Source organism: Arhodomonas sp. SL1 (assembly GCF_052060015.1).
Lineage (GTDB): Bacteria > Pseudomonadota > Gammaproteobacteria > Nitrococcales > Nitrococcaceae > Arhodomonas.
On the sequence record NZ_JBPODZ010000006.1, the window covers coordinates 1 to 221,729 of the forward strand.

Annotated in this window: 215 protein-coding genes, 2 tRNA genes, 2 rRNA genes and 1 other RNA gene; 144 read left to right on the plus strand and 76 right to left on the minus strand. The window is 68.7% G+C overall.

The genetic code is table 11. The annotated features are described in order from the left end of the window. From ACQ754_RS09815 to ligA, 6 genes are all read left to right on the plus strand, one after another. A 23S ribosomal RNA gene (locus ACQ754_RS09815) occupies positions 1-208 on the plus strand; the annotation flags it as partial. A 113-nt stretch (positions 209-321) separates the two neighbouring features. Beyond that, positions 322-438, plus strand: a 5S ribosomal RNA gene (gene rrf / locus ACQ754_RS09820). Between the two features lie 179 nt (positions 439-617). Continuing rightward, positions 618-1,076: a single-stranded DNA-binding protein gene (gene ssb / locus ACQ754_RS09825; RefSeq protein WP_440996849.1), complete on the plus strand. Its 459-nt coding sequence runs from the start codon at positions 618-620 to the stop codon at positions 1,074-1,076. Between the two features lie 24 nt (positions 1,077-1,100). Further along, the gene (gene smc / locus ACQ754_RS09830) at positions 1,101-4,601 is read left to right on the plus strand and encodes a chromosome segregation protein SMC (protein WP_440996850.1); all 3,501 of its coding nucleotides are present in this window, start codon (positions 1,101-1,103) and stop codon (positions 4,599-4,601) included. A gap of 94 nt (positions 4,602-4,695) precedes the next feature. Then, positions 4,696-5,793 carry a cell division protein ZipA gene (gene zipA / locus ACQ754_RS09835; RefSeq protein WP_440996851.1) on the plus strand — a complete coding sequence of 366 codons (1,098 nt, stop codon included), beginning with the start codon at positions 4,696-4,698 and terminating at the stop codon, positions 5,791-5,793. A 12-nt stretch (positions 5,794-5,805) separates the two neighbouring features. Next, positions 5,806-7,824, plus strand: a complete 2,019-nt coding sequence (gene ligA, locus ACQ754_RS09840; protein ID WP_440996852.1) for an NAD-dependent DNA ligase LigA — start codon at positions 5,806-5,808, stop codon at positions 7,822-7,824. A gap of 1 nt (position 7,825) precedes the next feature. On the opposite strand, the gene ACQ754_RS09845 is transcribed toward ligA, so the two are convergent. The 13 genes from ACQ754_RS09845 to ACQ754_RS09905 all read right to left on the minus strand — a co-directional run bounded on the left by ACQ754_RS09845 (position 7,826) and on the right by ACQ754_RS09905 (position 16,971). Then, positions 7,826-8,116: an HPr family phosphocarrier protein gene (locus ACQ754_RS09845; protein ID WP_440996853.1), complete on the minus strand. Its 291-nt coding sequence runs from the start codon at positions 8,114-8,116 to the stop codon at positions 7,826-7,828. Beyond that, on the minus strand, positions 8,103-8,528 hold the full coding sequence (locus tag ACQ754_RS09850; RefSeq protein WP_440996854.1) for a PTS sugar transporter subunit IIA: 426 nt from the start codon (positions 8,526-8,528) through the stop codon (positions 8,103-8,105). The genes ACQ754_RS09845 and ACQ754_RS09850 overlap by 14 nt, the downstream gene beginning before the upstream one ends. Continuing rightward, positions 8,525-9,385, minus strand: a complete 861-nt coding sequence (gene rapZ / locus ACQ754_RS09855; RefSeq protein ID WP_440996855.1) for an RNase adapter RapZ — start codon at positions 9,383-9,385, stop codon at positions 8,525-8,527. Before rapZ ends, ACQ754_RS09850 begins: the two co-directional genes overlap by 4 nt. After that, the gene (locus tag ACQ754_RS09860) at positions 9,385-10,134 is read right to left on the minus strand and encodes an HPr kinase/phosphorylase (protein ID WP_440996856.1); all 750 of its coding nucleotides are present in this window, start codon (positions 10,132-10,134) and stop codon (positions 9,385-9,387) included. The genes rapZ and ACQ754_RS09860 overlap by 1 nt, the downstream gene beginning before the upstream one ends. Further along, the gene (ptsN, locus tag ACQ754_RS09865) at positions 10,131-10,601 is read right to left on the minus strand and encodes a PTS IIA-like nitrogen regulatory protein PtsN (RefSeq protein ID WP_440996857.1); all 471 of its coding nucleotides are present in this window, start codon (positions 10,599-10,601) and stop codon (positions 10,131-10,133) included. Before ptsN ends, ACQ754_RS09860 begins: the two co-directional genes overlap by 4 nt. A 112-nt stretch (positions 10,602-10,713) precedes the next feature. Continuing rightward, a complete protein-coding gene (gene hpf / locus ACQ754_RS09870; protein WP_440996858.1) occupies positions 10,714-11,043 on the minus strand; it encodes a ribosome hibernation-promoting factor, HPF/YfiA family in 330 nt (109 codons plus the stop codon). Positions 11,044-11,059: 16 nt separating this feature from the next. After that, positions 11,060-12,562 (minus strand): RNA polymerase factor sigma-54, encoded by a 1,503-nt coding sequence (locus ACQ754_RS09875; RefSeq protein ID WP_440996859.1) that lies wholly within the window; start codon positions 12,560-12,562, stop codon positions 11,060-11,062. A 56-nt stretch (positions 12,563-12,618) separates the two neighbouring features. Beyond that, on the minus strand, positions 12,619-13,356 hold the full coding sequence (lptB, locus tag ACQ754_RS09880) for an LPS export ABC transporter ATP-binding protein (protein WP_440996860.1): 738 nt from the start codon (positions 13,354-13,356) through the stop codon (positions 12,619-12,621). Next, positions 13,353-13,898 (minus strand): lipopolysaccharide transport periplasmic protein LptA, encoded by a 546-nt coding sequence (gene lptA, locus ACQ754_RS09885; RefSeq protein WP_440996861.1) that lies wholly within the window; start codon positions 13,896-13,898, stop codon positions 13,353-13,355. Before lptA ends, lptB begins: the two co-directional genes overlap by 4 nt. Further along, on the minus strand, positions 13,876-14,460 hold the full coding sequence (gene lptC / locus ACQ754_RS09890; protein ID WP_440996862.1) for an LPS export ABC transporter periplasmic protein LptC: 585 nt from the start codon (positions 14,458-14,460) through the stop codon (positions 13,876-13,878). The genes lptA and lptC overlap by 23 nt, the downstream gene beginning before the upstream one ends. Beyond that, positions 14,453-15,010 carry a KdsC family phosphatase gene (locus ACQ754_RS09895; RefSeq protein ID WP_440996863.1) on the minus strand — a complete coding sequence of 186 codons (558 nt, stop codon included), beginning with the start codon at positions 15,008-15,010 and terminating at the stop codon, positions 14,453-14,455. The genes lptC and ACQ754_RS09895 overlap by 8 nt, the downstream gene beginning before the upstream one ends. Then, complete coding sequence (locus tag ACQ754_RS09900) at positions 15,010-16,005, minus strand: KpsF/GutQ family sugar-phosphate isomerase (RefSeq protein ID WP_440996864.1); 996 nt, start codon at positions 16,003-16,005, stop codon at positions 15,010-15,012. The genes ACQ754_RS09895 and ACQ754_RS09900 overlap by 1 nt, the downstream gene beginning before the upstream one ends. 3 nt (positions 16,006-16,008) lie before the next feature. Further along, complete coding sequence (locus tag ACQ754_RS09905) at positions 16,009-16,971, minus strand: calcium/sodium antiporter (protein WP_440996865.1); 963 nt, start codon at positions 16,969-16,971, stop codon at positions 16,009-16,011. Positions 16,972-17,117: 146 nt separating this feature from the next. Here ACQ754_RS09905 and ACQ754_RS09910 point away from each other — a divergent pair, with 146 nt between their 5' ends. From ACQ754_RS09910 to hisD, 9 genes are read left to right on the plus strand one after another with little or no spacing between them, the layout of a single operon-like run. Then, positions 17,118-17,933, plus strand: coding sequence for an ABC transporter ATP-binding protein (locus tag ACQ754_RS09910; RefSeq protein ID WP_440996866.1), 816 nt, complete (start codon positions 17,118-17,120; stop codon positions 17,931-17,933). Further along, entirely contained in the window at positions 17,930-18,706 is a 777-nt protein-coding gene (mlaE, locus tag ACQ754_RS09915) for a lipid asymmetry maintenance ABC transporter permease subunit MlaE (protein ID WP_440996867.1), read from the plus strand. Before ACQ754_RS09910 ends, mlaE begins: the two co-directional genes overlap by 4 nt. Positions 18,707-18,730: 24 nt before the next feature. Next, the gene (mlaD, locus tag ACQ754_RS09920) at positions 18,731-19,195 is read left to right on the plus strand and encodes an outer membrane lipid asymmetry maintenance protein MlaD (RefSeq protein ID WP_440996868.1); all 465 of its coding nucleotides are present in this window, start codon (positions 18,731-18,733) and stop codon (positions 19,193-19,195) included. 23 nt (positions 19,196-19,218) lie between these two features. After that, positions 19,219-19,836 carry an MlaC/ttg2D family ABC transporter substrate-binding protein gene (locus ACQ754_RS09925; RefSeq protein WP_440996869.1) on the plus strand — a complete coding sequence of 206 codons (618 nt, stop codon included), beginning with the start codon at positions 19,219-19,221 and terminating at the stop codon, positions 19,834-19,836. Next, the gene (locus tag ACQ754_RS09930) at positions 19,833-20,141 is read left to right on the plus strand and encodes an STAS domain-containing protein (RefSeq protein ID WP_440996870.1); all 309 of its coding nucleotides are present in this window, start codon (positions 19,833-19,835) and stop codon (positions 20,139-20,141) included. The genes ACQ754_RS09925 and ACQ754_RS09930 overlap by 4 nt, the downstream gene beginning before the upstream one ends. 36 nt (positions 20,142-20,177) lie before the next feature. Continuing rightward, entirely contained in the window at positions 20,178-20,423 is a 246-nt protein-coding gene (locus ACQ754_RS09935) for a BolA family protein (RefSeq protein ID WP_440996871.1), read from the plus strand. Between the two features lie 31 nt (positions 20,424-20,454). Beyond that, complete coding sequence (murA, locus tag ACQ754_RS09940) at positions 20,455-21,717, plus strand: UDP-N-acetylglucosamine 1-carboxyvinyltransferase (RefSeq protein WP_440996872.1); 1,263 nt, start codon at positions 20,455-20,457, stop codon at positions 21,715-21,717. Positions 21,718-21,725: 8 nt separating this feature from the next. Continuing rightward, positions 21,726-22,361 carry an ATP phosphoribosyltransferase gene (gene hisG, locus ACQ754_RS09945; RefSeq protein ID WP_440996873.1) on the plus strand — a complete coding sequence of 212 codons (636 nt, stop codon included), beginning with the start codon at positions 21,726-21,728 and terminating at the stop codon, positions 22,359-22,361. 23 nt (positions 22,362-22,384) lie between these two features. Next, complete coding sequence (hisD, locus tag ACQ754_RS09950; RefSeq protein ID WP_440996874.1) at positions 22,385-23,704, plus strand: histidinol dehydrogenase; 1,320 nt, start codon at positions 22,385-22,387, stop codon at positions 23,702-23,704. Here hisD and ACQ754_RS09955 read toward each other — a convergent pair. Continuing rightward, entirely contained in the window at positions 23,701-24,855 is a 1,155-nt protein-coding gene (locus ACQ754_RS09955; RefSeq protein WP_440996875.1) for a trypsin-like peptidase domain-containing protein, read from the minus strand. The two genes, hisD and ACQ754_RS09955, sit on opposite strands and share 4 nt — an antisense overlap. 66 nt (positions 24,856-24,921) lie before the next feature. Here ACQ754_RS09955 and ACQ754_RS09960 point away from each other — a divergent pair, with 66 nt between their 5' ends. From ACQ754_RS09960 to ACQ754_RS09985, 6 genes are all read left to right on the plus strand, one after another. Then, positions 24,922-25,680 carry a Nif3-like dinuclear metal center hexameric protein gene (locus ACQ754_RS09960; RefSeq protein WP_440996876.1) on the plus strand — a complete coding sequence of 253 codons (759 nt, stop codon included), beginning with the start codon at positions 24,922-24,924 and terminating at the stop codon, positions 25,678-25,680. A 218-nt stretch (positions 25,681-25,898) separates the two neighbouring features. Continuing rightward, positions 25,899-26,495: a ubiquinol-cytochrome c reductase iron-sulfur subunit gene (gene petA, locus ACQ754_RS09965; protein WP_440996877.1), complete on the plus strand. Its 597-nt coding sequence runs from the start codon at positions 25,899-25,901 to the stop codon at positions 26,493-26,495. Next, the gene (locus ACQ754_RS09970) at positions 26,495-27,745 is read left to right on the plus strand and encodes a cytochrome b (RefSeq protein ID WP_440996878.1); all 1,251 of its coding nucleotides are present in this window, start codon (positions 26,495-26,497) and stop codon (positions 27,743-27,745) included. The genes petA and ACQ754_RS09970 overlap by 1 nt, the downstream gene beginning before the upstream one ends. Beyond that, positions 27,745-28,476 (plus strand): cytochrome c1, encoded by a 732-nt coding sequence (locus ACQ754_RS09975; protein ID WP_440996879.1) that lies wholly within the window; start codon positions 27,745-27,747, stop codon positions 28,474-28,476. Before ACQ754_RS09970 ends, ACQ754_RS09975 begins: the two co-directional genes overlap by 1 nt. A gap of 15 nt (positions 28,477-28,491) precedes the next feature. Continuing rightward, on the plus strand, positions 28,492-29,121 hold the full coding sequence (locus tag ACQ754_RS09980; protein ID WP_440996880.1) for a glutathione S-transferase N-terminal domain-containing protein: 630 nt from the start codon (positions 28,492-28,494) through the stop codon (positions 29,119-29,121). Between the two features lie 45 nt (positions 29,122-29,166). Next, a complete protein-coding gene (locus ACQ754_RS09985; protein WP_440996881.1) occupies positions 29,167-29,577 on the plus strand; it encodes a ClpXP protease specificity-enhancing factor in 411 nt (136 codons plus the stop codon). Here the strand turns inward: ACQ754_RS09985 and ACQ754_RS09990 are convergent. From ACQ754_RS09990 to ACQ754_RS10000, 3 genes are read right to left on the minus strand one after another with little or no spacing between them, the layout of a single operon-like run. Next, on the minus strand, positions 29,570-30,160 hold the full coding sequence (locus tag ACQ754_RS09990) for a phosphoheptose isomerase (protein ID WP_440996882.1): 591 nt from the start codon (positions 30,158-30,160) through the stop codon (positions 29,570-29,572). The genes ACQ754_RS09985 and ACQ754_RS09990 overlap by 8 nt on opposite strands. Before the next feature lie 20 nt (positions 30,161-30,180). After that, positions 30,181-30,549, minus strand: coding sequence for a YraN family protein (locus tag ACQ754_RS09995; RefSeq protein WP_440996883.1), 369 nt, complete (start codon positions 30,547-30,549; stop codon positions 30,181-30,183). Further along, positions 30,546-32,552 (minus strand): penicillin-binding protein activator, encoded by a 2,007-nt coding sequence (locus ACQ754_RS10000; protein ID WP_440996884.1) that lies wholly within the window; start codon positions 32,550-32,552, stop codon positions 30,546-30,548. The genes ACQ754_RS09995 and ACQ754_RS10000 overlap by 4 nt, the downstream gene beginning before the upstream one ends. A 117-nt stretch (positions 32,553-32,669) precedes the next feature. Between ACQ754_RS10000 and rsmI the strand changes: the two genes are divergently transcribed. From rsmI to pdxH, 21 genes are all read left to right on the plus strand, one after another. Further along, a complete protein-coding gene (gene rsmI, locus ACQ754_RS10005) occupies positions 32,670-33,512 on the plus strand; it encodes a 16S rRNA (cytidine(1402)-2'-O)-methyltransferase (RefSeq protein WP_440996885.1) in 843 nt (280 codons plus the stop codon). Positions 33,513-33,532: 20 nt separating this feature from the next. After that, positions 33,533-33,992: RNase P RNA component class A (gene rnpB, locus ACQ754_RS10010), an RNA gene on the plus strand. Between the two features lie 281 nt (positions 33,993-34,273). After that, on the plus strand, positions 34,274-34,726 hold the full coding sequence (gene mraZ, locus ACQ754_RS10015; protein ID WP_440996886.1) for a division/cell wall cluster transcriptional repressor MraZ: 453 nt from the start codon (positions 34,274-34,276) through the stop codon (positions 34,724-34,726). Further along, the gene (gene rsmH / locus ACQ754_RS10020) at positions 34,726-35,676 is read left to right on the plus strand and encodes a 16S rRNA (cytosine(1402)-N(4))-methyltransferase RsmH (RefSeq protein ID WP_440996887.1); all 951 of its coding nucleotides are present in this window, start codon (positions 34,726-34,728) and stop codon (positions 35,674-35,676) included. The genes mraZ and rsmH overlap by 1 nt, the downstream gene beginning before the upstream one ends. Beyond that, positions 35,673-35,966, plus strand: a complete 294-nt coding sequence (gene ftsL, locus ACQ754_RS10025; RefSeq protein ID WP_440996888.1) for a cell division protein FtsL — start codon at positions 35,673-35,675, stop codon at positions 35,964-35,966. The genes rsmH and ftsL overlap by 4 nt, the downstream gene beginning before the upstream one ends. Then, a complete protein-coding gene (locus ACQ754_RS10030) occupies positions 35,963-37,681 on the plus strand; it encodes a peptidoglycan D,D-transpeptidase FtsI family protein (RefSeq protein ID WP_440996889.1) in 1,719 nt (572 codons plus the stop codon). The genes ftsL and ACQ754_RS10030 overlap by 4 nt, the downstream gene beginning before the upstream one ends. Continuing rightward, entirely contained in the window at positions 37,678-39,180 is a 1,503-nt protein-coding gene (locus ACQ754_RS10035; protein ID WP_440996890.1) for a UDP-N-acetylmuramoyl-L-alanyl-D-glutamate--2,6-diaminopimelate ligase, read from the plus strand. Before ACQ754_RS10030 ends, ACQ754_RS10035 begins: the two co-directional genes overlap by 4 nt. After that, positions 39,168-40,523 carry a UDP-N-acetylmuramoyl-tripeptide--D-alanyl-D-alanine ligase gene (locus tag ACQ754_RS10040; RefSeq protein WP_440996891.1) on the plus strand — a complete coding sequence of 452 codons (1,356 nt, stop codon included), beginning with the start codon at positions 39,168-39,170 and terminating at the stop codon, positions 40,521-40,523. The genes ACQ754_RS10035 and ACQ754_RS10040 overlap by 13 nt, the downstream gene beginning before the upstream one ends. A 2-nt stretch (positions 40,524-40,525) precedes the next feature. After that, positions 40,526-41,608 carry a phospho-N-acetylmuramoyl-pentapeptide-transferase gene (gene mraY, locus ACQ754_RS10045; RefSeq protein WP_440996892.1) on the plus strand — a complete coding sequence of 361 codons (1,083 nt, stop codon included), beginning with the start codon at positions 40,526-40,528 and terminating at the stop codon, positions 41,606-41,608. Continuing rightward, a complete protein-coding gene (murD, locus tag ACQ754_RS10050) occupies positions 41,608-42,957 on the plus strand; it encodes a UDP-N-acetylmuramoyl-L-alanine--D-glutamate ligase (protein WP_440996893.1) in 1,350 nt (449 codons plus the stop codon). Before mraY ends, murD begins: the two co-directional genes overlap by 1 nt. Next, the gene (gene ftsW / locus ACQ754_RS10055) at positions 42,950-44,122 is read left to right on the plus strand and encodes a putative lipid II flippase FtsW (RefSeq protein WP_440996894.1); all 1,173 of its coding nucleotides are present in this window, start codon (positions 42,950-42,952) and stop codon (positions 44,120-44,122) included. Before murD ends, ftsW begins: the two co-directional genes overlap by 8 nt. After that, positions 44,119-45,198 carry an undecaprenyldiphospho-muramoylpentapeptide beta-N-acetylglucosaminyltransferase gene (gene murG / locus ACQ754_RS10060; RefSeq protein ID WP_440996895.1) on the plus strand — a complete coding sequence of 360 codons (1,080 nt, stop codon included), beginning with the start codon at positions 44,119-44,121 and terminating at the stop codon, positions 45,196-45,198. Before ftsW ends, murG begins: the two co-directional genes overlap by 4 nt. Then, the gene (gene murC / locus ACQ754_RS10065) at positions 45,195-46,640 is read left to right on the plus strand and encodes a UDP-N-acetylmuramate--L-alanine ligase (protein WP_440996896.1); all 1,446 of its coding nucleotides are present in this window, start codon (positions 45,195-45,197) and stop codon (positions 46,638-46,640) included. The genes murG and murC overlap by 4 nt, the downstream gene beginning before the upstream one ends. Next, the gene (murB, locus tag ACQ754_RS10070) at positions 46,637-47,530 is read left to right on the plus strand and encodes a UDP-N-acetylmuramate dehydrogenase (protein ID WP_440996897.1); all 894 of its coding nucleotides are present in this window, start codon (positions 46,637-46,639) and stop codon (positions 47,528-47,530) included. Before murC ends, murB begins: the two co-directional genes overlap by 4 nt. Then, complete coding sequence (locus ACQ754_RS10075; RefSeq protein WP_440996898.1) at positions 47,523-48,473, plus strand: D-alanine--D-alanine ligase; 951 nt, start codon at positions 47,523-47,525, stop codon at positions 48,471-48,473. The genes murB and ACQ754_RS10075 overlap by 8 nt, the downstream gene beginning before the upstream one ends. Continuing rightward, complete coding sequence (locus ACQ754_RS10080; protein ID WP_440996899.1) at positions 48,473-49,228, plus strand: cell division protein FtsQ/DivIB; 756 nt, start codon at positions 48,473-48,475, stop codon at positions 49,226-49,228. The genes ACQ754_RS10075 and ACQ754_RS10080 overlap by 1 nt, the downstream gene beginning before the upstream one ends. Next, on the plus strand, positions 49,225-50,472 hold the full coding sequence (ftsA, locus tag ACQ754_RS10085; RefSeq protein ID WP_440996900.1) for a cell division protein FtsA: 1,248 nt from the start codon (positions 49,225-49,227) through the stop codon (positions 50,470-50,472). Before ACQ754_RS10080 ends, ftsA begins: the two co-directional genes overlap by 4 nt. 56 nt (positions 50,473-50,528) lie before the next feature. Then, entirely contained in the window at positions 50,529-51,686 is a 1,158-nt protein-coding gene (ftsZ, locus tag ACQ754_RS10090; RefSeq protein ID WP_440996901.1) for a cell division protein FtsZ, read from the plus strand. A 237-nt stretch (positions 51,687-51,923) separates the two neighbouring features. After that, positions 51,924-52,835 (plus strand): UDP-3-O-acyl-N-acetylglucosamine deacetylase, encoded by a 912-nt coding sequence (gene lpxC / locus ACQ754_RS10095; RefSeq protein ID WP_440996902.1) that lies wholly within the window; start codon positions 51,924-51,926, stop codon positions 52,833-52,835. Between the two features lie 87 nt (positions 52,836-52,922). Next, on the plus strand, positions 52,923-54,299 hold the full coding sequence (locus tag ACQ754_RS10100) for an NfeD family protein (RefSeq protein WP_440996903.1): 1,377 nt from the start codon (positions 52,923-52,925) through the stop codon (positions 54,297-54,299). Positions 54,300-54,308: 9 nt separating this feature from the next. Next, positions 54,309-54,905 (plus strand): pyridoxamine 5'-phosphate oxidase, encoded by a 597-nt coding sequence (gene pdxH / locus ACQ754_RS10105; protein WP_440996904.1) that lies wholly within the window; start codon positions 54,309-54,311, stop codon positions 54,903-54,905. 9 nt (positions 54,906-54,914) lie between these two features. On the opposite strand, the gene ACQ754_RS10110 is transcribed toward pdxH, so the two are convergent. Continuing rightward, entirely contained in the window at positions 54,915-56,141 is a 1,227-nt protein-coding gene (locus tag ACQ754_RS10110; protein ID WP_440996905.1) for a hypothetical protein, read from the minus strand. A 235-nt stretch (positions 56,142-56,376) separates the two neighbouring features. Between ACQ754_RS10110 and ACQ754_RS10115 the strand changes: the two genes are divergently transcribed. Further along, on the plus strand, positions 56,377-56,703 hold the full coding sequence (locus tag ACQ754_RS10115; RefSeq protein ID WP_440996906.1) for an H-NS histone family protein: 327 nt from the start codon (positions 56,377-56,379) through the stop codon (positions 56,701-56,703). 24 nt (positions 56,704-56,727) lie between these two features. On the opposite strand, the gene ACQ754_RS10120 is transcribed toward ACQ754_RS10115, so the two are convergent. The 3 genes from ACQ754_RS10120 to ACQ754_RS10130 are packed head-to-tail and all read right to left on the minus strand — an operon-like array spanning position 56,728 to position 59,849. Then, on the minus strand, positions 56,728-58,053 hold the full coding sequence (locus ACQ754_RS10120) for a nicotinate phosphoribosyltransferase (RefSeq protein ID WP_440996907.1): 1,326 nt from the start codon (positions 58,051-58,053) through the stop codon (positions 56,728-56,730). A 34-nt stretch (positions 58,054-58,087) separates the two neighbouring features. Further along, a complete protein-coding gene (locus ACQ754_RS10125) occupies positions 58,088-58,870 on the minus strand; it encodes an ABC transporter permease (protein ID WP_440996908.1) in 783 nt (260 codons plus the stop codon). A gap of 10 nt (positions 58,871-58,880) precedes the next feature. Beyond that, positions 58,881-59,849, minus strand: coding sequence for an ABC transporter ATP-binding protein (locus tag ACQ754_RS10130; protein ID WP_440996909.1), 969 nt, complete (start codon positions 59,847-59,849; stop codon positions 58,881-58,883). Between the two features lie 194 nt (positions 59,850-60,043). Here ACQ754_RS10130 and carA point away from each other — a divergent pair, with 194 nt between their 5' ends. The 3 genes from carA to greA are packed head-to-tail and all read left to right on the plus strand — an operon-like array spanning position 60,044 to position 64,961. Beyond that, on the plus strand, positions 60,044-61,234 hold the full coding sequence (gene carA / locus ACQ754_RS10135) for a glutamine-hydrolyzing carbamoyl-phosphate synthase small subunit (protein WP_440996910.1): 1,191 nt from the start codon (positions 60,044-60,046) through the stop codon (positions 61,232-61,234). 29 nt (positions 61,235-61,263) lie between these two features. Continuing rightward, positions 61,264-64,488, plus strand: a complete 3,225-nt coding sequence (gene carB / locus ACQ754_RS10140) for a carbamoyl-phosphate synthase large subunit (protein WP_440996911.1) — start codon at positions 61,264-61,266, stop codon at positions 64,486-64,488. Continuing rightward, a complete protein-coding gene (greA, locus tag ACQ754_RS10145; protein ID WP_440996912.1) occupies positions 64,485-64,961 on the plus strand; it encodes a transcription elongation factor GreA in 477 nt (158 codons plus the stop codon). Before carB ends, greA begins: the two co-directional genes overlap by 4 nt. Before the next feature lie 8 nt (positions 64,962-64,969). Here greA and yhbY read toward each other — a convergent pair whose 3' ends face one another. After that, on the minus strand, positions 64,970-65,269 hold the full coding sequence (gene yhbY, locus ACQ754_RS10150; protein WP_440996913.1) for a ribosome assembly RNA-binding protein YhbY: 300 nt from the start codon (positions 65,267-65,269) through the stop codon (positions 64,970-64,972). 13 nt (positions 65,270-65,282) lie between these two features. On the opposite strand from yhbY, the gene ACQ754_RS10155 reads away from it, so the two are divergent. The 34 genes from ACQ754_RS10155 (at position 65,283) to ACQ754_RS10320 (ending at position 100,137) form a co-directional block, all read left to right on the plus strand. Continuing rightward, a complete protein-coding gene (locus ACQ754_RS10155) occupies positions 65,283-65,567 on the plus strand; it encodes a hypothetical protein (protein ID WP_440996914.1) in 285 nt (94 codons plus the stop codon). Then, the gene (gene rlmE / locus ACQ754_RS10160; protein WP_440996915.1) at positions 65,548-66,168 is read left to right on the plus strand and encodes a 23S rRNA (uridine(2552)-2'-O)-methyltransferase RlmE; all 621 of its coding nucleotides are present in this window, start codon (positions 65,548-65,550) and stop codon (positions 66,166-66,168) included. The genes ACQ754_RS10155 and rlmE overlap by 20 nt, the downstream gene beginning before the upstream one ends. Before the next feature lie 77 nt (positions 66,169-66,245). After that, a complete protein-coding gene (gene ftsH, locus ACQ754_RS10165; RefSeq protein ID WP_440996916.1) occupies positions 66,246-68,150 on the plus strand; it encodes an ATP-dependent zinc metalloprotease FtsH in 1,905 nt (634 codons plus the stop codon). Between the two features lie 47 nt (positions 68,151-68,197). Then, complete coding sequence (gene folP / locus ACQ754_RS10170; protein WP_440996917.1) at positions 68,198-69,064, plus strand: dihydropteroate synthase; 867 nt, start codon at positions 68,198-68,200, stop codon at positions 69,062-69,064. Beyond that, entirely contained in the window at positions 69,057-70,418 is a 1,362-nt protein-coding gene (glmM, locus tag ACQ754_RS10175; RefSeq protein WP_440996918.1) for a phosphoglucosamine mutase, read from the plus strand. Before folP ends, glmM begins: the two co-directional genes overlap by 8 nt. A gap of 56 nt (positions 70,419-70,474) precedes the next feature. After that, a complete protein-coding gene (tpiA, locus tag ACQ754_RS10180; protein ID WP_440996919.1) occupies positions 70,475-71,224 on the plus strand; it encodes a triose-phosphate isomerase in 750 nt (249 codons plus the stop codon). Positions 71,225-71,240: 16 nt separating this feature from the next. Beyond that, positions 71,241-71,603: a preprotein translocase subunit SecG gene (gene secG / locus ACQ754_RS10185; RefSeq protein WP_440996920.1), complete on the plus strand. Its 363-nt coding sequence runs from the start codon at positions 71,241-71,243 to the stop codon at positions 71,601-71,603. A 74-nt stretch (positions 71,604-71,677) separates the two neighbouring features. Next, a tRNA-Leu gene (locus ACQ754_RS10190) sits at positions 71,678-71,762 on the plus strand. 161 nt (positions 71,763-71,923) lie between these two features. Continuing rightward, positions 71,924-72,280, plus strand: coding sequence for an NADH-quinone oxidoreductase subunit A (locus tag ACQ754_RS10195; RefSeq protein ID WP_440996921.1), 357 nt, complete (start codon positions 71,924-71,926; stop codon positions 72,278-72,280). Continuing rightward, positions 72,271-72,747, plus strand: a complete 477-nt coding sequence (locus ACQ754_RS10200; RefSeq protein WP_440996922.1) for a NuoB/complex I 20 kDa subunit family protein — start codon at positions 72,271-72,273, stop codon at positions 72,745-72,747. Before ACQ754_RS10195 ends, ACQ754_RS10200 begins: the two co-directional genes overlap by 10 nt. Before the next feature lie 15 nt (positions 72,748-72,762). Further along, positions 72,763-73,500: an NADH-quinone oxidoreductase subunit C gene (locus tag ACQ754_RS10205; RefSeq protein WP_440996923.1), complete on the plus strand. Its 738-nt coding sequence runs from the start codon at positions 72,763-72,765 to the stop codon at positions 73,498-73,500. After that, the gene (locus ACQ754_RS10210) at positions 73,493-74,746 is read left to right on the plus strand and encodes an NADH-quinone oxidoreductase subunit D (RefSeq protein WP_440996924.1); all 1,254 of its coding nucleotides are present in this window, start codon (positions 73,493-73,495) and stop codon (positions 74,744-74,746) included. The genes ACQ754_RS10205 and ACQ754_RS10210 overlap by 8 nt, the downstream gene beginning before the upstream one ends. After that, positions 74,743-75,252 carry an NADH-quinone oxidoreductase subunit NuoE gene (gene nuoE / locus ACQ754_RS10215; RefSeq protein ID WP_440996925.1) on the plus strand — a complete coding sequence of 170 codons (510 nt, stop codon included), beginning with the start codon at positions 74,743-74,745 and terminating at the stop codon, positions 75,250-75,252. The genes ACQ754_RS10210 and nuoE overlap by 4 nt, the downstream gene beginning before the upstream one ends. A 2-nt stretch (positions 75,253-75,254) precedes the next feature. Beyond that, on the plus strand, positions 75,255-76,535 hold the full coding sequence (gene nuoF, locus ACQ754_RS10220; protein ID WP_440996926.1) for an NADH-quinone oxidoreductase subunit NuoF: 1,281 nt from the start codon (positions 75,255-75,257) through the stop codon (positions 76,533-76,535). Then, the gene (gene nuoG / locus ACQ754_RS10225; protein WP_440996927.1) at positions 76,532-78,916 is read left to right on the plus strand and encodes an NADH-quinone oxidoreductase subunit NuoG; all 2,385 of its coding nucleotides are present in this window, start codon (positions 76,532-76,534) and stop codon (positions 78,914-78,916) included. The genes nuoF and nuoG overlap by 4 nt, the downstream gene beginning before the upstream one ends. 37 nt (positions 78,917-78,953) lie before the next feature. After that, positions 78,954-79,973, plus strand: coding sequence for an NADH-quinone oxidoreductase subunit NuoH (nuoH, locus tag ACQ754_RS10230; protein WP_440996928.1), 1,020 nt, complete (start codon positions 78,954-78,956; stop codon positions 79,971-79,973). Positions 79,974-79,995: 22 nt separating this feature from the next. Then, on the plus strand, positions 79,996-80,484 hold the full coding sequence (nuoI, locus tag ACQ754_RS10235; protein ID WP_440996929.1) for an NADH-quinone oxidoreductase subunit NuoI: 489 nt from the start codon (positions 79,996-79,998) through the stop codon (positions 80,482-80,484). 41 nt (positions 80,485-80,525) lie between these two features. Then, positions 80,526-81,140: an NADH-quinone oxidoreductase subunit J gene (locus ACQ754_RS10240; protein ID WP_440997069.1), complete on the plus strand. Its 615-nt coding sequence runs from the start codon at positions 80,526-80,528 to the stop codon at positions 81,138-81,140. A 43-nt stretch (positions 81,141-81,183) separates the two neighbouring features. Then, on the plus strand, positions 81,184-81,489 hold the full coding sequence (gene nuoK / locus ACQ754_RS10245; RefSeq protein ID WP_440996930.1) for an NADH-quinone oxidoreductase subunit NuoK: 306 nt from the start codon (positions 81,184-81,186) through the stop codon (positions 81,487-81,489). A 4-nt stretch (positions 81,490-81,493) separates the two neighbouring features. Continuing rightward, positions 81,494-83,509, plus strand: coding sequence for an NADH-quinone oxidoreductase subunit L (nuoL, locus tag ACQ754_RS10250; RefSeq protein ID WP_440996931.1), 2,016 nt, complete (start codon positions 81,494-81,496; stop codon positions 83,507-83,509). 63 nt (positions 83,510-83,572) lie between these two features. Continuing rightward, positions 83,573-85,087, plus strand: a complete 1,515-nt coding sequence (locus tag ACQ754_RS10255; protein WP_440996932.1) for an NADH-quinone oxidoreductase subunit M — start codon at positions 83,573-83,575, stop codon at positions 85,085-85,087. A 52-nt stretch (positions 85,088-85,139) separates the two neighbouring features. After that, positions 85,140-86,582: an NADH-quinone oxidoreductase subunit NuoN gene (gene nuoN / locus ACQ754_RS10260; RefSeq protein WP_440996933.1), complete on the plus strand. Its 1,443-nt coding sequence runs from the start codon at positions 85,140-85,142 to the stop codon at positions 86,580-86,582. Between the two features lie 127 nt (positions 86,583-86,709). Next, positions 86,710-86,786, plus strand: a tRNA-Met gene (locus tag ACQ754_RS10265). Between the two features lie 131 nt (positions 86,787-86,917). Further along, positions 86,918-87,379, plus strand: a complete 462-nt coding sequence (gene rimP, locus ACQ754_RS10270) for a ribosome maturation factor RimP (protein WP_440996934.1) — start codon at positions 86,918-86,920, stop codon at positions 87,377-87,379. Between the two features lie 13 nt (positions 87,380-87,392). Next, the gene (nusA, locus tag ACQ754_RS10275) at positions 87,393-88,895 is read left to right on the plus strand and encodes a transcription termination factor NusA (protein ID WP_440996935.1); all 1,503 of its coding nucleotides are present in this window, start codon (positions 87,393-87,395) and stop codon (positions 88,893-88,895) included. A gap of 83 nt (positions 88,896-88,978) precedes the next feature. Further along, positions 88,979-91,660, plus strand: a complete 2,682-nt coding sequence (infB, locus tag ACQ754_RS10280) for a translation initiation factor IF-2 (RefSeq protein WP_440996936.1) — start codon at positions 88,979-88,981, stop codon at positions 91,658-91,660. Between the two features lie 23 nt (positions 91,661-91,683). Continuing rightward, a complete protein-coding gene (rbfA, locus tag ACQ754_RS10285; protein ID WP_440996937.1) occupies positions 91,684-92,067 on the plus strand; it encodes a 30S ribosome-binding factor RbfA in 384 nt (127 codons plus the stop codon). Between the two features lie 4 nt (positions 92,068-92,071). Then, a complete protein-coding gene (truB, locus tag ACQ754_RS10290; protein ID WP_440996938.1) occupies positions 92,072-92,995 on the plus strand; it encodes a tRNA pseudouridine(55) synthase TruB in 924 nt (307 codons plus the stop codon). 87 nt (positions 92,996-93,082) lie between these two features. Next, positions 93,083-93,352, plus strand: a complete 270-nt coding sequence (gene rpsO, locus ACQ754_RS10295; protein WP_440996939.1) for a 30S ribosomal protein S15 — start codon at positions 93,083-93,085, stop codon at positions 93,350-93,352. Positions 93,353-93,386: 34 nt separating this feature from the next. After that, on the plus strand, positions 93,387-95,498 hold the full coding sequence (pnp, locus tag ACQ754_RS10300; protein WP_440996940.1) for a polyribonucleotide nucleotidyltransferase: 2,112 nt from the start codon (positions 93,387-93,389) through the stop codon (positions 95,496-95,498). A 205-nt stretch (positions 95,499-95,703) separates the two neighbouring features. Further along, on the plus strand, positions 95,704-97,137 hold the full coding sequence (locus ACQ754_RS10305) for an ABC transporter substrate-binding protein (RefSeq protein ID WP_440996941.1): 1,434 nt from the start codon (positions 95,704-95,706) through the stop codon (positions 97,135-97,137). Positions 97,138-97,266: 129 nt separating this feature from the next. Then, on the plus strand, positions 97,267-98,322 hold the full coding sequence (locus ACQ754_RS10310; protein ID WP_440996942.1) for an ABC transporter ATP-binding protein: 1,056 nt from the start codon (positions 97,267-97,269) through the stop codon (positions 98,320-98,322). Then, a complete protein-coding gene (locus ACQ754_RS10315) occupies positions 98,319-99,293 on the plus strand; it encodes a carbohydrate ABC transporter permease (protein WP_440996943.1) in 975 nt (324 codons plus the stop codon). The genes ACQ754_RS10310 and ACQ754_RS10315 overlap by 4 nt, the downstream gene beginning before the upstream one ends. Before the next feature lie 7 nt (positions 99,294-99,300). Then, entirely contained in the window at positions 99,301-100,137 is an 837-nt protein-coding gene (locus ACQ754_RS10320) for a carbohydrate ABC transporter permease (protein ID WP_440996944.1), read from the plus strand. A 139-nt stretch (positions 100,138-100,276) separates the two neighbouring features. On the opposite strand, the gene ACQ754_RS10325 is transcribed toward ACQ754_RS10320, so the two are convergent. The 3 genes from ACQ754_RS10325 to lexA are packed head-to-tail and all read right to left on the minus strand — an operon-like array spanning position 100,277 to position 103,124. Beyond that, positions 100,277-101,713: a Y-family DNA polymerase gene (locus ACQ754_RS10325; RefSeq protein WP_440996945.1), complete on the minus strand. Its 1,437-nt coding sequence runs from the start codon at positions 101,711-101,713 to the stop codon at positions 100,277-100,279. A 17-nt stretch (positions 101,714-101,730) separates the two neighbouring features. After that, positions 101,731-102,507 (minus strand): translesion DNA synthesis-associated protein ImuA, encoded by a 777-nt coding sequence (imuA, locus tag ACQ754_RS10330; RefSeq protein WP_440996946.1) that lies wholly within the window; start codon positions 102,505-102,507, stop codon positions 101,731-101,733. Between the two features lie 11 nt (positions 102,508-102,518). Then, positions 102,519-103,124: a transcriptional repressor LexA gene (lexA, locus tag ACQ754_RS10335; protein ID WP_440996947.1), complete on the minus strand. Its 606-nt coding sequence runs from the start codon at positions 103,122-103,124 to the stop codon at positions 102,519-102,521. 35 nt (positions 103,125-103,159) lie between these two features. On the opposite strand from lexA, the gene ACQ754_RS10340 reads away from it, so the two are divergent. Beyond that, entirely contained in the window at positions 103,160-106,282 is a 3,123-nt protein-coding gene (locus ACQ754_RS10340; RefSeq protein WP_440996948.1) for an error-prone DNA polymerase, read from the plus strand. 82 nt (positions 106,283-106,364) lie between these two features. On the opposite strand, the gene ACQ754_RS10345 is transcribed toward ACQ754_RS10340, so the two are convergent. Next, positions 106,365-107,534, minus strand: coding sequence for an NnrS family protein (locus ACQ754_RS10345; protein ID WP_440996949.1), 1,170 nt, complete (start codon positions 107,532-107,534; stop codon positions 106,365-106,367). A 155-nt stretch (positions 107,535-107,689) separates the two neighbouring features. Here ACQ754_RS10345 and ACQ754_RS10350 point away from each other — a divergent pair, with 155 nt between their 5' ends. The 5 genes from ACQ754_RS10350 to ACQ754_RS10370 all read left to right on the plus strand — a co-directional run bounded on the left by ACQ754_RS10350 (position 107,690) and on the right by ACQ754_RS10370 (position 111,871). Then, entirely contained in the window at positions 107,690-108,361 is a 672-nt protein-coding gene (locus tag ACQ754_RS10350; protein ID WP_440996950.1) for an NUDIX hydrolase, read from the plus strand. 34 nt (positions 108,362-108,395) lie between these two features. Beyond that, positions 108,396-109,466, plus strand: coding sequence for a quinolinate synthase NadA (gene nadA / locus ACQ754_RS10355; RefSeq protein WP_440996951.1), 1,071 nt, complete (start codon positions 108,396-108,398; stop codon positions 109,464-109,466). Positions 109,467-109,543: 77 nt separating this feature from the next. After that, positions 109,544-110,263 carry an SDR family NAD(P)-dependent oxidoreductase gene (locus tag ACQ754_RS10360; protein WP_440996952.1) on the plus strand — a complete coding sequence of 240 codons (720 nt, stop codon included), beginning with the start codon at positions 109,544-109,546 and terminating at the stop codon, positions 110,261-110,263. Positions 110,264-110,303: 40 nt separating this feature from the next. Beyond that, positions 110,304-111,203: a PhzF family phenazine biosynthesis protein gene (locus ACQ754_RS10365; RefSeq protein WP_440996953.1), complete on the plus strand. Its 900-nt coding sequence runs from the start codon at positions 110,304-110,306 to the stop codon at positions 111,201-111,203. Then, complete coding sequence (locus tag ACQ754_RS10370) at positions 111,200-111,871, plus strand: alpha/beta family hydrolase (protein WP_440996954.1); 672 nt, start codon at positions 111,200-111,202, stop codon at positions 111,869-111,871. Before ACQ754_RS10365 ends, ACQ754_RS10370 begins: the two co-directional genes overlap by 4 nt. Here the strand turns inward: ACQ754_RS10370 and gpt are convergent. Next, the gene (gpt, locus tag ACQ754_RS10375; protein WP_440996955.1) at positions 111,868-112,368 is read right to left on the minus strand and encodes a xanthine phosphoribosyltransferase; all 501 of its coding nucleotides are present in this window, start codon (positions 112,366-112,368) and stop codon (positions 111,868-111,870) included. The genes ACQ754_RS10370 and gpt overlap by 4 nt on opposite strands. Positions 112,369-112,382: 14 nt before the next feature. After that, positions 112,383-113,582, minus strand: coding sequence for an ABC transporter substrate-binding protein (locus ACQ754_RS10380; protein WP_440996956.1), 1,200 nt, complete (start codon positions 113,580-113,582; stop codon positions 112,383-112,385). A gap of 158 nt (positions 113,583-113,740) precedes the next feature. Between ACQ754_RS10380 and ACQ754_RS10385 the strand changes: the two genes are divergently transcribed. Continuing rightward, entirely contained in the window at positions 113,741-114,361 is a 621-nt protein-coding gene (locus tag ACQ754_RS10385; RefSeq protein ID WP_440996957.1) for an IMPACT family protein, read from the plus strand. Here ACQ754_RS10385 and msrA read toward each other — a convergent pair. From msrA to ACQ754_RS10415, 6 genes are all read right to left on the minus strand, one after another. Next, positions 114,351-114,986: a peptide-methionine (S)-S-oxide reductase MsrA gene (gene msrA, locus ACQ754_RS10390; RefSeq protein WP_440996958.1), complete on the minus strand. Its 636-nt coding sequence runs from the start codon at positions 114,984-114,986 to the stop codon at positions 114,351-114,353. The genes ACQ754_RS10385 and msrA overlap by 11 nt on opposite strands. Continuing rightward, complete coding sequence (msrB, locus tag ACQ754_RS10395; RefSeq protein WP_440996959.1) at positions 114,983-115,483, minus strand: peptide-methionine (R)-S-oxide reductase MsrB; 501 nt, start codon at positions 115,481-115,483, stop codon at positions 114,983-114,985. Before msrB (ACQ754_RS10395) ends, msrA begins: the two co-directional genes overlap by 4 nt. Positions 115,484-115,563: 80 nt before the next feature. Continuing rightward, a complete protein-coding gene (locus ACQ754_RS10400) occupies positions 115,564-116,358 on the minus strand; it encodes an ABC transporter ATP-binding protein (RefSeq protein ID WP_440996960.1) in 795 nt (264 codons plus the stop codon). Beyond that, positions 116,355-117,281 carry an ABC transporter permease gene (locus ACQ754_RS10405; RefSeq protein ID WP_440996961.1) on the minus strand — a complete coding sequence of 309 codons (927 nt, stop codon included), beginning with the start codon at positions 117,279-117,281 and terminating at the stop codon, positions 116,355-116,357. Before ACQ754_RS10405 ends, ACQ754_RS10400 begins: the two co-directional genes overlap by 4 nt. A 15-nt stretch (positions 117,282-117,296) precedes the next feature. Beyond that, the gene (locus tag ACQ754_RS10410; protein ID WP_440996962.1) at positions 117,297-118,274 is read right to left on the minus strand and encodes an ABC transporter substrate-binding protein; all 978 of its coding nucleotides are present in this window, start codon (positions 118,272-118,274) and stop codon (positions 117,297-117,299) included. A 164-nt stretch (positions 118,275-118,438) separates the two neighbouring features. Then, a complete protein-coding gene (locus ACQ754_RS10415) occupies positions 118,439-119,449 on the minus strand; it encodes a TRAP transporter substrate-binding protein (protein ID WP_440996963.1) in 1,011 nt (336 codons plus the stop codon). A 162-nt stretch (positions 119,450-119,611) separates the two neighbouring features. Here ACQ754_RS10415 and ACQ754_RS10420 point away from each other — a divergent pair, with 162 nt between their 5' ends. After that, positions 119,612-120,241 carry a TRAP transporter small permease gene (locus ACQ754_RS10420; protein WP_440996964.1) on the plus strand — a complete coding sequence of 210 codons (630 nt, stop codon included), beginning with the start codon at positions 119,612-119,614 and terminating at the stop codon, positions 120,239-120,241. A gap of 39 nt (positions 120,242-120,280) precedes the next feature. Continuing rightward, entirely contained in the window at positions 120,281-121,567 is a 1,287-nt protein-coding gene (locus ACQ754_RS10425) for a TRAP transporter large permease (RefSeq protein WP_440996965.1), read from the plus strand. Between the two features lie 135 nt (positions 121,568-121,702). Here the strand turns inward: ACQ754_RS10425 and ACQ754_RS10430 are convergent, their stop codons facing one another. From ACQ754_RS10430 to ACQ754_RS10445, 4 genes are all read right to left on the minus strand, one after another. Continuing rightward, positions 121,703-122,164, minus strand: coding sequence for a cupin domain-containing protein (locus tag ACQ754_RS10430; protein ID WP_440996966.1), 462 nt, complete (start codon positions 122,162-122,164; stop codon positions 121,703-121,705). Next, positions 122,154-123,266, minus strand: a complete 1,113-nt coding sequence (locus ACQ754_RS10435) for a RuBisCO large subunit C-terminal-like domain-containing protein (protein WP_440996967.1) — start codon at positions 123,264-123,266, stop codon at positions 122,154-122,156. Before ACQ754_RS10435 ends, ACQ754_RS10430 begins: the two co-directional genes overlap by 11 nt. A 70-nt stretch (positions 123,267-123,336) precedes the next feature. Then, positions 123,337-124,434, minus strand: a complete 1,098-nt coding sequence (locus ACQ754_RS10440; protein WP_440996968.1) for a GGDEF domain-containing protein — start codon at positions 124,432-124,434, stop codon at positions 123,337-123,339. 24 nt (positions 124,435-124,458) lie between these two features. Continuing rightward, positions 124,459-125,517, minus strand: coding sequence for a phosphoribulokinase (locus ACQ754_RS10445; RefSeq protein ID WP_440996969.1), 1,059 nt, complete (start codon positions 125,515-125,517; stop codon positions 124,459-124,461). 128 nt (positions 125,518-125,645) lie between these two features. Here ACQ754_RS10445 and gltX point away from each other — a divergent pair, with 128 nt between their 5' ends. Both gltX and cysS read left to right on the plus strand, forming a co-directional pair. Continuing rightward, positions 125,646-127,061, plus strand: a complete 1,416-nt coding sequence (gene gltX, locus ACQ754_RS10450; protein ID WP_440997070.1) for a glutamate--tRNA ligase — start codon at positions 125,646-125,648, stop codon at positions 127,059-127,061. Between the two features lie 19 nt (positions 127,062-127,080). Further along, on the plus strand, positions 127,081-128,463 hold the full coding sequence (gene cysS / locus ACQ754_RS10455) for a cysteine--tRNA ligase (protein WP_440996970.1): 1,383 nt from the start codon (positions 127,081-127,083) through the stop codon (positions 128,461-128,463). Between the two features lie 9 nt (positions 128,464-128,472). Here cysS and ACQ754_RS10460 read toward each other — a convergent pair whose 3' ends face one another. Both ACQ754_RS10460 and ACQ754_RS10465 read right to left on the minus strand, forming a co-directional pair. Next, on the minus strand, positions 128,473-129,741 hold the full coding sequence (locus tag ACQ754_RS10460) for an HlyC/CorC family transporter (protein ID WP_440996971.1): 1,269 nt from the start codon (positions 129,739-129,741) through the stop codon (positions 128,473-128,475). A 27-nt stretch (positions 129,742-129,768) separates the two neighbouring features. Continuing rightward, the gene (locus ACQ754_RS10465) at positions 129,769-130,614 is read right to left on the minus strand and encodes a cytochrome C assembly family protein (protein ID WP_440996972.1); all 846 of its coding nucleotides are present in this window, start codon (positions 130,612-130,614) and stop codon (positions 129,769-129,771) included. Positions 130,615-130,703: 89 nt separating this feature from the next. Here ACQ754_RS10465 and ffh point away from each other — a divergent pair, with 89 nt between their 5' ends. The 6 genes from ffh to ACQ754_RS10495 all read left to right on the plus strand — a co-directional run bounded on the left by ffh (position 130,704) and on the right by ACQ754_RS10495 (position 135,328). Then, a complete protein-coding gene (gene ffh, locus ACQ754_RS10470) occupies positions 130,704-132,104 on the plus strand; it encodes a signal recognition particle protein (RefSeq protein WP_440996973.1) in 1,401 nt (466 codons plus the stop codon). A 110-nt stretch (positions 132,105-132,214) separates the two neighbouring features. After that, a complete protein-coding gene (gene rpsP / locus ACQ754_RS10475) occupies positions 132,215-132,478 on the plus strand; it encodes a 30S ribosomal protein S16 (protein WP_440996974.1) in 264 nt (87 codons plus the stop codon). Between the two features lie 21 nt (positions 132,479-132,499). Further along, positions 132,500-133,015 carry a ribosome maturation factor RimM gene (rimM, locus tag ACQ754_RS10480; RefSeq protein WP_440996975.1) on the plus strand — a complete coding sequence of 172 codons (516 nt, stop codon included), beginning with the start codon at positions 132,500-132,502 and terminating at the stop codon, positions 133,013-133,015. Positions 133,016-133,018: 3 nt separating this feature from the next. After that, the gene (trmD, locus tag ACQ754_RS10485; RefSeq protein WP_440996976.1) at positions 133,019-133,771 is read left to right on the plus strand and encodes a tRNA (guanosine(37)-N1)-methyltransferase TrmD; all 753 of its coding nucleotides are present in this window, start codon (positions 133,019-133,021) and stop codon (positions 133,769-133,771) included. Between the two features lie 11 nt (positions 133,772-133,782). Then, the gene (gene rplS, locus ACQ754_RS10490) at positions 133,783-134,154 is read left to right on the plus strand and encodes a 50S ribosomal protein L19 (protein WP_440996977.1); all 372 of its coding nucleotides are present in this window, start codon (positions 133,783-133,785) and stop codon (positions 134,152-134,154) included. Between the two features lie 142 nt (positions 134,155-134,296). Next, on the plus strand, positions 134,297-135,328 hold the full coding sequence (locus ACQ754_RS10495) for a proline racemase family protein (protein WP_440996978.1): 1,032 nt from the start codon (positions 134,297-134,299) through the stop codon (positions 135,326-135,328). Here the strand turns inward: ACQ754_RS10495 and ald are convergent. Next, positions 135,318-136,436 carry an alanine dehydrogenase gene (gene ald, locus ACQ754_RS10500; protein ID WP_440996979.1) on the minus strand — a complete coding sequence of 373 codons (1,119 nt, stop codon included), beginning with the start codon at positions 136,434-136,436 and terminating at the stop codon, positions 135,318-135,320. The genes ACQ754_RS10495 and ald overlap by 11 nt on opposite strands. Before the next feature lie 39 nt (positions 136,437-136,475). Beyond that, entirely contained in the window at positions 136,476-137,693 is a 1,218-nt protein-coding gene (gene serB / locus ACQ754_RS10505) for a phosphoserine phosphatase SerB (protein ID WP_440996980.1), read from the minus strand. An 88-nt stretch (positions 137,694-137,781) separates the two neighbouring features. Between serB and ACQ754_RS10510 the strand changes: the two genes are divergently transcribed. The 5 genes from ACQ754_RS10510 (at position 137,782) to ACQ754_RS10530 (ending at position 143,532) form a co-directional block, all read left to right on the plus strand. Beyond that, positions 137,782-138,522 carry an SIR2 family NAD-dependent protein deacylase gene (locus tag ACQ754_RS10510; protein WP_440996981.1) on the plus strand — a complete coding sequence of 247 codons (741 nt, stop codon included), beginning with the start codon at positions 137,782-137,784 and terminating at the stop codon, positions 138,520-138,522. After that, positions 138,512-138,898 (plus strand): peptide-methionine (R)-S-oxide reductase MsrB, encoded by a 387-nt coding sequence (msrB, locus tag ACQ754_RS10515; RefSeq protein ID WP_440996982.1) that lies wholly within the window; start codon positions 138,512-138,514, stop codon positions 138,896-138,898. Before ACQ754_RS10510 ends, msrB (ACQ754_RS10515) begins: the two co-directional genes overlap by 11 nt. 229 nt (positions 138,899-139,127) lie before the next feature. Further along, a complete protein-coding gene (ilvB, locus tag ACQ754_RS10520; RefSeq protein ID WP_440996983.1) occupies positions 139,128-140,990 on the plus strand; it encodes a biosynthetic-type acetolactate synthase large subunit in 1,863 nt (620 codons plus the stop codon). 128 nt (positions 140,991-141,118) lie between these two features. Beyond that, positions 141,119-142,993 carry a molecular chaperone HtpG gene (gene htpG, locus ACQ754_RS10525; RefSeq protein ID WP_440996984.1) on the plus strand — a complete coding sequence of 625 codons (1,875 nt, stop codon included), beginning with the start codon at positions 141,119-141,121 and terminating at the stop codon, positions 142,991-142,993. After that, entirely contained in the window at positions 142,990-143,532 is a 543-nt protein-coding gene (locus tag ACQ754_RS10530; RefSeq protein ID WP_440996985.1) for an elongation factor P hydroxylase, read from the plus strand. Before htpG ends, ACQ754_RS10530 begins: the two co-directional genes overlap by 4 nt. Here the strand turns inward: ACQ754_RS10530 and ACQ754_RS10535 are convergent. The 4 genes from ACQ754_RS10535 to ACQ754_RS10550 all read right to left on the minus strand — a co-directional run bounded on the left by ACQ754_RS10535 (position 143,529) and on the right by ACQ754_RS10550 (position 147,542). Beyond that, entirely contained in the window at positions 143,529-145,886 is a 2,358-nt protein-coding gene (locus ACQ754_RS10535) for a putative bifunctional diguanylate cyclase/phosphodiesterase (protein WP_440996986.1), read from the minus strand. The genes ACQ754_RS10530 and ACQ754_RS10535 overlap by 4 nt on opposite strands. Before the next feature lie 52 nt (positions 145,887-145,938). Then, on the minus strand, positions 145,939-146,328 hold the full coding sequence (gene queF, locus ACQ754_RS10540; RefSeq protein WP_440996987.1) for a preQ(1) synthase: 390 nt from the start codon (positions 146,326-146,328) through the stop codon (positions 145,939-145,941). Positions 146,329-146,550: 222 nt separating this feature from the next. Then, the gene (locus tag ACQ754_RS10545) at positions 146,551-147,213 is read right to left on the minus strand and encodes an OmpA family protein (protein ID WP_440996988.1); all 663 of its coding nucleotides are present in this window, start codon (positions 147,211-147,213) and stop codon (positions 146,551-146,553) included. After that, on the minus strand, positions 147,210-147,542 hold the full coding sequence (locus tag ACQ754_RS10550; protein WP_440996989.1) for a hypothetical protein: 333 nt from the start codon (positions 147,540-147,542) through the stop codon (positions 147,210-147,212). Before ACQ754_RS10550 ends, ACQ754_RS10545 begins: the two co-directional genes overlap by 4 nt. Between ACQ754_RS10550 and def the strand changes: the two genes are divergently transcribed. After that, entirely contained in the window at positions 147,529-148,041 is a 513-nt protein-coding gene (gene def, locus ACQ754_RS10555) for a peptide deformylase (protein WP_440996990.1), read from the plus strand. The two genes, ACQ754_RS10550 and def, sit on opposite strands and share 14 nt — an antisense overlap. Positions 148,042-148,043: 2 nt before the next feature. Here def and ACQ754_RS10560 read toward each other — a convergent pair whose 3' ends face one another. Then, entirely contained in the window at positions 148,044-148,226 is a 183-nt protein-coding gene (locus ACQ754_RS10560) for an RSP_7527 family protein (RefSeq protein ID WP_440996991.1), read from the minus strand. 216 nt (positions 148,227-148,442) lie between these two features. Between ACQ754_RS10560 and ACQ754_RS10565 the strand changes: the two genes are divergently transcribed. After that, a complete protein-coding gene (locus ACQ754_RS10565; protein ID WP_440996992.1) occupies positions 148,443-149,159 on the plus strand; it encodes a hypothetical protein in 717 nt (238 codons plus the stop codon). 21 nt (positions 149,160-149,180) lie between these two features. On the opposite strand, the gene ACQ754_RS10570 is transcribed toward ACQ754_RS10565, so the two are convergent. Next, on the minus strand, positions 149,181-150,029 hold the full coding sequence (locus ACQ754_RS10570) for a sterol desaturase family protein (RefSeq protein WP_440996993.1): 849 nt from the start codon (positions 150,027-150,029) through the stop codon (positions 149,181-149,183). Between the two features lie 40 nt (positions 150,030-150,069). Then, on the minus strand, positions 150,070-151,323 hold the full coding sequence (locus ACQ754_RS10575) for a uracil-xanthine permease family protein (protein ID WP_440996994.1): 1,254 nt from the start codon (positions 151,321-151,323) through the stop codon (positions 150,070-150,072). 179 nt (positions 151,324-151,502) lie between these two features. Between ACQ754_RS10575 and ACQ754_RS10580 the strand changes: the two genes are divergently transcribed. The 5 genes from ACQ754_RS10580 (at position 151,503) to ACQ754_RS10600 (ending at position 162,261) form a co-directional block, all read left to right on the plus strand. Next, positions 151,503-152,252: a hypothetical protein gene (locus ACQ754_RS10580; RefSeq protein WP_440996995.1), complete on the plus strand. Its 750-nt coding sequence runs from the start codon at positions 151,503-151,505 to the stop codon at positions 152,250-152,252. A 214-nt stretch (positions 152,253-152,466) separates the two neighbouring features. Further along, positions 152,467-153,861, plus strand: a complete 1,395-nt coding sequence (locus ACQ754_RS10585) for an efflux transporter outer membrane subunit (RefSeq protein ID WP_440996996.1) — start codon at positions 152,467-152,469, stop codon at positions 153,859-153,861. Beyond that, positions 153,851-155,074, plus strand: a complete 1,224-nt coding sequence (locus ACQ754_RS10590; protein ID WP_440996997.1) for an efflux RND transporter periplasmic adaptor subunit — start codon at positions 153,851-153,853, stop codon at positions 155,072-155,074. The genes ACQ754_RS10585 and ACQ754_RS10590 overlap by 11 nt, the downstream gene beginning before the upstream one ends. Then, a complete protein-coding gene (locus ACQ754_RS10595) occupies positions 155,064-158,198 on the plus strand; it encodes an efflux RND transporter permease subunit (protein ID WP_440996998.1) in 3,135 nt (1,044 codons plus the stop codon). Before ACQ754_RS10590 ends, ACQ754_RS10595 begins: the two co-directional genes overlap by 11 nt. Positions 158,199-158,367: 169 nt before the next feature. Next, positions 158,368-162,261, plus strand: coding sequence for a DUF3683 domain-containing protein (locus ACQ754_RS10600; protein WP_440996999.1), 3,894 nt, complete (start codon positions 158,368-158,370; stop codon positions 162,259-162,261). A 20-nt stretch (positions 162,262-162,281) separates the two neighbouring features. Here ACQ754_RS10600 and ACQ754_RS10605 read toward each other — a convergent pair whose 3' ends face one another. Next, complete coding sequence (locus ACQ754_RS10605; protein WP_440997000.1) at positions 162,282-163,040, minus strand: DUF1499 domain-containing protein; 759 nt, start codon at positions 163,038-163,040, stop codon at positions 162,282-162,284. Between the two features lie 142 nt (positions 163,041-163,182). Here ACQ754_RS10605 and ACQ754_RS10610 point away from each other — a divergent pair, with 142 nt between their 5' ends. Beyond that, positions 163,183-163,782 (plus strand): 2-hydroxychromene-2-carboxylate isomerase, encoded by a 600-nt coding sequence (locus tag ACQ754_RS10610; RefSeq protein WP_440997001.1) that lies wholly within the window; start codon positions 163,183-163,185, stop codon positions 163,780-163,782. 329 nt (positions 163,783-164,111) lie between these two features. Here ACQ754_RS10610 and ACQ754_RS10615 read toward each other — a convergent pair whose 3' ends face one another. After that, positions 164,112-164,714, minus strand: a complete 603-nt coding sequence (locus ACQ754_RS10615) for a histidine phosphatase family protein (protein ID WP_440997002.1) — start codon at positions 164,712-164,714, stop codon at positions 164,112-164,114. A 452-nt stretch (positions 164,715-165,166) separates the two neighbouring features. Between ACQ754_RS10615 and ACQ754_RS10620 the strand changes: the two genes are divergently transcribed. The 3 genes from ACQ754_RS10620 to ACQ754_RS10630 all read left to right on the plus strand — a co-directional run bounded on the left by ACQ754_RS10620 (position 165,167) and on the right by ACQ754_RS10630 (position 168,242). Then, on the plus strand, positions 165,167-166,510 hold the full coding sequence (locus tag ACQ754_RS10620; protein ID WP_440997003.1) for a hypothetical protein: 1,344 nt from the start codon (positions 165,167-165,169) through the stop codon (positions 166,508-166,510). A 101-nt stretch (positions 166,511-166,611) separates the two neighbouring features. After that, positions 166,612-167,532 (plus strand): patatin-like phospholipase family protein, encoded by a 921-nt coding sequence (locus ACQ754_RS10625; protein WP_440997004.1) that lies wholly within the window; start codon positions 166,612-166,614, stop codon positions 167,530-167,532. A gap of 74 nt (positions 167,533-167,606) precedes the next feature. Further along, on the plus strand, positions 167,607-168,242 hold the full coding sequence (locus ACQ754_RS10630; RefSeq protein WP_440997005.1) for a class I SAM-dependent methyltransferase: 636 nt from the start codon (positions 167,607-167,609) through the stop codon (positions 168,240-168,242). Between the two features lie 6 nt (positions 168,243-168,248). Here ACQ754_RS10630 and ACQ754_RS10635 read toward each other — a convergent pair whose 3' ends face one another. Next, entirely contained in the window at positions 168,249-168,710 is a 462-nt protein-coding gene (locus ACQ754_RS10635) for an RT0821/Lpp0805 family surface protein (protein ID WP_440997006.1), read from the minus strand. A gap of 149 nt (positions 168,711-168,859) precedes the next feature. On the opposite strand from ACQ754_RS10635, the gene ftsH (ACQ754_RS10640) reads away from it, so the two are divergent. The 4 genes from ftsH (ACQ754_RS10640) (at position 168,860) to ACQ754_RS10655 (ending at position 173,759) form a co-directional block, all read left to right on the plus strand. Next, positions 168,860-170,770 carry an ATP-dependent zinc metalloprotease FtsH gene (ftsH, locus tag ACQ754_RS10640; RefSeq protein ID WP_440997007.1) on the plus strand — a complete coding sequence of 637 codons (1,911 nt, stop codon included), beginning with the start codon at positions 168,860-168,862 and terminating at the stop codon, positions 170,768-170,770. A 94-nt stretch (positions 170,771-170,864) separates the two neighbouring features. Beyond that, complete coding sequence (locus ACQ754_RS10645; protein ID WP_440997008.1) at positions 170,865-172,979, plus strand: 3-hydroxybutyrate oligomer hydrolase family protein; 2,115 nt, start codon at positions 170,865-170,867, stop codon at positions 172,977-172,979. Positions 172,980-173,014: 35 nt separating this feature from the next. After that, on the plus strand, positions 173,015-173,302 hold the full coding sequence (locus ACQ754_RS10650; protein ID WP_440997009.1) for a SelT/SelW/SelH family protein: 288 nt from the start codon (positions 173,015-173,017) through the stop codon (positions 173,300-173,302). A gap of 82 nt (positions 173,303-173,384) precedes the next feature. Further along, positions 173,385-173,759, plus strand: coding sequence for a hypothetical protein (locus ACQ754_RS10655; protein WP_440997010.1), 375 nt, complete (start codon positions 173,385-173,387; stop codon positions 173,757-173,759). 67 nt (positions 173,760-173,826) lie between these two features. Here the strand turns inward: ACQ754_RS10655 and ACQ754_RS10660 are convergent, their stop codons facing one another. Continuing rightward, positions 173,827-174,396, minus strand: a complete 570-nt coding sequence (locus ACQ754_RS10660; RefSeq protein ID WP_440997011.1) for an NAD/FAD-utilizing enzyme — start codon at positions 174,394-174,396, stop codon at positions 173,827-173,829. A 162-nt stretch (positions 174,397-174,558) separates the two neighbouring features. Between ACQ754_RS10660 and ACQ754_RS10665 the strand changes: the two genes are divergently transcribed. The 7 genes from ACQ754_RS10665 to ACQ754_RS10695 all read left to right on the plus strand — a co-directional run bounded on the left by ACQ754_RS10665 (position 174,559) and on the right by ACQ754_RS10695 (position 180,203). After that, entirely contained in the window at positions 174,559-175,686 is a 1,128-nt protein-coding gene (locus ACQ754_RS10665; protein ID WP_440997012.1) for a diguanylate cyclase, read from the plus strand. Positions 175,687-175,726: 40 nt separating this feature from the next. Then, entirely contained in the window at positions 175,727-176,386 is a 660-nt protein-coding gene (trhA, locus tag ACQ754_RS10670) for a PAQR family membrane homeostasis protein TrhA (protein ID WP_440997013.1), read from the plus strand. Positions 176,387-176,549: 163 nt separating this feature from the next. After that, a complete protein-coding gene (locus ACQ754_RS10675) occupies positions 176,550-176,900 on the plus strand; it encodes a hypothetical protein (protein WP_440997014.1) in 351 nt (116 codons plus the stop codon). 137 nt (positions 176,901-177,037) lie between these two features. Beyond that, the gene (locus ACQ754_RS10680; protein ID WP_440997015.1) at positions 177,038-177,580 is read left to right on the plus strand and encodes a hypothetical protein; all 543 of its coding nucleotides are present in this window, start codon (positions 177,038-177,040) and stop codon (positions 177,578-177,580) included. Further along, positions 177,577-178,239 (plus strand): dienelactone hydrolase family protein, encoded by a 663-nt coding sequence (locus tag ACQ754_RS10685; protein ID WP_440997071.1) that lies wholly within the window; start codon positions 177,577-177,579, stop codon positions 178,237-178,239. The genes ACQ754_RS10680 and ACQ754_RS10685 overlap by 4 nt, the downstream gene beginning before the upstream one ends. A gap of 81 nt (positions 178,240-178,320) precedes the next feature. Next, positions 178,321-178,764, plus strand: a complete 444-nt coding sequence (locus ACQ754_RS10690; RefSeq protein WP_440997016.1) for a YaiI/YqxD family protein — start codon at positions 178,321-178,323, stop codon at positions 178,762-178,764. A 182-nt stretch (positions 178,765-178,946) separates the two neighbouring features. Then, complete coding sequence (locus ACQ754_RS10695) at positions 178,947-180,203, plus strand: DEAD/DEAH box helicase (RefSeq protein ID WP_440997017.1); 1,257 nt, start codon at positions 178,947-178,949, stop codon at positions 180,201-180,203. Positions 180,204-180,218: 15 nt separating this feature from the next. Here the strand turns inward: ACQ754_RS10695 and ACQ754_RS10700 are convergent, their stop codons facing one another. From ACQ754_RS10700 to ACQ754_RS10740, 9 genes are all read right to left on the minus strand, one after another. Beyond that, positions 180,219-183,389 (minus strand): sensor domain-containing protein, encoded by a 3,171-nt coding sequence (locus tag ACQ754_RS10700; protein WP_440997072.1) that lies wholly within the window; start codon positions 183,387-183,389, stop codon positions 180,219-180,221. A gap of 152 nt (positions 183,390-183,541) precedes the next feature. Beyond that, positions 183,542-185,173: a complex I subunit 5 family protein gene (locus ACQ754_RS10705; RefSeq protein ID WP_440997018.1), complete on the minus strand. Its 1,632-nt coding sequence runs from the start codon at positions 185,171-185,173 to the stop codon at positions 183,542-183,544. After that, positions 185,170-186,612 carry a complex I subunit 5 family protein gene (locus ACQ754_RS10710; RefSeq protein ID WP_440997073.1) on the minus strand — a complete coding sequence of 481 codons (1,443 nt, stop codon included), beginning with the start codon at positions 186,610-186,612 and terminating at the stop codon, positions 185,170-185,172. Before ACQ754_RS10710 ends, ACQ754_RS10705 begins: the two co-directional genes overlap by 4 nt. A gap of 44 nt (positions 186,613-186,656) precedes the next feature. Continuing rightward, the gene (locus ACQ754_RS10715) at positions 186,657-188,069 is read right to left on the minus strand and encodes a complex I subunit 5 family protein (RefSeq protein ID WP_440997019.1); all 1,413 of its coding nucleotides are present in this window, start codon (positions 188,067-188,069) and stop codon (positions 186,657-186,659) included. Beyond that, positions 188,066-188,344 carry an NADH-quinone oxidoreductase subunit K gene (locus ACQ754_RS10720; RefSeq protein ID WP_440997020.1) on the minus strand — a complete coding sequence of 93 codons (279 nt, stop codon included), beginning with the start codon at positions 188,342-188,344 and terminating at the stop codon, positions 188,066-188,068. The genes ACQ754_RS10715 and ACQ754_RS10720 overlap by 4 nt, the downstream gene beginning before the upstream one ends. Continuing rightward, on the minus strand, positions 188,341-189,249 hold the full coding sequence (locus tag ACQ754_RS10725) for a hydrogenase subunit MbhD domain-containing protein (protein ID WP_440997021.1): 909 nt from the start codon (positions 189,247-189,249) through the stop codon (positions 188,341-188,343). The genes ACQ754_RS10720 and ACQ754_RS10725 overlap by 4 nt, the downstream gene beginning before the upstream one ends. Next, the gene (mnhG, locus tag ACQ754_RS10730) at positions 189,237-189,530 is read right to left on the minus strand and encodes a monovalent cation/H(+) antiporter subunit G (protein ID WP_440997022.1); all 294 of its coding nucleotides are present in this window, start codon (positions 189,528-189,530) and stop codon (positions 189,237-189,239) included. The genes ACQ754_RS10725 and mnhG overlap by 13 nt, the downstream gene beginning before the upstream one ends. Next, a complete protein-coding gene (locus tag ACQ754_RS10735) occupies positions 189,523-189,795 on the minus strand; it encodes a monovalent cation/H+ antiporter complex subunit F (protein WP_440997023.1) in 273 nt (90 codons plus the stop codon). Before ACQ754_RS10735 ends, mnhG begins: the two co-directional genes overlap by 8 nt. Continuing rightward, positions 189,792-190,298 (minus strand): Na+/H+ antiporter subunit E, encoded by a 507-nt coding sequence (locus tag ACQ754_RS10740; protein ID WP_440997024.1) that lies wholly within the window; start codon positions 190,296-190,298, stop codon positions 189,792-189,794. The genes ACQ754_RS10735 and ACQ754_RS10740 overlap by 4 nt, the downstream gene beginning before the upstream one ends. A 96-nt stretch (positions 190,299-190,394) precedes the next feature. Here ACQ754_RS10740 and ACQ754_RS10745 point away from each other — a divergent pair, with 96 nt between their 5' ends. Beyond that, entirely contained in the window at positions 190,395-190,733 is a 339-nt protein-coding gene (locus ACQ754_RS10745) for a tRNA-binding protein (protein ID WP_440997025.1), read from the plus strand. Positions 190,734-190,920: 187 nt separating this feature from the next. Here ACQ754_RS10745 and ACQ754_RS10750 read toward each other — a convergent pair whose 3' ends face one another. Next, a complete protein-coding gene (locus ACQ754_RS10750) occupies positions 190,921-192,276 on the minus strand; it encodes an alanine/glycine:cation symporter family protein (RefSeq protein ID WP_440997026.1) in 1,356 nt (451 codons plus the stop codon). A 92-nt stretch (positions 192,277-192,368) separates the two neighbouring features. Between ACQ754_RS10750 and ACQ754_RS10755 the strand changes: the two genes are divergently transcribed. The 4 genes from ACQ754_RS10755 (at position 192,369) to ACQ754_RS10770 (ending at position 195,493) form a co-directional block, all read left to right on the plus strand. Next, positions 192,369-193,571: an MFS transporter gene (locus tag ACQ754_RS10755; RefSeq protein WP_440997027.1), complete on the plus strand. Its 1,203-nt coding sequence runs from the start codon at positions 192,369-192,371 to the stop codon at positions 193,569-193,571. A 22-nt stretch (positions 193,572-193,593) separates the two neighbouring features. Further along, on the plus strand, positions 193,594-194,166 hold the full coding sequence (locus tag ACQ754_RS10760; RefSeq protein WP_440997028.1) for a DUF2452 domain-containing protein: 573 nt from the start codon (positions 193,594-193,596) through the stop codon (positions 194,164-194,166). Positions 194,167-194,173: 7 nt separating this feature from the next. After that, positions 194,174-194,566 (plus strand): NfeD family protein, encoded by a 393-nt coding sequence (locus ACQ754_RS10765; RefSeq protein WP_440997029.1) that lies wholly within the window; start codon positions 194,174-194,176, stop codon positions 194,564-194,566. A gap of 84 nt (positions 194,567-194,650) precedes the next feature. Then, complete coding sequence (locus tag ACQ754_RS10770; RefSeq protein ID WP_440997030.1) at positions 194,651-195,493, plus strand: ion transporter; 843 nt, start codon at positions 194,651-194,653, stop codon at positions 195,491-195,493. Here the strand turns inward: ACQ754_RS10770 and ACQ754_RS10775 are convergent. After that, on the minus strand, positions 195,484-195,900 hold the full coding sequence (locus tag ACQ754_RS10775) for a gamma-glutamylcyclotransferase family protein (protein ID WP_440997031.1): 417 nt from the start codon (positions 195,898-195,900) through the stop codon (positions 195,484-195,486). The two genes, ACQ754_RS10770 and ACQ754_RS10775, sit on opposite strands and share 10 nt — an antisense overlap. Positions 195,901-196,008: 108 nt before the next feature. Here ACQ754_RS10775 and mltF point away from each other — a divergent pair, with 108 nt between their 5' ends. Next, on the plus strand, positions 196,009-197,391 hold the full coding sequence (mltF, locus tag ACQ754_RS10780) for a membrane-bound lytic murein transglycosylase MltF (protein ID WP_440997032.1): 1,383 nt from the start codon (positions 196,009-196,011) through the stop codon (positions 197,389-197,391). 37 nt (positions 197,392-197,428) lie between these two features. Here the strand turns inward: mltF and ACQ754_RS10785 are convergent, their stop codons facing one another. The 6 genes from ACQ754_RS10785 to ACQ754_RS10810 form a co-directional block, all read right to left on the minus strand. Next, positions 197,429-197,908 (minus strand): peroxiredoxin, encoded by a 480-nt coding sequence (locus ACQ754_RS10785; protein ID WP_440997033.1) that lies wholly within the window; start codon positions 197,906-197,908, stop codon positions 197,429-197,431. A gap of 77 nt (positions 197,909-197,985) precedes the next feature. Beyond that, complete coding sequence (locus ACQ754_RS10790; RefSeq protein ID WP_440997034.1) at positions 197,986-198,492, minus strand: ferritin-like domain-containing protein; 507 nt, start codon at positions 198,490-198,492, stop codon at positions 197,986-197,988. A 2-nt stretch (positions 198,493-198,494) separates the two neighbouring features. Beyond that, on the minus strand, positions 198,495-199,334 hold the full coding sequence (locus ACQ754_RS10795; protein ID WP_440997035.1) for a 2-oxoacid:ferredoxin oxidoreductase subunit beta: 840 nt from the start codon (positions 199,332-199,334) through the stop codon (positions 198,495-198,497). Continuing rightward, positions 199,334-201,064, minus strand: a complete 1,731-nt coding sequence (locus ACQ754_RS10800; RefSeq protein ID WP_440997036.1) for a 2-oxoacid:acceptor oxidoreductase subunit alpha — start codon at positions 201,062-201,064, stop codon at positions 199,334-199,336. The genes ACQ754_RS10795 and ACQ754_RS10800 overlap by 1 nt, the downstream gene beginning before the upstream one ends. A 90-nt stretch (positions 201,065-201,154) precedes the next feature. Continuing rightward, positions 201,155-202,435, minus strand: coding sequence for an MFS transporter (locus ACQ754_RS10805; RefSeq protein WP_440997037.1), 1,281 nt, complete (start codon positions 202,433-202,435; stop codon positions 201,155-201,157). Between the two features lie 140 nt (positions 202,436-202,575). Continuing rightward, positions 202,576-202,968: a phasin family protein gene (locus ACQ754_RS10810; protein ID WP_440997038.1), complete on the minus strand. Its 393-nt coding sequence runs from the start codon at positions 202,966-202,968 to the stop codon at positions 202,576-202,578. A gap of 282 nt (positions 202,969-203,250) precedes the next feature. Between ACQ754_RS10810 and ACQ754_RS10815 the strand changes: the two genes are divergently transcribed. After that, positions 203,251-203,703, plus strand: a complete 453-nt coding sequence (locus ACQ754_RS10815; protein ID WP_440997039.1) for a GlcG/HbpS family heme-binding protein — start codon at positions 203,251-203,253, stop codon at positions 203,701-203,703. Between the two features lie 21 nt (positions 203,704-203,724). Here ACQ754_RS10815 and ACQ754_RS10820 read toward each other — a convergent pair whose 3' ends face one another. Together ACQ754_RS10820 and ACQ754_RS10825 are read right to left on the minus strand one after the other, a co-directional pair. Then, entirely contained in the window at positions 203,725-204,723 is a 999-nt protein-coding gene (locus ACQ754_RS10820; RefSeq protein WP_440997040.1) for a zinc-dependent alcohol dehydrogenase family protein, read from the minus strand. Next, positions 204,723-205,865, minus strand: coding sequence for an NnrS family protein (locus ACQ754_RS10825; RefSeq protein WP_440997041.1), 1,143 nt, complete (start codon positions 205,863-205,865; stop codon positions 204,723-204,725). The genes ACQ754_RS10820 and ACQ754_RS10825 overlap by 1 nt, the downstream gene beginning before the upstream one ends. Before the next feature lie 113 nt (positions 205,866-205,978). Between ACQ754_RS10825 and ACQ754_RS10830 the strand changes: the two genes are divergently transcribed. After that, positions 205,979-208,204 carry a bifunctional diguanylate cyclase/phosphodiesterase gene (locus ACQ754_RS10830; protein WP_440997042.1) on the plus strand — a complete coding sequence of 742 codons (2,226 nt, stop codon included), beginning with the start codon at positions 205,979-205,981 and terminating at the stop codon, positions 208,202-208,204. Between the two features lie 51 nt (positions 208,205-208,255). On the opposite strand, the gene ACQ754_RS10835 is transcribed toward ACQ754_RS10830, so the two are convergent. Further along, positions 208,256-208,621, minus strand: coding sequence for a phasin family protein (locus ACQ754_RS10835; RefSeq protein WP_440997043.1), 366 nt, complete (start codon positions 208,619-208,621; stop codon positions 208,256-208,258). Positions 208,622-208,817: 196 nt separating this feature from the next. On the opposite strand from ACQ754_RS10835, the gene ACQ754_RS10840 reads away from it, so the two are divergent. The 4 genes from ACQ754_RS10840 (at position 208,818) to ACQ754_RS10855 (ending at position 213,548) form a co-directional block, all read left to right on the plus strand. After that, positions 208,818-209,375: a gluconate 2-dehydrogenase subunit 3 family protein gene (locus ACQ754_RS10840; protein ID WP_440997044.1), complete on the plus strand. Its 558-nt coding sequence runs from the start codon at positions 208,818-208,820 to the stop codon at positions 209,373-209,375. After that, positions 209,372-210,940 (plus strand): FAD-dependent oxidoreductase, encoded by a 1,569-nt coding sequence (locus tag ACQ754_RS10845; protein ID WP_440997045.1) that lies wholly within the window; start codon positions 209,372-209,374, stop codon positions 210,938-210,940. The genes ACQ754_RS10840 and ACQ754_RS10845 overlap by 4 nt, the downstream gene beginning before the upstream one ends. Before the next feature lie 93 nt (positions 210,941-211,033). After that, positions 211,034-211,432 carry a hypothetical protein gene (locus tag ACQ754_RS10850; protein ID WP_440997046.1) on the plus strand — a complete coding sequence of 133 codons (399 nt, stop codon included), beginning with the start codon at positions 211,034-211,036 and terminating at the stop codon, positions 211,430-211,432. Between the two features lie 121 nt (positions 211,433-211,553). Further along, the gene (locus ACQ754_RS10855; RefSeq protein ID WP_440997047.1) at positions 211,554-213,548 is read left to right on the plus strand and encodes a TonB-dependent copper receptor; all 1,995 of its coding nucleotides are present in this window, start codon (positions 211,554-211,556) and stop codon (positions 213,546-213,548) included. Between the two features lie 28 nt (positions 213,549-213,576). Here ACQ754_RS10855 and ACQ754_RS10860 read toward each other — a convergent pair whose 3' ends face one another. Continuing rightward, the gene (locus ACQ754_RS10860) at positions 213,577-213,906 is read right to left on the minus strand and encodes a TraR/DksA family transcriptional regulator (protein ID WP_440997048.1); all 330 of its coding nucleotides are present in this window, start codon (positions 213,904-213,906) and stop codon (positions 213,577-213,579) included. Positions 213,907-214,018: 112 nt separating this feature from the next. On the opposite strand from ACQ754_RS10860, the gene ACQ754_RS10865 reads away from it, so the two are divergent. The 3 genes from ACQ754_RS10865 to ACQ754_RS10875 are packed head-to-tail and all read left to right on the plus strand — an operon-like array spanning position 214,019 to position 214,925. Continuing rightward, positions 214,019-214,258: a YdcH family protein gene (locus tag ACQ754_RS10865; RefSeq protein WP_440997049.1), complete on the plus strand. Its 240-nt coding sequence runs from the start codon at positions 214,019-214,021 to the stop codon at positions 214,256-214,258. 2 nt (positions 214,259-214,260) lie between these two features. Further along, on the plus strand, positions 214,261-214,704 hold the full coding sequence (gene trxC / locus ACQ754_RS10870) for a thioredoxin TrxC (protein WP_440997050.1): 444 nt from the start codon (positions 214,261-214,263) through the stop codon (positions 214,702-214,704). Beyond that, positions 214,701-214,925, plus strand: coding sequence for a SlyX family protein (locus tag ACQ754_RS10875; RefSeq protein WP_440997051.1), 225 nt, complete (start codon positions 214,701-214,703; stop codon positions 214,923-214,925). Before trxC ends, ACQ754_RS10875 begins: the two co-directional genes overlap by 4 nt. A gap of 2 nt (positions 214,926-214,927) precedes the next feature. On the opposite strand, the gene ACQ754_RS10880 is transcribed toward ACQ754_RS10875, so the two are convergent. After that, positions 214,928-216,043, minus strand: a complete 1,116-nt coding sequence (locus ACQ754_RS10880; protein ID WP_440997052.1) for an alkene reductase — start codon at positions 216,041-216,043, stop codon at positions 214,928-214,930. Between the two features lie 49 nt (positions 216,044-216,092). Then, on the minus strand, positions 216,093-216,752 hold the full coding sequence (locus tag ACQ754_RS10885) for an AbiTii domain-containing protein (RefSeq protein ID WP_440997053.1): 660 nt from the start codon (positions 216,750-216,752) through the stop codon (positions 216,093-216,095). 150 nt (positions 216,753-216,902) lie between these two features. On the opposite strand from ACQ754_RS10885, the gene ACQ754_RS10890 reads away from it, so the two are divergent. The 5 genes from ACQ754_RS10890 to ACQ754_RS10910 are packed head-to-tail and all read left to right on the plus strand — an operon-like array spanning position 216,903 to position 221,683. Next, a complete protein-coding gene (locus ACQ754_RS10890; protein WP_440997074.1) occupies positions 216,903-217,814 on the plus strand; it encodes an AEC family transporter in 912 nt (303 codons plus the stop codon). Continuing rightward, a complete protein-coding gene (locus tag ACQ754_RS10895; RefSeq protein WP_440997054.1) occupies positions 217,802-218,149 on the plus strand; it encodes a DUF3301 domain-containing protein in 348 nt (115 codons plus the stop codon). The genes ACQ754_RS10890 and ACQ754_RS10895 overlap by 13 nt, the downstream gene beginning before the upstream one ends. A gap of 6 nt (positions 218,150-218,155) precedes the next feature. Then, the gene (locus ACQ754_RS10900) at positions 218,156-220,516 is read left to right on the plus strand and encodes a helicase-related protein (RefSeq protein ID WP_440997055.1); all 2,361 of its coding nucleotides are present in this window, start codon (positions 218,156-218,158) and stop codon (positions 220,514-220,516) included. A 31-nt stretch (positions 220,517-220,547) separates the two neighbouring features. Beyond that, entirely contained in the window at positions 220,548-220,997 is a 450-nt protein-coding gene (locus ACQ754_RS10905; protein ID WP_440997056.1) for an FxsA family protein, read from the plus strand. Continuing rightward, positions 220,994-221,683, plus strand: a complete 690-nt coding sequence (locus ACQ754_RS10910; protein ID WP_440997057.1) for a CPBP family intramembrane glutamic endopeptidase — start codon at positions 220,994-220,996, stop codon at positions 221,681-221,683. Before ACQ754_RS10905 ends, ACQ754_RS10910 begins: the two co-directional genes overlap by 4 nt. The last annotated feature ends 46 nt before the right edge of the window (positions 221,684-221,729 follow it).

The window sequence follows — 221,729 nt, forward strand, 5'->3', positions numbered from 1 at the left end:
GTCACGCCAGTGGCATTGCCGGGTAGCTACGTACGGACGGGATAACCGCTGAAAGCATCTAAGCGGGAAGCCCCCCTCTAGATGAGATCTCCCCGGGGACGCGATCCCCCTGAAGGGCCGTGGAAGACCACCACGTTGATAGGCCGGGTGTGGAAGTGCAGCAATGCATGAAGCTAACCGGTACTAATGGCCCGTGCGGCTTGGCCATATAACACCCAAGCACTCCAAGACAACGCGCATGCCCAATCGATGCGGCAACCCCGACTTCCCGAACCAAAGCGGCGCCGGCGCGCGAGCGCGCGACGACGCCACACCGGCTCGCCTGGCGAGCATAGCGCGTGGGAACCACCCGATCCCTTTCCGAACTCGGAAGTGAAACCACGCCGCGCCGATGATAGTGCCGCCTCGCTGTGGTGCGAAAGTAGGTCATCGCCAGGCCCTTATCCCCAAAACCCCCGCCCCGGAAAACACCGGGACGGGGGTTTTCTCGTTGGGGGGTGCGAAATCGCGACGGCCACGGCTGCCGTGCGCCGGTAAGTTCAGGTACAGTGAGGCCCTTCGGGCGGCCCAGGGATGGGGCGCGAATTTGGGCCATAGGGCATCGCGGAGAGGGGCTAATGGCAAGCGGCTCAGTGAACAAGGTGATCCTCATCGGCAATCTCGGCGCCGATCCGGAGGTGCGGTATGCGCCGTCGGGCAATGCGGTGACCAACATCCGCGTTGCGACCACCGAGCAGTGGCGCGACCGCAACAGTGGGGAGCGCCAGGAGCGCACCGACTGGCACCGGGTGGTGTTCTTCAACCGCCTCGCCGAGATCGCCGGCGAGTACCTGCGCAAGGGCTCCAAGGTGTATATCGAGGGCCAGCTGCAGACGCGCAAGTGGCAGGGCCAGGACGGGCAGGACCGCTACACCACGGAGGTGGTGGCCCGGGAGATGCAGATGCTCGATTCCCGCGGCGGTGGCGGCGGTGCGCCGCGCAGCGAGAGCCGCGGGGCGCCGGCGGATGGCGAGGGTGTCGCCGAGCGCGCCCCGGAGCCGCCCCAGGACGATTTCGACGACGACATCCCCTTCTAACGGAGGCGGTGCGGTCCGACACACATGCGGCTTGCCAGGATCAAGCTCTCCGGCTTTAAGTCGTTCGTTGACCCCACCACGGTAACCCTCCCCGGGGATCTGGTGGCCATCGTCGGGCCCAACGGCTGCGGCAAGTCGAACATCATCGACGCCGTGCGCTGGGTGATGGGCGAGAGCTCGGCGAAACACCTGCGCGGCGAGTCCATGGCCGACGTCATCTTCGACGGCTCGAGCCAGCGCAAACCGGTCGGCCATGCCTCCATCGAGCTCATCTTCGACAACAGCGACGGTACCGTCACCGGGCAGTACGCGGGCTACAACGAGATCTCGGTGCGCCGCCAGGTCAACCGGGACGGCCAGTCCGCCTATTACCTCAACGGCACTCGCTGCCGGCGGCGCGACATCACCGACCTCTTCCTCGGTACCGGCCTCGGGCCGCGCAGCTACTCCATCATCGAGCAGGGGATGATCTCCCGGGTCATTGAGGCCCGGCCCGAGGAGCTGCGCCGCTATCTCGAGGAGGCCGCCGGGATCAGCCTGTACAAGGAGCGCCGGCGCGAGACCGAGCGCCGGATCCGCGACACCCTGGAGAACCTCGAGCGCCTGGAGGACGTCCGCGACGAGGTGGCCCGGCAACTGGAGAAGCTCGGGCGCCAGGCCGAGACCGCGGAACGCTACAAGGCGCTGCGCGAGGAGAGCCGGCAGCGCGAGGCGGAGCTTTTAGTGCTGCGACTGCAGGGGCTCGAGGCCGAACGCGAGCAGTTGGAGGCGGAGCTCCGTGACCGCGACCGCGCCATCGAGGCGGCGCTGGCCCGGCAGCGGGGTCTGGAGCGGGAGGCCGAGTCGTTGCGCGCGCGCCACGCCGAGGACGGTGACCGTTTCAACGAGATCCAGGCCCGTTACTATGGGATCGGCTCCGAGATCACGCGTATCGATCAGCGGATCAAGCACGAGCGCGAGCGCCGTGAGGCGAATCAGGCCGAGCAGTCGCGGATCCGCGAGGCGCTGGCCGAGCTGGAGGCCACCCTGGAGGGCGACCGCGAGAAGCTCGAGGCCGCCGATGCCCGTGTCGCCGAGCTGGAACCGGTGCGCGAGGCCCTGGACGAGGAGGAGGCCACCGCCATGGAGGCGGTGGAGCGGGCGAGCGCCGCCCTGGAGGATTGGCGAGGTCGCTGGGAGGACTTCAACGCCCGGGCGCGGGAGCCGGCGCAGGTCGCCGAGGTGGAGCGTGCCCGCATCGAGCAGCTGGAGGAGCAGGGCGAGGAGCGTCAGCGCCGCCGTGAACGCCTGCTCCTGGAGTTGGAGACCATCGACGAGGCGCTTCGGGAGGGTGAGGACGAGACGCTTGCGGAGCGTCTGGCCGCCCTGGAGGAGAAGATCGCCCGTTTCCGCGACGCCGTTGCCGAGCAGTACGGGCTACTGGCCGACGCCAAGGCCGAGCGGGACCGGCTGCTGGAGTCCCTGGAGACGAACCGGGGGGAGGCCACCGAGTGCCGTGCCCGTCTGACCTCGCTGGAGACCCTCCAGGAATCCGCCCTCGGCGAGGACGAGGCGGTGGCGGGCTGGCTGACGAAGCAGGGCCTGGCGGAATGCCCGCGTCTCGGGCGCCGGATCGAGGTGGAGCCCGGCTGGGAACGCGCCGTGGAGGCGGTGCTCGGTGGCCACCTGCAGGCGCTGCTCACTGATGAGCCGGAATCCCATCTGGATGCCCTGCCGATGGCGCCGGTGGAGGGGATTACCCTGCAGGGGCCCGTTGCCGCTCCGGCGAAGGCGCCGGCGCCGAACTGCCTCGCCGCCCGGGTGCGCGGCCCGCTTCCCGTCGACGACCTGCTCGCCGGTGTCTACGCGGCACCGGATCTGCAAGCGGCCCGTGAGTGGGCGCAAAACCTGGCGGACGGGGAACGCGTGGTCACCCCGGAAGGGATAATCCTCGGGGCCTCGTGGGCGCGGGGCAGGGGCAGCGGTGACGCGGAACAGGGCGTAATCGCCCGACAGCGTGAAATCGAGACGTTGCAGGAAAGGCTGGCGGCCCTCGAGGCGCGGATTGCCGCGACGGAGGGCGAGCACGAGGCGGTCGCCGAGCGGATCGACGAGCTCCGCGAGCGCCGCGATGACCAGAGCGAGCGCCTCGCCGAGGGCGAACACGAGCGGGCGCGCCTGCAGGCGGAGGTGGACGGGGCCCGGCACCGGCGCAACGAGCGCGAGGAGCGCCGCGAGGCACTGCGCTCGGAGCTCGAGGAGCTGGCCGGGGCGATGGAGGAGATCAACAGCGCGGTCCGTGCCGCGCGGGAGCGCCAGGACGAGGCCCTGGAGCGCAGCGAGGCCATGGACGAGGAGCGCGAGGCGCTCGAGGAGGAACGGCAGCGGTTGCAGGAGCGCCTGGATGCCGCCCGGGAGTCCGTGAATGCCGTGCGCGGGCGCCGCCACGATGTCGCCCTGCGCCTCGAGAGCGCCGGCACCGCCCGCAGCGGGCTGCGCGAGGCCATCGAGCGCGTCCGCCGTCAGCACGAGCGTCAGGGCGAACGCCTCCGGGAGCTGGAAGCCGAGCTGCCCGGTGACGAGGCGCCGGAGCAGGGGCTGGAGGACGAGCGTCAGCGCCTGCTGGAGAGCCGCCAAGGCGTGGAGCAGGAGCTCGGGGAGGCACGGGAGCGCCTGAGTGAGGCGGAGGAGCGCCTGCGCGCCCTGGAGGGCGAACGCAGCGAGGCGGAGCGCGAGGTCGCCGAGCTGCGCGAGCGCACCGAGTCGGCACGGTACCGCAGCTACGAGCTCAAGATCCGTATCCAGACCCAGGCCGAGCAGCTCCGGGATCTAGGCCGGAGCCGGGAGGAGCTGGCCGCGGCGTTGCCCGAGGACGCCGACGAGCCCGCGTGGGTGGCCGAGATCGAGCGCCTGGAGCAGCGCATCCAGCGCCTCGGCCCCATCAACCTCGCCGCCATCGACGAGTACCGGGAGCTCGAGGAGCGCAAGGGGTATCTCGATAGCCAGTACACGGACCTCAACGAGGCCCTGGAGACGTTGCAGTCGGCGATACGGCGCATCGACCGGGAGACTCGACAGCGTTTCCGCGAGACCTTCGACCAGGTCAATGCGGGGCTGCAGCGCCTGTTTCCGCGACTGTTCGGCGGTGGCAGCGGCTATCTGGAGCTCACCGACGACGACCTGCTGGAGACCGGGGTCGCCATCATGGCGCAACCGCCGGGGAAGAAGGTGAGCAATATCCACCTGCTCTCCGGCGGCGAGAAGGCGCTCACCGCCGTGGCCCTGGTGTTCGCCATCTTCGAGCTCAATCCGGCGCCGTTCTGCATGCTCGACGAGGTGGACGCGCCGCTGGACGACGCCAACGTGGGGCGGTTCTGCGAGATGCTCAGCGAGCTGGCGGAGCGGGTGCAGTTCATTGTGATCACCCACAACAAGGTGACCATGGCGGCGGCCAGTCACCTCACCGGCGTGACCATGAACGAGCCCGGTGTCTCCCGTCTGGTGGCGGTGGACGTGGCCGCCGCCGCGGAGCTCGCCGAGGGGTAGGGCCCGGGACTTGAGCTTGTTCCCCACGCCATGCAGTCTGTTCGCATCGGCGGCCCGGCCGGGCACGGCTGCAACCAAGTAATCGGATGGGAGAATGGACGAACTGCGCTGGTTACTGATCGTCATCGGTGCCCTGGTGATCCTGGGCATCTACCTGCATGGCACCATCCGGAACTGGCGCCATGACGGGCTGCCGTGGTCGAAGCGGCGACGCGACCAGCGCGAGCCGTTCGCCGGTGACGAGCTCCACGAGCCGCACCTCGATGACGAGCTGCCGGAGATCGACGATCCGCTGCGGCGGGACGGCGACCCCGGAGCCGACGCTGATTACCGCGAGGAGCCGCGGGCGGTGTCGTCGACCCGCGACGCCCCGGAGGGGGTATCCCCGGATCCCGGGGAAATGGCCACCGAGGACGAGGAGGACGACTCCCCCTATCCCGCCTGGGCCCGTTCCCGGGTGGAGGGCGTGCGCTCCCGCGCCGAGGACTGGCCCGTGCCGGAACGCGATCCCGCCCCGAGTGAGGAGCAGCCGCCGGCCGGGGGGCAACCCGATCACGGGTCCCAGGGCCCCGTCGCCGGCGATGAGCCGGTGACGGCTGGAGAAGACGAAAGCGTCTCCCGCTGGCCGCGTCCGCGGCTGGCCGAGCGTTTCCGTCGCGTGCTCTCCCGGGAGGAGGGCAAGGGGACGGAAGCCTCCGATGGCCCCTCCCAGGAGGGCCAGGGGGCGCCGGTCGATGTACCGGAGGGGCTGGAGGAGAAGATCGTCGTCATCAATGTGATGGCCGCCGCGGATACCCGCTTCGAGGGCACGGAGCTGCTGGAGGCGCTGGAGGCGCAGGGGTTGCGTTTCGGCGATCACGGCATCTTCCACCGCTATGTGGAGGGGCCGCGGGGCAAGGTCCCGGAGTTCAGCGTCGCCAACATCCTCAAGCCGGGCTGGTTTGACATCGATCGCATGGAGGGTTTCGAGACCCCCGGCGTGGCGATGTTCATGCGCCTCCCCGGTCCCTTTGACGCCGTCGACGCCTACGAGGAGATGCTCGCCGCCGCGCGGGGCCTATCGGAGCGCCTCGGTGGCCACCTCCTCGACGGACGCCGCTGCGATCTCACCCACCAGAGCATCGAGCACCTGCGCGAGGAAATGATCGAGTACCGCCGGCGGGCCCAGCTCGCCGCCCGCCAGCGCCAGTAACGGGCAGCCTTGATGAGCGAGACCCCCGATAATGGCGAGGCGGCCCGCCGCGCCGCCGAGCTCCGCGAGACCATCGCCTATCACAACCACCGCTATTACGTGCTCGACGCCCCGGAGATCTCCGATGCCGAGTACGACGCGCTGCTGCGCGAGCTCCAGGCGCTGGAGCACGCCCACCCGGACCTCGTTACCCCGGACTCCCCCACCCAGCGGGTGGGCGCGCCGCCACTGGAGGCCTTTGAGGAGGCCCGCCACGAGCTGCCCATGCTCTCGCTGGGCAACGTCTTCAGCGAGGCCGAGCTGCTGGAGTTCGACCGCCGCGTGCGCGAGCGCGCCGGTGCCGCGGTGGCCTATGTCTGCGAGCCCAAGCTCGATGGGCTCTCGGTGAACCTGCGCTACGAGGACGGCGTGCTGGTGGGGGCCGCCACCCGTGGCGACGGGCGCGTCGGCGAGGACATCACCGTCAACGTCCGCACCATCCGCTCGGTGCCGCTGCGGCTGGATAGCGAAGAAGCACCGTCGCTGGTGGAAGTCCGCGGCGAGGTGGTGATCCGCAAGTCGGACTTCGAGCGGCTCAATGCCCGCCGGGAGCGCGAGGGCGAGCGCCCCTTCGCCAACCCGCGCAATGCCGCCGCCGGTAGCCTACGCCAGCTCGACTCGAGGATCACCGCCCGGCGGCCACTGACCTTCTTCACCTTCGGTGTCGGGGCCTGCACGGCCACTTTGGCGGAGACCCACAGCGGCGTGCTCGAGCGCCTCGGAGACTGGGGGTTCCGGGTCAATGAGCATGTCCAGCGGGTGGAGGATATCGACGGTTGCCTGGCCTACTACCGTTGGTTGCTCGAGCGCCGCGACGAGCTGGACTACGAGATCGACGGCGTGGTCTATAAGGTGGACGACCTCGCTGTGCGCGAGCGCCTCGGGTTCACCGCGCGGGCCCCACGCTGGGCGGCCGCCCACAAGCTCCCGGCGCGGGAGGCCACGACGGTAGTGGAGGACATCCTCCCCTCGGTGGGGCGCACCGGGGTGATCACACCGGTGGCGGACCTGGAGCCGGTGGAGGTGGGCGGGGTGACCGTCAGCCGTGCCACGCTGCATAACCTCGACGAGGTCCGGCGCAAGGACGTCCGCATCGGCGACACCGTGATGGTGCGCCGCGCCGGCGATGTCATCCCGGAGATCACTGCCGTGGTTACCGAGCGCCGGCCCGAGGGGGCCGAGCCCTGGGAGATGCCGGGGCAGTGTCCGGTCTGCGGCTCGGAGGTGATCCGCCTGGACGACGAGGCGGCCCACCGCTGCGTCGGCGGGCTATACTGCCCGGCCCAGCGCATGGGGGCGCTGCTGCACTTCGTCTCCCGCCGCGCCATGGACATCGACGGCCTCGGCGAGAAACTCGTCACCCAGCTGGTGGAGCGGGAGATGGTCCGAACCGCCGCCGATCTCTACCACCTGGATGCACGGCGGCTCTCGGGGCTGGAGCGGATGGGGGAGAAATCCGCCGCCAACCTCATCGCCGCCATCGATGCCTCTCGCGAAACCACCCTGGCCCGGTTCCTCTATGCGCTCGGCATCAGTCATGTGGGCGAGGTCACCGCGCAGACGCTTGCCGAGCATTTCGGCAGCCTGGAGGCGATCATGGCCGCAGACCAGGAGGCCCTGGAGGCGGTACCCGACGTCGGGCCGGTGGTCGCCCAGAGCGTCGCCCATTTCTTCGCGCAGCCCCACAACCGGGAGGTCATCGAGGCCCTGCGGGAGGCAGGGGTGCACTGGCCCGAGCCGAAGACCGCGCCGGCCGACGAGGCGCCGCTGGCGGGAAAGACCTTCGTGCTCACCGGGACGCTGGAGGGCTATACTCGCGACGAGGCCCGGGCCCGGGTCGAGGCCCTCGGCGGCAAGGTCACCGGCAGCGTGTCCGGGAAGACCGACTACGTGGTCGCCGGCGCTGACCCCGGCTCCAAGCGCGACAAGGCCGAGGCGCTCGGCGTTACCGTCCTCGACGAGGCCGCCTTCCGTAACCTAATCGGGGAATAGCTCAGGAGTCTTCGCCGAAGCGCTCGGCGATGAGGCGCTCCAGGGCGTCCACCGCCTCGGCGGCGTCCTCCCCCTCGGCCTCGATGGTGATCCGGCTGCCGCAGCTCGCGGCGAGCATCATCACGCCCATGATGCTCTTTCCGTTGACGGTGCGGTTGCCGCGGCTGACCTGGATATCGCAGTCGAACTGGCCCGCCGTGGCCACGAAGCGGGCCGCCGCCCGGGCATGGAGTCCCAGGCGGTTGATGATCTCGACCTCGCGGATGACGTGTCGTGGCTCAGTGTCGCTCATCGTCTCCCGTCCGGTCCTTGGGGGTGGGTTCGACCAGAAGCACCCCGTCGCGTCCGCCGGTGTAGGCCTTGTCGCGCAGCGCCGTCAGGGACAGCTCCGGATAGTTGAGCACCCGCAGCAGCATCGGCAGGTTGACCCCGGAGACCACCGCCGTGCCGACCCGGTCACCGAGCTGCACCGCCACGTTGCTCGGCGTGGCGCCGAAGGCGTCGGTGAGGATCAGCACCCCGTCACCCGCATCCAGCTCCCGTACCATGCGCATGCCGCGGCGCACCATCGCCTCGAGGCTGCTGTCCTGGGGCACGTCCAGGTGCCGGGTGTACAGGGGGCAGGTGCCGAGGATGGTGTTGGCGGTGTGCAGCAGCTCCTGGCCGATGCGATTGTGGGTGACGATGAGCAGGCCAACGCTCATGGCAGCTCCCGATGGCGCAGGCTCACGTGCTCACGCTCGGCGCTGAAGCGCGCGTACAGCCGCTCCGCGAGGTAGACCGAGCGATGTTGCCCGCCGGTGCAGCCCACCGTCACCGTGAGATAGCTTCGGTTCTCCTGCTGGAAGCGCGGGATCCAGGCGCTGAGAAAGGCCTCCAGCTGCTCGTAGTACTCGCGGACCTGCGTCTGGGCCTCGAGGTAGTCGCGCACCGCCGGGTCCCGGCCGGTGTAGGCACGCAGCTCAGGGTGCCAGTGGGGGTTGGGCAGGCAGCGGGCATCGAAGACGAAGTCCGCATCCGGCGGCAGCCCGTGCTTGTAGCCGAAGGACTCGAACATCAGCGACAGGGCGAAGGGCTCGCGCACCACCCGCTCGCGTACCAGGTCCCGGAGCTGGTGGACGGTGGTGCGGGTGGTGTCGATGGTCAGGTCCGCGCGCTCGAGGATGGGTTCCAGGAGCTCGCGTTCCCGTCGGATCGCCTCCTCCAGGGAGGCCTCCAGGTGGCTTAGCGGGTGGCGGCGGCGGGTCTCGCTGAAGCGCTTGAGCAGGGTCTCCGGCTCGGCGTCGAGGAACAGGATCTCGCAGTGGATGCCTGAGCGGCGCAGGGCCTCGAGGATGGCGGGAAAACGCGCCAGATCGACGGGACGGTTGCGCGCGTCCACGCCAACGGCATAGCGCTCCTCGGCGCGATTGCCGCCCGCGATGGCGGTGATGTGGCGGCCGAAGGCCTCGAGCAGGTCCACCGGCAGGTTGTCGATACAGTAGAAGCCGGTGTCCTCCAGGGTGCTCAGCGCCACACTCTTGCCCGAGCCGGACAGGCCGCTGATGATGACCAGGCGCATCAGCCGGGCTCCCGGCCGGTGGACAGGCGGGTCTCGCGCAGGCCGGCCTCGATTAGGGTGGCGATCAGCGGCCCGGGGCGCAGGGCGAGCCGCGGTAGCGGGCGGCCCAGTAGACCGGTCCCTTGCCAGCCGCTGTGGCGCTCGTCGGTGCCCGCTTGCGGATCCAGGGTGACCACCAGCGCGATGGGGCTCGCCGTCGCCACCGCGTCCCGGCCGAAGTGCCGATCGACCCGCAGGGGGCCGAGGCCCCGGGGCAGGAGTGTGCCGCCGGCGCGCGGATCGGACGGACGGCCCACCACGGCGCCGCTGCCGCCCTCCAGGGTGACCAGATCGTCGGCGATAAGGGTATGGCCCCGTTCCAGCAGGGCGAGGGCGGTGTGGCTCTTCCCCGCCCCGCTGTCGCCGGCGAGCAGCACGCCTGAACCATCCACCCGCACCAGGGTGCCGGGGATGCCGGTACCGGCGGTGAGCCGTTCCAATGCCCGCTCCAGGCGCCAGGCGACGGTCTCGTCGTCACCGTCGATGCGCAGCCAGGGGGTCGCCGGGTCCGCCGGCGCCGTGGCCGTCGACCCCACCACCCATGCGCTCACGTCGCAGGCGTCGCTGGCGGGGTAGCGGCGCAGCGGGGCGCGCTCGCCGAACCAGCGCTCGGTGGGCACCGGCAGCACGATGGCCTCGTCGCCGCCGTGGGCCTGCGCCGACACGGCCGCGGCGAGGGCGGTGCGCGATACCCGGACCCGTGGCGTCATGCAGGCGCGCCGTCCAGGAGTCGCTGGTTGATCCGCTCGTAGAGGGCCTCGTCCGAACCGCTCGCGCGCAGCTGCTCGCAGAAGGCGCTGTCGCTGAACATCTCCGCGAGGGTGGCGAGGATCCGGAGGTGCTCGTCGGTGGAGTGCTCCGGGACCAGCAGGGCGAACAGCAGATCCACCGGCTGACGGTCGATGGCGTCGAAGTCCACGCCGCTATCCAGGTTGAGCACGGCGGCCACCGGGGCCTCGAGGCCGGCGATCCTTGCATGGGGCAGGGCCACGCCCCGCCCGAGGCCGGTGCTTCCCAGGCGTTCCCGGCCGATCAGGCTCTCGAAGATGCTGCGGCTACCCGGTTTCTCCGGGTCCTGGTCGAGCAGCTCGGCGAGCAGCTCGAGGCTGCGCTTCTTGCTGGTGGCATGCGCCCCGAAGCGTACCCGTTCGGGGGAGAGCAGTGCGGCAATGTTCATGGTGCCCCGACCTGAACTGGCAGTGTCCGAGATCCCGTGTGCGGTACCGCAGGCCGGGGGCCTGGATTCCGCACACGGGCGTTCGACGGGGCCGGCTATGCGCCGGCGCCGTTCATTCCTCTTCCAGCGCCTGACTCACCGGCCCGTCGGTGCGGTGATGGTCGGCGCGTTTCTCTTTGTGTTTGACCACCTGGCGATCGAGTTTATCCGTGAGCGCATCGATCGCCGCGTACATGTCCTCATGGACGGCCTCGGCGAAGATCCGCGCCCCGCTCAGCACCAGCGTGGCCTCCGCCTTGTGGGTGAGCTTCTCCACGGTGAGTATCACGTGCACATCGACCACATTGTCGAAGTGGCGCTCGAGCTTGTCGAACTTGCCCTTTACATAGTCCCGCAGCGAGTCGGTCACTTCGATATGGTGCCCGGTGATGTCGATCTGCATAGTGCCTCCTTGGGTCTCAGGCAAGGCGCTTTCGCTCCGTGGACGAAGCGATGGACATGGCCTCGCGGTATTTCGCCACCGTGCGGCGGGCGACATTGATGCCCTCATCCTGCAGGATGCTGGCGATACGGCTGTCACTGAGCGGACGCCGGGCGTCCTCCCCGGCGATCAGCCGGCGTATGCGGGCGCGGATGGCGGTGGCTGAGCACTCGCCCCCGTCGTTGGTCTGCACGTGGGAGGAGAAGAAGTACTTGAACTCGAAGGTGCCGCGGGGGGTGTGCATGTACTTCTGGTTGGTGATCCGGGAGATGGTGGACTCGTGCATCTCCACCGCCTCGGCCACTTCCCGTAGCACCAGCGGCTGCATGTGCTCCTCACCGTGCTCGAGGAAGTCGTGCTGGTGGTCGACGATGAAGCGCGCCACCCGCACCAGGGTATCGTTGCGCGAGCGCAGGCTCTTGACCAGCCACCGCGCCTCCTGGAGATGCTCGCGCATCAGGCGGTTGTCCGGGCTGCGATCGGCACGCCGCACCAGGGACGCGTACTCGGCGTTGATGCGTACCCGGGGAAGGGCATCGGGGTTGATCTCCACCTGCCAGCGGCCATCCTCCGCGCGAACGAAGACGTCCGGAATGACATAATCGACCTGCTGGCTACCGTAGCGCAGCCCCGGGTGCGGGTCGAGCCCTTGGATGAGCCCTAGCACCGCGGCCAGCGCCTCGTCGCCGAGGCCGGTACGCCGCTTCAGCCGCGCCGTCTGCCGGCTCGCCAGCAGCTCCAGATGCTCGCCCACGACGGCCATGGCCTCGTCCCGCCAAGGGGTCTCGGCCGGCATCTGCTCGAGCTGCAGGAGCAGGCACTCGGCGGGATCCCGGGCCGCGACGCCGGCGGGGTCGAAGCGCTGGACCAGGAGGAGCACGGCCTCGATCTCGCCGCTGGTCACCTGCCAGTCGGCGGGCAGGGCAGTCACCAGCTCGGCGGGGTCGGCGGCGAGGTAACCGTCCTCGCGGATCGCGTCGATGATGGCCTCGGCGATGGCGAGCTCCCGTGGGGGCAGGTCGCTCATGCGGGCCTGCCAGAGCAGGTGATCGCGCAGGCTCTCGGTGCCAGGGGCCGGGCCCGCGGCCTCGCGTTCGTCCTGCTCGGGGTCCCCCCGGCTCCACACGGTGGCACCGTCGTAGATGTCGTCCCAGGCGCTGTCCACCGGCAGATCCTCGCCGAGGCTCCGCGCGTCGGGCTCGTCGTCGGCCCGCGTCTGTCCGGCCTCGTTGGGCTCCGCTGCCTGCGCCTCGTTGTCCCCCTCGCTGTCGTCACGCTCGCCGTACGGGTCATGGAGGGCCTCCTCGGTGGCGGCCTCCTCGCCGTCCTCGGCGGCCTCGAGCATGAGGTTGGATTCCAGCGCCTGCTGGATCTCCGCGCGCAGCTCCAGCGTCGGCAGCTGCAGCAGCCGGATGGCCTGCTGTAGCTGCGGCGTCATGGTCAGTTGCTGGCCGAGACGGAGCTGGAGCGATTGTTTCATTGCCGCGTGTAGTACCCCCCGTTACCCGTCATCATAGTGCAATGCAATACCAGCGGTCACAGGCGGAAATCGGTGCCGAGATAGACCCGCTGTACCTGCTCGTCGGCGAGCACCGACTCCGCCTCGCCCTCGGCGATGACCGCCCCCGCGTTCAGGATATAGGCCCGGTGGACGATGCCCAGCGTTTCGCGGACGTTGTGATCGGTGATCAGTACCCCGATGCCCCGCCCGGCCAGGTGACGGATGATCTCGCGGATGTCGTGCACCGAGATGGGGTCGACGCCGGCGAAGGGCTCGTCGAGCAGCATCACCCGGGGCCGGGCGGCCAGGGCGCGGGCGATTTCCACGCGCCGGCGCTCGCCGCCGGAGAGACTGATCCCGCTCTGCTCGCGGAGGTGTCCGATGCTGAGCTCCTCGAGCAGGGCCTCCAGCTCCGCCGTCCGCCCTTGCCGGTCCAGGTCCCGCCGGAGCTCCAGCACGCCGAGGATGTTATCGGCGACGCTGAGCTTGCGGAACACGGAGGCCTCCTGGGGCAGGTAGCCGAGCCCCAGGCGCGCGCGCCGGTGCATGGGCAGCGCGCCGATCTCGCGGCCATCGAGGAGGATGCGACCCGCATCGGCCCGGATCAGCCCCACGATCATGTAGAAGCAGGTGGTCTTGCCGGCGCCGTTCGGGCCGAGCAGGCCGACGATCTCCCCGGGCCCCACCGACAGAGCGGCGTCGGAGACCACCTGCCGGCCGCGATAGCGCTTGCTCAGGGCGCTGGCCTGGAGCTGACCGGCGGCGTCGCTCATTGGCCCTCGTCTTGCCCTTCGCCGTCGGGGTGCAGGGTGACCTCCACCCGGCGCTCGCTGCTGCTGTCGGCCTCCACACGGTCCGCGGCGATGTCGTAGCGCACGGTCTCGCCCCGGAACTCATCGCGACCGCGTTGCAGGTAGGCGCCGCCGGAGAGGTTGATGCGTTCCGGTGGGCCGGCGTGGTAGATCATCTCCGGTGCCTCGGCGTGGACGGGATCGCCGCCGTCACCGCGCTGGTCGCGGAAGGTGGCCGGGGTGCCCTCCACCTCGATCCGTCCCACGCCGCCGCCGTCGGCGCGGTAGACGCGGAGCTCGTCGCCGGTGATCCGCATCGCCCCCCGGGTGACCTCCACGTTGCCGCGGTAGGTGCTGACGCCGGCCGCGTTGTCCAGCTCACCCTGGTCGGCGCTCAGGTGCAGGGCACCGGCGCTGTCCTGCTCGGCCGCGGTGGCGGAGCCGCTGGCGAGGCCGAGGCCCGCCAGCAGGGCGAGGATCGCCAGCGTGCCACCGAGCGCCTCAGTTCGTCCCGTTCGTGTCATGGTGTCCCCTCACATTCGCCAGCAGTTCGACCCGTTGCTCGTCCAGCCAGGCCCGTGCCCCCCGGCCCTCGAGCCGGCTGTCCGGTGACTCCAGCGTGACCGGCCGCTCCGTCTCTGCATAGTCCCGGGCGGGCTCGAGCCGCAGCACCTCGGTGGACAGGCGCAACGGCCGCGGCGGATCCCGGTGCAGTACCACCGAGCCGGTGAGCTCCAGCAGCCGGGTGCCATCGGGTAGCGGCGTCAGTTCGGCCTGTTCGGCGCGCCCCTGCCAGGCGTGTGCGTCGCCGTCCGCTTCCCGCCGCCAGCGTGGCGACTGCATCTGCCAGCGGTCATCCGCGGGGAAGTAGGCCCCTCGGTCCGCCTCGAGCCGGAATTCCGGCCGCCCCGCGGTGTCGGTGCTGCGGATCTCTACCGCCGTGGCGTAGTAGCGGGCCTGCGGCTCGCGCACTGGCGGTGCCGCGCCCGGCGGCCCCGTCTCCACCCCGCCGAAGGACAACCATACCAGCAGCGCCATGAGCCCGGCCGCCACCAGCGGGAAGGCGATCCGATTGCGCTCAATCATGGCCGTCCATCAGCCCCTGCAGCAGCCCGCCGGCGGCGAGCACCAGCTCGCAGACCTCCCGGACCGCGCCGTTTCCGCCCCTGCGGGCGGTGACCCAGTGGGCCCGGCGCCGTACCCGCGGGTGGGCGTCCGCCACCGCCACCGCCAGGCCACAGCGTGCCATGGCCGCCAGGTCTACCAGGTCGTCACCGACGAAGGCGCAGGCCGCCGGCGGGAGCTCGAGCTCGGTCGCCAGCGCGGTGATCTCCGCGCCCTTGTCGCGTACGCCCTGGCGGAGCTGGCTGATCCCGAGCTCCCGGGCCCGCTCCGCTACGGCCGTGGAGCGTCGGGCGGTCACGATGGCGGTGGCGATGCCCGCCTCGTGTAACAGGGCGAGACCCTTGCCGTCGTGGATATGGAAGCGCTTGAAGGCCTCGCCGTCGCCGGCCATGTAGACGGCGCCGTCGGTGAGCACACCATCCACGTCCAGGGCGAGCAGCCGGATACCGGCGGCCCGCTCGACCACACCGGCCTCCGGGGCGGCGCAGTAGGCGTCGCGGAAGGCGTCCATCAGACCACGCCCGCGCGCAGCAGGTCGTGCATGTTCAGTGCGCCCACCAGCCGCAGCTCCTCGTCGACGACCGGAAGCGCCGAGATCCCGTGGGATTCCATCAGCGCCAGCGCCTCCGCAGCGAGGCGCTCGCGGGTGATGGTGTGGCCCCCGGGGGTCATCACCTCGCGGATGGGGGTGCGGTGGACGTCGACCTCCCGATCCAGGGCGCGGCGCAGGTCGCCGTCGGTGAACACGCCGATGAGCCGTTCGCCGTCATCGACCACGGCGGTCATCCCCAGGCCCTGGTTGGTCATCTCCACCAGCGCGTCCGCCAGCGGGGTCTGCGCCTGCACCCTCGGGGTGCGGGTGCCGGTATGCATGATGTCCTCGATGCGCAGCAGCAGCCGCCGGCCCAGGCGCCCGCCCGGGTGCGAACGGGCGAAGTCCTCCCGGGTGAAGCCGCGGGCGTCCAGCAGCGCCACCGCCAGGGCGTCGCCCATCACCAGGGTGGCGGTGGTGCTCGCCGTGGGCGCGAGGCCCAGCGGGCAGGCCTCCTCGGCGACGCTGACGTCGATGTGGACATCGGCGGTGCGCGCCAGGGTCGATTCCGGCCGCCCGGTGAGCGCGATCAGGGGCACGGACAGGCGCTTGATCAGCGGCAGGATGGTGGTGATCTCGTCGGTCTCCCCCGAGTTGGACAGGGCCAGGACCACATCGCGGGCGGTGATCATGCCCAGGTCGCCGTGGCTCGCCTCACCGGGATGGACGAAGAACGCCGGCGTGCCGGTGCTCGCCAGGGTGGCGGCGATCTTGCCCCCGATGTGGCCCGACTTGCCCATCCCCAGCACCACCACGCGGCCCTCGCAGGCGAGCATGTAGCGGCAGGCGCGGGCGAAGCCGGCGTCCAGCCGGCCGGCCAGGGCCTGTACCGCGGTGGCCTCGACCTCGATGACCGCGAGGCCCAGGCGCCGGAGGTCATCGTCGCGGATTGCGGGGGTGGTGGCTTCATTCATCGCTCATGCCTCACTCATATAGAGTAGCCCCTGAAAGCCCAGGTACGCAGCCAGCAGCAGGGCGCCCTCGAGGCGGTTGATATGGCCGTGGCCGAAACGCGACAGCGCCATGGCGGCGAAAACCACCGTGATCCCCGCCATCACCGGAAAGTCACGGATCAGGGTGAGCCGGTCGATGGCCAGGGGGTTGATGATGCCGGCGAGCCCCATGACCCCGAGCAGGTTGAACATATTGGAGCCGATGACATTGCCGATGGCGATGTCGTACTCCCCCTTGCGCGCGCCCGCGAGGCTCGCCGCGAACTCCGGGAGACTGGTGCCCAGGGCGACGATGGTCAGGCCGATGACCAGGTCGCTGACCCCCATGGCCTCGGCGACGTTCACCGCCGCCCAGACCAGGGCCCGCGAACTGGCGAGTAGCACCACCAGGCCCACCACCAGCCAGAGCAGGCTGCGGCCCAGGGGCAGGTCCGTGGGGATCTCGCTCTCGAACTCCCCCACCAGCACGTCCGCGTCCCCGCCGCGTCCCTGCAGGCCCATCCATATCAGCAGCGCACCCATGCCGGCGACCAGTACGGCGCCCTCCCAGAGGGAGAGCCAGCCGTCGAGGACGAAGACGTAGGCGACCCCCATGATCACCAGCAGCAGCGGGATCTCCCGGCGCAGCAGGCTGGAGCGGACCTGCAGGGGTATCAGCAGCGCGGTGGCGCCGAGGATCAGGCCGATGTTGGTGATGTTGGAGCCGATGGCGTTGCCCACCGCCAGCCCGGGGCTGCCCTCCCAGGCGGCGATGGCGGAGACCAGCATCTCCGGCGCCGAGGTCCCGATCCCCACCACAGTCAGCCCGATGATCAGTGTCGGGATGCCCAGGGCCCGTGCGGTGCCGGAGGCGCCGAGGACGAAGCGGTCGGCGCTCCAGGTCAGGGCGATGAAGCCGACGACGATGGTGGTCAGGTATAGGAGCATCGATGACGTTGCCCGTCCGCACTGAGAGCGCGACATGATACGGAGGGTCCCGCGGCTTCGCCAGGAAACCCGCCGTTGTGGCGGGCGTTTGACTGCCCCCTCGGCGTCGCGGATACTGCGGCGCTTGTCGACCCAGGCAGCGCACCATGACCGAGGACGCCGAGTCCCTGATCGATATCCGGGATCTGCATTTCTTCCGGGGTGATCGACCCATCTTCTCCGGCGTGGACATCCGTGTCCGCCGCGGGGAGGTCACCGCCATCATGGGCCCCAGCGGTACGGGCAAGACCACGCTGCTGCGGCTCATCGGCGGCCAGCTCCGGCCTGACCGCGGGGAGGTGCGAGTGGCCGGGGAGGCGGTGCCGCGACTGTCCCAGCGCCGGCTGTACGCGCTGCGCCGGCGCATGGGCATGCTCTTCCAGGCGGGGGGGCTGTTCACGGACCTCAACTGCTTCGACAACGTGGCCTTCCCGCTGCGCGAGCACACCCGGCTGTCCCGGTCGCTGATCCGGCAGCTGGTGCTGCTGAAGCTGGAGGCGGTGGGTCTGCGCGGCGCGCGGGGGCTCTTCCCCGCCGAGCTCTCCGGCGGCATGGCGCGCCGGGTGGCGCTGGCGCGGGCTATTGCCCTCGACCCGGAGCTGGTGCTCTACGACGAGCCTTTCTCCGGGCAGGATCCCATCTCCATGGGGGTGTTGGTGAAACTGATCCGCGAGCTCAACGACGCCCTGGGGCTGACCAGCGTGGTGGTCTCCCATGACGTCAAGGAGACCGCCGCCATCGCCGACTACATCTACGTGCTCGCCGACGGTGTAGTGGTGGCGGAGGGGACGCCCGAGGCGCTGCGTGCCTCCGATTCCCCCTGGGTGCGCCAGTTCATGGACGCCCGCCCGGACGGGCCGGTGCCGTTTCACTACCCCGGGCCGTCGCTGGCCAGCGATGCCTTCGGCGGGGACCGGTCGTGATCGAGGCCGTCCGCCAGCTCGGCGCCTGGGCACTCGCCCGCCTGGAGCGCTTCGGCCGCGGCAGCCTTTTTATCCTGCGCGTGCTGCTGGGGCTGCCGGCGCTGGTGCCGCGGTTCCGGCTGCTGGTGCATCAGGTCTACTCCGTGGGCGTGCTCTCGCTGGTGATCATCGTGGTCTCGGGCATCTTCGTGGGCATGGTGCTGGCGCTGCAGGGTTACAATACGCTGGTGGATTTCGGCGCCGAGGATTCCCTGGGCACGCTGGTGGCACTCTCCCTGATCCGCGAGTTGGGCCCGGTGGTGACGGCGCTGCTGTTCGCGGGCCGCGCCGGCTCGGCGTTGACCGCCGAGATCGGGCTGATGAAGGCCACCGAGCAGCTCTCCAGCATGGAGATGATGGCCGTGGACCCCCATCGACGGGTGCTGGCGCCGCGCTTCGCCGCGGGGATCATCGCCATGCCGCTGCTCTCGGCGATCTTCACCCTGCTCGGTATCCTGGCCGCCTACGTGGTGGGCACCGAGCTTCTGGGGGTGGATGCCGGTGCCTTCTGGTCGCAGATGCAGGCCAGCGTGTCGCTGAACGAAGACATCGCCAGCGGTGTCATCAAGAGCATCGCCTTCGGGGTGGTGGCCAGCTGGATCGCCGTGTTCGAGGGCTACGATTGTGCGCCCACCTCGGAGGGGGTAAGCCGGGCGACCACCCGGACGGTGGTGAATACCTCCCTGGCGGTGCTCGGTCTCGATTTCATTCTCACCGCCCTCATGTTCGACTAGGGCCGACGGATAAGGTGTTGGGCGATGGATAAAATGCGCACCACAGAGCTCGCCGTGGGGGTGTTCGTGGTGGCGGGGGTCGTGGCGCTGCTGGTGCTGGCGCTGCGGGTGAGCAATATCTCCGCCTTCCAGACCACCGAGGGCTATACCATTGTCGGGTATTTCGAGAACGTCGGCGGATTGCGCGAGCGTGCGCCGGTGCGCATGGGTGGTGTCCCGGTGGGACGGGTCAGCGCCATCACCCTGGATACGGAGACCTTTGAGGCCCGCGTGGAGATGACCATCGGTCACCGCTATGACAACCTGCCCGCGGATACCAGCGCCAGCGTCCTGACCTCGGGCCTGCTCGGCGAGCAGTACATCGGCCTGGAGCCGGGCGGGATGCCGGCCACGCTCCAGGACGGCGACGAGCTGATGCTCACCCAGTCCGCGGTGGTGCTGGAGAAGGTGATCAGCCAGTTCCTGTTCCAGCAGGCCGAGGGCGAATAGCCACGGGTTCGGAGGAAGGCTTCATGTTTGCACGAATCATCACTGCGCTGATGCTGCTGGCCGTGCTCGCTCCGGCGCACGCCGGGGAGCCGCAGTCGCCGGAGGAGCTGGTCCGCGAGACCACGCGGGAGGTCCGCGCTGTCCTCGAGGCCCACCGCGAGGAGATCGCCGACGACCCGAGCCTGGTCTACGAGTACGTCGCCGATCTGGTACTGCCGAAGTTCGACTTTGAGCTGATGAGCCGTTTCGTCCTCGGCCGCCACTGGAAAGACGCCAGCGAGGCGCAGCGCGAGCGCTTCGTGCGCGAGTTCCGCGGCCTGCTGATCCGTACTTATGGCACCTCGCTGTCGGAGTACAGCGGCGAGGAGGTCGACTTCCCGCCGATGAAGTCGGATCCCGAGCGCGGCCGGGTCACGGTGCCCACGGAGGTCATCCAGCCGGACGGCCCGGAGATTCCCGTGAACTACAGCCTCTTCCGCAATGATGCCGGTCAATGGCGGGTGTTCGACGTAACCATCGAGGGGGTCAGCCTGATCCAGAACTACCGCAGTAGCTTCGGTTCGGAGGTGCGCCAGAAGGGCCTGGATGCCCTTATCGAGCGGCTGGCGAAGCGCAACGAGGAACGCGGGGTGCCCCAGTGAGCGCGGCGCTGGATGGCGCCGGCGAGGGGGCGCTCCGGGTCACCGGCGAGTTGGACTTCGACAGTGTCGCGTTGTTGCCGGCGGCGTTGCCGGGCAGCGGCGACGCGGTGGTCGACCTCTCGGCGGTGGAACGCGCGGATAGCGCCGGGCTCGCGTTGCTCCTGGAGTGGGTCCGTGTCGCCCGGGCGGCGGGGCGGCAGGTGCGTTTCCGGGGGATCCCCCGGCAGTTGCTGGCCATAGCCCGGGTCAGCGGGGTGGATGCGATCCTGCCGCTCGAGGACAATGAGCCGATACCGAATCCCTGATCGAGCATCACCGGACAGCGAGGTAACGACCGAGACATGATGGAGCCGCAGCGTATTCGCGAGATCCTGGAGTCGGGCCTGACCGACGCGACGGTGGCGGTGGATGGTGACGGCCGCCACTTCCAGGCGCTTATCGTGAGCCCGGATTTCGAGGGGGTGCCCCTCATTCGGCGCCACCGCATGGTCAACGACCTGCTTCGCGAGCACATCGACAGTGACATGCTCCATGCGATCTCCATGCGCACCCTCACCCCCGGCCAGCACGCCGCGGAAGGGTCCTGACCATGGAGCCGAGGGCGGCAGGCGGGGGCGCATGGAACGGTTACTGATCCGCGGCGGGGTGCCGCTGGACGGCGAGATCCGCATCTCCGGGGCGAAGAACGCGGCGCTGCCCATCCTCGCCGCAACCATCCTCGGGGACGGGCCGACCACGGTCGGCAACATCCCCCATCTCCACGACATCACCACCACCATGGAGTTGCTCGGGCGCATGGGGGTGCGGTTGACCGTCGATGAGCGCATGCGCATCGAGGTGGATCCGCGGGGGGTGACCGATTGCTACGCCCCCTATGAGCTGGTCAAGACCATGCGCGCCTCCATCTTGGTGCTGGGGCCGCTGCTGGCGCGCTTCGGCGAGGCCGATGTCTCGCTGCCGGGCGGCTGCGCCATCGGTTCCCGTCCGGTGAATCTCCACGTCGAGGGGCTGCGCCAGATGGGTGCGGAGATCAGCGTGGAGGGCGGCTACATCCGCGCCCGCTGCCGCCGGCTGCGGGGCGCGCGATTGGTCATGGACCTGGTCACGGTGACAGGTACCGAGAACCTGATGATGGCCGCCACCCTGGCCGAGGGGACGACGGTCATCGAGAATGCGGCCCGCGAGCCGGAGGTGGTGGATCTCGCCAACTGCCTCAACGCCATGGGCGCCGGGGTGGAGGGCGCCGGCTCCGACACCATCACCGTCCACGGGGTCGAGCGTCTCCAGGGGACCCGCTACGACGTGCTGCCGGACCGTATCGAGACCGGCACCTACCTGGTGGCGGCGGCGATGACCGGCGGGCGGGTCCGGCTCAAGGACACCGCCCCGGGGCTGCTTGATGCGGTGATCGCCAAGCTCGGCGAGGCGGGGGCGGAGATCGCCGTGGACGGGCGAACGATCGACCTTGCGATGCCCGGCGGGCGCAGACCCCGGGCGGTGAATGTGCGCACCGCACCCTATCCGGCCTTCCCCACGGACATGCAGGCGCAGTTCTGTGCCCTGAACGCCGTGGCCGAAGGGGTGGGGATGGTCACGGAAACGGTGTTCGAGAACCGCTTCATGCACGTGCTCGAACTCCAGCGCATGGGTGCGGACATGCGCCTGGAGGGCCACACGGCGATCTCCACCGGGGTGCCCCGGCTCACCGGCGCACCGGTGATGGCCACCGACCTGCGGGCCTCCGCAAGCCTGGTCCTCGCCGGTCTGGTGGCCGAGGGCGAGACCTGCGTCGATCGCATCTATCACATCGATCGCGGCTACGAGTGCATCGAGGAGAAGCTGGTGCAGCTCGGCGCCAACATCCGCCGGGTACCGGCCTGAAGGGGATTATGCAAGAGCAACTGACCATCGCGCTGTCCAAGGGGCGCATCCTCGAGGAGACCCTGCCGTTGCTCGCCGCCGCCGGCATCGAGCCGGCGGAGGACCCGGAGGCGAGCCGCCGGCTGGTTATCCCCAGCAACCGCGACGGCGTGCAGTTGGTCATCGTCCGCGCCACCGATGTGCCCACCTACGTGGAGCACGGTGGCGCGGATCTGGGGGTGGCGGGCAAGGACGTCCTCCTCGAATACGGGGGACAGGGTCTGTACGAACCCCTGGACCTGGGTATCGCCCGGTGCCGGCTGATGGTGGCGGGCCGGCCCGGCAGTGAGGTGCTGCGCCGGCCGCGGGTGGCGACCAAGTTCGTGAACATCGCCCGCCGGCACTTCGCCGCCCAAGGGCGGCAGGCGGAGCTGATCAAGCTGTATGGCTCTATGGAGCTGGCGCCGCTGGTGGGTTTGGCGGACCTCATCGTCGACCTGGTGGATACGGGCAATACCCTGCGCGCCAACGGCCTGGAGCCGCTGGAGCCCATCGCCGACATCAGCTCGCGGCTGGTGGTCAACAAGGCGGCGATGAAGATGAAGTACCGACGCATACGCCCGCTGCTCGAGGGGCTGCGCGATGCGGTCGCGGCCGCTGCCTGAGCAACCGCCGGGAGGAATACGTAATGCTGGAGATCACCCGCCTTAGCACCACGCAGCCGGATTTCTGGGACAGCCTACAACAGCTCACCGACTGGGATGACGGCGCCACCAGCCGGGTCGAAGAGGTCGTCGCCGAGATCCTCCAGCGCGTCGCCGCCGAGGGGGATGCGGCGGTGCTCGAGCTCACGGCACGGTTCGACCGCCTCGCCGTCGACACCGCCGCGGAGCTGGAGGTGTCCGTCGATGAGCAGGAGCGGGCCCTGGCCGGGCTGGATGACGAGCAGCGCCGTGCCCTCGAGACCGCCGCCGCACGGATCCGGGACTACCATGCCCGCCAGCTCGGGGAGAGCTGGGAATATGCCGACGAGCACGGCAACCGGCTGGGCCAGCAGGTCACGCCGCTGGCCCGCGTGGGCGTGTACGTGCCCGGCGGCAAGGCCGCCTATCCCTCGTCGGTGCTCATGAACACCCTGCCGGCCAAGGTGGCCGGCGTCGACGAGGTGATCATGGTGGTCCCCGCCCCGGAAGGCGCGGTGAGTCCCCTGGTGTTGGCGGCCGCCCGGGTGGCCGGTGTCGATCGCGTCTTCCGCGTCGGCGGTGCCCAGGCGGTGGCGGCGCTCGCCTGCGGCACGGAGACCATCCCGGCGGTGGACAAGATCGTCGGGCCGGGCAACGCCTTCGTCGCCGAGGCCAAGCGCCGGGTGTTTGGCCGGGTGGGCATCGACATGGTGGCGGGGCCCTCGGAGATCATGGTCATCTGCGACGGCCAGACCGATGCCGAGTGGATCGCCATGGATCTCTTCTCCCAGGCGGAGCACGACGAGGACGCCCGCGCCATCCTGGTCTGCCCGGATCCACTGTTCCTGGATCAGGTCCAGGCGGCGATGGAGCGGCTGCTCCCCGAGATGGAGCGCTCGGAGATCATCCGTACGGCGCTCGGCCGGCGCGGCGCGCTGATCTACGTGCGGGACCTCGCCGAGGCGGCCGAGGTGGCGAACCGTATCGCCCCCGAGCACCTCGAGCTCTCGGTGGTGGAGCCACGCCACATGGCGGCCGGCATCCGTCACGCCGGGGCGATCTTTTTGGGTCGTCACACCCCCGAGGCCATCGGCGATTACTGTGCCGGGCCCAATCACGTGCTGCCCACCTCGCGGACCGCCCGGTTCGCATCGCCGCTGGGGGTCTACGATTTCCAGAAGCGTACCAGCCTGATCGAGTGTTCGCCGGCCGGTGGCGCCGCGCTCGCCGACGTGGCGGCGACGCTGGCCCGCGGCGAGGGGCTCACCGCCCATGCCCGCTCCGCGGAGATGCGTCGGGACGGCGAGGGGGCGGAACCGCGCTAGCCGGTGGGTCGCTCGGCGACGGCGAGGCGACGCTGGAAGACGCCGTCGCGGCCGATGCCCTCGATCTCCACCTCGCTGCCGGGCTCGTGGCGACTGATCCGACGCAACAGCGCGGCGGGTTCGTCCACCGGCTCCCCGTCCACGGCGAGGATGACATCGCCGGGCCGGATGCCGGCGCGGTCCGCCGGGCCGTCGCGCAAGACCCCGCTGATCAACACCCCGCCCGTCTCCGGCAGCGCCAGGCCATCGGCCAGGGGCGCGGTCACCGGCTGGACCTGCACGCCGATCCATCCGCGGATGGCACGGCCGTGCTCGATGAGATCCCGCATCACCCCGCGGGCGAGGCTCACCGGGATGGCGAAACCGATGCCCATGGAGCCGCCGGAGCGGCTGTAGATCGCGGTGTTGATGCCCACCAGCTCGCCGCGGGCGTTCACCAGCGCGCCGCCGGAGTTGCCCGGATTGATGGCGGCGTCCGTTTGTATGAAGTTCTCGAAGGTGGCCAGCCCCAGGTCGTCCCGGCCGGTGGCGCTGACGATGCCCTGGGTGACGGTCTGCCCGACCCCGAAGGGATTGCCCACGGCGAGCACCACGTCGCCCACCCGTAGCGATGCCGCGTCGCCGAAGGTGGCGTGGGGGAGCTCGCCGTCGATGTCGATGCGCAGCACCGCGAGGTCCGTCTCCGTGTCCCGGCCGATGAGCTGTGCCGCGGCACTGCGGCCGTCGTGGAGGAGGACCTCGATGGCCTCGGCATCCTCGACCACGTGGGCGTTGGTGAGGACGTAGCCGTCGGGGCTGACGATCACGCCGGAGCCCAGCGAGCGCTCCGGGCGCTGCTGCCTCGGCGGCGGGGCGCCGAAGAAGCGGCGCAACTCCGGGTTGTCGAAAAAGGGGTGCCGCGGGGTCTCCACGCTTCGGGTGCTGTAGACGTTGACCACCGAGGGCGCGGCCCGGTTGACGGCATCGGCGTAGGAGGCCATTCCCCGGTCGACGGCGCCGCTCTGCGCTGTCGGTGCCGGCGCCTCGGTGACCTGGATCACCGGGGCGGTGGTGTCGCCGAGCCAGGGGGCGAGCCAGAGGGCCGCCGCGGCGGCGAGCGCACCGACGATCACATAACGAAGGACGAAGCGGCCGATGCGGCTGGTTGGCATCGTGTGGATCCTCCCGGCTGGGGCCTTCCCCGCGCTATGATGGCGGCCCGTCTTATGGGAGGCATCATGGTACAGGTTCTCGAACTGGTGCGTTATTGCGACGAGACCCTCTCGAGCGCGGAGTTCAGTGACTACGCCCCCAACGGCCTGCAGGTGGAGGGCACCCGAGAGGTCAGCCGGCTGTGTAGTGCGGTGACCGCCAGCCGCGCGGTGGTGGAGCGTGCCGTGGAGGCCGGGGCGGACGCGCTGCTGGTCCATCACGGTTACTTCTGGAAGGGCGAGCCGGCGCCGCTGGTGGGCATGAAGGGCGAACGGGTGCGGCGGCTCATGGCCGCCGGTGTCTCGCTGCTTGCCTATCACCTGCCGCTCGACGCCCACCCCGAGCTCGGCAATAACGCCTGCCTCGCCGCGCGTCTCGCCCTGCGGGTGGAAGGCATCCACGCCGGCGCGGGCGTGCCGGGCCTGCTTTGGGAGGGGCAACTCGACGAGCCTCAGGCCCCCGAGGCGTTCGCCGCGCATGTCGCGGCCGTCACCGGCCGTGAACCATTGCATGTGGGTAGCGGGCCGGCGCGGATCCGGCGCCTGGCGTGGTGCACCGGCGCCGCCGAAGGGATGCTCGGTGCCGCCGCGGCCTTAGGAGTGGATGCCTTCATCAGCGGCGAGATCTCCGAGCGAACGACCCATGAGGCACGGGAGCTCGGGGTGCACTATTTCGCGGCCGGCCATCACGCCACCGAGCGCTACGGGGTGCAGGCCCTGGCTGATCACCTCGCGGGGGTGTTCGGCCTCGAGCATCTCTACCTCGAGGACGACAATCCGGTATGATACGCACCGGGCCTACCCGAAAGGGGTGCAGGCGGGTTGATCCAACGCACTGAAATAGAAACCGAAATACCGTACTTTCCGGGGTGCTCGCTTGACGCTTCGCGGCCGTTATTGGATCCTAAGGCGCCTTTGATGGGGCGTTTTTGCCCGCGCGGGCCGGGTCGCGGAAGCGCGGCGAGGCGGAATCCCAGCCTTAACCCAATGTCAGGGGGACGTGCATGAATCAGGATGGCACGGACAGGAGCAGGCGCCGCTTCCTCACCGGCGCCGTCACCGTCGTGGGCGGTGCCGGGGTGGTGGCGACCGCCGTTCCGTTTCTGTCCTACTGGCAACCGAGCGCCCGGGCCCAGGCCGCCGGGGCGCCGGTGGAAGTGGATATCAGCAAGCTCGAGCCGGGTCAGCGGATCTCGTTGGAGTGGCGGGGTAAGCCGATCTGGGTGTTCCGGCGCAGCGAGGACATGCTAGCCAAGCTGCCGGAGCTCAACGACCGGCTGCGCGATCCCGAGTCCAGCGTGGAGAGCCAGCAGCCCCCCTACGCCCAGAACGAGACGCGCTCCATCCGCCCGGAGGTCGGAGTGCTCAACCCGATTTGCACCCACCTGGGTTGCATCCCGTTGTACCGGCCGGAGGTGGGCTCGGTGGACGCGGACTGGCCGGGGGGACTGTTCTGTCCCTGCCATGGCTCCAAGTTCGATATGGCGGGCCGCGTCTTCCAGGGGGTGCCGGCGCCGACCAACCTGGAGGTGCCCCCCTACTGGTACCCGGAAGAGAACCGGATCGTGGTCGGTGAGCATCAGGACGGAGGAGCCGCGTAATGAGCGAGGGCACCAAGACCACGGGGCTGCTGGGCTGGATCGATGATCGCTTCCCGCTCACCAAGATGTGGGAGGAGCACCTCTCCCGCTACTACGCCCCCAAGAACTTCAACTTCTGGTACTACTTCGGCTCCATCGCGCTGCTGGTGTTGATCCTGCAGATCCTCACCGGCATCTGGCTGACGATGAACTATAACCCCAGCGCCGAGGGGGCGTTCGACTCGGTGCTCTATATCATGCGCGACGTCAACTGGGGTTGGCTGATGCGCTATATGCACTCGACGGGGGCGTCGGCATTCTTCATCGTCGTCTACCTGCACATGTTCCGCGCGCTGCTGTACGGCTCCTACAAGAAGCCCCGGGAGCTGCTGTGGATCTTCGGCATGCTGATTTACGTGGCCCTGATGGCCGAGGCCTTCATGGGCTACCTGCTGCCCTGGGGTCAGATGTCGTTCTGGGGCGCGCAGGTGATCACCTCGCTGTTCGGCGCCATCCCGGTCGTAGGCGATGAGCTGGTGACCTGGATCCGCGGTGACTACAACATCTCCGGGGTGACGCTGAACCGCTTCTTCGCGCTCCACGTCATCGCCGTGCCGCTGGTGCTGGTGCTGTTGGTGGTCGCCCACATCCTGGCGCTCCACGAGGTGGGCTCCAACAACCCCGACGGTATCGACATCAAGAAGAACAAGGACGCCAACGGTGTGCCCAAGGACGGCATCCCGTTCCATCCCTACTACACGGTCAAGGACCTGTTCGGCTTCGGGGTATTCCTGTTCTTCTTCGCCGCGGTGGTGTTCTTCGCGCCGACCTTCGGCGGATTGTTCCTGGAGGCACCCAACTTCCAGCGTGCCGACCCGCTGGTGACGCCGGAGCACATCGTGCCGGTGTGGTACTTCACGGCCTTCTACTCCATCCTGCGGGCGGTGCCCGATAAGCTCATGGGCGTGATCGCCATGGGCGCGGCGATCGTGGTCCTGTTCGTGCTGCCGTGGCTGGATCGCGGGCCGGTGCGTTCGATCCGCTACCGCGGGCTCGGCTACAAGGTGGCCCTGACGCTGTTCGCCATCGCCTTCGTGTTCCTGACCTATCTGGGCATGCAGGTCCCGTCGGATGAGATCCTGGGGCTGACCGTGACCACTTGGGCACGGATCAACAGCGTCGTGTACTTTGGCTTTTTCGTGTTCCTGTGGGTGTACACGTTCTTTGGCCTGGAAAAGACCAAACCGGTGCCGGCAAGGGTGAAGGACTAATGAGAAAGACCACCGTGGCACTGCTGCTGGCGCTGCTCCCGGGCGTAGTCCTGGGCGCCGGCGGTGGGCAGGATATGATGGATCCGCAGGTGGATGTCACCGATACGCAGTCCCTGCAGCGCGGGGCGAAGCATTTCGCCAATTACTGCATGGGCTGTCATTCCCTGGAGTACCTGCGCTACAACCGGATGGGCGCAGACCTCAACATCCCCGACGACGTGATCGACTCGCAGCTGATCTTCGACGGCAGCCAGGTCCACGCGCCGATGCGCAGCAGCATGGATCCCGCGGACGGAAACGAGTGGTTCGGGGCAGCGCCGCCGGATCTCTCCCTTACCGTGCGCGCCCGTGGGGCGGATTGGGTGTATACCTATCTCAATACCTTCTACCGGGACCCGGATTCGTCCACCGGCGTGAACAACCTGGTGCTGCCGGGCTCGTCCATGCCCCATGTGCTCTGGACGCTGCAGGGCATCCCGGAGCCGGTCTACGGCGAGGGCGCGGACGGCGAGCTCCACGTGGTGGATGTGGACGCACCGGAAGAGGCCGGTATGCTCAGCGAGGAGGAGTTCCACCGCGTCACCCGGGACATCACCAACTTCCTGGCCTACGCCTCGGAGCCCATCAAGGCAGAGCGTCAGCGCGTCGGTATTTGGGTGCTGCTGTTCATCGCGGTCTTCACGGCACTGGCCTACCTGCTCAAACGAGAATACTGGAAGGGCGTCCATTGAGCCGCGGGGTCGTCGATGGCCACCGGTAGCCGGCGCTCGGTGATGACGCTGTTTTCGGGGCCGACCTGTGTGTACAGCCACCGAATCCGGCTGGTGCTTGCGGAGAAGGCAATCTCCGCGGAGATCGTGGACGTGGAGCCGGGTGGGCCGATCCCGGAGGACCTGGCCGATCTCAACCCCTACGGAGAGGCGCCGACGCTGGTTGACCGTGACCTGGTCCTCTACGACAGCCGCGTGATCGCCGAGTACTTGGACGAACGCTTCCCGCATCCGCCGTTGATGCCGGTGGATCCGGTCTCCCGGGCCAAGGCCCGGCTGGTGATCTCGCGGATCGAGCGGGACTGGGTGGCGCCGTTGTACGCCCTTGAGGCGGCCACCGGACGTGACGAGGAACGAAGCCGGAAGGCGCTGGCCGAGAGCTTGGTGGCCAGCGACGAGGTATTCGGCTCCGGCATGCCGTTCTTCTTGAGCGAGGAGCTGTCCATGATGGACTGCGCGCTGGCGCCGCTGTTGTGGCGGCTCCATCATTTCGGCGTGGCGGTGCCGGCAAGCGCCCAGCACATCCATGCCTATGCCCAGCGGCTGTTCGAGCGGGAAGCGTTCCAGAAGAGCCTGAGCAGCGCCGAGCGCGCCATGCGCGCATAGGCGTGGCGGTTTGTAGCGACAGCGACAGTGACAGTGACGAGGGGCATGACACCGAAGCGACCCTATCTCATCCGCGCCTTGTACGAGTGGATCACCGATAACGGCTTCACCCCGTACCTGCTGGTGGACACCTCGGTCACCGGGGTGGAGGCGCCGCTGGAGTACGCCGACAACGGCAAGCTGGTGCTCAACGTGGCGCCGTCCGCGGTCCGGGGCCTGGAGCTCGGCAACGACTGGGTGGGCTTTAATGCCCGCTTCGGGGGTGCGCCCCGGGACGTCTTCCTGCCGGTGGGCGCGGTCGTTGCGATCTATGCCCGGGAGAACGGACAGGGCATGCTCTTCGGCGAGGAGGACGACGGTGGCGGTGACCAGGGCCCGCCCCCCGACGGGCCCGAAGGCGGTGGCGAGGGCGGCAACGGCGGTGCCCGCAAGCCCTCGCTGCGCGTAGTCAAGTAGGTCCGAACAGGCTCCGGTCGATGAGATCGCAGAGGCAATGGATGACCAGGAGGTGTACCTCCTGAATCCTGGCGGTCACCGTTGCCGGTACCCGTATCTCCACATCCCCCGCCTGCATCATTGAACCGATGCGCCCACCATCGCGGCCGGTGAGGGCGATCACCACCACGCCGCGCTCGTGGGCGGCCTCGATGGCGGCCACCACGTTGTCGCTGTTACCACTGGTGGATATCGCCAGCAGGCAGTCGCCGGGCTGGCCGAGGGCCCGTAGCTGGCGCGCGAAGATTTCCCGGTAACTGAAGTCATTGGCCACCGAGGTCAGCGTTGAGCTATCGGTGGTCAGGGCGATGGCCGGCAGGCCCGGCCGATCCATTTCGAAGCGGTTGAGCAGCTCCGAGGAGAAGTGCTGCGAGTCCGCCGCCGAGCCGCCATTGCCGCAGGCGAGGATCTTGTTCTCCGCCTGCAGGGCCCCGGTCATTCGCTCGCCGGCCTCCAGTATGGCCGGGGCGAGTCGGTCCATCGCCATCTGTTTGGTGCGAATGCTCTCGTGGAATTGCTGCGCGATGCGCTCATGTAGGTCCATGCGGTTCGTCGTCCCGGTCTCTAGTCGTCGGCGCGAAAGGCGTCACGGAGCCAGGTGGTCTCGCCGTCGGCATCGACGGTGACCACATCGAAACGGCACGGCCGCTGGTGGGCCCCGTGACGGTGGAGATAGTAGCGGGCCGCTCGCACGACACGGCGGCGTTTGCCGGCAGTGATGCTTTCCGCGGCGGTGCCGTAGTCCTCGCGGCTACGCAGGCGAACCTCGACGAAGACCAGGGTGCCGCCGTCGTCCATCACAAGGTCGAGCTCTCCGCCCCGGCTGCGGAAGTTGCGGGCGAGGCAGGTCAGTCCCCGGTGCTCGAGATGACGGCAGGCGATCGCCTCGCCGCCTGCGCCTCGGGCATGTCGGCTCGGGGTCCGGTCCGTCATTGGCGCGGTGCCGGCGTCGTCCAGGCCGCCGGTTCGGCTTCCTCGCTGTCGCCCCCCGTGGGCATAGCGCCCGGGGCGTCTACCGTCCCGGCACGATCATCCGCGGCATCGTCGCCGTCTCCCGCCGGCATTCCCTCCGCAAGGGTCGGCGCCGCGGCTAGCCCCTCCGCGGTCACCACGGTGGCGGCGGGTGCCCGGTGAATGACCCCATCGGCGGCCACCGTCAACGCCCCGGAGGCACCGGGCAAGGCAGGCTTGCCGGCCCCGGGCTCGCCTCGGCGGAGACGGCCGATGAGCCGGTGGGCGTCGATGCCGAGGGCCACGAGCTCCGGCAGTCCCTCCATGGTCTCCCCCCATTGACGCGTCGCTGTGCTACGCAAGGCCTCCAGCTCGCCGTCCATACCCCCGGGGGCCAGCCAGGGCACGGTGACCAGGCGCAATCCCTCCAGATCCTGGTGGGCCGACGCGTCCGCGGGGCGCGGGTAGGCGTGGGAGGTAGCGTACACCGGGACCTGCAGCCCGTGATGAAAGCGTATCTGCGGCAACAGCAACCGCGCCTGCCGGGGGAAGGCGGCCAGGAATACCGCCTCCATGTCCTGGCGCCGGTAGGGGCTGAACTCCAGTGACCGGCGGAGGTGGTCCCGCAGCGCACGATAGCGGCGCTGGCTGGCGTCGAGGTTGAACAGGGCCTCCAGGGTGTCGCTGTGGTCGTTGGCTTCGGGGTCATAGGTGGCGGATTCGATGATCTCGCCGCCGGCCTCCCGGAAGCCCTCGCGGTAGGCGCCGGCCACTCGTTCGCCCCACTCATTGCGCGGGGTCAGGAGCACGGCCCGCCGTATCCCGGCGGTGCGGGCCGTACGGGCCACCGACCGGGCGTCGTCCTCGGGGGCCAGGCCGAACTGGAAGGTCCGTTCGCCGCCGAGGCCCGGCTCGGTCGTGTTCAGCGCCAGTAGCCGGCCGGGGCCGTCGTGACGCTCCAGTACCGCGCGCACCGCGTCCTTGGTGAGGGGGCCGACGATCAGGTCGGCCTCCTGAGCCTGCTCATAGGCGGACAGGGCACCGGCGACATCACCGCGGGTGTCGTGGATCTCCAGGCGCGCGCGCTCACCCCCGGCCGCATAGTAAGCGGTGAGGAAACCGTCGCGGATGGCCCGTGCAGGCTCCGCCAGGCGACCACTGAGCGGGAGGAGCAGGGCGATGTTCTCCGGTGGCCGGAGCTCGGCGCGCAGGCGCTCGATCAGCTCCGGGGCAAAACCGCCGGCAGGGTGATCGGGAAAGCGTTCCCGCCAAGCGGGGAGCACCGCCTCCAGCGCCGCCTCGTCACCGCGGGCCTCGCGCAGGCGCCGGGCGAGGTCGAACCAACCGGCCGCGGTGGCCTCCTCAGCCTCCTCGGCGGCCCGGGCGAGTGCCCTGGGCTCCATGCCGGCGAGCGCCTCCCAGACGTCTTCCGCCGCCTCCGCGGCGAGCCCGAGATAGCCGTGGCGCCGCATCAACAGCCGAGCGGCCTCCGGATCCCGCCCGCGTTCGCGCTCCGCAGCGGCCAGGGTGTCGAGCCAGACCGCGATCACCGGGTCCGCCAGGTCCCGCGGGATCGGGGTCAGCTCCCGGGCCACGCGCTCCGCCGGCGGTGGGGTATCCGCCAGGAGGATCTCCAAGAGCACGGGCAATCGCTGCGGGCCCTCGCCGGCGATTCCCGCATCACTGTCGCGAACCGACGATAGGGTCTCGGCGGCACGCCGGCGATCCCCCGACTCGCTGTAGAGGACTGCTGCCTGCAGACGCAGCGCGTTGGCCTGGGCGCCCGGTTCCAGCCCCCCGGCGGCCTCGGTCAGTGCCCCGGCGGCCTCACGCCATTGGCCCTGGGCCACCAGCCGCGTCGCCTCCCGTTCGGCGGTGCGCCGCGTCTCGGCGCCGGGCTCCGGCGTCGGCGCAATGGCGCAACTGGCCAGCACGGTGGCCAGCAGGAGCAGGGGCAGGAGCCTCAATGCGGTGGTCCGGGGCATGGATATTCCGGGGTTGTGAACACGGTGGTGCGGCTCGCGGTGACGGCGCCCAGCCGTTAGACTGCGCAGGCGGCGCCGGCCGTGATTGCGATAGAGTATCCGCAGGGTGGAAACAGCGTGTCAAACGTCTCGGGTCGGTTGTATGTGGTCGCCACGCCCATCGGCAATCTGGGCGACATCACCGGCCGTGCGGTCGAGACCCTGGGCGCGGTGGCCCGCATCGCGGCGGAGGATACCCGCCACACCGCCCGCCTGCTCTCCCATCTGGGGATCCGCCGCCCGCTGATCAGCCTGCACGAGCACAACGAGCCCGCCCGTATCGAGCGTATCGCGGCGGCGCTGGCGGCGGGGGAGGATGTGGCGCTGGTCAGCGATGCCGGCACGCCGCTGATCAGCGACCCGGGCTTCCGCCTGGTTCGCACCCTGCGCGAGCGCGGCTATCCGGTGGTCCCCATTCCAGGGCCCTCCAGCATCATCGCTGCCCTTTCGGTGGCCGGACTACCCAGTGACCGTTTTGTCTACGAGGGGTTTCTCCCGGCCAAGGCTACGGCGCGGCGCCGGCGGCTGGAGGCCCTGGCCGCCGAGACCCGGACCCTGGTGCTGCTGGAGGCCGCCCACCGCATCGAGTATGCCCTGGCGGACCTGGCGGCGGTGTTCGGCGCCGAGCGGGAATGCTGCCTTGCCCGCGAGCTGACCAAGCGCTTTGAGACGGTGCGGCTCGGCACCCTGGGCGAGTTGGCGGCATGGGTCGCCGATGACCCGGAGCAGCGCCGTGGCGAGCTGGTGTTGGTGGTCCGTGGCGCGGAGACTGTCATCGCGGAGACCACGGTGTCGACGACCCGATTGCTCGAGGCGCTGGTCGCCGAGATGCCGCCGCGCCGGGCCGCGCGCCTGGTGGCCCGGCTTACCGGGGAGAGCGCCAACCAGTTGTACCGCCGCATTGCCGGCGATGGCGACTGATCTGGTATCCTTGTTGTCGGGAAGTCGGCCGGACGGTCGCTGTCCCGCCACAACGCGTGGGAACCTCTGCGCAGTGTGCTGCACGGGGTGAGCGCGTGTTGGGGCGGGACGGAGGAAAGTCCGGGCTCCACAGGGCAGGGTGCCAGGTAACGCCTGGGCGGCGAGAGCCGACGGAAAGTGCCACAGAAAACACACCGCCGATGATCCCGCCCCTGCCCCCGGTGCGCAGGCATGCCAAGGTGTCGCGATCGCCGGGGGCAGGGGCGGGACGCAGGTAAGGGTGAAAAGGTGCGGTAAGAGCGCACCGCGCGGGTGGTAACACGCCGCGGCACGGTAAACCCCACCCGGAGCAAGACCAAATAGGGGAGCGCTCGCGTGGCCCGCGCGGCTCCCGGGTAGGTCGCTAGAGGTGTCCGGTGACGGGCGCCCCAGAGGAATGACCGTCCTCGACAGAACCCGGCTTACAGGCCGGCTTCCCACCTTCCTTTCCGGTAACGTTTTTCCCGCATTCCCCGCAATTTCCCTGCTGAAGTTAACGCGTGATGGGGCTGTTTTTCATAGCTTCATGTTTCGCAATGAATTTTATCTGTACTCTTTTTGTTTTCCATTGCTGCTTGGAGGACGGTTCGTAAGTTCCTGAGCCGAATGAAAAAAGTACGGCCGACACAGGTTGACGGGGTGCTGGGGGGTACCTATAGTGTGTCGTCAAGTGGGGAAAAGTGGTGGGAAATGGAATTCCCGGGTCGCAAAGGGGTTGCTGAGTGTTTCGCGGTGTCACCCATATCAACCTGGATGCGAAGGGCCGGATCGCCTTTCCAAGCCGCTACCGCGAGCGGTTGCAATCCCTGTGTGAGGGTGAGCTGGTGCTGACGGTGGATCGCGACCACTGTCTGCTGGTGTATCCGCTCCCGGAATGGGAAACCATCGAGCAGAAACTGGTGAACCTGCCCGGGCTCAACCGGACGGCACGGCGACTGCAGCGGCTGCTCATCGGTCACGCCACCGAGTGCCAGCTCGACGGCAACGGCCGCATCCTCGTACCTCCGCCCCTGCGCGAGTTCGCTTCGCTGGATAAACGCACCGTCCTCATCGGCCAGGGCAATAAGTTCGAGCTCTGGGACGAGGCGGAGTGGCTGCGGCGCCGCGCCGAATGGCTGGCGGAGGCGTCGGAGGAAGAGGACCTACCCGCGGAGCTGGAGGCACTGTCACTGTGATGGCCGGCGCGGACGCCAACCAGGGAATGCACCGCCCGGTGCTCGTGGAGGCGGCGGCCGAGGTGTTGTCGCCGCCCACCGACGGCGTCTGCATCGATGCGACCTTCGGGCGGGGCGGCCACGCAGCCCGGCTGCTGGAGCGCCTCGGAGAGGGGGGCGAGCTCTGGCTCATCGATCGGGACCCGGACGCCATCGCTGCTGCCCAGCGGCGTTTCGGTGCCGACCCCCGCTGCCGCATCCGGCGGCAGTCCTTCGCCGAGCTCGGCGCCCTCGCGGAGCGCGAGGGGCTGCGTGGACGGGTGGACGCCTTGCTCCTGGATCTCGGTGTCTCTTCGCCGCAGCTCGACGAGCCCGAGCGGGGATTCAGCTTCCGCCATGACGGGCCGCTGGACATGCGCATGGACCCCGACAGCGGGCCCACCGCTAGGGATTGGCTGGCAGGGGCGGGACCCGGAGAGATCGTGCGGGTGCTGCGTACCTACGGTGAGGAGCGTTACGCCCGACGCGTTGCGAACGCCATCGTCCGTGCCCGCGAGGCCGGGGCGTTGCCGGAGCGCACCACCGGCCTCGCCGAGCTGGTCGCCGCGGCACTCCCGAGGCATGAGCACCACAAGCACCCGGCGACCCGCACCTTCCAGGCCCTGCGCATCGTGGTCAACGGTGAGCTGGAGGCACTGGAGGCGGCCCTGGCGGCGGTACGCTCGCTGCTGGCCCCCGCCGGGCGTCTGGCGGTGATCAGCTTCCATTCCCTGGAGGACCGCATGGTCAAGCGCTTCATCCGCGACGCCAGCCGCGTGGGCGAGCTACCCCCGGGTGTCCCTGAGCCGCCGCCGGAGCGGCGGCCGTGGCTGCGTCCGGTGGGGAGGCCGATACGCGCCGAGGCGGTCGAGACCGAGGGCAACCCCCGGGCGCGGAGCGCGGTAATGCGATGCGCGGAGCGGCTGGCATGAGCTCGGCCTGGGTGATCGCCGGCCTGACGGTCGCGGTGGCGGCCAGCGCGGTGGCTCTGGTCCACACCAAGCACGAGAGCCGCCAGGTGTTCGTCGCCCTGCAAGCCCTCGAGCGCGAACGGGACGCGTTGGATGAGGAGTGGGGGCGGCTGCGCATCGAGCAGGGGACCGTGGCCACCCACGGCCGGGTGGAGCGTCTCGCCCGCGAGCGCTTGGATATGCGGCTTCCGGACAGCGAGGAGATCGTGATCATCAAGGGGTCGGGAACGGCCGGGGGGACGGGGCAGTGAGCAGCACGGGCAAGGCCACCGAAGGGCAAGGGCGCTGGCGCTTCTGCGTCGTCGCCGCCATCCTGGCCCTGCTCGGTTTCGCCCTGGTGGCCCGCGCGGTGGAGATCCAGTTCGTCGAGCGCGACTTCCTCGAGGGGCAGGGGCAGGCACGGCATGTGCGGGTGAACACCATCCCCGCGCACCGTGGCATGATTACCGACCGCTTCGGCGAGCCGCTTGCGATCAGTTCGCCGGTGGATTCGGTCTGGGCGGACCCCGGTCCGCTGCTGGAGGCTAGGGAGCGGATCCCGGGGCTGGCCGAGGCCCTGGGGCTGGATGCAGAGGCCCTTACGCGCAAGCTCGAGCGCCGCCGGGAGCGGGAATTCGTCTACATCCGCCGCCATGTCACCCCCGCGACGGGGCGCCGGATCATGGACCTCCGTATCCCCGGGGTGTCGCTGCAGCGGGAGTACCGCCGGTTCTATCCCACCGGGGAGGTCAGTGGCCACGCCGTGGGCTTCACCAATATCGATGACCGCGGCCAGACGGGCTTGGAGCGCGCCTATGACCGCTGGCTGTCCGGTCGTCCCGGGGCGAAACGGGTGGTGCGCGACCGTATGGGTCGGGTCGTGGAGGACGTGGAGCTGCTCCGAGAGCCGGAGCCGGGGCGGGATCTGACCCTGAGCCTGGACCGGCGCTTGCAATACATCGCCTATCGTTCGCTGAAGTCGGCGGTGCAGCGCCACGACGCCCGTGGTGGGTCGGTGTTGGTGCTGGATGCTCGCAGCGGCGAGGTGCTGGCGATGGCCAACCAGCCAGGCTTCAATCCCAATGACCGCGGCCAGCTCCAGGGCGAGCGCTACCGTAATCGGGCGGTCACCGACGTGATCGAGCCCGGCTCCACCATCAAGCCCTTTGCGGTGGCGGCGGCACTGGAGAGTGGCGACTACCAGCCGACCACGCGGGTGGACGCCGGTCCGGGTTGGATGATGGTGGGCGGGAACACCGTGCAGGACGTACACAACTACGGCGATATCGACGTGGCCACCGTGCTCCAGAAATCGAGCAACGTTGGCATCACGCGCATTGCCCTCTCCCTGGAGCCCGGCGATATCTGGGAGGTGATCGACGCCGCGGGTTTCGGACGCTCCACCGGTAGCGGCTTCCCCGGGGAGGCCGGGGGCTATCTCGACCCCCTGCCACCGGACAGCCGCTTTGAGCGGGCGACGTTGGCCTTCGGCTACGGCCTCTCGGCCACACCCCTGCAGCTCGCCCAGGCCTACGCGGCGCTCGCCAACCGTGGGCGCATGCCGTCGGTGAGCTTCCTGCGTGACGCCGGGGATCAGCCGCCGCGCCGGGTGATTTCCGAGGGTACCGCCGATCAGGTGCTGCAGATGCTCGAGCGGGTGGTGGGCCCGGACGGGACGGCGCAGACGGCGGATATCGGTGGCTATCGGGTCGCCGGTAAGACCGGCACCTCGAAGAAGGCCTCGGCCGGCGGCTACGCCGATGATCGCTACGTGGCCCTGTTCACCGGCGTCGTCCCTGCCAGTGATCCCCGATTCGTGGCGGTGGTGATGGTGGATGAGCCCGGCGGGGACCAATACTACGGCGGCCAGGTGGCCGCCCCGGTGTTCCGCGAGGTCATGTCCCAGGCACTCCGTCTGTATAACGTGCCGCCGGACGCGGGGGATACGCTGGGTGACCTGATGATGGCGGAGGGGCGGCGGCCATGACGGGGCCCTGGGATCTCACCGCGCTGCTGCGGCCCTGGGTCGAGGATGCCCCGGCGGGGGCGATATCGGAGCTGGCCCTGGACAGCCGGGAGGTCCGTCCGGGTGGTGCCTTCCTAGCCGTCCGGGGCAGCCGCTCCCATGGAATACAGCACCTCGAGGACGCCCTGGCGCGGGGCGCCGGCGCCGTGCTCTGGGAGCCCGCCGAAGGGGCGGACGCCGCCGCGGTGGGCGACGCCTGCGCCGCCGCCGGCGTGCCCGTCGTCGCGGTCCCGGGCCTGGCGACGCTGGCCGGACCCATCGCCGCCCGCTTCTTCGGCGAACCCGCGGCGCATCTCCGGCTCGTGGGGGTCACCGGCACCGATGGCAAGACCTCGTGCTCGCATTTCATTGCCCGGGCGCTGGATGGCCGGGATGAGCCCTGGGCGGTCATCGGCACCCTCGGCTGGGGGCAACCGGGCCGGCTCCGGGAGGCCACCCATACCACCCCCGATGCGGTGCAACTGCAGCGCCAGCTGGCGACCCTGGCCGAGGCGGGGGTGCGGGGCGCGGCCATGGAGGTCTCCTCCCACGCCCTGGACCAGCACCGCACCGCCGGGATCACCTTCGCGGTGGCGGTACTGACCAACCTCAGTCGTGATCACCTGGACTATCACGGCAGCGAGGCGGCCTATGCGCGGGCGAAGGCCCGACTGTTCACCGCCCCGCCGCCGAATCACTCGGTGCTCAACCTCGATGATCCTTTTGGTCGGGCGCTTGCCCGCCGATGCGGCGAGGCGGTGATCGGCTACAGCGCAGAGGGCGCCCCGGGTGCCCGTGTCCGCGCCGATGCCGTGCGCCCGCGCCGGGATGGCATGGCGCTGACCCTGCACATCGACGACGCCGCACGGGGGCTGCGCGTCCCGCTCTTCGGCGCCTTCAACGTGGCGAACGTGCTCGCCACCGCCGGGGCCGCCCTGGCCCTGGGCCACGACGTCGACGACCTCGTCACGGCGCTGGGGCGGCTGCGGCCGGTACCCGGTCGGATGGAGGCCCTGGGGGGTGGCGAAGGGCCCACCGTGATCGTCGACTACGCCCATACCCCCGCCGCCCTCGAGGCGGCGCTGGCCGCGACGCGGGCCCATTTCCCGGGACGTCTCACCTGTGTGCTCGGCTGCGGCGGTGATCGCGATCCGGGTAAGCGGCCGCTGATGGCGGGTGCCGCCGAACGCCTCGCTGACGCCGTGGTGCTGACCAGCGACAACCCCCGGGGCGAAGCGCCGGAGCGGATCCTGGCCGACATGCGAGCCGGGCTCGCCGACGCCGGCGCTGCGACGATCCTGGCGGACCGCGGCGAGGCGATCCACGCCGCGGTGACGGCCTCCGGTGCCGGTGATGTGGTGCTGATCGCCGGCAAGGGTCACGAGGCCTGCCAGGTGATCGGCGATCGGGTCCTTCCCTTCAGCGATCGCGACGAGGCGGCCGCCGCACTGGCGAAGCGGGAGGGCGCATGGAGCCGGTGAGGGTCTCTGAGCTCATCGCCGCCCTCGGCGAAGGGCGCCGAATCCACGGCGACGCCATTATCACCGAGGTGTGTATCGACTCCCGCCAGGCCGGGGAGGGCGCGCTGTTCGTGGCCCTGCCCGGTAGTCGCACCGACGGTCATGCCTTCGTGACGGCCGCCCGCGATGCGGGGGCGGCGGCCGCCCTGGTGGCCCGCCCGGTGGAGGATCCGCTACCCCAGTGGCAGGTGGACGACCCCGCGGCGACCCTGGCCCGCCTCGGGGCCTGGGTTCGGGCGCAGGTGGGGGCCACGGTGGTGGCGGTGACCGGCTCCAACGGCAAGACCACGGTCAAGGAGATGATCGCCGCCATACTCCGCCAGGGGGATGAGACCCTTGCCACCGCCGGCAACCTCAATAACGAACTGGGTGTGCCGCTGACGTTGTGCCGTCTCAACGCCGGGCACCGCTATGCCGTCATCGAGATGGGCTGTAATGCGCCCGGGGACATCGCCCGGCTGGCGGCGCTGGCGGCGCCGCACGTGGGCGTGGTGACCAACGCGGGCCCTGCCCATCTGTCGGGGTTGGGCGACATCGCCGGTGTCGCGCGGACAAAGGGTGAACTGTTCGCCGGGCTGCGCCCCGACGGGGTTGCGGTGATCAACGCGGATGACGATTATGCGCCGCTTTGGCAGCAGCTGGCGGGGAGGCGGCGAAAGGTGACGTTCGGGACCACTGACGGCGTGGATGTGCGCGCGGGGGTGAACGCCAGCGGCGATATGCGGTTGCGCCTGCCCGGCGGAGAAGAGCAGACGGTGCGTCTGCGCCATCCCGGCGCCCACAACCGGATCAATGCGGCGGCTGCGGCCGCCGCTTCGCTGGCGGCCGGGGGATCGGCCGCGTGGATACGCCCGGCCCTGGAGCAGCTGGAGGCAATTGGCGGACGCGGCACCGAGCATGGGCTTCGTGGCGGCGTGCGGGTGATCGACGACAGCTACAATGCCAATCCCGCGTCCCTCCGGGCGGCGGTGGACGTATTGGCCGCCGCCCCCGCCGGCTGGGTGGTGCTCGGCGACATGGGCGAGCTCGGTGCGGAGGGTGCTCGGCTGCACCGTGAGGCCGGCGCCTACATGCGCGCTGCGGGCGTGGAGCGCCTGTTCACCCTGGGTCCCCTGGCCGCGGAGGCGGCCCATGGCTTCGGCGAGGGGGCCGCGAGCTTCACCGAGTTGGACGCCCTGGTGGCTGCCCTGGATTCGTCGCTGCGGCCGGGGGTGCGGGTGCTGGTCAAGGGCTCGCGCTCCGCAGCCATGGAGCGGGTGGTGGCCGCCTTGGTCGAGCGTCGCGGCGCGGCGGGGGAGGGCTGATCATGCTGCTCGCCCTGGCAAGCTGGCTGGAGGGGTTCTACAGCGGCTTCAATGTCTTCCAGTACCTCACCTTCCGGGCCATTCTGGGCACCCTGACCGCGCTGGGCATCGCCTTGCTGGTCGGCCCGAGCCTGATCCGCCGGCTCGTGCGCTACCAGATCGGGCAGTACATCCGCGACGAGGGCCCCCAGAGTCATCTGTCCAAGGCCGGCACGCCCACCATGGGCGGTGCCCTGATCCTGGTGGGGATTACCGTAGCGACACTGCTGTGGAGCGACCTCGGCAACCGCTTCGTATGGATGGTGCTGCTGGTGACCCTGGCGTTCGGCCTGATCGGTGGTGTCGATGATTGGTTGAAGCTCACCCGCGGTAACAGCCATGGCCTGTCCGCGCGCACCAAGTACCTGGCCCAGTCGGTGGTCGGGCTGGTGGCGGCGCTGGTGCTGTTCGCCAGCGCCCGCTACCCGGTGGAGACCTCGCTGATCGTGCCGTTCTTCAAGAACGTCATGCTCCCCCTGGGCTGGTTGTTCATCCCGCTGGTGTACTTCGTCATCGTCGGCAGCTCCAACGCGGTGAACCTCACCGACGGCCTGGACGGACTGGCCATCCTGCCCACAGTGCTCGTGGGCGGCGCCCTCGGCGTGTTCGCGTATGCCAGCGGCAATTCGAATTTCGCCGACTACCTGGGTATCCCCTACGTCCACGGTGTCGGCGAGGTGGTGGTGTTCTGCGCCGCCGTCGTCGGCGCGGGGTTGGGGTTTCTCTGGTTCAACACCTATCCCGCCCAGGTGTTCATGGGGGATGTGGGTGCCCTCGCACTGGGCGCCGCGCTGGGGGTGGTCGCCGTGGTGGTACGCCAGGAGCTGGTGCTGTTCATCATGGGCGGGGTGTTCGTGGTGGAGACGGTTTCGGTGATGCTGCAGGTGGCCTCCTACAAGCTCACCGGCCGCCGGATCTTCCGCATGGCGCCGCTGCACCACCACTTCGAGCTCAAGGGCTGGCCGGAGCCCCGGGTGATCGTACGGTTCTGGATCATCACCGTCGTGCTCGTGCTCATCGGGCTGGCGACGCTGAAGTTGCGCTGATGATGATGGCCGTGGAACGCGACAATCCCAGCACAGGCGCCCGGCGGGCGGTGGTGGTCGGCCTCGGCGAGACCGGGCTCGCCTGCGCCCGCCATCTCGCCGCCGCCGGTCATCGGGTGGGGGTCATCGACACCCGGGAGCGCCCGCCCCTGGCCGCCGAGTTGGCGCGGGAGCACCCGGAGATCCCGCGGGCTTGTGGCGCTCTGGACCAGCGGATGCTGTGTGAGGCGGACTTCATCGTGCTGAGCCCGGGGCTGGACCCCCGCGTGCCGGAGATCGCCGCTGCCCGCGAGGCGGGGGTGCCGGTGATCGGCGAGATCGAGCTCTTCGCCCGGGCCGCCAGCGCGCCGGTGATCGCGATCACGGGCTCCAACGGCAAGAGCACGGTGACCACCCTGGTGGCGGCGATGCTGGTCGAGGGCGGTCTGGATGTCGCCGCCGGCGGCAATCTCGGCCCGTCCGCACTCAGCCTGCTGGAGCGGGACACCGAGCCCGATTGCTACGTCCTCGAGCTATCGAGCTTCCAGTTGGAGACGGTGTCCAGCCTCGCGCCCGCGGCCTCGGTGGTGCTGAACATCAGCGCGGATCACCTGGACCGCTACCGGGACCTCGACGATTACGCCGCCACAAAGGCCCGCATCCATGAACGCAGCGCCGCCGTGGTGATCAATCGCGACGACCCGCGGGTGGCGGCCATGGGCCGTCCCGGCGACCGCGGATTCACCCTGGGCGCGCCGGCGGACGGGGACTGGGGCGTCGTCGAGGGGTGGTTCAGCCGCGGCGATGAGCGCTGCTGTCCGCTTGCCTCGTTGGCGCTGCCCGGGCGGCATAACCGCGCCAATGCCCTGGCCGCGTTGGCGCTTGCCGATGCGGTGGGGGTCCCCTGGGAGGCGATGGCGCGGGCGCTGACCGGCTACCGGGGGCTGCCGCACCGGATGGCGCCGGTCGGGCGGTTCCGTGGCCGGGTGTTCTACGACGATTCCAAGGGCACCAATGTCGGTGCCACCGTGGCGGCGGTCTCCGGGGTGGAATCGCCGTTGGTGCTCATTGCTGGCGGCCGCGGCAAGGGCCAGGATTTCCGGCCTCTGGCCGGGGCGTTGCGTGGGCGTGCCCGCGCGGTGGTGGTGCTCGGCGAGGACGCCGCCACCGTGGCCGCGGCAGTGGAGGGGGTTTGCCCGGTGCATCACGCCCGGGATATGGCCGAGGCCGTAGTGCTCGCGGTTACCGCCGCCCAGTCCGGTGACGCGGTGGTGCTGAGCCCCGCCTGCGCGAGCCAGGACATGTATACCGATTATGCCGCCCGTGGCGAGGACTTCCGGCGCCAGGTGGAGGGGCTCGGTGATGACTGATCGTGCCGTCGCCCAACCGCCCCTGCAGCAGACCGCCCCGCTGGCGAGGCTGCTGGACTGGCATTTGATCGTTGCGGTGGCGGTGGTGCTGCTGCTCGGCCTGGTGATGGTGGCGTCGGCGTCGGTGGCCATCGCGGAGCGGGATGCCGGGGCGCCGTTGGTGCTGTTCTACCGCCAGGCGCTCTTCGCCGTTGTGGGCGTGGCCCTCGCCGCCGCGGCGTTCCTATTGGTGGATACCGGCGAGTTGGAGCGCTCCGGGCCGACGCTGCTGGCCGCGGGCCTGTTCCTGCTGGCGATCATCCTGATCCCGGGGATCGGCCGTGAGGTCAATGGCAGCGTGCGCTGGCTGCCGCTGGGGGTGGTCAATCTGCAGGTCTCCGAGGTCGCCAAGCTCTGTGTGTTCATTTACCTGGCCGGTTACGCGGTGCGCCGGCGGGAGGCCATGCGTCGCAGTGCCGGCGGGTTCCTGGTCCCGGTGGCCATACTGGCTCTGGTGGCGGCCCTGTTGCTCGCGGAGCCGGACTTCGGCGCCGCGGCGGTGGTCCTGGCAACGGGGCTGGCGCTGTTGTTCCTGGCCGGGGCCCCGCTGTTGTGGGTTGTCGTCCTGGCCGCGCTCGGGATGGCCTCGGCGGCGGCCCTGGTGGTGGCATCGCCCTATCGCTGGGAACGCCTCACCGCCTTCCTCAATCCCTGGGCCGATCCCTTTGACAGCGGCTTCCAGCTCACCCAGGCCCTCATCGCCGTGGGTCGTGGCGGCTGGTTCGGCGTCGGGCTCGGCAACAGCGTCCAGAAGCTGTTCTATCTGCCGGAGGCGCACACGGACTTCCTGTTCTCGGTGCTCGCGGAAGAACTCGGGGTAATGGGGGTGACCGCCACGGTGGCGCTGTTCGCCTACCTGGTATGGCGGGTGCTGCGCATCGGCAGCGCCGCGATGGCCGCCGGCCGGCCCTTCGGCGCCTATCTCTGCTGGGCGGTGGGCTTCTGGCTGGGCCTGCAGGCCTTCGTGAACATGGGTGTCAACCTGGGTCTGCTGCCCACCAAGGGCCTGACCCTGCCGCTGATGAGCTATGGCGGCAGTAGCCTGGTCATGACCCTGCTGTCGCTGGCCCTGGTGCTGCGGGTGGACTATGAGCGGCGCGCGGCGGTGCGGGAGGTGCAGCCATGAGCGGCGCCGTGCTCATCCTCGCCGGCGGCACCGGTGGTCATGTCTTCCCGGCCCTGGCCGTCGCCGAGGAGCTCCGCCGCCGGGACATCCCCGTGGCCTGGATGGGCACGCGACGGGGGCTGGAGGCCCGGGTGGTGCCGGAGTCCGGCATCCCGTTCCATCCGATCGCGGTGCGTGGCCTGCGCGGCCGGGGGCCGATGGATGCCGTGACCGCGCCGGCGATGCTGCTGCGGGCCCTCGCCCAGGCGATCCGCGTCGTGACCCGGCTGCGGCCCCGCCTGGTGCTGGGGATGGGGGGCTATGTTGCCGGACCCGGGGCACTGGCGGCGTGGCTGTTGCGGCGTCCTCTGGTGATCCATGAACAGAATGCCGTTCCCGGCATGACCAATCGGCGCCTGGCCCGGCTGGCCACGCGCGTGCTCACCGGCTTCGATCGGCCGTTCCCCGGGGCCCCGGCGGCCCGTTTCACCGGCAATCCCGTCCGCGCCGACGTCTGCCGGCTGCCGCCGCCACAGGAGCGCTTCGCCGGGCGCGAGGGGGGGGCGGCGCGGCTGTTGGTCCTCGGCGGGAGCCTGGGCGCGAAGGCGCTCAACGAGGCAGTGCCCGCGGCAGTCACGGCGCTGGCCGCGGGGCGGCGCCCGCTGGTGCGCCACCAGGCGGGGGAGCGCACCCTGGATCTGGCCCGGCAGGCCTATGCCGACGCCGGGATCGATGCGGAGGTGACGCCCTTCATCGAGGACATGGCCGGGGCCTACGGCTGGGCGGACCTGGTGATCTGCCGCGCCGGTGCGCTCACGGTGGCCGAGTTGGCCGCCGCCGGGGTGGGCTCGATCCTCGTCCCCTATCCCCATGCCGTGGACGACCATCAGGCGGCGAATGCCGGCTACCTCACCGAGGCCGGCGCCGCCGAGATGATCCGGCAGCAGGATCTCGCGGTGGATGGGCTCGGCCGACGCTTGGACGCGTTGCTCGGGGATCGCGGCGCGCTCGAGACGATGGCCCGGCGCGCCCGTGAGCGGGGACGCCCGGAGGCGGCGTCGACGGTGGCCTCGGCCTGTCTGGAGGTGGCGCGATGACGGACGGCACGGGCACGGTTATGGATCCAAGCGCCCCGGGGGCCATGGGACGGGTGCGCCGGCTGCACTTTGTGGGCATCGGCGGTGCCGGCATGGGCGGGATCGCGGAGGTGCTGTTCAATCTCGGCTACACGGTCACCGGCTCCGATCTGCGGGAGAATGCGGTGACCCGGCGGCTCGCCGGCCTCGGCGTGCCCGTGGCGATCGGCCATGCCGCGGAGCACGTGCGGGAGGCGGACGCCGTCGTGGTGAGCTCCGCGGTGGGCGAGGACAACCCGGAGGTGCAGGCGGCGCGTTCGGCCCGGCTGCCGGTGGTGCCGCGGGCGGAGATGCTCGCCGAGTTGATGCGCTTCCGCTACGGGGTGGCGGTGGCGGGGACCCATGGCAAGACCACCACCACGAGCCTGGTGGCGAGCCTCCTTGCCGAGGCGGGCCTGGATCCGACCTTCGTCATCGGTGGCCGGCTCAACAGCTCGGCCAGCCATGCCCGCCTCGGCGCCGGTCGTTTCCTGGTCGCCGAGGCGGACGAGAGCGATGCGTCGTTTCTCTACCTCAAGCCCATGATCGCGGTGGTCACCAATATCGATGCCGACCACCTCGGCACCTACGAGGGGGATTTCCAGCGCCTCCGCGGGACCTTCCTGGAGTTCCTGCACCACCTGCCGTTCTATGGGCTGGCGGTATTGTGTATCGACGACCCGGAGGTGGTTGGCCTGTTGGGTGAGATCACCCGGCCGGTGCGTACCTATGGTTTCGCCGAGGGGGCCGACGTTCGCGCCCGCAACGTCCGCCAGAACGGCGCGCAGACCCGTTTCGAGGTGGAGCTGGCCGGTCGGGAACCCTTCGAGGTCACCCTCAACCTGCCGGGTCGGCATAACGTGGAGAACGCCCTGGCGGCCATCGCCATTGCCGCGGAGCTGGAGGTGCCCCGCGAGGCGATCGTGACCGCGCTGGCCGGCTTCGAGGGCATCGGCCGGCGCTTCCAGGTCTACGGCGAGCTCAGCCTGGATGGGCGTCGGGCCCTGCTGGTGGATGATTACGCCCACCATCCCCGGGAGATCGCGGCAGTGATCCGCGCGGTCCGCGAGGGTTGGCCGGCCCGCCGCTTGGTGGTGGCGTTCCAGCCCCACCGTTATAGCCGTACCCAAGAGCTCTTCGACGACTTCGTGCGTGTGCTCTCTGAGGCCGATGTGCTGCTGGTCACCGACGTCTATGGCGCCGGTGAGGCGCCGTTGCCCGGTGCCGATGCCGCTGCGCTGTGCCGGGCCATCCGCGCGCGGGGCCAGGTGAACCCCGTGTACGCGCCGGATCTCGACGAGCTCTGCACCGTGGTCCCCAACGTCCTCGCCGACGGTGACCTGCTGATCACCCTCGGGGCGGGCAGCATCGGCGGCGTCGCATCGCGGCTGATGGCCGACTCCGACGGGGGGGAGGGGTCATGAGGGCGGGCCGCGGCGAGCTCCGGCGTGACGAGCCCATGGCGCGGCATACGTCCTGGCGTGTCGGTGGTCCGGCGGACTGGCTCTACCGGCCCGCCGGCGCGGAGGACCTGGCGGCCTTTCTGGCCGGGCTGGACGAGGGCGTCCCGGTGTACTGGGCGGGTCTCGGCAGCAATCTGCTGGTGCGCGACGGTGGGATCCGCGGGGTCGTGATCCAACCCCAGCGGGGCCTCGGGACGCTCGAGGTCTCGGCGCAGGGCACGGTCACGGCGGGGGCCGGCGTGCCCTGCGCCAAGCTTGCCCGTACCTGCGGCCGCCATGGGCTGGTGGGCGCGGAGTTCTTCGCCGGCATCCCCGGACTGTTCGGTGGCGCCCTCGCCATGAACGCGGGGGCCTGGGGTGGCGAGACTTGGGCCCATGTGCTGGCGGTGGAAACCATCGACCGCCTTGGGCGGCGGCGCTGGCGCCCTCGGGAGGACTACGAGGTCGGTTATCGCAGCGTTACCGGCCCGGACGGGGAATGGTTCATCACCGCGCGGCTCGGCTTCGCCGCCGGCGGCGATCCCGCGGCCCTGGCGGAGCGGGTGCGCGGCCTGCTCGCCGAGCGCGCCGCACGCCAGCCCATGGGGGAGGCGAGCTGCGGCTCGGTGTTCCGCAATCCGACGGGTGATCACGCCGCGCGGCTCATTGAGGCCGCCGGGCTCAAGGGCGAGCGCCTCGGCGGGGCACGGGTCAGCGACAAGCACGCGAACTTTATCATCAACGACGGTGGCGCCACCGCGTCCGACATCGAGGCACTGATCACCCGCGTGATCGAGGTGGTGGCCGAGCGCCACGGGGTGCACCTGGAGCCGGAGGTGCGCATCGTCGGCGAGGAGGCAGGAGATGACTGAGACGCCCTGGGGGGATCCCAGCCAGGCCGGGCGCGTGGCCGTGCTCCTGGGGGGGTGGTCGGCGGAACGCGAGATATCGCTGAAAAGCGGTGCCGCGATGCTGGCCGCACTCCGGGCCCGGGGAGTGGACGCCCACGCCTTCGATCCCCGCGAGGAGCCACTGGATGCCCTGAGCGGCTACGACCGCGCGGTGGTCGCCCTGCACGGTCGCGGCGGCGAGGACGGGGTCATCCAGGGGGCGCTGGAGGCCATGGGCGTGCCCTATACCGGCAGTGGCGTGCTGGGCTCGGCCATCGCCATGGACAAGCTGCGCACCAAGCTGATCTGGCGAGGCCTGGATCTGCCGACCCCGGCGTTCCGACGGCTGGGTGCGGACACCGACTGGGCGGCGGCGGTCGAGGCCCTGGGTCTGCCGTTGATCGTCAAGCCCGCCCACGAGGGTTCCAGCCTGGGCATGAGCCGGGTGGACGACGTCGGGGATCTGGCCACCGCCTGGTCCCGGGCCGCCGACTACGACACCACCGTCTTCGCCGAGCGCTGGATCGAGGGTGAGGAGTACACGGTGACCCTGCTCGAGGGCGAGGCCCTGCCGACGATCCGTATCGAGGCGGGCCGCGGCTTCTACGATTTCGACGCCAAGTACCTGGCCGACGATACCCGCATGCACTGCCCCTGCGGGCTGGCCGAGGCCGACGAGGCCGAGCTCGCGGCCCTGGCGCGGCAGGCGTTCGAGGCCGTTGGCGCCGAGGGTTGGGGCCGGGTGGATGCGATGCGCGACGCGGACGGGAGGTTCTGGCTGCTCGAGGTGAACACCGTGCCCGGGATGACCGACCACTCCCTGGTGCCGGCCGCCGCTCGGGTGGTGGGTCTCGGCATGGAGGAGCTGGTTTGGCGGATCCTGCGGACCAGCGGCGGACGGGATCGGGTGCGATGGGGGCGGTGATGGCGATGGACGCAGGCGGGGGAGCGCGGGACGCGGGCGCCTGGAAGATCGTCCTCGGCGCGGCGGTCGTCATCGCCGTCGCCGCGGCCTTTGCCTTGGATAGGCTGCACGCCCTCGCGCTGTTTCCCGTCCAAGCGGTGCGCTTCGAGGGGGATATCGTTCACGTCTCCGACCAGGCGCTGCGCTCGGCGGTGGCGCCCCACCTGGAGGGGGGGCTGCTGTTCGTGGACCTCGCCGAGATTCGGGGGGCGGTGACGGCGCTGCCCTGGGTGTCCTCGGCCTCGGTATGGCGGGTCTGGCCCGACGGGCTGCGGATCCGCGTCGACGAGCACGAGCCCGTCGCCCGCTGGGGGGAAGGGGCGCTGCTGACCGCTGCCGGCGAGCGGTTCCGCCCGGAACGACGTCCCGCGGGCCTGCCGGCGCTGGCTGGCCCCGATGGCTCGGCGGCGAGGGTGCTCGAGCGTTTCCGGACCCTGGGGCAGCGCCTCGGGGAGATCGACGCCGAGCCGGTGGCGGTGGGGCTCGATGAGCGCCGGGCCCTGCGGGTGACCTTGGAGGACGGGGTGGTGCTGCGTTTCGGCCGGGATCACTTCGATGTCCGGCTGCAGCGGCTGATCGATGCCTGGCCGGCCATCAACCGCTACGCCGGCGAGCGGAGCATCGCGGCGGTGGATACCCGCTACCCCAACGGCCTGGCGGTGCAGTGGGCGCCGCCGGCGGATGAGCAAAACAACGGAGGGGACCCGAACCGATGAATCGCAAGCAGGACAGCGATCTGCTGGTGGGCCTGGACGTGGGCACATCAAAGGTGGTGGCCATCGTCGGCGCCCTCAAGGACAGCGGTGAGCTCGAGATCGTGGGCATCGGCTCCCATCCCTCCCGCGGGCTGAAGAAGGGGGTGGTGGTCAATATCGAGTCCACCGTGCAGTCCATCCAGCGCGCCGTGGAGGAGGCGGAGCTGATGGCCGGCTGCGAGATCGAGTCGGTGTACACCGGCATCGCGGGCAGCCACGTGCGCTCGCTGAACTCCCACGGCATCGTCGCCATCCGCGACCGCGAGGTCTCCTCCGGCGACGTGGAGCGGGTCCTGGACGCCGCCCGGGCGGTGGCCATCCCCGCCGACCAGAAGATCCTCCACCTGCTGCCCCAGGAATACATCATCGACAGCCAGGAGGGCATCCGCGAGCCGGTGGGGATGTCCGGGGTACGCCTGGAGGCCAAGGTGCACATGGTCACCGGCGCGGTGAGCGCGGCGCAGAACATCGTCAAGTGCGTGCGCCGCTGTGGGTTGGAGGTGGACGACGTCATCCTCGAGCAGCTCGCCTCCGCCCAGGCGGTGCTCACCGACGACGAAAAGGAGCTCGGCGTCTGCCTGGTGGACATCGGCGGCGGCACCACCGACATCGCGGTGTTCACCGAGGGGGCCATCCGCCACACGGCGGTCATCCCCATTGCCGGCGACCAGGTGACCAACGACATCGCGGTGGCACTGCGGACGCCCACGCAGCACGCCGAGGAGATCAAGGTCAAATACGCCTGCGCGCTCTCCCAGCTGGCCAGCCCCGACGAGACCATCGAAGTGCCCTCCGTGGGGGATCGGCCGCCGCGGCGGCTGTCCCGCCAGACCCTCGCCGAGGTGGTGGAGCCGCGCTACGAGGAGCTGATGACGCTGGTGCAAAACGAGCTCCGGCGCAGCGGCTTTGAGGATCTCATGGCCGCCGGTGTGGTGCTCACCGGCGGCAGCTCAAAGATGGAGGGGGCCATGGAGCTGGCCGAGGAGGTATTTCACATGCCGGTGCGCCTGGGCATCCCCCAGGGCGTCACCGGCCTCACCGATGTCGTACGCAACCCGGTGCATGCCACGGGCACCGGGCTGCTGCTTTTTGGCAGTCGCAAGCAACACAACGAGGCGAGCCTGGCCGCCGAGGAGGCGGCGGCGGGTCGTGGCTTCGGCGCGTTGTGGAACCGGATGAAGGGATGGTTCCAGGGGAACCTGTGACGGCATGACCCAGTGACAACAAGCCGCTCGAGCGGTGCTCGGAAAGGAGACGCGATATGAAGTTCGAACTCATGGACTCGTTCAGCCAGAACGCAGTGATCAAGGTGATCGGTGTCGGCGGCGGCGGCGGCAACGCCGTCCAGCACATGGTCTCGGCGGACGTGGAGGGCGTGGATTTCATCTGCGCCAACACCGATGCCCAGGCCCTGCGCAACACCTCCTCCAAGACCACCCTGCAGCTAGGGGCCAACATCACCAAGGGCCTCGGTGCGGGTGCCGATCCCAACGTGGGCTATGAGGCCGCCATGGAGGACCGGGACCGCATCGCCGAGGTCCTCGACGGTGCGGACATGGTGTTCATTACCGCCGGCATGGGCGGTGGAACCGGTACCGGCGCGGCCCCCGTGGTCGCCGAGGTGGCCAAGGAGATGAACATCCTCACGGTGGCCGTGGTCACCAAGCCCTTCCCCTTCGAGGGGGGTAAGCGCCTGGGTGTGGCCCAGGAGGGCATCAAGGAGCTCGGCCGGCAGGTGGATTCGCTGATCACTATCCCCAACGAGAAGCTCCTGTCGGTGCTCGGCAAGGAGCTCACCCTGCTCAACGCCTTCAAGTCGGCCAACGACGTGTTGCTCGGTGCGGTCAAGGGGATCGCCGAGCTGATCACCCGTCCCGGGCTGATCAACGTGGACTTCGCCGATGTGCGTACCATCATGTCCGAGATGGGCATGGCGGTGATGGGCTCCGGCTACGCCTCCGGCGAGGGTCGTGCCCGGGAGGCCGCGGAGCGGGCCATCGCCTCGCCGCTGCTCGAGGACACCAACATCTCCGGCGCCCGGGGCATCCTGGTCAACGTCACCGCCGGCATGGATCTCTCCATCGGCGAGTTCGAGGAGGTGGGCAATACCGTCAAGGAGTTCTCCTCCGACGATGCCACCGTGGTGGTGGGCACCGTCATCGATCCGGAGCTGGAGAACGAGCTTCGCGTGACCGTGGTGGCCACCGGGCTCGGCGAGGGCCGGGCAGCCCAGCCCGCCGAGAAGGCGGAGAAGGCTACGGTGACCCGCGCGCGGCAGTCGAGCGAGGTGGATTATCAGCAGCTCGAGCGTCCGGCGGTGATCCGCAAGAAGGCGGCCAACGACCGCCCCGGTGAGCAGCAGGATGGGGACATGGATTACTTGGATATCCCGGCGTTCCTGCGGCGCCAGGCGGACTGAGCTCCGCCCGGCGCCGGCGGCTGGCGCGTCTCCCGTAGCTTGGCCGGGCCGCCGCCCGGCCCCTGCTGGCGGCTGTGCCAAGGCGCGTCGCCTGCGAATGGTACGCATGTGTACAATATGCGACAGTTTCGTTAAACTGCGACGATTCATCGTCCGCCGAAACCGCGGACCGGGATTGGCAAGCGCCGGCGCGGATTAGGAATCCAGGGGCGGCGTCATCGGGGGAAACGTAAGCGAATGATCCGCCAGCGAACGCTTAAGAACAGCATCCGCGCGACCGGCGTTGGGCTGCATACCGGGGAAAAGGTCTATTTGACGCTCCGGCCGGGGGCCCCCGACACCGGCATCGTCTTTCGGCGCGTCGATTTCGCGGAGCCGGTGGAGATCCGGGCGCATCCGGAGAACGTCGGCGACACCCAGCTTTCCACCTGTCTGGTGCAGGACGGCGTGCGTGTTTCCACCGTGGAGCACCTGCTCTCGGCGATGGCGGGGCTCGGCATCGATAATGCGGTCGTGGAGCTGTCGGCGCCGGAAGTGCCCATTATGGACGGCAGCGCCGGTCCCTTCGTCTTTCTCATCCGCTCGGCGGGCGTGCAGGAGCAGAACGCGGCCAAGCGCTTTATCCGCATCAAGCGCTCGGTACGGGTCGAGGAGGACGACAAGTGGGTGGCCTTCGAGCCCTTCGACGGGTTTAAGGTGGGCTTTACGCTGGAGTTCGATCACCCGATCTTCCAGGACGGGCTGCAGCGGGCGGAATTTGACTTCTCCTCCACGTCCTTCGTCAAGGAGGTCAGCCGCGCCCGTACCTTCGGGTTCATGCGCGACATCGAATACCTCCAACAGAACAACCTCGCCCTTGGGGGCAGCCTGGACAATGCCATCGTGGTGGACGATTACCGGGTGCTCAACGAGGACGGGCTGCGCTACGGTGACGAGTTCGTCAAGCACAAGATCCTGGATGCCATCGGTGATCTCTATCTCCTCGGTCATAGCCTGATCGGCTCATTCACCGGCCATAAGTCGGGGCATGCGCTGAACAACCGGCTGCTGCGCCAGCTCCTGCAAGAGCAGGACGCCTGGGAGGCCGTCACCTTCGACGAGATCGAGACCGCGCCCATCACCTTCGACCAGCCCGTGCCGGTGGCCTGACCAAGAGCCCCCAATAGGCGGTCCGCGTACTCGCGCCGGCCCCGCAGGGGCGGGTGTGTCCGGCGCGGATATGTCATTATTGGGCGCATGATCGTCCGTCCGCTGCGCTTTTTGCTGTTCGTTTTCCTGCTGGGCCTCATCACGACCCCGGCCGCCGCCGAGGTCTGGCGTGTCGACATCCGTGGTCCCATCGGTCCGGTGCTCGGCGAGTATGTCGTCGAGGAGATCGATGCCGCCGGCGAGGCGGGTGCCGAGGCGGTGATCCTGCGGATGGACACCCCCGGCGGGCTGGATCAGTCCATGCGCGAGATCATCCGCGCGATCCTCAACGCGCCCACGCCCGTGGTGGCGTGGGTGGCGCCTTCGGGCGCGCGGGCCGCCAGCGCCGGGACCTACATCCTCTACGCGAGCCACGTTGCCGCCATGGCCTCCGCCACCAATCTGGGCGCGGCCACGCCGGTGCGTATCGGCGGTGGCGGGGGGCTGCCCGAAGGGATGGATCCCGGTGGCGAGGGCGACGGGGGGGCCGAGGAGGACGGGGCGCCGGAGGAGGCAGCCGGCGACGCCATGGAGCGCAAGATGGTCAACGACGCCGTGGCCTATATCCGCGGCCTTGCCGAGCTCCGTGGCCGCAACGCCGACTGGGCCGAGGAGGCCGTGCGTCGGGGTGTCAGCCTCGAGGCAGGCGCCGCCCTCGATGAGGGGGTCATCGAGCTGGTAGCCGACGACATGGAGGCCCTCCTGGAGGGTATCCACGGCCGGGAGGTGGAGCTGCCCGCCGGGGCTCGCAGCCTGGATACCGCGGGCGCGGCGGTGGTCGAGCGCGAGCCGGACTGGCGGACCCGTTTGCTCGCGGCGATCACTCATCCCAATGTGGCCTACATCCTGATGCTGGTGGGTATCTACGGGCTGATCTTCGAGCTTGCTAACCCGGGGGCCATCGTCCCGGGGGTCATTGGCGGCATCTCCCTGCTGCTCGCGCTGTACGCGCTCCAGGTGCTGCCGGTGAGTTACGCCGGCCTCGGTCTCATCGTGCTCGGCATCGCCTTGATGTTGGCCGAGGCGTTCGCGCCCTCATTCGGCATCCTGGGGTTGGGTGGCGCGGTGGCATTCATCGCCGGCTCCATCATGCTGTTCGACATGGACGCCCCCGGCTTCGAGCTGTCCATTCTACTCGTGGTGGGGGTGGGGCTCGGCAGCGCGGTACTGCTTTTCGGCGCCGGCAGCATGGCCGCCCGGGCGTTCCGCAGGCCGGTGGTCTCCGGGCAGCAGCAGCTCATCGGCAGCCGTGCCCGTGTCGTTTCCGGTTTTCCCGGAGAGGGTCGGGTGCGGGTGATGGGCGAGCTCTGGCGGGCCCACTGTGACGGCGCCCTGACGCCCGGCGAGGAGGTCGAGGTCGTTGCGGTGCAGGGCCTGCTGCTGGAGGTGACACCGGCCGGCCGTGACGATTCTTCGCAACACTAAAGGGAACCCATGCAGCAAACCCGCTATCCGGAGGAGGCGCTGGCGCGCTTTCACGAGTGGTTCGACCGTGCCCGGGCCCACGAGGCCGTCGGTGAACCCACCGCCATGACCCTGGCCACCGCCGACGCCGAAGGTCGGCCGTCGGCACGGACGGTACTGCTGAAGCAGGCCGATACCGACGGGTTCGTGTTCTACACCAATGGCCTCTCGCGCAAGGGACGGCAGCTTGCCGAGAATCCACGCGCGGCGCTGGTGTTCTTCTGGCAGCCGCTGTACGCCCAGGTGTTGGTGGAGGGTCGGGTGGAGACCCTCGCCGATGCCGAGGCGGATGCCTATTTCGCGTCGCGGCCGCGGCTCAGCCAGATCGGGGCCTGGGCGTCTGAGCAGTCCCGGCCGCTGGCCAGCCGGGCCGAGCTGGAGGCGCGTGTGGCCGAATACGAGGCGCGCTACCCCGACGGCGAGGTGCCGCGCCCGCCGCACTGGGGCGGTTATCGGGTGGTGCCCGAGCGCATCGAATTCTGGTCCGGTCGGGAGGGGCGGTTACACGACCGGGACTGCTACTGGTTGGAGGCGGGGGAGTGGCACCACTCCCTTCTCAATCCATGAGCCCTCGGCTCAGGCGCTGCCCTGGTAGTCGAGCCAGGGCAGCAGCCGCGGTGGCTCGCCGCCGGTGATCGGCCGCTGCGGGCGCTCCAGCTGAAAGCTCGCCCCCAACCGGTGCGCCGTCTGTTGCCAGTGCTCGCGGATCGTGTTGATCGCCTCGGGCGCCAGCGGGTAGTCGTGGCCAAGGTAGGCCAGCCCCCCGTTGTCGCGCTGCGCGAGGATGGTGTAGGCGAAGGGTCCGATACCGGGCAGTCGCTGTTCGGTCAGGGTGATCGCTGCCGCCGCCGGGGTTTCCCGCTCGCCGTCCACGTCCTGGTGCCGGATGCCGGCGTCGGGAAGCGCGGCGGCGCGGGCGACGCTGATGGCGATCTCGGGGTCCGCGGCGTAGACGCCCTCTTGCGGTAGCGTCGCGGTGAACACGAGCCCGTGGGCCCGGAGACCGGCGGTGTACTGGCGAAACCCTTGGATATACTCGCCGTATCCCTCGATATCGCCATCGCCGCGGCCGGCGAGCCACTCGTCCAGGGTCAGGAACGGGCTCCAGACCTCGCCGTGCAGCCCGAGCAATCGTTGTCCCGTCCCGGTCTCCACCACCACCGGCTCATCCGGGCGGTAGAGGGCCGCCTCCAGCAGCTGCCAGAGCGGGGCGAAGCGGGCATGCTCGAGCTGCACCTTGAGCAAGGCGCTGAGGTCGTGAAAGGTCGCGTAGGCCAGATTAACCGGTGCCAGGCCGAATTGCTGGCGTACCACTTGGTCCGTGGCCAGCGAAGCGCTGCCGCGCTCCAGTAGCCGCTCCTCCAGCAGGGCGCGGACGGGGTCGAGCGACGGGCCCGGCGCTACCAGGGCGAAGGGCAGCGCCAGCAGGGGGCCGGCGCCCGGCGCCCGTCGCGGCTCCAGCGCGCCTGCGGGGAAGCGCCCGCGGGCACTGCCGAGGCTCAGGCGTTGGGCAATGAAGGGCCCGCCCCGGAGGCTGCCGCGGTAGATGTCGAGCAATGCCTCGGTCATCGGCAACCCCGGCTGTAGTAATTCGGTGAGATCGTAGAGCGCTGCGCTGACGATCAATCCGGCGTCGGTGACCGCATCCCCGAGGATGCGATGGAGGTCGGCCGCCACCGCCTGGCCCAGTATTTCCGCAGCATCCCGCGACAGCGGCTCGGGCGGCTGCACGCCGTTGGCGACCTCCGTATGCGGGAGCTCGACGGTGAGCACGGCGGGGGTGGCGGATAAGGCGGCCTGCATTGGCGATCTCCGATATTTGCGAGCGATGTCCGAGCCGGGACGGGCAGTATGCCTGTATTGCCCGATGGAATTAAGGCTGGAGCTAGGGAACCCCGGGCCAGTGATGTTTCTGTCGCCTTGTGGAATTGCGGATGAATTGTCAAATTAGCGGGAATGCGATTTAATATGCGCCAACCAAAGGAGTGGGAATGCGCACGGATTCATCCATTACGTTTCAGACCTTGAGGAAACCCCAATGATCGATCTTTCCAAGTACAGTTCCCCGGAGCTGCAGGAGCTGAAAAAAGAAATCGACAAGGCCCTTGAGGCCCGCCGTCGTGAGGACGCGAAAAAGGCTCAGCAGGAGCTCAAGGAGGTCGCCGAGCGTTACGGCTTCAGCCTCAATGAGCTGCTTGCCAAGCAGGGGGCGGCCGCGCCGGCGAAACGGCGCATCAAGACACCGCCACAGTTTCAACATCCCGACGACCCGAAGAAAACTTGGTCGGGGCGTGGTCGCAAGCCGGCTTGGGTCAAGGAATGGGAGGCGGCCGGCCGTTCCCTCGAGGAGCTGCGCATCAACTGAAACTGAACGCGCAGCCCGGGGCCCTCAGGTACGGGCGACCAGGGCCTGGAGCCCGGCACTCAGGGCCACCGGCGCGGGGTGTGCCTCATCGAGGGGGCCGCAGCCCGCGGGCAGCCGGGCCCGCTCCTCGCGGGCCCGGCGCCGGGCGGCCTCCACCCCGGTATGCTCCGGCGCGTCCACGCGCTCGCCGTGCCGCATCACCGTCTCCAGCAGCGCCTCGCCCTCGCAGGCCTCGTCGGCCAGGCCGATCACATCCTCCTGGAAGAAGCCGTCCCCGTCACAACGGCGGTAGACCTGCTTGATCCCGGGCAGGTCGGTCTTGCCCTCCGAGTGCTTGGCCCGCGCCTGCCCGGCGAGATGGTGGAGCTTGTAGGCGGAGTCCAGGAACGGCTCATCCGCGGAGGTGTCCACCTTCGAGCCCACCCCGAACCCGTCCACCGGGGCCCCGGTGGTAACGATCTCGGCGATCCGGCCCTCGTCCAGGCCGCCGCTGACCAGGACCTTGGTCTCGTGGAGGCCGCCGTCGTCGAGGATGCGACGAACCTCCCGGGCGTTGGCGGCCAGGTCGCCGCTGTCGATGCGCACGCCCTGGACCGCGATGCCGGTCTCGCGCAGGCGTTCGGCCAGGGCCACCACCTTGCGGGCGCCCTCCGGGACGTCGAAGGTGTCGATGAGCAGGATCACGTTATCCGGGTGGCTGCGGGCGAAACGCTCGAAGGCCGTGGCCTCGTCGTCATGGGCGAGGATGAAGGAATGGGCCATGGTACCGGTCACGGGGATGCCGTACAGCGGACCCGCCAGGGTGGTGGCGGTGGCGGCGAACCCCGCGATGTAGCAGGCCCGGGCGGCCCACAGGCCCGCCTCGCCGCCGTGGGCACGGCGCAGGCCGAAATCCACCACCATGCGGCCGTCGGCGGCCTCGATGCAGCGGGCGGCCTTGGTGGCGATCAGGGTCTGGAAGTGGACGATGTTCATCAGCCGCGATTCCACCAGCTGCGCCTCCGGGAGGGGGGCGATGACCTGCAGCACCGGCTCCTCCGGGTAGCAGATGCTGCCCTCCGGCATCGCCCGCACCTCACCGGTAAAGCGGAAGCCCGCGAGCCGTTCCACGAAGGCGCGGCTGAACAGTCCGCTATCCTCCAGCCAGGCGAGCTCCTCGTCGGTGAACCGCAGCCCCTCGAGCCACTGCAGTGCCTGATCCAGGCCAGCGGTCACGAAATAGGGCCGATGCTGGGAGCGGCGCAGGAAGAACTCGAATACCGCCTGCTGCTCCATGCCGTGCTCGTAGTAGGTCTGGAGCATGGTCAGCTCGTAGAGATCGGTGAGCAGTGGCGTACGCTCCAGTTCCATTGCTTCCTCCAGAAGGCGAAAAGCGTGATCGCTTTTAGGTGCGCAGGCCGACACCGCGCTCGAGCAGATATAGACTAAACCCGCCGAGCAGCGCGATGAACAGTGCGATGATGGCGTAGGCGATCCCAATCGGGATATCGGAGGTACCGAGGATCCCGTAACGGAACGCGTTGACCATGTACAGGATGGGGTTGATCAGGGAGACCCCTTGCCAGAAATCGGGCAGCAACGAGATAGAGTAGAAGACCCCCCCGAGATAGGTCAGCGGGGTCAGCACGAAGGTGGGGACGATGGAGATATCATCGAACTTTCGGGCAAATACGGCGTTGATGAATCCCCCCAGCGAGAACAACACCGCCGTTAGGAACACCACGGATGCGGTGATCCAGAGATTCTGGATGGAGAGATCGGCGAAACCGGTGGCAATGATGGTGACGATCAGCCCGGTGAGCAGCCCCCGGCCCACACCGCCGGCGACATAGCCGAGCAGGATGGTGTAATTGGGCGTGGGCGATACCAGGATCTCCTCGATGTGTTTCTGGAACTTGGCGCCGAAGAACGAGGAGACCACGTTATTGTACGAGTTCGTGATCACCGCCATCATGATGATCCCCGGGGCGATGAATTCCATGAACGAGTGCCCTTCCATGGGGCCGACCCGGGAGCCGATGAGATTGCCGAAGATCACGAAGTACAGCGACATGGTGATCGCCGGCGGCACCAGCGTCTGCACCCAGATCCGGAGATAGCGGTTGGTCTCCTTGCGGGTGATGGTCGCGAGGGCGATCAGGGTCTGTCGGGGGTAGGCCGGTTGCAAGCGGATCTCCTTAGCGGGCGGCGTGGGGTACGGATTCGCCCGCGGTGGCCCCGCCGGCGGCGGGCTCGTCGCGCTTCTCCAGCATGCGCACGAACAGCTCTTCGAGGCGGTTGGCCTTGTTCTTGAGGCTCACCACGCCGATGCCGGCGGCGTCCAGGGCGCGGAATAGGGCGTTCAGGCCCTGATCACTGTGCACCTCCACCTCCAGGCTGCCGTCGTCGAGTGGCAGCACGTGGTAGTCGGGGATGGACGGCACCGCGCTGATGGGCTGGTCGATGTCGAGGATGTAGCTCTGGGTCGAGAGCGTTCGCAGCAGGGCGCGGACATTGGTGTGCTCGATGATCCGCCCATCATCGATGATGGCGATGTTGCGGCACAGCGACTCCGCCTCTTCGAGGTAGTGGGTGGTGAGCACGATGGTCGTGCCCTCCTCGTTGATCTTGCGCAGGAACTCCCACATCGAGCGGCGCAGCTCGATGTCCACGCCGGCGGTGGGCTCGTCGAGGACCAGCACCCGGGGCTCGTGGATGAGCGCGCGGGCGATCATCAGCCGGCGCTTCATGCCGCCGGAGAGGGTGCGCGAGACGGTGTTGCGCTTGCCCCACAGGCCGAGCTCGCGGAGGTAGCGGCCGGCGCGTTCCCGCGCCACCCGGCGGCTGATCCCGTAATAGCCCGCCTGGTTGAGCACGATCTGGCTCACCGTTTCGAAGTGATTGAAGTTGAACTCCTGCGGTACCAGGCCGATGTTGGTCTTCGCCGCCCAGGGCTCGCGGTCGATGGCGTGGCCGAAGACCTCCACGTCACCGTCGCTCTTGCGCACCAGCGAGCTGATGATGCCGATGATAGTGGACTTGCCGGCGCCATTGGGGCCGAGCAGGCCGAAGAAGTCGCCCTCGGCGACGTCCAGATTGACGTCCCGCAGCGCGACCACGCCGCCGGCGTAGGTCTTGTTGAGATTGCGCAGTGACAGCGCGTTCATGGGGTTCCGATCCGGGATTGCATGCGAGGTGTCCGGCCGCGATACCGACGCGGGATGATACGGCATGGGCCTGTCACAAGGCTACTCGTGACGGCCGTGAGGATGGACACGACAGGGCGCTCGCAGTAGAATTTGCGCCGTTAAACAACGCTTCGGCGATCCGGACGAACGCGCAGCAACGGGAGGCGATCTTGATGGATCCCTCCCGTTTTTGCGAGCAGTGGAGGACTTCCTTGGACACACCCGCCATCCTGGCCCTGGCAGACGGCTCGGTCTTCGAAGGCGAGGCCATCGGCGCCCACGGTGAGACCGTGGGCGAGGTGTGCTTCAACACGGCGATGACCGGTTACCAGGAGATTTGCACGGATCCCTCCTATAGCCGCCAGCTGGTCACCCTCACCTATCCCCACATCGGCAATACGGGGACCACCCCCCTGGACGAGGAGGCGGCCGGTGCCCAGCTCGCCGGGCTGATCATCCGCGACCTGCCCCCCCGGGTAAGCAACTGGCGGGCCCGGGAGACCCTGCCTGAGTACCTCCAGCGCGAGGGTGTGGTGGCCATCGCCGGCATCGATACCCGGCGATTGACCCGCTTGCTGCGTGAGCGGGGGGCGCAGAGTGGATGCATCATGGCGGGGACCGTGGACCGGGAGGCGGCCCTGGCCAGGGCCCGGGGCTTCCCCGGACTGAAAGGGATGGACTTGGCCCAGGCGGTGTCCACCAGGGAGGCCTACCAGTGGCGTCTCGGGAGCTGGTCGTTGGAGGACCAGGAGCAGGAGACGGCGCCCCGGGCGGAGACCGAGCTGCCGTGGCACGTGGTCGCCTATGATTTCGGCATCAAGCGCAACATCCTGCGCCGGCTGGTGGACGCGGCCTGCCGGGTGACCGTGGTCCCGGCGACCACCCCTGCCGACGAGGTCCTGGCCATGGAGCCCGATGGCGTATTCCTGTCCAATGGCCCCGGCGACCCGGAGCCCTGTGACTACGCCATCGCCGCGACCCGGGCGTTGCTCGAGGCGGGGGTGCCGCTGTTCGGGATCTGCCTCGGCCACCAGCTGCTTGGCCTGGCCGTGGGCGCGGCTTCGGTGAAGATGAAGTTCGGTCATCACGGTGCCAACCACCCGGTGGTGGACGTGGGCAACGGTCGGGTGATGATCTCCAGCCAGAACCACGGCTTCGCCATCGACGAGGCGACCCTCCCGGCCAATGCGCAGGTCAGTCACCGCTCGCTGTTCGACCATACCCTGCAGGGGATAGCGCTCACCGACCGGCCGGCGTTCGGCTTTCAGGGCCACCCCGAGGCCAGCCCCGGCCCCCATGACGTGGGTCCCCTGTTCGATCATTTCGTGGACCTCATCCGCGCCCACCGCGGCCCGGCCGCCTGAACGCCACCCAGGCACAACAGAGAGCGACGATGCCCAAGCGCAGCGATCTACACAGCATTCTTATCCTCGGGGCCGGCCCCATCGTCATCGGCCAGGCCTGCGAGTTCGACTACTCTGGCGCCCAGGCCTGCAAGGCCCTGCGCGAGGAGGGCTTCCGGGTCATCCTGGTGAACTCCAACCCGGCGACCATCATGACCGACCCGGAGATGGCCGACCGGGTCTACATCGAGCCGGTGAACTGGCGCACCGTCGAGCGCATCATTGAGCAGGAACGCCCCGACGCCATCCTCCCGACCATGGGCGGTCAGACCGCCCTCAACTGTGCCCTCGACCTGGACCGCCACGGGGTGCTCGCGCGCCACGGCGTGGAGATGATCGGCGCTACCAAGTCCGCCATCGACAAGGCCGAGGACCGGGAGGCCTTCCGTACCGCCATGGCCGCAATCGGCCTGGATACCCCCACTGCCCGCATCGCCCACAGCATGGAGCAGGCACTCGAGGTCCAGGCGGAGATCGGCTTCCCCACGATCATCCGGCCCTCCTTCACGCTGGGCGGCTCCGGCGGTGGCATCGCCTACAACCGCGAGGAGTTCGTCGAGATCTGCGAGCGCGGCCTCGACCTCTCGCCCACCAACGAGCTGCTCATCGAGGAGTCCGTGCTCGGCTGGAAGGAGTTCGAGATGGAGGTGGTCCGCGACAAGGCGGACAACTGCATCATCGTCTGCGCCATCGAGAACGTCGACCCCATGGGCGTGCACACCGGCGACTCCATCACCGTGGCCCCGGCGCAGACGCTCACCGACAAGGAATACCAGATCATGCGCGACGCCTCGCTCGCCGTGCTGCGCGAGATCGGCGTGGAGACCGGGGGCTCGAACGTGCAGTTCGCCATCAACCCGGAGGACGGGCGCATGGTAGTCATCGAGATGAACCCGCGGGTATCGCGGTCCTCGGCGCTGGCCTCCAAGGCTACCGGTTTCCCCATCGCGAAGGTCGCGGCGAAGCTCGCGGTGGGCTACACCCTCGACGAGCTGCGCAATGAGATCACCGGCGGGCGCACGCCGGCTTCCTTCGAACCGAGTATCGACTACGTGGTGACCAAGATCCCTCGGTTCACCTTCGAGAAGTTCATGAAGACCAAGCCGGTGCTCACCACCCAGATGAAGTCGGTGGGCGAGGTGATGGCCATCGGCCGGACCTTCCAGGAGTCGCTGCAGAAGGCGCTCCGAGGCCTGGAGAACGGCCTCGAGGGGCTGGATCCACGGGTCGAGCCCCATCGCGAGGATGTCACCGAGGCGATCGCCCGGGAGCTGCGCCTGCCGGGGCCCGAGCGCCTGCTGTGGGTTGGTGACGCCTTTCGTGCCGGCCTGGACCTGGAGACGGTGTACGGACACACCTGGATCGACCGCTGGTTCCTCGCGCAGATCGCCGAGCTCATGGAGTGGGAGGGCCACATCGCCGAGCAGGGGGCGGGTGCCTTGGACGCGCGCCGGTTGTACGCCCTCAAGCGCCGGGGCTTCTCCGATGCCCGGATCGCCCGGCTGGTGGGCTGGAATGAGCACGAGGTGCGCGCCCATCGCCGCCAGCTCGGTATCCGCCCGGTCTACAAGCGGGTCGACTCCTGCGCCGCGGAGTTTGCCACCGCCACCGCCTATATGTACTCCACCTACGAGGAGGAGGACGAGGCCGAGCCCTCCGGGCGCAGAAAGATCATGGTCCTCGGTGGCGGGCCGAACCGCATCGGCCAGGGCATCGAGTTCGACTACTGCTGCGTCCATGCCGCGCTCGCCATGCGCGAGGACGGCTACGAAACCATCATGGTCAACTGCAATCCAGAAACGGTGTCCACCGACTATGACACCTCGGACCGGCTGTACTTCGAGCCGTTGACCCTGGAGGACGTGCTCGAGATCGTCGAGACCGAGCGCCCGGAGGGCATCATCATCCAGTACGGGGGGCAGACGCCGCTGAAGCTCGCCCGGGACCTCGAGCGCTTTGGTGCGCCCATCATCGGCACCAGCCCGGACTCCATCGACCTCGCCGAGGACCGGGAGCGCTTCCAGGGCATGATCGGCGAGCTGGGGCTGCAGCAACCGCCCAACCGTACCGCGCGCAGTGCCGAGGAGGCGACGCGTCTGGCCGCCGAGATCGGCTACCCGCTGGTGGTCCGGCCCTCCTACGTCCTCGGGGGTCGTGCCATGGAGATCGTCTACGACGAGGCCGAGCTCATGCAGTACATGAATGAGGCGGTGAAGGTCTCCAACGAGTCACCGGTGCTGCTCGATCGCTTCCTCGACGATGCGGTGGAGGTGGACGTGGATGCGGTCAGTGACGGCGAGGAGGTGCTCATCGGCGGCATCATGGAGCACATCGAGCAGGCCGGCGTGCATTCCGGCGACTCCGCCTGCTCGCTGCCGCCCTATACCCTGGCGCCCGAGACCATGGACCGGCTGCGCGAGCAGGTCCGCGCGATGGCCCGCAAGCTCGGCGTCGTGGGGCTGATGAACACGCAGTTCGCCATCAAGGGCCCGGAGGTCTTCATCCTCGAGGTCAACCCGCGCGCCGCGCGTACCGTACCCTTCGTTTCCAAGGCCACCGGTGTGGCGCTGGCGAAGATCGCGGCGCGCTGCATGGCCGGCCAGCGGCTGGCGGAGCAGGGGTATACCCGGGAGGCGGTGCCTGCGTACTATAGTGTCAAGGAATCGGTCTTCCCGTTCATCAAGTTCCCCGGCGTCGATCCCATCCTTGGTCCGGAGATGAAGTCCACCGGCGAGGTGATGGGGGTGGGCCGGGATTTCGGCGAGGCCTATGCCAAGTCGCAGGTGGGCGCCGGCGTCATCCTGCCGCGGGACGGGGGCAAGGCCTTCGTCAGCGTCCGCGACGCGGACAAGGCCGGGGTGGTCGCTGCGGCGCGGGATCTGCGGCGCAAGGGCTTCTCGCTGGTGGCGACGCGGGGTACCGCTGCCACCCTCGAGGCCGCCGGGATCGACTGCGAGGTGATCAACAAGGTCACCGAGGGCAGGCCGCACATCGTCGACGCGATCAAGAACGATGAGATCGCGCTGATCATCAACACCACCGAAGGGCGGCAGGCCATCGCCGACTCGTTCTCCATTCGACGCGAGGCCCTGCACCACAAGGTCTGCTACACGACCACGCTCGCGGGCGCGCGGGCTACCGTGCAGGCGTTGGAGTACCTCGAGCACAGCGATGTGAACGCCCTTCAGGACCTCTACAAGGAGGCGACGGCATGAGCAAGACGCCGCTGACGGTACAGGGCGCCGAGAAGCTCAAGGCGGAGCTCGACCGCCTCAAGCACCAGGACCGGCCACGGGTGATTCAGGCGATCGCCGAGGCCCGGGAGCACGGCGATCTCAAGGAGAACGCGGAGTATCATGCCGCCCGCGAGCAGCAGGGCTTCATCGAGGGGCGGATCGCCGAGATCGAGGGCAAGCTCGCCAATGCCCAGGTCATCGACGTCAAGAGCCTGCCCGCCAACGGCAAGGTGGTCTTCGGGGTGACGGTAGTGCTCGCCGACGAGGACTCCGGCGAGGAGAAGAGCTACCAGATCGTTGGCGAGGACGAGGCCGATATCAAGGAGGGACGGATCTCCATTCAGTCGCCTATCGCCCGTGCCCTTATTGGCAAGGAGGAGGGCGATATCGCCGAGGTACAGGCCCCCGGTGGCACCCGCAGCTACGAGATCGTCGAGGTCCGCTACGAGTGAGTGGCTGGCTAGGGCAGCGCGATGGGCTCGCGCTTGTCCGAATTGCGGCGATAGAGCAGGGCGATGTGGCCGACGCGCTGCACCAGCGTGGCCCCGGTGGCCTTGATGATACGATCGATAAAGGCCTGTCGCTGCGCTCGGTCTTCGGCGACGAGCTTGACCTTGACCAGCTCATGATCACGCAATGCCCGCTCGAGCTCGGCGATCACCGCGTCGGTGAGCCCGGCATTACCGGTGCGCACCAGCGGGTGGAGGTCGTGGCCGAGGCGGCGCAGGTGGCGGCGCTGGGCTTCGGTGAGCGGCTGCATCGGGGAAACCCTCATGTCCTCTAGGCGAAGCGGCGGAATGGTATCACGGGGCGGAGAGCAACGCCCGGAGGCGTTCGTCGGGCTGCGGGCCGAGCTGGCGGTGGTACTGGTGTTCGGTGCCATCGCCGCGCTGCTGATCGTGGGCCTGGACCTGCGGCGCTGGGTGGAGTTGGTCCTGTTGGCGGGCATCGGCTTCGCCGCCGGGGGCTGGATGGCGGTGCGTACCCGCGCCGCGGAGCGGCGGGCGCTGGATGGGCGCGAGTCGCGGGAGGGGGGCGGTGGCCCGGAGCAAGAGTAGCCGGCGCTGGCTGCGCGAGCACTTCGATGACGCCCATGTCCGGCGCGCGCAAAAGGAAGGCTGGCGTTCCCGCGCGGTGTTCAAGCTCGAGGAGATCGACGCCCGCGACCGCCTGCTGCGCCCCGGCCGGGTGGTGGTGGACCTGGGGGCGGCGCCGGGCGGGTGGTCGCAGTACTGCAGCCGGCGGCTCGGCGAGGCGGGCCGCATCGTGGCCTTGGATTGCCTGCCCATGGATCCGCTGCCCGACGTGCGCTTCATCCAGGCGGATTTCACCGAGGACGCCGCCCTGGCCGCCCTGGAAGAGGCCCTCGCCGGCGCGGGCGTGGACCTTGTCCTCTCCGATATGGCCCCCAATATCTCCGGGCAGGCAGCGGTGGACCAGCCACGCGCGATGTATCTCGCCGAGCTGGCCCTCGACTTCGCCGCCGCGCACCTGGAACCCGGGGGCGATCTGCTGGTCAAGACCTTTCAAGGAGAAGGTTTCGACGAGTATCTCCGGAACCTGCGCGGGCAATTCAAACGGGTGGTCTCGCGCAAGCCGGACGCCTCCCGCGGGCGAAGCCGCGAGGTGTATTTGTTGGCGCGGGATTTCCACCCGTAGTACCGTTGAGCCGAGTTCATCCTGCGGGATGCGGCCCTCGAAATGCATTCGGACCGAGGTGAGCAGCCTTGAACGACATGGCCAAGAATCTGATCCTCTGGGTGGTCATCGCCATCGTGCTGATGTCGGTGTTCAGCAACTTCCAGAGCAACAGCGTGACCCCGGGGGAGATCCCGTATTCACAGTTCCTCTCCGAGGTGAAGAACGGGAATATCAGCCAGGTCACCATCAAGGGGCCGGTGATCCGCGGTCAGAAGGACGGTGGCCAGCCGTTCACCACCTATAACCCGGAGACGGACAACAGCCCGCTGGTCGGTACGCTCCTGGATAACGGCGTCACCATCGATGCCGAGCCCGAGGAGGGCCGCAGCATCCTGCTGCAGATCCTGATCTCCTGGTTCCCGTTCCTGCTGCTGATCGGGGTGTGGATCTATTTCATGCGCCAGATGCAGGGTGGTGGCGGCGGCCGTGGGGCCATGTCCTTCGGCAAGAGCCGCGCCCGGATGATGTCCGAGGAGCAGGTCAAGATCACCTTCGCCGACGTCGCCGGCGTGGAGGAGGCCAAGCAGGACGTGGTCGAGCTCGTGGAGTTCCTCCGCGATCCGTCCAAGTTCCAGCGTCTCGGTGGCAAGATCCCCAAGGGCGTGCTCATGGTCGGACCGCCGGGCACGGGCAAGACCCTGCTTGCCAAGGCCATCGCCGGCGAGGCCCGGGTGCCGTTCTTCACCATCTCGGGCTCGGATTTCGTGGAGATGTTCGTCGGCGTAGGTGCCTCCCGGGTGCGTGATATGTTCGCGCAGGCCAAGAAGCACGCGCCGTGCATCATCTTCATCGATGAGCTCGATGCCGTTGGCCGCCAGCGTGGTGCCGGCCTCGGTGGCGGCCATGACGAACGCGAGCAGACGCTGAACCAGATGCTCGTGGAGATGGACGGCTTCGAGGGCAACGAGGGTGTGATCGTCATCGCCGCCACCAACCGCCCGGACGTGCTCGACCCGGCGCTGCTGCGTCCCGGCCGTTTCGACCGTCAGGTGGTGGTGCCGTTGCCGGATGTGCGCGGCCGTGAGCAGATCCTCAAGGTGCACCTGAGCAAGGTCCCGGTGGCCGATGACATCGATGCCCGCGTGATCGCCCGCGGTACACCCGGGTTCTCCGGCGCGGACCTCGCCAACCTGGTCAACGAGGCGTCGCTGTTCGCGGCGCGCCGGAACAAGCGCGTGGTCGACCAGCAGGACTTCGAGGACGCCAAGGACAAGATCATGATGGGCGCCGAGCGCAAGTCCATGGTGATGACCGAGGACGAGAAGCGCCTGACCGCCTACCACGAGTCCGGCCACGCCATCGTGGGACTGCGCTCCCCGGAGCACGACCCGGTGCACAAGGTCACCATCATCCCGCGCGGGCGGGCACTGGGTGTGACCATGTTCCTCCCCGAGGAGGACCGCTACAGTTTCACCAAGCGGCGGCTCAACAGCCAGATCGCGAGCCTGTTCGGCGGGCGGCTCGCCGAGGAGATCATCTTCGGGCCGGACCGGGTCACCACCGGCGCGCAGAACGACATCCAGCGTGCCACCGAGCTCGCCCGCAACATGGTCACCAAGTGGGGGCTGTCCGACCGCATGGGGCCACTGTCCTACGGCGAGGACGAGGGCGAGGTCTTCCTCGGCCACCAGGTGACCCAGCACAAGACGATCTCCGACGAGACGGCCCACGCCATCGACGAGGAGGTGCGCCGAATCATCGAGGAGAACTACCGCTACGCCAAGCAGATCCTCGAGGAGAGCATGGATAAGCTCCACATGATGGCCGAGGCGCTCATGAAGTACGAGACCATCGACCATGAGCAGATCGGGGACATCATGAACGGCCGCCCGCCGCGCCCGCCGGAGGACTCCCAAGGACCGGCCCAGCCGAGCACCGGGGAGGGCGGGGCCGATGAATCCGAGACCGGCAAGGTAGGTGGCCCCGCGAGCGAGCACTGATGCGCCGGCCCCCCCAGCGGGGGCCCGGGGACGCGGATAGGGCCCGTATGACGGATGCGATAATGGACTGCGGCGGGAAACCGCTGGATCTCTCTACGCCTGTGGTGATGGGCGTGCTCAATGTCACCCCCGACTCCTTCTCGGACGGGGGTGATTTCATTGACGCGGATACTGCCCTGGAGCGCGGCCATCGATTGGTGGCCGAGGGGGCCGCGATCGTGGACATCGGGGGGGAGTCCACCCGACCGGGTGCCGAGGGGGTTACCGAGCAAGAGGAGCTCGCACGGGTCCTGCCGGTGCTCGAGGCGCTCGCCGCGGAACTGCCGGTGCCGGTATCGGTGGATACCACCAAGCCCGGGGTGATGCGCGCTGCGGCGCGGGCGGGTGCCGGGATGATCAACGACGTCATGGCGCTTCGCCAACCCGGCGCCCTGGAGGCCGCCGCGGAGACCGGCTTACCGGTCTGTCTGATGCACATGAAGGGCACCCCGCGGAACATGCAGCGCAATCCTCACTATGACGACGTGATCGCGGAGGTGGGCACCTTCCTGGACGAACGGGTGGCCGCCTGTGAGGCGGCGGGCATCCCGCGATCCCGGGTCCTCCTGGATCCGGGGTTCGGCTTCGGTAAGGATATGACCCACAACGCCACGCTGCTGCATCACCTGGACGCGCTGGTCGGCCTCGGCCTGCCGGTGCTCGTGGGGCTGTCGCGTAAGTCCTTTATCGGGCATATCGTGGATCGGCCGCCCAAGGAGCGGGTCAGCGGGAGCCTCGCGGCCCATGTCCTCGCTGTCCGGGCCGGGGCCCGGGTGATCCGCGCCCATGACGTAGCGGCGACCGTGGACGCGCTTCGGGTGGCGGAGTTCGTGATGGGCAACGGGGACATCCCCAGGGAGGGTGGTAATGGCTAGGCGCTATTTCGGCACCGACGGGATCCGCGGGCGGGTGGGTGAGTACCCGATCACAGCGGACTTCATGCTCAAGCTCGGCTGGGCCGCCGGGCGTGTGCTTGCCGGCCGCGGGACCAATAACGTGGTCGTCATCGGCAAGGACACGCGGCTGTCCAACTACATGTTCGAGTCCGCCCTGGAGGCCGGGCTTTCCTCCGCCGGCGTCAACATCCAACTGCTCGGGCCCATGCCTACCCCGGGCATTGCCTACCTCACCCGAACCTTGCAGGCGAATGCCGGCATCGTGATCAGTGCCTCGCACAATCCCCATTACGACAACGGCATCAAGTTCTTCTCCGCCGCCGGGCACAAGCTCGATGACGCCACCGAGACCGCCATCGAGGCCCGGCTGGAGGCACCGCTCGAGACCGTGGCCTCGGAGGGGCTCGGCAAGGCCTACCGGATGGTGGATGCCGCGGGGCGCTACATCGAGTTCTGTAAGCATACCTTGCGGGCCGGCGGTGATCTCTCCGGTCTCCGCCTGGTCGTGGACTGCGCCAATGGCGCCGCCTACCAAGTGGCGCCGGCGGTGTTCCGGGAGCTGGGCGCCGAGGTGCTGGCCATCGGGGCCGAGCCGGATGGGCTCAACATCAATGTCGACTGCGGATCGCTGCACCCTGCGGCGCTGCAGGCGGCGGTGCTGCGAGAGCGGGCGGATGCCGGCATCGCCCTCGACGGCGACGGCGACCGTGTGATCATGGTCGACGAGCACGGGGAGGTGCTCGACGGCGATGACCTGCTCTGGATCATCGCCCGGGAGCGCCACGCCGCGGAAGGCCTGGCCGCTCCGGTGGTGGGCACGTTGATGTCGAATCTCGGGCTGGAGCGCGCCCTGCTCGGGGCGGGTATCGGCTTCGAACGGGTCAAGGTCGGTGACCGCTATGTCCTCGAACGCCTCGTCGAGACCGGGGGGGTCCTCGGCGGCGAGTCCTCCGGCCATATCGTCTGCTTGGATCGCACCAGCACCGGCGATGGCATCGTTTCCGCGCTGCAGGTGCTCGGCTATGCGGTGCAGGCCGGGCGGGGGCTCGCCGAGATACGGCGCGGCATGGAGCGCCTGCCCCAGGAAATGGTCAACGTCCCCGTGGCCGAGCGGCGGGACCCTTGGGAGGTCCCGGCGGTGAACGAGGCAGTGCGCGAGATCGAGGCGGAGCTTGGCGAGGCCGGGCGGGTGCTGCTGCGGCCATCGGGCACCGAGCCCGTGATCCGCGTGATGGTGGAGGCGCGTGACGGGGCCCTGGCGGATCGCGCCGCACGCTGGCTGGCCGAGCGCGTCGGCGCCGCCATGGGCCGAGAGCCCAGTGTCGTGGATTGATTTCCACCGCCCCCGCGGGTACCCTAACGCGCCTTGAGCGGAGACGACGGGGACCCATGCGCCAGCCGCTGGTCATCGGCAACTGGAAGATGAACGGCAGCCTCGCCGAGGCCCGGGCGCTGGCCGTGGCGGTGGCGGACGGCGTCGAAGCCCTTCACGGGGTACGGGTCGGCGTGATGCCACCCATGGTCCACATCCCTGCGGTGGCCGAGGCCCTGGCGGGGACGCAGGTGTCGCTGGGGGCGCAGAACGTCGCGGATGCGGATGCCGGGGCGTATACCGGCGAGGTCAGCGCCGCCATGCTCGCGGAGCTCGGTTGTACGTATGCCCTCGTCGGCCACTCCGAGCGGCGTGGCCACTACAACGAGTCTGACGATCTGGTTGCGGCCCGTTTTGCGGCAGCCGGTGCAGGCGGCGTCACCCCGGTGCTGTGCGTCGGCGAGACCCTGGAGCAGCGGCGGTCCGGGGAAACCGAGGCGGTGATCGCCCGCCAGATCGACGCGGTCGCAGCGCGGCTCGGCGGCGCCGTGATGACGGGCGCAGTGATCGCTTATGAGCCGGTCTGGGCCATCGGCACCGGGGAGTCGGCCGCTCCGGAGCAAATCCGCGCGGTGCATGGTTTCATCCGCCGCCATCTTGGCTCCGCTGCCGCCGCCGTCCTTTACGGCGGGAGCGTCAAGGCCGATAACGCCGCAGCGCTGTTCGCCCTCGAGGAGGTCGACGGCGCGCTAGTGGGGGGCGCATCGTTGCGCCCCGGTGAATTCTTGTCTATATGCCGGGCCGCTGCGGCGTGCCCGGCATCGTGAACTTCGGGGCCAGTTGATGTCCGTTTACAGTATCCTGCTCGCTGTCCATGTCCTTGTCTGCCTGGCGGTGATCGGTGTGGTGCTGCTCCAGCACGGCAAGGGCGCGGACGCCGGCGCGGCGTTCGGCAGTGGTGCTTCGGGGACGGTGTTCGGCTCCCGCGGTGCGGCCTCGTTCCTGAGCAAGGTAACGGCGGTGCTGGCCGCGAGCTTCTTTGGCACCAGCCTGGTGCTGGCGATGATCACCGGCAGCTTCGACGACGTCGGCAGCGTCATGGACGGTGACGGCGGCAGCGTGATCGATGAACGGGTACCGGAGTCCGCCGGTGAGGCCAGCGGCGAGGGCAGCGGGGAGCCGCCGGCCCCGGCACCTTCGGAGTAGGCATTGCCGGTGTGTGGGCGCTTTGCTATAGTGCGCGCTCGCATCGTCAGCGGGATGCACGACAGTCATCGCATGCGGATGTGGTGGAACTGGTAGACACGCTGTCTTGAGGGGGCAGTGGCGAAAGCCGTGCCGGTTCGAGTCCGGCCATCCGCACCATATCCTTTCCGGCGCGGGAACCCCCGCGCTAACTATTTGTTTAATAAAGAAAAATACCGTCCGCGGAAGTTGACACCGGCGTCATCGTTCGCCTAGACTGCCGGCAGTTCATCAGCGCGCCGACCTTCCCTTCGGCGTCCTCCGCAACGGTTGGGCAGTCCATGGTTGAATCGTACCTACCCATCCTGGTGTTTATCTTGATCGCGGTCGGGTTGGGGGTCGCGCTTCCGGCCCTCGGCTTCATCCTCGGTCCCACCCGCCCGGACGACGAGAAGCTCTCCGCCTACGAGTGCGGCTTCGAGGCGTTCGAGGACTCGCGCATGAAGTTCGATGTGCGCTACTACTTGGTCGCCATCCTGTTCATCATCTTCGATTTGGAGATCGCCTTCCTGTTCCCGTGGGCGATCGTTCTCGACAAGGTAGGCCTGTTCGGCTTCGCGGCGATGGCCCTGTTCGTGGGCATCCTGCTGGTCGGTTTCCTCTACGAGTGGAAGAAGGGGGCGCTGGAATGGGAGTAGAAGGCGTTCTCGAGCGGGGGTTCGTCACCACCTCCTCCGACAAGCTCATCAACTGGGCGCGGACCGGCTCGCTGTGGCCCATGACCTTCGGGCTCGCCTGCTGTGCGGTGGAGATGATGCACACCGGTGCGGCGCGCTACGACATGGACCGCTTCGGCGTGATCTTCCGCCCCTCGCCCCGGCAATCGGACGTAATGATCGTCGCCGGCACCCTGGTCAACAAGATGGCGCCGGCGCTGCGCAAGGTCTATGACCAGATGGCCGAGCCGCGCTGGGTCATCTCCATGGGCTCCTGTGCCAACGGTGGCGGTTATTACCACTATTCGTATTCGGTGGTGCGCGGTTGTGACCGCATCGTGCCGGTGGATATCTACGTGCCCGGCTGCCCGCCCACGGCGGAGGCATTGCTCTACGGCATCATCCAGCTACAGAAGAAGATCCACCGCACCAACACCATCGCCCGCTGAGGAGGCTTCCAGTCCATGGCCGTTTACGCGGAAGAGCTAGGCCGGCGCCTGGGGGAGGTGTTCGGCGACCGGGTCGGCAACATCGAGATCGCTCATGGCGAGGTAGACGTCGAGGTGGCCCCCGAGGACTTGTTCGCGGTGATGCGCGAGCTCCGGGACCATGACGGGCTGCGCTTCGAGCAGCTCATCGATATCGCCGGCGTCGACTATGCCGCCTACGGCGAGGACGAGTGGATCACCGAGGAGGCCACCGCGGTGGGCTTCAGCCGCGGCGTCGACGGCTTTACCACCGGCCGGCTCGGGCTCACCGGCATCTATGGCATCCAGGAGATCCGCTCCAACACGGGGCGGCGCTTTGCCGCGGTCTACCAGCTGCTGTCGCTGACCCATAACCATCGGCTGCGGGTGCGCTGTTACGCCGGCGACGACAACTTCCCCGTCCTGGATTCCGTGGTCAGCATCTGGAACGGTGCGGAGTGGTTCGAGCGCGAGGCGTTTGATCTCTACGGCATCGTCTTCGACGGCCACCCGGACCTGCGCCGCATCCTCACGGATTACGGTTTCGTGGGCCATCCCTTCCGCAAGGACTTCCCGCTGATCGGCAATGTGGAGGTGCGCTACGACGAGGAGCGTGGCCGCGTGGTCTACGAGCCGGTCAGCATCGAACCGCGGGTGACGGTGCCGCGGGTGATTCGCGAGGACAACCGCTACACGCGGCCGGCATCCGAGCAGGAGGGTGGCGCCGATGCCTGAGATCAGCAGCTACACCATCAACTTCGGTCCCCAGCACCCGGCCGCCCACGGCGTGCTCCGGTTGGTGCTGGAGCTCGAGGGTGAGACCGTGCGCCGGGCCGATCCCCACGTCGGGCTGCTGCACCGGGCCACCGAGAAGCTAGCCGAGACGAAGCCGTTCAACCACAGCATTGGCTATATGGATCGGCTGGACTACGTGTCCATGATGTGCAATGAGCACGCCTACGTGCTCGCCATCGAGAAGCTCCTCGGCATCGAGCCGCCGATTCGGGCGCAGTACATCCGCACGATGTTCGACGAGATCACCCGCATCCTTAATCACTTGATGTGGATCGGCGCCCATGGCCTGGACGTGGGCGCGATGACCGTCTTCCTCTACGCCTTCCGCGAGCGCGAGGAGCTCATGGACTGCTATGAGGCGGTCAGTGGTGCGCGCATGCACGCGACCTACTATCGTCCCGGAGGGGTCCATCGGGACCTGCCCGGGCAGATGATCCGCTACGAGCCCTCGCCCCACCGCTCCGAGGCGGATCTCAAGCGACTGAACAGTGATCGCCAGGGCTCGATGCTGGACTTCCTGGAGGCCTTCTGCGAGCGCTTCCCGAAGGTGATCGACGAGTTCGAGACCCTGCTTACCGACAACCGCATCTGGAAGCAGCGTCTGGTGGACGTGGCGGTGGTCTCGCCGGAGCGGGCGCTGCAACTCGGCTTCACCGGGCCGATGCTGCGCGGCTCCGGGGTCGAGTGGGATCTCCGCAAGAAGCAGCCCTATGAGGTCTACGACCGGCTGGACTTCGACATCCCCGTGGGGACCAACGGTGACTGCTACGATCGCTACTTGGTGCGCATCGAGGAGATGCGGCAGTCGGTACGTATCATCCAGCAGTGCGCCCAGTGGCTGCAGCGCAATGCCGGTCCCGTGCGCCTGGAGGATCACAAGGTCACTCCGCCCACGCGGGAGCAGATGAAGGACGACATGGAGTCGCTGATCCATCACTTCAAGCTGTTCACCGAGGGCTACAGCGTCCCGGAGGGCGAGGTGTACGCCCCGGTGGAGGCGCCGAAGGGCGAGTTCGGCTGCTATCTGATCTCCGATGGCGCCAACAAGCCCTACCGGGTGAAGCTCCGTGCCCCGGGCTTCCCGCACATGGCCTCCATGGACGAGCTGGCGCGGGGGCACATGATTGCGGACGTGGTCACCATCATGGGGACATTGGATATCGTGTTCGGGGAGATTGACCGGTGAGCGCCGAGCAGTTGGCCGAAAAGCACCTGACCACCCATCAGCGCGAGGAAATCGACCACTGGCTGGGGAAGTTCCCGGACGATGACAAGGGCCGGCGCTCCGCGGTCATTCCGGCATTGCATATCGCCCAGGAGGGCAACGGTGGCTGGCTGTCCCGGGAGCTCATCGACGCGGTGGCCGAGTACCTGGGCCTGCCACCAGTGAAGGTCTATGAGATCGCCACCTTCTATTCGATGTTCGACACCCAGCCGGTGGGCCGGCATAAGGTCAATGTATGCACCAACATCTCGTGCATGCTCTGCGGGGGCGAGGAGATCCTCGCCTATATCGAGGAGAAGCTCGGGATCGGCGTCGGCGAGACCACCAGCGACGGCCGTATCACCCTCAAGCACGAGGATGAATGCCTGGCGGGTTGCACCGGCGCGCCGATGATGCTCGTCGACGAGGCCTATCACACCCACCTGACCCGGGAGAAGGTCGACGAGATCCTGGATAACCTGGAGTAGGTATGGCGAACGAGGTCTGCTACGCAACGCTCCAATTCGACGAGCCGTGGGCCCTGGAGAACTACCGCAGTATCGGTGGCTATCAGGCCCTGGAGCGCGTGCTCGGCGACGGCATGACGCGCGATGAGGTGATCGAGGAGATCAAGAAGTCGTCGCTGCGCGGGCGTGGCGGCGCGGGTTTCCCGGCGGGGATGAAGTGGAGCTTCATGCCCAAGGACGCGCCGGGTCCGAAATACCTGCTCTGTAACTCCGATGAGTCAGAACCGGGCACCAGCAAGGACCGGGACATCCTGCGCTATAACCCCCATGCCCTGATCGAGGGGATGGTGATCGCCGGCTACGCCATGGGCGCCACCCACGGCTATAACTACATGCGCGGCGAATTCATGAAAGAGCCGTTCGAGCGCATGGAGCAGGCCCTGGCGGAGGCCAAGGCGGCGGGCTACGTGGGCGAGGATATCCTGGGCAGCGGCTTCGACTTCCGGCTGGAGAATTATATCGGCGCCGGTGCCTATATCTGCGGCGAGGAATCGGCGTTGATGGAGTCCCTGGAAGGCAAGAAGGGGCAACCGCGCAACAAACCGCCGTTCCCGGCCCAGTTCGGCGTCTACGGCCGACCCACCACCATCAATAACACCGAGACCCTGGCCTCGGTGCCGTCGATCATCCGCAACGGGGCGGACTGGTTCCTGGAGATGGGAATCCCCAACGCCGGGGGCACCAAGATCTTTTCGGTGAGCGGGCACGTGAACCGGCCGGGTAATTTCGAGATCCCGCTGGGCACGCCGTTCAAGGATCTCTTGGAGATGGCCGGCGGCGTGCGGGACGGGCGCGAGCTCAAGGCGGTGATCCCCGGCGGTTCGTCCATGCCCATGCTGCCCGGGGAGATCATGATGGATCTCACCATGGACTATGACGCCATCCAGAAGGCGGGCTCCGGGCTCGGGTCGGGGGCGGTGGTGGTCATGGATGAGACCACGGACATGGTCAAGGCGTTGCTGCGTATCTCCCGGTTTTATTACGCCGAGTCCTGCGGGCAGTGTACCCCGTGCCGGGAGGGTACGGGCTGGATGCACCGCGTGATCAAGCGAATCTACGAGGGCAAGGGGCGCGCCGAGGACCTCGAGATGCTGGAGGCGGCGGCCGGGCAGATCGCCGGGCACACCATCTGCGCCTTCGGTGAGGCGGCGGCCTGGCCAGTGCAGGGGGTGCTCAAGCACTGGCGCCACGAGTTCGAGTACTACATCGAGCACAAGCGCTCCATGGTTGAGGCGGCAGCATGAACGCGAAGGTCGAGCAAGCCAATCCGGACATGGTCACCGTTACCATCGACGGCCGCGAGGTCGAGGCCCCGAAGGGGGCGACGATCATCCAGGTGGCCGACGAGCAGGGCATCGACATCCCGCGTTTCTGCTATCACCGCAAGCTCTCGGCGCCGGCGAACTGCCGGATGTGCCTGGTGGACGTGGAGATGAACGGACGCCCGGCACCGAAGCCGCTGCCCGCCTGCGCCACGGCGGTGGGGGACGGCATGAACGTCTCCACCCAGTCGGAACGCGCGCTCAAGGCCCAGAAGGGGGTGATGGAGTTCCTGCTCATCAACCACCCCCTGGACTGCCCCATCTGCGATCAGGGCGGCGAATGCGAGCTCCAGGACATCTCCATGGGTTACGGCCGCAGCGTCTCGCGCTTTGTGGAGCGCAAGCGCGTGGTCAAGGACGAGGACCTCGGGCCGCTGGTGGCCACGGAGATGACCCGCTGCATCCACTGCACCCGCTGCGTGCGCTTCCTCGACGAGATCGCCGGCACCTCGGAGCTCGGGGGGATGTACCGTGGCGAGCACATGGAGATCGGCACCTGGGTGGGGCTCGGCGTGCACTCGGAGCTCTCCGGTAACATCATCGACCTCTGCCCGGTGGGCGCGCTGACGAACAAGCCCTTCCGCTTCCGCGCACGGGCTTGGGAGATGCTGAGCCACCCCTCGGTGAGCCCGCATGATCCCATTGGCGCGAACGTCAAGCTCCACCACGTCCGTGGGACGATCAAGCGCGTGGTGCCCGCCGATAACGAAGCGGTGAACGAGACCTGGATCGCCGATCGCGATCGATTCAGCTATGAGGGCATCTACAGCGACGACCGCCTCGCTGCGCCGCTGATCAAGATCAACGGGCAGTGGAAGGAGACCGACTGGGAGACCGCCCTCGAGCACACCGTCTCCGGGCTGCGCCATGTGTTGCGTGAGCATGGTCCGGAGGGCCTCGGCGCCCTCGTCTCGCCCAATGCCACCACCGAGGAGATGTACCTGCTCGCGCGTTTGGTGCGGGAGCTAGGCAGCGAGAACATCGATCACCGGTTGCGCCAGGCGGATTGCCGCGACGATGCGCGGGCACCGGCGTGGCCGTATCTGGGCCGCTCGATCGCCTCCATGGCGGAGGTCGACGCCGCCTTGGTGGTGGGTAGCCACCTTCGCTGGGAGGTTCCCCTGCTCAACCATCGCCTGCGCCAGGCGACCTTGCGCGGGGGGGCGATCATGTTCCTCAACCCCCGCTACCATCAGTGGAACTACGCCCCTGCCGCGGAACGGGTCGTCCACCCCGGGGCCATGCCCCGGGAGCTGGCGGCTATCGCCGGCGCGGTGGCCGCCTTGCAGTCCGTGGAGCTGCCGAAGTGGGTGGGCGCCTACGCAGCAGAGCCGGACGACGGTCACCGGGAAGTGGCCCGGCGACTGGTGGAGGCGGACGACGCAGCGATCCTGACGGGGGCCCTGGTGGAAGGGCACCCGGCCGGCGCGGAGCTCCGTGCGCTGGCCGCTTTGGTGGCACGGCTCGCCGGCGCCACCCTGGGTGTGCTGGCCTCCGGCGGCAATAGCGCCGGCGGCTGGATCGCCGGGGCCGTGCCCGCGGCGGGGCGGGGTCTGCCGGCAACGCAGATGCTCGGCAAGGGCCTCCCCGCCTACATCACCCTGGGCGTGGAGCCGGAGCATGACTGCTGGGACGGTGCCGCCGCCGAGTGTGCCCTGGCCGGCGCCGAGCTGGCGGTGGCCCTGAGCCCCTGGTGCTCCGAGCGAATGAAGGCCTGGGCGGACGTGATCCTGCCGGTGGCCACTTTCGGCGAGACGGCGGGCAGCTATGTCAACGCCCACGGTGACTGGCAGACCTTCGCGGGCGTGGGTCGACCGGTGGGGGAGGCGCGGCCCGCCTGGCGGCTGCTGCGGGTGCTGGGTAATCTCCTCGAGCTGGACGGTTACGACTATCAGGCACCGGACGAGATCCATGCCGAGCTGCGCGAGCGCGCCGATGACGCGCTGCCGGACACCCTTGCTTGGGAGGGTGACGTCGGCGACCGGGTGGAGCTCGACGGGCTGGTGCGTGCCGGCGGTATCGCGATCTATGGCGCCGATGCCCTGGTGCGCCGGGGCGAGGCGCTCCAGCACACCGTACAGGCACGGCCGGCGCGCGCGGTCATGGCCCCGGAGACGGGCGCCGCCCAAGGTGTGGCGGACGGTGATTCGGTCCGCCTGCAGGTGGGCGAGGGTGAGCCGCGGCGGATGATCGTGGTCCACGATGACGCGGTGCCGGCGGATACGGTGTGGGTGGACGCCGGGCTGGCGGGCAGCGAGGGCCTCGGGCCGTTGCTCGCCGCGGTGACCCTCCGCGCCGACTGATCGGCACAGATCGCTTCAATCACAAGGCAAAACGGGCATGGCGGAAATTCTCGAGCTTTTGTGGATCCTGGCGAAGATCGTGGTACTGCTGGTACCGCTGCTTCTCGCCGTGGCGTACATGACCTATGCCGAGCGCAAGGTCATAAGCTGGATGCAGCTACGCCGGGGGCCGAATCGGGTGGGTGCCTACGGGTTGCTGCAGCCCATCGCCGACGCCCTGAAGCTGATGCTCAAGGAGATCGTGCTACCGCTGAACGCCAACCGCGGTCTTTTCGTGATCGCGCCGATGCTCTCGATCATGCCCGCGCTCGCCGCCTGGGCGGTGCTCCCGGTGGGCGAGGGCCTGGTGATCGCCGACATCAATGCCGGCCTGCTGTACGTGCTGGCCATGGCATCCCTGGGCGTCTATGGCGTCATCGTCGCCGGCTGGGCGTCCAACTCGAAGTATGCACTGCTTGGCGCGTTGCGCGCCGGTGCCCAGGTGGTCTCCTATGAGATCGCCATGGGCTTCGCCTTGGTGGGCGTGCTGATGGCCGCCGGCAGCCTCAATATCAGCGAGATCGTAGAGGCCCAGGCAGGACCGATCTGGAACTGGTTCTGGTTGCCGCTATTGCCGCTGTTCCTGGTCTACTGGATCTCCGGGGTCGCGGAAACCAACCGCCTGCCCTTCGATGTGGCGGAGGGCGAGTCCGAGATCGTCGCCGGCTTCCACGTCGAGTATTCGGGCATGGCCTTCGCGGTGTTCTTCCTCGCCGAGTACGCCAACATGATCCTGATCTCCGGATTGGCGGCGATCATGTTCCTCGGTGGCTGGTATTCGCCCTTCCATGGGTTGCCGGTGATCGGGCCGATCTTCGATTTGGTACCGGGTATCATCTGGTTCTGCCTCAAGGCGGCGTTCTTCCTGTTCTGCTACATCTGGTTCCGGGGCACCTTTCCCCGGTACCGCTACGACCAGATCATGCGTCTGGGCTGGAAGGTGTTGATCCCGGTGACCGTTGTCTGGTTGGTCGTGGAGTCGGTGTTTATCCTCACCGGCTTCGGTCCCTGGTTTTAGGCCCTGAGTACGGGAGGCTTGCATGCAAGCGATACGCGAGTTCTTCAACAGCTTCCTGTTGGTGGAGCTGGTCAAGGGCCTGCGGCTGACCGGCCGCCATCTGTTTGACGAGAAGTACACGATTGAGTACCCGGAGGAGAAGGCGCCGCAGTCGCCGCGCTTCCGTGGCCGCCACGCCCTGCGCCGCTACCCCAACGGCGAGGAGCGTTGCATTGCCTGCAAGCTCTGCGAGGCGGTGTGCCCGGCGCTTGCGATTACCATCGAGTCCGAGCCCCGCGAGGACGGCACGCGGCGCACGACCCGCTATGACATCGATCTGTTCAAGTGTATCTACTGCGGCTTCTGCGAGGAGTCCTGCCCGGTGGATTCCATCGTGGAGACACGGGTGTACGAGTACCACTTCGAGGAGCGCGGCGAGCAGATCGTGAACAAGCAGCAGCTGCTCGCCTTCGGCGACGAATACGAAGAGCAGCTCGCCCGGGACCGGGCGGCGGATGCCCCGTATCGGTAAGGCGACCGGCCCCACTGGCCAACGAGGAATGAGGCGACGTGATTGAGCTGATCATTTTCTACGTGTTCGCGGCGGTGTTGATCTTCGCCGCCGCCATGGTGATCACCGCGCGCAACCCGGTGCACTCGGCGCTGTTCCTGGTGCTGGCGTTTTTCAACAGCGGGGTGCTCTGGGTGATGGCCCAGGCCGAGTTCCTGGGGATCGCCGTGGTGCTGGTCTACGTCGGGGCGGTCATGGTGCTGTTCCTGTTCGTGGTAATGATGCTCGACATCAACGTCGCACCGCTGCGCGAGGGCTTCGCCCGCTACCTGCCCGTCGGAGCGGCTGTGGGCTTGGCCATGCTGCTGGAGATGCTGCTGGTGATCGGCTCCGGCGAGCTCTCCGCCGTGGGCCTCGCCGGCAGCGGCGGGGAGGGCCTGGGCGGTGTCGGCACCGAGCAGAGCAACACCGCGCTCATCGGCAACGTGCTGTATACGGTCTACGTCTATGCCTTCGAGGTGGCGTCGGTGATCCTGCTGGTCGCGATCATCGCGGCGATCATGTTGACCCTGCGGCGGCGGCCCGGGACCAAGCACCAGGACATCGCCCGGCAGGTGCGTACCCACAAGGCCGAGCGTCTGCGGGTGGTGTCCATGAAATCGGAAAAACGAGAGTAACCGCGGCGTGACGCCGTAAACCCCACGACCGTCGGGACGAAGCATGCTGGAACTGTCGCATTATCTGGTGCTCGGGGCGATCCTGTTCAGCCTCGGTGTGGCGGGGATCTTCCTCAATCGCAAGAACGCGTTGATCCTGCTCATGTCCATCGAGCTGATCCTGCTTGCGGTGAACTTCAATTTCATCGGCTTCTCGAGCGCCTTCGGGGACATCCACGGGCAGGTCTTCGTGTTCTTCATCCTCACCGTGGCGGCCGCGGAGTCGGCCATCGGGCTGGCCATCCTGGTGGTGCTTTTCCGCAATCGCGGCACCATCAATGTCGGCGATCTTGACAGTATGAAGGGCTGATCGAATGGAGACGGTATATCTAGCCATCGTTCTGGCACCGCTGATCGGGGCGGCGATCGCGGGGCTGTTCGGGCGACGCCTCGGCCGGGTGGGCGCCCACCGCGTCGCCATCACCGCGGTGGCCCTCTCCTGTGTGCTGTCGTTCGCGACCTTCTTCGGCCTGCTCCTCGGCTGGGTGCAGCCGTTCAATGACGCCGTGTACACGTGGGCCGCCGTCGGCGGGCTGAGCATTGAGGTCGGGTTCCTGGTGGACCGGCTGACCGCGCTGATGATGGTGGTGGTCACCTTCGTGTCGCTGATGGTGCATATCTACACCATCGGTTACATGGCGGATGACGAGCACAACTGGCCTTCCGGTAGTGGCGCCGGCGCCGCCAGCTATCAGCGCTTTTTCAGCTACATCAACCTGTTCACCTTCTCCATGCTGATGCTGGTGATGGCGAACAACTTCATGCAGCTGTTCTTCGGCTGGGAGGCGGTGGGCCTGGTCTCCTACCTCCTGATCGGCTTCTGGCTCAACCGTCCCACCGCCGTGTTCGCCAACCTCAAGGCGTTCCTGGTCAACCGCGTGGGTGATTTCGGCTTCCTCCTGGGGATCGCCGCGGTGTTCCTGTACTACGGCAGTCTGGATTACGTGGAGGTCTTCGCCGCCGCCGCGGAGCAGGCGGATGCGGCGGTGACACTGTTCGGTGCTGAGGCACTGGCGGCCACCGTGGTTGCGGTGCTCCTGTTCATCGGCGCCATGGGCAAGTCCGCCCAGGTGCCGCTGCACGTGTGGCTTCCCGATTCCATGGAGGGCCCGACCCCGATCTCGGCGCTGATCCACGCCGCTACCATGGTCACAGCCGGCATCTTCATGGTGGCGCGGATGTCGCCCATCTACGAGCTCTCGGAGGCCGCGCTCTCCCTCGTCCTCGTCCTCGGCGCGGTTACCGCCCTGTTCATGGGCCTGGTCGGGCTGGTGCAGAACGACATAAAGCGGGTGATCGCGTACTCGACGCTATCGCAGCTCGGCTACATGTTCGTCGGCCTCGGCGCGTCGGCCTATGCCGCGGGGATCTTCCATCTCACCACCCACGCCTTCTTCAAGGCGCTGCTGTTCCTCGGTGCCGGCTCGGTGATCATTGCCCTGCACCACAAGCAGGACATGCGCGAGATGGGGGGATTGCGGCGCTATATGCCGGTGACCTACTGGACGATGTTGCTGGGTACCCTGGCGCTGATCGGCACGCCGTTCTTCTCCGGCTACTATTCGAAGGACGCCATCATCGAAGCGGTGCATCTGGCGGCGGGCGAGGGTCGTGTCGGCGCCGGCTTCGCATACTGGTGTGTGCTCCTCGGCGTCTTCGTCACGGCACTGTATTCATTCCGACTGTTTTTCCTGGTCTTCCATGGCCGTGAGCGAATGGACGAGCATACCCGCGCGCATGTGCAGGAGTCCCCGCGGGTGGTGACGGTGCCCCTGGTCCTGTTGGCGATCCCGTCGGTGCTGCTCGGGTTGTTTACCACCGGTGCGGTGTTGTTCGGCGGTTATTTCGGGGATGCCATTTACGTGGCCCCGGCGAACGATGTGCTCGCCCATATGGGCCAGGAGCTGTGGCACGGTCCACTGGCGTTCGGCATCCACGCCCTGGTCAATCCGGCGTTCTGGCTGACGGTGGCCGGTGTGCTCGTGGCCTGGTTCCTGTATATCCGGCGCCCCGACCTCATGCCCGGGATCGCCGCCCGTCTGGCCCCGGCGCGCTGGGTGCTGGAACACAAATACGGATTTGACGCTCTGTGGATCGACGGATTCGGTGGCGCCGGCCGTGGCCTCGGCCAGGCCCTGTGGCGCGGCGGTGACGTCGGCGTCATCGACGGCGTCGTGGTCAACGGCAGCGCGCGCCTGATCGGCCGGGTGGCGGCGGCAATCCGGGGCCTCCAGTCCGGTTATCTCTACCACTACGCCTTCGCGATGATCATCGGCCTGCTGATCCTGCTGACCTGGCTGGTGGGCAGCTGGCGGGGCTGGTTCGCCTGACGCCTGCGCGGCGGGCGGGGCGCCGCGGCGCATCTCGATACAACGACGGCAAGGAACGAGCGAATGTTTCAAGGTTGGCCTGTGCTTAGCCTCCTGATCTGGATACCCATCCTCGGCGGGATCGCGGTGCTGATGACGGGGGAGCGTGCGCCCGAGCTTACGCGCCGGCTCGCGCTCGGGATAAGCGTCGTGGTCTTCCTGCTGAGCCTCACCCTGTGGACGGGGTTCGAGACGGGCACGGCGGCGATGCAGTTCGTCGAACGCGCGCCCTGGATCGCGACCTTCGGCATCGAGTACTACCTCGGTATCGACGGGATCTCCATGCCGCTGATCCTGCTCACCACCTTCTCCATGGTGCTGGTGGTGGTCGCCGGCTGGGAGGTGATCCGCTACAAGCCGCAGCAATACCTCAGTGCCTTCCTGGTGATGGAGGGCGTCATGGTCGGGGTGTTCAGCGCCCTGGACGCGGTGCTCTTCTATGTGTTCTGGGAGGCCATGCTCATCCCCATGTTCCTCATCATCGGGATCTGGGGCGGGCCCAACCGAATCTACGCCACGCTGAAGTTCTTCCTGTACACCTTCCTCGGCTCGGTGTTGATGCTGGTGGCGCTGCTGTATCTGCGCTACCAGGCAGACAGCTTCGCTATCCTGGATTTCCACGGCCTGCCGCTGGCCCCGGAGATCCAGGTGCTGATCTTCCTTGCCTTCCTGGCTGCCTTCGCGGTGAAGGTGCCGATGTGGCCGGTGCATACCTGGTTGCCCGATGCCCACGTCGAGGCGCCCACCGGGGGCTCCGTGATCCTCGCGGCGATCATGCTCAAGATCGGCGGCTACGGTTTCCTGCGCTTCAGCCTCCCGATCACGCCGATGGCGAGCGTGCAGCTGGACTGGCTGATGATCGCGCTGTCGCTGATCGCGGTGGTCTATATCGGCCTGGTGGCCATCGCGCAGCAGGACATGAAGAAGCTCATCGCCTATTCCTCCATTGCCCACATGGGCTTTGTGACCCTCGGCTTCTTCGTGATCTTCCGCATCGCCGCCAATGCCGGTGCCGACGCCCCGGGGGTGTTGCTGTCGCTGGAGGGCGCGGCGGTGCAAATGATCTCCCACGGCTTTGTCTCGGCGGCGCTGTTCCTGTGCGTCGGCGTGCTCTACGACCGTATGCATAGCCGGCTGATCAGCGACTACGGTGGCGTGGCCAACCGCATGCCGGTGTTCGCGGGCTTTTTCGTCCTCTTCGCCATGGCCAATGCCGGCCTGCCGGGCACTTCGGGGTTTGTCGGTGAGTTCATGGTGATCCTGGCGGCCTTCCAGGCGGACTTCTGGTTCGCCTTCCTGGCCGCGACCACCCTCGTCCTGGCAGCGGCCTATACCCTGTGGATGATCAAGCGCGTGGTCTACGGCGAGGTGGCCAGCGAGGGCGTGGCCGCGCTGTCGGACATCAACCGGCGGGAGTTCTTCGTTCTCGGCGTGCTTGCGCTGGTGGTCCTGGGGCTCGGTGTCTGGCCGCAGCCGCTGGTGGAGGTCATGGAGCCGTCGCTGGCGGCGGTTGCCGATCAAGTTATGGCGGCGCGGTAGTGGTCCGCGGGGAAAGCGGGACGCATCCAGAGGAACAGGGTCGAGGTCAAATATGTCGTTTGTGATGCCGAATTTCGCGCTGGCGATCCCGGAGATCTGGCTGCTGGCGATGATCTGCCTGGTGCTGGTGGTGGATCTGTTCTCGCCGGGCCGGGAGAGCGCCGCCGCCTTCTATCTCAGTCAGGTGGCCCTGTTGGGCGCGATGTGGCTAGCCATCCAGGCGCAGTGGGGCCTGGACGTGGTGGACTTCAACGGCACCTATGTCGCGGACAGCCTGGCGGCCGTGCTGAAGGTGAGCATCGCCGGCTTCGCGTTCCTCGCCTATGCCTACAGTCGCGATTACCTGCGCCAGCGCAATCTCCTGCGCGGCGAGTTCTATCTGATCGGGCTGTTCGCGGTGCTCGGCGGGTTCGTGATGTCCTCGGCGGCCAACATGCTGACCCTGTATCTGGGCCTGGAGCTGATGTCGCTGTCGCTGTATGCGATGGTGGCCTTTGACCGGGACAGCCGGATCGCCTCCGAGGCGGCGATGAAGTACTTCGTCCTCGGGGCGCTGTCCTCGGGGATGCTGCTCTACGGGATGTCCATGATCTACGGTGGCGCCGGCAGCCTCGAGCTCTCGGCCATCGCGGAGGCCGCGGCGGCGGCCGGCTCGGGGGATATCCTGCTGGCCTTCGGGTTGACCTTCGCGTTGGTGGGCGTGGCCTTCAAGTTCGGCGCGGTGCCTTTCCACATGTGGGTCCCGGACGTTTACCAGGGCGCGGCCACGCCGACCACGTTGTTCATCGGCACCGTCTCCAAGGTGGCGGCGGTGCCGCTGTTCCTGCGCCTGATTGGTGAGGGGCTCGGGGCACTGCACGGCGATTGGCACGTGATGGCGATGATCATCGCCGTCGCGTCCCTGGTGATCGGTTCGCTGTTCGCCCTGGTGCAGGATAATTTCAAGCGCCTGCTGGGCTATTCCACCATCGCGCATATCGGCTTCCTGTTCCTCGGCTTCATCGCCGGCACCGACGAGGGCTATTCGGCGGCACTCTTCTACGCCATCAGCTACTCGCTCATGGCCGCCGCGGCGTTCGGCATGATCGTGGTGCTCTCCCGCCGTGGCCACGAGGCCGATGCCATCGATGACCTTCGCGGGTTGAACGAACGCAGTACCGGCATGGCGCTGGTGATGTTGGTGGTGATGTTCTCCATGACCGGGGTGCCCGGGACCGTGGGCTTCTACGCCAAGTACGCGGTGCTGAAAGCGGTGATCGATGCCGGCCACGTCTGGCTTGCGGTGGTCGCCGTGCTGTTCGCGGTGATCAGTGCGTTCTACTACCTGCGGGTGCTCAAGGCGGTCTACTTCGATCGGCTGGAGGGGAACACGGAGGCGATACCGGCCTCCGCCACGGTGCGCTGGGTCTGCGGGCTCAACGGCTTGGCGGTGCTGGCCCTGGGGATCTTCCCGGGTTGGCTGTTCGCGGTCTGCCGTACCGCCCTCGGTGGCTAAAGGGGGGTTGCATCGGGGGCCGGAGTCGGTATCATTACGGGCTCCCAGCGGGGCCGCGCAGTCGGCCGGCAGCCTCACAAGGGCTTGCAGGAAACGGTCCCGCCCGCCTATAATGGCGTTTGTCAGATGCGGGGTGGAGCAGTCTGGCAGCTCGTCGGGCTCATAACCCGAAGGTCGCAGGTTCAAATCCTGCCCCCGCTACCAGGCATCTTCGAAAAGGCCGCTTGCGGCCTTTTTTTGTAGGTGGCCCCCGTAAGAGGGCTGTCGCATGGCGGATTTTCGAAGAATGGGCCGGTAGGGGCCCATTTTTTGTTTGTGGAGACGAAACGGCGGCGATGGCAGCGACGGAGCAACTGATCGGGATCCTCGCCCCGGTGGTGGAGTCGATGGGCTACGAGTTCGTCGGTGTGGAGTTCCAGGGCAGCGGCCGGGGGGCGGTGCTGCGGATCTACATCGACGCCGCCGACGGCGTCGGCCTGGAGGACTGCGAGGCGGTCAGTCATCAGGTCAGCGGTGTCCTCGACGTCGAGGATCCCATCCCCGGGGAATATAACCTGGAGATCTCGTCACCGGGGCTGGATCGCCCCATCTTCAAGGTGGCGGACTACGAGCGGTTTGTCGGCGAACGGGTCCGTCTCCGGGTGCGCGGCCGCCACGAGGGCCGGCGCAAGTTCCGGGGCTGGTTGCGCGGTCTGCGTGACGACTGCGTCGTGGTCGATGAAAACGGCGAGGAGGCATTGGTGCCCCTCGAGGTGATTGAGCGCGCCAATCTCGAGCTGGAGCCCGAGGGCCGGTGAGCTGGAGTAATCGATGAGCAAAGAAATCCTGTTGGTTGTCGACGCGATCTCTAATGAGAAGGGGGTCGACAAGGGGGTCATCTTCGAGGCGATCGAAGCGGCGCTGGCCTCGGCGACGCGCAAGCGCCACGGCGGCGAATGGGACGTGCGCGTCAGCGTCGACCGCAACACCGGCGAGTACAGCGCCTATCGGCGCTGGCTGGTGGTGCCGGACGAGGATTCCGTGGAGGAGCCGGAACGGGAGCTGACCCTGGAGCAGGCTCGTGAGCGTGAGCCGCAGGTGGAGCCGGGCGCGTATATCGAGGAGCCGATGGAGGCCGAGGAGTTCGGGCGCATCGCGGCACAGACGGCCAAGCAGGTGATCGTGCAGAAGGTGCGCGAGGCCGAGCGGGCCAAGGTCGTGGAGGCCTACCGGGAGCGCCAGGGCGAGCTGATCACCGGCATCGTAAAGCGCGTGGAGCGCGGCAACGTCTTCCTCGATCTCGGCGGCAACGCCGAGGCGTTCATCCCCCGCGAGGAAATGATCCCGCGGGAGGCGGTACGTCCCGGCGACCGGCTGCGCGGCTATCTCCGCGAGGTCAGCGAGGAGGGCCGCGGTCCGCAGTTGTTCGTGTCGCGGACGGCCCCGGAGTTCCTTCTCGAGCTCTTCCGGCTCGAGGTTCCCGAGATCGGCCAGGATTTGCTCGCCCTGCGCGGTGCCGCCCGGGACCCGGGGGCGCGGGCCAAGATCGCGGTGCAGGCACTGGACCCGCGGATCGATCCGGTGGGTGCCTGTGTCGGCATGCGTGGCTCCCGGGTTCAGGCGGTCTCCAACGAGCTCGCCGGCGAGCGGGTGGACATCATCCTCTGGGACGAAAACCCCGCACAGTTTGTGATCAACGCCATGGCGCCGGCGGAGGTCGAGTCCATCGTTGTCGACGAGGACCGCCACAGCATGGATATCGCCGTGGGCGAGGATCAGCTCTCCCAGGCCATCGGCCGGGGCGGGCAGAATGTACGGTTGGCCAGTCAGCTTACCGGCTGGGAGCTCAACGTGATGACGGCCGACGAGGCGCGGGAGAAGAGCGAGCAGGAGACCGCGGAGCTGCTGCAGATGTTCGTCGATGAGTTGAACGTCGACGAGGAGGTGGCGGCGGTATTGGTCGAGGAGGGCTTCTCCAGCCTGGAGGAGGTGGCCTATGTGCCGGCCACCGAGCTGCTCGAGATCGAGGGCTTTGACGAGGAAGTCGTGGAGGCCCTGCGCGGGCGGGCCCGCGAGGTGCTCGCCGAGCGCGAGGCGCAGGAGGGGACCCCCGGGACGGCGATCCCCGCCGAGGATCTCCTCGGCATGGACGGAATGGACGAGACGCTGGCCGAGGCGCTTGCGCGCCACGGCATCGCGACGATGGACGACCTGGCCGAGCAGTCCGTCGACGACCTGCTAGAGGTCGAGGGCATTGACCGGGAGCGTGCCGCGGCGCTGATCATGAAGGCGCGCGAGCCCTGGTTCGCCGAGCACGAGGGTGACGAGGCCTGAGGGTGCAGTACACGGCGTGCAGGTGGCGAACGCCCCAAGGGGGCGGACGGGGCGCTCGGCAACAGGTGGGAGGTTAATAGTTTATGGCGAATACGACGATCAAGGATTTCGCGGAAGAGGCCGGCGTTTCCGTGGACCGCCTGTTGGCCCAGCTCAAAGAGGCAGGTGTCGAGGGGCGCGGCCCCGGGTCGACGCTTACCCGTGAGGACATGACGGCGCTGTCCGGATACCTGCGCAAGGCGTCCGGAGGTGGCGCGGACGAGGATGATTCGGGGCCGCGCCAGATCACGCTCAAGCGCAAGAGCCACAGCCAGATTCGCCTGCCCGGCGGAGCCGGCGGCCGCGGCACCCGTGGCAGCACCGGCGGCCGGACGGTGAATGTGGAGGTGCGTAAGAAGCGGACCTACGTCAAGCGCAGCGTCGTCGAGGCCGAACAGCACGAGCGCGAGCTCCGGGCCTTGGAGCAGGCCCTGGAGAGCGCCCTGGAGAAACCGGAAGAGTCTGCGCCGGTCGGGACACCCGGCGAGGCGGAGCCCCGGCAGGACGCGGCCGCTGCCACGGCGGAGGCGGGCGCGGCGGGTGGCGGGCCTGAGGAGGCTCGGGAGGCCGTGGCCGAGCAGGAGAAGCCTTCGGAGGCCGAGGCGGTCGAGGAAACCGGGGCCGGGGAAACCCGAGGCGAGGAGTCCGAGGCCCGGGAGCCTGAGGCCGAGGTGATTTCCGAGGAGGAAGCCGAGGCCGCCGAAGCGGAATCCCAGGCCGAATCCGAGGCCCAGCGGCGCAAGGAGATCGAGGAGGAAAAGGAGCGCAAGCGCCTCGAGACCGAAGCCAAGCGTGAGCGCGAGGCCGAGGAGCGTGCCGCACGGAAGGCGGCCAAGGGCAAGGGCAAGGCACGCAAGAAGGGTGCCGAGACCCGGGCCCCGGCCGGTCGGGGCCGGAAGGGCGGCCGACGGGTCGGCGGTGCCGCCGCCGAACAGCTGCAGCATGGCTTCGAGCGGCCCACCCAGCCGGTGGTCCGGGAGGTGGAGATCCCCGAGAGCATCACGGTGGGGGATCTCGCCCAGCGGATGAGCGTCAAGGCCGCGGATCTCATCAAGGAGATGATGAAGCAGGGCGTAATGGCGACGATCAACCAGGTCATCGACCAGGAGACCGCTGTGATCCTGGTCGAGGAAATGGGCCACAAGCCGAAGATCGTCAAGGAGAATGCCGCCGAGGAAGAGATCCTCGCCCAGGTGGAGGAGCCGGAGGGCAAGCGGGTGCCGCGGGCCCCGGTGGTCACCATCATGGGCCATGTTGACCACGGCAAGACCTCGCTGCTCGATCACATCCGGCGCACCAAGGTGGCGTCCGGCGAGGCCGGCGGCATCACTCAGCACATCGGTGCCTATCACGTGACCACCGATCAGGGGATGCTGACCTTCCTCGACACCCCCGGCCATGAGGCGTTCACTGCCATGCGTGCCCGCGGTGCCCAGGTCACCGACCTGGTCATCCTGGTGGTCTCCGCCGATGACGGCGTCATGCCGCAGACCGAGGAGGCGATTAAGCACGCCCGCGCCGCCGGGGTACCGGTGGTGGTGGCGGTGAACAAGATCGACAAGCCCGGCGCGGACCCGGACCGGGTACGCCAGGAGCTGACCCAGTTCGAGGTGATCCCGGAGGAGTGGGGCGGCGAGACACAGTTCGTCAATGTCTCCGCGATCACCGGTGAGGGCATCGACGCGCTGCTCGAGGCCCTGCTGCTGCAGGCGGAGCTCCTCGAGCTCACCGCGGTGGAGGACTGCGCGGCCAACGGGGTGGTCATCGAGTCCAGCCTGGATAAGGGCCGTGGCCCGCTGGCGACGGTGCTGGTGCGCAACGGGATCCTCCACACCGGCGACGTCATCCTCTCCGGAACCGAGTACGGACGCGCGCGCGCGCTGCTCAACGAGGCCGGCCAACGGGTGGACGAGGCGGGCCCCTCGACCCCGGTGGTGGTCCTCGGGCTCTCCGGGTTGCCGGAGGCCGGTGACGAGGTCTTTGTCCTCGAGGACGAGCGCAAGGCCCGGGAGATCGCCGAGAGCCGTCAGGAGAAGAGCCGGGAGAAGCGGCTGCAGGCCCAGAAGGCCGCGAAGATGGACGAGCTCTTCTCGCAGATGGGCGAGGGCGAGGTCAAGACCGTCAACCTGGTGATTAAGGGCGACGTCCAGGGCTCGGTGGAGGCGCTCACCCAGTCGCTGCAGAACCTCTCCAGCGACGAGGTCAAGATCAAGGTGGTCTCCAGCGGTGTCGGCGCCATCAACGAGGGCGACGTCAACCTGGCGTTGGCCTCGGAGGCGCTGCTCATTGGCTTCAATGTCCGTGCCGACGGCAAGGCACGCAAGCTCGCCGAGGAGAACCAGGTCGAGCTGCACTACTACAGCATCATCTACGACGCCATCGACCAGCTCCGCAACGCCATCAGCGGCATGCTGGAGCCGGAGATCCGCGAGGAGATCATCGGCGTCGCGCTGGTCAAGGACGTGTTCCGCTCTTCCAAGCTGGGGCAGATCGCGGGCTGCCTGGTCGAGGAAGGGGTGGTCCGGCGCAGCAACCCCATCCGCGTGCTTCGCGACAACGTGGTCATCTTCGAGGGGGCGCTGGAGTCGCTGCGCCGTCACAAGGACGATGTCAACGAAGTCCGGGCGGGCACCGAGTGCGGTATCGGTGTGAAGAACTACAATGACGTCAAGATCGGCGACCAGATCGAGTGCTATGAGCGCGTGGAGATCCAGCGTGAGCTGTGAGCGTCCGCGCGGGGGTGTCCCCCATGGCGCGTGAGTTCTCCCGGGCCCGTCGTGTCGGCGAGCAGATCCAGCGCGAGCTCGCTGAGCTCATCCGCGACGAGGTGCGTGACCCGCGGGTGGGGTCGGTAACCGTCTCCGAGGTGCAGGTCAGCCGGGACTTCGCCCATGCCAAGGTGATGGTCACGGTGCTCGGGGCGGGCGCGGAGGATTCCGCCGATGCGGTGGAGGCGCTGAATCATGCCGCCGGCTTCCTGCGCAGCCAGCTGGCGCGGCGCGTGCGCCTGCGCCAGGTGCCGGCGCTGGAGTTCCGCTACGACGAGACCTTTGACCGCGGCGCTCGTCTGTCCCGTCTCATCGATGAGGTCGCGCCGGACGATCCGGACGACGATCAGGATCGACGGGGCTGAGTGCATGGGCCGTAGGCGAAGGGGACGCAATGTCGACGGCATCCTCCTGCTGGACAAGCCCCGCGGGGTAACCTCCAACCAGGCCTTGCAGCGGGTACGGCGGTTGCTGGATGCCCGCAAGGCCGGGCACACCGGCAGCCTGGACCCACTGGCCACGGGCATGCTGCCGCTGTGCTTCGGCGAGGCCACTAAGGTCAGCGGCTTCCTGCTGGACGCCGACAAGCGCTATCGGGTGACCGCGCGTTTCGGTGCGGTCACGGATACCGGTGATGCCGAGGGGGCGGTGATCGAGACCCGCCCGGTCTCCGAGCTGACAGCAGAGGCCCTGGAGGCAGTGCTGCCGCGCTTTCAGGGGGACATCGAGCAGGTGCCACCCATGTACTCGGCACTCAAGCAGCAGGGTCGGCGCCTGTACGATCTCGCCCGCGAGGGTACCGAGGTGGAGCGTCAGCCCCGCGAGGTCACCATCCATGAGCTCACCGTCGTGGACGTGGCCGGGGAGGAGGCGACATTCGAGGTGGCCTGCAGCAAGGGCACCTACGTACGCACGCTGATCGCCGATATCGGTGACGCACTGGGACCGGGGGCCCACGTCAGTGCCCTGCGCCGCACAGCCCTCGGTCCTTTCCGTGATGTAGGCGCGCTGGTGAGCATGGATACCATGGAGGCCGCCGTGGAAGAGGGCGGGCCGCAGGCGGCCGAGGGCCTGCTGCGCCCCATGGAGGAGGCGCTCGAGGCCTGGCCGGATGTCCGCCTGGGGCGAGACCTCGCCTTCTACGTGCGCCAGGGCCAACCCGTGTGGGTGCCCCAGGCCCCGGCCTCCGGGTGGGTCCGGCTATTTGCCGATGAGGGCTTCATTGGTATGGGGGTGGTGCTGGAGGACGGGCGGATCGCGCCCAAACGGCTGATCGCGCGGCGGGCGGGCTGAACCGCCAGCACTTCGGTTGTTCCCCGTACCACGGCGGCGCTAGAATACGCAATCTTTCGGGAACATCGAGATAACCAGGAGCATTTGATGTCTCTCACTGCCGAGCAGAAACAGGAAATCGTCAAGGACTTCGCGCGCAGCGACGGTGATACCGGCTCGCCCGAGGTGCAGGTGGCGCTGCTGACCGCACGCATCCAGCACCTGACCCAGCATTTCCAGAGCCATAAACAGGACCACCATTCCCGGCGCGGCCTGCTCAAGCTGGTCAGCCAGCGCCGTAAGCTCCTGGACTACCTCAAGCGCAAGGACCGTTCCCGTTATCAGACGGTTGTCCAACGCCTCGGCCTACGCAAGTAAGCCGGAATAATCCGACCCGAAGATGGATAGGCCTGTGATTCCAACTCCCGTCCAGAAGACGTTCCAGTACGGCGAGCATACCGTGACCCTCGAGACCGGACGCATCGCCCGGCAGGCGGGGGGCGCGGTGCTCGTCAACATGTCCGATACGGTGGTGCTCGTCACCGTAGTGGGAAAGCCCGACCAGGGTGAGCCCCGTGCGTTTCTCCCGCTCACGGTGAACTACCAGGAGCGAACCTACGCCGCCGGCAAGATCCCGGGTGGGTTTTTCAAGCGTGAGGGCCGACCGTCGGAGAAGGAGACCCTGGTCTGCCGCCTCATCGACCGTCCCATTCGACCGCTGTTCCCGGAAGGGTTCACCAGCGAGGTGCAGGTCATCGCGACGGTCATCTCGATGAATCCGGAAGTCGATGCCGACATCCCGGCGCTGATCGGCACCTCGGCGGCCCTGGCGGTCTCCGGTATCCCCTTTGAGGGGCCCATCGGTGCCGCCCGGGTGGGCTATCTGGACGGCGAGTTCCTGCTCAACCCCACCTTCTCCCAGACCGCTGAGTCGGATCTGGACCTGGTGATGGCGGGCACCGAGCAGGCGGTGCTGATGGTGGAGTCCGAGGCCAATCGCCTCCCCGAGCAGACCATGCTCGACGCCGTGCTCTACGGCCACGAGCAGATGCAGGTGGCGATCCGGGCCATCAATGAGCTGGCGGCAGAGGCGGGCAAGCCGCGTTGGGATTGGCAGCCGCCGGAGAAGGACACAGCACTGATCTCCCGGCTCCAGGATCGTGTGGGTGGCGAGCTCGCCGAGGCCTACCAGGTGGTGGACAAGCAGGAGCGCCAGGGCGCCGTCGACCGGGTGCGCGAGCGGGTCATGGAAGAGTTCGCGGCCAGCGAGGATAATCCGGAGGGTTGGAGCGAGCGGGCGGTGGGCGACGCCTTCAAGTCCCTGGAGAAGGACATTGTCCGTGGGCGCATCCTCCGTGGCGAGCCGCGTATTGACGGGCGGGACAACCACACGGTCCGGCCGTTGACCATCGAGGTGGGCTCGCTGCCGCGTACCCACGGCTCGGCGCTGTTCACCCGCGGCGAGACCCAGGCCATGGTGATCACTACCCTGGGCACGGGGCGCGACGCGCAGGTGATCGACGCCATCGAGGGGGAGCGCAAGGAGCCGTTCATGCTCCATTACAACTTCCCCCCCTACTGTGTCGGCGAGGCCGGATTCATGGGCGGGCCCAAGCGCCGCGAGATCGGCCACGGCAAGCTCGCCAAACGCGGCATCCAGGCCGTTATGCCCTCCAGCGAGGAGTGCCCCTACGTGATCCGCGTGGTCTCGGAGATCACCGAGTCCAACGGCTCCAGCTCCATGGCCACGGTGTGCGGGACCAGTCTCTCCCTGATGGACGCCGGCGTGCCGGTGAAGGCGCCGGTGGCGGGCATCGCCATGGGCCTGATCAAGGAGGGCGATGACTTCGCGGTGCTCACCGATATCCTCGGTGATGAGGACCACCTTGGCGACATGGACTTCAAGGTGGCGGGCAGCGAGGACGGCGTGACCGCGCTGCAGATGGACATCAAGATCAACGGCATCACCCGCGAGATCATGGAGCGGGCCCTTGAGCAGGCGCGCAGCGGGCGTCTGCACATCCTCGAGGAAATGAACAAGGTGATCGCCGAGCCACGTCAGGAGATGTCCGAGCATGCGCCGCGGCTGCTGACCCTGCGCATCGATCCCGAGAAGATCCGTGACGTGATCGGCAAGGGCGGGAGCACCATCCGCCAGCTCACCGAGGAGACCGGGACCAATATCGATATCTCCGACGACGGTGTCATCACCGTGGCCTCCACGGACGCTGCAGCGGCCAACGAGGCGAGGCGGCGTATCGAGCTGCTCACCGCCGACGTGGAGGTGGGGCGGATCTATGAGGGTCGGGTGATCAAGCTGATGGACTTCGGCGCCTTCGTCAACATCCTCCCCGGACGCGACGGGCTGGTACATATCTCCCAGATCTCCAACCGCCGGGTGGAGAGCGTCACTGATGAGCTCTCCGAGGGCCAGGTGGTCCGCGTGAAGGTGCTGGAGGTGGACCGCCAGGGGCGCATCCGCCTGAGCATCAAGGCGGTGGAGGAGGAGAACGCCGACGCCTGATCCGGTGTCTGCGTCTCCGCGCCGATGGCGGATAAAAGGGGCCTCTTACGGCCCTTTTTTTGTTGGTGGCTGCATGATGACGCAGCGCCGGCGGCGCCTTCGCGGGGGCGAGAGAGGCGCGCGTGTTGCGCTGCTTTATTGACACCCCGTGACCCCTTTCTAGACTCAAGGGTACTCCTCGGGTCATTCGAAGGAGGTCACGAAAATGACGAATCAACCCCGTGAGTTCCCATTAGGCCGGCACCCGGTCTTGATGACGGCACTGGCTACGTTTCTGGTTTCCGGGACCGCTTTTGCGGCGGGAGAACCGCCGGAACCGGAGTTCTCCCGCACCACCTATGGGGATATGAGCTTCCCCGAACAGTTCCCCGACGGCACCAGCATCAGCATCACCCAGTGGAGCCACTTCGTGCCCCGCTATGATGAGTGGTTCCGCGAATATGCCGAGGCCTGGGGCGAGGCGCATAACGTCGATGTGACGGTGAACTTCGTCAACATCGCCGAGGTGCCCTCGACGTTGTCCGCCTCCATTTCCGCCGGCGAGGGGGCGACGCTGTTCGAGATGAACGCCCCGCCGACGGCCTTCATCGAGGGGCTGAAGCCGCTGGCCGACGTTAATGCCGCCGCGGAGGCCGCCTTCGGTGAGCGATCCGGCACTTGCGAGCGCTCGAGTTATCTCCCGGCCAAGGAGATCTGGTACGGATTCTGTCACGGCTGGGTCCCGGATCCGGGCGACTACCGTCGCTCGCTGTGGTCGGACGCAGGTTATCCGGAGGGGCCGGAGAGCTATGCGGATCTACGCGACGGTGGTGCCGAGATCTATGAGGAGACCGGCATCCCGGTGGCGGTGGGCATGTCCCCGGAGATCGACTCGGAGTTCTACGCCCGCGCCCTGATCTGGTCCCACGGCGGTTCCATCCAGGATGAGAACGGTAACGTCACCTTCGATTCGCCGGAGGTCCTGGAGGCGGTCGAGTACCAGAAGGAGCTGTTCGACAACGCCATGACCCCGGAGGTCTTTGCCTGGAACGCGGCCTCCAACAATCAGACCTTCATCGCGGGCCGGGCGTCGTACATCCAGAACTCCATATCCTTCTACCGCAGCGCCCAGGAGGACAACCCGGAGGTCGCCGCCGACACCGGATTCCGGCCCGGGCTGAACGGCCCCCGCGGTGACCGCAGGATGCCGGCCCACGTGTGGTTCATCCACACCATGCCGGAATATGTCACCGACGAGGACAAGATCGCGGCGGCGAAGAAGTTCATGCTGGACCTGGAGAACAATTACGCCAGCGCCAGCTATTACTCCAAGTTCTACAACTTCCCCGCCTTCACCTCGCAGGCGCCCCAGCTCTTCGGCGATGACAGCTGGCTCGATGACGACCCCTGGGGTGCCGAGCCGCCGGATAAGCTCAAGCTCCTGCAGACCGCGGAGGACTGGACGGCCTGGCTCGGCTATCCGGGCTACGCCAACCCGGCGATCAGCGAGGTCTATCAGACCAACCTGCTCTCGAGCATGATGGCCGACGTCGCCCGTGGCGTGAAATCGCCGGAGCAGGCGGTGGAGGATACCGCCGAGGAGATCGAGGCGATCTTCGCGAAGTGGCGGGAACGCGGCTACGTCGGCACCGGCGACTAGCGAGCCCCAGGCCCCGTGCCGCGGGGCCATGCCGGCCACGCCGGGCATGCGGAGTCATGCCCGGCGTGGCCGGGCGGGCTGGTACGACAGGCTGAATCTGGAGTCATCCGAAAGCTGGGACAGAGCACTATGGCGATACTCGAGACGCGGGCACTGGAGAAGCACTTCGGCCGGATCCCGGCGGTTAACGGGATTGATCTGCAATCCGAGGACGGTGAGCTCCTGGCCATTCTGGGACCTTCGGGCTCGGGCAAGAGCACCCTGATGCGGATGGTCGCGGGCCTGGAGGAGCCGAGCTCCGGGGATATTCTGGTGAACGGCCGCTCCATCGTCGGTGTGCCACCGAAGCGGCGCAACGTCGCCATGGTGTTTCAGAGCTTTGCCCTGTATCCGCACATGAGTGTGCGCGAGAACATCCGCTTCCCCCTCGTAGCCCGCAAGGTGCCGGAGGCGCAGCAGCGCGAGAAGATGGAGTGGGTGACCCGAATCCTGGCGATCGAGAATCTGCTCGACCGGCGTCCGACGCGGTTGTCGGGTGGGCAGATGCAGCGCGTCGCCCTCGCCCGGGCGCTGGTCCGGGATCCGGAGCTGTTCGTCTTCGACGAGCCGCTGTCGTCGTTGGACGCACAGATCCGGAGCCAGGCCCGCGGCGAGCTGCGCGAGCTCCATGACCGTACCCAGATCACCACGTTGTACGTGACCCACGACCAGCTCGAGGCCCTCGGCCTCGCGGACCGCGTCGCGGTGATCCACGAGGGGCGTATCCACCAGCTGGGCACCCCGCGGGAGCTCTACGAGGATCCGGGGGATCTGTTTGTCGCCGGCTTCATCGGTGACCCGCCCATGAATCTCCTCAACCTCGGCGACACCATCCTGGGTGCCCGGCCGGAGCACCTGGTTCCCGCCGATGGGGTGGCCCCGGAGGAGATTGCCATCGAGCTCGACGTCGAGATCGAGCACCTGGAATTCCTGGGTGCGGAATGGCTGATCTACGGGGCCGTGCGCGGAGGCATGCCGGAGCATGAGGAGCGCGCGCCGCGCGTGATCGGCCGTTATCGCCAGGCCGAGCCGCCGCCCTTCGCCACCGGGGAGCGTCGCTCGTTCGCCGTTTCCACCGCCCATGCCCGCTACTTCGACGCGCGCAGTGGCGAGCGCACGCCCGCTCCGGGGGTGGTGGCCGCATGAGTACCGTGGCGAATCCTCGGCGGCCGGACGCGCCGGCGCCCGGCGGGTTGCTGGGACGGATCGGAGAGGCCCTGGAACGGCCGGGGGTGCTCGGTGCGGTGATGCTGGCGCCCGCGGTGCTGTACGTGGTCTTCTTCGTCGCCGTGCCCTTTTTCATGGCGATCCTGTTGAGCCTCAGCGATGCCACCGCCGGCGATCCGCGGCTGGACGAGTTCGTCGGGCTGAGCAATTTCGTGGCGGTGATGCAGCAGGGGGCCTTCTGGACTGCCCTGCGGAACAGCCTCATCATCACCGTCGCCACCGTGGGGCTGATCGTGGTGCTGGCCACCATTGCCGTGGAGTTTCTGGCCCGGGAGTTCCGCGGCAAGCGCCTGGTGCAGGTGCTGTTCATGATGCCCTGGGCAATGCCGGTGTCGCTGGCGGCGATCACCTGGCTGTGGCTGCTGGATTCGCAGTTCAGCCCCATCGACTGGATCCTGGTGCAGATCGGGGTGCTCGGGCCGGACGGCATCCTGGGCCCGGCGCGTAACATGTACTGGCTCGGCCGCACCCATCTCGGCATCGCCGCGGTGGTGTTCATCGACACCTGGCGCACGCTGCCGCTGGCCACTATCATCGTGCTCGCCGGGCGGTTGTCCATTCCCCGAGAGCGCCTGGAGCAGGCGGAGATCGACGGCGCGGGTTTCTTCCGCACCTTGTTCCGTATCGTCATCCCGGCGCTGGCGCCGGTGCTTATCGTCGCCATCCTGTTCACGGCATTGCTGGTGATCGGCGAGATCTCGTCGGTGGAGCTGTTGACCCGCGGCGGGCCGGGCCATTCCACGCAGATCCTGCCGCTATGGGCCTACGAGAAGGGCATCGAAAGCGGCGACCTGGGCCAGGGGGCGGCGATCGCGCTGTTCTTATTCCCGGTGCTGTTGGCCGCCGCCATCGTGGCGTTGCGCTTCGCCTCCAAGCTGCACAAGGACTAGGTCACCCATGGCGCATCGACAGATACGCAAATCGGGGTTCTACTTCGGGGTGGTGCTGCTGGTGCTGTTCTCGGTGTTGCCGATCCTCTACGCGGTCATCACCGTGTTCAAGCAGAACTCGGAGCTCTTCGATCCGAACGCCAACCCGTTCATCTATGAACGCGGCCCCACCATCGACCACCTGGTGTTTTTGTTCACGGACACGCAGTACCCGCTGTTCCTGTGGAATTCGCTCATCATCGGGGTATGCGTGGTGGTGATCACGGTGGCGCTGGCGGTGCCAGCGGCCTATGCCCTGGCGCGGCTTACCGGGCGCTGGGGCGAGAGCTCGGGGATGGCGATCTTCCTGGTCTATCTGGTGCCGCCGTCGCTGCTGTTTCTGCCGCTTTTCAAGATCGTGGTCAATCTGGGGCTCGCCAACACCATCTGGTCACTGGTGCTGGTGCTGCCTACGGCCACGGTGCCGTTCTGCACCTGGCTGCTGCTGGGTTTCTTCCGCTCGGTGCCCCGGGAGCTCGACGAGGCGGCACTCATCGACGGGTGCTCGCGCTTCCAGGCGTTCCGCAAGATCATCCTGCCCCAGGCCCTGCCGGGCATCGGCGCCTGCGTCGTCTTCGCCTTCTCGCTGTCGCTGGCCAACTACATCTATTCGGTGACCTTCATCAGCGAGAGCGCCTCGCGGAACTTGAGCGCAGGCGTGCCCATGGAGCTCATCCGCGGTGACGTCTACTTCTGGCCATCGTTGATGGCGGCGACCGCCATCGTGGCCATCCCGCTGGGCATCGCCTACGGCTTGCTGTTCGACTATCTGGTCCGCGGTTTCCAGAGCGCCGAATCCGGCTGACAGGTGGGGGAAAGGGAGGAAGCCACGGATAAACGCGGATGCACGGGGTGGGGGTAGTGCTTGGATGGGGGACGGCGGTGGATGGGTTCCGGAATCCTCGCCCATCGGTGTTCACCCGTGGCCTTCGACTTTGGCGTGATCATGCGAACAGGCCGTGGAGGAACCAGCGCCGCGGGGCACGGCGCTCACGATAGATCCATAGCCGCTCGCCGTGGCCGTTGCCGGCGATGTAGTAGTCGCGGCTTGCATCGGCGCCGTCCCACCAGCCGGTCTCGATCCGTTCCGGGCCCTCCTGCAGGTCCAGGGGCCCGTGCCAGAGGGGGTGCCCCTGGGTATCCATCGCCAGGCCCCTTGGTGGTTGCAGCAGCCACAGGGGCCGGGCTAGCGCAGGGGGATTGGCGGTAGCGCCGTTGCCGGGCGCCACCGGCCGCCAGGCCCGCTCCGGGCGATGATCGGCGCGGACACCGAGCCCGCTGACGCGATCCTCCCCCAGCCGGCCGGCGATATGCTCGATTAGTCCCTGCCATTGCCGGGTGGTGGGGGTGGTGTCGGCGAGCAGCTCACCGGGGTCCGGTCCCAGGGGGTGGAGGGTGTCGGCGATCAGGCTGATGGCGGTAACCGGGGCGGACAGCCGCAGGCCCTCGAGACGCCGTCGTCCCAGGGCGGTGAGGTGGTCGGGGTCCCGGCTGGGGGCGAGCAGGCCCACAGTGAAGGTGTCCGCGCCACGGGGGGAGAGGTGGAGGCGCAGGGTGAAGCGCTGCACCCCCCGCTCAATGCCGCGGAGATAACCGCAGAGTGGGATGATCAGCCGCTCCAGCCCCCCTTCGATCAACGGGATCTCCCGGGTTTCCATGGGCAGGGGGAGGGTGGCGCGGTAGCGGGGATCCGGTCGCCAGGGTTTCCGGGGATCGGGGTGATCGCCCCGCGCCCGGTCCAGGCGGCGGAGCAGGCGGTGACCGAAACGCCGGGCGAGCCCTTCCCGAGGCAGGGCGAGACAATCCCCCAGGGTCGTACAGCCCAGGGCCTGGAGTGCCTCCGGGGCGGCGGCATCATCGTCGGGGAGGGCGGTCACCGGCAGGGCCTCGAGGGCGTCGTTGCATTCGGCCTGGCTGTGCAGTCGGGCCGGTTCCGCCGCCCGCGCGAACAGCCAGGCGGCGGTGGGCGTTGGGGCGACGGCGAGCAGGGGCCCGTGGCCGAGCCCCTGGATCCCGTCTTTGACCCGGCTGCACAGGGCCTCCAGGCCATGGAAGTAGCGCAGGCTGGCGCCGATCTCCAGCAGTAGCGCATCGGGGGGCTGGAGGCTGATCAGAGGGGTGAACTGGCGGCACCATCCGGCGAGTTGCTTGAGCCGCCGGGCCTCGGTGGAGGGATCCCGGGGGTGGCAGCGCAACCCCGGGCTCAAGGCACGGGCGGCACTCACCGTCTGGCCCGGTTGGATGCCGGCCTCCCGGGCGGCCGGGTCCGCCGAATGGATGCACCCGCCCTCGGTGACGGCGGTGGCCGTGCCGGTCCCCCCATCACCCCCGAAAAGCTCCAGGGCCAAGGCGGGTAGCCGCAGACACAACCACAGGGCCATGGGGCCGTTCCCGGCGATCACCGTCCCGGCGGGGCCAGACCCAGGTCCATCTGCGCCGCCCGTCGCCTTCCCTGCTGGCGGGCCCGTGCCGGTGCAGCAGCGGTAGGGGGTGCCGGCGGGGCGGCGCGCCCCGGGATAGAGGAGGGTGTGGTGCCCTGGCGATATGCCATCGGCGACTGGCGCGGTTCCGCACGGAGGACGCGTCGCCGCCCGCCCCGGCTCTTGATCAACTCCAGGTGTGGGCCCTGTTCGTCATGACCGAGATGCAGGCGCAGCGCCGCGGGGGAGGCCCGATCGGCGCTGTTGCCCCGGCGGAACAGCAGCCCCATGCTGTCTCCGGCCTCGGCGGCGAGCTGCAGCCGACGCAGGCTGGTCCCGTCCACCTGGCGGGGCCAGGCTAGGACCGCACCGCAGGTGCCGGCCCGCAGGGCCTGCTCCACCGCCCACAGGGTGTCGGTGTCCCGGCGGGGATGGATCAGCAGGACCCGGGACAACGCCACCCCGGCCGCCGCCAGGGCGGGGGCATAGGGCAGCCAGGGCGGGGCGATGAAGGCAACCCAGCCTCCCCCTTCACTCAGCTCGGCGAGCGCGGGCAGCACCAGGCTGAGCTCGCCGATGCCGTCCCGGTCGTGGAGGATCTCGGTGAGTGCCCCGCAGGGCCAGCCGCCCCCCGGCAGGGCCTCGTCCAGGGCGGGGATGCCGGTGGCGACATGGCGCCCACCGGCTCCCGTTTCGGCGCTGCCGGCCCGCCAGATACCGGGCTGGCGGAGCAGCTCCTCGACCGCGTTGCTCATGATGACGCTCCTCAGAGCCCGGGGCGGATCACCCCCACCCCGATGCCCTCGATGACAAGGGATTCCCGTCGCAGATCCACCTCGATGGGGTGGTAGACGTCGTTCTCGGGCAGCAGCCGCACGAAGGGGCCATCGCGCCGGAAGCGCTTGACCGTCACCTCGTCGTGCAGCCGGGCTACCACGATCTGGCCTTCCCTTGCCTCGGCGGTGCGATGCACCGCCAGGAGATCACCATCCAGGATCCCCGCCTTCTCCATGCTCGCCCCCCGCACCGTCAGCAGGTAATCCGGCCGGGGCGAGAATAGGGTGGCGTCCACCGCGCAGTGCCGCTCGATATGCTCCTCGGCGAGGATGGGGCTGCCGGCGGCCACGCGGCCCACCACGGGCAGGCCACCGTCGTCCTCCGCCGCCGGCAGGCGGATCCCGCGGGAGGCCCCGCGCCGGAGCTCGATCAGCCCCTTTGCGGCCAACGCCCGCAGGTGCTGCTCAGCGGCGTTGGCCGAGCGAAAGCCGAAGGCCCGGGCGATCTCACCGCGGGTGGGCGGATAGCCGGTCTCCGCCACGTGGCGGCGGATGAGCTCGAGGATCTGGCGCTGTCGTTCCGTGGGCTCGTTCATGCACCCTCCAGTACTGTATAAATATACAGTAACTCATGGGACAAGCAAGCGTGACCATCGCCCGGGAGACCATGGACGAATCCAGCCCACCCCCCTATGCCGAGCTCCACTGCCTGAGCAACTTCAGCTTCCAGCGCGGGGCCTCCCATCCCGAGGAGCTGGTGGCGCGGGCCGCGGAGCTCGGTTATTCCGCCCTGGCCCTCACCGATGAGTGCTCCATGGCCGGTGTGGTGCGGGCGCACCGCGCGGCACGGGAGGTGGGGCTGCGGCTGCTCGTCGGCAGCGAGCTGGTCCTTGAGGAGGGCATTACCCTGGTGGCCCTGGCCCCCGACCGCCAGGCCTATGGCGAGCTCTGCGCGCTGATCAGCCTGGGGCGTTCCCTGGCCGCCAAGGGGAGTTACCGCCTCGGGCGCACCGAGCTCACCGGTGCCCTGCCGGGCTGCCTGGCCATCCTGCGGGTGGAGCCGGCCCTGGAGGCCGCCGACGCCGATTGGTTCGCCGGGGCCTTCCCCAGCCGGGGCTGGCTCGGGGTGAGTTGTCTCCGCGACGGCGCCGATGCCGCCCGGCTGGAGACCGCCGCCGCCCTGGGGGCTCGTACCGGCCTGCCCCGGCTCGCCTGCGGCGGGGTGTGGATGCACCGCCGCGGCCGCCGTGCGGTGCAGGACACCCTCACCGCCATCCGCCACGGCCGCCCCTTGCCGGAGATCGGCACGGCGGTGGCCGCCAATGGCGAGCGCCACCTGCGAAGCCGCGCCGAGCTGGCCCGGCTCTATCCCCGGGGGTTGCTGGAGGAGACCGTCCGGTTGGCGGCGCGCTGCCGTTTCTCCCTGGAGGAGCTGCGCTACGAGTACCCGGACGAGCTGGTGCCCGCCGGCCATACCCCGGCGAGCTGGCTGCGCCGCCGGGTCGAGGAGGGGATGCATCGTCATTGGGGAGAGGCACCCCCCGTGGCGGTGCGGCGGCAGGTGGAGCGCGAGCTCACCCTCATCACCGAGCTCGGCTACGAGCCCTACTTCCTCACCGTGGATGACGTCGTGGCCTTCGCCCGGGGCCGCGGCATCCTCTGCCAGGGCCGGGGCTCGGCGGCCAACTCCGTGGTCTGCTATTGCCTGGGGATCACTGCGGTGGACCCCACCCGGCAGCAGCTGCTCTTCGAGCGCTTCATCTCCCGGGAGCGCGGTGAGCCGCCGGACATCGACGTGGACTTCGAGCACGAGCGCCGCGAGGAGGTGATCCAGTATATCTACCGCAAATACGGCCGGGACCGGGCAGCGCTGGCCGCCACGGTGATCACCTACCGCCCGCGCAGCGCCCTGCGCGATGTGGGCAAGGCCTTGGGTCTGGACCATGCCCAGGTGGAGCGGCTCGCCTCGGCCATGCAGTGGTGGGACGGCGGCGATATCGCCGACGAGCGCGTCCGCGAGGCCGGCCTGGACCCCGCCAGCCCCCTGGTGCGCCGGGTGATCACCGTGGCCCGGGAGATCCTGGGTTTTCCCCGGCACCTCTCCCAGCACGTGGGCGGCTTCGTTATCTCCCGCGGGCCGCTGGCGGAGCTGGTGCCCACGGAAAACGCCGCCATGGCCGGGCGCACCATCATCCAGTGGGACAAGGATGACCTGGAGGCCCTGGGCCTGCTCAAGGTGGATTGCCTGGCCCTGGGCATGCTCACCGCCATCCGCCGCTGCTTCGATCTCGTCGCCCGCCACCACGGCCGGCGGTTGACCCTGAAGGGCATCCCCGAAGGGGATCCGGGGGTCTACGACATGCTTTGTCGGGCGGACACCATCGGTGTCTTCCAGGTGGAGTCCCGGGCGCAGATGGCCATGTTGCCGCGGATGCGTCCCCGCAACTTCTACGACTTGGTGGTGGAGATCTCCATCGTCCGGCCAGGGCCCATCCAGGGCGACATGGTCCACCCCTACCTCCGGCGCCGCGAGGGCCTGGAGCCCGAAGACTACCCCAACGAGGAGGTGCGCGCGGTGCTCGAGCGCACCTACGGCGTGCCGATCTTCCAGGAGCAGGTGATGCAGCTCGCGGTGGTGGCGGCCGGCTTCACCCCCGGCGAGGCGGATGGGCTGCGCCGTTCCATGGCCGCCTGGCGGCGCAAGGGCGGGCTGGAGCCCTTCCGTGAACGCCTGGTCCGGGGCATGCGCGCGCGGGGTTACGACGTTGAATTCGCCGAACGGGTCTTCCGCCAGATCCTGGGTTTCGGCGAGTATGGCTTCCCGGAGAGCCATGCGGCGAGCTTCGCCCTGCTGGTCTACATCTCCGCCTGGCTGAAGCACCACTACCCCGCGGCGTTCACCGCGGCACTGCTCAACAGCCAGCCCATGGGCTTTTATGCCCCGGCGCAGTTACTTCGCGACGCGCGGGCCCATGGCGTGGCGGTGCGGGGCGTGGACGTCACCGCCAGCGATCGGGAGTGCACCCTGGAGCGGGACGGCGACGCCGCTCCCGCCCTGCGTCTGGGACTGGCCATGGTCCACGGCCTCTCCGGCGCCGGCGTCGAGCGGGTGCTGGCGGCGCGCCGCCAGCGGCGGTTCATCGACGTGGCCGATCTCGCCCGGCGGGCCCGGCTCGGGCGCCGGGACCTCAAGGCCCTGGCCGTCGCCGACGCCCTTTCCCCACTCGCCGGCCACCGGCGTCGGGCCCGCTGGGCGGTACTGGGGGTGGAGCCGGATCTGCCGGTGCTCGCCGGTGCCGGCTTCGACGAAGCGGTCCCGGAGCTGGCCGCCCCGGCGGAGGGCGAATCCCTGGTGGCGGATCACGCCAGCACCGGCGTGAGCCTGGGTCGCCACCCCGTGGCCCTGCTCCGCGGGCACCTGCGGCGGCGGCGCTTCCGCAGCGCCGCCGAGCTGAGCCGGGTGGAGCACCGGCGGCTGGTGCGCGCCGCCGGCATCGTCATCACCCGCCAGCGGCCCGCCTCCGCCGGCGGGGTGACCTTTCTCACCCTGGAGGATGAGACCGGGGTGGTGAACGTGGTGGTCTGGCGCGCCGTCGCCGAGCGCCATCGCCGGGCGGTGGTGGGCGGGCGCCTGCTCGGGGTGATCGGCACCTGGGAGCGCCGCGGCGAGGTGATGCACCTGGTGGCCGGGCGTATCGAGGACCACTCCCGGCTGCTCGGTGAGCTGATCACCGAGAGCCGGGATTTTGGATGAAGGCCAGTGATGGACACCGATGCACTCGCGTGACAATCACTATTGAAAGCGCGCCTTGATCGTGTCCATCCGTGGCTGACCCTTATCCCGGCTGGCCGTCGGCGCGGGGGGCGTTGAGCACCGGGGCGTAGGCGACGAGAAAGAGCGCGAAGGCGGCGATCCAGGCCGCTCCGGCCAGGTGCAGCCAGGCCGCGCCCCCGCCGGTGGCAGAGCCGATCCGGGCCAGGGCCGCCACGGTGATCAGGGCATAGATCCATCGTCCGCCCGGCCGCAGGGCCAGCCCCCGTGCGGTATGGGCCACCGCCACGCGGGTCATCACCCCCAGGATGAGGGTGCCTATGGCGCCTACACCCAAGGCGTGGATCCAGGTGGTGGCAGTGACCGCTGTGGTCAGTGGTGCCAGGCCCTTGAGTAGCAGCGCCAGCGGGATCCAGGCATAGCCCAGGTGGAGGATCCACATCAGGGCATCGCCCCGGGCCCGCCACCCCTGCCAGCCGAGCACGCGCAGGCCATGGAGGACGGCGGCCACCAATGCCAGTACCGCCGCCACGCGGCCGCCGGCGACGAACAGGTCGCCGATGAGTACCGCCACCAGTGCGAGCAGCGCCGCCCGGTCCAGACGGGGGTCCTGGCGGATGCCGGCGGGGTCGCGGCCCTGGCGGCGCAGCCAGTTGGCGGTGAACGCCGGGGTGATTCGCCCGCCGATCACCGCCATGAGGACGGCGGTGAGGTTCAGCGCCATCAGCTCGCCGGTCCGTGCCAGGCCGGGGGCATAGCCCAGAAACGCCAGATGCATCAGCAGATTGCCGATGGCGAAGACCAGCAGCACCACCGGAAGCGGGAGGTTGCGGCGATTGCCGTGGCGCAGCAGGGTGCGCAGGGCCACCACCGCCAACGACGGCAGAAACGCCAGATCGACGACGGCGACGACCAACGGCGGGAGCCAGCCGTGGGCGGCCATGGCGAGGCGCCCGGCGAGCCATACCAGCACCAGTACCAGCAGCCACCGGCCGGTGGGTGGGGCCGCGCCCGTCCAGTTGGCCATGGCCGTGAGCAGGAACCCCGCCACTGCGGCCGGCACCATCCCGTAGAGCATCTCGTGGGCATGCCACCACAGCGACGGGATGCCCGCCGGCGCCGCCACGGCCCCGCCGAGCATCCCCAGCCACGCGCCGATGGCCACGGCGGCGAAGGCGGCGGTGAGCATGAAGAAGATCCGGAACGGGTAGGCGAGCAGCTGGGAACGGGCCATGGGGTCGCACTCGTGGTTTAAAACAAGTATATATACTATATGTTTTATTCGTTGCTGCCTATCTCCGGTCCGTAACCGCACCGAGATCGCGTGATACGAGGTCACCCTACCTTCCCGCGTTTGACATAGTGTCAGAAAAACACTAAGTTCGGTTCGTGAGCGAGATAGGCGACAACAGCGGCAGCCGTGTTCCGTGGGCAGTGGCTGTGGACGTGGTGATCTTCACCGTCGACGGCGAACAGCTCTTCGCCCGGTTGCTGCGGCGCGGAAAGCCCCCGTTTGTGGGCCAGTGGGCCCTGCCGGGGGCGCTGCTCGGGGACGAGGAATCCCCGAGCGAGGGTGCCCGCCGGGTGCTGCGCGAGCGCCTCGGCATGCCCGGGGTCTATCTCGAGCAGCTCTACTCCTTCGGTGCCCCGGACCGGGACCCTCGCGGGCGGGTGGTGTCGGTGGCGTACTTCGCGCTGATCCCGCCGAGCGCGGAGGTGGGAACGGGGGAGGGGACGCAACAGTGGCACGATGTACGTGCCCTGCCGCCGCTGGCCTTTGACCACGACCGGATCCTGGCACTCGCGCATCGCAGGCTGGCGGCGAAGTTGCGCTATTCCACCATCGCCTTCCAGCTCATGCCCGAGCGCTTCACGCTGAGCCAGCTGCAGTCGGTCTACGAAACGATCGGCGGGGAGGCCCTGGACAAGCGCAACTTCCGAAAGCGCATTCGTGCGCTGGACTGCATCGAGCCCACCGACGAGCTCGACCGTTCGGGCAATCATCGCCCGGCCCGGCTGTACCGTCTGAAGGTGCCGGGCGAAGTGAATATGATTCGATGACACCGGCCCCGGGCCGGTGCGGGGAGGACGTACCATGACCCTGTCCCAGCGGGCGAGCTCCGGCACCCACCTGCGCGCGGAGGCGTTCACCGCCGACGAGGCCCTGGCCGCCGGCGAGGCCGAGGGCCTGCGCGAGCGCATCCGCACCCTGCTCGCCGAGCGCGACGCGGTGCTGGTAGCCCATTACTACACCGCCCCGGAGATCCAGGCCCTGGCCGACGAGACCGGCGGCCACGTCTCCGATTCCCTGGACATGGCCCGCTTCGGCGCGGAACACCCGGCCTCCACCCTGGTGGTGGCCGGGGTGCGCTTCATGGGCGAGACGGCGAAGATCCTCACCCCGGACAAGCGGGTGATCATGCCGGAGCTGGAGGCCACCTGCTCGCTGGACGAGGGCTGCCCGCCGGAGGCCTTCGCGGCCTTCTGCGACGAGCATCCGGAGCGCACGGTGGTGGTCTATGCGAACACCAGTGCCGCGGTGAAGGCGCGGGCGGACTGGGTGGTCACCTCCAGCATCGCGGTGGACGTCATCCGCCATCTGCACGAGCGTGGTGAGCCCGTTCTCTGGGGGCCGGACAAGCATCTCGGTGACTATATCCGCCGGGAGACCGGTGCCGACATGCTGCTCTGGGACGGCGCCTGCATCGTCCACGAGGAGTTCAAGGGCGCCGAGCTGGAGCGACTGCGGGCCCGCCATCCCGATGCCCGGGTGCTGGTCCACCCGGAGTCGCCCCGACCGGTGGTGGATCAGGCGGATGTGGTGGGCTCCACCTCCCAGCTCCTCGCCGCGCTGGAGGGCTCGCAGGCCCGGCGATTCATCGTCGCCACCGATAATGGGATCTTTCACAAGATGCGCGAGCTCGCCCCGGACAAGGAGCTCCTGGAGGCGCCGACCGCCGGGCGCGGCGCCAGCTGCCAGAGTTGCGCCCACTGTCCGTGGATGGCGATGAATGGGCTACGTAACCTCGCCGACGCCCTGGAGCGGCTGGATAACGAAATCCATGTGCCTCCAGAAGTCGCCGAGCGGGCGCGAGTCTCCGTCGGGCGTATGCTGGAATTCGGCCGTAGCCGCCGCCGGGAGGTCCTCGGTAACGGAGACGCCTGACCGCGGCGCCGCCACGCGGGCGTTGCCCTGCTAGACTTCAGGGTATTCCGCGGGTGATGGCTCGAGGGGAGGGAAGCATGGCAGGCGCATCGGAAGGGAGCGCCGTGGTCATCGGTGCAGGCCCCGGACTCGGGGCGGCGCTCGCGCGCCGCTTCGCCGAGGGCGGACTGAATGTGGCCATGGTCGCCCGCGATGGCGAAGGGCTCGCCGCCCGGGCCGCCGAATTGGAGGGCGAGGGTGTCCCGCGCATCCTGCCCTATCCCTGTGACGCCACCGATGAGGCCCAGGTGGTCGCCCTCTTTGACGCGGTCGCCACGGAACTGGGCCCGGTGCAGGCATTGATCTACAACGCGGGTACCTTCGAACCCGGCGGTATTCGCGACATCCGCACCGCCGAGTTCGAGCGCTGTTGGCGTATCGGCTGTCTCGGTGCCTTCGTTACCGCCCGCGAGGCCGCGCGCCACATGGTCGCTGCCCGGCAGGGCAGCATCCTGTTCACCGGTGCCACGGCAGCATGGCGCGGCGGGGCGGGGTTCGCCAATCTCGCGGTACCCAAGTTCGGCCTTCGGGCCTTGGCCCAGAGCCTGGCCCGCGAGCTCGGCCCCGAGGGGGTTCACGTGGCGCATGTGGTCATCGACGGGCGCATCCGCCCGCCAAGCACCGCGAGCGATGGGGATCCCGAGGCACGGATGCTCGATCCCGCCGCCATCGCCGAGAGCTACTGGCATCTCCATTGCCAGTCCCCCTCTGCCTGGACCCACGAGCTCGACCTACGGCCGTGGGTGGAGCCGTTCTGACCCGGGTGACGGCCAGCCGCCGGCCCTGTATGGTGACGGCATGCAAGCACTTCCCATTATTCAGGTGGATGCCTACACGGCGTCCGCCTTCGGTGGTGTCCCCTGCGGGGTGATCCTCGATGCCGATGACCTCGACGAGGCGGTGATGCAGCGTCTTGCCGGCGAGTTCGGCACCGAGGAGACCGTCTTCGTCACCGATTCCGAGGTGGCGGACTTCCAGGCCCGCTGCTTCACCGCTGACGAGGAGATCCCGCTGACCGGCCACCCCGCTATCGCGGTGGTCCATGGCCTGCTGGTGAAGGGGCGCCTCGGCGCGCGTCAGGATGTCCGGCGTCTGTGCCTGGACACCGTGGATGGGCTGCTGGAGATGGATGTCAGTGGGGCGGGTGACGAGCCACCGCTGATCTCCGTGACCCATCGGGCGCCGGATTTCTATGAGGCGCAGGATCCCGCCGAGGCGGCGGCCGCATTCCATCTGGAGACGCAGGATCTACGGCCCGGCGCGCCGGTGCAGACCGTGGACACCGGGACCCCTCACCTGATGGTGCCGGTGGCCGACGCGGAGGCGCTGCACCGGGCGCGGCTGGACCCGGAGCGTTTCTCCGCCTTGCGGCGCTTCGGTGGATTCGTGGGGGCGCACCTGTTCGTGCTCGAGGGGGCCAGCGAGGGTGGCGACGTGTTCTCCCGGCATTTCGGTGCCCGGCTGCACCATCCCGAGCGCCCGTTCACCGGCTCCGCCACCGGGGCAATGGGTAGCTATCTGTGGCGCCACGGGCTTATCGGCCAGTGTCGTTTTGTCGCCGAGCAGGGCCATTGGCTGGGGCGACCGGGACAGGCCGACGTCGAGGTCCTCGGGGATTCCGACGATATCCGCGGCGTGCGGGTGGCCGGCCATGCCGTTCAGGTGATGGAAGGACTGGTGCTGGTCCCCGAGCAATGACGGACACCATGGCCGGTGATGGCCACTGGCTGGTGGACGGGCCCGCCAGGGCGTCAGTGAGTGTGGTGCTGGCCCATGGCGCCGGTGCCCCGATGGACAGCCCTTTCATGGGCCGCATCGCCGAAGGGCTGGCAGCCGCCGGCCACCGGGTGGTGCGTTTCGAATTCCCCTACATGCAAAGACGTCGGGTCGATGGCCGCCGTAGGGGTCCGGACCGGCAGGCCGTGCTCCTGGGTGCCTTTCGGGACATGGTGGCGGCGGTGCGGCGCCGCTGGCCTGGCCCGGTGGTCATCGGCGGGAAGTCCATGGGCGGGCGGATGGCGAGCCTGGTGGCCGACGAGCTGGGCGTCACCGCCCTGGTGGTCTTCGGTTTTCCTTTCCATCCCCCCGGGCGGCCGGAGCGGTTGCGGACCACCCACCTGATGGGGCTCCACACCCCGGCGTTGATCCTACAGGGCGAGCGCGATCCGTTCGGCCGCCGGGATGAGGTCGAGGGTTACGGCCTGCCCGCGGGGATTGTGTTGGAGTGGCTGCCGGATGGTGATCACTCCTTCGTGCCGCGCCGGCGCAGCGGCGAGAGCGAGAGCGCCAACCTGGAGCGGGGTGTCGCCGCCACCGACGCCTTTCTGCGCCGGTGGGCAGCCGTCACCTACCAGCCACGACCCTAGCCATTGTGCAGAGGTGGCGTGAACTGGAGGCTCATGTCCCAGGGGAAGTAGATCCAGGTGTCCTGGGACACCTCGGTGACGAAGGTATCCACCACCTCGCAGCCTTCGGGCTTCGCATACACCGTCGCCATGTGGGCCCGCGGCAGCATTTCGCGCACCACCCGTGCGGTGCGCCCGGTATCCACCAGGTCATCGACGATCAGCACGCGTTCACCACCACCCTGACCCAGGTCCGCCACGGCCTCGGTGACCGGTTTCAGGATCTGTAGCTCCCCCTGGGTGTCGTAGTCGTGATAGGAAGCGACGCACACCGTTTCGATCAGGCGGATGTTGAGCTCCCGGGCCACGATGGCGGAGGGCACCAGCCCGCCCCGGGTGATACAGACCAGTGCCTCCCACTGGCCGACCCCGGAGAGTCGCCAGGCCAGGGCCCGGGCGTCCCGGTGGAGTTGGTCCCAGGATACCGGGAACGCCTTTTCCTGTGGATGCGGGGTCATGGGTGAGGCCGTCCTCAGCGTTGTTCGCAGCTGCCGTCGGGGGCGGCGTGGATTGCCTCGCCGGGGATCGCGGTGACCTCCTCGTAGTAGTCCCAGGCGGTGCGGCTGTCCAGGGGCGATTTGGCCTCCATCAGGAAGAAGTCGTGGACCATCAACCCGTCCTCGCGGACGTATCCATTGCGGGAGAAGGCGTCCTCGATGTCCATATCATCCAGGGTCCGGGCCACGGGTCCGGGCTCATCCGTGCCGGCGGAGGCCGCGGCGCGGAGATAGTTCAGCGTGGCCGAGAAGGTACCCGCATGAATCATGGTGGGCATGGCCCCGCTGCGCGCCTGGACCTCCAGCGCCAGTTCCCGGGAGGCCTCGTCGCGGTCCCAGTAGTACGGGGTGGCCAGCTGCAGTCCCTCGGCGACATACAGGCCGAGGTCTCGGACGTCGGTGATGAACATCAGTAGCGCCGCGAAGCGCCGCTCGCCGTCCATGAGTCCGAGCTCGTAGCCCTGGCGTATCGCCTTCTGGGTGTCCTCGCCGCCGCTGGCCAGGCCGATGACATCGGCTTGGGAGCGTCGTGCCTCGGTGAGCGGCTCGGTGAGGTCGGTGGTTTTGTACGCGTAGCGGGCGGCGCCGGCGACCTCGCCACCGGCCTGACGCACGAGCCCCGTGGCGGCGGATTCGATGGCCTGGCCGAAGGCGTAGTCGGCGGTGACGAAGAACCAGCTCTCGCCACCCTGGTCGACTACGGCGGAGACGACCGCATTCGCCAGGGCGAAGCTGTCAAAGCCCCAGTGGAAGGCAAGGGGGGAGCAGTGCTCGCCGTGCAGCGAGGAAGCCCCGCCGCCGGTGGGCATCACGATCACGCCCTGTTCGGTGGCGTAACGCTGCACCGGCACCGCGGTGTTGGAGCGCACCAAGTCGGTGATCATGTCGACGTTGTGCTCCTCCACCAGCTCCCGGGCCGCCTTGAGGGCCTGGTCGGAATCGCTGCCGTGATCCATCCCGATGATCCGGATGGGCGTGCCGTTGATCTCCCCGCCGAAGCGATCCGCGGCGACCTCGGCGGCGATGATGCTGAGCTGCCCGGCGTCACCGGCGGAGACACCGGAGAGATCCGTGAGCACCCCGATCCGGATCTCATCGTCGGAAAAACTCGCCGTCGCGCTCGCGCAGACCAGCAACGATACCAGCGCGGCCAATCCTCGTAGGCTAGCGGGCATGGGCGTCTCCTTCTGCTTGGTTCAGGCCCGGTTCCTCGTTCGAACGAAACTCTAGCATTTCGTTGCCGATGATGCGCGCCGTGGGTCGCGGATCAACCAGGCCGGGCCAGACTGCTGCAGTGGTATCCTGGGCAGTGGAGCCGAAACGGAGGCATGTGATGGGGGATGGGTCGCCACTGGTCCCGGCGGGGCCCGCGCGGGCCGAAATCGAGATCAAGAAGAGCCGGTTCATCGCCCACGCCGAGAAGGCCCCGACGCGGGAGGTGGCGCTCGCGGTGGTGGAACGGCTGCGTGGCGAGTTCCCCGATGCCCGGCACTGGTGCTGGGCCTATCTGGCCGGTGATCCCGAGGGCGCCGCTACAGCGGCGGTCAGCGACGATGGGGAACCCTCGGGTACCGCAGGCCGGCCGATCCTGGGGGTCATCCGGCACAAGGGCATCGCCGATGTGGTGGTGGTGGTGGTGCGCTATTTCGGCGGCGTGAAGCTCGGTGCCGGCGGTCTCACACGGGCCTATGCCGGGGCGACGGAGGCGGTGCTGGCGAAGCTGGCGCTGGTGCGCAATACGCCCCGCTCCCGGATCCGTATCGCTATGGATTTCGCCGATGAGCAGCCCCTGCGGCACTGGGCCGGCCAGCACGGTGCGGTGATCGAGGCAGTGGACTACGGTGACGGCGTCGAGATGGTCCTCGTGGTCCCGGATGACCGTTTGGAGGACCTGGAGGCCCTCTGCGCGGCCCGGGGCATGCGTTCCCGGCATACCGAAGCCATCACTGGGTAGCGTCCCCGCCGGCCTCCTCGCCCCATAGGCTTTCCAGACGCTGATCCCGGCCGCAGCGGTAGCGGTAGTACTTGTAGCGCAAGGGGTTCTTCCGGTAGTAGTCCTGGTGGTAGTCCTCGGCGGGGTAGAATGCCTCCGCCGTCTCAATGGGCGTGACCACCGACTGGTCGAAGCGGGTCTCCACGGCGTCCCGGCTGTCGCGGGCCAGGGCGCGTTGGTGGTCATCGTGCGCGAAGATCGCGGTACGGTAGGACGGGCCCCGGTCGCAGAACTGCCCGCCGTCGTCAAAGGGGTCGACGTTGCGCCAGAACACCTCCAGTAGGCGCTCGTAGCTGATCCGCTCCGGATCGTAGATGACCCGCACCGCCTCGTAATGCCCGGTTCCGCCGCCGGTGACCGCCTCGTAGGTGGGACGCTCCAGGTGGCCGCCGGTATAACCGGAGATGGTGGCCTCCACCCCCGTGAGGCGGTCGTAGGGGGGCTCCATGCACCAGAAGCAACCGCCGGCGAAGGTGGCGGCAGCGAGCCCCTGTTCGGGCGGATCCAGGGCGGGCTTGCCGTCTCCGGCCGCCGAGGCCGCCGTCGCGATGATCAATGCAACGACCAGTGTGGCCAGGCGTTTCATCCCGCGGCCCCCGTCTGCGGCCGGAATTCCAGGGCGAGACCGTTGATGCAGTAGCGCAACCCGGTGGGTGGCGGCCCATCCTCGAAGACGTGGCCCAGGTGGCCGCCGCAGCGGCTGCAGTGCACCTCGGTGCGGGTGCCGAGGAACAGGCTGCGGTCCTCGCGGGTGCCGACGGCGCCGTCAATGACGTCATAGAAGCTCGGCCAACCCGTGCCGCTGTCGTATTTGGTCTCCGAACGGAACAGGTCCTGGCCGCAGCCGGCGCAGGCATAGGTGCCGGTGCGCTTTTCTTCAAGCAGGGGGCTGCTGCCCGGTGGCTCGGTGTCCTCTTCGCGCAGCACGGCGTAGGCCTTGTCCCCCAGCCGTTGTCGCCACTCGGACTCGCTGAGTTGGAAAGGGAACCCCTCCGCGGCCCGGCTGCCCGGGAGAAGGCGAGCGAGGCCCAGTGACAGGACTGGCGTGGCCAGGAGCAGGGTCATGAGCCGACGGCGTCTCATACGCGCCTCCCGTGCAGTAGGGGAATCACTACCTATAGACCGCACCGGGATCGGTAACGTTCCCGTCGGCGGTGCGCCCTTCAACCGAGGATCAGGGCGTCGTCGTCGACCTCCTCGCCGCGCACCTTCTCGAACATGTGGAGCAGGTCCTCAACCTTCATGCCCCGCCGCTCGTCACCGCTGACGTCGAGCACCACCTCGCCCTCGTGGAGCATCACCGTCCGGTCGCCGTGATCCAGGGCCTGGCGCATGGAATGGGTCACCATCAGTGTGGTCAGCCCGGACTCGCCCACGAAGCGGTCGGTCAGGCCCATGACGAAGTTCGCGGTACGTGGGTCCAGCGCCGCCGTGTGCTCATCGAGCAACAGGATGCGCATGGGGTTCATGGTGGCCATGAGCAGGCTCACCGCCTGGCGCTGGCCGCCGGAGAGCAGCCCCATGCGGTCGTCGAGGCGATTCTCCAGCCCCAGGTTGAGCTCGGCGATGCGCCGCCGGAACTCCCCATGGCGCGCGCTGTTCACCGCCCGGCGCAGCCCCCGGCGATGGCCCCGGGCCACGGCGAGGGCGAGGTTCTCCTCGATGGAGAGGCTCTCGCAGGTGCCGGCCATGGGGTCCTGGAACACCCGTGCCACGAGCCCCGCCCGTTCCGCAGTACTCCGGCGCGTGACGTCATCGTCGCCGATGAGGACCCGGCCGCTGTCCACCGCGGCCTCCCCCGCCAGGACGTTGAGCATCGTGGACTTGCCGGCGCCGTTGGAGCCGATCACGGTGACGAACTCCCCGGTGGGGATCTCCAGATCCAGTCCGCGCAGCGCGTGGGTCTCGATGGCGGTACCCGGATTGAAGGTGACGTGAATGTCCTCTAGTCGGATCATCCCGGTTGCCCCCCCTTGCCCGTGGCCCGGGCCCGGGCCTGGCGTTGCATCGCCCGCCGGGTTCGCAGCCCGGGAAGCACCATGGCGATCACCACGAGCACGGCGGTAATCAGCTTGAGATCCTGGGCCTGGAGGCCGATGAACTCGGCGTTCAGGGCGAAGGCAACGGCGAAACGGTAGATGATCGAGCCGATTACCGCCCCGATCACCGCGCGCAGGATGGTCTTCGGCGGCAGGATGGCCTCGCCGAGGATAACCGCGGCCAGGCCGATGACGATGGTGCCGATGCCCATGGTGATGTCCGCGGCGCCCTGGATCTGGGCGAACAGCGCCCCGGCCAGCGCCACCAGTGCGTTGGACAGCGCGATGCCGAGCAGCGTCATCCGTCCGGTGTGGATGCCCTGGGCCGCCGCCATGCGGGGGTTGGCGCCGGTTGCCCGCATGCCCAGGCCCATCTCCGAGGCGAGGAAGCGGTTGACCAGGTACACCGCCGCGGCCAGCACCACCAGCAGCGCCGCCGGGGTAACCCAGTAGTAGGGTAGGGCGAGCCCGTCGAATACCGAGAAGATCGTGTTCTCCCCGAGCAGCGCGGTATTGGGCTTGCCCATAATGCGCAGGTTCACCGTATGCAGCGAGATCATGACCAGGATGCTCGCCAGCAGGTGCAGGATGCGCAGGCGCACGTTCAGCCAAGCCGTTACCAGCCCGGCGACGGCACCGGCGAAGAAGGCCATGACCGTGGCCAGCCAGGGGTTGAGCCCGGCGATGATGAGGGTCGCGGCGACGGCCGCCCCCAGGGGGAGGCTGCCGTCGACGGTGAGGTCGGGAAAGCTCAGGATCCGGAAGCTCAGGAACACGCCGATGGCGACCAGCCCGAAGAGCAGGCCGGTCTCCACCGCGCCGAGCAGGGCGATCAGGCTCACGTCGCCTTGCCGTCCTTACTCGACGATTTCGTCGGCGCGCTCGAGCACCTCGTCCGGGAAGGTCAGTCCCATCTCCGCGGCGGCCGCCGGGTTCAGGTGCACGAGGGTCTTGTCGACGAACTCCACCGGGATGTTGCCGGCGTCCTCGCCCTCGAGGATGCGGGCGACCATGGCGCCGGTCTGCTGGCCGACGTCGTAGTAGTTGAAGCCGATGCCGGCGGCGGCACCGCGGCTGACGATGGTGGTGTCGCCGGTGAACACCGGCACGTCGGATTCCATGGCCACCTTGGCCACCGACTCGAAGGCGCTGATCAGCGTGTTATCGGTGCCCACGTACATGGCGTCAACGTCGTCCACCAGGGAGCGGGCCGCCGCCAGCACATCCGCTGTCGACGGCGCCGATGCGGTGCGTACCTCGATGCCGTGCTCCGGCGCGGCGGCCTCGATCGCCTCAACCAGAACCGCGGCATTGGCCTCGCCGGGATTGTAAGGCACGCCGAGGGTCTTGAGCCCTGGCATCACCTCCTTGATGAAGCGCAGGTGTGCGTCAACCGGCGTCATATCGGAAACGCCGGTGACGTTGCCGCCCGGGTTATCCAGGGAGTCCACCAGCTTGGCGTCCACCGGATCGGTTACCGCGGAAAACACCACGGGGATACTCCCCCGCGCCGCCGATACCGCCGCCTGGGCCGACGGGGTCGCGATGGCGACGATCACATCCGGGGCCGCGCCCGCATACTTGCGGGCGATCTGACCGGCGATGCCCACGTCCCCCTGGGCGGTCTGGAACTCCCAGTCCAGATTCTCCCCCTCCTGGTAGCCGCGCTCGTTGAGCGCGTCGAGGGTGCCGTCCCGCACGGCGTCAAGGGCCGGATGCTCGACGATGGAGGTGACCTTGACGGTGGCCGTCTCGGCCACGGCCGCGCCACTGCTCCCGAGCAGCGCGAGCGCGCCGGCCACGGCAGTGGTGCGAAGCAGCGTAGGAATGTTCATGGACCTCTCCCCTTCAATAATCCGTTGTCGGACCGTATCTCGGCCCCCGCATTCTGCCGCAAAGCCCCCCGAGGGAAAATACGGCCGTGGCGCCGCCGGGGCCGCCCACAAAAAAGCCCGGGGCGCGGCACGCCCCGGGCCCTGGCGGCAACGGCCGCGATTGATTACTCGATATCCTCGTAGAGGCCGAGCACCAGGTCGAGCAGCTCCTGGCCGCGCGGGCCAATCTCATCGACGAAGACCTCGCGGACCGGCTTGGCCAGCTCGCGGAACTGGTCGCGCTGCTCCGCGTTCAGGCGAACGATCTCGATGTCGCTGTTCTCGGTGATGATGTCCAGGCGCTTGTCGTTGAGCTCCTGCTGGACATCGTGGATGTAGCGCACCAGCTCATCCGCGGTTTCGTTGATCATCGCCTGGCGATCCTCGGAGAGGCCCTGATACCAGTCGTAGTTCGTCATCGCGGTGGCGACGAACTGTGCCTGGTTGGCGAAGATCATGTAGTCCTGGACCTCGTAGAAGTTCATTTCCTCGTGGGCGAACACCGGCTGGATGTTGCCCTCCGCCTGGCCCTGCTGCAGGGCGCTGTAGAGCTCGCCGTATTCGATGGTCGTCGGCTGGGCGCCATAGGCGCGATAGGTCTCAAGCAGCAGGCGGTTGTCCATCACCCGGATCTGCAGCCCCTCCATGTCCTCGGGGGTACGGATGGGCTTGTTTGCCGTCCATACCTGGAAGCCCTCGGGCACGATGCCGATGGGGTGCAGGCCGCGGTCCTGGAAGGCCGATTGCCAGGCGTCGCTCTCCAGGAACTCGGGGGAGTTCAGCTGTTTCGTGGTCAGCCATTCGTCCTCGGGGAGGATGAAGTTCAGGCTGAACAGCTGGCTCTCGGGGACCGTGCCACCGAGGAAGCCGGAACCGAAGGCCAGCTGGATGGCCCCGCCCTGGACGGCGTCGTAGATGTCGGTGAGGCCGCCGAGGCTGCCGTAGGGATAGAGCTCTACGGTGACGTCACCGTCGGTCTTCTCTTCGATCAGGCGCTTGAACTCCGCGGCGTACTCGTACTGGACGCTGCCCTCGATCTCCTCGAGGCCGAAGCGCCAGATCTCCGCGCTCGCCGCCGTTGCGGAGACGGCGAGACCGATGCCCGCTGCGATGGACAGTGACTTGCGAAACCACATAAACAGTTCCTCCTTTTGACCGTTGTCGTTCGTGGTTGATGGTCACTGGTAACAGTAACACAGGGTTTCGCCCCGTCCAGGCGAGTAGGCAAATCGCCGATCTTGGTTTATCGTCAGTTGGAGATAAGGCGAAGAAACCAGTGTCTGCGCGGGGTAGACGGTATGGCGGGAGTGGATGAGGGAACGGCGCGCGCCGGCAGTTCGAATCCTCTGGTACGCGTGCTCGCATGGCTCGACTGGCTGCTCGGGGTCGTCGAACGGCTGGTGGTGGGCGGCGGGGTACTGTTGATGGCCGCGATCATGTGCGGCCACGTGATCGGGCGGCTGTTCTTCGGCCAGGGGATCCCGGGGAGCAGCGAGCTCACCGCCTTGCTGATCATCGTCATCACCTTCATCGGCATCAGCTACGCCGCCCGTAACGCCCGCCACATCAGCATGTCCGCCCTCTACGACCAGCTCACCGGTACCGCGCGCAAGGCGTTGCTGGTGGTGATCTGCCTGGGTACCGGCGCGTTGATGTTCTACTTTGCGTGGAAGTCCTATGAGTACACCGCGTCCATCTACGATCGCGGCCGGACGAGCTCGGCATTGGGCATCCCCTTGTGGATGGTCTATCTCACCGCGCCCCTCGGTTTCACCCTGGCCGGCGTGCAGTACTGGCTTACCGCGATCCGGAATCTGATCAGCCGGGACCTGTACCGCTCGTTTACCGAGAAGGAGCAGTACGCCGAGGTCCCGGAAGAGGGCAATGGTGGCGAGGAGGCCGCTGCCGGCAACAACAACAGCGTCTGATACGGCGCGGATGTCGAAACGAGGACAGGGGAGCGGGGCATGCTGACCGGATTGTTTTTGATCATGATCGTGCTACTGCTACTGGGGTTCCCGATGATGGTTCCCCTCGCGGCGGGCACTTTTTATATGATGCTCACCGGCATGACCTTCTTCGGCCCGGAGCAGGGCATCAGCTGGATGATCTCCGGCATCGGGACCTGGGTGCTCGCCGCGGTGCCGATGTTCATCTTCGCCGCCGACGTCATGACCAAGGGGCATACCGCCAACCGGCTGCTGGATCTGGTCTCCGCGTTCGCAGGCCACCTCCGTGGCGGCTTGCCCATCACCACGGCGGCGAGTTGCGCGGTCTTCGGTGCGGTATCCGGTTCCACCCAGGCCACGGTGGTGGCGATGGGCGGGCCCATGCGGCCGCGACTGCTGGAGAAGGGCTATCCGGACAGCTTCGCGCTGGCGTTGATCATCAACTCCAGTGACATCGCCCTGCTGATCCCGCCGAGCATTGGCTTCATCGTCTACGGCGTGATCATGCCGGGCGCCTCCATCGGGGATCTGTTCATTGCCGGCATCATCCCCGGGCTCATGATCCTGTTCATGTTCTCCCTGTACTGCTATATCGGCTCGCGGATCAAGGGCATCGAGCCGGAGCCGAAAAGTTCCTGGCGCCAGCGGCTCACCGCGATGAAGCAGGCGCTGCTGCCGCTCGGCTTTCCACTGATCGTGGTGGGCGGCATCTACGGCGGTTTCTTCAGTCCGGTGGAGGCGTCCGCGGTGGCGGTGGCCTATGCCGTGCTCCTGGAGGTGATCATTTTCCGCCAGGTCTCCATCCGCGACCTCTGGGGGCTTGCCCTGTCCACCGGCATGATCACCGCGGTGGTGTTCATCCTGGTGGCCATCGGCGCGGCGTTCTCCCAGACCCTGGCCACCGCGGGCATTCCAGAACAGCTGCTCGGCCCAGCGGTGGAGAGCATCGGTACCAATCAGATTGCCGCCCTGGCGTTGATCGCCGTGGCCTTTTTCGTGGGTTGCATGTTCGTGGATCCCATCGTGGTGATCCTGATCCTGGTGCCCATCTTCAAGCCGCTGATCGATTCGGCGGGGCTGGATCCCGTGCACGTCGGCGTGATCGTGACCCTGCAGGCGGCGATCGGCTCGGCGACGCCGCCATTCGGCTGTGACATCTTCACCGCCATGGCGGTGTTCCGGCGGCCCTACTTCGACATCATCCGCGGCACGCCGCCGTTCATCCTCATCCTGCTGCTGGCCACGGTGTTGCTGATCGTCTTCCCGCAGATCTCGCTGTGGCTGCCCTCGCTGGGGGCCCAGTAGGAGCGGGCCCCGCCCGCGAGGGGCTGGGCGGGCGTTCGCCTGCAGGCAGGCTCCTACGCGGGGGCTGTCGCTGGCAGTGTAGGAGCGGGCCTCGCCCGCGAAGGGCCGGGCGGGAGTTCGGTGGCAGGCAGGCGCCTACGTGCGCAGGCGCCGATGAACCTCCGGGGCGGCCTCCAGTTCGGCGAGCTCGTCGTCCCCCGGTAAAACCGGCCGGTCGCGCTCGCGGTCGACGATACAGAGGAATCCGAGCGGCTCCTCGCCGGTGGCGTGGAACTGATGCAGGGTGTGCGGCGCGATATAGACCACATCGTGCAACGCGAGCGGCTCCACGCGGTCGCCGAGGATGACCTCGCCGCGGCCCCGGATCACCACCACCGAATGGGGGTGGGCATGGTGCTCGAGCGTCGAGTAGCCCCCGGGCTGGATCTCGAAGTAACGGGTAATGAAGTTCAGCGCGCCCTCGCCGCTGCCCTCACCAAGCAGGGTCTGACGGGTGATGTCCCGGAAATGGGTGCCCTCGCTCTTGTACTCGCGTAGCGGCACCTCCCAGCGATAGTCCCGGGAGCGGATGATCTTGCTGCGCGGTTCATCGGCCATTGCGGTGTTCCAGGGCCCGGATCAGCTGCTGGGCGGCGGCGGTGATATCCCCCCGGGCGTAGAGGCTGCCGCCGATGAGGAACAGGGTATCGTGGCCATAGCGTTGTGCCCAAGCACCCACCCGGGCGACATCCAGACCGCCGCCGGGGGTTGGCATCGCCGCACGCAGCCCGCCGAGCGGGCGGCGCAGCCGGTGATTGATCCGCTCGCAGGCGGCCCGGGAGAAACCGAAGCGGCCGCCCTGGTTGGGGTAGATGACGGCGTCCGCCCCGGCGACGCGGAATAGCTCTCCGAGCAGCAGGTCCGCGGCGATCCCGGATGTCCCGCCGATGCCATTACCGGTCAACGCCGGGTGGGCAAGCACCGCCAGGCCGAACTCGTCGCGCAGGCTCATCATCGCGTCCGGCCCCACCAGCCATGGGTTGACCAGCACGCCGACACAGCCCGCATCGCGGGCGGCCGCTGCTCGTTCCAGTAGCTTCGGCCGTGCCGCGGTGACATTGGGGAAATAGCGGCAGTGCCGGCCGGTCTCCGCGTTGGCGGCTTCCACGGCGGCCTGGCAGGCGGTGAGGCGGTCGGCGAAGGGGGAAGGGGCCTGATCGGCCAGCCCATGGTCGTCCTTGATGACATCGACCCCGCCACGAGCGAAGGCTGCACAGCGCTCCGCCAGCTCGGTCGCGGAGAGGCCGACGGGTTTCAATGCGGTGGCGAGCATCGCCCGAGTGTGCACGCCGGTGAGCCGGCGCAGCCCCGCGATCCCGTGCCCCGGTCCCCCCAGGGCCGTTAGCAGTGACTGTGGCCAGGCAAGGTCGACCAGCCGGAACCCCCGTTTCAGGGAGATATTGCCGTAGAGCACGTTCATCAGCTGCGGCCACTCCGTGCCGGTCACCGCCAGGGGGAAATCGATGGCCGCATGCCAGCGATCGCGTCCGACCGGTTCCAGCGAGTGGATCGAGCCCGTCATCCCGCGGGCCGTATCCGGGACGAGCTTCTCGGGCAGCTCCACGGTCTGCTCCAGGGCGATGTCCCGGGCCCGGGCCTCGGCGTCGCCGCCGCGGCCCGGGCGGATCTCATAGGTGGCGCGGATGTGTGTGTCGGTCAATGTTCCTATCCGATACGTGTCGGGGGCGCACCCTATGCCGCCGCGGTTGGGGACGTACAACGCCGGCCGTTCAGCCGGCATGGCCGACGGCGTCGCCGCCATGCTGACGGGCGTCGAAGATCGCTGCCTCGGCGGCGGCGATCAGGGCATCGGCGTCCCGGGCGTTCTCCGGGGCGCAGGCAACACCCACGGAGACCGTGACCGTCGCCGTTTCCCCTTCCGCCCCGGAAACGGTCAGCCCGCCAATGGCCCGGCGCAGGGCATCCGCCCGCGTGGTAGCCTCCGCCGCCGGGGTCGATGGCAGGAGCACCGCGAACCGTTCCCCGGAGTAGCGGCAACTGACGGCGGCGCGGGGCGATTGCCCGCGCAGCGTCTCACCGATGCGCACCAGCAACCGGTCGCCCACCTCCGCGCCGTGGCGGTCGTTGAACACGCTGAAGCGGTCGATGTCCAGGATGAGTAGCCCCGTGCTCGTCTCGGCGCTCGCGGCGTGGTCGAGCTCCCGGGGAAGCGCCTCCATCAGGTAGCCGCGGGTGAGTAGGCCGGTAAGGGGGTCGCGGACACTTTGTTCGCGAAGCTGACGCTGCAGCCGCATGCCGGCGAGTACCAGCCCGGCGCTGCGGGCGAGCAGCTCGCAGCGTCCCCATAGTCCGGCGGTGTCATCGTCCTCCGGCCAGACGCGAAGCTCCCCGACCAAGAGGCCGAATCCCCGTGCGGGGAACACGCGTCCCTCGCCGGTGGGGCCGGCGGAGACCCGGTTCGCGAGACGCCGGGGAGGGGTGTCCGGCAGGTCACGGCGATAGGGGCGGTTCCATTGATCCTCCGCGTCCCAGACCGCGGTCACCGCCATGGTGCCGTCCTCGCCCGCGAGGCAGAGCGCCCCCCGGCTCCCGGGCAGGAGCTGGCGCGCCGCCGAGACGATGACCTCAGAGGCGTCGGACTCGGTGGGCGCCACGGCGAGATGGCCGAGGAGGTCCAGTACCTGGTCCATGTTCAGGCGTCGCTCGGGGGTCTCGTGGCTGGCGGCACCGCCGCGCTGTTCCAGCTCGGCGACCTCCTCGGACATGCGCTCGGTCAGCGAGCTGAGCTGGCCGCGGAGGTCCTCCTGCTGGATGAGCAGCTGCCGTAACCGCTCCCCGATCTCGTCTGCGCTGCGCTTGCGCGCCATGGTCCATTCCCCGCGGCGTCGTCGCTACCCTTGGCCCCCGGCGTCCCCTGTCACGGTCCGCTGCCGTTGTCGCAGGAGCGCGAGCACATGGCCCAGAAAAGGCCACGCAACCAGGAGTTGGGTGAACACGATGGTGGATGGTTCGGCGGAGCCGCCGGCAGCCGAAGGGGCGGTACCGTGGATGCCGGTCAGACGCATTATATCGGATTCCAGCTGGGCGAGGGCCCGCGCCGGGATGGCCCCGTCGATGTGGACCACGTTCACCGCCCGTCCCCAGAAGCTGCTGGGTACGTTGGCAAGCATAAACGGCATGGCCTGCTGCTGGGTCATGTCGTTGAGATCCACCGGCAGATGCAAGGATGGTAGCGCGCTCTCCGTGGGGGTGACGATCACCTCCATGTGGTGGCAGTGCTCGGGGACCTGGACCTTGAGCTCATCGACGGCGAGGTCCCGGAGCTCGCTGTCGTTGATGCGCACGATGACATCGGCGTTGGCCTTCTGGAAGTCGATCCAGCGTTGATAATCCGCCTCGCGGCGATCCATCTCCTCGCGGGCCTGCGCCTCGGAATAGCCCCGCTGACGGGTATCCCGCTGGAGCTTCCAACGGCGCTTGACCTCGCGCTCCGGGTCCACGTACAGGCGGAAGTCCATGAAGCTGAGGAATTCCGGGTACAGGGCGTGCAGCCCCTCGACGAGGATCACCGCCGCGGGCGCAAAGCGGCGGGTGGGCCCGAACCGCCCGCTGGCGTGGTCATAGGTGGGGACCTCCACCGTCTCCCCGCGTTGCAGGGCCGCCAGGTGCTCGCGCACTAGCGGGAGGTGGTTGGCCCGGGGGTCCAGGGGGGAGCGGCCGCTGCGCCGCCGGGCGGCGCGGTCCTCCTTGTGATAGCCATCGAGGGTGAGCGTCGCCACCATGCCGGTGCCGAGCAGTCGCTCGATCCCGCGGGCATAGGTGGACTTGCCGCTGCCGCTGTCGCCGGCGACGGCCACCATAACGGGGCGATCGGCGGCGGCAAGCAGCGCCTGCAGATCGCCGTCCCCGCTGCCGGCGTAGCTGCCGGGCGTCTCCGGGGTGTGTGCCATGGTTCGGCTCTCCGCTTGGCCGCAGACCGCGGATGGGTGGTTACGGCGTAATTGTGCGCCGCATCCCCGCCTTGTCAAACCGCAGGAAGTTGGTGGGGCGAACGGCTTTCGGCTACCATCCCGCCGTCATGAGCATGCCGGTGGTAAGAACCCGTTTCGCCCCCAGCCCGACCGGGGCGATGCACCTGGGCAACGTCCGGGCGGCGCTGTTCAGTGCCCTGCTGGCCTGGCAGTGCGGTGGCCGGTTCCTGTTGCGCTTTGAGGACAGTGACGCGGCGCGGAGCAGCACGGCCGCCGAGCGTTCCCTCCTTGAGGGCCTGCGCTGGCTCGGCCTGCGCTGGGATGAGGGCCCGGGGCAGGAGCGCCCCGAGGGCGGTGCTCGCCAGTCGGAACGTGGCGGGGTCTACGACGCACTGTATCGCCGCCTCCGGGAGGGCGGTCATGCATATCCCTGCTTCTGCAGCGAGGCGACCCTGGAGCGTAACCGCCGCGCCCAGCGGGCCGCGGGACGGGCGCCCCGTTATCCTGGTACCTGTGCGGGGATCGATCCGGCGGAGGCGCAGCGCCGGTTGGCCGCGGGTGAGCCGGCGAGCCTGCGTTTCCGGGTGGCCCCCGCCCGGGAGTTGGCATTCGCCGATATGGTCCGCGGCGAGCAGCGCTTTCTCACCGATGACATCGGCGACTTCGTGATCCGCCGTGCCGATGGCACACCGGCGTTCCTGTTTTGCAACGCAGTCGATGATGCGCTGATGGGGGTCTCCCATGTCCTCCGTGGCGAGGACCACGTGGCCAATACCCCGCGGCAGCTCCTGCTTCTCGAGGCCCTGGGTCTCGAGGCGCCGTACTATGGGCACCTGCCGCTGATCCTCGGCGACGATGGTGCGCCGCTCTCCAAGCGCAATGGCAGCCGTAGCCTCGTGGAGCTGGAGGAGGCCGGTTACCTGCCGACGGCGATATTGAACTACCTCTTCCGGCTCGGGCACCACACCACCAGCGAGGAGTTGCTGTCCCTGTCGGGGATGACCGAGGCCTTTTCCGTGGAGCGTCTCAGCCGGGCACCGGCGCGCTTCGATGCGGGACAGCTGGCACACTGGCAGCGCCAGGCCGTTGCCCGTGTCGATGTCGGTGTGCTGGAGGCCTGGCTAGCCGGTGACGATCGTGTCCCCGCAGACGCTCGGATGGCCTTCCTGGAGCTGGTCCGGCCGAACGTCAGCTTCCCGGAGGATGTGCAGGAATGGGCGGGGCGGCTCTTCGGTGAACCGTTCGTGGAGTCGCCGCAGGTGCTTCGCGAGGCGGGCCCGGAGTTCTTCGATGCCGCCACGGCGGCCCTCGATGCCGTGGGCAGCGACTGGCCCGCCCTCACGGCCGCGCTGCGCGAACGCACCGGATGCAAGGGCAAGGCGCTGTTCCTGCCCCTGCGCGTGGCGCTTACCGGGGTGACCTCGGGGCCCGCCCTCGGCGAGGCCCTGGCGCTCATGGGATCCGGGCGCGCGCGCCAGCGACTGGAGGCGGCGGCGCGGGTCGCCGCCTCCGGTAACGCGTGAACCCATCAGGAAGGTAACGATGCTGCAGATTTACAACAGCCTGACCCGCCGCAAGGAGACCTTCGAGCCCATGGAGCCGGGCAATGTCCGCATCTACGTCTGCGGCATGACCGTCTACGATTACTGCCACCTCGGCCATGCTCGGGCGATGGTGGTCTTCGACACGGTGGTGCGTCACCTTCGCCGGCTCGGCTTCGACGTGCGCTATGTTCGCAACATCACCGATGTAGACGACAAGATCATCCGCCGGGCCGCGGAGAGCGGGGAGTCGCCGGAGGCGCTGACCGCGCGTTTCACCGCGGCGATGCACGAGGATGCCGACGCCCTGGGCTGCCTGCGTCCGGATCGGGAGCCCCGGGCCACGGCGCACATGGATGCCATCATCGCCATGATCGAGCGGCTGCTCGAGCGCGGCTATGCCTACGTGGCGGATAACGGGGATGTCTACTACGCCGTCGAGCGCTTTCCGGAGTACGGCAAGCTCTCCGGCGAGCGCCTGGAGGACTTGCGCGCCGGGGCCCGCATCGAGCCGGGGGAGGCCAAGCGCGACCCGGCCGATTTCGCGCTGTGGAAGGCGGCGCAACCCGGTGAGCCCAGCTGGGTTTCGCCCTGGGGGCAGGGACGGCCGGGCTGGCACATCGAGTGCTCGGCCATGTCCACCGAGGCCCTGGGGCCGCACTTCGATATCCATGGCGGCGGGTTGGACCTCAAGTTCCCACACCACGAGAACGAGATCGCCCAGTCCGAGGCCGCCTGTGGCGAGACCTTCGTCAACTACTGGATGCATAACGGCCACGTCCGCATCGACGATGAGAAGATGTCCAAATCCCTCGGTAACTTCTTCACCGTCCGCGATATCCTGGCCGAGCACCCGCCGGAGGTGGTGCGTCACTTCCTGCTTACCAGTCACTACCGAAGCCCGCTGAACTACACCGGAGAGTCCCTGGAGGCCTCGGCCGCGGCCCTGGAGCGGCTCTACCGCTCGTTGCGCGGCCTGCCGGATGCCGAGCCGGTGGATCCGGAGGACTGGCGCGCGCGCTTCGATGCGGCGATGAATGATGACTTCAATACGCCGGAGGCACTGGCGGTGCTCTTCGAGCTGGCCCGGGTGGTCAACCGCGCCCGCGAGGCCGGGGAGCGGGACGCGGCGGGCCTCGGCGCGCTGCTGCGCGAGCTGGGTGCCGATCTGGGGCTGCTCCGGGACGATCCCGAGGCATTCCTAAAGGGCAGCCCTGCGGGCGGGCCGGACGACGCCGAGGTCGAGCGGCTCATCGCTGAGCGTGCCGAGGCTCGTCGCAATCGGGAGTTCGCCCGTGCCGATGCTATCCGCGAGCAGCTGCAGTCCCAGGGGGTGGTCATCGAGGACAGCCCGGAAGGTACTACCTGGCGCCGGGCACGCTAGGTCGGGGGCTCAGTGCTCCGGCGTCCCGGGCGGCTGGATGCGGGCGAGTTTCACCCGATTGCCCTGGGTCTGGATGATGGTCACCGGGTAGCCGTGCAGCTGGAAGCTGGTGCCCGGTTCGGGGATGGTTTCGAGTTGTTCGAGGATCAGACCGTTCAGGGTCTTGGGGCCGGTGGTGGGGATCTCGCTGCCGAGGGTGCGGTTCAGCTCACGGACGCTGGCACTACCCTCGGCGAGGAAGGATCCGTCGGCCTGGGGGTGGACGTCGCGGATCATCTCCGCCGGGTCGGTGGTGAACTCGCCGACGATCTCCTCGAGCAGGTCTTCGAGGGTGATTAACCCCATGATGTCGCCGTATTCGTCCACCACCAGGGCGATGCGCCGGCGGCGAGCCTGGAAATTCATCAGCTGCACGTGTAGCGGCGTGGCCTCGGGCACGAAGTAGGGGGCATCCATTTCCGCGATCAGCGATTCGCGGGTGAGCGCGCCGTCGAGGAGGCTGGTCAGGATCCTACGGATGTGCAGTATTCCCTCGACCTCGTCCACCGCGCCCCGGTAGACGGGCATGCGGGTGTACTCGGTGTTGGCGATGTGCTCGAGGATGGTCTCCCAGTCTTGCTCCAAATCGATGCCCACGATCTCGTTGCGCGGGATCATGATGTCCTCGACGGTGGCCTTCTCCAGGTCGAGGATGTTGGTGAGCATGCGCTGATGGCGTCGCGGGATCATCGCACCCGCCTCGTTGACCACGGTGCGCAGCTCCTCGCGGCTGATGGTGGAGTCCTTGCCGTCGACAGGATGCACGCCCACCGTCCGCAGCAGGCCGTTGGCGATGAGATTGATCAGCCAGACCACCGGATAGAGTGCGCGCAGCAGCGGCGAGAGGGCATAGGACGCGGGAAAGGCAACACGCTCCGGATGGAGGGCGGCGAGGGTCTTCGGCGTGACCTCGGAGAATATCAGGATGGCCAGGGTGAGCCCGCCGGTGGCGATGGCGATGGCGCTCTCACCACCGAGGCGCAGCGCGATCACCGTCGCGATCTGGGCGGCAAGGATGTTGACCAGATTGTTGCCGATGAGGATCACGCCGATGAGCCGGTCCGGGCGCTCGAGCAGTCGTTCGGCGATGCGCGCGCCCCGTCGCCCCTCGTCGGCGAGGTGGCGGAGGCGGTACCGGTTGAGCGTCATCAGCGCCGTCTCCGAGCCGGAGAAGCACCCGGAGAGGACCAGGGAGACGGCCAGCGCGATAAACAACGCCGATAGCGGAATGCCTTCCATGCTCGCTGCCTCAGCCCGGTGGCGTGGTCATGCGCCCAGCAACAGCTCGAGCACGAACTTGCTGCCGAAGTAGCCCACGGCCAGCACCAGGAAGGCGGCCATGGTACCGCGGGCGGCGGTCTGGCCACGCCAGCCGAACCGCCAGCGACCGGCCAGCAGCACCGCGAACAGCACCCACGCGAGCATGGTGAGCACCGTCTTGTGCACCAGGTGCTGCGCAAAAAGGTCGCTGACGAACAGCCAGCCGGTGGCCAGCGAGGCGGTGAGTAGCACGAACCCCACGCGAAGCATGGTGAACAGCAGCCGTTCCATGTCCTGCAGGGCCGGCAGCAGGCGCAGGAAGCCACCGGGGTGGCGGTGACGGAGCTGGTGTTCCTGGACGGCGAGCAACAGCGACTGGGCGGCGGCGATGCCGAGGACGCTGTAGGCGAGCACGGATAGCAGCACGTGCGTATCCACCGGCGCCATGCGCGGTGTGGTCACCGCCTGGGGGACACCGAGCAGCCACTGCAGCGCTACCGTCAGCGCCACCAGCGGAAACAGTATGACCCCGAGATTCTCCAGCGGACGGCGACTGGCCGCCGTTACCAGCAGCGCGGAGATCACCCAGCCGATCAGCGAGGCGGCGTTGAACAACCGCAGATTGAGGCCGTCCGCCTGCCAGGTGGTCTTCCACACCAGTACGGCATGCAGTATTACCGCCGCGGCGGCCGTGCCCAGCGCGGCCGCTCGACTACCTCCGCCGGCGGGGAGATGCCGCCCGAGGCGCAGGGCCAGCACCACGGCGGCGACGGCGTAAAGGGCGATGACGGCGACGGGCAAAAGGGGGTGACTCATCCGCACCGGCGTGCTCGCTGAATTGCCGCCGATCATCGCATACCTCGGTTTCCGCTTCGAGTCCCAAAGGCGGCGATAGGATCGCTATAATGGGCGGCTGTTACGGACCAAAGCCGGAGCGTACGATGTTCAACAATCTCAGTGAACGGCTCGAGGGCATCTCCAAGCGGCTACGCGGCCAGGGGCGTCTCACCGAGGACAACATTCGCGACACCCTCCGAGAGGTGCGCATGGCGCTGCTCGAGGCGGACGTGGCGTTGCCGGTGGTCAAGGCCTTCGTCAACGACGTCCGCGAGCGTGCCCTTGGCGCCGAGGTGATGAAAAGCCTCTCCCCGGGCCAGGCCTTCATCAAGATCGTGCGCGACGAGCTAGTGCGGGTCATGGGCGAGGAGAATGCCGACCTCGATCTCGCCACCCGTCCCCCCGCCGTGGTGCTGGTCGCCGGCCTGCAGGGCTCGGGCAAGACCACCAGCATCGGCAAGCTCGGCCGCTGGCTCGCCGAGGACCGCAAGAAGAAGGTCCTCACCGTCTCCCTCGACGTCTACCGTCCGGCCGCCATCGATCAGCTCGAGCGCCTCGCCGGCGAGGTGGGTGTGGACTTCCAGCCCACCGCCTCCAGCGACGATCCGGTGGCGGCCGGCCAGGTGGCACTGGAACGCGCCCGCCGGGAGTATTACGACGTCCTTCTGGTGGATACTGCCGGCCGGCTCCACGTCGACGAGGAGATGATGGACGAGGTCAAGCGCGTCCACACCGCCCTCGATCCGGTGGAGACGCTGTTCGTTGTCGACAGCATGACCGGCCAGGACGCGGTCAACACCGCCCGCGCCTTCGACGAGGCGCTGCCGTTGAGCGGCGTCATCCTCACCAAGACCGACGGCGATGCCCGCGGCGGCGCCGCGCTGTCCATTCGCTATATCACCGGCAAGCCCATCAAGTTCCTCGGTGTCGGCGAGAAGACTGATGCGCTGGAGCCCTTCCACCCCGACCGCGTGGCCTCGCGAATCCTCGGCATGGGCGATGTCCTCAGTCTCGTGGAGGATGTGGAGCGCTCGGTGGATCAGCGCGAAGCCGAGAAGATGGCCGCCAAGCTCAAGAAGGGCAAGGGCTTCGACCTCGAGGACCTGCGCAGCCAGATGCAGCAGATTACCAAGATGGGTGGCATGGGCGGGCTCATGGACAAGCTCCCCGGCATGGGCAAGCTCACCGAGCAGGTCGAGAGCCAGATGGGCGAGAAGCAGGTGCGCCGCCAGATCGCCATCATCGACTCGATGACCCCGAAGGAGCGGCGCAAGCCGGAGGTCATCAACGGATCACGCAAGCGCCGCATCGCCCGCGGCTGCGGGCTGCAGGTCCAGGACGTCAATCGCCTGCTCAAGCAGCACAAGCAGATGCAGAAGATGATGAAGCAGATGAAGAAGGGCGGCATGCAGAAGATGATGCGCCAACTTGGCGCCGGAGGAGGCGGTGGGTTCCCGCCCGGCGGGGGTATGCCGCCGGGCGGCCCCTCGGGTTTCCTGCGCTGATCTGCCGCGGCGCTGGCCGCCTTTTCTATCGAGCGGGTTTCCAGTAAACTCCCGCGTTTTACTCGGTAGCCCGAAATCCGATTGCCGATTACAGGGGATTAACGTACGCGATGGTAACCATTCGTCTTGCACGTAGCGGCGCCAAGAAGCGGCCCTTCTACCACCTGATCGTGACCGAGAGCCGCAATCCGCGCGACGGGCGGTTCATCGAGCGGCTGGGCTTCTACAACCCGGTGGCCGCCGGCCAGGAGGTCCCGCTGAAGCTGGATCTCGAGCGGATCGACCACTGGCTCGAGCGCGGTGCGCGCCCGAGCGAGACCGCCGCCGGCCTTATCCGCAAGGCGCGGAAGGCGGCGGGCGCCGCGGAGGCCTGAGCATAGGCGCTCTGCGCTGCCATGGGCCGTGGCGACGATGAGGAGGTGGTCCTCGGCGAAGTCGTCGGTGTCCACGGCGTGCACGGGGCGGTGAAGGTCTTCTCCTGGACACGCCCCGTGGAGAACATATTCGAGTACCGGCAGTGGTGGCTGGTGAGCGCCGGCGCGATGCCACGGCCGCACACCCTGCTCGAGGGCTGGCGCCAGGGCAAGGGCCTTGTCGCCAGGCTCGAGGGCATCGAGGATCGGGATGCCGCGCGGGCGCTGATGGGCGCGCGGGTGACCATCCCCCGGCACGCATTGCCGGACCCGGAGTCGGGCGAGTACTACTGGCACGATCTGATCGGGCTACGGGTGGTCAACGCCGATGGGGTCTCCCTCGGCGAGGTCGAAGACCTCATCGAGACCGGTGCCCATGACGTGCTGGTGGTCAGCGGGGAAAGGGAGCGCCTGATCCCGTTCGTGCCGGGGGAGTACGTGACCCGGGTTGATCTCGCGGCGGGGTTGCTCGAGGTCGACTGGAACCCGGAAGACTGAGCGGTGCGCTTCGACGCGATCACGATCTTCCCGGAGATGTTCCGGGCGATCACGGATTTCGGGGTGACGCGGCGGGCCGTTGAGGCCGAGCTCATCCGGGTGCATACCTGGGACCCCCGGGACTATGCCACGGACCGACACCGTAGCGTCGACGATCGTCCCTACGGCGGTGGACCGGGTATGGTTATGAAGGTCGAGCCGCTACAGGGGGCGATCCGCGCGGCACGCGCGTGCGCACCGGCGGGGGCGCCATTGGTGTATCTCAGCCCCCAGGGACGGCCCCTTACCCAGGGCCGGGTGGCGGAATGGGCGGAGATGGCGGGGCTGATCCTGCTGTGCGGCCGCTACGAGGGCGTCGACGAGCGGCTCATCGAGGCCGAGGTCGACGAGGAGGTCTCAGTGGGGGACTTCGTGGTCAGCGGCGGCGAGTTGCCGGCGATGATGGTGGTCGATGCGGTGAGCCGCATGGTGCCGGGGGTGCTGGGGCATGCGGATTCCGCCATCGAGGACTCCTTTGTCGGCGGGCTGCTCGATTGCCCGCATTACACCCGGCCCGAGGAGATAGAGGGTCGGCGGGTGCCGGAGGTGCTGCTCGGTGGTAACCACCAGGCGGTGGAGCGCTGGCGGCGGAAGCAGGCCCTCGGCCGGACATGGTTGCGCCGCCCGGAGCTGCTCCCGGAAGGGGGGCTGGACGAACAGGCCCGGGCATTGCTGCAGGAATTCATCGACGAGTACCGAGGGGACTCGGAACGCTAGGGGTTGAGGTCATGAGCAACATCATCAAAGAACTTGAGCAGGAAGAGATCGAGAAGTCCGGGCGCAACGTCGCCGAGTTCGCCCCGGGCGACACCGTGCTGGTGAACGTCTGGGTCAAGGAGGGCAACCGCGAGCGCACCCAGCCCTTCGAAGGGGTGGTCATCGCCAAGCGCAACCGCGGGGTCAACTCCTCGTTCACTGTGCGCAAGACCTCTCACGGCGAGGGCGTGGAGCGCGTGTTCCCGCTGCACAGCCCGGTGATCGAGAGCATCAAGGTGCGCCGCAAGGGCGACGTTCGTCGTGCCAAGCTCTACTTCCTCCGCGAGCGCCAGGGCAAGGCCGCCCGCATCAAGGAGAAGGTCAAGAGCAAGGGCGCCAACTAGGCGGCTCAATTCGGCGATCCCTGAAGCGGCCCCGCTCCGGCGGGGCCGCTGTCGTTTCAAACCCTGTGGCCGTGCTGGCGTATGTATATTTTATACAATATCCTATCGCGACGGTTCCGGATTCGACGGGAGGCAGCAGGCGATGGGGCGTGATACCGAGTACACGGTGGTGGACATGCATACCGCTGGTGAGCCGGTGCGTATCTTCACGGGGGGATTGCCGGAGCTGGCCGGTGCGACGTTGCTGCAGCGGCGCCGTGACGCCATGAACCGGCACGACCATGTGCGCCGGCGGCTGATGCTCGAACCTCGGGGCCACGCCGACATGTATGGCGTCTGGCCCACTCGGCCCGGCCACCCCGACGCTGCCATGGCGGTGCTGTTCACCCATAACGAGGGCTACAGCACCATGTGTGGGCATGCCACTATCGCCCTGGGGCGCTATGCCGTGGATCGGGGGATCGTGCCCATGGAGGCGAGCGGGGCGTCGTTCCTGCTGGAATGCCCCTGTGGTCCCGTGGCGGTGCGCGTGGCCGCGGACGCCGCGGGCCGGCCCGGCCCCGTGAGCTTCGACAGCGTGCCGGCGTTCGCTAGCCACCTCGATGCCTCCGTGGAGGTGCCCGGCTACGGTCCCATCACCGTGGATGTGGCCTACGGCGGGGCCTTCTACGTCATCCTCCCGGTCTCACGGCTAGGGATGGCGCTTACCGATGCGCCCTATGAAGAGCTCCTCGGGCTCGCCCGGCGGGTCACCACCGCGGCGCGCTCACAGCTGGACGTGGGGCACCCGGATGCCGAGGATCTGGGCTTCCTCTACGGTACCATCCTCACCGACGATCGCCCCGGGTGGCCTGGCGAACCCAGCCGCAACGTGTGCATCTTCGGCGGTGGACAGGTGGACCGCAGCCCGACCGGGTCCGGGATCACCGCGCGCCTGGCCTTGGCCCACGCCCGGGGCGAGGCTGCGCCGGGCGAGGAGCGGGTCTTCCAGGGGATCAGTGGTGGGGAGTTCCGGGCCACCATCCGGGAGACCGGCAGCGACGGCGCCGTGGTGGTCACGGTCACTGGCCGGAGCCACTACGTCGGGGAATCCCGGTTCGTCGTCGAGGCGGGGGATCCCCTCGCCGACGGCTTTGCGGTCCCGGCCGAGCTCTGGGGGCGGGTCAGCCCTTGAGGGCCTCCCGCGGCGGGACGTAGGGATAGCCCAGCTCGTCGGCCACCGCCTTGTAGGTGACGTGGCCGCGGCAGACGTTGAGCCCGTCAAGCAGGTGCGGATCGTTCGCCAGCGCCTGGGGGAAGCCCTGGTCGGCCAGTGCCAGGGCGTAGGGCAGGGTGACGTTGTTGAGCGCCAGCGTGGAGGTCCGCGGCACCGCCCCGGGCATGTTGGCCACGCAGTAGTGGACGACGCCATCGATGGTGAAGGTGGGGGCGTCGTGGGTGGTGGGGTGGGAGGTCTCGAAACAGCCCCCCTGATCGATGGCCACGTCCACCAGCACGCTTCCGGGGCGCATCCGTGAGACCATCTCGCGGGTAACCAGTTTCGGCGTCTCCGCACCGGCGATGAGCACCGCGCCGATCACCAGGTCCGCCGCCAGCACCTGGTCTTCCACCGCCTGCCGCGACGAGTAGACGGTGGTGAGCGCCGGGCCGAAGTGTGTGGCGAGGCGGCGCAGCACGTTGACGTCCCGGTCCAGGGCGACCACGTGGGCCCCCAGACCGATGCCCATGGCAATGGCGTTTTCCCCCACCACGCCACCGCCGATGACCGTGACCCGCGCCGGCGGCACACCGGGCACACCGCCCGGGAGGATGCCGGCACCCCCGGCGGCCTTCTCCATGCAATGGGCGCCGGCCTGGATGGACATCCGGCCGGCGACCTGGGACATGGGGGCCAGCAGGGGCAGCCCGCCGTGCTCATCGGTCACGGTCTCGTAGGCGATGCACACCGCGCCGCTGTCCACGAGATCGTGGGTCTGCTCGGGGTCCGGCGCGAGGTGGAGGTAGGTGAACAGGATCTGGTCCGGGCGGAGCTGGCGACGCTCGTCGGGTTGGGGTTCCTTGATCTTGACGATGAGCTCCGCCTCGCGATAGATCCGCGAGGCCTCGTCGGCGATGGTGGCCCCCGCGCGCCGGTAGTCCTCGGCGCTGTAGCCCACGCCCTGGCCGGCGTCATGCTCGACCAGGACCTGATGGCCATGGGCGACGAATTCCCGCACGCTGTCCGGCGTGAGCCCGACGCGGTACTCGCGGTTCTTGATTTCCTTCGGTACCCCTACCAGCATGCCGTTTCCCCTTGCGGCGCCGCGTTTCCCCCGAGTGTCTCAGTAGTCGGGCAGTTCCGCATCCTTCATACCCATAAGGTAGAGGATGCCGTCCAGACCCACCGTGGAAATCGCCTGTCGGGCGCGCTGCTGGACCAGCGGCTTGGCATGGAAGGCGATGCCCAGGCCGGCGAGCTTGAGCATGGGGAGGTCGTTGGCGCCGTCGCCCACGGCCACCACTTGCTCGAGGTTGATCCCCTCCTGGCTGGCGATCTCGCTGAGCAGCTCCGCCTTGCGTGGTCCGTCCACGATGGGGCCGTCCACACGTCCGGTGAGCTTGCCGTCAACGATCTCCAACTCGTTGGCATGGACGTAGTCCAGGTTGAGCCGGCGCTGGAGGTGGTGGCCGAAGTAGGTGAAGCCACCGGAGATTACCGCGGTGCGGTAGCCGAGGAGCTGGAGGGTGCGGATCAGCCGCTCCGCGCCCTCGGTGAGGGTCAGCCGTTGGGCCACCCGCTGGAGGGTCCGCTCCGGCAACCCCTCAAGGGCCGCCACCCGCTGGCGGAGGCTCTCGCGGAAGTCGATCTCGCCGCGCATGGAGGCCTCGGTGACCCGTGCCACGGCTTCCCCCGCCCCCGCCTCGGCGGCGAGCTCGTCGATGACCTCCTGCTGGATCAGCGTCGAGTCCATGTCGAAGACGACCAGCCGGCGGTTGCGGCGGTAGAAGTTGTCCGCCTGGAAGGAGATGTCCACGCCGAGCTCCTCGGAGATCCGCACGAACCGGGCCTTCATCTCGTCCGGGTCCCGGGGCTCGCCGCGCAGCGTGAGCTCGATGCAGGCGCGGCTCTGCTCGCTCTCCTCGTGGAGGCCGCTGCGCCCGGACAGCCGCGCGATATCCTCGATGTTGAGCCCCTGGTCAGTGATGACATGGGCGATGCGTCCGATCTGCTCAGCGGTCACCCGCCGCCCGAGCAGGGTGAGCACGTAGCGCGGCGCCCCGCCGTGGGCCACCCACTGGTCGTAGTCCCCGGCCTCGATGGGGGTGAAGCGGACCTGCAGTTCCAGTTTGTGCGCCTCGAACAGCAGGTCCTTGAGCACCGGTGCGTTCCGCGACTCCTCGGGGATGCGGATCAACATCCCCAGCGCCAGGGTGTCGTGGATCACGGCCTGGCCGATATCCAGCACCCGGGCGCCATAGCCGGCGAGGATGTCCATTAGCGCGTAGGTGATTCCGGGCTTGTCCTGCCCCGAGATATTGATCAGTACGACGTCGCTCATCCAGGCGCGGTCCCCGTGTCTGCCGAAGGGCCGCCATTGTAGGACATGGGAGGAGACCTTGCCCGCGCGGGCTTGGTATTGTGGGCGCATGATCGACGCACTGGCAGGGCACCTGGCGGGTGCCGCATCGGTGGTGGCGCTGACCGGCGCCGGCGTGTCCGCGGCGAGCGGCGTGCCCACCTTCCGCGATGCCCAGACCGGCCTGTGGGCCCGCTATGACCCCATGGAGCTGGCCACGCCGGAGGCCTTCGCCCGGGACCCGCAGCTCGTGTGGTCCTGGTATGCCTGGCGGCGCTCGCTGCTCGCCCGGGTGTGGCCGAATGACGCCCACATCGCCCTTGCCGAGTGGCCCGGGCGTGTCACGGTGATCACCCAGAATGTGGACGGCCTGCACCAGCGGGCCGGGAGCAAGGCGGTCATCGAGCTCCACGGCCGGCTGGACCGGGATCGCTGCAGCGCCGTGTGCGGCACCCGCACGCCGGCCTCCGCCGCGGAATCGCCGCCGCCCTGCCCGCACTGCGGGGCGCTGATGCGACCGGACGTGGTCTGGTTCGGGGAGGCGTTGCCGGAGCAGGCGCTCGCCGATGCCCTTGCCGCCGTTCGGGGTGCGGACTGCGTGCTCAGCATCGGCACCTCCTCGCTGGTGCGCCCGGCGGCGGAACTGCCCTGGGAGGCCCTGGCGGCCGGCGTGCCCGTCGGGGAGATCAACACCGAGGCGACCCTGCTCACTGGCCAGGCCCGCTGGTCGCTGCGGGGCCGCGCCGACCAGACCCTGCCGGCGCTGGTGGCGGCGATCCGGCAACGCAGAGGGGATCACCATGAGCCATGACGACAGCGAATTCCGCCAGCGGCTGACACCGGAACAGTACCGGGTGACCCGGGAGAAGGGCACCGAGCCCGCCTTTACCGGCGAGTACCATGACTTTAAGGGCGATGGCACCTACCACTGCATCTGCTGCGGGACGCCGCTGTTCGACTCCCGGGAGAAATACGATTCCGGCAGCGGGTGGCCGAGCTTTTGGCAGCCGGCCGAGGGTGCGGAGATCGGTGAGTCCGACGACAGGAGCCTCGGCATGCATCGCACCGAGGTCCACTGCCGCCACTGCGGCGCCCACCTCGGGCATGTCTTCCCCGATGGCCCGTCGCCGACGGGCCTGCGCTACTGCATCAACTCCGCGGCCCTGGCGTTCCACGGCCGAGAGTGATCGCGGGGTGACGGCCCGGTGAACGGGTAACCCGGGCAGGGCCGGTGCCGCCCTTCCCATGAGCAACGCCTCCCCATGGCGCGGTGCCATATCCGTTGCCGGGGCATCGACCAACTACTGCTTGCGGCCGGGCTCCCCGGCGCTTGTGCCGCCCTCCGGGCGGGGATTATATTGACAGGTCAACCCCTCGTATCCCGAGGCCCTTCCAATCCAGCGTGAAGATCGAGTCATGACGGAACAGGCACCCCGTATCCCCAGCACCCACCATCCCCTCGCCGGCGAGCAGATGAACGGCGCGGAGATGGTCGTACAGGTACTGGCCGACGAGGGGGTCGACACCGTATTCGGCTACAGCGGCGGGGCCATCCTGCCCACCTACGATGCGGTCTTCCGCTACAACGAGCGCCACCGCCATGACGACGGTGGTGATCCCATGCAGCTCATCGTGCCCGCCAACGAGCAGGGCGCCGGCTTCATGGCGGCGGGCTATGCCCGTAGCACCGGCAAGGTGGGGGTCTTCCTGGTCACCTCCGGGCCCGGCGCGACCAATACGGTGACGCCCATCCGCGACTGCATGGCGGACTCGGTCCCGGTGGTCGCGATCACCGGCCAGGTGGCGCGGGGTGCCATGGGCACCGATGCCTTCCAGGAGGCCCCCATCGTCAACATCATGGGCAACTGCGCCAAGCATGTCTTCCTGATCACCCGCCCGGAGGATGTGGAGGCGACCATGCGCACGGCCTTCGAGGTGGCCCGCTCGGGGCGTCCGGGGCCGGTGGTGGTGGACCTCCCCAAGGACGTGCAGAACTGGGTTGGCGAGTTCCGCGGTGAGGGCCTGCTGGATATCCGTGGCTATCGCCAGCGCATGGAGTCCTTGCGTCAGGCCAAGCTCTCCGAGCGCAAGTGCCGGCAGTTCTTCGAGCTTCTCGGCCACTCGTCGCGGCCGTTGCTCTATGTCGGCGGCGGCGTGATCAACAGCGATGCCGGCGATGCGCTGACCGAGTTCGCCCATGCCTTCGGCGTCCCGGTGGTCACCACAGTGATGGGGCTCGGTGCCATCGACACCACCGACGATCTTTCCCTGCACATGCTCGGCATGCATGGCACCGCCTATGCCAATTACGCGGTGGAGGACTGCGACTTCATCATCGCGGTGGGTTCGCGCTTTGACGACCGAGTGGCCGCCAAGGCGGAGCTTTTCGCGCCCATGGCGGAGCATGTGGCGCATATCGACATCGATGCCGCCGAGATCGGCAAGGTGAAGATGGTGGACTGGGCCCACGTCGGTGATGCCGGGCGCTCGCTGCGCCAGCTCGTGGAATTCGGTCGCCACGAGGGCTTCCGCCGGGACTTCGGCCCCTGGCTGGAGCACGTGCGCGGGCTGCGCGAGAAGTACCCGATGAACTTCGACCGGGACAACCCCCTGATCCAGCCGCAGCACGTGCTGGAGCTGCTCAACGGCCTCACCAAGGGGGACGCCATCGTCTCCACCGGCGTCGGCCAGCACCAAATGTTCGCCGCCCAGTACCTGGATTTCCACCGGCCGAGGCAGTGGTTGACCTCCGGGTCCATGGGGACCATGGGCTTCGGCCTGCCGGCGGCCATCGGCGCCCAGTTCGCCCATCCGGACGCGCTGGTCATCGACGTGGACGGCGACGGCAGTATCCGCATGAACCTCGGCGAGATGGAGACGGTGACCACCTACAACCTGCCGGTGAAGATCCTGCTGCTCAACAACAGCTGTGACGGTATGGTCCGGCAGTGGCAGCGGCTGTACTTCGAGGACCGTTTCTCGGCCAGCGATAAGTCCCTCCACCGCAAGGACTTCGTCAAGGCCGCGGAGTCCGACGGTTTCGCGTTCGCACGGCGGATCACCGACAAGTCCGAGCTCGCCGACGCCCTGGAGGCCTTCGTTAGCTTCGCCGGTCCGGCCTTCCTGGAGGTGGTAGTGGACCCGGACGCGGGGGTGTATCCCATGGTGGGCCCCGGGATGAGTTACCGGGAGATGGTGACCGGCGAGCATATCGGTTCCCGGGACCACGGGGAGCCCGACGATCGCTCGGATCGCCTCTCGCAGTCGGAAATGTTCTGACTGCGGTTCTGTATGGCTATGATGGCGGGACCCTGCGGGGTCCCGCGTCTGCTTGAAAATCCCCTCCACCGTCACTATCGCTGGGCCCGTGTGCGGGAAAATCATCCATCACGGGAACGGAAGACATCATGACCACTGAGGCACAGACCGAGACCCTGGAGTTCCAGACCGAGGTCCAGCAGCTGCTGGATCTGATGATCCACTCGCTGTACAGCAATCCGGAGATCTTTCTCCGGGAGCTGATCTCCAATGCCTCCGACGCCGCGGATAAGCTGCGCTTCGAGGCGCTCACCGACGAGTCGCTCCTCGAGGACGACCCGGAGCTAGCGATCCGGGTATCCGTGGACAAGGAGGCGCGCACCATTACCGTCGAGGATAACGGCATCGGCATGAGCCGCGACGAGGTGGTGGAGAACCTGGGCACCATCGCGCGCTCGGGAACCCGCCACTTCCTCGACGCCCTTACCGGTGACCAGAAGGCCGATGCCGCGCTCATCGGCCAGTTCGGTGTAGGTTTCTATTCGGCGTTCATCGTCGCCGAGCGTGTCGACGTCCACACCCGCCGCGCCGGCGATAAGCCGGAGCTCGGCGTGCACTGGTCCTCCGACGGCAAGGGCGCCTACTCGATCGCCTACGAGGAGAATCCCCGACGTGGTACACGGGTGATCCTGCACCTCGCCGAGGATCGCGACGAGTTCCTGGAGCCCGAGCGGCTCAAGGGCATCATCCGCCGCTACTCCGACCATATCTCCCTGCCCATCCGCATGCCCACGGAAGAGGGCGGCGAGGAGGAGACCGTCAACCAGGCGGCGGCGCTGTGGATGCGCCCGAAGAACGAGATCAGCGACGAGGAATACGTCGAGTTCTACAAGCACGTGGCCCACGATTTCGAGGAGCCGCTGACGTGGATCCACAACAAGGTGGAGGGTAACCAGGCCTACACCTCGCTGCTGTACCTCCCCAAGCGCCGGCCCTTCGACCTCTTCGAGCCAGAGCAGCGCCACGGCGTCAAGCTCTATGTCCGGCGGGTGTTCATCATGGAGGGCAGCGAGCACCTGATGCCGCGCTATCTCCGTTTCGTCCGCGGTGTCATCGACTCCGATGACCTCCCGTTGAATGTCTCCCGGGAGCTGCTACAGCACAACAAGCTCGTCGACCGCATCCGCGGCGCTTCGGTCAAGCGCATCCTCGACACCCTGGAGCGGATGGCCAGCGATGAGCCGGAGCGGTATGCGGAGTTCTGGGCCGCCTTCGGGCCGGTGCTCAAGGAGGGGGTGATCGAGGACCCCGGCAACCGCGAGCGCATCGCCGGCTTGCTTCGCTTCTCGTCGACCCAGGATCCGGACGCGAAGGGCAACGTCTCCCTCGCCGACTATGTCGCGCGCATGCGCGAGGGCCAGAAGCACATCTATTACGTCACCGCGGAGGGCTTGAACGCCGCCCTGAACAGCCCCCACCTGGAGGTCTTCCGCAAGAAGGGGGTGGAGGTGCTGCTGCTCCACGAGCCCATCGATGAATGGCTCGCCACCCATCTCAACGAATTCCAGGGCTATCCCCTGCAGTCGGTGGCGAAGGGCGAGCTCGACCTCGACGAGCTCGAGGACGAGGCGGAGAAAAAGGCCCGCGAGGAGCGCGCCGAGGCCCTGAAGCCGCTCACCGACAGGCTCAAGGAGGCCTTGGGCGAGCGTGTCTCCGAGGTGCGGGTCAGCGATCGACTCACCGACTCCCCCGCCTGCCTGGTAGTGGGCGAGTACGAGTTGGGTATGAATCTCCAGCGCATGCTCAAGGCCGCGGGCCACGACATGCCCCAGGGGGCGCCTTCGCTGGAGATCAACCCGGACCATGCCCTGATCCGCAAGTTGGAGGCGGAGTCCACCGGTGAGCGTTTCGAGGACTGGGCACTGCTGCTGCTCGAGCAGGCGCAGCTCACCGGCGGCGGCCAGCTGGAGGACCCGTCGGCCTTCGTCCGGCGAATGAATCGCCTGCTCGAGGGTGGGGATTGAGCGGCTGTCTCCGTCCGCGCCATGACCTGGAGATCCTCGTCGCCCTGTTTAACGACGAGTTCTCGGCTGAGAACACCCGGCTGGTGCGTGGCGGCAGCGAACCGCTGTATCGGCCGGCGGATGCGGAATGCCCGTATCACCGGGTGATCGTTGCCCATGGCTTCTTCGCCAGCGCGCTCCACGAGGTCGCCCACTGGTGCATCGCCGGCAGGGAGCGCCGGCGTCGCGTGGATTACGGCTACTGGTACGAGGGCGATGGCCGGGATGCCCATACCCAGGCGGTGTTCGAACGTGTGGAGGCCCGTCCCCAGGCACTGGAGTGGGCCTTCAGCCTGGCGGCGGATGCCCCGTTCCGGGTGAGCGTCGACAACCTCGACGGAGATCCCGGTGATCCGGAGGGCTTTCGGCGTGCCGTGCACCGGGCGTTGGAGGTCTTGCTGGCCAACGGCCTGCCGCCACGGGGCCGGCGCTTCGCCCATCGGCTCGAGGAGCGCTTCGGTGGGCGAATGCGACGCCCGGAAGCGCTGCCTCCGATTTAGCCGCGGAAGCCGTCGATGACGGTGAGTTGTTGCGCTGGCCTGCCGTCCAGGTAATCCTCCAGCGGCATCGGCCGGCCGAACAGATAGCCCTGGGCGTAATCCACCTCCAGGCCGCGCACGGCCTCCAGAACCGCCGCGTCCTCCACCGCCTCGGCAACGGTGGCGATGCCGAGCTCGCCGGCGAGGCGTTGTATCGCTGCGCAGATGGCCCGATCCAGGGTGCTATGGGGCATGCCGCGGACGAAGGTACCGTCGATCTTGAGGTAGTCCACCGGCAGCTCCTTGAGGTAGCCGAACGAGGCCATGCCGCTGCCGAAATCATCGAGGGCGAAGCGGCAACCGATGCGGCGCAACCGTTCGATGAATGCCTGGGCCGCGGAGTGATTGGAGATCACAGCGGTCTCGGTGATCTCGAAGCACAGGGATTCCGGCGGGATCGCCCCATGCTCGAGGATGTCCAGCACAAAGTCATAGAAGGCGGCGTCGCCCAGGGTCTGGCCGGACAGATTCACGAACCAGACGGTCCCCTCAGGGGGCGGCCGTGACTGGATCCGCCGGGCGAGACGGCCCAATACCCAGCGGTCGATCTCCGGCATCAGCCCGTAGCGCTCGGCGGCCGGGAGGAAGGTCCCGGGGGCGGTGAGGGTTCCGTCCCGCTCGCGCAGGCGGAGCAGCAGCTCCATGCGCCGTATCGGTGGGCCGGGCGAGCGACCCCGCATGGGCTGGATGGCCTGGGCATGGAGGCACAGTCGCCCCTCGCCCATGGCCTCGCGTATCCCGCTCACCCAGGACATCTCATCGCGGAAGCGCTCGCTCAGCTGATCGTCCTCCAGGAACACGTGCAGGCGGTTGCGGCCGTGCTCCTTGGCGATGTAGCAGGCGGCATCGGCCTTGCTCATGGCGTTGGTGGTTGAGGCCGTACGCACGTTGAGCTCGACGATCCCCGCGCTGGCGGTCACCGGGAACTGCCGTTGCCCCCATTGGAAGGGGGTGAGGGCCACCGCGTCCAGGTAGCGGCGGGTAAGCGCGGAGGCCGCGGCGGCGTCCAGGCTGGGCAACAGCAGCCCGAACTCGTCGCCGCCGATCCGGGCCAGCCGGTCATCCGGGCGGCACAACGCCCGCAACCGTGGCACCAGCGCGCGGATCAGGGCGTCACCGGCCTGGTGGCCGCTGACGTTGTTGACCAGCTTAAACTGGTCCAGATCGATGAGACAGACGCAGGCTGTGCCGCTGCCGGCCTCTCGGATACGCTCCACGGCGTCTTCGAGCTCGCGCTGGAACCCGACCCGGTTGAGCAGGCCGGTGAGGGGATCGTGGCGGCTGAGATGCGCCAGCTGGTCTGCCCGCCGTTGGGCCAATGTATGTACCGCTCGCTCCCGGGCGAGCAGTGTGTGTACCAACCAGGTGGCCAGCACGGCGAGGCCGAGGGCCAGTCCGGTGGCCAGCGCCGGTAGGCGTAGGTCGTAGGCGAACCGCGCACCGACGGCCTGGATCCGGGTGACGTAGTTGCGTCCGCCAATGCCCCAGCGTCGTTCCAGCATCTGTTCGCCGGGCCACTGATACCAGGCGCGGGAATCGTGCGCACCGGTAACGGTGTGCAGCGGGGCGGCGTTGGGATCATCGGTGACATCGCTCAGCGCGATCTCCAGGCCCCTGCTCTGCAGGGCTGCGAAGGCGTTTCCGGCTAGCCGGTCGACGTGGAATACGCCCTCGGCGAGTCCGCGCACCCCCCGGGCGTGGACATAGCCCTCCGCGCTGCTCACGGGCACAAATCCCAGCACCGCCGGGCGGGCGTTGTCCTCCTGGATCAGGCGCGTCGTTGCGCTTACGGTGAGTGATCCCCGCTCGATGGCGCGGGTGATGGCGTCGTTGCGCGTCGGGTGCTCCGAGGGGGCGTAGCCGAGCGCCGCCCGGTTCTCTTCGAGCGGCTCGACGTAGAGTATGGGGAAATACACCGGCCGTCGGGGGGCGGCCACGAGTTCGCCATCGGGGCCATGGTCGGCGATGACGAAGCCAGGGATCTCCCCCTGCACCCGGGCGACGAACACCTCACGGCTGAGGTCGGTCACCCGGGGCACCCACTCCAGGGCGCGGACGGCATCGTGGCGGGCGAGCAGGGAACGGGCAAGCCGGGAGAACTCGGAGCGGGTGACCACCGAGCCCACCCGAAACAGGTCGGCGATCTGCTCCACGCTGGCCAGCTCATCCTGCCACGTGTCCACCAATGCGGCGGCGTGTTCCTGGCCCGCGGTACGGAATGCCGTATCGACGCTGCTCCGTTCATGGGTGTAGGCGGTGTAGCCGGTAAGGCCGGCGAGGAGCACCCCGAGTAAGGCCACGGCCGCGGTCAGCATGCCTCGCGGTGGTGATGATTGATGCTCGCCCCCGCCGTTCATCGGCGCTACCTCAGGGCAGGGACACTGGCTCGGGCGGTATCCATCCCGAGGCCCGGTGTTCGCAGATCACCGTGGTGTCGATCCCGCCGCGGGTTGCGAACACCATCCGCACGCGAAGGAAACGCGGCTCCAGTCGTGCCGCCAAGTCCTCCAGGATCCGATTGCTGACGGCCTCGTGGAAGGCCCCCTCATCGCGGAACGACCAGACATAGAGCTTGAGTGATTTCAGTTCCACGCAACGGGCGTCGGGGACATAGTCCACGTACAGCGTGGCGAAGTCGGGTTGGCCCGTCATCGGGCACAGGCAGGTGAATTCGGGGATGGTCAGCCGGATGGTGTAGTCGCGCTCGGGGCTCGGATTGTTGAAGGTCTCGAGCGCGCGGCTCGGCTTGCTGGGCATGCGGAATCCTCCTGGACCGCGGGCGTGTCCCCGCGAGGTTCATCTCGGTTGCGGCGGCGCCACGACGATGCGGAATCATCGCACGAACGGACCGGGACGCACAGGTGGTGCCGGGCGGGGTGGGTTGCCGAGGAACAGCAGTGCCGGAGGGGGCGGCATGGCTGGAAAGAAATCGCCCCGCCGGGGGCGGGGCGATGGGGATGCCGGAGCAGGCAGCGGTGGTTACTTCTGCTCGACCACCGTCTTCATGCCGTTGATCTCCACCTCGACCCGGCGGTTCGGCTGCAGGCAGTCGATGAGCTGGTCGCGGCCACCGGTGTTCTCACACTGGACCACGGGCTCGGATTCACCCATGCCCATCACCTGCATGTCGTAACCCGACAGCGCCGGCTTGCTCTGCAGGTAGTCCGCCACCGCCTGGGCCCGCCGCTCGGACAGCCCCTGGTTGTACTCCTCGGGGCCGATGCGGTCGGTGTGACCGATCACACGGATGCGGTTGATCTCCCAGTCGCGCTCGATACGATTCGCCATCCGGTCGAGGCGGGCCATGCCGTCGTCGGTGAGCGTTGCCTCGTCGAAGCCGAACAGGGTCTCGGCGTCGAGGGACACCCGCTCGGTGCGCTCCACCATCTCCGGCTCGGGCTCCGCTTCGGCGGTCTCGATGACGTCGCCGCACTCCTCGCGCTTCTGAGTCTTCTCCATGGCCGGGTTGAACCAGCACTCGCCGCTGGTGCTCATCCAGGCCTCACCGTCATTATTGGTCCAGTATTCCCCCTGGCCGCCTTCCATGTGCTGGTCTGCAGAGGCCGTGGCCACCAGCCCCAGCGAGAGCACCAAGCCCATGCCGATAGGCAGCAGGGTATTCTTTGCCGTCGTTTGCTTCATTGCTTCTTCTCCTGTTTCCCGCTTGCAGGAATGCCTTGAATGACCGATCGCCGCTCCCGTCCGGGAGCTGCTGCGTGATGAACGATGTGCTGATCGATTGTGCCGATTACAAGCCCCCTTTCCCTGAAACTCACCGATAAGTCGATCAATGCACCCTCGACGCCAGTATAACGTGCGCGATTGCGCATTGCTGCATATTCGCGGTGCCGAAGGTAACGCAGGAATGCCGGGAACCCGATCAACGCCCCCATCCCGTGGACCAACGCGTTATCCTGTCGGCATTCAGTGACACTGTAACGGAGTCCGACGCGAACCATGGAACGTCCCATTCTCGCCCATCCCGATCCGCGCCTGCGCGAGGTATCGCGGCCCGTGGAGCACTTCGACGAGGAGCTGGCGTCGCTGGTGGGCGACATGTTCGATACCATGCGCGCGGCCGAGGGCATCGGCCTGGCGGCGGTCCAGATCGGGGTACATTTGCGCCTGGCGGTCATGCAGGTGGACGACCACCCGCCACGGGTCCTGGCGAACCCGGAGTACGAGGCGCTCGGTGAGCCCATGGAATTGGACGAGGGCTGCCTCTCAGTACCCGGAATGCGCGAGCGCACCAAGACCCGGGCGGACCGGGTGCGGGTCCGGGCTCAGGACGTCGAGGGGCAGTGGTACGAGTTCGAGGCGGAAGGGCTCGAGGCGGCGTGCGTACAGCACGAGTGTGATCATATTGATGGTCGACTGTACATCGACCAGCTCACCCCGGTGCGTCGCCGCCGCCTGATCAAGCGCTATGAGCGCGAGCGAGCGCAGGCGGAGAAGCAGCGCGACGCCTAGGCTCAGGCGGCGCGGTGGATCTCCGGCCACCGGCGGGACGACTGCGGTGCCATCATGGTACGCAGCCGCCGCCACAGCCGTGCGCTGCCCTCGCGCATGGTCCGGCCACGGAGCTCCCGTGCCTCGCGCATGATGCGCTCGAGATCGGTGGGGTTCAGATCGGTATAGGTGGAATCCTGCCGCATCGCGTTGTACCTCCTGATGTTGCGGTGCATCGTGATCATGGCGTCATAATAAGGCTGCATTCCGCGCGCGCATAGGCGTTTATGGGCACATCGCCATTGCCCAGTGAGCACAAGCGTCCGTAGCCCGGCTGCGGAGCCGCGCAAGCCGGTTGTGACAGTGACCCCCGGACCGTGGTCTACTATTACGTTTTTGCCAACGGCGGATTGCGCAGCATTATGACGATACCCAAGCATCCTAGACTCGCCTGGTCCCAGGTCACCCTCGATCCGGCCCTCGCCAAGCTGGCCGGCGTGGAGGAGTCCTGCGCGTTGCCAATTTGGAGCGAGGACGCTGGGGAGGGGGTGCCGGGGGATCCCGTGGAGCATGACACCACCGACCTGCTGCGTGGCCTTTCCGTGGCCTTCGGAGAGGGCCCTGAGGGCAACGGCAAGGACTGGCAGCAGGTCCATGCCGCGCTGTTGGCCGCCCTCGCCGAGGTGCGCGGCTTCGACAACGCCGACGAGCTGCTTCGCAGCGTGGCCCTGGATTTTCGCCGTGATGGTTATCGGCGTGAGGCGGTGGCGGCGGTGCGGACCGCCCTGCGGCTTCGCCCGGAGAGCGTTACCGCCCGGTGTCAGCTCATCATCGGCGTGTGGTTCCTGGTCTGTGATCAGCTCGAGCCGGAGCCGGAGCGTGGGCTCGCGGAGGTCCGCGAGCTCTTCGAGGCCCTCGGCGAGGGCAGCCCGGAAACGGCACGGGTGCGCGAGCTCACCGCCTATGCCTATCTCGTCGCCCACTATTTCGGCGAGGGCCATATCGACGCGGGGGATCCCAACGTGCGCCGTGCCCGTGTATGGATCGGCGACGGGCCGATGGCGCGGCGTATCGAGGCCATGCAGCAGCGCGGTTACGTGGATCTCGGGGCGCTCTGCGCCCCCGAGGCGGCACACTGACCGGCAGCGGCGCCGTCGGCCTCAGCCGGGGCCGCCCCGGGGATCGCGATTGACCGGATAGGTGCTCGCCGGCCCGCGCAGGGGCTGCAGCAGCATCCGGTCCAGGCGCAGCTCGACCGGGTCGCGGAACTGCTCGATGCCGATGATCATCCCCAGGTGTCCCGCCGCCGGCTGCGCCCGATAGGTACCGAGCAGCCGATCCCACCAGGGTAGGTTGAAGCCGAAGTTGCTGTTGGTCTCGTTGCGGATCACCGAGTGGTGCACCCGGTGCATCTCCGGGGTGACGACGATCCAGCGCAGCCAACGGTCCACCGCCGCCGGCAGGCGGACGTTGCCGTGATTGAACAGCGAGGTGGCGTTCAACAGCACCTCGAAGACCAGCACTGCCACCGCCGGGGCACCGAGGGCAGCCACCGCCGCGAGCTTGAGCCCCATCGACAGCAGGATCTCCACCGGGTGGAAGCGCAGGCCGGTGGTGGTATCGAACTCCAGGTCGGCATGGTGCATGCGGTGGAGCCGCCACAGCCCGGGTACGGCGTGGAACAGCACGTGCTGGAGATAGATCACGAAGTCCAGCACCACCACGGACACGATCACCGCCAGCCAGTAGGGCGCGGACACCGCCCCGAACAGCCCCCAGCCCCGTGCCTCTGCGACCATGGCGAGACCCACCGCCGCGGTGGGGAATACCAGCCGCAGGGCCAGGGTGTCCACCACCACGATCCCCAGATTGGAGGGCCAGCGCCGCCGCCGGCCGATGGCCTGGGCGCGGCGTGGCGCGAGTAGCTCCCAGGCGGCCATCGTCGCCAGCACCGCGGCGAAGCAGCCGAGACGAATCAGGGGTTCATGGGACAGTAGCCATTCCTTCATGCACGAGCCGACCGCGGCCGCGGGGGATGGTTCCCCCGGTTCATGCGGCGTCGCCCCGCCCCCAGTGCTCGCTGCCCGGTAGGACCAGGTTCATACCCACCGCCACGATGCTACACAGGGCGATGCCCTCCAGGCTGTACTGGCCGCGGCCGATGACCAGCCCGCCGATGCCGAAGACCAGGGTCACCGCCACCACCGCCAGGTTGCGCGCAATGGAGAGGTCCACCTGGTGACGGATCAGCGTGTTGAGGCCGACCACGGCGATGGAGCCGAACAGCAGGCAGAGGATGCCCCCCATCACCGGGACCGGAATGGTCTGCAGCGCGGCTCCGAATTTGCCGATGAAGGCCAGGGCGATGGCGAAGCCGGCCGCCCAGGTCATGACCCGCGGATTGAAATTGCGGGTGAGCATTACCGCGCCGGTGACCTCGGAATAGGTGGTGTTCGGCGGGCCGCCCATCCCCGCCGCCAGCGTCGTGGCCAGCCCGTCCCCGAGGAGGGTGCGGTGCAGGCCCGGGCGCTTCAGGTAGTCCTCCCGGGTGACCGAGCTGATGGCGAGGACGTCGCCGATATGCTCGATGGCGGGCGCGATGGCCACCGGCAGCATGAACAGTATGGCGCGCCAGTCGAAGGCCGGCGCGGTGAACGAGGGCACGGCGAGCCATGCCGCCTCGGCGACACTGGTGGTATCCACGACGCCGTAGGCGAAGCTGAGAACGTAGCCAGCGATGACCCCGGCGATGATGGGCACCAGGCGCAGCAGTCCCCGGGCGAGCACCGCCACCGCGACCGTCACCGCCAGTGACAGCAGGGAGATGACCAGGGCGTCGGCGTAGGGGATGAGCTGCTCGGCGCCGTCGCCGCTCTTGCCCATGGCCATGTTCACCGCCACCGGCGCCAGGGACAGGCCGATGACCATGATGACCGGGGCGATCACCACCGGCGGCAGCACCCGGTCGATGAAGCCCGTCCCCTTCGCGCGGACCGCCGCGGCGAGGAGCACGTAGAGCACTCCCGCGGCCATCAGGGCCCCCATGGTCTCGGCGAGGCCAAAACGCTGCTGGGCGGCGATGATGGGGGCGATGAAGGCGAACGAGGAGGCGAGGAACACCGGGATCTGTCCGCGGGTCACGATCTGGAACAGCAGTGTCCCCGCCCCGGCGGTGAACAGCGCGACGTTGGGGTCGAGTCCGGTGATCAGCGGCATCAACACCAGTGCGCCGAAGGCGACCAGCAGCATCTGCGAGCCCGCCAGCGCCTGGCGGCCAAGGGTGTGGGTCGGTGTCTCCTGCATGGGCGAGATCTCCCCGGGTGGTGTGTCGTCTTCGCTTTTGTTCTGGCACGGGGTGGCCTGCGCGCGGCCGCGCCAATACTGCCGCGGGCCGGGGGGTGGCGCAACCGGCGTCGCGCGTGCATCCTCGGATGTTCGACAGGTGGCCGAGGTGCGGCCGGCAGTAAAAGGATCGGCAGCGGATGATGAACAGAGCAGCGTCATGGGCATGGCTGGTCGTGGTGATCGTGGTGTTCCTCACTGGATGTGCCAGCTATGGGGAGGAACGGGTCGCCCCGGTGCCACTCCCCGAGGCCGAGGCGGATGCGGTTACGGTCGGCGAGACGGCCTTCCTTGTACGCGCCTATCTCGATCCCGCGGCCGCCCGGGAGGCCTTTGGCTTCGACATCCGCGGGGCGGGGCTGCTACCGGTGCAGTTCGTCGTCGATAACGGCAGTGGCGGGCCGGTTCGCATCGATGACGAGCGGGTGCTCCTCGAGGATCGCGACGGCAATGCCTGGCCCGTGCTCAGCGCCCGCCAGGCCGAAGAGCGGGTACGCCGCCATGTCGAGCAGGGTGAAGCCGTGCGAAGTGGCGCGCGTAGCTCGCTGCTGACGGCCCTCGCCGGCGCCATCGCCGGTGCGGCCATCGGCGTAGTGGGCGGCGGGGATGTCGCCGAGACCGCCGGCAAGGGTGCGGTTGCCGGTGGCGCCATCGGCGCTATCGGTGGCGGGGCGAGCGGCTACGCCAACGTGGGCCGCGAGATCCGGCGTGATCTCGCGGAACGCTCCATCCGCGATCGGGTCATCGCCTCCGGCGAGTTGGCCTATGGTTTCATGTTCTTTCCCGGCGCGGAGGAGGCGACTTCGGTGCGGCAGCTGCGCCTGACGGTGACCGTCGACGAACGTGCCCACGCCCTGCGACTGCCCGTGGCGACCGTACCGGCGCCGTAGCGCCCGTCCCCACCGCTCTCAGCCCGCCGGTGCCGGCGTCCCCTCGGCACGCGACGCGTCCCGGGCCGTTCGGTGCCGGCAGCCCCGCGGGCGCTGTCTCAGCGGCAATCAATCGTGAAGCCTCGTGAACATCACGGGCCCTGGTGCCGCCCGCGGTTTTCGTGGACCGTCCGGCAATGGATAATTTCGGCGGCACTGGGGTCCAAGGACGCTGATGGGCGCAAAATCAAGGAAATGGCAGCTCGCCGCAGCGGCGTTGGTGACGGCGTGGGTCGTCGCCGGCTGCGCGCCGGCGACCGATCCCCCCGATCCCGGCACCGTCCCGCTCCCGGAAGCGTTTCCGGAACAGGGCGTGGCGGTCCTGCCCACGAAGTGGTGGCAGCACTTCGACGATCCGGTGCTGGACCGCCTCCAGGAACGGGCGCTGACGGGCAGTTTCTCCCTTGCCGCGGCCCGGGCGCGGCTACGTCAGGCCCGGGCATTGGCCCGTATTCGGGGCGCGGAACGGCTGCCCCGGGTCGACACCAGCGCCGAGGCCAGCGCCTCCCGCGAGGGTGGCGTCGATAGCGAGCGCTATGAGGCCGGCCTTGCTGCGGGTTTCGAGGTGGACCTCTGGGGGCGGCTGGAGGCCCAGGCCGAGGGCGCGCGGCTGGAGGCAGAGGCCACCCGCTTCGACCTGCGTGCCGCCGCGGTGTCGCTGACTGCGGAGGTGGCCGGAAGCTACTTCCGCCTTGGCCGCCAGGATGCCGTCATCGAGTTGCTCGAGCGGCAACGGCGGTTGAATGAGCAGCTCGCGCGGGTGGTGGCGATACGCTACCGCAACGGCCAGGCGCGTGCGGACGAGGTTCTGCGCCAACGGCGGCTTGCTGAGCAGAGCGCCGGTGAGCTGGAGACGGCCCGGGGAGAGCGGGAACGGCTGGTCGCCGAGTTGGCTGCGTTGCTGGGCGAACCCCCCGGCGAGCTGGACATCGAACCGGCTGGCGGTGCCGCCGATCTGCCGCCGTTGCCGCGTACCGGTGTGCCTGCCGATTGGTTGCAGCGGCGCCCGGATCTGCGGGCGGCGTTGCTACGTGTGGAGTCCGCCGATGCGGAGGTGGCTGCGGCCATCGCGGACCGTTACCCGAGCCTCGACCTGTCGGCGTCGTTCACCACCACTGCCGCATCCCCGGGGAGTTTGTTCGAGGGCTGGCTCCGACAGCTCGCCGCCTCCCTGGCCCTGCCCCTATTCCGTGGCGGGGCGCTGGCGGGCGAGGTGGAGCGTAGCCGGGCTGGCCGGGCGGTGGCGTTCAACGAGTATGCGCAGACGGTGATGGATGCCTTGGCCGAGGTGGAGCGGGCGCTGGCGGCGGAGCGTGCCGACCGGCGGCTGCTCGAGCGCCTACGCCGGGAGCAACGCCTGGCGGCGGACGCCCAGCAGCGGCTGCGAAGCCGCTACATCAACGGCGCCGCCGACTACCTGGAGGTCCTGGACGCGCTGTCCACCCTGCAGAACGTGGAGCGCCGGGCCCTGGAGGCTCGTTGGGAGCTGCCCCTGGACCGGGTGGCGCTGATTCGCGCCCTGGCCGGTGGGGCCTTCGGTGAAACGGGGAAGGAGGACGATGGGCGCTGACGAAGGGGCCACGGGTGAGACCGCCGGCGGGATCGCGCGCAAGCTGGTGCATGCCCTCCTGGCGCTGGCGGTGCTCGCAGGCGGTGCGCTGGTTACCTGGCGCATTATGGAGGTGGACGACGAGGTGGGCCGCCAGGGGAGTGCGGAACGCACGGCCCGGCTGGTGGAAGTGGTCCGCGCCGAGGTCGGTAGCCATACCGTCAAGGTTACTGGGCACGGCGAGGTCATGCCCTCGCGCGAGCTTGCGCTGCGACCGCGGGTCGGCGGGCGGATCGCCGCAGTCCACGAGGGATTCGAGCCGGGTGGCTCCGTTGCCGCGGGGGAGACGCTGGTCACCCTGGACGACGAGCCCTACCGCATCGCCCTGGACCGCGCGCGGGCCGCACTGATCCGTGCCCGCGCCGATCTTACCCTGGAAGAGGGACAGCAGTCGGTGGCCCGCGAGGAATACGAGATGCTCGATGAGCCCGTTGGCGAGCGGGAGCGGGCGCTCATTCTGCGTGAGCCCCAGCTGCGTTCCGCCGAGGCGGCGGTCCGCTCCGCGGCCAGCGATGTGGCGGACGCCGAGCGCGAGCTCGGCTACACGGAGGTGGAGGCGCCCTTCGATGCGGTGGTGCTCTCCCGGGATGTGGCCCCCGGTGCCGAGGTGGGTACCGGTACCGACCTCGGCACCCTTGCGGGTACCGAGCGTTGGTGGGTGGAGCTCACCGTGCCGGTCTCCGCGCTGTGCTGGATCGAGTTGCCCGGACCGGACGCGGAAGGGGGGGCCGCGGTGCGCCTGTACTACGAGCCCGCCTGGGGGCCTGGGGTATACCGGCAGGGGCGGGTGATCCGGCTCATCGACCGGCTGGAGGAAGAGGGCCGCCTGGCCCGTCTGCTCGTGGCCGTCGACGATCCCCTCGGCCGCAGCGGTGGGGGAGAGGTCCCGCGCCTGGTATTGGGGGCGTTCGTGCGTGGCGAGATCCACGGTCGCCGCATCGATGAGGCGGTGGCCGTGTCGCCGCAGTGGCTCCGCGAAGGCGACGTGCTCTGGGTAATGGATGGGGAGGATCGGCTCGCAATCCGCGAGGTGGACGTCGCCCACCGTGGCCGTGAGCGGGTCCTGATCACGGCTGGTGTCGCCGCCGGCGAGCGCATCGTCACCTCAGATATCGGTGCCCCCACCGAGGGCATGCCCCTGCGCGCTGCCGGGGAGGACAGCGATGGCGGATGAGCGCCGGCGAGGGGTGATCGGCTGGTTCGTCGATCACCGAGTCGCCCCCAACCTGATCATGCTGGTGCTGATCCTCGGTGGCTTGTTCATGACCACTCGCATCACCCAGGAGGTCTTCCCCGACTTCCAACGCGAGGTCATCGATATCAGCGTCGCCTATCCCGGGGCCACGCCCTCGCAGATCGAGTCCGGGGTGGTGCTCCCGGTGGAGGAGGCGGTTCGCGGGCTCGAGGGCGTGAAAAAGGTTACCGCCACGGCCCGGGAGGGCAGCGGCACGGTGAGCGTGGAGCTCATCGAGGGCTACGACCTGCAGCGCGCCTACCAAGATATCACCCGCGAGGTGGATTCCATCGACACCTTCCCGGACGATGCCGAGGATCCGGACATCGCCCTGAGCGGCTGGCGGCGCGACGTGCTGGATATCCTCGTCCACGGTGATGCCCCGCAGCACAGCCTGCAGGCCGCCGCGGAACAGGTGCGTGACCGCATCCTCCTCGCCGAAGGCGTGACCCAGGCGGCGGTGGAGGACGCCCAGGACTATGAGGTCCACATCGACATCCGGGAGGCGGAGCTGCGCGCCTACGGGCTGACCCTGCAGGAGGTGGCCACCGCGGTGGCGGTCAATGCCAGGGACCGCTCGGCCGGGCGGGTGGAGACCGCCGGCGGGGATATCCTGCTCAAGGTCGATGAGCGCCGGGTGGAGGCCCGTGCCTTTCGGGACATCGTCGTGCGTGCCAGCCCTGCGGGGTCGGTGGTGCGCCTCGGTGACGTGGCGCACGTCAGCGAGGGATTCTCGCCGGACACCGAGACCATCGCCAGCTATAACGGCCAGCCGGCCGTGGGGGTGGAGGTCTTCCGGGTGGGCACCGAGACGCCTATCGGGGTGTCCGAGGCCGTGCGTTCGGTGCTCCCGGAGATCCGGGCGGGGCTGCCACCGCAGATCGGCGTCGCCATCCAGAGCGACAGCTCGGAGATCTACCAGCAGCGCCTGGAACTGCTGCTGAAGAACGGCTTCATCGGGTTGCTGCTGGTCCTGGCACTGCTCAGCATCTTCCTGGAGTTCAAGCTGGCCTTCTGGGTGACGGTGGGCATCCCGACCTCCTTCCTGGGTGCCTTCCTGTTCCTGCCCTGGTTGGACGTCTCCATTAACATGGTTTCGCTGTTCGCCTTCATTATCGCCCTGGGCATCGTCGTCGACGATGCCATCGTGGCCGGCGAGAACATCTATGAATACCGTCAGCGCGGCATGGGGGCCATCGAGGCGGGGATCGCAGGGGCCCGCGACATCGCCGTGCCCATCATCGTCAGTGTGCTCACCAATATCATCGCCTTCCTGCCCCTGGGGATGATCCCCGGCACCTTCGGCCAGATCTGGGCGGTGATCCCGGCGGTGGTGGGCACGGTGTTCGCCATCTCCCTGATCGAGGCCCTGATCATCCTGCCGGCCCACCTCGGTCACACTCGTCGCGGGGCCACCACCGGTCCCGGCGCCTGGCTCCACCGGGGCCAGCAGGCCTTCAGCCACCGTTTCAGCCGGTTCATCGAATACGGCTACGGCGGGTTCCTGACGCTGGCTATCCACTGGCGCTACGTGACGCTCGCCGCTGCCGCGGCACTCCTGGCGGCCACCCTGGCCTACGCCATGAGCGGGCGCATGGGTTTCATCCTCATGCCGCGGGTGGAGTCCGACCGGGCGGACGTGACTGCGGTGCTGGCGCCCGGTGCACCCATGGCGGAGCTGGAGCGGGTGCGCGACCGCCTGGTCGGGGCGGCGGAGGAGGTGCTGGCGAACAACGGTGGTGATGCCCTGGGCGAGGCCGTCTATGCCCGGATCCGGGGCGATCAGGTGGATGCGCGGGTGTATCTCGCCCCGCCAGAGCGACGCCCCATGAGCACCAGCGAGTATGTGCGGCGCTGGCGCGAGGCCGCCGGACCCATCCCCGGGGTGGAGTCGCTGAGCTTTGATGCCGATCGGGGGGGACCGGGGGGCGGGCCTGCCATGACCGTGCAGCTGAGCCACAGCGACGTCGACATCCTAAACCAGGCGGGGCGGACCCTCGCCGGCCGCCTCGAGGAGCTGGCGCCGGTGCGCGACGTGGACGACGGTTACCAGCCGGGTAGCCCGGAATGGAACCTGCGGCTCAACCAGAGCGGGCGCGCGCTGGGACTGACCGCCGACGACCTCGCGAGGGCGGTCCGCAATGCCTTCTACGGTGGCGAGTCGTTCAAGCTCCTGCGCGGGGGCAACGAGGTAACCGTGCGGGTGCGTTTGCCGCGGGAGCAGGCCGACAGCGAGGCGGCCATCGCCGGTTTCCTGGTACCGACGGCGGGGGGCGTGCGTGTTCCCCTGGGCGAGGTGGCGGAGATCGAGCGCGGCCGCTCGCTGACCCGGATCCGGCGCGAGGATGGACGGCGCATGCTCCCGGTGACCGCGGACGTGGTGCCCATCGAGCAGACCAACCGAATCCTGGGCGTGGTGCGCGGTGAGCTGCTGCCGCAGCTGGCCGAGGACTTCCCCGGCCTTTCGTACGACTTCGGTGGCCGCCAGGAGAGCATGCGCGACGCCATCAACAGCTTCTTCCGGACGGTCACCCTGGCACTGTTCGGCATCTATGCGCTGCTGGCGCTGCCCTTCCGCAGCTACGTGCAGCCGGTGATCGTCATGCTCGCCATCCCCTTCGGCATCGTCGGGGCCATCCTCGGCCACCTGATCATGGGCTACAGCCTGAGTGTGATCAGCATCATGGGGATCATCGCCCTCGGCGGGGTGGTGGTGAACGGCTCCCTGGTGATGATCGACTATGCCAACGCCCGCCTTGCCGAGGGGTTCTCCCCCCGCGATGCGGTCCATGCCGCCGGCGTGCGCCGTTTCCGGCCGATCATGCTCACCACCCTGACCACCTTCGGCGGGCTGGCCCCGATGATCTTCGAGACCTCCGTGCAGGCCCGGTTCATGATCCCGATGGCCATCTCCCTGGGCTATGGGATCATGTTCTCCTCGGCCATCCTGCTGGTGATCATTCCCTGCCTGTACCTGGCGGTGGACGACGTGGTCCGGCTGCTCGGGTTTCGTCGGCTGCCCCCTCGTGGGGCGTTCCCGGAACCTCGTACGCCTGAAACATGAACGGAGCTCATCGCATCGATGAGGCCGAGCGGATGGGAGGCTTGGATTAGTTTCTGTTAGTAACTGAAATAGAAGGGAGAATCAGAGTAGGATAGAAACCGTGCCGTGAAACCGGCGGTGGGAGTTTGTATGATGCGAGTTCTTCGCAGCGCAACATGAATCGGATCGAATGACCGAAACTGCCCGCATTCGAGAGATCCCCTACAACTACACCTCGTTCTCTGACCGCGAGATCGTCCTGCGCTACCTGGGCGAGGACGCCTGGGACACCCTCAACGAGCTGCGCGGCAGCCGCCGCACCGGCATCTCCGCACGCATGCTCTTCGAGGTGCTCGGTGACTTATGGGTGGTCAAGCGCAACCCCTACATCCAGGACGATCTGCTGGACAACGCCAAGCGCCGCAAGGCCCTGATCGAGGCCATGGACCACCGCCTCGACGAGATCGTCGCCCGGGCCGAGGGCAACGAAAAGGCGCTGGCGCTCGCGGGGCAGGCCCGTGCCGCCGTGCGGGAGTTCGAGCAGTGGTTCCCGGATCTGCGGCGCAGGCGCGAGCGCGCCCGCCGCGCGTTCGCCTGCCATACCCGCGAGGACAATATCCTCTTCGACGGGCTCTCCCGGGTTTCCCACCAGACCGACGCCACCGACTGGCGGGTGGAGGTGCCCTTCGTGGTGCTCTGCCCGGACACCGAGGCGGAGATGGCGGCGCTGGTGAAGACTGCCGTGGAGCTGGGCCTGGTGATCATCCCCCGCGGTGGGGGCACCGGCTATACCGGCGGGGCGGTGCCCATGCACGAGGACTGCGTGGTCATCAACACCGAGAAGCTGGAGGGCCTGGGGCCGGTGGAGCGGAGAATGCTCCCGGGCCTGGATCGTGAGGTCGCCACGGTGCGCGCCGAGGCGGGCGTGGTCACCCGCCGGGTCTCGGATCTGGCCCAGAGGCACGGCTACGTCTTCGCGGTGGACCCCACCTCCCAGGACGCCTCCACCATCGGCGGCAACGTCGCCATGAATGCCGGCGGTAAGAAGGCCGTGCTCTGGGGGACGGCCCTGGACAACCTGGCGGCCTGGCGCATGGTTACCCCCGATGCGGAGTGGCTGGACGTGGAGCGCCTGGACCACAACCTGGGCAAGATCCACGATCAAGAGACCGTGCGCTTCCGGGTGACCCGCTATGGGGCCGACGGCGAGACCCCCAAAGGCGAGCCCGAGGTGATCGCCTTCCCCGGCTCGACCTTCCGTAAGGTGGGGCTCGGTAAGGACGTCACCGACAAGTTCCTGAACGGCGTGCCGGGCGTGCAGAAGGAGGGCTGCGACGGGCTGATCACCTCCGCGACCTTCGTCCTCCATGTCATGCCTGAGCACATGCGCACGGTTTGCCTGGAGTTCTACGGCACCGACCTCCACGAGGCCGTGCCCGCCATCGTGGAGATCGTCGACGACCTGCAGGCGGATGACTCCGTCAAGCTCGCCGGCCTCGAGCATCTGGACGAGCGCTACGTTCGTGCCGTCGGCTATGCCCCCAAAGGGGCGAGGGGCGAGAAGCCCAAGATGGTGCTGGTCGCGGACCTCGCGTCCGACGACGAGGATGCCTGCGCCGCCGCAGCCTCGCGGATGGTGCGTATGGCCAACCAGCGCAATGCCGACGGCTTTATCGCCGTCTCCGCCGAGGCGCGCAAGACCTTCTGGGCGGACCGCTCCCGCACCGCGGCGATCGCTGCCCATACCAACGCCTTCAAGATCAACGAGGATGTGGTGATCCCCCTCGATAAGCTCGCCGAGTACAGCGAGGGGATCGAGCGGATCAACATCGTCCAGTCCCTGAAGAACAAGCTCCGCCTGCTCGATGAGCTGCGTGAGCACCTGGCCGGGCCGCTGCCCGAGCTCAAGCGCCGCCCCGACTACCTCGACCGCGAGCACTACGAGGATTCCCAGGAAGGGGGGTCCATCCTCCAGCAGAAGTGCACCGCGGCCATCGAGCACCTGAACGCCGTGGGGGATCGCTGGCGGGCCATCCTCGACAACATGGACGGGGACCCGGTGGCCCTGGAAGCGCTATTGGATGACGCCGCCCGGGCCGATCGGCGCGAGGGCGATACCATCGCGAATCTGCTGTTGCGGCGGAGCCTGCGCATCTCCTACCGCCGGGAGGTGGAGGAGCGGCTGAAGGAGATCTTCGACGGCCGCGACCTCGAGCCCGTACGCCGTAAGATCGACGCCATCCACCAGGACGTGCTCTCCAGCCGGCTGTTCGTCGCCCTACACATGCATGCCGGCGATGGAAACGTGCACACCAACATCCCGGTGAACTCCAACGATTACGCCATGATGCGCGAGGCCGACCACATCGTGGATCAGGTGATGGCACTGGCCGGGCGGCTGAATGGCGTGATCTCCGGCGAGCACGGCATCGGCATCACCAAGATGCAGTACCTCGACCCGGCCGTTACCGAGCGCTTCGCCGCCTACAAGCGGGAGGTGGATCCACAGGGCTGGTTCAACCGCGGCAAGCTCCTGGAGGGCTCGGGCCTGTCCGACGCCTACACGCCTTCGCTGCGGCTGCTCCAGCAGGAGGCGCTGATACTTGAGGCCAGCGAGCTCGGCGAGCTCAACGACGACATCAAGGACTGTCTGCGCTGCGGCAAGTGCAAGCCCGTGTGCACCACTCACATCCCGCGGGCGAACCTCTTGTATAACCCGCGCAACAAGATCCTCGCCACGGGGCTGATGATCGAGGCGGTGCTCTACGAGGAGCAGACCCGGCGCGGGATCTCGCTGCACCACTGGGAGGAAATGAACGATGTGGCCGACCACTGCACGGTCTGCCATCGCTGCGTCACCCCCTGCCCGGTGAACATCGACTTCGGCGACGTCACCGTGAAGATGCGCGGTATCCTCAAGGGCAAGGGTCAGCGCCGCTCCAGCCCGCAGACGGCGGCGTCCATGGCGTTCTTGAACGTCAAGGACGCGCGCACTATCAACGTCATGCGCAAGGGCATGATCCAGTGGGGCTACGGCGCCCAGCGCCTCGCCCATCACGTTGCCCGCCGCGCCGGGCTCGCGGGCAGTGGCGGCGAGCGCCCGGACGCCGAGCCGAAAAAGCGCCCAAAGCACACCCGGGATCTCTCCAACGTCCCTGCCCAGGTGGTGCACTTCGTCAAGAAGCCCATGCCGGGTAAGCTCCCCTCGCGCACCACCCGCGCCATGCTCGGGCTCGAGGACGACAAGACCGTACCCATCATCCGCGACCCGGCAACCGTCACCGAGGACTCGGATGCGGTGTTCTACTTCCCGGGTTGTGGCTCCGAGCGGTTGTTCAGCCAGATCGGCCTGGCCACCATGGCCATGCTGTTTGAGGCCGGCGCCCAGACCGTGCTGCCGCCGGGGTATCTGTGCTGCGGCTACCCGCAGACCTCCAACGGCGACCTGGACAAGGGCCAGCAGATCACCACGGAGAATCGGGTGCTCTTCCACCGGCTGGCGAACACGCTGAACTATATGGACATCAAGACGGTGATCGTCTCCTGCGGCACCTGCATGGATCAGCTCCTGAAGTACCAGTTCGAGCAGATCTTCCCCGGTTGCCGGCTGCTCGACATCCACGAGTACCTGCTGGAGAAGGGCTATCAGCTCGATGGCGTCGACGGGGTGCAGTACATGTACCACGATCCCTGCCACACGCCGATGAAGACCCACGACGCCCAGAAGACCGCCAGCACGCTCATGGGCAAGGAGGTACCGCTCAACGACCGCTGCTGCGGCGAGGCCGGCACCTTCGCGGTGAGCCGTCCGGATATCGCCAGCCAGGTGCGCTTCCGCAAGGAGGAGGAGTACAACAGGGCGCTCGAGGAGCTCACCGGTGCGCCCACGGCCGAGAAGGGCAAAGTGAAGATGCTCACCTCCTGCCCGGCCTGCCTGCAGGGGCTCTCGCGTTACGAGGAAGATACCGGCGTGGAGGCCGATTACATCGTCATCGAGATGGCCAACCACATCCTCGGCGAGGGCTGGCAGGAGCGGTTCATCGAGCGCGCCCAGGCGGGCGGCATCGAGAAGGTGCTGCTGTAGCGTGCCCGCGGGTGGCGGCCTCAGCGGGCCGTCACGCGGTGCCGCAGCGCCTCCAGGTAGCTGCGGATCCGGGCGGCGTTTGTGCCGACGTCGCTGGTGCCGATCCGGGAGGCAGAGCGCATGTCCACGCGCACGCTGTTGCCGGTGTCACGAAGGCGGATGACCACGTCGTCGCGAAAACCGAACCAGAACGTGGTGGCCGTGGCCTCGATGGCATCGTCGGTAACCGCCGCGAGCTCCCAGCCGCGGTCGCGGACCTCCGCCACGGCGGCCTCGCGGACACGTGCCCGCGGGGCATTGAGTCGTAGGGGATCAATCCCGGGATAGGCCTGCCGCTGCAGCCGTGCCGTCCGGCCGCCCGGATAGCTCACGGCATTGGGGGCCTTGTCCCGGGCGGTGGCCAGGGCGCGGAAGGCCGGCGGATCGGCGGTATCCGTGGTGATGTCATGGATGGGCGGCACGCTCTGGGCGCGCTGCCAGTGAAGATAGGGCGTGACCACGAGGGCGATAGCGCCCAGGATTACCAGGCCGCCGACCAGGGCGGGGCGCAGGCGCCTGCCCCATACGGCGACGATCAGGGTGATCAGCCCCAGGCCGACGGCGGTTATGGCGCCGTAGGTGCCATAGCGGAGGGCCTCGAAAGCCGTCCCCAGGGAGGCGAAGTCGAATCGATAGGCCGGTCCCGCCGCCCCCATCAACAGCGCGCTCAGCACGAATGCCGCAAGGGCAAGGGCCGCCATTGCGCCCGACAGCCGATGCGGGCGTGTTTCCTTGTTCATGTCACCGTCTCGTTGTCATCGCCTGTCTCCTGGCAGGATACTGTGCCCTAGAGGGCATTCTCGGGCCAGGCGTATCGTCCTCGACGGAGCGGGCGATCGGCGGTCTGGGCGTGAAGCCGCGATTCTTGGGGAGGGTTACGAGATGAGCCGGTCTATCGACTATTACTTCTTCATGATCTCGCCATTCGCTTATCTGGGTAGCCGCGAGCTCGAACGCATCGCCGGAGTCCACGCAGCGCGGGTGAACGTCAAACCGGTGAAGGTGCAGACGGTATTCCAGGAGACGGGCGGGGTGCCGCCGGCGCAGCGAGCCAAGCCGCGCCAGGACTACCGTTTCATCGAGTTGGAGCGTTGGTCCCGAGAGCGCGGTCTGCCGATCACCCTCGAGCCGAAATACTTCCCCGTGAACGACGACCTGGCGGCGGGGGCCGTCCATGCGGCGAATGCCACGGGTGGGGATCCGCTCGCCTTGGCGCATGCCCTGCTTGCCGCGTGCTGGGCCGGGGAAAGGGATGTGAGCGACCCGCCTACGGTCCGGGAAATCGCCGAGGCTACCGGGCATGACGGGGCGCAGCTGATGGATGCGGCCACCGGCGAGGCCGCACAGCAGGCGTTCCAGACAACGACCCGCGAGGCAATCGACCGTGGCGTCTTCGGCTCCCCGTGGTACATCGTCGAGGGTGAACCGTTTTGGGGCCAGGACCGCCTTGACTTCGTCGAGCGCAAACTGGCTCAAGGATGAGCCTGGGCTTGTCATCGTTTGTTCACAGAACCTGTGGATAACTCTGTGAACAAACCGTAGAGACGATCCCTAATCCCGCGTCGAGAAAGGCCTGCCGTTGGATTGGCCACGGAATGGACACCGACATCGCTATCAATAAAAACAGAGGGTTATGTTTTCTCCGAATGTTTTCTTGACGGCGGGCGGTGTTGCGATGCACCAGCGCACCTGGCTGCAGTGGCTTGTGCATAAAATGCCGCGCCGGTCTTGACAAGGACGTCGTCAAGGCCGGGAGAGACGGGGTTCACGGCGTGTCGGCCGAAGTCCGCCCCTGCGTCGCCACGGCAATCTCAATCCGGGTTACTGATGATGCGCCCTACCACCCGGACCGTGCCGTCCTCTTCGGCCGTCACCGCAAGTGCTTCACCGGAGCGAGGATACACCCCCGTCAGGGCGGTAATGTTCACCTGGTGTGTGACCAGTAGCACCATCCGTCCCGGCGGTAAGTGGGCCAGATACTCCCGTGCCCGGCGGGTCTGTTCCTCGGCGCGGCTACGGTCGCGGAAAAACGAGGTCAATGGTGGGAACTCCTGGACAGGGGCAAGCCCCAGTTCCCTGGCCGTTTCCCGGCAGCGGCACCACTGGCTGGTCAGTATGCGATCGACACGGATGCCGTTGTCGCGAAAGGCCGCGCCGATGGCGCGGGCCTGGGCGCGGCCGCGGTCATCGAGGTTGCGCTGGGTGGAGCAGTCCCCCAACTCGAAGTCGGCGGGATCACCGGTGCCCGGTGCGATGGCATGGCGCATCACGGCGACAACCCCAGGCTCGCGCAGGGCCGCCCAGGCGTCACCAGTGCTCGCCGCCTCACTTTTGGCACTGGCGATCAATGCCAGGGTGGCCATCAATGCCAGCACCTTTGCCAACAACAGTTTGCGAGGCTGTCGCTGCAGCATCAACGTCTCCCCGGGGATGAGCGACATCATTGTCCGAGTGCCGCCGTCTCGGTAGCGAGGCCGGCCCTCCCCTGAAGACCCTCCTTACTCATTGTAGGCCGCGCGGTCCCTTGTTGCGTTATGCGCACAGGCGGTTGAACCGGCGTGAACGGTGCAGTACCGGCCGTCGGGGGGAGTGCCGGAAAGCCGGCGGGATTACCGAGTAACTTTCCTACACTGAAAGATAGATACGGCCGAGGATTGCACTAGTGTGTGGTAAGGGCTGTGGAGTGACGGCATATCGGAGAGGCCGGAAGGCGTGGTGTGGCGGGGCGGCGCTTTCGCTCATTACGGCGCTGCTGGTGTCCGGGTGCGCGAGCGTGCCACGTTCCCCGGTGGAAACGGGGCAGGACCGGCCTGCTGCGTGCGCGGCACTATTCGAGCGTGCGGATCAAGAAGTCGCACTGGCCGGAGTGCGGGACGCCGCAAGCGAGCGTATCGAGGGGTTTCCCTGGCTCCGTGTCAACCGTCCCCTCGCTTCTTTTCGGGAGGAGACCGACACGGAACCGCGGTTCGCGGCCTGGCTGGCGCGTCTCTCCCGCCTTGATGCGGTAGCCCGGGAACATGAGCTCGCCAATCTGCCGCCGGTCTCGCGCCAGCGCCTTTCCGCCCATTGGGCGCCGGCGGCGGAGTCCTCCGGCCTGCCGCCTGAGCTTACCGATGCCCTGGATCATTGCCGCCCGATCCTCAACGAGCGGCTTCGCGCCGACGGCCAGGCCCGGGCGCGCCTGCGCGAGGCCGCTACAGTGCCGGATGCGTACGCGGGCTGGATGCGGGTGGCCGGCCTCTATCCCCTGGCCCGACTGCTGGCGCGGCCGCGGGTCCGGGCGCTACACCAGCGCCTCGAGGCGTTGCTGCAGGCGGGGCCGGACGACGAGCTGCTGCGGGAGTATGCCGCGCCGTTGCCGAACCGGTTCGACGGGGCGGGCCAAGCGATGGTCCACGCGCTCCCCCGCGACGCCCTCGGCATCCCCGCCCCGACCAAGGGGCAGCGACGCAGGCTCCTGGCTGCCCACGCGCCGGCCTGGGCGGTGGAAACCACCAGTGGGGCGGACCGCCCCGGCACGGTGCGCCTGGAGGATGGTGCCCGTCCCTGGGTGGACATGTCCCAGCCCGTCGAGTACCGCCACTTCTCGTGGACGCGGTTCCACGGTGAGGTCCTGCCCCAGCTCAACTACACCCTGTGGTTCCCGCGGCGCGCGCCCAAGGGTGCGTTCGACATCTACGCCGGTCCCCTGGATGCGGTGACCTTGCGGGTTACCCTGGCACCGGACGGCGACGTGCTCGCCTATGACAGCATCCATGCTTGCGGCTGCTACTACACCCTCCTGCCGGGGCCGGGCTGGCGGGCGGTGGATCATCTGCCGCCCACCGAGGAGCCGGTCTTTGCGCCCCAGCCTGCGCCGCGGCCTGGCCCCGGGGAGCGTGTTCGCGTGGCCCTGGAACATGGCCGCCATTACTTCCTCGGTGCCCGGACGGTGGACGCCCGCGGTGAGGGGCGCGTGACGCTGACGCCCATGCCCGAGGACCGCCTGCGCTCGCTACCGATGCCCGACGGTGGGAACGCCAGCCTGTACGACGAGGACGGGTTGATTCCGGAGTCGGTTCGGCCGGAACGCCTCCTGCTCTGGCCCCTGGGTGTGCCGAGCGCCGGCGCGATGCGCCAGCGCGGCCACCACGCCATCGCCTTCATCGGCCGCCGCCACTTCGACGATCCCTACCTCCTGGAGGGCCTGTTACGGCCGACGGGACGGTAGTCGGAATCCCACCAAACCGTCGAGAATCGCTTGTGCGGCCGGTTGCCGGCATTCAGTCTTCTGCTGCGGTTACGCGTCTACATATCGATTATAAGGACACTATGAAGCTCAGGATCGCCGCGTTCGTTATCGTTTTGTTGTTGCTCCGTCCGGCAGGGGCGGTGCACGGGGCCCCAGGGCCCTCCATCGGGCTGGCTCTTGGCTCCGGCGGTGCCGGGGGCCTCGCGCATATTGCCGTGCTGCAGGCGTTTGACGATCTCGGGGTGAAACCGGATCGGATCGCCGGCACCAGTATCGGCGCCGTGATGGGGGCACTCTATGCCGGGGGCATGAGCGCGCAGGAGATCCGTGCGGTTTTCGCGACCTATGGCGGGACGGGGTTCGAGGCCTTTTCGCGGCTGCTCGATCCCAGCGCAGAGCTTACGTTGGGCGACCTCCTTCGGGTCGACATCGCGGATGGTGGCTTGATTGAGTCCAGCGGGTTCCTGGCCTTTCTCGCCGGCAAGGTTGAGGCGCGCAAGTTCGCGGAGCTGGAAATCCCCCTCGAGGTAGTGGCCACCGACTACTGGAGCGGTGAGACCGTCGTGCTGGACAGCGGTGATCTTTTCGATGCGGTCGCCGCCAGTATGGCCGTACCCGGCCTCTTTTCGCCGGTTCCGCATGGGGACCAGCTGCTTATCGATGGGGGTACGTCCAATCCGTTGCCGTCGGATCTGCTCGATGGCCGATACGACATTGTCATCGCCGTTGATGTATCCGGTACCCGGCGCCGCGGAGGTCCGGAGGAGGGGGACGGGCTCAGTGACGTGGTGTTCAACACCTTCGAGATCATGCAGCAGTCCATCATCGCGGCGCGCAGGCGTGTCTCGGAGCCGGATATCTACCTCAAACCGGATACCGGTGGTGTCCGGCTGCTGCATTTCCATCGAATCGAGACCATCCTGGAGCAGGCGCGGCCCGCCGCCGAGCGGTTGAAGGCAGCGCTGCGCGAGGCGGGGATTGCGGAACAGCCCTCCCGCTAGGCGGGCAAGACCCTGGATGGCAGGCTGACCGCGGCGAGGCGCCGATCGGGTATCGAAGGTGTTGAGGGGAAGTCATGGCGCGGGAAGCAGCCTTTGAGGCGCATCACCGTCGGTACGAGGACTGGTTCGAGACCCATGAGCTCGCCTACATCTCCGAGCTGCTGGCACTGCGACCCTTAGTACCCTGGAAGGGGCGCGGCCTTGAGATCGGGGTCGGCAGCGCGCGCTTCGCCGCTCCGCTGGGCGTGCAAGTGGGCGTGGATCCGTCCCCGGCCATGCTCGCCTACGCCGCCGCCCGGGGCGTGCAGGCCGTTGCGGGTACCGCCGAGGAGCTGCCCTTTGTCGACGGTTGTTTCGACCACGCGCTGGTGGTGACCACCATCTGCTTCGTGGACTCGGCCGCTGCCATGATCGCGGAGGCCTATCGCGTGCTGCGCCCCGGTGCGCCGCTGGTGATCGGCTTCATCGACCGGGACAGCCCCCTTGGCCGGCGTTATGAGTTGCACCAGGAGGAGGATGTCTTCTACCGGGAGGCCACTTTCTATTCCGCCGCCGAAGTGGAGCGGCTGCTCCGCAACGGCGGTTTTCGCATCGAGCACTGGGGCCAGACCCTGGCCAGTGCGCGGGCCGATGTCCCGGCGATTGACCCCCTCCGCCCCGGCAGGGGCCGGTGCGGCTTCGTGGTGGTGGCGGCGGAGCGGCCCGCCTGAGCGGTCTTACTCCTGGATCCGCCAGCTTCCGTCGGGCTGGCGGCAGGCGGTGCCGTACACCTCTTCCGTGCCACCGCCGATCTCTGCCTCCATGGTGAACTCCCGGCAGGGGCCGGAGGAGGTCTCGTAGGTGCGCGTGGGGGTGACCGCGTACTCCGCGCCGGTGTCGGGGTTCTGCCAGGTGGAGGTCACCCCGGTACGGGTGGTCTCCAGGGTGGTGCCCACCTTCCGGCGGTCCACCTCGTCCATGGTGCGGCCGATATTGCCGCCGATGGCCGAGCCGATCATGGTGCCCGCGATGGTGGCGGCGGTCTGGCCGGTGCCGCCCCCGACCTGGTGGCCGAGCACGCCGCCGAGCACCCCGCCGATGACCATGCCGACCTGCTCGCTGGGGCCCTGATCGGTGGCGCAGCCGCCGAGGCCTATCGCCGCGGCCAGTGTGATCGCGAGTGTTGTCCTGGTGCGCATTGGGCGTCGTCCCTGTGATGGTGTGGATACTGGCAACGTAGACGGATGCGGTGACGACGTCCAGCCCCGCCGTTGCGCGCTCACCGACACGGGAGGAAAGGGCTTGCTAGGATGGTGAAAGCGGCATGGCTCGCCGCAGGGAGGAAGCCGTGAGCGAAGACAGGCAGCCGGCCCCCGGCCCCGGTGGGGGAGGGCAGCAGCAGGTCCCCACCTGGTACGTGTTCCTGTGGATGGCGGCGTTGCTGATGCTCGTCTCCTACTGGACCCAGTTCACCCCCGAGGACGGGGTGCAATCCATCGCCTACTCGGAATTCAAGGAGGCGGTGGTAGCCGGGGAGGTGGCCGAGGTGACCCTGCGTGGTGAGGAGGTCCGCGGTCGTTTCACCGAGCGGGGCGCGCGCACTCGCGGCGGTGAGCAGGCCGTGGAGCGTTTCCGCACGATTCGTCCCGAGCTGGAGGACCGGGCCCTGCTCGACCTGCTCGAGGAGCATGCGGTGACCATCCGCGCGGAGAGCCAGCAACTGGCGTGGTGGCAGCAGCTGATCATCAATGTCCTGCCGTGGCTGTTGCTGCTCGCCTTCTTCTTCTGGCTCTGGTACTTCGCCCAGCGCCGGGTGATGGGTGGCGGCGCGGGGGGTATGTTCCAGTTCGGTCGCTCGAAGGCGCGGCGGTTCCGCGAGGAGCACCCCTCGGTGACCATGGATGACGTCGCTGGCGTGGAGACCGCCAAGCGCGATCTCCGCGAGATCGTCGACTTCCTCAAGCACCCGGGGAAGTACCAGGCCCTGGGGGCGAAGATGCCCAAGGGCGTGCTCATGGTCGGGCCACCGGGCACCGGCAAGACCCTGCTCGCCCGCGCCGTCGCCGGCGAGGCAGGGGTGCCGTTCTACAGCATCAGCGGCTCGGAGTTCATCGAGATGTTCGTCGGCGTCGGCGCCGCCCGTGTGCGGGATATGTTCCAGAATGCCCGCAGCGAGGCGCCGTCGCTGATCTTCATCGACGAGCTCGACTCCATCGGCCGGGCCCGGGGCACCGGCCTGGGCGGCGGCCACGACGAGCGCGAGCAGACCCTCAACCAGATCCTCGCCGAGATGGACGGCTTCGAGCCCCACGAGAAGGTCGTGGTCCTGGCCGCCACCAACCGCCCCGATGTGCTGGATGCGGCGCTGCTGCGACCGGGGCGCTTCGACCGCAAGGTGATGCTGGAGCGGCCCCATAAGGAGGCACGCAAGGCGATCCTCGAGGTGCACGCGCGCAACGTACCGCTGGCCGAGGACGTGGACCTGGGGCATCTCGCCGAGCGGACCACCGGCTTCTCGGGGGCCGACCTGGAGAACCTGATCAACGAGGCCGCGCTCATCGCCGCGCGCCAGGGGCGCGAGGAGGTGGACGCGGAGATCCTGGACACCGCCCGGGACAACCTGGTCCTCGGTGAGCGCCGCGACTATACGCTGAGCGATGAGGAGAAGCGCATGGTCGCCTACCATGAGTGCGGCCACGCGCTGACCGCCTTCTACCTCACCCATACCGACCCCCTGGAGAAGGTTACGGTGGTGCCCCGCGGCCGTGCCCTGGGACTGACCGAGCAGACGCCGCGGGAGGAGCGCTACAACCTCAACGAGAGCTATCTCCGCGACCGCATCTCGGTGATGCTCGGTGGCCGGGTCTCGGAGCGGCTGGTCTTCGGCGAGGTCAGCAGCGGCGCCCAGCAGGACCTCAAGGAGGCCACCCAGCTGGCCCGCCGCATGGTGGCGCAGTGGGGGATGAGCGAGAAGGTGGGGCCCGTAGGCCTGAATGTCGGCGAGGAGCACGTCTTTCTCGGGCGGGAGATGGCCCAACCCCGGGACCACAGCGAGCGCTTGGCGGAGCTCGTGGATGAGGAGGTGCGGCGCGTGCTGCAGGAGGCAGAGCGCCGCACCGAGGAGCTGCTCACCGAGCACCGGGACGGCCTCGACCGGTTGGCGACGGCGGTGCTGGAGCGCGAGACGCTTGATGCCGATGAGATCGGGGAGGTCCTGGAGAGCGCGGGCGACGCCGGCGTTGCCGCCCGCGGGAGGTAGGGCCTGCGGGGTAGGCAGGCGCCGGAGCGCCGCCTATGCTTGGGGAACCACCCAGGCGGAAGGGGTGTGGAAGCGCCCCCACACGGAGGTTGTCATGTCCCGCTGGTTCCTGCCCGGCATTGCCGGTACCGCCTTCCTGTTTGCCTGCAATGGCGACAGCGACCTGCCACCGCTCAACGAGCGACCCCAGTTCCTCGACGATGAGGTCGTCCAGGCCCGCCACGACGGTGACGGCGACGACCTGCTGACCGCCGGTCTCGGTGCATCAGGTCTGGCCAGCGCCGAGGCCCCCGGCTTCGCCGATCCTGTCGCGCCCACCACCGCCGAGCTCCGGCGCCTGGCCATATACAACAACTACCGTGCCCTAGTGGATACCGCGCCGGGCGGGGGTTACGGCGAGTTCTTCGGGCCGTCAGTCGGCGTCGATGGCGAGGGGCTCGTCCCCGGCGACGAATACCTGGCCTACGCGCGCTACGACGAGGGCCCGCCGGTAACCATGATGGTCCAGGTCCCCGACGCCTTCGACCCGGATCGGGCGTGCATGGTCACCGCCCCCTCGTCGGGCTCCCGCGGCATCTACGGGGCCATTGGCACCGCCGGGGAGTGGGGGCTGAAGCGCGGCTGCGCGGTGGTCTACACCGACAAGGGCACCGGAACCGGGGCCCATAATCTGGCACGGGATACGGTGCAGCGCCTCGACGGGCGGCTGGCCGATGCGGCGGAGGCGGGCGATGAGGCCCAGTTCCGTGCCCCGTTGGGGGATTCGGAGCGTGCCGCCTTCAATGAGGCGTGGCCCCACCGGTTCGCGTTCAAGCACGCCCACTCGGAGGTCAACCCCGAGGCGGACTGGGGGCGCCATGTTCTGGATTCCATCCGGTTCGGCCTGTTCGTGCTCAATGAGCGCTACGGCGAGACCGACGCCCTGGGCCGGGCCCGCCGCAGCATCACCGCTGACGACGTGCTGGTCATCGCCTCCAGCGTTTCCAACGGCGGCGGTGCCTCGGTCCGCGCGGCGGAGCAGGATGAGGAAGGCCTGATCGACGGCGTTGCCGTCTCCGAGCCCAACGTGAACCCAATGGTGGACGATGGCTTTGTCATCCAGCAGGGGGATGAGCCCCCCATCAGCGGCCACAGCCGCAGCCTGCTCGACTATACCAGCGCCCTGGCGCTGTACCAGGGCTGTGCCAACATTGCCCCCGGTGTCCGCGATGCGGCCCCGATGAACGCCACCTTCAACGATTTCGACGTGGCCGAGAATATCTGCAGCGCCCTCGCCGCCAAGGGACTGGTCAGCGGCGACAATACCGCCAGCCGTTCCGCCGATGCCCAGCGGATCCTCAACGAGGAATTCTCGATACAGCCGGAGCAGAACCTGCTGGCGCCCCTGCATTTCGGGCTCGGCGTCGCCCCAGGCATCTCGGTGACTTACGCCAATGCCTACGGGCGCTTCCCGGTCACCGACCGGCTCTGCGAGGTCTCCATGGCGGCGACAGCAGAGGACGGGGCACCGGCGCCGCTGGCGGAGGCCGCCGAGGCGGCCCTGTTCGCCACCAGCAACGGGATCCCGCCGACCGCGGGGGTGGCGCTCATCCACGACGCGGCGGCGGCTGGCCCCACGGCCCTACCGCAGGCCACCTCCACCTCCAGCGGCCTGCCCGATCATGGGCTTGACGCGCTGCTCTGTCTTCGGCGCCTGGCCGCCGATCAGGATCCGGCCAGCGGCGCGCCGCTGGGCGGGGAGGCGGCAACCCAGGCGACGCGCATCGCCGAGGGTGTGGAGGCGGTCCGTGCCGGCGGCGACCTCCAGGGCAAGCCCGCGGTGTTCGTCACCGGTCGAGCCGACGCCATCCTACCCATCAACCACACCTCGCGCCCGTACTTCGCCCTCAATCGCCGCATCGAGGGAGCGGACAGTGGCCTGCGTTACTATGAGATCCTCAACGCGCACCACCTGGACGTGCTCAACGGCTTCCCGGCCGTCGCGGAGCGGTATGTCCCGCTCCACCACTATTTCTTCCAGGCCCTGGACCTGGTGTACGACCACCTGCGCGAAGGGGATCCCCTTCCGCCCAGCCAGGTGGTGCGCACGCTGCCTCGCGGCGAGGACGCGCCGGCGTTGAGCGAAGAAAATGTGCCGGCGATTGCCGACGAGCCTGCGGGCAGCGAGCGCATCGTATTCTCCGATGGTGTGTTGCGCATTCCGGAGTAGGCTGTTTTCGGTATGCGCGTGACGAGACAACTTATATGAAACACGCCAGGGTCGAGATCCACTACTGCACGGGTTGTCGGTGGTTGCTGCGGGCGGCATGGATGGCCCAGGAGCTGCTGACCACGTTCGAGGACGAGATCGGCGGGCTCACCTTGTGTCCCGGCTCGGGCGGCGTCTTCGAGGTGATCGTTGAGGGGGAGCGGATCTGGTCGCGCAAGGAGCAGGGCCGTTTCCCGGAGATCACCGAGCTCAAGCAGCTCGTCCGTGACCGTATCGCCCCGGAGCGACCCCTCGGTCATGCAGACCGCAAGGGGGCCGGCTGACATCGTAATTACCCCAGGCGCGTGTAATCGCCAAGGCACGATTTGTGCATTGCGTCACTCGGTGCCATAGGGGGATAACGGCATGATTCAGCTGGATCGAGAGATGACGGACCTGGCGATGAAGCTGCGGCGGTGTCTGCGTCGGGAGGGGGAGTCCACGCCGCCGTTGAGTGATCCGGAGCTGGTACCTACCCTGCTCGAGCAGGCGCGTCCGTTGCAGGATGGGGAGGTCCAGCAGCTCGCCCGGGCACTGGAACGTCGTTTGCTCGACCAAGGCGGGGAACAGCGAGAGACGTCGTCGGTGGAGCAGGCGGAGCGGGATCGGGGGTCGATGCGGCGCTATCGTGGGGCGCTCGTCGAGGAAGCCCACGGATCGGATGGAGGGTCCCGACATACCGGCCGAACGACTGCCCGCCCGGCCCGTCGGTTGGTTTACCGGGGGCAGCGGGTTCGTTGACGCCCTGCGGTTGTGCGCCGGGTGTGCGTCGCTGGTGCAACCGTGCACCGGCGGCACCCGGCGGACATCACGGGAAGGTATGCACGAAAAACGACTTCACCCGGTGCTGCCAGTGCACCACCCAGTGCGGTGCACCGGCCGCGGTGCCCGCCGGCTCCAGGGTGGGGTGGCGCTTGACCGCGTCATCGACCAAGGCCTCCTGCCCCGGTTCGAGATCCACGAAGAACACGTGGCGTCCCTGCTGCAACGCGTCCTCGAAGTCACGGAACCGTTGGTTCGGGGTCTCGATACCGCGCAGCCCGCCCTCCCAGGTGAAGAAGCCGAAGGTGATGACGGCGAGGAAGATGAACGGCAGCCACCCGGCGGCGGTATCCGACCACCCCATGACGCCCGCGATGATCAGCACCAGCACCGCAAGAGCCGCCCCGATGACCGCGCCGATGAGGGTGGAGTGGACGAGGTCCCGCTTCATCAGCGCCTTGACCTGATTGAGATGGCGGTGGCTCTCCGCTTCGGCGTCGTCGAGGGTGAGGACATGACACTGGGGCGTTACGATGCCCGCCCGCTCCAGGTCCTCCTCGAGTCGCTCCAGGTCGTCCATGTCGGAGCTGATGAAGAAATAGCGCTTCATCCGCATGGCAGCCTCCCAGAAACGCAAGCAGCGCGGGGATCCACCCGCCACTGTTAATTAAAGATAGATTACCCCTGCCGCTATCGCCATGCGGGTTCGCCCGTACGCGGCCCGGTCCGTCGTCGCCGTCGGTTACGTCCGGGCCGGGATCCGGCTATCCTGTAGGTCATGCCGGGGACTACACCAACCCAACGCGTGCATCCCGGGGTGCAACGGCTGGAGGCGGGCAAGCGCCGGGTCTACGGCTTCGCCCTGGGCTTCGGGGTCATCATTGTGGTGTTGAGCTGGCTGATGCGGCATCCCGGAGATGCCTTTATCGCCTATCTCTATCCCATCTTCGCCCTGGTCCTCGCCGCCATGCTGCCGTTGCTGTGGTGGCCGCGCATGCCCCTGCGCCTGCTGGAGGGGTTGATGCTGGGTACCCTCGCCGCAATGGTGCTCGCCCGCCTCGCCTGGCACTTTCATTTCTCCGCGCCCATCGATGAGCAGTTGCTCGTGCTGGTGGGCGGCCACTATTGGGCCGTGGGTGCGCTGATCGTGGCGAGCTTCGTGGTGCTGGACCACAAGCGGGGACTGCTCGCCGGGACGGTCATCGTGCTCGTCTCGGCACTGATCGCCGTGGCCGGCGTCGCCGGGGAGTGGCGTGTCGGCGAGGTCTCGCAGGAGTCCACGTTCTACCTCCTGCGTGTGCATCTCTTCCTCGGCCTGCTGCTGGTGCTCACCAGCGCCGCCACGGCGATGCGCGACGAGCTGCAGAGGGCGTTGCTGCGCGCGGACATCCTGGACGAGTGGGCGAACACCGACATGCCGACAGGGCTCGCCAACCGACGTGCCGCCGATCGTTTCCTCAACCAGGAGGTGGCCGCGGCGCGCCGCTACCGTCGGCCGCTGTCGGTGCTGAGCCTGGACATCGACCACTTCAAGAAGGTCAACGATGCCTACGGTCACGGCACCGGCGATGCGGTGATCGAGGGGGTCGCCCGGCGGCTCGAGGCATCGGTACGGGAACCGGATCTGGTGGCCCGCTGGGGTGGGGAGGAGTTCCTCATCGTGGCCCCCGAGATCCCCCTCGACGACGCCAAGCGGATGGCGGAGCGGTGCCGCAGGGCCATCGAAGAGCAGCCCGTGGCGGGGGTGGAAGTTACGGTGACCATCGGCGTGGCTGAACTCCAGCCTGGCGAGGGGATCGATGCCATGCTCAGCCGGGCGGATGCGATGCTCTACGAGGGCAAGCGCACGGGCCGCAATCGCGTGGTCGGTACCGCCGCCGGAGCCGTTGCATCACCGTCGAGCTGACGGCTATCACGGCAGGAGGCAGTCTCAGCAGGGGGCTGATATGGCCTGGTCACAACGCGCCTACAGTTACTCCGAGGAGCGTGCCGACCGCTGGCTTCACAGGGCCGGAATCGCGGTGGCCCTGGCCGGCGTCATCATCCTCGTGCTGCTTGCTGCCATGCGGCGGGAGGCGGTGGTCGTGGCTGGGGCCGTGCTGTATTCGGCGGGCCTGCTCGCCATGCTGATCGCCTCCGCGCTGGCCAATCATGATCTGGCGAGCCCCGGTGCCCGCGCGCCACTGCGGCAGCGCCTCGACCATGCGGCGATCTTCGTGATGATCGCCGGCACCTACACGCCGTTTACCCTGACCGTTCTCCACGGACCCTGGGGGTGGGGATTACTGGTCTTCGTCTGGGCAGTCGCGCTGGGCGGGGCCGGGCTCAAGCTCGCCGGCCGCCTTGGCTATGGGTACTCCATCGTCCTGTACCTGCTGCTGGGCTGGAGTGTACTTCCGGCGGTCCGGCCCCTCGCGGCCGGCCTGACGGCCGCTCCCCTGGTGCTCCTGGTCGTCGGCGGCGGGCTCTATACCCTGGGCGTCGGGGTCTTCCTCTTCTCCCGGATGCCCTATCACACCGCGGTCTGGCATGGGATCGTCATGGTCGCGGCCGGTTGTCACTATGCGGCGGTGCTTACCGGTATCGTGCTCCGTCCCGCGGGGTGAGCACCGCGTCGCCCGTTCCCCGCGGACCGCTCATCGGCGAACCGATGAGTGCGCCGATGTCGTTGACCTGGATCAACTACGCTTGTTCATACTTGAGCGCACAGTGGGCGAAAACGAAAAAGGAAGATGAGAAAGGGGGCGCCTATGGACTAGGAGGAGAGGGATGATGCAGATACAGGGAACGATGGTCCATGCGGAGCAGCTGGCCTCCGGATACGCGCAGCTCCATGTAGATTGCGGCGACGGCAGCGGCCCCATTGTGGGGGTGCTGGTACCGGCGCTGGTGCTGATCCGGGATGGGATGCCGGTGCTCGGTCAGCGCGTGGAGATCAAGGCAATGGAACTGGCTGACGATCACAATTTTCCTTCCGATAGCAAGCCCGCCGGGGTCGCGGTGGGTCTCTCCGGGGTTTCTGATGGCGGCGTGTTCCCCGATGTGGGTACGGGGCGTCATCGCTACGTTTTCTGCAGAGGCGAGTCCGCTCGGGCGACGCGTCTCAGCGCACCTGTCTGACGCGCGGGCCGGCGGCGCAGCACGCGCCGCCAAGCCCCCATTTCTTGATCAACGATGCGGGTGGGCAGTCGCGAGGCGGCAGCTCACCCGTCGCAAAAAGCCATCGATGAATGGACGCAAGGCAAGGAGGTCCAGCGATGAATGAGACCCAACGCAACGAAACCATGGATATCCTCCGTCAGTGGTCGGAGCTCAACGAGCGCTTGGCACGGGAGTCCATGAACATCTTCCAGGAAACTCTGCAGGAGCCGCGCGGAATGGACCGCGAGTACCAGAAGGCGCTGAAGACGGCGCGGGAGGCGGTGGAAGAGGCCATCCGTCTGGAGCGGGAGGCCGTCGAGGCCTTCGAGAAGGGCAACGGCGACAACGAGGCCCTGAAGGAGCCGGTGCGGGCGGTGGCGACGATGACGCGAACGGGCATCGACCTGCGGGAGCGGATGTGGTCTGCCTGGTTCCAGGGCGCCGAGCAGATGCTGCCGGCCAGCGGCAGCCGTCGTGGCGGTCAGCCGTTCCCGGACCTGAGCGCGGTGTTCAGTGTCTGGCAGGACCTCGCGGATTCGGCCTCGCAGGCGATGCAGCAGGCGGGACAGTCCGCCGTCGGTTCCAGCGGTAAGGCCGAGGAGGCTTCCTCTGGCGCCGGGGAGAAGGCGACCAGCGGGCAGGCCCGTCGCACGGCCTGAGGCGGGATGCGTCGATGAGCACCACCGTACCGGTCCCCGGGGCGTGGCTCGAGGCGGAAGTGGCGCAACCGCCACGTTCCCGGGGCGTGGTGCTGTTCGCCCATGGCAGTGGCAGTAGCCGGTTCAGCCCACGAAACCAGGCCGTCGCCGCGCACCTCAACGGCGTCGGTCTGGCTACCGTCCTGCTCGATCTGCTGACCGCGGAGGAGGACGAAGAGGACCGGGTCACCCGGGCCTACCGCTTCGATATCCCGCTTCTGGCCGAGCGCCTGGTCGGGGCTGTGGATTGGGTGGCGCGATCCCCGGAGCTCGCGGACCTGCCCGTGGGTTGCTTCGGTGCCAGTACCGGGGCCGCGGCGGCGCTCATCGCCGCGGCACGCCGACCGGCGGGTGTGTCGGCGGTGGTCTCCCGGGGTGGCCGGCCGGATCTCGCCGATGCCTATCTGCCGGCGGTCAAGGCGCCGACCCTGCTGATCGTCGGCGGCAACGACCCGGAAGTCCTCGCCCTCAACCGGGACGCGGCGGAACGGATCGGGGGGCCGGTACGTGTGGAGGTGGTTGCCGGGGCCACCCATCTCTTCGAGGAGCCGGGTGCCCTCGATCAGGTGGCCCGCCTGGCCGGCGACTGGTTCCTGGACTGTGTCTCACCCGCGCGTTGACCCTCGGCGTGCGTCCCGGGGTTACGTCGCCGCCGCGCTCGGGTAGCATGTCGGTGCATACCGTGAGCGAAGGCATGGGCCGTGAAGATCTGGGTGGACGCCGACGCCTGTCCAGGGGCGATCAAGGAGATCCTTTTCCGCGCTGCGGAGCGTACCGGGGTGATGGTCACCCTTGTGGCCAACCAGCCGATGCGGGTGCCGCGCTCGCGCCATGTCCAGGCGCTGCAGGTCTCCCCCGGCTTCGATGTGGCCGACAACGAGATCGTCCGCCGCGTGGAGGCCGGTGATCTGGTAATCACCAGCGACATCCCCCTCGCCGCCGAGGTGCTCGAGCGTGGCGGCCACGTCATCACCCCGCGGGGCGAGCGCTATACCGATGCGACCATCCGGGCACGCCTGACCATGCGGGACTTCATGGAGACGTTGCGTGCCAGCGGCGTAGATACTGGCGGCCCCCCGGCGCTCAGCCAAGCCGACCGCCGGGCCTTTGCCAACCAGCTCGATCGGCTTCTCGCGGCGAGATAGGGCTATGTACGTCGCAAAACTATGGTATGCTCCGCGCCGTCGATGTCCGCCGGTCGGCATCGGGTTTTCGCGGTTTTTCCCTTCCCAGGACCTGCCCGAATTCGATTTCCACTTTTCGCCTGGACCGGACCCCGACGCCTGAATTTTGGCCGGGTGGGCAAGCCAGGAGTATTCCCCGAACAATGTCTTTCAATGATCTCGGCCTTTCTGAGCCGTTGTTGCGTGCCGTGCGTGAGCAGGGCTACGACACCCCGACCCCCATCCAGGCCCGGGGCATACCCACCATCCTCGAGGGTGGGGATGTTATGGCTGCGGCCCAGACGGGCACCGGCAAGACCGCCGGTTTCACCCTGCCGCTGCTGGAGCGCTTGATGCAGACGCGCCCCGAGCGCGGTCCGCGGCGGGTCCGCGCGCTGGTGCTCACCCCGACCCGTGAGCTCGCCGCCCAGGTCCAGGAGAGCGTGGACACCTATGGCCGGCATGTGCCCCTCAAATCCACGCCGATCTTCGGTGGCGTCTCCATGCGCCCGCAGCTGCAAGCCCTGCGCCGCGGGGTCGACATCCTCGTCGCCACCCCGGGCCGGCTGCTCGACCACCTCAATCAGGGGACCGTGGACCTCTCCTCCGTGGAGACCCTGGTGCTCGACGAGGCGGATCGCATGCTCGACATGGGCTTCCTGCCGGATATTAAGCGTGTGCTCGCGGCGCTGCCGGCGAAGCGCCAGACACTGCTGTTCTCTGCCACCTTCTCCGAGCAGATCGCCGGCATGGCCCGCGGCATGCTTCGCTCACCCACCCGCATCGAGGTGGCCCAGCGGAACACCGCGGCGGAGAGCGTCAATCAGACCGTTCATCCCGTCTCCCGCGCGGGTAAGCGCGGCCTGTTGAGCCACCTGGTCCGTGACGGCGACTGGCGGCAGGTGCTGGTGTTCACCCGCACCAAGCACGGCGCCGATCGCCTGGCGAAGCAGCTGGACCAGGACGGCCTGGCGGCATCCGCCATCCATGGCAACAAGAGCCAGGCGGCGCGTACCCGCGCGCTGGGCCAGTTCAAGCAGGGCCGCACCCGGATCCTGGTGGCGACGGATATCGCCGCACGGGGCCTGGATATCGAGCACCTTCCCCATGTGGTCAACTTCGATCTGCCCAACGTCGCCGAGGACTATGTCCACCGCATCGGCCGCACCGGCCGGGCCGGTAAGGGCGGCGAGGCGGTGTCGCTGGTCTGCGTCGACGAGCTCAAGCTCTTGAAGGGCATCGAGAAGGTGCTCGGCGGCAGTATCCGCAAGCACACCGTGGCCGGCTTCGAGCCGGATCCCTCGGAGCGCCCGGAGCCGCTGTTCAAGAAGCCCGCCGGGCGCCGGCGCCCGCCGGAGGCCGGTCAGCGCCGTCGCGGCGGTGGCCAACGTCGGGACGCGGGGGCGTCCCGGCGCGCCTGACCGCGGCGGAAGGCCCTAGACGGACAGACGGCCGGCGAGTTCCCCCGGGGGCTGCGGCCGTCCGTAGTAAAAGCCCTGCGCCTGCGTGATGCCGTTCTCGGCCAGCCATTCGGCCTGCTCGGCGGTCTCCACGCCCTCCGGGAGGATGGCCAGGTCCAGGGCACGGGCCACCGCGATGATGGCGGAGACGATGGAGCGGTCGTTGTCGTCGTCCGGTAGCCCGTCGATGAAGGTCTTGTCGATCTTCAGGGTATTCACCGGGAGCTGCTTGAGATAGGCGAGCGAGCTGTAACCGGTGCCGAAGTCGTCGATGGCGAGGCGGGTGCCGGCATCCGCCAGCCGCGCCAGGTTTTCGCGGGCGTGTTCAATATCGGCGAGGAATCCCTGCTCGGTGATCTCCAGCTCCAGCCGCTCCGGATTCAGGGCGTGCCGGGCCAGCGTGGCCATGACCTGCCCCGGGAATCCGGCGGCCTGCAGCTGCGCCGGTGCCACATTGACGCTTACCCGTGACACTGGATAACCGGCCTCGATCCACTCGGCACACTGCCGTACGGCCTCATCCAGAACCCAGTCCCCGAGGGGCACGATCAGGCCCGTTTCCTCGGCGAGGGGGATGAACTCCGCGGGGGAGAGCACGCCCCATTCCGGGTGGCGCCAGCGGACCAAGGCCTCCGCCCCGAATATCTGCCCGTCTCCAAGGGTTACCTGTGGCTGGTACCAGAGCTCCAACTGCTGCTGGTCGACCGCGACCTTGAGCGCCTCCTCCAGCTGGACCCGGCGCTGAACGCTGGCCTGAAGCTCCGCCTGGAAATACCGGACCCGGCGGCCCCCTTCCTGCTTGGCGCGATGCAGGGCGGTGGCGGCCCGGGCGAGCAGGGTGTCGGTATCCTCGCCGTCCGTGGGCGCGACAGCCACGCCGACGCTGGCGGACAGTCGCAGCACCTGATCCGCCACGGTCATGGGCTCGCGCAGGCCATCAAGTACCGCGGTGATCACCCCCGCCGTATCCCGGCTACGGTCCAGGTTCTCCAGCAGGATGAGGAACTCGTCACCGCCGCTGCGGGCGACGGTGTCGCCGGCGGCCACGGCATCCTGTAGGCGCCGCGCGGCCTGGCGCAACACCTCGTCGCCCGCCTCGGCCCCGAGGCCATCGTTAATGGCGCCGAAGCCTTCCAGATCCAGCAGCAGTACGGCCAGCCTCTCCTGGCGTCTGTCGGTGACGCTGAGGGCGTGGCCGAGCCGTTCGTGGAACAGGGCGCGATTCGGGAGCTCGGTGAGATGATCGTAATAGGTGCGGAAGGCCAGCTCCTCGCGGGTCTGGTGGGCCTCGGTGATGTCGGCGAAGACGGCGATGTAGTTCACCAGGGCGCCGGCCTCGTCGCGCACCTCGCTGATGGTCAGCCATTCCGGATAGGGCTCACCGTTCTTGCGTCGGTTCCAGATCTCCCCCTGCCAGACGCCGTTGTTATGGAGCTCGTCCCACATGCGTCGATAGAAGGCGTCGTCCTGCGCCCCGGAGTGCAGCAGCGTCGGCGTCCGTCCCCGAACCTCTTCCTCGCTGTAGCCGGTGATCCGGGTGAAGGCGCGGTTGACGGCCACGATCCGCTGTTGTGGGTCGGTGACGACGATGCCCTCGGCGCTGTGGTCGAAGACGGTCTGCGCGAGCCGTAGCTCGGCGAGCTGGCGTTGGTGCTCGGCGCGCAATCGCAGCGCCTGGATGCCATAGGCGATGTCCGTGGCCAGCTCCTCCAGGAGGGTGATCTCCGCCGGATCGAATGCACCCGCGGTGGCGGAGTAGACGTTCAAGCTTCCCAGTACCCCCGCGTCGCCGTGGATCGGTATGGCCGCCGAGGAGGCGAGGCCGTGTCGCAGGGCCCGCTGCCGCCAGGGGGCGTAGGTCCAATCCGCGGTGATATCCCGGCTTACCTGGGAGTGGCCGGTGCGGATGGCAGTGCCGCTGGGTCCCTGGCCGGTGTCGCTGTCATCCCAGGTGACCTGCAGCTCGCGGACGTAGTCCCGGGCCGAACCGGTGACCGCCACAGGACGCACTGTGCGGGCCTCATCCTGCTCGGCCCAGCCCACCCAGGCCACGGGATAGCCGCCAACCTCCGTGAGTGCTCGGCAGACATCCTCGAGCAGGTCGGATTCGTTTTGCGCGTGGACCAGGGCGGAGTTCGCCCGGCTCAGCGAGTGGAGGGCGCGGTTGATGCGTTCCGTCTCCGCCTCCGCCGCCCGGCGCTCGGTGATGTCCCGGGCCGCTGCGAAGGCGTATTCCCGGTCGTCGTAGCGCAAATGGGTGAGCCCGACCTCGACCGGGACCAGGGTGCCGTCCTTGCGGCGGTGCTCGCTTTCGAAGCGCAGGTGGCCGCACTCGGTCAGCCGTTGCCAGTGCGCCGGCCAGGCGGAAGGAGGAAAGTTGGGATCCACGTCGGAGACGTGGAGCGTGGTGAGCTCCGCCTCGCTGTAGCCGAGGGTGGTGCAGGCGGTCTGGTTGGCGTCGATGATCTGCCCGGCGGCATTGGTCTGGAAGATCGCGTCAAAGCTGTGGGCCAGTGCGTGGCGGCTCAGACGCAGTTCCCGCTCCTGTTCGCGGATGCTGGTGAGGTCGGTGACGAAGCCGTACGAACCGGTTAGCCATCCCCGGTAATCACGCAGGCCCGTGGCGTGGATGAGCACCGGGACGCGGCGTCCGCGTCGTGAGATCAAAGTGAGCTCGTAGCGTCGCGGCCCGGGTTCGCGGTGGCGGCGGCCGGGGATTCCCTTGTCGCCGATGTGCTCCCGGAAGACCCGCTGGCCTTCGTCGTCGGTGAAACTCGCCGGATGTGCACCGATGACCTCGTCGGGCTCGCAGTCGAGCATGGCCGCCATGGCGCGGTTGACCTCCACCGTGCGCCCCTCGGCATCGATGAGCCAGAACCCCTCCTGGGCATGGTCGATGAGGGTGTGCCAGTAGTTGCTCAGCGACCGGCTGCGTCGGCCCTCGTAGGCGACCAGGGCCATCAGGATGGCGGTGCTTAGGGCGACGAAGGCGATGCCCTTTCCCGTCTGCCAGCGGGTGACGGTCTCGGGATCGGGCGCCAGCCACTGGACTATCGCATCGGAGAGCAGGATCCACAGCACCCCGAAGAGTAGATAGCCACCGCCGATCACCAGGATCGCCCGTGGTGGGCCTTGGCCTTGCCACATGCTGTTCACGCCGTGCCCGCTTCCTTGTTCGGCCCATGGCAGCCCGTTGGGAAGGAAAGTCGCCGCGCGTCCCGGAGCCCCGTCCCCCATAACCGGGTGCCTTCAGGGTAGGCCGACGTGGGGGGCAGGTCCAGAGGATCGGCGCGGTCGTGTTAACGCAGCGTCAGGACCACGGCCGCGAGCACCGCCAGCAGCGCGGCCCCCGTGCCCGTCCAGGCCCCAAGGCGGTCTTCCCCGCGGTGGAGCCGGCCGGCAATGCGGTCGCGCCTTTCCCGTAACAGCCGCTGCCAGGCCCGGGACGCCGGTGGCCGCGACCACGGTAGGCGCGGCGGGACCGGGAGGAGGGCGAGGAGGTCGCCAGCGGGCAGGTGAGGACCCCATGGGCGCAGACCCTGTACACGGGCCAGGACTGCGCTGGCGACCGCGGCCAGGAGCAACGGCCAAAGGGTGCCGGACAGGCCCTTGGTGACGGATGCCCCGGTCCCTGTCGCCAGGGTCCCCCAGGTCAGCGGTGCGGCGAGGGTGAGGGCGAGCATCGCCCCCGTGGCCAGCGCCATGGCTCGGGATGGTGGCCGCGGGGTCCCGGGTGGGCGTGCACAGACCAGTAGTCGCCCCATGAGCAGCGCGGTGGCGAGCGCGCTGGCGGTCAGCAGTGTCGTCGCCCAGTCGGCCCCGGTCGGGAGCTGGGCCAGGGCATCCTTGAGCACCGCCTTGGCGGCGGCCCCGCCGGTGGCGGGCAGCCCTGCCATCACCAGCGCGGCCACGGCGAGTATCACCCGGGGCGGCCACCCGCCGCTGCGCTCCAGCCACCCCGCCGCCAGGAACAGGGTGGTCTTTACCAGCGCGTGATGGACGGCGTAGGCGATCACCGCCACCTGCAACGGGTCGGCCAGTGGGGGATACCGCCATGCCAGGCCCAGCGCGGCGGCCATCACCCCCATCTGGCTGATCGACGAGTAGGCCAGTACCGTCTTGGGCCGTCGCTGGGTGATTCCCACCAATGCGGCGGCGAGGGCACCGGTGACCCCGAGCACCACCATCGTCGTTCCGGCCTCGATCGCCATGGCCTCCGGCGGCGGGAAACGCAGCCATCCCACCAGCCCCGCCTTGATCATGGCCCCGCTCAACACGGCGCTCGCGGGCGCCGGTGCCGCGGGATGGGCCAGTGGGAGCCAAAGGTGCAGCGGTACCACACCGGCCTTGATGGCGAGCCCCGCCCAGAGGGCGGGCCAGAGCCCGGCTATGCCTCCGGCGACCCCGAGCATTCCCGCGAGCAGTGCCACCTCGCCAGCCACCGCCATGATGATGTAGACCCGCCCCGCGTGCAGCGCCTCGTCGCTGCCGGTGTGGACGACCAGGCCGTAGCTGGCCAGGCTCATCAGCGCGAAGCAGGTATAGAAGGTCACCGGGTCCATGGCGACCAGCAGCCCCAAGTTGCCCGCCAGGGTGAGGGCGAAGAAGCCGTCGAAGCGCCAGCGCTCGGCGTCCTCGCCCAGGTAGCCGCGTCCGTGCCAGGCCGCCGCTGCCCACAGCAGTGCGGTGACCACCAGTAGCGGCCGGATCGGCCCGTCCAGACGCCACTCGGTGCCCAGCAGCAGCCCGGCGGTGTGGATCCCGGTGCCTGAGGGCAGGAGCAGCGCGGCGGCCAGCGCCGGCACCACGGTCACCACCAGAGTGCGCGCTGCCAGCGGCCGCGTGGCCGGAATCGCGGCAAGCACTGCCCAAAGCAGGGGAACGGCGGGGATAGCAAGGAACAGCGCCTGCAGGAGTAGCCCACGGATCATTGGCGGTAGATCCTCGTGGCGACCAGATCCGCCCAGGCCAGTGGGCTGACGTCGCTGCCGGCCAGCACACCGACCCCCAGCGCACCGAGGGCGGTGAAGACCGGGGGCAGGAGCAGAGTCCAGCGGGTCTCGAGCGCGCCGGCGCGGCCCTCATCGTGCCAGTGTCCCGGGACGGGCTCGCGGAACCAGGCCCGATAGAGCAGCGGCAGGAAGTACACGGCATTGAGGGCACTGCTTGCCGCCAGCACCGCGATGACCCAACCCATGCCCGCCTCCAGGGCACCGAGGCCCAAATACCACTTGGTGACGAAGCCCGCGAGCGGGGGGGTGCCGATCATCCCCAGTGCCCCTACGGTGAACGCGGCCATGGTCAGCGGCATACGACGCCCCACGCCGTCCATTTCATGGACGTGATGGATGCCCAGGGTCTCTGCCAGGTTGCCGGCGCCGAAGAACAGCGTGATCTTCATCAGGCCCTGGTGGATGATGTGGACGATGCCGCCGACCAGGGCCAGCGGTCCCGCCATCGCCACCCCGAGGGCGATATAGGCCACCTGGCTGACGGTGGAATAGGCCAGCCGTTTCTTGAGCTCGCCCTGGCGCAGGGCCGCGATCGAGCCCCAGAGGATGGTTACCGAGGCCACTACGGCCAGCCCCGGCAGCAGGCCCAGTGCGGCGGCGTTGCCCACCCCGTAGACATCATGGACCACGCGTACGACGCCGAAGGCGCCGGCCTTGACCACCGCCACCGCGTGGAGCAGGGCGCTCACCGGTGCCGGGGCCACCATGGCCTGGGGCAGCCAGCCGTGCAGCGGCACCAGGGCGGCCTTGACGCCGACCCCGGCGATCATCAACCAGAACGTGCCGAAGGCCGCGGTGGTGGCCAGCGCGTCCACCGCCGGCCCCGGGCCCGCCGCGAAATCCGCCGGACCCGCCAGGGTCTCGAACCACACGATCCCTAGCAGCAGCAGGGCCCCGCCGCCGAGGGTATAGCGGAGGTAGGCGGCACCGGCGCGGCGGGACTCGGCGGTGCCGCGGTGGATGACCAGCGGGTAGGTGGCAAGCGAAAGCAGCTCATAGAAAAAGAAAAAGGTCAGCAGGTTGCCCGCCAGGGCGATCCCGGCGGTGGCGGCGACACAGAGGCTGAAGAAGCCGAAGAAGCGGCTGCGGTTGGGTGAGCCCTCCAGATAGCCGATGGCGTAGATGGTGGTGAACAGCCATAGCAGCGAGGACAGCGAAAGAAAGAGCAGCGCCAGGGCGTCTACCCGCAGGACCAACTCGCGACCGGGCAGCCAGGGCAGGGCCGCCTCCAGCCGGGCGCCGTCGGCGACGAGCACCAACATCCCCACCACCAGGGCCAGCTTGAGCAGGGCCGCCCCCAGGTTCACCCGGGTACGCAGCCGCCGGTGATCCTCCGAGAGGGGAAAGATCAATAACATGGCCGCCAGCGGGATGGTGACGGCGAGGGTAGGCAGGGCGGCGGTCACGGCCCGTCCCCCGCCATCAGCCCTGGCAGCCAGGGCACGGCCACACCCAGGGCCGTGACCGCCAGCGCCAGGCCCAGGGCGGAGTATTGCATCAGCCGGCCCGGCGGGACGCCGGCCATGCCGCCGGGTCGAGGATCGAGGGCCGGCTGGAGGATGCGGTAGAGATAGGCCGCCGCGAGCAGCCCGCCGCCGGCGAGCACCAATGCCAAGGGCCAGTGGCCCGCCTCCATGGCGGTGGTCATCAGGTACCACTTGGCCACAAAGCCCCCGGATGGTGGCAGACCGGCGAGGCTGACCGCCGCCAGGGCGAAGGTGACGAGGCTCAGGGGCTGCGCCCGCAGGGCACCGGCGGCCGCGGGCCAGCGGTCATGCCCGGCCGCGCGGACCACGTTGGCCGCAGCCAGAAAGGCGGCGCCCTTGGCGAGGGCATGGGTCAACGCCATCCATGCCACCCCTGTGGCGGCCAGAGGCGAGTGCCGGAGCAACGCCAGGCCGATGGCGAGATAGCCGAGTTGGGCGACCGTGGAGTAGGCCACGATGGCCTTCAGTCGGCCGACCCGCAGGGCCTGCAGCGAGCCCCAGATCACCGCGCCGGCACCGGCCGCAGCCAGGACCGCGGTCCCTGGTATGAGGGCCGGGGGTAGGGCATCGAGCCAGCGCCAGGCCAGGTAGATCGCCGCCTTCACCACCAAGGCGGAGAGTACGGCACTTACCGGCCCCGGGGCCCGGGCGTGGGCCGGCGGCAGCCAGCCGTGGAGGGGAAAGATCGCCGCCTTGAGCAGCAGCCCCGTCAGCACCAGCGCCGTGCCGGCGGCGGTGACGGCGCCGCTGGGGGCATCGGCATAGTCGGCCAGGCGCAGGGAACCGGTGGCACCGTAGAATAAGGCCACACCGGCCAGATACGCCGTGGCCCCGACCAGGGAGAGCATCAGGTAGCGCAGGCCCGCGGCCAGCGCGGCCCGGCCACCCCCCAGGGTCACCAGGGTGGCGGCGGTGAGGCCGGCGAGCTCCAGGGCGACGTAGGCGTTGAAGGCATCGGCGGTGAGGAATACCGCGTTCAAGGCGGCCCATAACAGCAGCCACAGCGCCCAGAAGGGGTGGGCCGCGCCGAAATAGCCCCGGGCGTGGATGGTGGCCGCCATGCCGGTGGTTGCCCCGGCAATGAGGAACACCATCGCGGTGCCATCCACCGACAGGGCGATGCCCAGCGCCGCGGGCCAGGCCCCGGGGACGAATGGTACCGGCCCGGAGCCCGCCACTAGGATCCCCAGGGCGAGTACGGTTGCCACGATGCCGAGGCCGCTCGATACACCCGCGGCGGCCCCGGCGGAGGGTCGGAGCCAGGCGGCCACGGCGCCGGCGAGCGGCAGCACCACGGTGAGCACGGCGGGCCCCGCGCCGGGGCTCATGATTGCCCCTCGTCGCCGTGCTCGGCCAGGCGCACGCCGAATACCAGTGCAACGCCGGTGACCGATACCGCCACCACGATGCCGGTGAGCACCAGTGCCCGCGCCACCGGATCCGCGTCGGCACGCTCCGCCGTCGCGACCAGCAGGAGGAAGACCCCGCCGCTGGCGATGTTCAACGCCACCAGGCGCCGAACGATGTCCCGGTGGACGAAGGCGGCGGCGCCGCCGAGCACCGTGAGGAACACGCCGGTGGCCAGATAGATGGCAGAGGTCATGACGACGCCCCCTCGCTGGGGGCCCCGCCCACGAACACCCGGGTGAGCAGCGTGCCGATGGACAGCGCGGCAGCGGCCTCCACGGTGAGGATCCAGGCCTTGGACTGTTCGGCCGGCCAGCGAAGCGGTTCGCCCAGGGCGATGCTGGCCAGCGCCGCCAGGGTGAATACACCGAGTCCTGCGGCGCTGGCTGGCCCCTGCCAGGGTGCGGGGTGGGTGAGGGCGCCGGGATGGTGGGTGAGATGGTGGAAGATCCCGGCGGCGGCCAGCAGCGCCCCGGCCTGAAAGGCGCCACCGGAGCCGTGGCCGCCGCGCCAGAGGAAATAGACGGCGAGCACCAGCAGGAACGGCCCTACCAGGCCGAGCAGTGCCCGCTGCAAGGCAGCCGCCCGGCCTTGCGCCGGGGCGCTCGGCGGCCCGAGCGCGGAGACCGCGAGCCCGGCGGCGGAGAGCACGGCCACCTCCAGCAGGGTATCCCAGGCGCGGAAGGCGAGGAGCACGGCGGTGACCGGGTGGGTGACCCCGGTGGCTGGCAGGCTCGCCGCCATGGGCGCGGGTGAAGCCGCCGGCAGGGCAAGCAGGGCGGGGACACCGGTGGCCGTGGCCAGGACGGCGCCGATGATCACCGCGGTGAGGCCGCGCCCTGGCGGGTCGGCGGCGGACCCGCAGCGGCGCAGCCGGTCCAGGGCGGCCATGAACAGCGCCCCGGTGATGCCCGCCCCGATGGCCGCCTCCGCGAGGGCGAGGTCAACGGCGCCGAGTCGCGCCCAGGCCAGGGCCAGCAGCAGCCCGAAGACCACGAACAGGACGATGGCGCGGAAGCGGCCGGTGCCGGTAAGCGCCGCGATCGCCACGACCGCCAGGGTGAGTGCCAGCAGGGCGTCGAAGAGGCTCAACGTCGCCATGCGGTACGTCCCTCGCGGAGGGCCTCCCCTGCCAAGAGGTGGCAGGCCACGGTGCTCGCCGCCATCATCAGCAACCATACCAGGAACAGGCGCAGCCCGAGCCAGAACTGGCCCTGATGCATGCCTACCCCCAGCGCCAGCAGTCCGAGGCCGAGATTGTCCGCCTTGGTCAGGGCATGGAGCCGGGTGTAGACATCGGGGAAGCGCAACAGTCCGATGCTGCCGCCGAGGAAGAACACGGCCCCGGCAGCCCCGACCAAGATCGCCGCGAGCTCAATCATCGGAGGGTGGTCCGGATCGCCAGATACGGTGAACGAAGGCGACCACACTCACCGCCGCCAGTGCTGCGAACACCAGGGCCGCGTCCACCAGCACCGGCGTATCGGTGGCCGCCGTGAGCGCCAGCAGCACCCCGACCCCGCCGCTGCCCAGGAGCTGGGCGGCCATCATCCGGTTCACCGGATCGCCACCAACGGCGACCCGCACCAGCCCCAGTGCGAGGGAGGCGAGGATGGCGATGGCCACGAGGACCCAGGCCGTGCTCATTGCCGGGGCAGCTCCTCGCCGAAGAGGTCGCCGATCCGGCGCTCGAGCTCGCGTAGGCTGGCGGTGACCGGTAGCTCCCGGTCGAGGACGTGGACGTTGAGGGCCCCGGTATCCATGCGGGCGGCCAGTGTCCCCGGCAGCAGGCTCACCGTCGCCGCGAGCAGGTGGCGCGCCGCCGGCGTTCGCAACCGCAGCTCCAGCGTCACCCAGTCCGGGGCCAAGGGGCGGGCCGGGCGCAGGGCGCGGAGTAGCACGTCCCAGCCACCGGCCAACGAGCGCGCCACGAACCAGGGGGCGAAGCGTAGCCAGCCAAGCGGTCGCAGCGGCCAATCCCCGCTGCCGCGACGCAACGACAACACGGTGGCGGCCACCGCCGCGGCCAGCCCGAAGGGTAGTCCGGAGGTGGCCGCATCGGTGAGCACCAGCCAGAGAAGCGAGAACAACAAAAGGCGGCCGGCGATTGCGGCCCAGGGCGTCCGCAGGGCGATGTAATTGAGCGTCATCCGTGTCCCCGATGCGTGGGCATGCGCTACAGTCCCCTTCGCACGAAGGCGAACGGTAACCTCGTTGCCGGCGCCGTTCAACGTGGGGAGAGGACCATGGAGACGATCGCTTTCGAGGATTTCCTGAAGGTCGAGTTGCGGGTGGGGCGCATCGAGCACGCCGAGCCCCTCGCCGGCGCGCGCCGACCCGCCTACCTGCTGCGGGTGGATTTTGGCCCCGAGATCGGGGTGCGCAAGTCCAGCGCCCAGATCACGGGGCTCTACGAACCAGAGTCGCTGATTGGCCGCCAGGTGGTGGCGGTGGTGAACTTCCCGCCCAAGCAGATCGCTTCGGTGATGTCCGAGTGCCTGGTCACCGGCTTCCACAACGAGGACGGCGACGTGGCCCTGTGCGTGCCCGACCGCGAGGTGCCCCTGGGTACGCGGTTACTATAGGGCCGGGGACGGATTCCCCCGACAGGGGGGTTCGGCCTGGTGCATTGCGCTTTGCTCCATGCACCCTACGCCCGACGGGCGAGTAGGGCGGACAACGTCCGCCGTCTCGGCTTGGTGCATTACGCTTCGCTCCATGCACCCTACGCCCGGTCGGGCGGGTAGGGCGGACGAAGTCCGCCATTTCCCCTTAGCCGCGCTGCCGCTCCTCGCGCTGGAAGTAGTCCCGGGTGACCGCGAAGATGGTGCCGGAGAGCGCCAATAGCGCGATCAGGTTGGGGATGGCCATCAGCGCGTTGAGGATGTCGGCGATCAGCCAGACGATGCCCAGGTTTGCCACGGCGCCAACGAACAGCAGCACCACCCAGAGGTAGCGGTACGGCATGATCGCGCGGACACCGAAGAGGTACTCCGCGGAGCGCTCGCCGTAGTAGCTCCAGGCGACGATGGTGGTGAAGGCGAACACCACCAGGCCGAAGGTCACCACCCAGTTGCCGCCGGCGACGCCCTCGCCGAAGGCCAGGGAGGTGAGCCCCGCACCGGTCTCCCCGGTCTCCCAGACGCCGGTGAGCACGATCACCAGGGCGGTCATGGTGCAGACCACGATGGTGTCGATGAAGGTGCCGAGCATGGCCACCGTGCCCTGACGCACCGGGTCGCTGGTGCGCGCCGCGGCGTGGGCGATGGGCGCCGAGCCCAGGCCGGCCTCGTTGGAGAAGATGCCGCGGGCGACGCCGAAGCGGATGGCGGCCATCACCGCGGCCCCCGCGAAGCCGCCGGTGGCGGCCGTGCCGGTGAAGGCGTCAGCGACGATCTGTCCCAGCGCCGCCGGTACCGCCGGCAGGTTGAGAACGATTACAACCAGGGCGCCGAGCATGTAGACAATGGCCATGAAGGGTACCAGCCGCTCGGCGAGGCGGGCGATGCGGCGCACGCCGCCGATGATCACGAAGAACACCAGCACTGCGAGCACCACGCCCGTCAGCCAGGCGGGCACCGCCAGATTGGTCTGCATGACGTCGGCTACGGCATTGGATTGCACCGTGTTACCGATGCCGAAGGCGGCCACCATGGCGAACAGGGCGAACAGGGCACCGAGCCAGCGCCAGCGCTCACCCATGCCATTCTTGATGTAGTACATGGGCCCGCCCACGTAGCGGCCGTCCTCGTCGACCTCGCGGTACTTCACCGCGAGCACCGCCTCGCCGTACTTGGTGGCCATCCCTACCAGGGCGGTGATCCACATCCAGAACACCGCGCCGGGTCCGCCCAGGGCGATGGCCGTGGCCACGCCACCGATATTGCCAGTACCCACGGTGGCCGACAGCGCGGTGGCCAGGGCCTGGAAGGGCGTGATCTGGCCCTCATCGGATTCCACCACCCGGCGTCCGCTCAGGAGCTGACGGAAGCCGTAGCCGATGCGGCGGATCGGCATGGCCCGCAGGCCGATGGTCAGGTACAGGCCGGTGCCCAGCAGCAGGATGAGCATGACCGGGCCCCAGACGAATCCGCTGACGTTACCGAGAAATGCGCTCAGGGTGTCCATGGATGTTCCAAATCCCCTCGGTTGTCTTTGGCGATGAGGGCGCGCAACATACTCGACCTTCTCGTGAATGTGAACGCCCCGGGCTGGAGGATATGCACCCGTACCGAAACATCATCCTGCTCGCGCTGTGCCAGGCGGTGCTGATGACCGGCACCTCCCTGCTGGTCGCCACCTCGGCACTGGTGGGCGCGCGCCTCGCGGATTCCCCGGTGCTCGCCACGGTACCGCTGGGACTGCAGTTTCTGGCCATGACGGTGGCCACAGTGCCCGTTTCGCTGTTCATGCAGCGCCGGGGCCGGCGCGCCGGCTTCCTCGTTGGCATGGCCCTGGGGCTGGGTGGGGTGGTCCTGGCGACGTTGGCCATCGCCGGTGGCCACTTCCTGCTGTTTTGCGTGGCGGCGGTGCTGCTCGGCGCCTTCAACGGCTCCGGGCAGTTCTACCGCTTCGCCGCCGCCGATGTGGCACCGGGCGGGCGTACCGGCCGGGCCATTTCCCTGGTGCTCGCCGGTGGTATCGTGGCCGGATTCCTCGGTCCCAATCTCGGTGCCTGGACCCGGGGGCTGCTGCCAGCGGAGTTCGCCGGGAGCTACCTCGTCCTCGGCGGCATCTACCTGGTGGGGCTCGCGGCCATTGCCGCATTGCGCATACCGCTGCCGCCGCGAGCGGCGCGGGGGGATGGTGGCCGGCCCCTGGGCGTCATCGCCCGCCAGCCGCGCTTTGTGCTCGCAGTGTTGAGCGCCGCCGTCGGCTACGGGGTCATGAACGTGGTGATGGTGGCCACGCCGCTCGCCATGCAGGGCCACGCCCATCCGTTCACGGAGACCGCCTTCGTCATCCAGTGGCACGTGCTCGCCATGTTCGTGCCCTCGTTCTTTACTGGCGAGCTGATCCGCCGGCTCGGCGTGTTCACGGTGATGGCCGCCGGTGTCGCCCTGATGCTCGCCTGTGTGGGGGTCAACGCCACCGGCAGCAGTGTCTGGCACTACTGGAGCGCCCTGGTGTTTCTGGGGGTGGGCTGGAACTTTATGTTCATCGGCGGTACCACCCTGCTCACCGAGACCTACACGGAGTCGGAGAAGGGCCGGGCACAAGCGTGTAACGACTTCATCGTCTTCGGCACGGTAACCGTGACCGCGCTGTCGTCGGGCTCACTGCTCGATGGTATCGGCTGGGTGGCGCTTAACCTGACGGTGTTGCCCTTCCTGGCGCTGGTGCTTGCGGGCATCGCGTGGGTGGGGCTTGGCCCCCGCTTCCGAGCGCTGGCGCCTGCGGCAATGGATGATACGTTGAGCTGATGCAGACGAGAGACCAAAAGCCATGAGCAGGAATCCCAACCCCCAGGGCAAGGGTGGGGCACCGGTTCTGGCGACGCTTACCGAGCAACGGACGGCCGTTGCCTCGGTCCCCCCCAAGCCTATCGAACAGGTCTCCACGGAGCTGTTCACCTCGTTGTTCGTGCTGGAGAGCGAGTTCCGCTTCAAGCCCGTGCCGGGCAAGCGCTATCACCTCTATCGCAAGCCCGACCGGTTCTGGCTTTCCATGATCCCGCCGCAGGAGTGGAGCGAGTCCGTGGCCGGGCGCTATATCGGGGCCTGCGAGTTGCAGTCGGATATGACCTGGACCCTGGAGCTCGCCGACGAGGTGGCGGCGGACCCGGCCTTCCAGCGTTTCCTGGAGACCAAACGCGACGCCTTCGAGCGACGCTTGCAGGAGGCGGAGACCGTCGATGACGTGCTGCCTGTCCACGAGTCGGGCTTTTCCTTCTACCGTCGCGCGTTCGCCTTCGCCCTGGCCCATTCCCTGGGGCGTTCCATGTCCCGGGCCGGGATCAGTGGGCTGTCCTACGACGAGGCCCGGGGGCTGCTCTCCGACCAAGGCGCCGAGGGGTGAGCGAGCGGTGCGGCTGCCCTTGGTAGCCCGCTACGCACTGATCCAGCTCCCGGAGCTCGGGCTGGTGGCGATCGGTCTGTTGGTGGCGGTTCGAGCCGGGTGGCTGGCGCCGCCCACCGCGGGGCTGATCGCCGCCGGCTGGCTGGTCAAGGACGCCGTGCTCTATCCCCTCTACCGTCACGCCCTCCACGACGACGTCCCCACCGGGGCGGCGGCGTTGGTGGGCCGCGAGGGGGTGGCGGTGGGCCGCCTCGACCCGGAGGGTTGGGTCCGGATCGCCGGGGAGCGCTGGCGGGCGCGGGCCGAGGGCGATGCGGCGGTCGAGCCCGGGGCGGCGGTGGTGGTGATCGCCGCCGCGGGATTGCGGCTGACCGTGCGTCCCAAAGGCTCGGGTGAGTAGCCGCTCGCGGCCTGGCTTGTCCGACGGGATCGGTTCAGGCAGATTCTCGGCGTCCCCCAATCGGCGGAAGGATCGAAGCGTCCCGTGATCAATACCCTCTGGCGCTGGCGCCATCGTGCCGGCCTGTGGATCGAGTCGCCGGTGCCCCACTGGAGCATCGTGGTGCTGATCGTGCTCAACGCCATCGCCCTGGGCCTGGAGACCTCGGATGCGGTGGTGGCGCGCATCGGCCCGGTCCTGGATGGGTTGGAGGCCGTGATCATCGCGGTGTTCGCCGCGGAGATCGCGATCAAGCTGTTCGCCTGGGGGCCGCGGTTCTTCCGCAGTGGCTGGAACGTCTTCGACCTGGTGATCGTCGGCATCGCCCTGGTGCCCGAGGCAGGCCCGTTCGCCATACTGCGGAGCCTGCGCATCCTGCGGGTGCTGCGTCTGCTCTCGACGGTTCGGCGGTTGCGCCACATCATCGAGTCGCTGCTCGCGGCGATCCCGAGCATCGGCTGGATCGCCTTCCTGCTCGGCCTGGTGTTCTATGTCTTCGGTGTCATGGGCACCGAGCTGTTCGGGGAGCGCTTCCCCGAGTGGTTCGGCAGCCTTGGCGCGAGCATGTACACGCTGTTCCAGGTCATGACCCTGGAGAGCTGGTCCATGGGGGTTGCGCGGCCGGTGATGGAGGCCTACCCCTTCGCCTGGCTGTACTTCGTCATCTTTATCCTGATCACCGCCTTCACCATCCTGAATCTCTTCATCGGCATCATCGTCAATACCATGCAGTCGGCCCACTGGGAGGAGGAGGACGCCAAGCGCGAGGCCGACGAGCGGCAGGCCGTTGAAGAGCGCCGCGAGATCCTCTCGGAGCTGCGTGCCATCCGCCGCCGCCTGGACCGGCTCGAGGGCGATACCCCCTCGGCGGGCCGTACTCAGGACTGACCGAAGGCCCGATGGCGCCAGTCCCCGCCCGGGATGCGCCGGGCCCGTGCGAGTCCGGCGTTGTACCAGTAGACCAGCGCCCGCTCCCGGCCGCCGGTGTCCCTGCGCTGCACGGTGGCCCGACGCCGTCGGAACAGGCCGCGCTCCGGGCACTCCGGAGAGTGGTCCTCGTAGGCATCGAGCACCGCCAGGGTCGCCATGCCGCCGGTGAGCACGAGGAGCTCGCCCATGATGTGTTCCCGGCCGTGGGCGGTGGGCACTGCCGCCGGATAATCGCCGAGGTCGTAGAGCCGGCCCCGGAGGCGGGCCGGGTGGCGCGCGAGGAGGCTGCGGCGCAGCAAGGCCTCGACCTCCCGGTCCAGGGCCCCGGTGATCAGCGTGCCGTAGGCGAAGACCTTCAATGGCATCGGCGTTGCGCTCCGTGTTCCTGACGTCGGTGTGATCCCGCGGCGTGGCGGGATGGCATGGCCCTCATGCTGTATAGTCAGGGGCTATCCCGGCAAGGACGGGTGGCGATGAGTCGCAATACCCTGGCAGTGATCATCCTGGCCGCGATCGCCGCCGCGGCCTACCTCGCGATTGACGCGTATACGGAGCGCGACGCGGGGGCTCGTGGCCTGGAGGGCGTTCGCGACTCCGGCCGCCTCGTGGTGCTTACCCGCAATGCCCCCACCACCTACTATATTGGCCGCGACGGCGAGCCGACGGGCCCCGAGCACGACCTGGCCAGGGCCTTCGCGGAGGCCCTGGGCGTGGCGGTGGAGTTCCGGGTGGCGCCCACCGTCGACGCGGTGATCGACGGGCTGCGCCATGGCGAGGCGGACCTTGCCGCCGCGGGTCTGACCATTACCGCGGAACGACGCGAGGCGTTCCTCTTCGGCCCGCCGTATCAGCCGGTGACCCAGCAGGTGGTCTGCCGGCGCGATAACGTCCAGCCGGAGTCCGTCGCTGAGCTGGAGGATCTGGAGATCGTCGTGATCGCCAGCTCCAGCTATGTCGAGCGCCTGGAGGCCCTCCGTCGGGATCACCCGGAGCTCACCTGGCGGGCCACCGAAGACGCGGACACGGAGACCTTGCTGCACAAGGTCTGGCTGGGCGAGATCGACTGCACGGTCGCCGATTCGACCATCGTGGATATCAATCGCCGCTACTACCCGGAGCTCATCGCGCCATTCAACCTCAGCCGCGAGCAATCCCTGGGGTGGCTGTTGCCCGCGGGCTCGGATGCCCTGCGGGAGGCGGCGGCGGAGTGGCTGGACGGCTACCGGGAAGAGGGGCGCCTGGCGCGGCTGCAGGAGCGCTATTACGGGTTCTTCGAGGTCTTCGACTATGTGGACATCGCCCGCTATATCCGGCGCATCGATGAGCGCTTGCCCCGTTTCCGTTCCCTGTTCCAGCAGGCGGCCCGGGAACACGACCTGCCGCCGCTGTTGCTCGCCGCCCAGGGCTATCAGGAGTCGCACTGGCGGGCCGACGCCCGCAGTCCCACCGGCGTGCGCGGGATCATGATGCTTACCGAGGCCACCGCGGAGGCCATGGGCGTGGACGACCGGCTGGATCCGGCACAGAGCATCATGGGCGGAGCCCGTTACCTCGCACACCTGCGCACGCGCTTTGACGATGAGGTCACCGAGCCGGACCGGACATGGCTGGCACTGGCGGCCTACAATATCGGCCGTGCCCATCTCCACGACGCCCAGACCCTGGCGCGGCAGAAGGGGTTGAGCCCCTATCACTGGCGGGATATCAAACAGGTATTGCCGCTGCTTGCGGATCCGCAATACTACCGGGAGCTCAAGTACGGCTACGCCCGTGGCACCGAGCCGGTGCGCTACGTCGCGCGGGTGCGGGAGTACCTGCACGTGCTACGGGGCCAGCTCCAGCAGGCCAGCCGGTAGCCGGACGCCGGGGTGCCCCGGCGCCGGTTGCCCTGTCCTAGAGGTTGGCGAGTACCGTCTCGGCGCTGCTTGCGTCCACGCCCTTGGGGTCCACGCCCAGGTACTGGACGACCCCGTCGTCGGCGATCAGTGCAAAGCGCTGGCAGCGGGTGCCGAGACCCGGGCCGCTGGCGTCCATCTCCAGCCCCAGGGCGCGGGTGAGCTCGGCATTGCCGTCGGCCACCATGGTGATGCGCTCCGCGTTCTGATCCTTCTGCCAGGCGTGCATGACGAAGGCGTCGTTGACCGCCATGCATGCGACGGTGTCCACTCCCTTGCCCAGGATCTCGTCGGCATGGACCACGAAGCCGGGCATGTGGGTGTTGGAGCAGCCCGGGGTAAAGGCGCCGGGTACACCGAATAGGACCACCCGCTTGCCGCCGAAGAGCTCGTCGGTGGAAAGGTCCTCGGGGGAGCCGTCGGGCCCATTGGTCTTGACGGTGACGCTGGGGATACGGTCGCCGACCTGAATGCTCATGGTTGCCTCCTTGGGTGGGTTGGGTCACCGCCCAAGGTATCAGCATTCCCGCTCGGCGCCATAGCGCGCCGGCGCTGTCAGTCCACGGACACCGGCGGGTCCGGGTCCTCGTCCCAGTCGGCGGGCGGTTCCGGGTAGAGCGCCATCCAGCCCTCCAGCTCCCGGGCGTGTCCGGCCTCCTCCTCGGCGAAGGCCTCCGCGAGCTCGCGCAGGGAGGGGTTCTCGGTCCCCGCCGCGCAGGCGGCGTAGAAGCGATGCGCCCGGGTCTCGGCCTCGTGGGCCAGGCGCAGGGCGTGGGCCGGGGTCATGAGGTAATGGCTCGCCTCGATGGCCCCGGATTCGGGGCTTTCGTCGCCGGGCCACTCATACTCCCAGGGCTTGAGCTTGGGCAGCCCGCCCTCGGCCTCGGCCCGCTCCCGGGCCTCGGCCAGATGCAGCCGCGAGTAGTGGGCCATCTTGCGGAACAGATCCACCACATCCGGGTTGTTGTGGACCTCCAGGGCGTCGGCGAGCTCGTCGTAGCGGTCCGCGGCGTCCTCCTCCAGGGTCACGGCATGGGCGAGAAAGAAGGCAACGGATTCCATGGTCAACCTCCCCCCGGCGGGGCCACGGCGAACTGCTCGGCAATGCTCGCGGTGTCCGCCGACTCCGCGGTGTCCGGTGTATAGGCCGGGGCGGTGCTGCGGAACAGCAGCCCCTGGGTGAACTCGTCGTCGTCGAGCAGCTGCAGGAAGGCCTGTCGGCGGTCGTCGGTGGGCTCGAAGCCGCCGTGGACGTGGGACTTGTACTGCATCTGCTCCGGCCGGTAGGTGGGGCAGGGCGAGAGCACGTGGATGAAGGCGAAGCCGGGGTGCTCGATGCCCTCGGCGATGAGCCGCGCGAGGGTGTTGGGGTCGCCGGAGAAACCGCGGGCGATGAAGCCCGCGCCGGCGCTAAGGGCCAGCTCCAGCGGACGCAGGGCGGGCACGTGGGTGCCCTCCGGGGTGAGCTTGCTACCCTCCCAGTCGGCATGGGTGGTCGGTGAGGCCTGCCCCTTGGTCATGCCGTAGACGGCATTGTCCATCACCACGTAGGTGAGGTTGGCGTTGCGCCGGCAGGCATGCAGGAAGTGGTTGCCGCCGATCGAGAAGCCGTCGCCGTCGCCGCCCATGGCCACCACAGTGAGCTCCGGGCGGGCGATGGCGAGGCCCGTCGCCACCGGCAGGGCGCGACCGTGGACGCCGTGGAAGCCGTAGACGGCGGCGTAGGCCGGCAGTCGCGAGGAGCAGCCGATCCCGGAGATGAAGGCGACCTCCTCGGCTCGCAGCTCCAGCCCGGCCAGTGCCTTGGTCAGGGCATTGAGCACGCCGAAGTCCCCGCAGCCGGGGCACCAGACGGGCTTCACCCCGGATTTGTAGTCCTTGGGTCGCAGTGCGGTTTCCGGCATCAGACCGCCTCCCTGTCGAACAGCCCGGCCACCGCGGAGACGATCTCCCCGGGGCTCAGCGGCATGGGGCCCGGCCGGTGCAGGGGCACCAGATCGGCGTCGATGGTGTAGTGGGCCCGGAGATGGCGCAGGAATTGCCCGTCGTGGCTCTGCTCCACCACCAGGGCGCGCTCGACGCCCGCCAGGGCCTGTGCCATAGCCTTCGGACGCGCCGGCGCGAGCAGGCGCAGCGAGATCAGCCGGCAGGCATAGCCGCCGGTGGTAAGGCGTTCGGCGGCCTCGCGGGCGGCGGCGGTCACCGAGCCCCAGGTGATGAGGGCCACATGCCCTTCGCCCTCGACATCGGCCCAATAGTCGCCGTAGTCGAAGGCCGTGAGCTTGCGTCGGCGCTTGTCGAGCTGCGCCTGGTGGTCGGCGCCACGGGAGGAGGGGGTGCCGCCCTCGTCGTGCTCCAGGCCGTCGGCGGTGTATTCGCCGCCGGCAGTGCCGGGCAGGCTCATGGGGGAGACGCCGTCGGCGGTGTCACGATAGCGCCGGTAGTCCTCCAGGTCGCCCTCGCCTGCGATGCGGCGGCCCAGTTGGAAGTCCCGTTCCGCGGGCCGGTCGATGATGGCCCGGGTCTGGCCCATGGCCTGATCGGTGAGGACGACGGCCGGCGCCTGCAAGGCCTCGGCCAGCCTGGTGGCCCACTGCGTGGCATGGATGCAGTCCTCGAGGCCATTGGGCGCGATCACCAGGTGCGGCGCATCGCCGTGCAGGCCGTGCAGCGCGATGTCCAGGTCGGCCTGCTCGGACTTGGTGGGGATCCCCGTGGAGGGGCCGCCGCGCATCACGTCTACCACCACCAGTGGCGTCTCCGAGGCCACTGCGAGGCCGATCCCCTCGGTCATCAGCGCCAGCCCTGGCCCCGAGGTCGCCGTGAGCGCGGGGGTGCCGCCAAAGCTCGCCCCGATGCACATGTTCACCGAGGCGAGCTCGTCCTCGGCCTGAACCAGGCAGCCCCCGAGCCGTGGTAGTTCCGGGGAGAGCCACTCCAGGACCTCTGTCGCCGGGGTGATCGGATAGGCGGCCACGAAGCGGATGCCACCGCGCACGGCACCGAGACCGGTGGCCTCGTTGCCGCTGATCAGCCAGCGCGGCTGCGCCGGCGACGCCGTGGTGAACGGCGTGAGGAAATCCACGGTGCCGGCCAGCTCCGCCCCCTGCTCGATGCATCCGAGGGCGCTGGTTACGCTCGCGCTACCCCGCGCCGCCATGGTGGCCTCGACGCGGGCGCGGGTCCGTTGCCCCGGCAGGCCGATGAGCGCGCCGAGCAGTCCCAACGCGATCATGTTGACCCGGCCGCCGTCGATCCCCTTGGCGAGCTGTCGGAGGTTGACCTCGGCCGTGGTGGGACCGTGCTCGGTGATCAGGTCGGGGACGTCGCCGGCGTCCGGGTCATGAAGTACCAGCGTGCCCTCGTCGAGGGGGATCTCCGCGGCAAAGCGCTCGATGTTGCTCCAGTCGAAGGCGAGCACCAGCTCGAAGCGGTCCGGCGGTGCCTGGATGGGGCGGGGCGAGAGGCGCAGCAGTGCCGCTGCCTCCCCGCCGCGGATCTGGGGCCCGAAGGAGCGGCCCATACGGCCGTACCAGCCCGCATCCGCGGCGGTGGCAAGGAGCAGCTGGCCGGCGGTCATTACCCCGGTACCGCCGCTGCCCATGATCGCCAGCCCGATGGATCCGTCGCCCATGCTCGTGTTTCCTCTGCGAAAAGAGCCTGCGGCCATTCTACAGGCCGCGAGCGGCGCTGGCTTGATCTGGGGCAAGTAGCGGGCAGCGGCTCAGGGGGTCTGCCGGCAGTGGGTCTCGCGGCTGAAGGCCACCAGGATGGTGCCGGCGATCGCCCAGGCCAGCATCAGCAGGAACCCCGCGCGATAGGCGCCGAGGGAGTAGATGCGCAGCCCCTCCTCGGTGGTCCCGTCCCAGAGCCCGTCCAGGACCAGCCCGATGGCCGGTTGCAGGACCATGGGGCCGAGCATGACCCCCATGTTGACTACCCCGCCCACGGTGCCGCCGTACTTCCCCGGTAGCGACTCCTTGGCGTAGGCGAAACCGATGATCATGCAGCCCGAGGCGAAGCCAGCCAGGGTAAGCAATGCGCCCAGCGCCAGCGTGGGCAACGCGGGCAGCAGTATGACCACCGCCCAGCAGAGACTGGCCACCGCGAGGCCTGCCACGTACAGGGGCCGGCGGCGGCCGATACGGTCGGAAAGGGCCCCAAGGGCCGGACCACCCAGCGCCCAGGCGATCAGCATGGCCGTGCAGTACGCGGCCGCGGTTGTTTCGCTCACCTCATAGTGGGTGACCAGGAAAGGCACGCCCCAGAGGCCGGCGAAGGCGAGTACGGGACCGGCCACGCCGCCTGGGGCGAGGGTCAGCAGCCAGGTGTTCCGGTAGCGCAGTACCGTCAGCAGGGTCTGCAGCGCACCGGAGCCGCGGCCGTCGTCCGCGTGCTCGGTGGCGTGGCTCTGGTAGCCACGCTCGGCGGGGTCGTCGCGCACGAGCCACCACATGGCCACCGCTAGGGCCGCCGTGATCAGCGCCACCCCGGCCATCACCGCGCGCCATCCCACCACCGATACCAGCACATCCAACGGCACCCCCGCGAGCACCGCGCCGGCGATGCCTACGAACAGGGCGCTGCCGGTGGCGAAGGCAAAATGGCGCGCCGGCATCCAGTGACTGGCCAGCTTCATCATGCACACGAAGGCAACGGCCACGGATGCCCCCACCAGGGCCCGGCCGAGCCCGGCGAGCCAGAACTGCGGCGCCAGTGCGAACAGTAAACCGCCCGCGGTGGCGGTGAGGCTGCCGGCGGTGAGTAGCCGCCGTGGTCCCCACGTATCCGCGAGCAGGCCGGTGGGGATCTGCATAGCGACGTAGCTGTAGAAGTAAAACGCCGAGAGATTGCCGAGGCCGGCGGCGCCCACCGAGAACGAGTGCATGAGCTCGGCGCCCATGACGCCGGGGGCGACTCGCTGAAAGAAACCGACCAGATACAGCGCCGCGCCGAGGCCCCATATGGTCCAGGCCAAGCGGAGCGGGGGAAAAGCGGTGCTCATCGTGGGCACGGGCTCCGGACGCAAAAAGACGATAGTCTACTTGGCCGGCCGGTGTGCGACCAGGATCTGCGGAGGGATTGCAGGGAGTGAAGGGAAGTCCCCGGGCCGGCGCCCGGGGACCGGGTAACGCGTGCGTCGCGTTACTGCGCCTGCGCGCCCTTGGCGCTGTTGGCGGCCTTCTGGGTGTTCGCGGCGGCCTGGGACATGCTGTCCTGGACCGTCTTCTGGGCCTTCTCCGCGAACTCCTGCTGCAGGGCCACAACCTTCTCCGCGTCGCCCTTAACGCGGTCGGAGACGTTCTGCACGAGCTTCTGCTGGTTCTCCACGTAGCTCTGCACGCCCTTCTGGTCCCGCACGTTGATCAGGCCGCGCAGCTGCGAGAAGGTCATCTCCGTGTAGGCCTTGCCCGCCTCAACCTGCAAGTTAGCGAGCTTCTCGGCGTGGTCGAGGGTCATCGCCGCAAGCTCGCGGGCGGGCGCGAACACGGTCTTGTCGAACTGGCTGTTGATCTGATCAAAGTTGAAATCGGTCATGTTCCATCCCCTTCATCTGTTGGTTGCCGGTGGTTGGCTTCCCTACCCGGTGAATGAATCGTATCAACAGAAATGGTGCAGCGCAATATCTCGTGATCCATCCTATATACTATTTTTCGTGAAGCTTATAAGGCACTGAGAGGGCGAGCGTTATGCAACCTTCCTGAGAAACGGAGCAGAATGGCGCGGTGCGGGCGTTGGTAGGTAGGGCACCGCGCCGTTTCCGCTGACCATGTCGTTACGCTAGAGTGCATCGCTGCCCATGACAAAGGAGGATCCGGTATGGCGGGCTTCTATAAGCACCGCGCGCCCCTGCCGTTGGAGTCGGCACGGGTGATCGTCGAGCAGGCCCTGCGTGCCGCGCGGGGGCGCGAGCTCAAGCCCATGACCGTCGTGGTGGTGGACGCCGGTGGCCACCCCATCGCCGTGGAGCGCGAGGACGGGGCGGGTACGGTCCGCTTCGAGGTGGCCCGGGGTAAGGCGAGCGCCGCCCTGGGGGTGGGCTCCGCCAGCGGGGCCTTCGGTGCCGCCAACACCGAACGGCCGGCCTTCCTGGCCTCTGTGGCGGCCGCGGCCGGCGAGGGCGCGGTACCGGTGGCCGGTGGCGTGCTGGTCCTCGACGATGAGGAACGAATCATCGGTGCCGTCGGTGTCAGCGGTGACGCCTCGGACGCCGATGAGGCGGTGGCGGTGGCCGGGATCGAGGCCGCCGGCCTGCGTGCCGGCGCCTCCTGAAAGGCCGGACCATGGGCCGGCTCAGGGTACCAGTACGGCTGCTCCCTCCAGCCGGCCCTCCCGCAGGTCGTCGAGGGCTGCGTTGGCCTCTTCCAGGGGGTAGGTCCGGATGTGGGTGGTCACTGGCACCTCCGGGGCAATGCGCATGAGCTCATCGCCGTCCGCGCGGGTCAGGTTGGCCACGGAGTGTATCGAGCGCTCCTCCCAGAGGATGCGATAGGGGAATGCGGGGATCTCGCTCATGTGGATGCCCGCGCAAACCACCCGGCCCCCTTTTCGCGCGGCGCGCAGGGCCGCCGGGACCAGGCTCCCCACGGGGGCGAAGATCACCGCGGCATCCAGCGGCTCCGGCGGCGGCTCGGTGGAGTCGCCGGCCCAGACGGCGCCGAGCCGGCGGGCGAAGTTTTGGGCCAGGGTGTCACCCGGCCGGGTCAGCGCGAGCACCCGCCGGCCCTGGTGAATGGCGATCTGGGCGATGATGTGGGCCGCCGCGCCGAAGCCGTATAGGCCGATGGCCTCGCCGTCGCCGGCCATTCGCAGGGCGCGCTGTCCGATCAGCCCCGCGCACAGCAGCGGCGTGGCCTCGGCGTCCCCGTAGGTATCCGGGATTGGGAAACAGAAGCGCTCATCGGCCACGGTGTACTCCGCGTAGCCACCCTGGATCTGGTAGCCGGTGAAGCGCGCCGCGTCGCAGAGGTTCTCCTGGCCTTCACGGCAGTAGCGACACTCCCCGCAGACATAGCCCAGCCAAGGCACGCCGACGCGGTTACCCACCTGGTAGCGCTCGCTGCCCGGTCCGGTGGCATCCACGGTGCCGACGATCTCGTGGCCGGGGACCAGCGGCAGGGTGGGGTCGGGGAGATCGCCGTCGATGACGTGCAGATCGGTGCGGCAGACCGCACAGGCGGTCACCCGCAAACGGATCTGACCCGGTCCCGGTTCCGGGATCGGCCAGCGCTCCGCGGTGAGTCGCTCGCCCTGGGCGTGGAGCACCATGGTGCGCATGCTCGATTCGCTCATCACCCCCTCCCCAGGTTGGCCAGCAGCCCCTGCCACTGTTGCCGGGATAGGTTTACCAGCAACCGCGCGAGCATGACAAAGGACAGGCTCCATAGTCCCACGGCCACGGGCAGCAGCCCGTGGAGGCCACCGAAGGAGGGGGTCGCGACGAGGCGCAGGACCGTGGCCGCCGCCAGCATGGCGCTGGCCGCCGGCAGCAGACGGATGCCGGCCACCCCCTGACGGGCCCGCTGCAGGGCGGTACGCGCCATCAGGTGCAGGAGGAAGGTGCCGGTGCCGCCGAGGGCGAGGATATGGATGACGTCGGCGGCTGGCAGGGGGGTGATCCAGGCCAGCGCCAGGGCCAGGAAGCCGGCGGCGCTCCAGGCATAACCCAGGGCGAGGCCCTGGGTGTCGGGCTGGTGGCGCATCCGCCAGGGCCGCCAGCGGATGACCCGTATCCCGGCGGCGATCCCGGCCAGGGCCGCGCCGGGGGCGGTCCAGGGCGCCCCGGCGGGCAGCGCCAGGACAAGCAGCACCAGACCACCGAGCATCAGGGCCTCGAGGTTGGGCTGCAGGCGGGTCTCCCGCGTGCCGGCCAGGCCCTGCCAGGCGTTGGCCACGGCGGGGGCGAGCAGCCGCCCACCGAGGTAGAGGATCGCGCCGCCGGCGAGCATTAGCGCCGCGGTGACCAGGTTGCCGCGCCAGTGGCCCGGCAGTACCGGGCCCGCCAGGGTCGCCGCCGCCAGGCATGCCCCGAGGCCGGCGAGCAGAAGGGCGAACAGCCGGTTACGCCACTGGCGCCCCCCCGCGGCGAAGCGCGGCGCGACCAGCAGCGTGACCAGGACGGGAAAGGCGGCGGCGACCACCGCGCCCGCCTCGGTTGCCGACCAGATCCCGATCCGGCCGGCAAGCCAGAGCACGGTGGCGGCGAGCAGCGGCATCGGTGCGAGCCGCGGGAACAGAAAGCCGGCAAGGGCGGCCAGGAGGAAGCCGGCTAGTAGCTCGAGGCCATGCCCGGTCGGCGACGCGGGGGTTAGCGGCTCGGTGCCGGCACCCGCGGTGAAGAGCCCCAGGGGCACGAAAACCGCCGCGTGGACCGCGGCGAGGGGAAAGAAAACCGTGGGGGCGTCGGGCAGGGGGAGATGCCGGGCGCGGGCCATGACGGGAACCTCCATCGGCGCTATGATCGCAATCAGTGGGTAGGCGGTGGGAATGATACACGGGGTGCGGCCCGGTGGCCCCCGGGGTCCGGAGAACCAGTGGATACAGGACCATGACCGCAAGCACGCCATTCGTGCCCGAGGATTCCCGTCTGGAGGTGGTCCAGGACGGCGAGCAGGCTATACTGCGGCTGATCTCGGGTGGTCGCCCCCTCGAGGAGATCCTCGCCGCCATCGCCCGGCTGGCCGAGCGGGCCTATCCCCGGCTCCGCGCCTCGTTGCTCGTGCGCCATGGCGAGCGCCTCCGTCACGGTGCCGCGCCCAGCCTGCCCCGTGCCTATACCGACGCCGTGGACGGGCTCCCCATTGGGTCGAGCAGTGGTACCTGCGGCGTCGCCGCCCATAGCGGCCGGCCCGTGATCACCGAAGACATCCGCCACGACCCCAATTGGTGCGGGCATCGCGAGCTGGCGAGCCGTCATGGCATCCGCTCGTGCTGGTCGCAGCCGATACTGGACTCGACTGGCGTGGTCGTCGGCACCTTCGCGTTCTACGGCACCGAGCCCGGTGTCCCCAACGAGGCCGAGACCCAGATGGTCGAGCGTTTGGCGGACCTGGCCAGTATTACCATCGAGCGGGCGCGGGCGGCAGAGCGCCAGCGCTTGTCCGCCACGGTGTTCGATAACACCAGTGACGCGGTCATGATTACCGGGGCCGATGGCCGGATCATGGAGATCAACCAGGCCTTCGTGGCCATCACCGGCTACCGCCGCGACCAAGTCATCGGCCGCAGCCCGAGGCTGCTCGGCGGCGGCGAGGACCCCCTGCGCGTGTACCGCGACGTCTGGCGGGCGGTGGCGCGCGGACCCGGGCACTGGCAAGGGGAGGTGCTGGCCCGCCACGCGGACGGTAGCGAGCTGCCATTGTGGACGGCGGTGGACGGCGTCCGTGACGCCGACGACACCCTGACCCACCTGGTGGCGGTGATGTCGGATATCAGCGACATGAAACGTTCGCAACAGGAGATCGCCTACCTCGCCCATCACGACCCCCTGACGGGGCTACCCAACCGCCGCCGGCTCGATGCCCTGCTCGAGCGCGGGCTGGCGCGGGCGCGCCGGGGCGGTTCCCAGCTGGCGGTGGTCTTCATCGACCTCGACCGCTTCAAGGACATCAACGACAGCCTTGGCCACCACGCGGGCGATGAGCTCCTGCAACAGGTCTGCGAGCGCCTGCGCTCGGTGTTCCGCGCCGAGGACGTGCTCGCGCGGATCAGCGGCGATGAGCTGGTGGCGGTATTCCACGATATCACCGGCATACCCGGGGTCGCCCGGATCGTCGAGAGGCTCATGCAGCTCCTGGCCGTGCCCTTTCACGCAGGTGGGCACAGCATCCGCATCACCGCGAGTATGGGGATCTCGGTCTACCCGGACGACGCGGACTCCGTCGCTATGCTATTGCGCAATGCGGATACCGCCATGTATCGGGCCAAGGAGAGCGGGCGCAACACCTACGCCTTTTACAGCCGCGACATGACCCGCCGGGTCCTTGATCGCATGCGTCTGGAGAGCGCCCTCAGGGAGTCGGTGGAAAACGACCACTTCGATCTCGCCTACCAGCCGCAGATCGACCTGGCCACTGGGCGTTGGCGGGGCGTGGAGGCGCTGCTGCGCTGGCATCATCCGGAGCTCGGCGCGGTGGTGCCGGGGCGGTTCATACCCATCGCCGAGGACACCGGCGTGATCCATGAGATCGGTTCCTGGGCCCTCGAACAAGCCTGCCGGCGATTGCGCCGCTGGCAGGACGCGGGCCTGCCGGTGGGGATGCTGGCGGTCAACGTGGCCGCTTCTCAGATCGAACGCGGCGGCTTCTCGGAGATGGTACGGGAGGTGCTCGAGCGTACCGGGATAGCGCCGCAGGACCTGGAGCTCGAGGTCACGGAGGGCTCGATCATGAGCGGCAGTGAGCGCTCGGCATCGGAGCTTCAGCAACTGCGGGGGATGGGGGTAGGGCTCGCCATTGACGACTTCGGGACGGGCTATTCCTCGCTGGCGCAGCTCAAGCGGCTGCCGGTACAGACCCTCAAGATCGACCAATCCTTTATTCGTGACATCCCCGATGATCCCAATGACTGTGCCATCGCCGAGGCGATCATCGCGCTCGCGCGCACGCTGGGGCTGCAGGTGGTGGCCGAAGGGGTGGAGACCGAGGCGCAGGCGGCGTTTCTGATGGAACAGGGCTGCTATCGGGCCCAGGGGTTCCTGTATGGGAAGCCATCGGACATGGAGGGGATCGAGGCGCTGATAGGGGGAGGGGGGTGCGCTAGGCTGGGGAAATGAAAACGGCCGCCGGCGTTGGGCCGGCGGCCGTCTCTGGGGCAAGGCCAGGCCTTACTTGCTCGAGGTCGCTGCCTCGGAGACGGTCTTGGCGTTGTCCTGCACCGCCTTCTGCGTCTTCTCCGCGAACTCCTGGTTCAGCGCGACGACCTTCTCGGCATCACCCTTGACGCGGTCACGGATGGTCTCCGCGGCCTTCTGCTGCTGCTGCCAGTAGGACTGCACGTCGGTGGCGTCCTTGATGTCGAGCGCCGCACGCATCTGCTGGATGCCGAACTCGCTGTAGGCCTTGGCGGCGTCATACTGCACGTTGGTCAGCTTCTCGAAGTGATCCACGGCCATGGACGCGTAGGTGCGCATCGGCCCGAAAACGGTCTTCTCGAACTGCTCAGTCATCTGGTTAAAATTCGTGTTCGTCATGTCTTTTGCCTCCTAGGCGTTTGAGTTCACAAGGTCTGATTGAACTCATCAGCCTTGATGCGGTGCACAATAACAAAGCCGCTGCTGCGCTGCAACATCTTTTTTTCACCCGCCCGTCAGCTCGGCGCCGGTTTACCAAATAACTATTTACGTCTAAATTAAATTCCCGTCGCCATCGATAAGGGGAGAAGGGGGCATGGTTCCGGCCCGACGGGAGTTTCTGAAGGGGGCAGCGTGCGGTGTCGCGCTCTATACCGTGGGAGGCTTCGGCGTGATGCTGACCCCCCGTCAGGCGAGGGCGCGCTCGGCGGATCTGCGGGTGCTCACCGCCGCCGAGGCGGGGGTCCTCGAGGCCTATGGCGAGGCGCTGCTTCCGGGCAGCGCGGAGGCGGGTCTAGCCCCCTACGTGGACGCCCAGCTCGCCGCCGCCCCCTCGGAGAGCCTGCTGATGATCCGCTATCTGGATGTGCCGCCGCCGTGGGACGGCTTCTACCGGGGCGCCCTCCGAGCGGTCGACGCCCTGGCCCGCGAGCGGTTTGGGGCATCCGTCGCCGACCTGGACAGCGCCGCTGCCAGTGAACTCGCCGGCATGGTCGCAGGGGGAAAGCCGAAGCCTTGGGCCGGCCCGCCGGCCGGCTTCGTGCATTTCGTCGTCCGCGCCGATGTGGTGGACGTGGTCTACGGGGTACCCGGTGGCTTCGATGCCCTCGGCATCCCCTACATGGCCCACATCGAACCGGAGGTGCTGGCATGAGCGCTCGGGAGACAGTGGACGCCGTGATCGTGGGCGGCGGCGCGGCGGGCGCGTTCTATGCGCGCCACCTCGCGGAGGCCGGGCTTCGGGTGGTGGTCCTGGACGCGGGGCCGGGCTGGTCGACGGAGGACCTGCAGAGCAGCTTGGTGCATTCGCGGCGCCTGCGCTGGGGCGGGCCGGCGGTGGAGACCGCCGGCGAGCACCCGTTCGGCTACGGCTTCAATGCCGGCTGGGGCTCCGGCGGCGCCGCCCTGCACCACTACGGCACCTGGCTGCGGCTCGACGAGTCCGATTTCCGCATGCGCAGCCGCTTCGGCCGCGGCCGTGACTGGCCCATCGACTACGAGACCCTGCGCCCCTACTACGACCGGATCCAGAAGGAGGCGGGGCTCTCCGGCGATGCCGAGGCCGAGCGCTGGCGGCCGACGGGAGAGCCCTATCCCATGCCGCCGCTGGCCACGTTCGGACAGGCCCGTGCCATCGCCCGCGGCTTCGAGGCGATGGGCATGCACACCGCGCCTATGCCCATGGCCATTAATTCCCAACCCTACGGCGACCGGCCCGCCTGCCTCTACGATGGCTGGTGTGACGCCGGTTGCCCCATCGGCGCCCTGTATAACCCGCTGGTGCGCGACATCCCCGGGGCGATCGCCGCGGGCGCCGAGATCCGCCCGCATAGCGACGTGCTGCGGGTGCTCACCCGTAACGGCCGGGCCACGGGCGTGGAGTACGTCGACGGTGCCGGCGAGCGCCAGCATCAGCCGGCGCGGGTGGTGGTGCTCGCCGCCTCGGCGGTACACAATCCCGGCATTCTGCTCAACTCCGCCGACCAAGACTGGCCTGACGGGCTCGCCAATGGCAGCGGCCAGGTGGGCCGGGGGTTCATGACCCATTCCGTTGCCGGCGTCTATGCCCTGTTCGAGGAGGAGACCGAGCCGTACATGGGCGTCGCCGGGGCGCAGCTGAGCTGTCGCGATGGCTACGCCAAGGACGGCCGGGAGAGCGGCTTCGGTAGCTATCAGTGGCTGATCGGCCCCGCCATGAAGCCCAACGACCTCCTGGGCATGGCGGTGACCCGCGCCGACCTCTGGGGTGAGGAGCTGCATGCCTTTATCCGCCGGGCGGCACGGCACATGGCCAATATGCTGGCCATGGGAGAGGACCTTCCGGATCCCGACAACCGTATCGAGCTCGGCGAGCTCCGAGACCGCTACGGCCGGCGCCCGGTGCGGGTAGTCCATCGCTTCAGCGCCGACTCCATGGCGGTCCACGAGCATGCCCGCGAGGAGGGCCTGGCGGTCATGGAGGCCGCGGGGGCGGAGACCGCCTGGGCGGGGCCGCTGGGCACGGCGCACATGATGGGCGGGACCCCGATGGGCGACGACCCCGCGGAGTCCGTGGTGGACAGCCACGGGCGCTGCCATGAGGTGCCGAACCTGGTGATCGCCGGAACCGGGGTATTCCCCACGGCCGGGGCTAACAATCCCACCTTCACCCTGTATGCGCTGGGACTGCGGGGTGTGGAGCACCTGATCTCCGACTGGGAGGGTTACGCCGGGGCGTAATCGCCGCGCGAGGCCGGTGAGGGCGTTTGCGCCCCCCGGCGCCCTCGGCTACCCTGCGCACGCCGATTCCTGGGAGCACAGGACCGCAGGGACGTGACCGACCCCGCCAGACATTCCGCCCGCCGGCTTTGCGCCCGCCGCGTTTTCGTGGCGTGGCTGGTGGGCGTGATCCTGGTCAATCTCAGCCTGCCGCTGGCCGGCGGCATGGCCCACGCCGGGCGCCTCGCCGACTGGGCCAGTCTCTGCGGTGTGAGCGCCGACACCGAGATCACCTTCGCTGTACCTGCCGAGGACGAGGGCCCCGTCTGTTGCCCCCTCTGCCCGGACTGCCCCGGTTGCACCGGTGCCGGCGCGGCGGCGCCCCATGATGACACCCCTGCCGGCTGGCCGCCGGCTCCCCGGGGCGGTGGGCCGGTCCTCGCCACTGCCGGGCCCCCTGGCGAGTGGCCTGCGGCCACCCGCGCCCGTCCCCGGGCGCCCCCTGTCCGCTAGCTGACCGCACTAACGGATCCCCGTGTAACGCTCCACCGCCGCGGCCAATGCGCGCGCGGCCGGCAGGGCGACGTGCCCGGAGATCCTGCTCGTTCGGCTTTATGGACAGGGAGTTGGAATAATGACTTCATGTGAGACCTACTTTTGGCAAGGCCGTGCCATGACCGCGGCCTCGGTGTCGCTGGTGGCGGTACTGCTGGCGACGGCCGCCCACGCCGGTGAGGCGCTGGAACTGGATGATGTGGTGGTCACGGCCCCGCTGATGGGGGACCCTTTCACCGTGGTGACCGACCCGCGCCGGCCCCGTCAGCCGGTACCGGCCTCCGACGGGGCCGACTATCTCAAGGCCATCCCCGGCTTCAGCGTCTCCCGCAAGGGCGGGACCAACGGAGACCCCGCTCTGCGTGGCCTGGGCGGCTCGCGGCTCAACATCCGCCTCGATGACACGGCGGTGCTCGGTGGCTGCCCCCACCGTATGGATCCGCCTACCGCCTACGTGACCCCGGCGTCCTATGACCGCATCACCGTGCTCAAAGGCCCGCAGGGCGTGCGCGACGGGGCGAGCGTCGCAGGTAGCGTGCGTTTCGAGCGGGACACCGAGGGCTTCGACGCCCCCGGGGCGCGGGTCAACGCCAGCGTCCTGGGGGCCAGCTTCGGCCGCCACGATGAGCTCCTCGATGCCGCCGCCGGCAACGAATGGGGTTATGTCCGCGGCATCGCCACCCGCTCGGAGGCCGACGACTACGAGGACGGCAACGGCGAGGAGGTGCACTCGGAGTACGAGCGCTGGAGTGGCACGGCCATTGCCGGCTGGACCCCCGATCCGGACACCCGCGTCGAGCTGACCCTGGAGCGGGGCGACGGCGAGGCCGCCTATGCCGACCGCAGCATGGACGGCACCGCCTTCGACCGCACCGGCGTGAGCCTGTCCGTGAGCCGGCAGAACCTCTCGCCGCTGTTCGCCCGGGTGGAGGCGGAGGTCTATCGCAATGAAATCGACCACGTCATGGACAACTTCACCCTGCGTGACCCGGATGGCCCCTACCGGATCATGAACCCGGAGCGTGACACCCGGGGTGCCCGCGTGGAGATGGACCTGGACTTCGGCCCGGACACCCTGCTCACCCTGGGGGCCGACCACCAGCGCAACGAGCATGACGGCCGCATGGGGATGGCGCCGGATGCCCCGCCGGCTCTCGGTCCCTCCTCCGAGCGGGCGGAGTTTCGCCAGACCGGCGCGTTCGGCGAGCTGACGCGGTTCGTCGGCGCCCGGGACCGGCTGGTCGCCGGCCTGCGTGTGGACGAGGTCCGCGCCACCGCCGAGCAGGCGCCCACCATGATGGCCCCGGATGGCTACGGCGGTGCAGCGCCCGGCACCGAGGATACCAACACCAACTGGAGCGCCTTCGGCCGCTGGGAGCACGACCTCGCCGACAGCCCCGCGAGCCTCTACGCCGGGCTGGGGCATGCCGAGCGCGCCCCGGACTTCTGGGAGCGGGACCGGGTGTTCGGCCTCGATCCCGAGCGCAACACGCAGCTGGATCTGGGCTGGCAGTATCGGGGCGGGCGCTTGCGCACCACGGTGGCGCTGTTCTACAGCGACATTCGGGACTACATCCTGATCACCGACGGGGGCGACGCGGCCCGCAACATCGACGCCACCACTTGGGGCGGCGAGCTCGATCTGCGCTACACCCTCACCACTAGCTGGGCGATGACGGGGACCCTCGCCTACGTCCGTGGTGACAACGACAGCGACGACGTGGCCCTGGCGCAGATGCCGCCCCTGGAGGGCACGCTGGGCCTGCGTTATGACGACGGCAGGTACTCCGGCGGCGTGCTCTGGCGGGTGGTGGACCGACAGGACCGTGTGTCTCCGGGCAGCGGCACCATCTACGGGACCGATATCGGCGAGACCCCCGGCTTCGGCGTGGTGTCACTGAATGCGGGCTATCGGGCCGATGAGCACTGGCGCGTCACCGCCGGCATCGACAATCTGTTCGATAAGGCCTACGCGGAGCACCTGGCCACCGGGGCCGCGGACGCGGGCACCGCGGTGGGCCGGGTCAACGAGCCCGGCCGCAACGTCTGGTTGAAGGTGACCGCGCGCTTCTGAGGCAGGGGCTGGGGGCGCATCGCCGCCCTCAGCCCTGCTCCTCGGCGCATTCGCTGCAAATGGTGGTGGCCGGCAGCGCCTCGATGCGTTCCGCGGAGATGGGGCCGTCGCAAACCTCGCAGACCTCGCCGTTACCGTCCTGGACCCGCGCCATGGCGTGGCGGATCTGGCGGAGTTGCTTACGGGTACTCTCCAGCAGCCCCTCCACGACCTCGTCGTTCTCCAGCTCGATGGCCTGGTCCTCGATGTCCCGGTCCAGCGGGCCGGCCGCCCGGCGCAGGTGCTGCTCGTACTTCTCGATGCGTTCCAGGGCGTCTGACTCCATTTCCCGCAGACGCGCCATGCGGTCCTCGCTCATGGATGGTTCCTCTTCACTCATTGGGTTTCCGGGTCACGCCCCCACATCTCCCGCCGGGGCCGCTGAATGCCCCATAATGCGGCAGACATCCGCCAATGAGAAGGAACCCGAAATGACCCTAGAGAAGCATGACCTGATCCACGAGCTCCCCGAATACCGAGATCGCATCCATGAGCTCAAGGTCAATGATCGGCATTTCGCAAGGCTTTTCCGCGAGTACCACGAGGTCGATCACGAGGTCCATCGCATTGAGGAGGGTAACGAGACGCCCTCGGACGCCTACCTCGAGGATCGCAAGAAGCGTCGGCTGCAGCTGAAGGACGAGCTCTACGCAATGCTGAAGGGGGAGTGATCATGGCGGAGACCCTGCATGTGGTCTGCCCCGCCTGCGGCGGGGTCAATCGCCTGCCTACCGCCCGGCTGGAGGCCGGGCCGCGGTGCGGGCGCTGTCACGGCCCGCTGTTCCGCGGCGAGCCCGTGGCCCTCAGTGAGGCCGACTTCGACACCCACGTGGGCCGCAGCGATATCCCGGTGATCGTCGATTTCTGGGCGTCCTGGTGCGGGCCCTGCAAGATGATGGCACCGGCCTTCGCCCAGGCAGCCGAGGAGCTGGAGCCCCACTACCGCCTCGCCAAGGTCAATACCGAGGAGGCCCAGGGGCTCGCCGGGCGCTTCGGCATTCGCAGCATCCCGACGCTGATCGCCTTCCAGCGTGGCCGTGAGCTGGGCCGTCAGTCCGGCGCCCTGAGCAAGGCGGATATCCTGCGCTGGGCCAGCGGCCTCGGTCGGGCGGCATGAGCGGGGCCGGGGGAACCCCGGAGCGGTTGGCACGGCTTGAGGAGCACCTTGCCCATCAGGAGCAGGCCGGCGAGACGCTGGCGGGTCAGGTCTACGCGCAGCAGCGCCGCATCGAGGCCCTGGAGGCGGAGATCGAGCGGCTCTCCGGCCGCCTGGAGTCGGTGCTGCGCCGCCTGGAACCGGAGGCGGGGGAGGGCGACGAGGCCCCGCCCCATTACTGAGCCTACTGAGCCGCTTCCGCTTCCTTCAGGAACGGGTAGTCTGTGTAGCCCTCCGCGCCGCCACCGTAGAAGGTGCTGGAATCCGCCTTCTGCAAGGGCGCGCCGGCGGCGATCCGATCCGGCAGGTCCGGGTTGGCGATGAACGAGCGGCCGAAGGCCACCAGGTCCGCCTGCCCTTCGGCCACGGCCGCCGCCGCCATCTCCGGGCTGTAGCGGTTGTTCACCATCCAGGCACCGGGGAAGCGCCGCCGCAGGGCAGCGTAGTCGAAGGGGCGGTAGTCCCGGTCCCCCCCGGTGGCCCCCTCGATGACGTGGACATAGGCCAGCCCCAGGGGCGACAGGCGCTCGATGAACGCCTCGTAGAGGGGCTGCGGGTCGGTCTCGTCGATGCCGTTGGCAGGGGTTACCGGGGAGATGCGGATGCCTACCCGGTCGCCGCCCACCGCCTCGGTTACCGCTTCCGTCACCGCCAGGGGCAGCCTCATTCGGTTCTCCGCGCTGCCGCCGTAATCGTCGTCGCGGCGGTTGGCACCGTCCTTGAGGAACTGCTCGAGGAGATAACCATTCGCCGCGTGGATCTCCACGCCGTCGAAGCCCGCATCCAGGGCCCGTTCCGCCGCCCGGGCGAAGTCGGCCACCAGCCCGGGGATCTCATCGCGCTCCAGGGCTCGGGGCGCCGACACCGGCTGGAAGCCCTCGGCGGTGTAGGTCTTTGCCTCCGCGGGAATGGCCGATGGCGCCACCGGGGCGTGACCGCCGAGCAGGGAGGTGTGGGAGATTCGTCCCACGTGCCAGAGCTGCAGGACCATACGCCCGCCGGCGGTGTGCACGGCGTCGGTGACCCGCCGCCAGCCGGCGACCTGGGCCTCGCTGTGGATGCCCGGCGTGTCCAGATAGCCCTGGCCGTCCGGCCGGATCTGGGTGGCCTCGGCGATGATCAGTCCCGCGCGGGCGCGCTGGCGATAGTAGGTGGCCATCAGCTCGGTGGGCACGCCGCCGGGGCCGGCCCGGTTGCGGGTCAGCGGGGCCATGACGATGCGGTTGGGCAGCGCCAGTGCCCCTGCCTGCAGCGGTTCGAACAGCGGCGCGACGCCGGTTTCCGCGGCGACATGCTTCATGATTCCCGGTCCCGTTCCCGGCAAAGGGGCCGATTATACGGCGGCGCCGTCAGCGCGAGAACAGTCGCGCGAACAGGCCCCGGCGCTGCCGGCTGGCGGCGACGGACTCCCGGGCCCGCTCGTGGGCGTTGGCGACGATGCTCTCGAAGTCCTCGGTGATGGCGGCGGCGCGCTCACGTTCGTCGGCGGTGAAGGAGGTGCCTTCCCCCTGTATTCCCTGCTCGAGCAGTTCCGAGCTCCAGTCCAGCAGGGCCTGGCGGACGGTCTCCAGGGCCGTGGGGATGGCGTTCTGGGGCAGGGCGAGGCAGAGCTTGGTGTCGAGCTGGACGGCCTTCTTGGCCTCCTCGAGCTCCTGCTCGCTGAACTCCACCCGGGCCGCGCCCCGGGGGCCCTCCTCGCGGATCTTCCGCTCCAGGGCCTCCACCCCGGTGCGGATCTCGAAATGGGCATAGGCCTTCTCGAGATTCGGCCCGATGGGTGCCTGGATCCAGCCGTCGCCGGGGCGCCAGGCGATGAGGACCGCCCCGTCCCCGGTGCGATACACCGGCGGTTCCGCATCCGGTGCATAGCCGTTGAGCTCGCTCTTCAGCCACTGGACCACCGGATCCGCCTTGAGCACGCGGGCGAGCAGTATCGCCCGCTGCACCGCCGGGGCCACCGGATCAGCGGTCCGCGTCTGGTCACGGACGGCTTCGACAACGCAGGTCATTACCCCTCCTCCTCACACCGGTCCTCCCTGGATGCCGGTGTTAACATGTTGTTTTGTAGTACCGATGAAATTACAACCCCTTTGTGAACTTACGCAAGTGACGTTGGTCGGCTGGCCGGGAGGATCACGCTGCTCACCATCATCAACACCCTGGCGCCGGTCTTCCTGGTAATCGCCCTGGGCTGGACCCTCACCCGCACCGGCTTCCTCTCCGAGCGCTCGCTGCGCGAGCTCAACCGCTTGACCTACTGGGTGGGCCTGCCTTCGCTGCTGGTCCACCGCATCGCGGCGGCGGAGCCGGAGTTCGCCGCGGTCAGCGGGCTGTTGGCGGTGGCCATGGGGGCGACCTTTGCCGGCATCGCCCTGGGTTATGCCGGCGCCGCCGTGCTCGGGCTGGCTCGGGAGACCCGCGGTACCTTCGTGCAGGGGGTGTTCCGGGGCAATCTCGCCTTCATCGGGTTGCCGGTGGTCATCTACGCCTTCGAGGCCGCCGGCGGGGATACGGCGGCCGCCCAGGCCAGCGCCCTGTTGCTCTTCGGCCCGCTGGTGGTGGTTTACAACATCGCCGCCGTGGCGGTTTTGCTCGCCGGCCGCGGCGGGCGGACCGGGGTGCTCCGCGGCGTCGGCTACGGCCTGGTCACCAACCCCATCCTCATCTCCTGTGCCCTTGGGCTGGTGCTGGCCCTGCTGGAGTTCCCGATGCCGCTGGCCGTGGAGCGGGGGCTCGCGGCGGTGGGGCAGATGGCCTTGCCCCTGGCGCTGGTGTGTATCGGTGGTACCCTGGCCAGTACCCGGGTGCGCGGGCGGTTGGGGCCGGCCGCGGCGGCGGCGGCACTCAAAGTGGCGGCCCTGCCGGCCATCGGCGCGGGGCTCGCCCTGTTGATAGGGCTCTCCGATGCCCACCTGCGCATCGCGCTGATCATGCTGGCCTGTCCCACCGCCTCAGCGTCCTATGTGCTCGCCCGCCAGCTCGGTGGCGACGAGGGGCTGGCCTCCAGCGTGATCCTGCTGAGCAATCTCCTGGCGATTCCGGCGATGATGGTGGTCCTTTGGTTGAGCTGACCCCTGCGGGGCTGATCCCGCTGACACTGCTGGCTGCGGCGGCCATGGCCTGGTGGGTGAACCTGCGCGCCCGCTCGGAGGCGCTGCGCCATTGCCGGCGCACTTGCCTGAACCAGGGCCTGGAGCTGTTGGACGATACCGTGGCCCTGGAACGCTACCGCCTGACCCGGGACCCGGAGGGTCGGCTGACCCTCGGGCGGGTCTACCGCTTCGAATTCAGCGCCCCCGAGCGCGAGCGCGGCCGCGGCTGGATCAGCCTGGTGGGGGCCCGGGTGGTGGCCGTCGAGGTGGAGCGCCCGGACGGCCACGCGGACTATGACCTGCCGGGGTCGTGACGCCCCATGACCGACGCGAGCAATCCCCTTCCCATCGACGCCCTAGAGGGCGAGTTCCGCGACGCCCTGGAGCGCGGGCCGGTGGTGGTCACCGCCGCCACTGGCTCCGGCAAGTCCACCCGGCTGCCGGTGTGGGCGGCGGAGCGCGGCCCCGTGCTGGTGATCGAGCCCCGGCGGCTGGCCGCGACCAGCCTCGCGGGCTTCCTGGCCGAGGGCCGCGGGGAGGAGCCGGGCGGACACTTCGGCTACGTCATCCGTGGCGACGCCCGTCACGGCGATGACAGCCGGGTGGTTTTCGTTACGCCGGGCATCGCCCTGCGCTGGCTGGCCGCCGGGCGGCTGGACGGCTATGCCACCGTGATCCTCGACGAGTTCCACGAGCGACGCTGGGACACCGATCTGCTGGCGGCGCTGCTCCACGGCCGGGGCGACGGCCCGCGGCTGGTGGTCACCTCCGCGACCATCCACGGCGAGCACCTGGCGCGGTGGCTCGGCGGCGAGCTCATCGAATCGCCGGCCCGCAGCTACCCGGTGGCCGTCCATCACCGCGAGCGCGAACCCCGAGCGATGCCTACCTCCTCGAAGCTGGACGACCGGGTGGCAGCCGCCGTGGACGCGGCGCTGGCGCAGGGGCCGGGCAATATCCTGGTCTTCCTCCCGGGGCGTGGCGAGATCGAGGCGGCGGCCCGGCGACTCAAGGGGGTGCCGGCGGAGGTGATCCCCCTGCACGCCTCGGCGCCCCGCGAGCAGCAACGCCGCGCCCTGGCGCCCGGGGGCAAGCGACGGGTAATCCTTGCCACCAATGTCGCGGAGACCTCCCTCACCGTCCCCGGCGTCACTGTCGTGGTGGATAGCGGCCTGGAGCGGCGCACTATGCGCCGCAACGGCCGCACCGTACTGGCCCTGCAGGCCATCTCCCGGGCCAGCGCCGAACAGCGCAAGGGCCGGGCAGGGCGCACTGCCCCGGGCACCTGCCTGCGCCTGTGGGGCGAGCGTGCCCCGCTGGCCGAGGCGACACCACCGGAGGTGGCCCGGGAGGACCTCACGGAGCTGGTGTTGGCTGCGGCCTGCGCCGGCCGCGCCGCGGAGGCGCTGGACTTTCCGGAGACGCCACCGGCCTCCGCGGTGGAGGCCGCCCGGGAGCGGCTGCAGGCGATCGGAGCCCTGGACGGCGAGGGTGCCGTTACCGAACGCGGCCACCGGCTGTTCGTCCTGCCAGTGGACGCGTGGCTGGCCCATCTGGTGGTGGCCATGCCCGATACCGCCAGCGCCGGCTTCATGGCGGACCTCGCCGCGACCCTGTCCGCGGGTCGGGGTCTGATCCGGGTCACCGGCGACGCCGATGATCGTGAGACGCTGGTGCAGGCCCTGGGGAGGCGTTGCGATGCGATCCTGCGGGTGGCCGCCCTGCGCGGCCAGGAGCTCCCCGGCGTTCGGGTGGACACCCGGCAGCGCTCCGAGGCCCGGCGCCTGGCCCGCCAGCTCCGCGAGGCCATGGGGCAGGACGAGCCCCCCGATGCCGGGGACCTGGCGGAGGTGGCGACCACCGCCCTGCGCGCCGCCGCCGCGGCCATGCCGGTGCTGGTGCACGTCCGCCGGCCCAAACGCCGGGAAGCCCTGGCCAACGGCTACGGCGAGGCCTTCCCGGTGGAGGAGAGCCTGTTCGCCGGCGACGACGAGGCGGCGCTGGTGCTGGACGACCACAGCGTCCCGGGCCGCAGGGGCACCCGGCAGAATGTCACCCTGGCCACCTGCCTGGCGCCGTTGCCCTTGGAGGCCGTGGCCGAGCTCGGCATCGCCGAGACAGAGCTCGGCGCGGCGGAGTGGACCGACGGCGAGCTGGTGGGCGTGGTGCGGCATGTCTACGCCGAGCGGGTCATCCGCGAGGACCGGGAGGTCCTCACTGGCGCCGCGGCCCGTCGGGCGGCGGCGCAACTGATTCTGGACGGCCGGCTGCTGCCCCCCGCCGGTGAACGCCTCGCTGACGACATCGACGCCTGGTCCCTGTACGTGGCCCTTGGCTATGGAGAGGGGGAGGTGCCGGAACCGGCGGACTGGCTCGCCGAGCGGCTGCACGCCCTCGGCGTGGAGCGGGGTGAGGACCTGGAGCTCATCGAGGCGGAGGATCTCGCATTTGATGGCATCCCGGGGTGGGAAAGGGACTGGTTCGACCGCACTTATCCCCGTGAGGTCCGGCTCACCGACCTCCACATGCGCGTGCACTACGACGTCCGCCGCCGCGAAGTGATCGCGGAGAAGGTCTCCGGGGTGCGCAAGCGCGACCCGCAGCGCTGGGAGCTGCCGGCGTGGTCCGGCTGGCGGCGGGTGAAGTACCGGCGCGCCAGCCGCGAGGTTGAGGTGCGGTGAGCGGCGCCGCCCATGTCAACGGAGTAGTGCCTTGCCATTATTGATCCTGCTCTTCATCGGCGTGCCGCTGGTGGAGCTCTACGTCCTCATCCAGGTGGGCGGCGTCATCGGCGCCCTGCCCACCATCGCCCTGTGCGTGCTCACCGCCGTGGCCGGTGGCGCGCTGCTGCGCCAGCAGGGGCTCGCCACCCTGACCCGTGCCCGGGCCAATCTCGAGCGCGGCAGCGTCCCCGCCATCGAGCTCTTGGAGGCTGTGGCCCTGGCCCTAGGTGGCGCGCTGTTGCTCACGCCGGGATTCATCACCGATGTGGTGGGCTTCGCCTGCCTGATCCCGTGGACGCGGCATTACGTCATCGGCTACATCATGCGCAATGCCCACATCACCTACGGGCCGCCCCCCGGCCAGGCTGGCGGCCACCGCGGCGGGCAGGACTACATCGAGGGCGAGTACCACCGCCGGGACGACGATCACCGGCGGTGAGCGGCGAACGCCCCTTAAATCACCGGGCGGCCGCCCTGGCCGACCTGTTCCTCGCGGTGGCCCTGGTGCTGTTCGCCGGTATCGTGGCTCCGCTGACGGCCCAGGCCCTGTTCCCCGACGGGAACCTGGTGCCCGTAGTCATCGGCCAGGGCGTGGTGGTGCTCGGTGGCCTGGTGCTGCTCGCCCGCTGGCGGGGCCTTTCCTTCGCCGGCCTGGGGGTCGTCGCCCTCGGCGGCCGGGACCTGCTCCGCGCCGTAAAGCTCCTGGCCCTCATCTTCGTGCTCAACATGCTGCTGCGCCTCGCCGTCATGCAGCTGGCGCCGGAGGCCGTGGGCGGGCAGATGGAGCGGCTCACCGAGCTGGGTGGACGGGTCGCCGCCGGCCTCAGCCTGCCGGCCCTGCTGGGCTTAAGCCTGTTTATCGGCTTCTACGAGGAGCTCCTTGCTCGGGGCTTTCTCCTGCAGCGGGCCCGCGCCCTGCTGGGTGGTTGGTGGGGCCCGGTAGCCCTGTCGTCGCTGCTCTTCGGCCTCGGCCATGCCTATCAGGGCGCCTTCGGCGTGCTCCAGACCACCCTGGTGGGCGCCGTCCTCGCCGCCGCCGTGCTCCGCTATGGCACCTTGTGGCCCGCCATTATCGCCCATGCCCTGGTCAATGCCATATCCCTGTGGCTGCTGTCGGCGATGTAGCCACCCCCTACGTGACCGGTTACATCGCATACAACGCAGGCCTTGG

What these genes read in the sequence shown, in the direction of transcription:
- ACQ754_RS10740 (WP_440997024.1), bottom strand. Translation starts at nt 190,298, where the DNA reads ATGACGCTCAATTACATCGCCCTGCGGACGCCCTGGGCCGCAATCGCC.
- ssb (WP_440996849.1), top strand. Translation starts at nt 618, where the DNA reads ATGGCAAGCGGCTCAGTGAACAAGGTGATCCTCATCGGCAATCTCGGC.
- lptC (WP_440996862.1), bottom strand. Translation starts at nt 14,460, where the DNA reads ATGATTGAGCGCAATCGGATCGCCTTCCCGCTGGTGGCGGCCGGGCTC.
- nuoF (WP_440996926.1), top strand. Translation starts at nt 75,255, where the DNA reads ATGGCGAACGAGGTCTGCTACGCAACGCTCCAATTCGACGAGCCGTGG.
- greA (WP_440996912.1), top strand. Translation starts at nt 64,485, where the DNA reads ATGAGCAAGACGCCGCTGACGGTACAGGGCGCCGAGAAGCTCAAGGCG.
- ACQ754_RS10360 (WP_440996952.1), top strand. Translation starts at nt 109,544, where the DNA reads ATGGCAGGCGCATCGGAAGGGAGCGCCGTGGTCATCGGTGCAGGCCCC.
- ACQ754_RS10580 (WP_440996995.1), top strand. Translation starts at nt 151,503, where the DNA reads ATGATGAACAGAGCAGCGTCATGGGCATGGCTGGTCGTGGTGATCGTG.
- ftsH (WP_440996916.1), top strand. Translation starts at nt 66,246, where the DNA reads ATGGCCAAGAATCTGATCCTCTGGGTGGTCATCGCCATCGTGCTGATG.
- ACQ754_RS10340 (WP_440996948.1), top strand. Translation starts at nt 103,160, where the DNA reads ATGGGACAAGCAAGCGTGACCATCGCCCGGGAGACCATGGACGAATCC.
- truB (WP_440996938.1), top strand. Translation starts at nt 92,072, where the DNA reads ATGGGCCGTAGGCGAAGGGGACGCAATGTCGACGGCATCCTCCTGCTG.
- rpsO (WP_440996939.1), top strand. Translation starts at nt 93,083, where the DNA reads ATGTCTCTCACTGCCGAGCAGAAACAGGAAATCGTCAAGGACTTCGCG.
- petA (WP_440996877.1), top strand. Translation starts at nt 25,899, where the DNA reads ATGAATCAGGATGGCACGGACAGGAGCAGGCGCCGCTTCCTCACCGGC.
- rimP (WP_440996934.1), top strand. Translation starts at nt 86,918, where the DNA reads ATGGCAGCGACGGAGCAACTGATCGGGATCCTCGCCCCGGTGGTGGAG.
- trhA (WP_440997013.1), top strand. Translation starts at nt 175,727, where the DNA reads ATGGCCTGGTCACAACGCGCCTACAGTTACTCCGAGGAGCGTGCCGAC.
- zipA (WP_440996851.1), top strand. Translation starts at nt 4,696, where the DNA reads ATGGACGAACTGCGCTGGTTACTGATCGTCATCGGTGCCCTGGTGATC.
- ACQ754_RS09895 (WP_440996863.1), bottom strand. Translation starts at nt 15,010, where the DNA reads ATGGACGCCTTCCGCGACGCCTACTGCGCCGCCCCGGAGGCCGGTGTG.
- ACQ754_RS10565 (WP_440996992.1), top strand. Translation starts at nt 148,443, where the DNA reads ATGACGATACCCAAGCATCCTAGACTCGCCTGGTCCCAGGTCACCCTC.
- nuoN (WP_440996933.1), top strand. Translation starts at nt 85,140, where the DNA reads ATGTCGTTTGTGATGCCGAATTTCGCGCTGGCGATCCCGGAGATCTGG.
- ACQ754_RS10325 (WP_440996945.1), bottom strand. Translation starts at nt 101,713, where the DNA reads ATGGCCCTGTGGTTGTGTCTGCGGCTACCCGCCTTGGCCCTGGAGCTT.
- hisD (WP_440996874.1), top strand. Translation starts at nt 22,385, where the DNA reads ATGCTGGAGATCACCCGCCTTAGCACCACGCAGCCGGATTTCTGGGAC.
- ACQ754_RS10790 (WP_440997034.1), bottom strand. Translation starts at nt 198,492, where the DNA reads ATGGAATCCGTTGCCTTCTTTCTCGCCCATGCCGTGACCCTGGAGGAG.
- murD (WP_440996893.1), top strand. Translation starts at nt 41,608, where the DNA reads ATGATGATGGCCGTGGAACGCGACAATCCCAGCACAGGCGCCCGGCGG.
- ACQ754_RS10760 (WP_440997028.1), top strand. Translation starts at nt 193,594, where the DNA reads ATGAGCAGGAATCCCAACCCCCAGGGCAAGGGTGGGGCACCGGTTCTG.
- msrB (WP_440996959.1), bottom strand. Translation starts at nt 115,483, where the DNA reads ATGAGACGCCGTCGGCTCATGACCCTGCTCCTGGCCACGCCAGTCCTG.
- murC (WP_440996896.1), top strand. Translation starts at nt 45,195, where the DNA reads ATGACGGACGGCACGGGCACGGTTATGGATCCAAGCGCCCCGGGGGCC.
- ACQ754_RS09955 (WP_440996875.1), bottom strand. Translation starts at nt 24,855, where the DNA reads ATGCCAACCAGCCGCATCGGCCGCTTCGTCCTTCGTTATGTGATCGTC.
- ACQ754_RS10550 (WP_440996989.1), bottom strand. Translation starts at nt 147,542, where the DNA reads ATGGGACGTTCCATGGTTCGCGTCGGACTCCGTTACAGTGTCACTGAA.
- lexA (WP_440996947.1), bottom strand. Translation starts at nt 103,124, where the DNA reads ATGAACGAGCCCACGGAACGACAGCGCCAGATCCTCGAGCTCATCCGC.
- ACQ754_RS10310 (WP_440996942.1), top strand. Translation starts at nt 97,267, where the DNA reads ATGGCGATACTCGAGACGCGGGCACTGGAGAAGCACTTCGGCCGGATC.
- mraY (WP_440996892.1), top strand. Translation starts at nt 40,526, where the DNA reads ATGCTGCTCGCCCTGGCAAGCTGGCTGGAGGGGTTCTACAGCGGCTTC.
- ACQ754_RS10595 (WP_440996998.1), top strand. Translation starts at nt 155,064, where the DNA reads ATGGCGGATGAGCGCCGGCGAGGGGTGATCGGCTGGTTCGTCGATCAC.
- mlaD (WP_440996868.1), top strand. Translation starts at nt 18,731, where the DNA reads ATGGATAAAATGCGCACCACAGAGCTCGCCGTGGGGGTGTTCGTGGTG.
- ACQ754_RS10825 (WP_440997041.1), bottom strand. Translation starts at nt 205,865, where the DNA reads ATGGCCCGCGCCCGGCATCTCCCCCTGCCCGACGCCCCCACGGTTTTC.
- ACQ754_RS10625 (WP_440997004.1), top strand. Translation starts at nt 166,612, where the DNA reads ATGAAGCTCAGGATCGCCGCGTTCGTTATCGTTTTGTTGTTGCTCCGT.
- ACQ754_RS10855 (WP_440997047.1), top strand. Translation starts at nt 211,554, where the DNA reads ATGACTTCATGTGAGACCTACTTTTGGCAAGGCCGTGCCATGACCGCG.
- ACQ754_RS10710 (WP_440997073.1), bottom strand. Translation starts at nt 186,612, where the DNA reads ATGTTATTGATCTTTCCCCTCTCGGAGGATCACCGGCGGCTGCGTACC.
- ACQ754_RS09935 (WP_440996871.1), top strand. Translation starts at nt 20,178, where the DNA reads ATGATGGAGCCGCAGCGTATTCGCGAGATCCTGGAGTCGGGCCTGACC.
- ACQ754_RS10865 (WP_440997049.1), top strand. Translation starts at nt 214,019, where the DNA reads ATGACCCTAGAGAAGCATGACCTGATCCACGAGCTCCCCGAATACCGA.
- ptsN (WP_440996857.1), bottom strand. Translation starts at nt 10,601, where the DNA reads ATGAACATTGCCGCACTGCTCTCCCCCGAACGGGTACGCTTCGGGGCG.
- ftsZ (WP_440996901.1), top strand. Translation starts at nt 50,529, where the DNA reads ATGAAGTTCGAACTCATGGACTCGTTCAGCCAGAACGCAGTGATCAAG.
- nuoG (WP_440996927.1), top strand. Translation starts at nt 76,532, where the DNA reads ATGAACGCGAAGGTCGAGCAAGCCAATCCGGACATGGTCACCGTTACC.
- hpf (WP_440996858.1), bottom strand. Translation starts at nt 11,043, where the DNA reads ATGCAGATCGACATCACCGGGCACCATATCGAAGTGACCGACTCGCTG.
- ACQ754_RS10000 (WP_440996884.1), bottom strand. Translation starts at nt 32,552, where the DNA reads ATGCCCCGGACCACCGCATTGAGGCTCCTGCCCCTGCTCCTGCTGGCC.
- ACQ754_RS10130 (WP_440996909.1), bottom strand. Translation starts at nt 59,849, where the DNA reads ATGAACGCGCTGTCACTGCGCAATCTCAACAAGACCTACGCCGGCGGC.
- ACQ754_RS10785 (WP_440997033.1), bottom strand. Translation starts at nt 197,908, where the DNA reads ATGAGCATTCAGGTCGGCGACCGTATCCCCAGCGTCACCGTCAAGACC.
- ftsL (WP_440996888.1), top strand. Translation starts at nt 35,673, where the DNA reads ATGAGCTCGGCCTGGGTGATCGCCGGCCTGACGGTCGCGGTGGCGGCC.
- ACQ754_RS10605 (WP_440997000.1), bottom strand. Translation starts at nt 163,040, where the DNA reads ATGAACAAGGAAACACGCCCGCATCGGCTGTCGGGCGCAATGGCGGCC.
- ACQ754_RS10385 (WP_440996957.1), top strand. Translation starts at nt 113,741, where the DNA reads ATGGGGGATGGGTCGCCACTGGTCCCGGCGGGGCCCGCGCGGGCCGAA.
- ACQ754_RS10365 (WP_440996953.1), top strand. Translation starts at nt 110,304, where the DNA reads ATGCAAGCACTTCCCATTATTCAGGTGGATGCCTACACGGCGTCCGCC.
- ACQ754_RS09990 (WP_440996882.1), bottom strand. Translation starts at nt 30,160, where the DNA reads ATGGACCTACATGAGCGCATCGCGCAGCAATTCCACGAGAGCATTCGC.
- ligA (WP_440996852.1), top strand. Translation starts at nt 5,806, where the DNA reads ATGAGCGAGACCCCCGATAATGGCGAGGCGGCCCGCCGCGCCGCCGAG.
- smc (WP_440996850.1), top strand. Translation starts at nt 1,101, where the DNA reads ATGCGGCTTGCCAGGATCAAGCTCTCCGGCTTTAAGTCGTTCGTTGAC.
- ACQ754_RS10860 (WP_440997048.1), bottom strand. Translation starts at nt 213,906, where the DNA reads ATGAGCGAGGACCGCATGGCGCGTCTGCGGGAAATGGAGTCAGACGCC.
- ACQ754_RS09960 (WP_440996876.1), top strand. Translation starts at nt 24,922, where the DNA reads ATGGTACAGGTTCTCGAACTGGTGCGTTATTGCGACGAGACCCTCTCG.
- ACQ754_RS10570 (WP_440996993.1), bottom strand. Translation starts at nt 150,029, where the DNA reads ATGAAGGAATGGCTACTGTCCCATGAACCCCTGATTCGTCTCGGCTGC.
- ACQ754_RS10120 (WP_440996907.1), bottom strand. Translation starts at nt 58,053, where the DNA reads ATGGAACTGGAGCGTACGCCACTGCTCACCGATCTCTACGAGCTGACC.
- ACQ754_RS10575 (WP_440996994.1), bottom strand. Translation starts at nt 151,323, where the DNA reads ATGCAGGAGACACCGACCCACACCCTTGGCCGCCAGGCGCTGGCGGGC.
- ACQ754_RS10815 (WP_440997039.1), top strand. Translation starts at nt 203,251, where the DNA reads ATGGCGGGCTTCTATAAGCACCGCGCGCCCCTGCCGTTGGAGTCGGCA.
- ACQ754_RS10655 (WP_440997010.1), top strand. Translation starts at nt 173,385, where the DNA reads ATGATTCAGCTGGATCGAGAGATGACGGACCTGGCGATGAAGCTGCGG.
- ACQ754_RS10035 (WP_440996890.1), top strand. Translation starts at nt 37,678, where the DNA reads ATGACGGGGCCCTGGGATCTCACCGCGCTGCTGCGGCCCTGGGTCGAG.
- ACQ754_RS09875 (WP_440996859.1), bottom strand. Translation starts at nt 12,562, where the DNA reads ATGAAACAATCGCTCCAGCTCCGTCTCGGCCAGCAACTGACCATGACG.
- ACQ754_RS10830 (WP_440997042.1), top strand. Translation starts at nt 205,979, where the DNA reads ATGACCGCAAGCACGCCATTCGTGCCCGAGGATTCCCGTCTGGAGGTG.
- nuoI (WP_440996929.1), top strand. Translation starts at nt 79,996, where the DNA reads ATGCAAGCGATACGCGAGTTCTTCAACAGCTTCCTGTTGGTGGAGCTG.
- ACQ754_RS10600 (WP_440996999.1), top strand. Translation starts at nt 158,368, where the DNA reads ATGACCGAAACTGCCCGCATTCGAGAGATCCCCTACAACTACACCTCG.
- rsmH (WP_440996887.1), top strand. Translation starts at nt 34,726, where the DNA reads ATGGCCGGCGCGGACGCCAACCAGGGAATGCACCGCCCGGTGCTCGTG.
- ACQ754_RS10675 (WP_440997014.1), top strand. Translation starts at nt 176,550, where the DNA reads ATGATGCAGATACAGGGAACGATGGTCCATGCGGAGCAGCTGGCCTCC.
- ACQ754_RS10410 (WP_440996962.1), bottom strand. Translation starts at nt 118,274, where the DNA reads ATGAACATTCCTACGCTGCTTCGCACCACTGCCGTGGCCGGCGCGCTC.
- ACQ754_RS10110 (WP_440996905.1), bottom strand. Translation starts at nt 56,141, where the DNA reads ATGCAGGCCGCCTTATCCGCCACCCCCGCCGTGCTCACCGTCGAGCTC.
- secG (WP_440996920.1), top strand. Translation starts at nt 71,241, where the DNA reads ATGTCCGTTTACAGTATCCTGCTCGCTGTCCATGTCCTTGTCTGCCTG.
- ACQ754_RS10465 (WP_440996972.1), bottom strand. Translation starts at nt 130,614, where the DNA reads ATGATCGGCGGCAATTCAGCGAGCACGCCGGTGCGGATGAGTCACCCC.
- lptA (WP_440996861.1), bottom strand. Translation starts at nt 13,898, where the DNA reads ATGACACGAACGGGACGAACTGAGGCGCTCGGTGGCACGCTGGCGATC.
- folP (WP_440996917.1), top strand. Translation starts at nt 68,198, where the DNA reads ATGACGGATGCGATAATGGACTGCGGCGGGAAACCGCTGGATCTCTCT.
- ACQ754_RS10720 (WP_440997020.1), bottom strand. Translation starts at nt 188,344, where the DNA reads ATGACCTCTGCCATCTATCTGGCCACCGGCGTGTTCCTCACGGTGCTC.
- ACQ754_RS10195 (WP_440996921.1), top strand. Translation starts at nt 71,924, where the DNA reads ATGGTTGAATCGTACCTACCCATCCTGGTGTTTATCTTGATCGCGGTC.
- ald (WP_440996979.1), bottom strand. Translation starts at nt 136,436, where the DNA reads ATGCTGGTAGGGGTACCGAAGGAAATCAAGAACCGCGAGTACCGCGTC.
- murA (WP_440996872.1), top strand. Translation starts at nt 20,455, where the DNA reads ATGGAACGGTTACTGATCCGCGGCGGGGTGCCGCTGGACGGCGAGATC.
- lpxC (WP_440996902.1), top strand. Translation starts at nt 51,924, where the DNA reads ATGATCCGCCAGCGAACGCTTAAGAACAGCATCCGCGCGACCGGCGTT.
- rplS (WP_440996977.1), top strand. Translation starts at nt 133,783, where the DNA reads ATGAGCAACATCATCAAAGAACTTGAGCAGGAAGAGATCGAGAAGTCC.
- mltF (WP_440997032.1), top strand. Translation starts at nt 196,009, where the DNA reads ATGAGTCGCAATACCCTGGCAGTGATCATCCTGGCCGCGATCGCCGCC.
- ACQ754_RS10835 (WP_440997043.1), bottom strand. Translation starts at nt 208,621, where the DNA reads ATGACGAACACGAATTTTAACCAGATGACTGAGCAGTTCGAGAAGACC.
- ACQ754_RS09985 (WP_440996881.1), top strand. Translation starts at nt 29,167, where the DNA reads ATGACACCGAAGCGACCCTATCTCATCCGCGCCTTGTACGAGTGGATC.
- ACQ754_RS10880 (WP_440997052.1), bottom strand. Translation starts at nt 216,043, where the DNA reads ATGAAGCATGTCGCCGCGGAAACCGGCGTCGCGCCGCTGTTCGAACCG.
- ACQ754_RS09925 (WP_440996869.1), top strand. Translation starts at nt 19,219, where the DNA reads ATGTTTGCACGAATCATCACTGCGCTGATGCTGCTGGCCGTGCTCGCT.
- ACQ754_RS10680 (WP_440997015.1), top strand. Translation starts at nt 177,038, where the DNA reads ATGAATGAGACCCAACGCAACGAAACCATGGATATCCTCCGTCAGTGG.
- ACQ754_RS09860 (WP_440996856.1), bottom strand. Translation starts at nt 10,134, where the DNA reads ATGACGCCACGGGTCCGGGTATCGCGCACCGCCCTCGCCGCGGCCGTG.
- ACQ754_RS10610 (WP_440997001.1), top strand. Translation starts at nt 163,183, where the DNA reads ATGAGCCGGTCTATCGACTATTACTTCTTCATGATCTCGCCATTCGCT.
- ACQ754_RS10725 (WP_440997021.1), bottom strand. Translation starts at nt 189,249, where the DNA reads ATGGCGACGTTGAGCCTCTTCGACGCCCTGCTGGCACTCACCCTGGCG.
- ACQ754_RS10755 (WP_440997027.1), top strand. Translation starts at nt 192,369, where the DNA reads ATGCACCCGTACCGAAACATCATCCTGCTCGCGCTGTGCCAGGCGGTG.
- rimM (WP_440996975.1), top strand. Translation starts at nt 132,500, where the DNA reads ATGGGCCGTGGCGACGATGAGGAGGTGGTCCTCGGCGAAGTCGTCGGT.
- ACQ754_RS10590 (WP_440996997.1), top strand. Translation starts at nt 153,851, where the DNA reads ATGGGCGCTGACGAAGGGGCCACGGGTGAGACCGCCGGCGGGATCGCG.
- ACQ754_RS10440 (WP_440996968.1), bottom strand. Translation starts at nt 124,434, where the DNA reads ATGGCGCGCAAGCGCAGCGCAGACGAGATCGGGGAGCGGTTACGGCAG.
- ACQ754_RS10840 (WP_440997044.1), top strand. Translation starts at nt 208,818, where the DNA reads ATGGTTCCGGCCCGACGGGAGTTTCTGAAGGGGGCAGCGTGCGGTGTC.
- ACQ754_RS10665 (WP_440997012.1), top strand. Translation starts at nt 174,559, where the DNA reads ATGCCGGGGACTACACCAACCCAACGCGTGCATCCCGGGGTGCAACGG.
- ACQ754_RS10885 (WP_440997053.1), bottom strand. Translation starts at nt 216,752, where the DNA reads ATGACCTGCGTTGTCGAAGCCGTCCGTGACCAGACGCGGACCGCTGAT.
- htpG (WP_440996984.1), top strand. Translation starts at nt 141,119, where the DNA reads ATGACCACTGAGGCACAGACCGAGACCCTGGAGTTCCAGACCGAGGTC.
- rpsP (WP_440996974.1), top strand. Translation starts at nt 132,215, where the DNA reads ATGGTAACCATTCGTCTTGCACGTAGCGGCGCCAAGAAGCGGCCCTTC.
- mnhG (WP_440997022.1), bottom strand. Translation starts at nt 189,530, where the DNA reads ATGATTGAGCTCGCGGCGATCTTGGTCGGGGCTGCCGGGGCCGTGTTC.
- ACQ754_RS10320 (WP_440996944.1), top strand. Translation starts at nt 99,301, where the DNA reads ATGGCGCATCGACAGATACGCAAATCGGGGTTCTACTTCGGGGTGGTG.
- ACQ754_RS10700 (WP_440997072.1), bottom strand. Translation starts at nt 183,389, where the DNA reads ATGTGGCAAGGCCAAGGCCCACCACGGGCGATCCTGGTGATCGGCGGT.
- ACQ754_RS10315 (WP_440996943.1), top strand. Translation starts at nt 98,319, where the DNA reads ATGAGTACCGTGGCGAATCCTCGGCGGCCGGACGCGCCGGCGCCCGGC.
- nusA (WP_440996935.1), top strand. Translation starts at nt 87,393, where the DNA reads ATGAGCAAAGAAATCCTGTTGGTTGTCGACGCGATCTCTAATGAGAAG.
- serB (WP_440996980.1), bottom strand. Translation starts at nt 137,693, where the DNA reads ATGAGCGACGTCGTACTGATCAATATCTCGGGGCAGGACAAGCCCGGA.
- ACQ754_RS10630 (WP_440997005.1), top strand. Translation starts at nt 167,607, where the DNA reads ATGGCGCGGGAAGCAGCCTTTGAGGCGCATCACCGTCGGTACGAGGAC.
- ACQ754_RS09970 (WP_440996878.1), top strand. Translation starts at nt 26,495, where the DNA reads ATGAGCGAGGGCACCAAGACCACGGGGCTGCTGGGCTGGATCGATGAT.
- gpt (WP_440996955.1), bottom strand. Translation starts at nt 112,368, where the DNA reads ATGACCCCGCATCCACAGGAAAAGGCGTTCCCGGTATCCTGGGACCAA.
- ACQ754_RS10805 (WP_440997037.1), bottom strand. Translation starts at nt 202,435, where the DNA reads ATGAGCACCGCTTTTCCCCCGCTCCGCTTGGCCTGGACCATATGGGGC.
- ACQ754_RS10430 (WP_440996966.1), bottom strand. Translation starts at nt 122,164, where the DNA reads ATGGCCGATGAACCGCGCAGCAAGATCATCCGCTCCCGGGACTATCGC.
- pdxH (WP_440996904.1), top strand. Translation starts at nt 54,309, where the DNA reads ATGCAGCAAACCCGCTATCCGGAGGAGGCGCTGGCGCGCTTTCACGAG.
- ACQ754_RS10420 (WP_440996964.1), top strand. Translation starts at nt 119,612, where the DNA reads ATGGCGGGAGTGGATGAGGGAACGGCGCGCGCCGGCAGTTCGAATCCT.
- murG (WP_440996895.1), top strand. Translation starts at nt 44,119, where the DNA reads ATGAGCGGCGCCGTGCTCATCCTCGCCGGCGGCACCGGTGGTCATGTC.
- def (WP_440996990.1), top strand. Translation starts at nt 147,529, where the DNA reads ATGGAACGTCCCATTCTCGCCCATCCCGATCCGCGCCTGCGCGAGGTA.
- carA (WP_440996910.1), top strand. Translation starts at nt 60,044, where the DNA reads ATGGATCCCTCCCGTTTTTGCGAGCAGTGGAGGACTTCCTTGGACACA.
- ACQ754_RS10820 (WP_440997040.1), bottom strand. Translation starts at nt 204,723, where the DNA reads ATGAGCGAATCGAGCATGCGCACCATGGTGCTCCACGCCCAGGGCGAG.
- ACQ754_RS10040 (WP_440996891.1), top strand. Translation starts at nt 39,168, where the DNA reads ATGGAGCCGGTGAGGGTCTCTGAGCTCATCGCCGCCCTCGGCGAAGGG.
- ACQ754_RS10795 (WP_440997035.1), bottom strand. Translation starts at nt 199,334, where the DNA reads ATGCCGGAAACCGCACTGCGACCCAAGGACTACAAATCCGGGGTGAAG.
- trxC (WP_440997050.1), top strand. Translation starts at nt 214,261, where the DNA reads ATGGCGGAGACCCTGCATGTGGTCTGCCCCGCCTGCGGCGGGGTCAAT.
- ACQ754_RS10425 (WP_440996965.1), top strand. Translation starts at nt 120,281, where the DNA reads ATGCTGACCGGATTGTTTTTGATCATGATCGTGCTACTGCTACTGGGG.
- ACQ754_RS09850 (WP_440996854.1), bottom strand. Translation starts at nt 8,528, where the DNA reads ATGAGCGTTGGCCTGCTCATCGTCACCCACAATCGCATCGGCCAGGAG.
- ACQ754_RS10635 (WP_440997006.1), bottom strand. Translation starts at nt 168,710, where the DNA reads ATGCGCACCAGGACAACACTCGCGATCACACTGGCCGCGGCGATAGGC.
- ACQ754_RS10615 (WP_440997002.1), bottom strand. Translation starts at nt 164,714, where the DNA reads ATGCTGCAGCGACAGCCTCGCAAACTGTTGTTGGCAAAGGTGCTGGCA.
- nuoH (WP_440996928.1), top strand. Translation starts at nt 78,954, where the DNA reads ATGGCGGAAATTCTCGAGCTTTTGTGGATCCTGGCGAAGATCGTGGTA.
- ACQ754_RS10875 (WP_440997051.1), top strand. Translation starts at nt 214,701, where the DNA reads ATGAGCGGGGCCGGGGGAACCCCGGAGCGGTTGGCACGGCTTGAGGAG.
- ftsA (WP_440996900.1), top strand. Translation starts at nt 49,225, where the DNA reads ATGAATCGCAAGCAGGACAGCGATCTGCTGGTGGGCCTGGACGTGGGC.
- ACQ754_RS10750 (WP_440997026.1), bottom strand. Translation starts at nt 192,276, where the DNA reads ATGGACACCCTGAGCGCATTTCTCGGTAACGTCAGCGGATTCGTCTGG.
- nuoK (WP_440996930.1), top strand. Translation starts at nt 81,184, where the DNA reads ATGCTGGAACTGTCGCATTATCTGGTGCTCGGGGCGATCCTGTTCAGC.
- rapZ (WP_440996855.1), bottom strand. Translation starts at nt 9,385, where the DNA reads ATGCGCCTGGTCATCATCAGCGGCCTGTCCGGCTCGGGCAAGAGTGTG.
- ACQ754_RS10155 (WP_440996914.1), top strand. Translation starts at nt 65,283, where the DNA reads ATGTCCTCTAGGCGAAGCGGCGGAATGGTATCACGGGGCGGAGAGCAA.
- ftsW (WP_440996894.1), top strand. Translation starts at nt 42,950, where the DNA reads ATGACTGATCGTGCCGTCGCCCAACCGCCCCTGCAGCAGACCGCCCCG.
- ACQ754_RS10255 (WP_440996932.1), top strand. Translation starts at nt 83,573, where the DNA reads ATGTTTCAAGGTTGGCCTGTGCTTAGCCTCCTGATCTGGATACCCATC.
- nadA (WP_440996951.1), top strand. Translation starts at nt 108,396, where the DNA reads ATGACCCTGTCCCAGCGGGCGAGCTCCGGCACCCACCTGCGCGCGGAG.
- ACQ754_RS10345 (WP_440996949.1), bottom strand. Translation starts at nt 107,534, where the DNA reads ATGGCCCGTTCCCAGCTGCTCGCCTACCCGTTCCGGATCTTCTTCATG.
- ACQ754_RS10510 (WP_440996981.1), top strand. Translation starts at nt 137,782, where the DNA reads ATGATCGACGCACTGGCAGGGCACCTGGCGGGTGCCGCATCGGTGGTG.
- hisG (WP_440996873.1), top strand. Translation starts at nt 21,726, where the DNA reads ATGCAAGAGCAACTGACCATCGCGCTGTCCAAGGGGCGCATCCTCGAG.
- ACQ754_RS09845 (WP_440996853.1), bottom strand. Translation starts at nt 8,116, where the DNA reads ATGAGCGACACTGAGCCACGACACGTCATCCGCGAGGTCGAGATCATC.
- ACQ754_RS09995 (WP_440996883.1), bottom strand. Translation starts at nt 30,549, where the DNA reads ATGACGGACCGGACCCCGAGCCGACATGCCCGAGGCGCAGGCGGCGAG.
- ACQ754_RS10545 (WP_440996988.1), bottom strand. Translation starts at nt 147,213, where the DNA reads ATGAAGCAAACGACGGCAAAGAATACCCTGCTGCCTATCGGCATGGGC.
- gltX (WP_440997070.1), top strand. Translation starts at nt 125,646, where the DNA reads ATGAGCATGCCGGTGGTAAGAACCCGTTTCGCCCCCAGCCCGACCGGG.
- ACQ754_RS10745 (WP_440997025.1), top strand. Translation starts at nt 190,395, where the DNA reads ATGGAGACGATCGCTTTCGAGGATTTCCTGAAGGTCGAGTTGCGGGTG.
- ilvB (WP_440996983.1), top strand. Translation starts at nt 139,128, where the DNA reads ATGACGGAACAGGCACCCCGTATCCCCAGCACCCACCATCCCCTCGCC.
- ACQ754_RS10645 (WP_440997008.1), top strand. Translation starts at nt 170,865, where the DNA reads ATGTCCCGCTGGTTCCTGCCCGGCATTGCCGGTACCGCCTTCCTGTTT.
- ACQ754_RS10495 (WP_440996978.1), top strand. Translation starts at nt 134,297, where the DNA reads ATGGGGCGTGATACCGAGTACACGGTGGTGGACATGCATACCGCTGGT.
- ACQ754_RS10695 (WP_440997017.1), top strand. Translation starts at nt 178,947, where the DNA reads ATGTCTTTCAATGATCTCGGCCTTTCTGAGCCGTTGTTGCGTGCCGTG.
- ACQ754_RS10650 (WP_440997009.1), top strand. Translation starts at nt 173,015, where the DNA reads ATGAAACACGCCAGGGTCGAGATCCACTACTGCACGGGTTGTCGGTGG.
- ACQ754_RS10585 (WP_440996996.1), top strand. Translation starts at nt 152,467, where the DNA reads ATGGGCGCAAAATCAAGGAAATGGCAGCTCGCCGCAGCGGCGTTGGTG.
- queF (WP_440996987.1), bottom strand. Translation starts at nt 146,328, where the DNA reads ATGCCCAGCAAGCCGAGCCGCGCGCTCGAGACCTTCAACAATCCGAGC.
- ACQ754_RS10845 (WP_440997045.1), top strand. Translation starts at nt 209,372, where the DNA reads ATGAGCGCTCGGGAGACAGTGGACGCCGTGATCGTGGGCGGCGGCGCG.
- ACQ754_RS10210 (WP_440996924.1), top strand. Translation starts at nt 73,493, where the DNA reads ATGCCTGAGATCAGCAGCTACACCATCAACTTCGGTCCCCAGCACCCG.
- ACQ754_RS10205 (WP_440996923.1), top strand. Translation starts at nt 72,763, where the DNA reads ATGGCCGTTTACGCGGAAGAGCTAGGCCGGCGCCTGGGGGAGGTGTTC.
- ACQ754_RS09975 (WP_440996879.1), top strand. Translation starts at nt 27,745, where the DNA reads ATGAGAAAGACCACCGTGGCACTGCTGCTGGCGCTGCTCCCGGGCGTA.
- ACQ754_RS10535 (WP_440996986.1), bottom strand. Translation starts at nt 145,886, where the DNA reads ATGCTGACCGCGGCCGTGGCCTTACTCGGGGTGCTCCTCGCCGGCCTT.
- imuA (WP_440996946.1), bottom strand. Translation starts at nt 102,507, where the DNA reads ATGAGCAACGCGGTCGAGGAGCTGCTCCGCCAGCCCGGTATCTGGCGG.
- ACQ754_RS10115 (WP_440996906.1), top strand. Translation starts at nt 56,377, where the DNA reads ATGATCGATCTTTCCAAGTACAGTTCCCCGGAGCTGCAGGAGCTGAAA.
- ACQ754_RS09980 (WP_440996880.1), top strand. Translation starts at nt 28,492, where the DNA reads ATGGCCACCGGTAGCCGGCGCTCGGTGATGACGCTGTTTTCGGGGCCG.
- murB (WP_440996897.1), top strand. Translation starts at nt 46,637, where the DNA reads ATGAGGGCGGGCCGCGGCGAGCTCCGGCGTGACGAGCCCATGGCGCGG.
- ACQ754_RS10080 (WP_440996899.1), top strand. Translation starts at nt 48,473, where the DNA reads ATGGCGATGGACGCAGGCGGGGGAGCGCGGGACGCGGGCGCCTGGAAG.
- glmM (WP_440996918.1), top strand. Translation starts at nt 69,057, where the DNA reads ATGGCTAGGCGCTATTTCGGCACCGACGGGATCCGCGGGCGGGTGGGT.
- ACQ754_RS09900 (WP_440996864.1), bottom strand. Translation starts at nt 16,005, where the DNA reads ATGAATGAAGCCACCACCCCCGCAATCCGCGACGATGACCTCCGGCGC.
- ACQ754_RS10200 (WP_440996922.1), top strand. Translation starts at nt 72,271, where the DNA reads ATGGGAGTAGAAGGCGTTCTCGAGCGGGGGTTCGTCACCACCTCCTCC.
- ACQ754_RS09910 (WP_440996866.1), top strand. Translation starts at nt 17,118, where the DNA reads ATGACCGAGGACGCCGAGTCCCTGATCGATATCCGGGATCTGCATTTC.
- ACQ754_RS10715 (WP_440997019.1), bottom strand. Translation starts at nt 188,069, where the DNA reads ATGAGCCCCGGCGCGGGGCCCGCCGTGCTCACCGTGGTGCTGCCGCTC.
- lptB (WP_440996860.1), bottom strand. Translation starts at nt 13,356, where the DNA reads ATGAGCGACGCCGCCGGTCAGCTCCAGGCCAGCGCCCTGAGCAAGCGC.
- ACQ754_RS10735 (WP_440997023.1), bottom strand. Translation starts at nt 189,795, where the DNA reads ATGAGCACGGCCTGGGTCCTCGTGGCCATCGCCATCCTCGCCTCCCTC.
- ACQ754_RS10705 (WP_440997018.1), bottom strand. Translation starts at nt 185,173, where the DNA reads ATGATCCGTGGGCTACTCCTGCAGGCGCTGTTCCTTGCTATCCCCGCC.
- ACQ754_RS10370 (WP_440996954.1), top strand. Translation starts at nt 111,200, where the DNA reads ATGACGGACACCATGGCCGGTGATGGCCACTGGCTGGTGGACGGGCCC.
- infB (WP_440996936.1), top strand. Translation starts at nt 88,979, where the DNA reads ATGGCGAATACGACGATCAAGGATTTCGCGGAAGAGGCCGGCGTTTCC.
- ACQ754_RS10400 (WP_440996960.1), bottom strand. Translation starts at nt 116,358, where the DNA reads ATGATCCGACTAGAGGACATTCACGTCACCTTCAATCCGGGTACCGCC.
- nuoL (WP_440996931.1), top strand. Translation starts at nt 81,494, where the DNA reads ATGGAGACGGTATATCTAGCCATCGTTCTGGCACCGCTGATCGGGGCG.
- ACQ754_RS10660 (WP_440997011.1), bottom strand. Translation starts at nt 174,396, where the DNA reads ATGCGGATGAAGCGCTATTTCTTCATCAGCTCCGACATGGACGACCTG.
- rbfA (WP_440996937.1), top strand. Translation starts at nt 91,684, where the DNA reads ATGGCGCGTGAGTTCTCCCGGGCCCGTCGTGTCGGCGAGCAGATCCAG.
- ACQ754_RS10445 (WP_440996969.1), bottom strand. Translation starts at nt 125,517, where the DNA reads ATGGCACACACCCCGGAGACGCCCGGCAGCTACGCCGGCAGCGGGGAC.
- ffh (WP_440996973.1), top strand. Translation starts at nt 130,704, where the DNA reads ATGTTCAACAATCTCAGTGAACGGCTCGAGGGCATCTCCAAGCGGCTA.
- ACQ754_RS10810 (WP_440997038.1), bottom strand. Translation starts at nt 202,968, where the DNA reads ATGACCGATTTCAACTTTGATCAGATCAACAGCCAGTTCGACAAGACC.
- ACQ754_RS10460 (WP_440996971.1), bottom strand. Translation starts at nt 129,741, where the DNA reads ATGGAAGGCATTCCGCTATCGGCGTTGTTTATCGCGCTGGCCGTCTCC.
- ACQ754_RS09905 (WP_440996865.1), bottom strand. Translation starts at nt 16,971, where the DNA reads ATGCTCCTATACCTGACCACCATCGTCGTCGGCTTCATCGCCCTGACC.
- ACQ754_RS10415 (WP_440996963.1), bottom strand. Translation starts at nt 119,449, where the DNA reads ATGTGGTTTCGCAAGTCACTGTCCATCGCAGCGGGCATCGGTCTCGCC.
- carB (WP_440996911.1), top strand. Translation starts at nt 61,264, where the DNA reads ATGCCCAAGCGCAGCGATCTACACAGCATTCTTATCCTCGGGGCCGGC.
- msrB (WP_440996982.1), top strand. Translation starts at nt 138,512, where the DNA reads ATGAGCCATGACGACAGCGAATTCCGCCAGCGGCTGACACCGGAACAG.
- ACQ754_RS10775 (WP_440997031.1), bottom strand. Translation starts at nt 195,900, where the DNA reads ATGCCATTGAAGGTCTTCGCCTACGGCACGCTGATCACCGGGGCCCTG.
- ACQ754_RS10075 (WP_440996898.1), top strand. Translation starts at nt 47,523, where the DNA reads ATGACTGAGACGCCCTGGGGGGATCCCAGCCAGGCCGGGCGCGTGGCC.
- tpiA (WP_440996919.1), top strand. Translation starts at nt 70,475, where the DNA reads ATGCGCCAGCCGCTGGTCATCGGCAACTGGAAGATGAACGGCAGCCTC.
- ACQ754_RS10900 (WP_440997055.1), top strand. Translation starts at nt 218,156, where the DNA reads ATGACCGACGCGAGCAATCCCCTTCCCATCGACGCCCTAGAGGGCGAG.
- ACQ754_RS10305 (WP_440996941.1), top strand. Translation starts at nt 95,704, where the DNA reads ATGACGAATCAACCCCGTGAGTTCCCATTAGGCCGGCACCCGGTCTTG.
- cysS (WP_440996970.1), top strand. Translation starts at nt 127,081, where the DNA reads ATGCTGCAGATTTACAACAGCCTGACCCGCCGCAAGGAGACCTTCGAG.
- ACQ754_RS10100 (WP_440996903.1), top strand. Translation starts at nt 52,923, where the DNA reads ATGATCGTCCGTCCGCTGCGCTTTTTGCTGTTCGTTTTCCTGCTGGGC.
- msrA (WP_440996958.1), bottom strand. Translation starts at nt 114,986, where the DNA reads ATGAAACGCCTGGCCACACTGGTCGTTGCATTGATCATCGCGACGGCG.
- ACQ754_RS10560 (WP_440996991.1), bottom strand. Translation starts at nt 148,226, where the DNA reads ATGCGGCAGGATTCCACCTATACCGATCTGAACCCCACCGATCTCGAG.
- yhbY (WP_440996913.1), bottom strand. Translation starts at nt 65,269, where the DNA reads ATGCAGCCGCTCACCGAAGCCCAGCGCCGCCACCTGCGCCGCCTCGGC.
- ACQ754_RS10380 (WP_440996956.1), bottom strand. Translation starts at nt 113,582, where the DNA reads ATGCCCGCTAGCCTACGAGGATTGGCCGCGCTGGTATCGTTGCTGGTC.
- ACQ754_RS10800 (WP_440997036.1), bottom strand. Translation starts at nt 201,064, where the DNA reads ATGGGCGACGGATCCATCGGGCTGGCGATCATGGGCAGCGGCGGTACC.